Origin of the sequence: Mesorhizobium sp. C399B, assembly GCF_030323185.1 — a bacterium.
In the GTDB taxonomy this organism is placed as follows: Bacteria; Pseudomonadota; Alphaproteobacteria; order Rhizobiales; family Rhizobiaceae; genus Mesorhizobium.
This window is the reverse complement of record NZ_CP100472.1, coordinates 5365857-5593475: the sequence shown is the minus strand read 5'-3', so window position 1 is coordinate 5593475 and position 227619 is coordinate 5365857. Positions and strand designations below refer to the sequence as shown.

212 protein-coding genes, 3 tRNA genes and 3 pseudogenes (2 of these 218 running past the window's edge) are annotated in these 227619 nt (G+C 63.0%); 93 read left to right on the top strand and 125 right to left on the bottom strand.

The genetic code is table 11. From position 1 onward, the window contains the following. Window positions 1–1233: the 5' portion of a dihydroorotase gene (locus tag NLY36_RS26525; RefSeq protein WP_023698668.1), read on the bottom strand. Its footprint begins 99 nt before the window's first position; only the first 1233 of its 1332 coding nucleotides appear in the window; its start codon is at window positions 1231–1233; its stop codon lies off the left edge, out of view. 82 nt (window positions 1234–1315) lie between these two features. Here NLY36_RS26525 and ygfZ point away from each other — a divergent pair, with 82 nt between their 5' ends. The 3 genes from ygfZ (at window position 1316) to NLY36_RS26510 (ending at window position 5014) form a co-directional block, all read left to right on the top strand. After that, window positions 1316–2176 carry a CAF17-like 4Fe-4S cluster assembly/insertion protein YgfZ gene (gene ygfZ, locus NLY36_RS26520; RefSeq protein ID WP_023735505.1) on the top strand — a complete coding sequence of 287 codons (861 nt, stop codon included), beginning with the start codon at window positions 1316–1318 and terminating at the stop codon, window positions 2174–2176. Continuing rightward, window positions 2176–2814, top strand: a complete 639-nt coding sequence (locus NLY36_RS26515; protein ID WP_023735506.1) for an HD domain-containing protein — start codon at window positions 2176–2178, stop codon at window positions 2812–2814. Before ygfZ ends, NLY36_RS26515 begins: the two co-directional genes overlap by 1 nt. 67 nt (window positions 2815–2881) lie before the next feature. Further along, the gene (locus tag NLY36_RS26510; protein WP_023735507.1) at window positions 2882–5014 is read left to right on the top strand and encodes a putative bifunctional diguanylate cyclase/phosphodiesterase; all 2133 of its coding nucleotides are present in this window, start codon (window positions 2882–2884) and stop codon (window positions 5012–5014) included. Here the strand turns inward: NLY36_RS26510 and NLY36_RS26505 are convergent. Further along, window positions 4983–5831 carry an AraC family transcriptional regulator gene (locus tag NLY36_RS26505; protein ID WP_031194164.1) on the bottom strand — a complete coding sequence of 283 codons (849 nt, stop codon included), beginning with the start codon at window positions 5829–5831 and terminating at the stop codon, window positions 4983–4985. The genes NLY36_RS26510 and NLY36_RS26505 overlap by 32 nt on opposite strands. Window positions 5832–5922: 91 nt before the next feature. Here NLY36_RS26505 and NLY36_RS26500 point away from each other — a divergent pair, with 91 nt between their 5' ends. Further along, on the top strand, window positions 5923–7089 hold the full coding sequence (locus NLY36_RS26500) for an amidohydrolase (RefSeq protein ID WP_023735508.1): 1167 nt from the start codon (window positions 5923–5925) through the stop codon (window positions 7087–7089). A gap of 12 nt (window positions 7090–7101) precedes the next feature. Here NLY36_RS26500 and NLY36_RS26495 read toward each other — a convergent pair whose 3' ends face one another. Further along, window positions 7102–8019 (bottom strand): fatty acid desaturase family protein, encoded by a 918-nt coding sequence (locus tag NLY36_RS26495; protein WP_023735509.1) that lies wholly within the window; start codon window positions 8017–8019, stop codon window positions 7102–7104. Window positions 8020–8106: 87 nt separating this feature from the next. Between NLY36_RS26495 and NLY36_RS26490 the strand changes: the two genes are divergently transcribed. Then, entirely contained in the window at window positions 8107–9006 is a 900-nt protein-coding gene (locus NLY36_RS26490; RefSeq protein WP_023735510.1) for a LysR substrate-binding domain-containing protein, read from the top strand. A gap of 13 nt (window positions 9007–9019) precedes the next feature. On the opposite strand, the gene NLY36_RS26485 is transcribed toward NLY36_RS26490, so the two are convergent. The 8 genes from NLY36_RS26485 to NLY36_RS26450 all read right to left on the bottom strand — a co-directional run bounded on the left by NLY36_RS26485 (window position 9020) and on the right by NLY36_RS26450 (window position 17006). Next, window positions 9020–9292, bottom strand: coding sequence for a DUF3303 domain-containing protein (locus tag NLY36_RS26485; protein WP_023670254.1), 273 nt, complete (start codon window positions 9290–9292; stop codon window positions 9020–9022). A gap of 38 nt (window positions 9293–9330) precedes the next feature. After that, complete coding sequence (locus NLY36_RS26480) at window positions 9331–10794, bottom strand: RimK family ATP-grasp domain-containing protein (protein WP_023692866.1); 1464 nt, start codon at window positions 10792–10794, stop codon at window positions 9331–9333. A gap of 5 nt (window positions 10795–10799) precedes the next feature. Further along, window positions 10800–11897, bottom strand: coding sequence for a peptidase C39 family protein (locus tag NLY36_RS26475; RefSeq protein WP_023735511.1), 1098 nt, complete (start codon window positions 11895–11897; stop codon window positions 10800–10802). A 159-nt stretch (window positions 11898–12056) separates the two neighbouring features. After that, a complete protein-coding gene (locus NLY36_RS26470; RefSeq protein WP_023687291.1) occupies window positions 12057–12848 on the bottom strand; it encodes an anti-sigma factor family protein in 792 nt (263 codons plus the stop codon). Further along, window positions 12845–13363, bottom strand: coding sequence for an RNA polymerase sigma factor (locus NLY36_RS26465; protein WP_023670250.1), 519 nt, complete (start codon window positions 13361–13363; stop codon window positions 12845–12847). The genes NLY36_RS26470 and NLY36_RS26465 overlap by 4 nt, the downstream gene beginning before the upstream one ends. Window positions 13364–13525: 162 nt before the next feature. Beyond that, on the bottom strand, window positions 13526–13942 hold the full coding sequence (locus tag NLY36_RS26460; RefSeq protein ID WP_023692861.1) for a type II toxin-antitoxin system VapC family toxin: 417 nt from the start codon (window positions 13940–13942) through the stop codon (window positions 13526–13528). Continuing rightward, window positions 13942–14184, bottom strand: a complete 243-nt coding sequence (locus NLY36_RS26455) for a type II toxin-antitoxin system VapB family antitoxin (protein WP_023735512.1) — start codon at window positions 14182–14184, stop codon at window positions 13942–13944. The genes NLY36_RS26460 and NLY36_RS26455 overlap by 1 nt, the downstream gene beginning before the upstream one ends. A gap of 47 nt (window positions 14185–14231) precedes the next feature. Then, on the bottom strand, window positions 14232–17006 hold the full coding sequence (locus NLY36_RS26450) for a DUF2339 domain-containing protein (RefSeq protein ID WP_023735513.1): 2775 nt from the start codon (window positions 17004–17006) through the stop codon (window positions 14232–14234). A 247-nt stretch (window positions 17007–17253) separates the two neighbouring features. Here NLY36_RS26450 and NLY36_RS26445 point away from each other — a divergent pair, with 247 nt between their 5' ends. Beyond that, window positions 17254–17718, top strand: a complete 465-nt coding sequence (locus tag NLY36_RS26445; RefSeq protein ID WP_023687287.1) for an NUDIX hydrolase — start codon at window positions 17254–17256, stop codon at window positions 17716–17718. 100 nt (window positions 17719–17818) lie between these two features. Here NLY36_RS26445 and recO read toward each other — a convergent pair whose 3' ends face one another. The 11 genes from recO to rpoZ form a co-directional block, all read right to left on the bottom strand. Continuing rightward, a complete protein-coding gene (gene recO / locus NLY36_RS26440; protein WP_023692858.1) occupies window positions 17819–18610 on the bottom strand; it encodes a DNA repair protein RecO in 792 nt (263 codons plus the stop codon). A 102-nt stretch (window positions 18611–18712) separates the two neighbouring features. Further along, window positions 18713–19606, bottom strand: a complete 894-nt coding sequence (locus NLY36_RS26435; RefSeq protein WP_023735514.1) for an aminoglycoside phosphotransferase family protein — start codon at window positions 19604–19606, stop codon at window positions 18713–18715. A gap of 44 nt (window positions 19607–19650) precedes the next feature. Next, window positions 19651–20577 (bottom strand): GTPase Era, encoded by a 927-nt coding sequence (gene era / locus NLY36_RS26430; protein WP_023670243.1) that lies wholly within the window; start codon window positions 20575–20577, stop codon window positions 19651–19653. After that, a complete protein-coding gene (rnc, locus tag NLY36_RS26425; protein ID WP_023670242.1) occupies window positions 20574–21290 on the bottom strand; it encodes a ribonuclease III in 717 nt (238 codons plus the stop codon). Before rnc ends, era begins: the two co-directional genes overlap by 4 nt. After that, window positions 21290–22039: a signal peptidase I gene (gene lepB / locus NLY36_RS26420; RefSeq protein ID WP_023670241.1), complete on the bottom strand. Its 750-nt coding sequence runs from the start codon at window positions 22037–22039 to the stop codon at window positions 21290–21292. The genes rnc and lepB overlap by 1 nt, the downstream gene beginning before the upstream one ends. A gap of 90 nt (window positions 22040–22129) precedes the next feature. Continuing rightward, window positions 22130–22543: a holo-ACP synthase gene (gene acpS / locus NLY36_RS26415; protein ID WP_023670240.1), complete on the bottom strand. Its 414-nt coding sequence runs from the start codon at window positions 22541–22543 to the stop codon at window positions 22130–22132. Further along, window positions 22540–23124, bottom strand: a complete 585-nt coding sequence (locus NLY36_RS26410; RefSeq protein ID WP_023670239.1) for a DUF2062 domain-containing protein — start codon at window positions 23122–23124, stop codon at window positions 22540–22542. Before NLY36_RS26410 ends, acpS begins: the two co-directional genes overlap by 4 nt. 288 nt (window positions 23125–23412) lie before the next feature. Beyond that, window positions 23413–23793 carry a VOC family protein gene (locus tag NLY36_RS26405; protein ID WP_023684494.1) on the bottom strand — a complete coding sequence of 127 codons (381 nt, stop codon included), beginning with the start codon at window positions 23791–23793 and terminating at the stop codon, window positions 23413–23415. 11 nt (window positions 23794–23804) lie between these two features. Beyond that, window positions 23805–24383, bottom strand: coding sequence for an orotate phosphoribosyltransferase (gene pyrE, locus NLY36_RS26400; protein WP_023731418.1), 579 nt, complete (start codon window positions 24381–24383; stop codon window positions 23805–23807). A gap of 101 nt (window positions 24384–24484) precedes the next feature. Continuing rightward, on the bottom strand, window positions 24485–26716 hold the full coding sequence (locus NLY36_RS26395) for a RelA/SpoT family protein (protein ID WP_023735515.1): 2232 nt from the start codon (window positions 26714–26716) through the stop codon (window positions 24485–24487). A gap of 127 nt (window positions 26717–26843) precedes the next feature. Further along, on the bottom strand, window positions 26844–27245 hold the full coding sequence (rpoZ, locus tag NLY36_RS26390; protein ID WP_023670235.1) for a DNA-directed RNA polymerase subunit omega: 402 nt from the start codon (window positions 27243–27245) through the stop codon (window positions 26844–26846). Window positions 27246–27575: 330 nt separating this feature from the next. Between rpoZ and NLY36_RS26385 the strand changes: the two genes are divergently transcribed. Then, window positions 27576–28157: a LabA-like NYN domain-containing protein gene (locus NLY36_RS26385; RefSeq protein WP_023670234.1), complete on the top strand. Its 582-nt coding sequence runs from the start codon at window positions 27576–27578 to the stop codon at window positions 28155–28157. Continuing rightward, window positions 28154–28819, top strand: a complete 666-nt coding sequence (locus tag NLY36_RS26380) for a uracil-DNA glycosylase (protein WP_023731417.1) — start codon at window positions 28154–28156, stop codon at window positions 28817–28819. Before NLY36_RS26385 ends, NLY36_RS26380 begins: the two co-directional genes overlap by 4 nt. Before the next feature lie 10 nt (window positions 28820–28829). Here NLY36_RS26380 and NLY36_RS26375 read toward each other — a convergent pair. Next, window positions 28830–29293 (bottom strand): annotated as a pseudogene (locus NLY36_RS26375) (zinc-binding dehydrogenase); the annotation flags it as partial. Between the two features lie 8 nt (window positions 29294–29301). Between NLY36_RS26375 and NLY36_RS26370 the strand changes: the two are divergent. Then, window positions 29302–29457, top strand: a pseudogene (locus NLY36_RS26370) (winged helix-turn-helix transcriptional regulator); the annotation flags it as partial. 37 nt (window positions 29458–29494) lie between these two features. On the opposite strand, the gene NLY36_RS26365 reads toward NLY36_RS26370, so the two are convergent. Further along, window positions 29495–29983, bottom strand: coding sequence for an Lrp/AsnC family transcriptional regulator (locus tag NLY36_RS26365; protein ID WP_050587694.1), 489 nt, complete (start codon window positions 29981–29983; stop codon window positions 29495–29497). A 138-nt stretch (window positions 29984–30121) separates the two neighbouring features. Here NLY36_RS26365 and NLY36_RS26360 point away from each other — a divergent pair, with 138 nt between their 5' ends. Then, window positions 30122–31021, top strand: a complete 900-nt coding sequence (locus tag NLY36_RS26360) for a DMT family transporter (protein ID WP_245260212.1) — start codon at window positions 30122–30124, stop codon at window positions 31019–31021. Between the two features lie 36 nt (window positions 31022–31057). Here NLY36_RS26360 and NLY36_RS26355 read toward each other — a convergent pair whose 3' ends face one another. The 3 genes from NLY36_RS26355 to dapA all read right to left on the bottom strand — a co-directional run bounded on the left by NLY36_RS26355 (window position 31058) and on the right by dapA (window position 33257). Beyond that, window positions 31058–31798, bottom strand: coding sequence for a glycoside hydrolase family 25 protein (locus NLY36_RS26355; protein ID WP_023716220.1), 741 nt, complete (start codon window positions 31796–31798; stop codon window positions 31058–31060). A 72-nt stretch (window positions 31799–31870) separates the two neighbouring features. Then, a complete protein-coding gene (gene smpB / locus NLY36_RS26350) occupies window positions 31871–32350 on the bottom strand; it encodes an SsrA-binding protein SmpB (RefSeq protein WP_023687280.1) in 480 nt (159 codons plus the stop codon). A 25-nt stretch (window positions 32351–32375) separates the two neighbouring features. Next, window positions 32376–33257 (bottom strand): 4-hydroxy-tetrahydrodipicolinate synthase, encoded by an 882-nt coding sequence (dapA, locus tag NLY36_RS26345; protein ID WP_023727558.1) that lies wholly within the window; start codon window positions 33255–33257, stop codon window positions 32376–32378. A gap of 278 nt (window positions 33258–33535) precedes the next feature. On the opposite strand from dapA, the gene NLY36_RS26340 reads away from it, so the two are divergent. Together NLY36_RS26340 and NLY36_RS26335 are read left to right on the top strand one after the other, a co-directional pair. Further along, the gene (locus tag NLY36_RS26340; RefSeq protein WP_023735516.1) at window positions 33536–35569 is read left to right on the top strand and encodes a lytic transglycosylase domain-containing protein; all 2034 of its coding nucleotides are present in this window, start codon (window positions 33536–33538) and stop codon (window positions 35567–35569) included. Window positions 35570–35879: 310 nt separating this feature from the next. Continuing rightward, on the top strand, window positions 35880–36779 hold the full coding sequence (locus NLY36_RS26335; RefSeq protein WP_023735517.1) for an alpha/beta fold hydrolase: 900 nt from the start codon (window positions 35880–35882) through the stop codon (window positions 36777–36779). Between the two features lie 59 nt (window positions 36780–36838). Here the strand turns inward: NLY36_RS26335 and NLY36_RS26330 are convergent, their stop codons facing one another. Both NLY36_RS26330 and NLY36_RS26325 read right to left on the bottom strand, forming a co-directional pair. Further along, entirely contained in the window at window positions 36839–37915 is a 1077-nt protein-coding gene (locus NLY36_RS26330; protein ID WP_023735518.1) for a tyrosine-type recombinase/integrase, read from the bottom strand. 241 nt (window positions 37916–38156) lie between these two features. Continuing rightward, on the bottom strand, window positions 38157–39341 hold the full coding sequence (locus NLY36_RS26325; RefSeq protein WP_023735519.1) for a porin: 1185 nt from the start codon (window positions 39339–39341) through the stop codon (window positions 38157–38159). Window positions 39342–39804: 463 nt separating this feature from the next. Here NLY36_RS26325 and NLY36_RS26320 point away from each other — a divergent pair. The 12 genes from NLY36_RS26320 (at window position 39805) to NLY36_RS26265 (ending at window position 50548) form a co-directional block, all read left to right on the top strand. Continuing rightward, window positions 39805–39895, top strand: a tRNA-Ser gene (locus tag NLY36_RS26320). 294 nt (window positions 39896–40189) lie between these two features. Then, entirely contained in the window at window positions 40190–40432 is a 243-nt protein-coding gene (locus NLY36_RS26315) for a GIY-YIG nuclease family protein (RefSeq protein WP_023670218.1), read from the top strand. Between the two features lie 123 nt (window positions 40433–40555). Next, on the top strand, window positions 40556–41728 hold the full coding sequence (locus tag NLY36_RS26310) for a porin (RefSeq protein WP_286461568.1): 1173 nt from the start codon (window positions 40556–40558) through the stop codon (window positions 41726–41728). 246 nt (window positions 41729–41974) lie between these two features. Next, window positions 41975–43087, top strand: coding sequence for a pyridoxal phosphate-dependent aminotransferase (locus tag NLY36_RS26305; protein WP_023735523.1), 1113 nt, complete (start codon window positions 41975–41977; stop codon window positions 43085–43087). 146 nt (window positions 43088–43233) lie between these two features. Continuing rightward, window positions 43234–43524 carry an acylphosphatase gene (locus tag NLY36_RS26300; protein ID WP_023735524.1) on the top strand — a complete coding sequence of 97 codons (291 nt, stop codon included), beginning with the start codon at window positions 43234–43236 and terminating at the stop codon, window positions 43522–43524. Between the two features lie 69 nt (window positions 43525–43593). After that, window positions 43594–44250: a TetR/AcrR family transcriptional regulator gene (locus tag NLY36_RS26295; protein WP_023735525.1), complete on the top strand. Its 657-nt coding sequence runs from the start codon at window positions 43594–43596 to the stop codon at window positions 44248–44250. 65 nt (window positions 44251–44315) lie between these two features. Beyond that, window positions 44316–45479, top strand: a complete 1164-nt coding sequence (locus NLY36_RS26290) for an isovaleryl-CoA dehydrogenase (RefSeq protein ID WP_023735526.1) — start codon at window positions 44316–44318, stop codon at window positions 45477–45479. Window position 45480: 1 nt separating this feature from the next. Then, window positions 45481–47088 carry a carboxyl transferase domain-containing protein gene (locus NLY36_RS26285; RefSeq protein WP_023698603.1) on the top strand — a complete coding sequence of 536 codons (1608 nt, stop codon included), beginning with the start codon at window positions 45481–45483 and terminating at the stop codon, window positions 47086–47088. Beyond that, window positions 47089–47619 (top strand): O-acetyl-ADP-ribose deacetylase, encoded by a 531-nt coding sequence (locus tag NLY36_RS26280; RefSeq protein WP_023698602.1) that lies wholly within the window; start codon window positions 47089–47091, stop codon window positions 47617–47619. A 120-nt stretch (window positions 47620–47739) separates the two neighbouring features. After that, window positions 47740–48114 (top strand): hypothetical protein, encoded by a 375-nt coding sequence (locus NLY36_RS26275; RefSeq protein WP_023670207.1) that lies wholly within the window; start codon window positions 47740–47742, stop codon window positions 48112–48114. Between the two features lie 45 nt (window positions 48115–48159). Continuing rightward, window positions 48160–48537, top strand: a complete 378-nt coding sequence (locus NLY36_RS26270) for a hypothetical protein (RefSeq protein ID WP_023735527.1) — start codon at window positions 48160–48162, stop codon at window positions 48535–48537. Window positions 48538–48586: 49 nt separating this feature from the next. Beyond that, complete coding sequence (locus tag NLY36_RS26265) at window positions 48587–50548, top strand: acetyl/propionyl/methylcrotonyl-CoA carboxylase subunit alpha (RefSeq protein ID WP_023698600.1); 1962 nt, start codon at window positions 48587–48589, stop codon at window positions 50546–50548. A 66-nt stretch (window positions 50549–50614) separates the two neighbouring features. On the opposite strand, the gene NLY36_RS26260 is transcribed toward NLY36_RS26265, so the two are convergent. Both NLY36_RS26260 and NLY36_RS26255 read right to left on the bottom strand, forming a co-directional pair. Then, window positions 50615–51736 (bottom strand): ABC transporter substrate-binding protein, encoded by a 1122-nt coding sequence (locus tag NLY36_RS26260; protein ID WP_023687260.1) that lies wholly within the window; start codon window positions 51734–51736, stop codon window positions 50615–50617. A gap of 386 nt (window positions 51737–52122) precedes the next feature. Then, window positions 52123–52389, bottom strand: a complete 267-nt coding sequence (locus NLY36_RS26255) for an SEL1-like repeat protein (protein WP_006199745.1) — start codon at window positions 52387–52389, stop codon at window positions 52123–52125. Between the two features lie 437 nt (window positions 52390–52826). On the opposite strand from NLY36_RS26255, the gene NLY36_RS26250 reads away from it, so the two are divergent. Beyond that, window positions 52827–53168, top strand: coding sequence for a DUF2147 domain-containing protein (locus NLY36_RS26250; RefSeq protein ID WP_023687258.1), 342 nt, complete (start codon window positions 52827–52829; stop codon window positions 53166–53168). A 136-nt stretch (window positions 53169–53304) separates the two neighbouring features. Here the strand turns inward: NLY36_RS26250 and NLY36_RS26245 are convergent, their stop codons facing one another. After that, on the bottom strand, window positions 53305–53535 hold the full coding sequence (locus NLY36_RS26245) for a hypothetical protein (protein WP_155922472.1): 231 nt from the start codon (window positions 53533–53535) through the stop codon (window positions 53305–53307). A 51-nt stretch (window positions 53536–53586) separates the two neighbouring features. Between NLY36_RS26245 and NLY36_RS26240 the strand changes: the two genes are divergently transcribed. From NLY36_RS26240 to NLY36_RS26230, 3 genes are all read left to right on the top strand, one after another. Further along, window positions 53587–53781 carry a hypothetical protein gene (locus NLY36_RS26240; RefSeq protein WP_023698597.1) on the top strand — a complete coding sequence of 65 codons (195 nt, stop codon included), beginning with the start codon at window positions 53587–53589 and terminating at the stop codon, window positions 53779–53781. A 277-nt stretch (window positions 53782–54058) separates the two neighbouring features. Next, a complete protein-coding gene (locus NLY36_RS26235; protein WP_023731828.1) occupies window positions 54059–55519 on the top strand; it encodes an AMP nucleosidase in 1461 nt (486 codons plus the stop codon). A gap of 140 nt (window positions 55520–55659) precedes the next feature. Beyond that, window positions 55660–56673, top strand: a complete 1014-nt coding sequence (locus NLY36_RS26230; protein ID WP_156929813.1) for an endonuclease/exonuclease/phosphatase family protein — start codon at window positions 55660–55662, stop codon at window positions 56671–56673. Window positions 56674–56698: 25 nt separating this feature from the next. Here the strand turns inward: NLY36_RS26230 and NLY36_RS26225 are convergent, their stop codons facing one another. Together NLY36_RS26225 and NLY36_RS26220 are read right to left on the bottom strand one after the other, a co-directional pair. Beyond that, window positions 56699–57445, bottom strand: a complete 747-nt coding sequence (locus tag NLY36_RS26225; protein WP_488505237.1) for a DUF922 domain-containing protein — start codon at window positions 57443–57445, stop codon at window positions 56699–56701. After that, window positions 57442–59121 (bottom strand): electron transfer flavoprotein-ubiquinone oxidoreductase, encoded by a 1680-nt coding sequence (locus tag NLY36_RS26220; RefSeq protein ID WP_023732013.1) that lies wholly within the window; start codon window positions 59119–59121, stop codon window positions 57442–57444. The genes NLY36_RS26225 and NLY36_RS26220 overlap by 4 nt, the downstream gene beginning before the upstream one ends. 303 nt (window positions 59122–59424) lie before the next feature. On the opposite strand from NLY36_RS26220, the gene NLY36_RS26215 reads away from it, so the two are divergent. The 3 genes from NLY36_RS26215 (at window position 59425) to NLY36_RS26205 (ending at window position 62036) form a co-directional block, all read left to right on the top strand. Further along, a complete protein-coding gene (locus NLY36_RS26215; protein ID WP_023698594.1) occupies window positions 59425–59979 on the top strand; it encodes a hypothetical protein in 555 nt (184 codons plus the stop codon). Window positions 59980–60120: 141 nt separating this feature from the next. Then, complete coding sequence (locus tag NLY36_RS26210) at window positions 60121–60999, top strand: uracil-DNA glycosylase (protein ID WP_023735528.1); 879 nt, start codon at window positions 60121–60123, stop codon at window positions 60997–60999. 224 nt (window positions 61000–61223) lie between these two features. Then, window positions 61224–62036, top strand: a complete 813-nt coding sequence (locus NLY36_RS26205; protein ID WP_023670193.1) for a helix-turn-helix domain-containing protein — start codon at window positions 61224–61226, stop codon at window positions 62034–62036. Between the two features lie 19 nt (window positions 62037–62055). Here the strand turns inward: NLY36_RS26205 and NLY36_RS26200 are convergent, their stop codons facing one another. Continuing rightward, window positions 62056–62958: a DMT family transporter gene (locus NLY36_RS26200; RefSeq protein ID WP_245260235.1), complete on the bottom strand. Its 903-nt coding sequence runs from the start codon at window positions 62956–62958 to the stop codon at window positions 62056–62058. A 419-nt stretch (window positions 62959–63377) separates the two neighbouring features. Here NLY36_RS26200 and pepN point away from each other — a divergent pair, with 419 nt between their 5' ends. Together pepN and NLY36_RS26190 are read left to right on the top strand one after the other, a co-directional pair. Then, window positions 63378–66017, top strand: a complete 2640-nt coding sequence (pepN, locus tag NLY36_RS26195) for an aminopeptidase N (RefSeq protein ID WP_023735530.1) — start codon at window positions 63378–63380, stop codon at window positions 66015–66017. A gap of 310 nt (window positions 66018–66327) precedes the next feature. Further along, entirely contained in the window at window positions 66328–68649 is a 2322-nt protein-coding gene (locus NLY36_RS26190; protein WP_023684522.1) for a PAS domain-containing sensor histidine kinase, read from the top strand. 104 nt (window positions 68650–68753) lie between these two features. On the opposite strand, the gene NLY36_RS26185 is transcribed toward NLY36_RS26190, so the two are convergent. The 5 genes from NLY36_RS26185 to NLY36_RS26165 form a co-directional block, all read right to left on the bottom strand. Next, entirely contained in the window at window positions 68754–69227 is a 474-nt protein-coding gene (locus tag NLY36_RS26185) for an EF-hand domain-containing protein (protein WP_023732018.1), read from the bottom strand. A 64-nt stretch (window positions 69228–69291) separates the two neighbouring features. Beyond that, the gene (locus NLY36_RS26180; protein WP_023735531.1) at window positions 69292–72246 is read right to left on the bottom strand and encodes a bifunctional [glutamine synthetase] adenylyltransferase/[glutamine synthetase]-adenylyl-L-tyrosine phosphorylase; all 2955 of its coding nucleotides are present in this window, start codon (window positions 72244–72246) and stop codon (window positions 69292–69294) included. Window positions 72247–72257: 11 nt separating this feature from the next. Further along, on the bottom strand, window positions 72258–73733 hold the full coding sequence (locus tag NLY36_RS26175) for a sensor histidine kinase (protein ID WP_023735532.1): 1476 nt from the start codon (window positions 73731–73733) through the stop codon (window positions 72258–72260). Window positions 73734–73840: 107 nt separating this feature from the next. Beyond that, a complete protein-coding gene (locus NLY36_RS26170; protein WP_023670185.1) occupies window positions 73841–74515 on the bottom strand; it encodes a response regulator transcription factor in 675 nt (224 codons plus the stop codon). Between the two features lie 253 nt (window positions 74516–74768). Next, entirely contained in the window at window positions 74769–76322 is a 1554-nt protein-coding gene (locus tag NLY36_RS26165) for a Do family serine endopeptidase (protein WP_023702184.1), read from the bottom strand. Window positions 76323–76513: 191 nt separating this feature from the next. On the opposite strand from NLY36_RS26165, the gene NLY36_RS26160 reads away from it, so the two are divergent. Together NLY36_RS26160 and NLY36_RS26155 are read left to right on the top strand one after the other, a co-directional pair. Continuing rightward, window positions 76514–76783 carry a CopG family ribbon-helix-helix protein gene (locus NLY36_RS26160; protein ID WP_023684527.1) on the top strand — a complete coding sequence of 90 codons (270 nt, stop codon included), beginning with the start codon at window positions 76514–76516 and terminating at the stop codon, window positions 76781–76783. Continuing rightward, window positions 76780–77088, top strand: a complete 309-nt coding sequence (locus NLY36_RS26155; RefSeq protein ID WP_023670182.1) for a type II toxin-antitoxin system RelE/ParE family toxin — start codon at window positions 76780–76782, stop codon at window positions 77086–77088. The genes NLY36_RS26160 and NLY36_RS26155 overlap by 4 nt, the downstream gene beginning before the upstream one ends. Here the strand turns inward: NLY36_RS26155 and NLY36_RS26150 are convergent. The 8 genes from NLY36_RS26150 to NLY36_RS26115 all read right to left on the bottom strand — a co-directional run bounded on the left by NLY36_RS26150 (window position 77085) and on the right by NLY36_RS26115 (window position 84237). Next, a complete protein-coding gene (locus NLY36_RS26150; RefSeq protein WP_023670181.1) occupies window positions 77085–77549 on the bottom strand; it encodes a cytochrome c-type biogenesis protein in 465 nt (154 codons plus the stop codon). The genes NLY36_RS26155 and NLY36_RS26150 overlap by 4 nt on opposite strands. Beyond that, window positions 77546–79537: a heme lyase CcmF/NrfE family subunit gene (locus NLY36_RS26145; protein WP_023684529.1), complete on the bottom strand. Its 1992-nt coding sequence runs from the start codon at window positions 79535–79537 to the stop codon at window positions 77546–77548. Before NLY36_RS26145 ends, NLY36_RS26150 begins: the two co-directional genes overlap by 4 nt. Beyond that, window positions 79537–79980, bottom strand: a complete 444-nt coding sequence (gene ccmE / locus NLY36_RS26140) for a cytochrome c maturation protein CcmE (RefSeq protein WP_023670179.1) — start codon at window positions 79978–79980, stop codon at window positions 79537–79539. The genes NLY36_RS26145 and ccmE overlap by 1 nt, the downstream gene beginning before the upstream one ends. Window positions 79981–79983: 3 nt before the next feature. After that, window positions 79984–81123, bottom strand: coding sequence for a c-type cytochrome biogenesis protein CcmI (gene ccmI, locus NLY36_RS26135; RefSeq protein WP_023698582.1), 1140 nt, complete (start codon window positions 81121–81123; stop codon window positions 79984–79986). Window positions 81124–81208: 85 nt separating this feature from the next. Beyond that, a complete protein-coding gene (locus NLY36_RS26130; protein WP_023670177.1) occupies window positions 81209–81652 on the bottom strand; it encodes an RT0821/Lpp0805 family surface protein in 444 nt (147 codons plus the stop codon). A gap of 174 nt (window positions 81653–81826) precedes the next feature. Then, window positions 81827–83245: an ATP-binding protein gene (locus NLY36_RS26125; protein ID WP_023692813.1), complete on the bottom strand. Its 1419-nt coding sequence runs from the start codon at window positions 83243–83245 to the stop codon at window positions 81827–81829. Then, a complete protein-coding gene (locus NLY36_RS26120; RefSeq protein WP_023670175.1) occupies window positions 83229–83894 on the bottom strand; it encodes a response regulator transcription factor in 666 nt (221 codons plus the stop codon). Before NLY36_RS26120 ends, NLY36_RS26125 begins: the two co-directional genes overlap by 17 nt. Before the next feature lie 82 nt (window positions 83895–83976). Then, window positions 83977–84237 (bottom strand): hypothetical protein, encoded by a 261-nt coding sequence (locus tag NLY36_RS26115; protein WP_023670174.1) that lies wholly within the window; start codon window positions 84235–84237, stop codon window positions 83977–83979. 279 nt (window positions 84238–84516) lie between these two features. Here NLY36_RS26115 and NLY36_RS26110 point away from each other — a divergent pair, with 279 nt between their 5' ends. Further along, window positions 84517–84903 (top strand): ester cyclase, encoded by a 387-nt coding sequence (locus tag NLY36_RS26110; protein ID WP_023684533.1) that lies wholly within the window; start codon window positions 84517–84519, stop codon window positions 84901–84903. Between the two features lie 6 nt (window positions 84904–84909). Here the strand turns inward: NLY36_RS26110 and NLY36_RS26105 are convergent, their stop codons facing one another. Beyond that, window positions 84910–85317, bottom strand: a complete 408-nt coding sequence (locus NLY36_RS26105) for a DUF3168 domain-containing protein (RefSeq protein WP_023670173.1) — start codon at window positions 85315–85317, stop codon at window positions 84910–84912. Window positions 85318–85534: 217 nt separating this feature from the next. On the opposite strand from NLY36_RS26105, the gene NLY36_RS26100 reads away from it, so the two are divergent. Then, complete coding sequence (locus NLY36_RS26100) at window positions 85535–85744, top strand: hypothetical protein (RefSeq protein WP_023692810.1); 210 nt, start codon at window positions 85535–85537, stop codon at window positions 85742–85744. A gap of 7 nt (window positions 85745–85751) precedes the next feature. Further along, window positions 85752–85943 (top strand): hypothetical protein, encoded by a 192-nt coding sequence (locus NLY36_RS26095; RefSeq protein ID WP_023670171.1) that lies wholly within the window; start codon window positions 85752–85754, stop codon window positions 85941–85943. 42 nt (window positions 85944–85985) lie between these two features. Here the strand turns inward: NLY36_RS26095 and NLY36_RS26090 are convergent, their stop codons facing one another. Together NLY36_RS26090 and NLY36_RS26085 are read right to left on the bottom strand one after the other, a co-directional pair. After that, window positions 85986–86252: a DUF1488 family protein gene (locus NLY36_RS26090; RefSeq protein WP_023698579.1), complete on the bottom strand. Its 267-nt coding sequence runs from the start codon at window positions 86250–86252 to the stop codon at window positions 85986–85988. Next, the gene (locus NLY36_RS26085) at window positions 86249–86521 is read right to left on the bottom strand and encodes a hypothetical protein (protein ID WP_023698578.1); all 273 of its coding nucleotides are present in this window, start codon (window positions 86519–86521) and stop codon (window positions 86249–86251) included. The genes NLY36_RS26090 and NLY36_RS26085 overlap by 4 nt, the downstream gene beginning before the upstream one ends. Before the next feature lie 248 nt (window positions 86522–86769). Between NLY36_RS26085 and NLY36_RS26080 the strand changes: the two genes are divergently transcribed. From NLY36_RS26080 to NLY36_RS26070, 3 genes are all read left to right on the top strand, one after another. Then, entirely contained in the window at window positions 86770–87132 is a 363-nt protein-coding gene (locus NLY36_RS26080; RefSeq protein ID WP_023698577.1) for a co-chaperone GroES, read from the top strand. A gap of 64 nt (window positions 87133–87196) precedes the next feature. Then, window positions 87197–88825 (top strand): chaperonin GroEL, encoded by a 1629-nt coding sequence (gene groL, locus NLY36_RS26075; protein WP_023684537.1) that lies wholly within the window; start codon window positions 87197–87199, stop codon window positions 88823–88825. A 136-nt stretch (window positions 88826–88961) separates the two neighbouring features. Continuing rightward, complete coding sequence (locus NLY36_RS26070; protein ID WP_023705441.1) at window positions 88962–89126, top strand: hypothetical protein; 165 nt, start codon at window positions 88962–88964, stop codon at window positions 89124–89126. Window positions 89127–89138: 12 nt separating this feature from the next. On the opposite strand, the gene NLY36_RS26065 is transcribed toward NLY36_RS26070, so the two are convergent. Both NLY36_RS26065 and NLY36_RS26060 read right to left on the bottom strand, forming a co-directional pair. Beyond that, window positions 89139–90692 (bottom strand): trimethylamine methyltransferase family protein, encoded by a 1554-nt coding sequence (locus NLY36_RS26065; RefSeq protein WP_023735533.1) that lies wholly within the window; start codon window positions 90690–90692, stop codon window positions 89139–89141. Further along, a complete protein-coding gene (locus tag NLY36_RS26060) occupies window positions 90682–90852 on the bottom strand; it encodes a hypothetical protein (RefSeq protein WP_286462611.1) in 171 nt (56 codons plus the stop codon). Before NLY36_RS26060 ends, NLY36_RS26065 begins: the two co-directional genes overlap by 11 nt. A gap of 253 nt (window positions 90853–91105) precedes the next feature. On the opposite strand from NLY36_RS26060, the gene NLY36_RS26055 reads away from it, so the two are divergent. From NLY36_RS26055 to NLY36_RS26040, 4 genes are all read left to right on the top strand, one after another. After that, window positions 91106–93265: a transglycosylase domain-containing protein gene (locus tag NLY36_RS26055; protein ID WP_023735534.1), complete on the top strand. Its 2160-nt coding sequence runs from the start codon at window positions 91106–91108 to the stop codon at window positions 93263–93265. Between the two features lie 73 nt (window positions 93266–93338). Continuing rightward, entirely contained in the window at window positions 93339–93923 is a 585-nt protein-coding gene (locus NLY36_RS26050; protein WP_023670163.1) for a DUF1214 domain-containing protein, read from the top strand. After that, window positions 93916–94464 carry a DUF1254 domain-containing protein gene (locus NLY36_RS26045; protein WP_023735535.1) on the top strand — a complete coding sequence of 183 codons (549 nt, stop codon included), beginning with the start codon at window positions 93916–93918 and terminating at the stop codon, window positions 94462–94464. Before NLY36_RS26050 ends, NLY36_RS26045 begins: the two co-directional genes overlap by 8 nt. Window positions 94465–94860: 396 nt before the next feature. Next, window positions 94861–95871, top strand: coding sequence for a DUF2336 domain-containing protein (locus tag NLY36_RS26040; protein ID WP_286461567.1), 1011 nt, complete (start codon window positions 94861–94863; stop codon window positions 95869–95871). On the opposite strand, the gene NLY36_RS26035 is transcribed toward NLY36_RS26040, so the two are convergent. The 3 genes from NLY36_RS26035 to NLY36_RS26025 form a co-directional block, all read right to left on the bottom strand. Then, window positions 95858–96205: a DUF1491 family protein gene (locus tag NLY36_RS26035; protein ID WP_023698568.1), complete on the bottom strand. Its 348-nt coding sequence runs from the start codon at window positions 96203–96205 to the stop codon at window positions 95858–95860. The two genes, NLY36_RS26040 and NLY36_RS26035, sit on opposite strands and share 14 nt — an antisense overlap. A 76-nt stretch (window positions 96206–96281) precedes the next feature. Further along, window positions 96282–97070 (bottom strand): peptidoglycan-binding domain-containing protein, encoded by a 789-nt coding sequence (locus NLY36_RS26030; RefSeq protein WP_023670159.1) that lies wholly within the window; start codon window positions 97068–97070, stop codon window positions 96282–96284. Next, window positions 97045–98790, bottom strand: a complete 1746-nt coding sequence (locus NLY36_RS26025; RefSeq protein ID WP_023735537.1) for an ATP-binding protein — start codon at window positions 98788–98790, stop codon at window positions 97045–97047. The genes NLY36_RS26030 and NLY36_RS26025 overlap by 26 nt, the downstream gene beginning before the upstream one ends. Before the next feature lie 532 nt (window positions 98791–99322). Here NLY36_RS26025 and NLY36_RS26020 point away from each other — a divergent pair. Continuing rightward, a complete protein-coding gene (locus NLY36_RS26020; protein WP_023684546.1) occupies window positions 99323–99691 on the top strand; it encodes a DUF5330 domain-containing protein in 369 nt (122 codons plus the stop codon). A 116-nt stretch (window positions 99692–99807) separates the two neighbouring features. After that, on the top strand, window positions 99808–100236 hold the full coding sequence (locus NLY36_RS26015) for a SufE family protein (protein WP_023673679.1): 429 nt from the start codon (window positions 99808–99810) through the stop codon (window positions 100234–100236). Window positions 100237–100361: 125 nt separating this feature from the next. Here the strand turns inward: NLY36_RS26015 and NLY36_RS26010 are convergent, their stop codons facing one another. Both NLY36_RS26010 and NLY36_RS26005 read right to left on the bottom strand, forming a co-directional pair. Beyond that, on the bottom strand, window positions 100362–100787 hold the full coding sequence (locus NLY36_RS26010) for a Ros/MucR family transcriptional regulator (RefSeq protein WP_023673680.1): 426 nt from the start codon (window positions 100785–100787) through the stop codon (window positions 100362–100364). Between the two features lie 412 nt (window positions 100788–101199). Next, window positions 101200–101574: an SH3 domain-containing protein gene (locus NLY36_RS26005; protein WP_023687230.1), complete on the bottom strand. Its 375-nt coding sequence runs from the start codon at window positions 101572–101574 to the stop codon at window positions 101200–101202. 114 nt (window positions 101575–101688) lie between these two features. On the opposite strand from NLY36_RS26005, the gene NLY36_RS26000 reads away from it, so the two are divergent. The 3 genes from NLY36_RS26000 (at window position 101689) to NLY36_RS25990 (ending at window position 104994) form a co-directional block, all read left to right on the top strand. After that, the gene (locus tag NLY36_RS26000; protein ID WP_023735538.1) at window positions 101689–103836 is read left to right on the top strand and encodes a S9 family peptidase; all 2148 of its coding nucleotides are present in this window, start codon (window positions 101689–101691) and stop codon (window positions 103834–103836) included. Beyond that, entirely contained in the window at window positions 103833–104459 is a 627-nt protein-coding gene (locus NLY36_RS25995) for a LysE family translocator (RefSeq protein WP_023735539.1), read from the top strand. Before NLY36_RS26000 ends, NLY36_RS25995 begins: the two co-directional genes overlap by 4 nt. A gap of 145 nt (window positions 104460–104604) precedes the next feature. Further along, window positions 104605–104994 carry an SET domain-containing protein gene (locus NLY36_RS25990; protein WP_023673684.1) on the top strand — a complete coding sequence of 130 codons (390 nt, stop codon included), beginning with the start codon at window positions 104605–104607 and terminating at the stop codon, window positions 104992–104994. A gap of 20 nt (window positions 104995–105014) precedes the next feature. On the opposite strand, the gene NLY36_RS25985 is transcribed toward NLY36_RS25990, so the two are convergent. From NLY36_RS25985 to NLY36_RS25970, 4 genes are all read right to left on the bottom strand, one after another. After that, entirely contained in the window at window positions 105015–105965 is a 951-nt protein-coding gene (locus tag NLY36_RS25985) for a cytochrome c (protein ID WP_023735540.1), read from the bottom strand. Between the two features lie 9 nt (window positions 105966–105974). After that, window positions 105975–106412 (bottom strand): c-type cytochrome, encoded by a 438-nt coding sequence (locus NLY36_RS25980; protein ID WP_023684552.1) that lies wholly within the window; start codon window positions 106410–106412, stop codon window positions 105975–105977. 159 nt (window positions 106413–106571) lie between these two features. After that, the gene (locus tag NLY36_RS25975; RefSeq protein WP_023692794.1) at window positions 106572–107174 is read right to left on the bottom strand and encodes a superoxide dismutase; all 603 of its coding nucleotides are present in this window, start codon (window positions 107172–107174) and stop codon (window positions 106572–106574) included. 105 nt (window positions 107175–107279) lie between these two features. Beyond that, window positions 107280–108158 carry a branched-chain amino acid aminotransferase gene (locus NLY36_RS25970; RefSeq protein ID WP_023673688.1) on the bottom strand — a complete coding sequence of 293 codons (879 nt, stop codon included), beginning with the start codon at window positions 108156–108158 and terminating at the stop codon, window positions 107280–107282. A gap of 168 nt (window positions 108159–108326) precedes the next feature. Between NLY36_RS25970 and NLY36_RS25965 the strand changes: the two genes are divergently transcribed. From NLY36_RS25965 to NLY36_RS25925, 9 genes are all read left to right on the top strand, one after another. Further along, on the top strand, window positions 108327–108989 hold the full coding sequence (locus NLY36_RS25965) for a haloacid dehalogenase type II (RefSeq protein ID WP_023735541.1): 663 nt from the start codon (window positions 108327–108329) through the stop codon (window positions 108987–108989). Between the two features lie 175 nt (window positions 108990–109164). Then, complete coding sequence (locus NLY36_RS25960; protein ID WP_023735542.1) at window positions 109165–109974, top strand: L,D-transpeptidase; 810 nt, start codon at window positions 109165–109167, stop codon at window positions 109972–109974. A 292-nt stretch (window positions 109975–110266) separates the two neighbouring features. After that, window positions 110267–110467 (top strand): hypothetical protein, encoded by a 201-nt coding sequence (locus NLY36_RS25955; protein WP_023684556.1) that lies wholly within the window; start codon window positions 110267–110269, stop codon window positions 110465–110467. Window positions 110468–111277: 810 nt separating this feature from the next. Continuing rightward, a complete protein-coding gene (locus tag NLY36_RS25950) occupies window positions 111278–112210 on the top strand; it encodes a helix-turn-helix domain-containing protein (protein WP_348524903.1) in 933 nt (310 codons plus the stop codon). Between the two features lie 233 nt (window positions 112211–112443). Continuing rightward, window positions 112444–112863, top strand: a complete 420-nt coding sequence (locus NLY36_RS25945) for a hypothetical protein (protein ID WP_023687221.1) — start codon at window positions 112444–112446, stop codon at window positions 112861–112863. 1 nt (window position 112864) lies between these two features. Then, window positions 112865–117442 (top strand): YadA-like family protein, encoded by a 4578-nt coding sequence (locus tag NLY36_RS25940; protein ID WP_023735545.1) that lies wholly within the window; start codon window positions 112865–112867, stop codon window positions 117440–117442. Between the two features lie 9 nt (window positions 117443–117451). Continuing rightward, on the top strand, window positions 117452–118027 hold the full coding sequence (locus tag NLY36_RS25935; RefSeq protein WP_023670757.1) for an invasion associated locus B family protein: 576 nt from the start codon (window positions 117452–117454) through the stop codon (window positions 118025–118027). Window positions 118028–118040: 13 nt separating this feature from the next. After that, the gene (locus NLY36_RS25930; protein WP_023735546.1) at window positions 118041–118736 is read left to right on the top strand and encodes a hypothetical protein; all 696 of its coding nucleotides are present in this window, start codon (window positions 118041–118043) and stop codon (window positions 118734–118736) included. After that, complete coding sequence (locus NLY36_RS25925) at window positions 118733–119209, top strand: DUF4189 domain-containing protein (RefSeq protein ID WP_023687219.1); 477 nt, start codon at window positions 118733–118735, stop codon at window positions 119207–119209. The genes NLY36_RS25930 and NLY36_RS25925 overlap by 4 nt, the downstream gene beginning before the upstream one ends. 4 nt (window positions 119210–119213) lie before the next feature. Here the strand turns inward: NLY36_RS25925 and NLY36_RS25920 are convergent, their stop codons facing one another. Both NLY36_RS25920 and NLY36_RS25915 read right to left on the bottom strand, forming a co-directional pair. Continuing rightward, window positions 119214–120083, bottom strand: a complete 870-nt coding sequence (locus tag NLY36_RS25920) for an aldose 1-epimerase (RefSeq protein ID WP_023735547.1) — start codon at window positions 120081–120083, stop codon at window positions 119214–119216. A 70-nt stretch (window positions 120084–120153) separates the two neighbouring features. Next, a complete protein-coding gene (locus NLY36_RS25915; protein WP_023702217.1) occupies window positions 120154–121698 on the bottom strand; it encodes a helicase HerA-like C-terminal domain-containing protein in 1545 nt (514 codons plus the stop codon). Window positions 121699–122047: 349 nt separating this feature from the next. On the opposite strand from NLY36_RS25915, the gene NLY36_RS25910 reads away from it, so the two are divergent. The 3 genes from NLY36_RS25910 (at window position 122048) to NLY36_RS25900 (ending at window position 125803) form a co-directional block, all read left to right on the top strand. After that, window positions 122048–123490, top strand: coding sequence for a methylmalonyl-CoA mutase subunit beta (locus tag NLY36_RS25910; protein WP_023684564.1), 1443 nt, complete (start codon window positions 122048–122050; stop codon window positions 123488–123490). After that, the gene (gene scpA, locus NLY36_RS25905) at window positions 123487–125607 is read left to right on the top strand and encodes a methylmalonyl-CoA mutase (RefSeq protein ID WP_023735548.1); all 2121 of its coding nucleotides are present in this window, start codon (window positions 123487–123489) and stop codon (window positions 125605–125607) included. Before NLY36_RS25910 ends, scpA begins: the two co-directional genes overlap by 4 nt. 64 nt (window positions 125608–125671) lie before the next feature. Next, complete coding sequence (locus tag NLY36_RS25900; RefSeq protein WP_023732052.1) at window positions 125672–125803, top strand: AbrB/MazE/SpoVT family DNA-binding domain-containing protein; 132 nt, start codon at window positions 125672–125674, stop codon at window positions 125801–125803. Between the two features lie 111 nt (window positions 125804–125914). Here NLY36_RS25900 and greA read toward each other — a convergent pair whose 3' ends face one another. Then, window positions 125915–126388, bottom strand: a complete 474-nt coding sequence (greA, locus tag NLY36_RS25895; RefSeq protein ID WP_023670749.1) for a transcription elongation factor GreA — start codon at window positions 126386–126388, stop codon at window positions 125915–125917. Between the two features lie 139 nt (window positions 126389–126527). On the opposite strand from greA, the gene NLY36_RS25890 reads away from it, so the two are divergent. Beyond that, complete coding sequence (locus NLY36_RS25890) at window positions 126528–127883, top strand: TIGR03808 family TAT-translocated repetitive protein (RefSeq protein WP_023698160.1); 1356 nt, start codon at window positions 126528–126530, stop codon at window positions 127881–127883. Here NLY36_RS25890 and NLY36_RS25885 read toward each other — a convergent pair. Next, window positions 127876–128880, bottom strand: coding sequence for an asparaginase (locus NLY36_RS25885; RefSeq protein ID WP_023735549.1), 1005 nt, complete (start codon window positions 128878–128880; stop codon window positions 127876–127878). The two genes, NLY36_RS25890 and NLY36_RS25885, sit on opposite strands and share 8 nt — an antisense overlap. Before the next feature lie 28 nt (window positions 128881–128908). Next, window positions 128909–130075, bottom strand: a complete 1167-nt coding sequence (locus NLY36_RS25880) for an acetyl-CoA acetyltransferase (protein WP_023698158.1) — start codon at window positions 130073–130075, stop codon at window positions 128909–128911. Between the two features lie 199 nt (window positions 130076–130274). Here NLY36_RS25880 and betI point away from each other — a divergent pair, with 199 nt between their 5' ends. The 5 genes from betI to betB are packed head-to-tail and all read left to right on the top strand — an operon-like array spanning window position 130275 to window position 136575. After that, window positions 130275–130865, top strand: a complete 591-nt coding sequence (betI, locus tag NLY36_RS25875) for a choline-binding transcriptional repressor BetI (protein ID WP_023692769.1) — start codon at window positions 130275–130277, stop codon at window positions 130863–130865. Window positions 130866–130873: 8 nt separating this feature from the next. Next, complete coding sequence (betC, locus tag NLY36_RS25870) at window positions 130874–132403, top strand: choline-sulfatase (RefSeq protein WP_023687209.1); 1530 nt, start codon at window positions 130874–130876, stop codon at window positions 132401–132403. Next, on the top strand, window positions 132400–133404 hold the full coding sequence (locus tag NLY36_RS25865) for a threonine/serine dehydratase family protein (protein ID WP_023687208.1): 1005 nt from the start codon (window positions 132400–132402) through the stop codon (window positions 133402–133404). Before betC ends, NLY36_RS25865 begins: the two co-directional genes overlap by 4 nt. Before the next feature lie 3 nt (window positions 133405–133407). Then, a complete protein-coding gene (betA, locus tag NLY36_RS25860; RefSeq protein WP_023735550.1) occupies window positions 133408–135060 on the top strand; it encodes a choline dehydrogenase in 1653 nt (550 codons plus the stop codon). A gap of 51 nt (window positions 135061–135111) precedes the next feature. Then, window positions 135112–136575 (top strand): betaine-aldehyde dehydrogenase, encoded by a 1464-nt coding sequence (gene betB, locus NLY36_RS25855; protein ID WP_023670741.1) that lies wholly within the window; start codon window positions 135112–135114, stop codon window positions 136573–136575. Window positions 136576–136764: 189 nt separating this feature from the next. On the opposite strand, the gene NLY36_RS25850 is transcribed toward betB, so the two are convergent. Together NLY36_RS25850 and NLY36_RS25845 are read right to left on the bottom strand one after the other, a co-directional pair. Further along, window positions 136765–139002, bottom strand: coding sequence for a mannose-1-phosphate guanylyltransferase/mannose-6-phosphate isomerase (locus NLY36_RS25850; RefSeq protein ID WP_023732060.1), 2238 nt, complete (start codon window positions 139000–139002; stop codon window positions 136765–136767). A gap of 11 nt (window positions 139003–139013) precedes the next feature. Next, window positions 139014–140534, bottom strand: a complete 1521-nt coding sequence (locus NLY36_RS25845; RefSeq protein ID WP_023735551.1) for a phosphomannomutase/phosphoglucomutase — start codon at window positions 140532–140534, stop codon at window positions 139014–139016. Window positions 140535–140733: 199 nt separating this feature from the next. Between NLY36_RS25845 and NLY36_RS25840 the strand changes: the two genes are divergently transcribed. The 4 genes from NLY36_RS25840 (at window position 140734) to NLY36_RS25825 (ending at window position 142843) form a co-directional block, all read left to right on the top strand. Beyond that, window positions 140734–140810, top strand: a tRNA-Pro gene (locus tag NLY36_RS25840). Window positions 140811–141228: 418 nt separating this feature from the next. Beyond that, window positions 141229–141750, top strand: coding sequence for a hypothetical protein (locus NLY36_RS25835; RefSeq protein WP_023735552.1), 522 nt, complete (start codon window positions 141229–141231; stop codon window positions 141748–141750). 29 nt (window positions 141751–141779) lie between these two features. Further along, window positions 141780–142118 carry a hypothetical protein gene (locus NLY36_RS25830; RefSeq protein ID WP_156933190.1) on the top strand — a complete coding sequence of 113 codons (339 nt, stop codon included), beginning with the start codon at window positions 141780–141782 and terminating at the stop codon, window positions 142116–142118. Between the two features lie 386 nt (window positions 142119–142504). Then, window positions 142505–142843 carry a hypothetical protein gene (locus NLY36_RS25825; RefSeq protein WP_023684572.1) on the top strand — a complete coding sequence of 113 codons (339 nt, stop codon included), beginning with the start codon at window positions 142505–142507 and terminating at the stop codon, window positions 142841–142843. Between the two features lie 36 nt (window positions 142844–142879). On the opposite strand, the gene NLY36_RS25820 is transcribed toward NLY36_RS25825, so the two are convergent. The 14 genes from NLY36_RS25820 to NLY36_RS25755 form a co-directional block, all read right to left on the bottom strand. Further along, on the bottom strand, window positions 142880–144499 hold the full coding sequence (locus NLY36_RS25820) for an ABC transporter ATP-binding protein (RefSeq protein ID WP_023698152.1): 1620 nt from the start codon (window positions 144497–144499) through the stop codon (window positions 142880–142882). A 47-nt stretch (window positions 144500–144546) separates the two neighbouring features. Further along, window positions 144547–145674: an ABC transporter permease gene (locus NLY36_RS25815; protein WP_023670736.1), complete on the bottom strand. Its 1128-nt coding sequence runs from the start codon at window positions 145672–145674 to the stop codon at window positions 144547–144549. A 9-nt stretch (window positions 145675–145683) separates the two neighbouring features. After that, entirely contained in the window at window positions 145684–146607 is a 924-nt protein-coding gene (locus NLY36_RS25810) for an ABC transporter permease subunit (RefSeq protein ID WP_023684574.1), read from the bottom strand. Between the two features lie 174 nt (window positions 146608–146781). Continuing rightward, complete coding sequence (locus tag NLY36_RS25805; protein ID WP_023670734.1) at window positions 146782–148374, bottom strand: peptide ABC transporter substrate-binding protein; 1593 nt, start codon at window positions 148372–148374, stop codon at window positions 146782–146784. Window positions 148375–148823: 449 nt separating this feature from the next. Then, a complete protein-coding gene (gene bglA / locus NLY36_RS25800) occupies window positions 148824–150473 on the bottom strand; it encodes a beta-galactosidase BglA (RefSeq protein ID WP_023735554.1) in 1650 nt (549 codons plus the stop codon). Continuing rightward, entirely contained in the window at window positions 150473–152473 is a 2001-nt protein-coding gene (gene glgX / locus NLY36_RS25795; protein ID WP_023735555.1) for a glycogen debranching protein GlgX, read from the bottom strand. The genes bglA and glgX overlap by 1 nt, the downstream gene beginning before the upstream one ends. 157 nt (window positions 152474–152630) lie before the next feature. Continuing rightward, entirely contained in the window at window positions 152631–154259 is a 1629-nt protein-coding gene (locus NLY36_RS25790; RefSeq protein WP_023735556.1) for an alpha-D-glucose phosphate-specific phosphoglucomutase, read from the bottom strand. 3 nt (window positions 154260–154262) lie between these two features. After that, on the bottom strand, window positions 154263–155708 hold the full coding sequence (gene glgA / locus NLY36_RS25785; RefSeq protein ID WP_023692759.1) for a glycogen synthase GlgA: 1446 nt from the start codon (window positions 155706–155708) through the stop codon (window positions 154263–154265). 19 nt (window positions 155709–155727) lie between these two features. Beyond that, on the bottom strand, window positions 155728–156993 hold the full coding sequence (glgC, locus tag NLY36_RS25780) for a glucose-1-phosphate adenylyltransferase (RefSeq protein WP_023670729.1): 1266 nt from the start codon (window positions 156991–156993) through the stop codon (window positions 155728–155730). An 83-nt stretch (window positions 156994–157076) separates the two neighbouring features. Further along, window positions 157077–159290: a 1,4-alpha-glucan branching protein GlgB gene (gene glgB / locus NLY36_RS25775; protein ID WP_023735557.1), complete on the bottom strand. Its 2214-nt coding sequence runs from the start codon at window positions 159288–159290 to the stop codon at window positions 157077–157079. A 71-nt stretch (window positions 159291–159361) separates the two neighbouring features. After that, window positions 159362–161824 carry a glycogen/starch/alpha-glucan phosphorylase gene (locus NLY36_RS25770; protein WP_023698147.1) on the bottom strand — a complete coding sequence of 821 codons (2463 nt, stop codon included), beginning with the start codon at window positions 161822–161824 and terminating at the stop codon, window positions 159362–159364. A gap of 140 nt (window positions 161825–161964) precedes the next feature. After that, a complete protein-coding gene (locus tag NLY36_RS25765) occupies window positions 161965–162747 on the bottom strand; it encodes an ATP-binding cassette domain-containing protein (protein WP_023670726.1) in 783 nt (260 codons plus the stop codon). Continuing rightward, window positions 162744–163805, bottom strand: a complete 1062-nt coding sequence (locus tag NLY36_RS25760; protein WP_023670725.1) for an ABC transporter permease — start codon at window positions 163803–163805, stop codon at window positions 162744–162746. The genes NLY36_RS25765 and NLY36_RS25760 overlap by 4 nt, the downstream gene beginning before the upstream one ends. Before the next feature lie 149 nt (window positions 163806–163954). Beyond that, window positions 163955–164932 carry a sugar ABC transporter substrate-binding protein gene (locus tag NLY36_RS25755; RefSeq protein WP_081725578.1) on the bottom strand — a complete coding sequence of 326 codons (978 nt, stop codon included), beginning with the start codon at window positions 164930–164932 and terminating at the stop codon, window positions 163955–163957. A 264-nt stretch (window positions 164933–165196) separates the two neighbouring features. Between NLY36_RS25755 and NLY36_RS25750 the strand changes: the two genes are divergently transcribed. From NLY36_RS25750 to NLY36_RS25735, 4 genes are all read left to right on the top strand, one after another. After that, complete coding sequence (locus tag NLY36_RS25750; RefSeq protein WP_023698146.1) at window positions 165197–166423, top strand: ROK family transcriptional regulator; 1227 nt, start codon at window positions 165197–165199, stop codon at window positions 166421–166423. Further along, window positions 166424–166870 carry an RbsD/FucU family protein gene (locus tag NLY36_RS25745; protein ID WP_023698145.1) on the top strand — a complete coding sequence of 149 codons (447 nt, stop codon included), beginning with the start codon at window positions 166424–166426 and terminating at the stop codon, window positions 166868–166870. After that, complete coding sequence (locus NLY36_RS25740) at window positions 166867–167790, top strand: carbohydrate kinase family protein (protein WP_023684582.1); 924 nt, start codon at window positions 166867–166869, stop codon at window positions 167788–167790. The genes NLY36_RS25745 and NLY36_RS25740 overlap by 4 nt, the downstream gene beginning before the upstream one ends. Before the next feature lie 297 nt (window positions 167791–168087). Further along, window positions 168088–169230 carry a DegT/DnrJ/EryC1/StrS family aminotransferase gene (locus tag NLY36_RS25735; protein ID WP_023698144.1) on the top strand — a complete coding sequence of 381 codons (1143 nt, stop codon included), beginning with the start codon at window positions 168088–168090 and terminating at the stop codon, window positions 169228–169230. A 1-nt stretch (window position 169231) separates the two neighbouring features. On the opposite strand, the gene cysQ is transcribed toward NLY36_RS25735, so the two are convergent. From cysQ to NLY36_RS25715, 4 genes are all read right to left on the bottom strand, one after another. Beyond that, a complete protein-coding gene (gene cysQ, locus NLY36_RS25730) occupies window positions 169232–170020 on the bottom strand; it encodes a 3'(2'),5'-bisphosphate nucleotidase CysQ (protein ID WP_031196090.1) in 789 nt (262 codons plus the stop codon). 10 nt (window positions 170021–170030) lie between these two features. Beyond that, on the bottom strand, window positions 170031–171968 hold the full coding sequence (gene cysN / locus NLY36_RS25725) for a sulfate adenylyltransferase subunit CysN (RefSeq protein ID WP_023670718.1): 1938 nt from the start codon (window positions 171966–171968) through the stop codon (window positions 170031–170033). Between the two features lie 2 nt (window positions 171969–171970). Beyond that, a complete protein-coding gene (gene cysD / locus NLY36_RS25720) occupies window positions 171971–172876 on the bottom strand; it encodes a sulfate adenylyltransferase subunit CysD (protein ID WP_023670717.1) in 906 nt (301 codons plus the stop codon). 233 nt (window positions 172877–173109) lie between these two features. Further along, the gene (locus tag NLY36_RS25715; RefSeq protein WP_245260215.1) at window positions 173110–173499 is read right to left on the bottom strand and encodes a hypothetical protein; all 390 of its coding nucleotides are present in this window, start codon (window positions 173497–173499) and stop codon (window positions 173110–173112) included. Between NLY36_RS25715 and NLY36_RS25710 the strand changes: the two genes are divergently transcribed. Next, on the top strand, window positions 173477–174583 hold the full coding sequence (locus NLY36_RS25710) for an O-antigen ligase family protein (RefSeq protein WP_245260216.1): 1107 nt from the start codon (window positions 173477–173479) through the stop codon (window positions 174581–174583). The genes NLY36_RS25715 and NLY36_RS25710 overlap by 23 nt on opposite strands. After that, window positions 174580–175515, top strand: coding sequence for an NAD-dependent epimerase/dehydratase family protein (locus NLY36_RS25705; protein ID WP_023698142.1), 936 nt, complete (start codon window positions 174580–174582; stop codon window positions 175513–175515). Before NLY36_RS25710 ends, NLY36_RS25705 begins: the two co-directional genes overlap by 4 nt. Here the strand turns inward: NLY36_RS25705 and NLY36_RS25700 are convergent. From NLY36_RS25700 to NLY36_RS25635, 14 genes are all read right to left on the bottom strand, one after another. After that, entirely contained in the window at window positions 175503–176042 is a 540-nt protein-coding gene (locus NLY36_RS25700) for a sugar transferase (RefSeq protein WP_023684586.1), read from the bottom strand. The genes NLY36_RS25705 and NLY36_RS25700 overlap by 13 nt on opposite strands. Before the next feature lie 17 nt (window positions 176043–176059). Further along, window positions 176060–176992, bottom strand: a complete 933-nt coding sequence (locus NLY36_RS25695) for a glycosyltransferase family 2 protein (RefSeq protein ID WP_023687189.1) — start codon at window positions 176990–176992, stop codon at window positions 176060–176062. 138 nt (window positions 176993–177130) lie between these two features. Then, window positions 177131–179119, bottom strand: a complete 1989-nt coding sequence (locus NLY36_RS25690; RefSeq protein ID WP_031249113.1) for a nucleoside-diphosphate sugar epimerase/dehydratase — start codon at window positions 179117–179119, stop codon at window positions 177131–177133. A 178-nt stretch (window positions 179120–179297) separates the two neighbouring features. Next, entirely contained in the window at window positions 179298–180665 is a 1368-nt protein-coding gene (locus NLY36_RS25685; protein ID WP_023687187.1) for a sulfatase, read from the bottom strand. Further along, entirely contained in the window at window positions 180665–181459 is a 795-nt protein-coding gene (locus tag NLY36_RS25680; protein WP_023735560.1) for a sulfotransferase family protein, read from the bottom strand. The genes NLY36_RS25685 and NLY36_RS25680 overlap by 1 nt, the downstream gene beginning before the upstream one ends. Before the next feature lie 72 nt (window positions 181460–181531). Continuing rightward, a complete protein-coding gene (locus tag NLY36_RS25675) occupies window positions 181532–182197 on the bottom strand; it encodes a sulfotransferase (protein WP_023687185.1) in 666 nt (221 codons plus the stop codon). A gap of 81 nt (window positions 182198–182278) precedes the next feature. Beyond that, window positions 182279–183748 carry a rhamnosyltransferase WsaF family glycosyltransferase gene (locus tag NLY36_RS25670; RefSeq protein ID WP_023698140.1) on the bottom strand — a complete coding sequence of 490 codons (1470 nt, stop codon included), beginning with the start codon at window positions 183746–183748 and terminating at the stop codon, window positions 182279–182281. Then, complete coding sequence (locus NLY36_RS25665; RefSeq protein WP_023687183.1) at window positions 183748–184473, bottom strand: ABC transporter ATP-binding protein; 726 nt, start codon at window positions 184471–184473, stop codon at window positions 183748–183750. Before NLY36_RS25665 ends, NLY36_RS25670 begins: the two co-directional genes overlap by 1 nt. 36 nt (window positions 184474–184509) lie before the next feature. Beyond that, the gene (locus NLY36_RS25660) at window positions 184510–185244 is read right to left on the bottom strand and encodes an ABC transporter permease (protein WP_031193609.1); all 735 of its coding nucleotides are present in this window, start codon (window positions 185242–185244) and stop codon (window positions 184510–184512) included. Window positions 185245–185368: 124 nt separating this feature from the next. Beyond that, window positions 185369–186298, bottom strand: a complete 930-nt coding sequence (rfbD, locus tag NLY36_RS25655; RefSeq protein WP_023735563.1) for a dTDP-4-dehydrorhamnose reductase — start codon at window positions 186296–186298, stop codon at window positions 185369–185371. Continuing rightward, window positions 186295–187389: a dTDP-glucose 4,6-dehydratase gene (gene rfbB / locus NLY36_RS25650; protein WP_023735564.1), complete on the bottom strand. Its 1095-nt coding sequence runs from the start codon at window positions 187387–187389 to the stop codon at window positions 186295–186297. The genes rfbD and rfbB overlap by 4 nt, the downstream gene beginning before the upstream one ends. 25 nt (window positions 187390–187414) lie before the next feature. Beyond that, window positions 187415–187969, bottom strand: a complete 555-nt coding sequence (rfbC, locus tag NLY36_RS25645) for a dTDP-4-dehydrorhamnose 3,5-epimerase (RefSeq protein ID WP_023670703.1) — start codon at window positions 187967–187969, stop codon at window positions 187415–187417. Between the two features lies 1 nt (window position 187970). Beyond that, window positions 187971–188852, bottom strand: coding sequence for a glucose-1-phosphate thymidylyltransferase RfbA (rfbA, locus tag NLY36_RS25640; RefSeq protein WP_023698135.1), 882 nt, complete (start codon window positions 188850–188852; stop codon window positions 187971–187973). Window positions 188853–189124: 272 nt separating this feature from the next. Then, window positions 189125–189718 carry a biotin transporter BioY gene (locus NLY36_RS25635; RefSeq protein ID WP_023703207.1) on the bottom strand — a complete coding sequence of 198 codons (594 nt, stop codon included), beginning with the start codon at window positions 189716–189718 and terminating at the stop codon, window positions 189125–189127. Between the two features lie 117 nt (window positions 189719–189835). Here NLY36_RS25635 and NLY36_RS25630 point away from each other — a divergent pair, with 117 nt between their 5' ends. Then, window positions 189836–190744, top strand: coding sequence for an MBL fold metallo-hydrolase (locus tag NLY36_RS25630; RefSeq protein ID WP_023692735.1), 909 nt, complete (start codon window positions 189836–189838; stop codon window positions 190742–190744). Window positions 190745–190746: 2 nt separating this feature from the next. On the opposite strand, the gene NLY36_RS25625 is transcribed toward NLY36_RS25630, so the two are convergent. Together NLY36_RS25625 and NLY36_RS25620 are read right to left on the bottom strand one after the other, a co-directional pair. After that, window positions 190747–191529 carry a DUF1499 domain-containing protein gene (locus NLY36_RS25625; protein WP_023703206.1) on the bottom strand — a complete coding sequence of 261 codons (783 nt, stop codon included), beginning with the start codon at window positions 191527–191529 and terminating at the stop codon, window positions 190747–190749. 122 nt (window positions 191530–191651) lie between these two features. After that, window positions 191652–193280, bottom strand: a complete 1629-nt coding sequence (locus NLY36_RS25620; protein ID WP_023703205.1) for a fatty-acid--CoA ligase — start codon at window positions 193278–193280, stop codon at window positions 191652–191654. A gap of 210 nt (window positions 193281–193490) precedes the next feature. On the opposite strand from NLY36_RS25620, the gene NLY36_RS25615 reads away from it, so the two are divergent. Continuing rightward, the gene (locus NLY36_RS25615; protein ID WP_245260217.1) at window positions 193491–193922 is read left to right on the top strand and encodes a hypothetical protein; all 432 of its coding nucleotides are present in this window, start codon (window positions 193491–193493) and stop codon (window positions 193920–193922) included. 162 nt (window positions 193923–194084) lie between these two features. Further along, the gene (locus NLY36_RS25610) at window positions 194085–194474 is read left to right on the top strand and encodes a DUF427 domain-containing protein (RefSeq protein WP_023698131.1); all 390 of its coding nucleotides are present in this window, start codon (window positions 194085–194087) and stop codon (window positions 194472–194474) included. Between the two features lie 165 nt (window positions 194475–194639). On the opposite strand, the gene NLY36_RS25605 is transcribed toward NLY36_RS25610, so the two are convergent. The 3 genes from NLY36_RS25605 to ppdK all read right to left on the bottom strand — a co-directional run bounded on the left by NLY36_RS25605 (window position 194640) and on the right by ppdK (window position 199480). Next, the gene (locus NLY36_RS25605) at window positions 194640–195410 is read right to left on the bottom strand and encodes a polysaccharide deacetylase family protein (protein WP_050485822.1); all 771 of its coding nucleotides are present in this window, start codon (window positions 195408–195410) and stop codon (window positions 194640–194642) included. An 89-nt stretch (window positions 195411–195499) separates the two neighbouring features. Continuing rightward, on the bottom strand, window positions 195500–196600 hold the full coding sequence (locus tag NLY36_RS25600; protein WP_023735565.1) for a glycosyltransferase family 9 protein: 1101 nt from the start codon (window positions 196598–196600) through the stop codon (window positions 195500–195502). A 174-nt stretch (window positions 196601–196774) separates the two neighbouring features. Next, entirely contained in the window at window positions 196775–199480 is a 2706-nt protein-coding gene (ppdK, locus tag NLY36_RS25595; RefSeq protein ID WP_023735566.1) for a pyruvate, phosphate dikinase, read from the bottom strand. Window positions 199481–199695: 215 nt separating this feature from the next. Between ppdK and NLY36_RS25590 the strand changes: the two genes are divergently transcribed. Then, entirely contained in the window at window positions 199696–200040 is a 345-nt protein-coding gene (locus tag NLY36_RS25590; protein ID WP_023735567.1) for a VOC family protein, read from the top strand. A gap of 110 nt (window positions 200041–200150) precedes the next feature. Next, window positions 200151–200225, top strand: a tRNA-Gln gene (locus NLY36_RS25585). Between the two features lie 117 nt (window positions 200226–200342). Here the strand turns inward: NLY36_RS25585 and NLY36_RS25580 are convergent. From NLY36_RS25580 to NLY36_RS25565, 4 genes are all read right to left on the bottom strand, one after another. Beyond that, window positions 200343–200651 (bottom strand): hypothetical protein, encoded by a 309-nt coding sequence (locus NLY36_RS25580; RefSeq protein ID WP_023670691.1) that lies wholly within the window; start codon window positions 200649–200651, stop codon window positions 200343–200345. A 1230-nt stretch (window positions 200652–201881) separates the two neighbouring features. Continuing rightward, window positions 201882–205340, bottom strand: coding sequence for a chromosome segregation protein SMC (gene smc, locus NLY36_RS25575; RefSeq protein WP_286461561.1), 3459 nt, complete (start codon window positions 205338–205340; stop codon window positions 201882–201884). A 69-nt stretch (window positions 205341–205409) separates the two neighbouring features. Then, the gene (locus NLY36_RS25570) at window positions 205410–206141 is read right to left on the bottom strand and encodes a DsbA family protein (RefSeq protein WP_023687169.1); all 732 of its coding nucleotides are present in this window, start codon (window positions 206139–206141) and stop codon (window positions 205410–205412) included. Between the two features lie 167 nt (window positions 206142–206308). Continuing rightward, window positions 206309–206815 carry a DUF721 domain-containing protein gene (locus NLY36_RS25565; protein WP_023687168.1) on the bottom strand — a complete coding sequence of 169 codons (507 nt, stop codon included), beginning with the start codon at window positions 206813–206815 and terminating at the stop codon, window positions 206309–206311. Between the two features lie 50 nt (window positions 206816–206865). On the opposite strand from NLY36_RS25565, the gene mutY reads away from it, so the two are divergent. Further along, window positions 206866–207990, top strand: coding sequence for an A/G-specific adenine glycosylase (mutY, locus tag NLY36_RS25560; RefSeq protein WP_023698536.1), 1125 nt, complete (start codon window positions 206866–206868; stop codon window positions 207988–207990). A gap of 1 nt (window position 207991) precedes the next feature. Then, window positions 207992–208603, top strand: coding sequence for an HAD family hydrolase (locus NLY36_RS25555; protein WP_023698535.1), 612 nt, complete (start codon window positions 207992–207994; stop codon window positions 208601–208603). A gap of 40 nt (window positions 208604–208643) precedes the next feature. Here the strand turns inward: NLY36_RS25555 and NLY36_RS25550 are convergent, their stop codons facing one another. Next, window positions 208644–209777: a site-specific DNA-methyltransferase gene (locus NLY36_RS25550; protein ID WP_023698534.1), complete on the bottom strand. Its 1134-nt coding sequence runs from the start codon at window positions 209775–209777 to the stop codon at window positions 208644–208646. Between the two features lie 188 nt (window positions 209778–209965). On the opposite strand from NLY36_RS25550, the gene NLY36_RS25545 reads away from it, so the two are divergent. Next, the gene (locus NLY36_RS25545) at window positions 209966–210652 is read left to right on the top strand and encodes an HAD family hydrolase (protein WP_023698533.1); all 687 of its coding nucleotides are present in this window, start codon (window positions 209966–209968) and stop codon (window positions 210650–210652) included. Window positions 210653–210657: 5 nt separating this feature from the next. On the opposite strand, the gene NLY36_RS25540 is transcribed toward NLY36_RS25545, so the two are convergent. The 7 genes from NLY36_RS25540 to NLY36_RS25510 all read right to left on the bottom strand — a co-directional run bounded on the left by NLY36_RS25540 (window position 210658) and on the right by NLY36_RS25510 (window position 213938). After that, the gene (locus NLY36_RS25540) at window positions 210658–211089 is read right to left on the bottom strand and encodes a DUF1801 domain-containing protein (protein WP_023698532.1); all 432 of its coding nucleotides are present in this window, start codon (window positions 211087–211089) and stop codon (window positions 210658–210660) included. A gap of 13 nt (window positions 211090–211102) precedes the next feature. Beyond that, on the bottom strand, window positions 211103–211561 hold the full coding sequence (locus tag NLY36_RS25535; protein WP_023735570.1) for a DUF1801 domain-containing protein: 459 nt from the start codon (window positions 211559–211561) through the stop codon (window positions 211103–211105). Window positions 211562–211564: 3 nt separating this feature from the next. Further along, a complete protein-coding gene (locus NLY36_RS25530) occupies window positions 211565–211786 on the bottom strand; it encodes a hypothetical protein (RefSeq protein WP_023698530.1) in 222 nt (73 codons plus the stop codon). 25 nt (window positions 211787–211811) lie between these two features. Then, window positions 211812–212204, bottom strand: coding sequence for a VOC family protein (locus NLY36_RS25525; RefSeq protein ID WP_023668397.1), 393 nt, complete (start codon window positions 212202–212204; stop codon window positions 211812–211814). Window positions 212205–212261: 57 nt separating this feature from the next. After that, complete coding sequence (locus NLY36_RS25520) at window positions 212262–212687, bottom strand: SRPBCC family protein (protein ID WP_023698529.1); 426 nt, start codon at window positions 212685–212687, stop codon at window positions 212262–212264. Then, entirely contained in the window at window positions 212684–213007 is a 324-nt protein-coding gene (locus tag NLY36_RS25515) for an ArsR/SmtB family transcription factor (protein ID WP_023698528.1), read from the bottom strand. The genes NLY36_RS25520 and NLY36_RS25515 overlap by 4 nt, the downstream gene beginning before the upstream one ends. A 199-nt stretch (window positions 213008–213206) precedes the next feature. Further along, window positions 213207–213938 (bottom strand): hypothetical protein, encoded by a 732-nt coding sequence (locus NLY36_RS25510; RefSeq protein ID WP_023735571.1) that lies wholly within the window; start codon window positions 213936–213938, stop codon window positions 213207–213209. 128 nt (window positions 213939–214066) lie between these two features. On the opposite strand from NLY36_RS25510, the gene thrC reads away from it, so the two are divergent. The 4 genes from thrC to NLY36_RS25490 are packed head-to-tail and all read left to right on the top strand — an operon-like array spanning window position 214067 to window position 220274. Continuing rightward, a complete protein-coding gene (thrC, locus tag NLY36_RS25505) occupies window positions 214067–215464 on the top strand; it encodes a threonine synthase (RefSeq protein WP_023735572.1) in 1398 nt (465 codons plus the stop codon). A 14-nt stretch (window positions 215465–215478) separates the two neighbouring features. Further along, entirely contained in the window at window positions 215479–216771 is a 1293-nt protein-coding gene (locus NLY36_RS25500; RefSeq protein ID WP_023668402.1) for a M16 family metallopeptidase, read from the top strand. A 14-nt stretch (window positions 216772–216785) separates the two neighbouring features. Next, the gene (locus tag NLY36_RS25495; protein WP_023668403.1) at window positions 216786–217382 is read left to right on the top strand and encodes a GNAT family N-acetyltransferase; all 597 of its coding nucleotides are present in this window, start codon (window positions 216786–216788) and stop codon (window positions 217380–217382) included. Between the two features lie 3 nt (window positions 217383–217385). Continuing rightward, complete coding sequence (locus NLY36_RS25490) at window positions 217386–220274, top strand: EAL domain-containing protein (RefSeq protein ID WP_023706671.1); 2889 nt, start codon at window positions 217386–217388, stop codon at window positions 220272–220274. Between the two features lie 196 nt (window positions 220275–220470). Here the strand turns inward: NLY36_RS25490 and NLY36_RS25485 are convergent, their stop codons facing one another. Then, window positions 220471–221079, bottom strand: coding sequence for a YqgE/AlgH family protein (locus NLY36_RS25485; RefSeq protein ID WP_023735573.1), 609 nt, complete (start codon window positions 221077–221079; stop codon window positions 220471–220473). A 215-nt stretch (window positions 221080–221294) separates the two neighbouring features. On the opposite strand from NLY36_RS25485, the gene NLY36_RS25480 reads away from it, so the two are divergent. The 3 genes from NLY36_RS25480 (at window position 221295) to NLY36_RS25470 (ending at window position 223262) form a co-directional block, all read left to right on the top strand. Then, window positions 221295–222101, top strand: a complete 807-nt coding sequence (locus NLY36_RS25480) for a protein-disulfide reductase DsbD domain-containing protein (protein WP_023706670.1) — start codon at window positions 221295–221297, stop codon at window positions 222099–222101. Between the two features lie 111 nt (window positions 222102–222212). After that, complete coding sequence (locus NLY36_RS25475) at window positions 222213–222695, top strand: peroxiredoxin (RefSeq protein ID WP_023698522.1); 483 nt, start codon at window positions 222213–222215, stop codon at window positions 222693–222695. An 87-nt stretch (window positions 222696–222782) separates the two neighbouring features. Then, entirely contained in the window at window positions 222783–223262 is a 480-nt protein-coding gene (locus NLY36_RS25470) for a DUF2938 domain-containing protein (protein ID WP_023732091.1), read from the top strand. 72 nt (window positions 223263–223334) lie between these two features. On the opposite strand, the pseudogene NLY36_RS25465 reads toward NLY36_RS25470, so the two are convergent. The 6 genes and pseudogenes from NLY36_RS25465 to NLY36_RS25440 form a co-directional block, all read right to left on the bottom strand. Beyond that, window positions 223335–223918 (bottom strand): annotated as a pseudogene (locus NLY36_RS25465) (histidine phosphatase family protein). A 30-nt stretch (window positions 223919–223948) separates the two neighbouring features. Then, the gene (rnhA, locus tag NLY36_RS25460; RefSeq protein WP_023692070.1) at window positions 223949–224485 is read right to left on the bottom strand and encodes a ribonuclease HI; all 537 of its coding nucleotides are present in this window, start codon (window positions 224483–224485) and stop codon (window positions 223949–223951) included. After that, the gene (locus tag NLY36_RS25455; RefSeq protein ID WP_023668411.1) at window positions 224482–225444 is read right to left on the bottom strand and encodes a homoserine kinase; all 963 of its coding nucleotides are present in this window, start codon (window positions 225442–225444) and stop codon (window positions 224482–224484) included. Before NLY36_RS25455 ends, rnhA begins: the two co-directional genes overlap by 4 nt. Window positions 225445–225451: 7 nt before the next feature. Beyond that, window positions 225452–226462 carry a 4-hydroxy-3-methylbut-2-enyl diphosphate reductase gene (gene ispH, locus NLY36_RS25450; RefSeq protein WP_023735576.1) on the bottom strand — a complete coding sequence of 337 codons (1011 nt, stop codon included), beginning with the start codon at window positions 226460–226462 and terminating at the stop codon, window positions 225452–225454. A gap of 164 nt (window positions 226463–226626) precedes the next feature. Continuing rightward, window positions 226627–227382 carry an SURF1 family protein gene (locus tag NLY36_RS25445; RefSeq protein ID WP_023735577.1) on the bottom strand — a complete coding sequence of 252 codons (756 nt, stop codon included), beginning with the start codon at window positions 227380–227382 and terminating at the stop codon, window positions 226627–226629. Next, window positions 227379–227619, bottom strand: partial view of a DUF983 domain-containing protein gene (locus NLY36_RS25440; protein ID WP_023668414.1) — the 3' portion only. It continues 146 nt past the right edge of the window; only the last 241 of its 387 coding nucleotides appear in the window; the start codon falls outside the window, past its right edge; the stop codon is at window positions 227379–227381. The genes NLY36_RS25445 and NLY36_RS25440 overlap by 4 nt, the downstream gene beginning before the upstream one ends.

Genomic DNA, 227619 nt, shown 5'->3' with positions numbered 1-227619 from the left:
GATCGGCCAGCCGGTGACTTCCTTGCCGTCATAGGGCGTCCAGCCGGCCCTGGAGCCGGCTTGCGCATTGGTGATGGTCTCGCGCCGCTGGAGGTCGACAATGGTGAAATCGGCATCGTAGCCGGCGGCGATGCGGCCTTTCCTGGCCATGCCGAAGATGCGCTGCGGGCCGTGGCTGGAGAGGTCGACGAAGCGCTGCAGGGTCAGCAGGCCTGAATTGACATGGTCGAGCATGATCGGCACCAGCGTCTGCACCCCGGTCATGCCGGACGGCGAGGCCGGATAGGGCTTTGCCTTCTCGGCCGGCGTGTGCGGGGCGTGATCGGAGCCCAGCACGTCAATGATGCCTTGCGCAATGCCGTGCCAGACGCCGTCGCGATGGCGGGCCGCGCGAACCGGGGGATTCATCTGGATCAGCGTGCCCAGCCGCGCATAGTCGTCGGCGGCGAGTGTCAAATGGTGCGGCGTCGCCTCGCAGGTGGCGACATCCTTGTGCTGTTGGAGGAAGATGATTTCCTCGGCAGTGGAGATATGCAGCACATGGATGCGGGCGCGGGTGTTTCGCGCGATGCGCACCAGCCGCTCGGTACAGCGAAGCGCCGCGATCTCATCGCGCCAGACGGGATGCGATGACGGGTCGCCCTCGACGCGCAGGCCCAGGCGCTCGCGCAGCCGGAACTCGTCCTCCGAGTGAAAGGCGGCACGGCGGCGGGTGTTGCGCAGGATCGATGCGACACCCTCGTCGTCCTCGACTAGCAGGTCGCCGGTGGACGAGCCCATGAACACCTTTATCCCGGCAGCACCCGGCAGCCGCTCGAGCTCACCGACATCATCGGCATTCTCGCGCGTGCCGCCAACCCAGAAGGCGAAGTCGCAATGCATCCGGCTGGTGGCGCGGCGCACCTTGTCGGCAAGCGCCGCCTCGCTGGTGGTCAGCGGATTGGTGTTGGGCATTTCGAAGACGGCGGTGACCCCGCCCAGCACAGCCGCGCGCGAGCCCGTCTCCAGATCTTCCTTGTGCTCCAGCCCCGGCTCGCGAAAATGCACCTGACTGTCGACGACGCCTGGCAGGACGTGCAGCCCGCGACAGTCGATCGCTTCGCCGGCCGAAGCTTGGCGAAGATCGCCTACTGCGACGATGCGACCACCCCTAACGCCGACATCGCGCGCGGCTTCGCCATCATGGTTGACCACAGTGCCGCCTGTCAGGATGAGGTCGTAGGTGGTGGCCATGGGCGTTCGGTCTCTTGCGGGGGGAGTATCGTCGGCTTACGTAAAGGCCGACTGTTTTGCAAGATCAGGTTCTTTGCCGCCCATGCCTTTTGCCCTGTTCAAAGACCGCGCCCTCATTTCCGTGTCAGGCCCGGATGCCGAGCATTTTTTGCAGAATATCCTCACCACCGACCTCGACACGCTGGCCGTCGACGCGGCAAAGCCAGGTGCGCTGCTTTCGCCGCAAGGCAAGATCCTGTTCGATTTCCTGATCTCGCGTAGCGGCGAGAACGCATTCCGGCTGGATTGCCGTGCCGACATCGCAGACGATTTCCTGCGCCGGCTGATGCTTTACAAGCTGCGCGCCAAGGCCGAGATTGCCAGGCAGGATCAAGTGCTTGTGACGGTTGCGTGGGGCGATGATTCAAGCGCTTCACAGTCTGATTCAACGGTACTTGCCGATGCCCGCTTCCGCGAGGTGGCTGTGAGCCGCTCCTATGGCGGCGCATCCGTAGGTGGCGACCCGGCTGCGTGGCAGGCGCTCCGCATCGCCAACGGCATTGCCGAAAGCGGTTCCGATTATCAGCTCGGCGATGCCTTCCCTCAAGACGTGCTGCTCGACGAGACCGGCGGCGTCGGCTTCAAGAAAGGCTGCTATGTCGGCCAGGAAGTGGTCTCGCGCATGCAGCATCGCGGCACCGCCAGGCGGCGCGTGCTGATCGTTTCGGCCGACCATGCCTTGCCCGCGCCGGGCTCGGAGCTGACGGTTGCGGGGCGGCCGGTCGGCACGCTCGGCTCGACCGCGGGCACGGCCGGCCTCACCATTGCCCGCATCGACCGGGTCAAGGCGGCGCTCGACGCTGGCCAGCCGGTACTGGCCGGTGATGTCACCGTCTCGCTCGCCATCCCGGCCTGGGCGCAGTTCAGCTTTCCCAGGGAAGCCATCGGCGCGGAGGATGCCTGATGGCTGCCGATCGCGTCGGAGCGCCAACGCGCGCGTGGCAGCGCATGCTGTCGGGACGGCGGCTCGACCTGCTCGACCCCTCGCCGCTCGACATCGAAATCTCCGACATCGCCCACGGGCTTGCCCGCGTCGCCCGCTGGAACGGCCAGACCCGCGGCGATCACGCCTTTTCGGTTGCCCAGCATTCGCTGCTGGTCGAGGCGCTGTTCAGCGAGTTGCAGCCGGACGCCTCGGCCAACGCTCAGTTGGCAGCACTGCTGCATGACGCGCCGGAATATGTCATCGGCGACATGATCTCGCCGTTCAAATCGGTAATGGGCGGCTCCTACAAGGAGTGTGAGCTGCGTCTCCAGCGCGCCATCCATCAGCGCTTTTCGCTGCCGCCCGAACTCGGCGTCGGCTTGCGCAAGGAGATCAAGCGCGCCGACCAGATCGCCGCCTATTACGAGGCGACGCTGCTTGCCGGTTTCTCGACCGCGGAAGCAACCGAGTTCTTCGGCCGGCCGCGCGGGTTCAATGCCGACCGCTTCGACTTTAAGCCGCACTCGGTGACCTCGGCGCAAGCTGCCTTCCTCAAACGCTACGCAACGCTTGAAAAGCAACGCCAGGCAACGGTTGCCGTGCATTCGGCGCAGTGAACATACGCTAAATTAACCAGCGGTAACCACAGTACCGGGTTTCGATCACGGTCAGCAGGCACGCCTCATGTCCGTTGCGCACGTCAAGGGTGGTTCGCCCGTCCGCAGACGGGGAGCCGGAGGCGTCGCCGCGCCACGGCAGATCGCCGACGAACTGCGCCACCAGAACGAGCGCTTTTCGGCGGCCGTCGAGAATATGTCGCACGGGCTGTGCATGTTCGACGCCGACGAGCGGATGATCATCTGCAACGGCAACTATATCAGCATCTTCTCCCTCGACGCGAAGATCGTGCGGCCCGGCATCGCGTTCCTGGACATTCTAAAGCACAGCGTCGACATCGGTGTCGCCTCACAGAGCGCCGAAGACCTGTATGCCATCCGCAAGCCCTATATCGAGCGCGCGCAAGCCTCGACCTACGAGGAAATACTGTCGGACGGACGTATCGTTTCCATCACGCACCGGCCGCTGGCCTCAGGCGGCTGGGTGTCGATCTATGAGGACATTACGGAGCAAAGGCGGGCCGAGCAGGAACTGAAGGAGCAGCACCGCCGCTTCGATGCGGCGCTCGCCAACATGTCGCAAGGCCTGTTGATGTACGACGCCGAAGGCACGCTGATCGTGCGCAACCAGCGCTTCCTCGACCTCTACAAGGTCACGCCTGACGACTTCCCGCTCGGCATGAGCCAGCGCGCCCTGCTCGAACAGATGGTGCGACTGCGCATCTATCCGTCGATGGACATTGACGGCGAGATCGCCAACACCAGAGCCAGCCTGCAGGCCGGTGAGGAGCGTTCGACAGACCGCAGCCTTGCCGATGGCCGAACGCTGCTGGTTGCGCGCCGGCCGCTTGCCGGTGGCGGCTGGGTGGCGACCTTCGAAGACATCACCGAGCGCCGGCGCGCCGAAGAGCGCATGAGCCACCTTGCCCATTACGACACGCTGACCGACCTGCCCAACCGCTCGATGTTTCGCGAACGGCTCGACCAGGCGATGGCCGGCGATACACCGTTGGCGATCTTCTCGCTCGACCTCGATCGCTTCAAGGCCGTTAACGACACCTGGGGACACCCGGCCGGTGACTGGCTGCTGAAATGCGTGGCGGAGCGGTTGCGGCACAGCCTGCGCAGCGACACCGATGTGGTCGCCCGCCTCGGTGGCGACGAGTTCGCCATCCTGCAGTTCAATCCCAAAGGCGCCACCGATGCGGAACAACTGGCAAAACGCATCGTCGCTGTCGTCAGCCAGCCGTTTCGCGACAAGGGCCGCGACATGCATGTCGGCATCAGCCTTGGCATCGCGCTGTATCCCGGTGACGGCAAGGACGCCGACACGCTTTTGAAGAACGCCGACATGGCGCTTTACAGCGGCAAGAGCGAAGGCCGCAACGTCTACCGCTTTTTCGAGCCCGGCATGGATGCCTTGGTGCGGGCGCGCCTGGCGCTCGAAACCGATCTCGAGACGGCACTGAAACGGCGGGAGTTCGTGCTGGAGTTCCAGCCGATCACCAACATCGCGTCGGGCAAGATCGTCGGCGCCGAAGCGTTGATGCGGTGGAATTCACCGACGCGCGGCCTGGTGGCGCCCGACGATTTCATCGCGGCCGCCGAAGACAGCGGGCTGATCGTTCCGCTGGGCGAATGGGCGCTGAAACAGGCCTGCAGCGTGGCCGCCGGCTGGCCGCCTGGAATGCGCATCGCCGTCAATGTCTCGGCAGTGCAGATCAGAAGCGCCGACTTTGCCCGCAGCGTGATTTCGGCGCTGGCCGTTTCCGGCGTGCCGGCCAGCCGGCTCGAACTGGAAATCACCGAGACCGTGCTGATGGATGAGAGCGAGACGGTGCTGAAGACGCTGAGGCAGCTGCGCGAACTCGGTATCCGCATCGCGCTCGACGATTTCGGCACCGGCTATTCGTCGCTCGGCTATCTCAGGCGTTTTCCCGTCGACAAGATCAAGATCGACCGCTCCTTCATCCACGATATCGACAACAAGGACACGGCGGCGATCGTGCGCACGATCATCGGGCTTGGTGCCGAACTTGGCATCACCGTCACCGCCGAAGGCGTCGAGACCGAAGCGCAGCTCGACGTATTGCGCAAGGCTGGCTGCGTCGAGGTGCAGGGCTTTCTGATCGGCATGCCGTCAAAGGCCGCCGACATGGCTCGACTTCTCAAGACGAGGGCAGCGTCCCGGCGCGCCTGAACATCCCCGGCGTCATTCCATGCGCGGCGCGGAAGGTGCGCGAGAGATGGCTTTGGTCGGAGAAGCCGGCCGCAAAGGCGGCACCGGCGAGATCTGAACCTTGCCGGATCAGCAGATCGGCACGGCGCAGCCTGCGGTCACGGATGAAGGCAGCAGGGGTGAGACCCAGCACTTTCCTGAAATCGCGGATAACTTGAAAGCGCGTCACGCCTGCGGCTTCAGCGAGCCGCTGCAAATCGAGGTCCGAGTTCAGATGGTCTTCGATGACCTGTTCATAGACCCGGAGCCGGCTTTTCGATCCGAAGCTTTCGACCGCCTCGCGCCGCCGGCCGCCCCAATCGCCATGGCGCAGGATGAGCTTGCGCAAGGCGATCAGCATGGATGTTTCGGCGCTCGTGGCATCACCCGATGTCGAAGCCAAGTGCGCGACGCCTACTGCCTGGACGAGATCGGCATCATCGACGATCGCTTGCGAAAACAACGGCGGGCGATCCTGCCCGAGTTCGTCCGCGATCGCACCCATGAGCGAGGCCGACGGATAGAAGGTGCGGTAAGCCCAACCCTGGTCGGCACCCGCCTCGCCGTCATGCCATATCTCCGGATTGACGAGCAGAACCGTGCCCGACCGCGCGAGGACAGTCTCGTTGCCGATGCGGACCCGCTCGCACCCTTGCGTGATCAGGGCGACGACATAGGTCGGGTGCGTGTGCAGCTGGTAGCGATGCCGCGTGAAGCGCGCCTTGAGCATGCCAAGATCGCGAAAGCGCGGATGACGCCAGAACTGCGTCGTCTCCTGAGGCTGTTGAATTCCAGACACGGTCAATCCTGTTCAAGACGCTGCCGGCGCAAATCCTTTACGTGCTGGCATCGACAAGGCCGAATTTACGATAGCCGGCAAGGAGAGCGCAATGCTGCACAACGACCCCATCGCCGCCCTCACCCCGCAGGTGGTGGAATGGCGGCGTCACATCCACGCCAACCCCGAACTCGGTTTCCAAGAGTATGAGACCGCGCGCTTCGTCGCCGACAAGCTGCGCACCTTCGGGCTCGACGAGGTTCATGAAGGCAAAGGCGGCACCGGCGTGGTTGGCGTCCTCAGAGGACGACCAGGCGTGCGCGCCATCGGGCTTCGGGCTGAACTCGATGCCTTGCCCGTGCTGGAGAAGACAGGATTGCCATATGCGTCGAAGAAAGACGGCGTGATGCATGCCTGCGGCCACGACGGGCACATCGCGATGCTGCTCGGCGCCGCCAAGCTGCTCGCCGACAACAGAGCCTTCGACGGCACCGTCTGTTTCATCTTCCAGCCGGCGGAAGAAAATGAAGGCGGCGCCATGCGGATGATCGAGGACGGACTGTTCGAGCGCTTCCCCGTGGAAGCCGTCTACGCCGTCCACAACTGGCCGGGGCTGCCGCTCGGAAAGATCGCGGCCCGTGCCGGGTCGATGATGGCGGCCGTCGACACTTTCGAACTGAACTTTGAGGGGACCGGCGCGCATGCCGCCATGCCGCAGCTAGGCGACGATCCCGTGCTCGCGGCCGGCGCCTTCGTTCAAGCCGTGCAGCGCATCGTCAGCCGTTCGGTCGACCCGCAAATGGCGCTGGTCGTTTCGATCACCCAGATCCATGGCGGCAATGTCGGCAACATCGTGCCGGGCAAGGTCTGGCTGCAGGGAACCTGCCGCTTCTTCGAGCCAACTTTGTCGGACCATTGCGAAAGGCTGATCGGCGACATCGCGCAAGGCATTGCCTCGGCGCATGCACTCACCGCCAAGCTCGCCTACAAGAAAGGCTACCCGCCGCTGGTCAACACGTCGGCTGCCACTGACCGGGCCGTCCAGGCGGCAACCGCGGTTGCCGGCCGCGAGCAGGTCGAGACCGCATTCAACCCGAGCCTCGGCTGCGAGGATTTTGCCTACATGGTCCGCGAAGCCGGCGGCTGCTATGCCTGGGTCGGCGCAGGAGCGGTCAGACTGGGCGAAGGGCTGCACGGCGATCGCTATGTCTTCAACGACGCCATCGTCCCCACCGTGCTCCGCTATTTCGTCACGCTCGTTGAGCAGACGCTACGCTGACGGCCGAGCGCCTCAGCGCAAGGTCTCGACGTATTTCTCGTGGAAGCTGACATAGCCGGGTTCGACGACTTTGAGATGGCGCTCGATCAGCTGGTGGAAGGCCGGCAGCTGATGGAAGGGCACGCCGGGATTGGCGTGGTGCTCGGCGTGATACGGCATGTTCCAGGCGACTTTGCGCACCAGCCAGTTGGTCAGCGTGGTGCGGGTGTTTTCCAGCATGTTGGCGACAAGCGGGCAGCGGCCATGCTCGGCCAGCAGATAGAGCCTGAGGAAGGGCTGGCCGAGCAGCGCCGGCACGATCCAGACATAGAGCAGTACACTTGCCTCGAACCACAGGGCTAGCGCGGCGACCACGACATAGAAAGCGATCATGGCGCGGGCTTCAGTGCGCACCTTGGGCAGGCCTTTCGGCGGCACGTAGCTGTCGTGGCAGCCGCCAATCGCGTTGGTGTAGAGTGTCTGCAAATGCCCCCACCACACCGGCAGGCCCGAGACGTGGACGATGTATTGCCGCATCGTCTCCGGTTTCGGGAAGGCGAGTTCCGGATCGGTCTCTGGATCCTGGGTGAAACGGTGATGGGCGAAGTGGAAATAGCGAAACCAGTCGGCGGGCAGCGCGATCGCCAGGCTGCAGACCCTTGCGGCGGCATCGTTGAGCCACTGCGTCTCGAACGCCGTCCTGTGCACCGTCTCATGCAGCAGCGTGAACAGGAAGACGATAAGAATGCCTTGCGGCAACATCAACAGCGGCCAGTACGACACCTTGGCCGCAATCAGCCCGCCGATAGCCACAATCGCGCCGAGATGGAAGGCGAGTTGGACCAGACCCGGCCCGTCCGACTTGCCGGTCAGGCGGCTGCGCTGCTCATTGGTCAGAGACGCGACGACGTCGCGATGGTCTCTGGGTTCAAACTGGGCCGATACGGCCATGGCGCCAAGCTACTCGAATAAGAAAGCTTTCGAAAGACGAGGATTTCTGCGACACAGATAAGCTGACCTTACCTATCGGATCACCCAATGACCGCGCTTCCTTCCCTGAGAGGACTTCAAGCCTTCGAGGCGGCGGCGCGCTCGGGGAGTTTCGCCGCAGCGGCGGATGAGCTCTCGATCTCGGCGGCTGCGGTCAGCCAGCTCATTCGCACCGTCGAGGAGCAGATGGGTCGAAAACTGTTCCATCGCGTCAACCGCCGCGTGGTGCTGACGGAAGCCGGCGTCGAGATGCTGCCCCGGCTGACCCTGGCTTTTCGGGAGATCGGCAGCATCGCGCGTGGCAGCGATGCCTTCCGCCCGCGGCTTGTCGTATCGGTGCCGCCGTCCATGGCGATGGGCTGGCTTTCCGAACGCCTCGCCGGCTTTGTGGCCAGCCACGGCGCCGTCGACATATCCCTGCGCGGCGATGACGATCCGGTGCCGTTCGACCGCGAACTGATCGACATCCGGCTGTCCTTCGGCCCGCACTATCGTGAACACCCGACCGAAGACATTGTCAGGGACGCCGTCTACCCCGTCTGCGCGCCAGAACTCACCGCCAAAACCGACAGCCTCGCCGGCCTGCCACTGATTCACACCGACTGGGGACCGACCGGCGCGTCGTTTCCGTCTTGGCGCACCTGGTTCGAGGCGGCGGGCATAGAACCCGGCCGCGCAGTGCAGCGCGGCCTGTCGGCGAACTCGTCGCGGGCAGCGCTCGACCTTGCCATTTCAGGGCTGGGCGTGGCGCTGGCGCAAGGCATTTATTGCGCCGGGGCGCTGGAAGACGGCCGTTTGGTCCGGGCGAATGCCCTATCGATCGCGCTGCGTCAGCCATATTGCCTGACGATCCCGGAACGCAGTGCAAGGCGCGACCTGGTGGCGGCGTTTCGCAATTGGCTGATTGAGGAATGCCGGCGGTCGGTGGGTTCGCCGGTGCTCGGCTGATGGACCGAACTGCTCAGAGATGGCCGGCCAGTGCGGCGACCATGTCCTTGTTCGTCGCCACGGGAATGATCTCGAACTCCACCAGGTCAGACCATTCGATGACCCAGCGCTGCAGCAGCGTGACGTCATCGGCCTCGACCAGCAGGAAGCAGCGGCTCATATCAGCCGCGATCCAGGAGTGGTGCACGACAAGCGCGTCCGGCTTCAATCTGCCGCGCTCGCCGAAACGGCGGTAGATCTCCTTGCGGTCGCAGCCGGTGAAATCCTCGATGACGATGAACTGCATTTTTCCCCCTCGGTTGAATTGCCGCCCGGGACGGCAAACTAACGCCCGGGACGGTCCAGCCGCTCCAGGAACCATTGCGTCAGCCGCACCCAGACTTCGTCCTTTTCGCCGGAATCCTCCCAGCCATGGTCGAGGTTCGGGTTGTCGTTGACCTCGATGACGAAGACGCCATCCTTGGTTTCCTTGAGATCGACGCCGTAAAGCCCGTCGCCGATGCAGCGCGCCGCCTTCACCGCGGTGTCGACGACATGCGGCGGCGTCTCTTTCAGCGTGAAGGTCTTGATGCCGCCCTGGTCGGGCTTGCCGCTGGCCTTGTGGTTGACGATCTGCCAGTGTTTTTTCGCCATCAGATAATGCACGGCAAACAGCGGCTGCCCGCCGAGCACGCCGACGCGCCAGTCATATTCGGTCGGGATGAATTTCTGCGCGATCAGGAGATCGGAATCCTCCAGCCACTCGGTGGCGAGCGTCTTCAGTTCCTCGAAGTTGCCGCATTTCTTGACGCCGCGCGAGAACGATGAATCCGGGATCTTCAGCACCAGCGGAAAGCCCAGCGTCTGCGCCGCCAGTTCGAGGTCCGAGGTGCCGGCTATCATCACCGTCGGCGGCACCGGCACCTTGTTGTAGGCCATCAGTTCGTTGAGATAGACTTTGTTGGTGCAGCGGATCATCGACAGCGGGTCGTCTATCACCGGCATGCCTTCCTGCTGGGCGCGGCGCGCGAAGCGGTAGGTGTGGTTTGAGATCGAGGTGGTCTCGCGGATGAACAGCGCGTCGTAATTGGCGAGCTTGGCCAGGTCCTTCCTGGTGATCGGCTCGATTTCGACGCCCATCTTTTCGGCGATCTTGGCCCAGTAACGCAGCGAGGAAATCTCCGACGGCGGCAGTTCCTCATGCGGATCGACCAGCGTGGCGAAGGTGTAGCGTGCCGGCGTGCGGCCCTTGGTGTCGCGCCACTCGCGGTTGGTGTACGTCTCGAGCGCCTGCACGAAGAGGGCTTCTTCCTCCTCGGCCATCCTGGCCAGCGGCAGGAAGCCGATCTTGCGGATCGAAGCCCATTCGGCGCTGTCCTTGATGTGAACCTCAAGCGCCGGAGCGCGGAACCAGTCGAACAACAGCTTGGCGAAGCGGTCCCAGACCTTCGACGGTCCGATGCCGAAGAAGATGCAGATTTTTTGCGGGAATACGCCACCGAGATCCTTGCGACATTTGTTGAGCGCCAGCTCCAGTTCCGGCAGCGCGTGCTCGTAGAGCTTGCGCTCGGACAGGTCGATCATCGTCTCGACCGTCGGGATGACCTTGTGGCCGCGCGAACCGGCGAGCAGAGAGGCATAATAGCCGCGGCTCTGGTAGGCGTAATTGTTCGACAGGTTGATGACCTTCGGCTGCTGGCCGCGAAACAGCGCCGGATGCGCAAGATAGTCACGGTTGGTGATGATCTTGTGCGGCGTCGCCGCCGGGTCGAGATCGTTCTGACGGCCGGTGAGGATGACCCAGGTCATTGTTATCAGCGTTTCCCAAGAGTGATGGCAGCACGCAGTCCGTCGCGGCCGAATTGCGCCATGTTCATGAAGATGCCGTGCGGCACGGGAATGTTGGCGGCATCGAGGATGGTCTCCTGTCTTTCGTCCTCGACCCAGGGATCGTGGATCAGGATGTGGTCGCCATCGTCGCCGATAGCCAGCACCCAATGCGGCACCTTCTTGCCGAACATCAGGAAGCCGCTGATCAGCACCAGCACCAGTTTTCCCTGAGCCAGGGCGCCGCGGATATCGTCGATGGTGAATGGACGGTAATTCACCGGGATGCCGTAAAGTTCCGCGCGGCGGCGAAAGTCCACCTGGGCAAGTTCCATCACCCGGCGCTTGTCGTCGCTGCGCACCGATTGCAAGAACAGCGCGCCATAGAAGGACACGAAGATTTCCGCCGCAAGCCCGCTTTCGTAGCCGGCAACCGCAAGGCCGAAGGGCTCGCAGCCGCCTGGGCCGGACATCATGAACACGGTCGTTGCCTCGCGCCATAGGCGGATTTCCATGACCGGATCGGGCACGAAGCCGGAATCGAAATTGGCCATCGCCATCATCAGGCAGCATGGACCGCAGGTGAACTCGCAGGTCTGCTGGTAGAATGGGACTTTGGTGGCGACCGGAATATCGCCGCGCAAGGTCTTTTCGTAGCGCAGCGCGGTGGCGCCATCCTCGTAATAGTGAGGCTCGCGACCGATCTTGCGGTAGCCGCTCTGCTCATAGATGCCAATGGCGCGAAGATTGTCCTCGCGCACTTCGAGACGCAACATCATGCGGTCGTGCTCGAAGGCAGCTTCTTCGGCCGCTGCAAGCAGCATGCGGCCAATGCCGCGGCCGCTGAAAAACGGGCTGGTGGCAAGCGAATAGAGCCGGGCGACGCCGCTGCCCTTGCGAAACAGCACGATGGCGTAGCCGGCGACACGACCATCGCTTTCGGCGACCAGCATCTCGGCTGTCTCGCGTTCGATCAACAAGCGGAAGGAGCGCCGGGAAATGCGGTCACTGGAAAAGACCGCCTTCTCGATGGCGGCGAGGTCATCGACGTCGGACGCGCGGGCCTTGCGAATCTCGGCAGGCATGCGGGTTTGGAAAACCTCGATTGGGTGGAGGAAAAGACCGCAGTCAAAAACGTCGCAAACATCAGCCGAAACGCCGATATCCATCAAGCGCTATCGCACTTCGAATAGGGCCGAATTGTGACACTTTCTACCCCGGCGCATTCCCGAAACGGAATGCGCTTAACTGGCGATACCAGCCAGAAGCTGACCGTAGGCCCGCTTGGCGACCGCAGCCAGTTGCTCGCGCGGCAGCGAGCCGACGACGGCGCAGGCATAGCCCTTGTCCAGCCAGTAGACCGCCTCGGGGCCGTCGGCGTCCGCCATGTAGGTGCCCTTGGACTTGGCTGAGGAATCAGCGGTAACGAACAAGGAGATGCGCTGACCCTTGGCGTCCTCGTAAAGCAGCATCGCTGCCTTGCCCTGGCCGGCGGGCAGCAGCCGGCCGCCAACCAGCTGGAAGCCTTCCGCCACCAGATCCGGCGCCACCAGTTTCAGGCCGACGCGGTTGGACAGCCAGGTCTGCAGGTGATCCTTGTCGCTTGCCGGCACTTCCACCGCATGGCGCTGTTCGGCGGCATAGATGACATGGGCGGCGATCGCCTCTTCGGCCAGTTGGTCATCGGCGCCATCTTCCCTGCCGATGCCGTCGATGCCGGCAAAATAGCCGCCAAGACCGCCGATGACGAGCACTGCGGCCGCCGCGGCCGCAAGCCACCAGCGCGACTGCCGCGCCGCCGCTTTGGTCGCGCCTTCACCGCTAACGATCTGCTTGAACAGCACCGGCACGGGCTCGTCGAGCACACCGGCAAAGGCGGCGCGCAACGCGGCGCGGTCGGCGGTGTAGCGGGCGCTTTTCGCCTTCATTTCGGGATTGGCGTCGATCCAGGCGTCGTAGGCGGCGCGCTCGTCGCCCGGCAGCTCGCCGTCGAGAGCCATGTGGATATCGCGTTCGGAAAAATCGCGGCGGGTCATTTCTCGACGATCCTTATCGAGCGGCGGCGCGCCGTGTCATCGAGCAGGCTGCGCAGCTCCTCGCGTCCGCGCGCTATGCGCGACATCAGCGTGCCGGCGGGCACGCCGAGAATGTTGGCGGCTTCGGCATAGGAAAACCCTTCGATGGCGACCATGACGAGAGCGGCGCGACGGTCGGGGCTGATCGCCTGCAATGCGTCGATGATCTCGCGCGAGGCGGCGTTCTCCGCCTGCTCGGCGGGGACTGCCTGCGCCTCGTTTGCGTCAAGCGGCAGGATCGCTGCCTCACCGCGCCGGTTCACCTTGCGCATCTGATCGATGAACAAATGATGCATGATCGTAAACAGCCACCTCCGGGGGCTTTCTCCCGTCTGCCAGCTTTCAAGCCGCAAGAGCGCTCGTTCGAGGCAATCCTGGACGAGATCGTCAGCGGATTCGCGGTCGCGCAGAAGCGAGCGTGCGTAGCGGCGCAGGCGCGGTATTTCGCCAAGGATTGCTGCCTTCTTTTCGTCCATGACCGCTGGTTCTGAGGTCGCCCTTGTTTAACCCGATTGAACGCGCCTTCCCGGCGCGGCGCAAGCGGCCAGCGCGAAGCGGTCTGCCGCCCCGGTCACCCAAGCAGTGAGATAACGAGTTGATCGGCTAAATTATTCCCCGCAATCAACAAAAGGGCCGAATTATCCTAAATCGGTCAGTGCGAAATCATGGCCTTTGTACAGCAGTGGAAGATCGCGGCTTTTCGCGCAGGCGTAAGCAAAACAGTCCCCGAGATTCAGATCCGCCTTGTGGCCAACGGCTTTGCCGTAACGGGCGCTCGCGTCAATGGCCCGAGAGCCGATGTTGTCGTCAATGGCCAGACTCTCTCCCATGATCTCAACAATGAACTCATCGATCAGATCGCGGGCATGGAGAAGGGCTTCAGCGCTGGGTCTGCGCGGGCCGGCGCCGGCCCTTGCCAATGCCTGTGTTGCTTCGAAGTGAACCAACGGAGAAACCCAGACCTGCCCGGAAAAACCGGATAGCTGCTTCAGCAATTCCTCCCACCCAGGTTCCTGGTTGAGAATGGCGACGATCACCGACGCGTCGACAAACATCAGTCTTCCCACAGCTCGTCGGTGAACTTCTTCATATCGAAGTCGGGATTGGGCAGGCCAAGCTTCCTGGCCCTGTCCTGAAGACTGGCGATCCGATCGCGCAGCAGCACCTTCGCTCGATTGCGCTCAAGTTCGTGCACGAGCGCGACCCTCACCGCCTCCGTTTTGCTCGGAGCGTTCGTCTCGCGTTGCAATCTGCTGGCCAGCGCATCCACTTCGTCGTCGCGGATATAGAGCGGCATTGAATATCCTCCGTTGGATATTCATTTATTCCACCTCGTATATCACTTCAAGTTGCAGCGTTGGCCTCCCTCGCCGCCCGCGTCAGCAGCCGCTGGTAGAACAGGCCGATGCCGATCAGCACGGCGCCAAGACCGATGAACGACAGCGCCCTGAGCACGCCTTCCAGTTCCGACATGTCGAACAGGAAGACTTTTACCACGGCAATCGCGATCAGCGCCGCCGAGGCAATGCGCAGCACCTGCGACTTCAGCCAGACGCCGGCGGTCAGCAGCACGACGCCGATGATCAGCCAGAGCGCCGAATAGGTGTAGGTCTCGAGCTGGCCGAGGCCGCTCCACAGGCCGATGAACTCGCCCTTGAACACGCGCCTGACCGACAGTGTGGCGTAGGCGAAGACAAGCAATGCCGCCACCACCGCCAGCATCTGCGCATACCATGGCGGCCGCTTGTCCCTGGCATAGAGCGCCAGCCCGCCGGCAGCGATGGCCGGCAGGAGATAAGCCAGGAACAAGAGGTTGAACACCGGGATCTGGCCGGTCGATTCGTCGGTGAACAGCGGATTGAGCACCAGGAAATGCTGGAGGACGATGAAGGCGACCGAGAGCACGCCGGCAGCCATCGAGCCATAGCGCAGCACAGAGCTTGGCGAGCGCATGTCGATGGCCACCAGTATCGCGCCGGCGCCGATGGCGATCAGCGTATAGATCGCCTGTTCGGCGAGCGTCACCGGGCCGGTGTCGATGACGCCGCCATGCATGGCGTGGCGCACCAGCATGGCGACGGTGAGCAGCGCAAACAGGGCTGCACCCGCCTCCATCGCAAGGCGCGGCCGGCCATTGCCAGTTGTTGGTAGTGCGGGGGTGGTACGCGCGAGTTGCCAGGCGGCAAAGCCGAAGGCCAGCGCCGGTACGCCGTATCCCGGCAGCAGCCAGTTGAACACCGGCGTCGTCGTCAGGAACTCGGCGCCGACGATGGTCGGATCGAAGGCGACGCGGCCGAGCACGGCGACGACCGCGCCGACCGAAATCCAGCCGAGCACGGGATAAGAACGCCAACGCGTCGCCAGCGCCGGCACGATGGCGGCAACGCCGGCAAGCAACGTGGTCCAGCCGGAACCGAAGGCCATGTGCAGCATCAGGAGCCCGGCCAGAGCCGAGCCGCAAAGCGCGAAGGAGACGGCGACGTCGCCCTTGAGCGGCGGCTGTTCGGCGCGCGCAATCCATTCGCCGCCGGCGGCGAAGACGACGACCAGAAGGGCAGCTATCGCCGCGTAGACAAGGTCGCGGTCGAGATTGCCGTAGGCAAGCCACAGCGTCAGCAGAATAAGCAGCGGCGCAGCGACGCCCCATGCCGCCCAGCATGCCGCGCGGACCCGTGCTGAGGCGGCGAAGCGGCGTGCGGCCCAGAAGCCGGCGCCGATGAAGACCAGGCCGAGGCCAATGCCGATGCGCAGCGTCAACGGATTTCCGGCCGCCACCGGCATGCCGTCAAAGCCGATATTCCCCTGGGTTATGTCGGAGCCGATGGTGGTGGGCGGAATGATGCCGAGATGGATCATCACGCTCACCACGCCGGCGGCATGCAGCAGCGGCAGCGCGCGCGGCCGGTAGAGTGCGGTGGCGACAAGGGCGACGAGGACGAAGGCGCCCGGCAAGGCGCCACCGGCGGCGACCAGCGTCGTGTCGACGGACAGGCCTAGCGCTGAAAACGCAACGAAAACGCCTGGCACGATCGAGGGCCAGTCGAAGCCGGTCTTCGCCGTCTCCGCTTCGCTGTCACGTGTGCCCAGCCAGACAAAGGCAAGCACCGCCAGCGTCACCGCGTCGATGAACAGGATGACGGCAAGGTCGGCGACTAGCGTGCTCATCATGTAGACGATGGTCCAGGCGCCGGTGCCGAAGAAGGCCGCCGCAATCAGGAATTTCCAGTCGCGAATGCGGGCGATCACGGCTGTAGCGGCAAGCACGATCGCCAGGTAGACGAACAGCGCCCATGGGTTGGGCGCCTGCGAGGACACAAGCGCCGGCGTCGCCATCGAGCCGACGAGACCGATGCCGGCCAGGGCCTGGCCGTGGACGAGGGCGGCGACAATGGTCGCCACGCCGATGGCGCCGAGCACGGTGAAGGCGAAGGCCGGCCCGACGAAACCGTAAATGGCATGCGCGGCATAGACCGTACCGAACAGGATGAAGGCGCCGGCAGCCGTCAGGATCGCCGGAATATAGGCGCCTGCAGCCCCTTGCACCGGCACCTTGAAGCCGGTGCGGCGGATGAACTCGCCGCCGCCGATCAGCACCAGGCCGAGCAGCGCCGCCAGGGACAGCCGCACTTCAGGGCCGAAAATGCCGGCCTCGATGGTGTAGCGGATCAGGAACAGGCCGCCCAGGGCCAGCGCGACGCCGCCGACCCAGACCGCCCAACGGGTGCCGAGCGCCGTTTCGACCTCTGACTGGCGGGCTGCCTTCGCCGTGGCGGCAGGCGCGGATCCGGTGAATGCCGCCTTGGCCGCGGCCGACAGTTCTGGCACGGCCTCGCTGGTGGCCGCATCGGCTTCGGCGGCCGGTGCCTGGGCATGTGCCGCGTCGGCTGTTGTTGGCGAAGCTATGTCGGCAACTGGTGCGGTGGCCTGAGCGGCATCCGCCGGTGCGCTTGCAACCTGCTCGACCGGTTTGGCAACGGGCGGTGTCGCATGCACGCCGGACAGAACCAGGCTGCGCAGCGCTCCGAGCTCGCGCTCGATCAGACTGACACGGCCCTGCTGGCGCAAGACGAGGACAAAAAGCACGATAACGACGACGGCGCCAATCAGGCTTTCAAACATGGCGGTTCCCCCAAACCAGGCCAGTTTTCACTGACAATTGCGGCGGCCACACGGCCACCCCAGACGGCTATTCAAGTCACGCCACCGCAATGGTGGCCGAAAAGAAGTTATCGAGCATGTTTCGTCGGCAAATTCCAGCGGCCTACGGTCTTTATCCTCACCCATCATCTGAGATAGCCAGGAATGGCATGCCGCCGCCACTTGCCCAGGAGCCATGCTATCCTCGGATGAACTGTGGGGAAATCGAATGCCGAAACGAAGTGCAGGGCTGCTGATCCACCGGACAAGGGCCGGCATTCTCGAATTTCTGCTCGTCCATCCCGGCGGCCCATTCTGGGCAAGGAAGGATGAAGGCGCTTGGTCGATCCCCAAGGGCCTCGTCGAGGACAATGAAGATGAGTTGGCCGCCGCCCGGCGCGAGGCTGGGGAAGAACTCGGAGTCAGCATCGAGGGTGATTTCGAGCCTGTCGGCAGCTATCGGCAAGCCGGCGGCAAGATCGTCATCGCCTGGAGTGTCGAAGCCGATTTCGATCCCGATGCCGTTAAAAGCAACATGTTCACGATGGAATGGCCGCCCAGGTCAGGCGTGACGAGGGAATTTCCCGAAATCGACAGGGCCGGCTGGTTTTCCTTCGCGGAGGCCAGCCTCAAGATCCTCGGCGGTCAGCGCGCCATCCTCGATGATTTCATGGAGCATCGCAAGGCCGGCTGAGGCTCTTGCCCTACGAGTACCCCCACCCTAACCCTCCCCACAAGGGGGAGGGAATGCTGCCGCATGCAGCTTTTGCTGTGAACCTGGACGGTTGCGGAGGTCAGCACCCACCGAGTCTCCCTCCCCTTTCTGGCGCAGCGTCTGCCGTAGTGGCGGCATTGCCGCCCGAATGATGCTTGCGCAAGGCGGCGAGGAAGCCGGCACGGGCATCGGGCTGTTCAATGCCGCGCGGCTCGTAGACATGGCGGGTGAAAAAGAAACCGGTCAGATGGAAGGCGTCCTCGAGTGCCGCGTGGTCCGCCCGCAAGCCGGAGCCGCGCTGCAGGAAGGCCGGCAGCGCCAGCATCTTGTCGCGCCACGGCGCACCGGCGGCTCGCGACACCGCACGGCCGGATTTCGGCGAGACATAGGCCAGATCCTGCCTGGCGCCGGTCGCCGCGCACTGGCTGAGATCGAGGCCGAAGCCGAGTTCGTCGAGGATGAGCAGTTCGAAGCGCGCCACCAGTTCCCCGGCGGCATCCGAATCGTCCAGATGGGCGATCATCACGGCAAGCGTCTCATACAGGCCGCCATGGGCGTCGCGCTCGGGCAGGAGTCTGAGATGCGCGGCCATGGTCTGCAGGCCGTAGACGGCGACTGCGCTGTCCATCAACCGGGCGGCATTCATCTCGATCGCCTCGGCCTGGAAGGTGCCGAGATGCTCGTCGAGGCGTGCCCGCCACAAAAGGTCGACGCGGTTGCCGGGCTGCAGCACCGGCTGCTGCTTGCGCGAGCGCCCGCCGCGCACCAGGCCGAGATGGCGGCCATGCGCACGCGTCATTACCTCGAGAATGGCGCTGGTTTCGCCATGCTTCCGGGTGCCGAGTATGATTCCCTCGTCGCGCCATTCCATGGCAGGAGCTTGTCACCGGTTGCATGGCGAAATCAAGATTTTGGCGCACCGCGTGCGATCTGTGCTGACATTGGATCTCCGCACATCGTCGAAAGGCTCCGATCACGCGAATTTCCGGTGATCGGCCAGGACGTCGTCGATGACGCGGCGCGATCGCTCGGCTTCGGCTTGGTTGGCGTCGTGTCCGGCAACGGTGATCAGCGCCTTCCACAGCGTCCAGCCGCGGCCGCGCGCCCAGGTCGCTTCATCGACGTCGATGGCGGCACGGAACGCCTCCCGGCTCTCGCCCTGGAAGAACGTCCAGGCGATCGCCAGGTCGCAAGAGGGATCGCCGATCCCGGAGGTGCCGAAGTCGATGACGGCGCTCAAACGGCCGTTTTGGACCAGAAGGTTGCCCCAAGCGACGTCTCCGTGGAACCAGACGGGCGACCCTTGCCAGGTGGCGGCAAGGGCCGCATACCAGACAGCGGTGGCCGCCTGGGTGTCGATCTGCCCCTCCAGCGCCTGGAGTGCTTCCCTTGTCTGGTTGTCATACACGCTCAGCGATCCGCCGCGGAAGAAATTGTGCTGGCCCGCGGGCGGCCCGCCCGCCGGATCGATCCGCCGGAGCGCAATGAGGAACTTGGCCAGATCGACCGCGAACTGTCGGCGATCGGCGATTTCGGCGGTCTTGGCTGTTTCGCCGTCGATCCAGCGGTAGACGGACCATTGCCAGGGGTAGTCCTCCCCAGGCTCGCCCATCGCCAGTGGAACCGGGATCGGCAGCGGCAGAAGCGGCGCCAGCCTGGGCAGCCAGCGGTGCTCTTTTTCGACCTGCAAGGCATATGGTGCGGCACTCGGCAGCCGCACAGTCATATCATTGCCGAGGTGGAAGGTTCGGTTGTCCCAGCCGCCAAACGCCACCGGCCTCACCGGCAGATGCCGCCATTGCGGAAATTGCGCGGCGATCAACCGGCGCACGAGATCGGTATGGATGGTCGGTTTTGGATCAGGCATGTCATCGTCTCAAACTGCCGGGCGGCATTTCCAGACGATGAAGCTCAATGGGGAAACTCAAGCCCCATCTCGCGGTAGCGCTCGGGGTCGTCGCCCCAGTTTTCACGCACTTTCACGAACAAGAACAGGTGCACTTTCTGCTCGAGAATGCCAGCTATTTCCATGCGCGCCGACTGGCCGATGGCACGGATCGTCTCGCCCTTGTGGCCGAGCACGATCTTCTTCTGGCTGTCGCGCTCGACATAGATGGTCTGGTCGATGCGCACCGAGCCGTCCGGTTTCTCTTCCCATTTCTCGGTCTCGATATGCGAGGAATAGGGCAACTCCTGATGCAGCCGCAGATACAGCTTCTCGCGGGTGATCTCGGCGGCCAGCTGGCGCATCGGCAGGTCCGAGATCTGGTCTTCCGGATAGTACCAGGGGCCGACCGGCAGAGCTTGCGCGAGATAGTCGAGCAAATCCTTGCAGCCGGAGCCGGTCAGCGCCGAGACCATGAAGGTGCGCTTGAACGGCACCTTTTCGTTTGCTGCCGCAGCCAGGGCCAGCAGCGCCTCGTGCTTGACCCGGTCGACCTTGTTGAGGATCAGCACCATCGGCTGGCGGACGTCCTTCAGCCGCTCGAGGATGGCGTCGGCGTCACCCCTGATGCCGCGCTCGGCATCGATCAGCAGCAGCACGATATCGGCGTCCTTGGCGCCACCCCAGGCGGTGGTCACCATCGCGGTGTCGAGCCGGCGCTTCGGCTTGAAGATGCCGGGCGTATCGACAAAGACGATCTGCGCGTTGTCATGCGTGGCGATGCCGCGCACGATGGCGCGGGTGGTCTGCACCTTGTGGGTGACGATCGACACCTTGGCGCCGACCAGTTGGTTGACCAGCGTCGACTTGCCGGCATTGGGCGCCCCAATCAGGGCAACGAAGCCGGAATGCGTGGCCTCCGCTGCCGGAGGGAGATCTTCGCTGCCGGTCATGCCGCACTCCCTTGGTTGGCCCAGATGCCCTCGCGCATAAGAAACGCCGATGCCGCCGCTTCTTCGGCTGCGCGGCGAGAGCCGCCCGTGCCGCTTGCCGGCGCAAACCCGCCGACCTTCACGGACACCGTGAAAACCGGTTGATGTTCAGGTCCCTCGCGTTTCTCGATCGCGTATTCGGGCCTGACATCGCTGGTCTTGGCGAGCCATTCCTGCAGGTCGGATTTCGGATTGGGCGGCTTGGCCACCACCTTTTGCGAGCGCGGCTCCCAGTAGCGCAGGACGAATTGCCTTGCGGCATCGAGGCCGCCGTCGATATAGACCGCCGCGATCAGCGCCTCGACCGCATCCGCCAGATAGTTTCCGCCCGAGCCACGCGAGCGCGCCTTCAAGGCAGCGTCGGCCCGAACCAGATCTTCGAGCTGCATTTCAATGCCGATCTCGGAGCATGTCCGCGCATCGACCAGGGCATTGAAGCGCGGGGCGATTTCACCTTCCGGCGCTTCAGGAAACTTTTCGAAAAGCAGGTCGGCAACGATCAGGCCGAGCACGCGGTCGCCAAGGAATTCGAGGCGCTGGTTGTTGCTGCTTGCCTTGACCGCACTGGAATGGGTCAGCGCGGTCTCGAGCAAACGGACATCCCGGAAGGAATGGCCGGTTTTGGCTGTCACCAAATCGGCCAGAGTTTCACCCGTCGGGCGCTTCAAAGCCATCAATTCACGAAATGGAACAGGCGCGACAGGCGCACCAGCGACGGCCATTTCCAGATCTCGAGCGGGCTCGCCTTCCCGGCGATCGAGAAGAAGACAATGTTGGCGCGGCCGACAAGGTTCTCCGCCGGCACGTAGCCGACGCTGAGGCGGCTGTCGGAGGAGTTGTCGCGGTTGTCGCCCATCATGAAATAGTTGCCGGGGGGCACGACGAACTCGCGGGTGTTGTCGGTGATCGAATTCGGTGTCAGGTCGAGCGTGTCGTAGCTGACGCCGTTGGGCAGGGTCTCGCGATAGACGTCGACCGGCTCAGGCACTTCCGTGATATCAGGATTTTGGATCTGGCCGGTTTTCACACGAGGCACGCCCTGGCCGTTGATGAACAATTGGCCGTCCTTCATCTGGATCTTGTCGCCGGGCAGGCCGACGACGCGCTTGATGTAGTCGAGCGACGGATCCGGCGGGAACTTGAAGACCACCACGTCGCCGCGCTTCGGATCGGAACCCCAGATGCGGCCGGAAAAGATGTCGGGGCCGAATGGCAGCGAATAACGCGAGAAGCCATAGGACCATTTGGTGACGAACAGATAGTCGCCTTCGAGCAAGGTCGGCCGCATAGAGCCGGACGGGATCGAGAAGGGCTGGAACAGCAAGGTGCGGATGACCATGGCCAGCAGCAAAGCCTGGATGATGACGCTGACGATTTCGCCAAGCCCGCCGGATTTCTTCTCGGATTTTTCAGCCACGCTCATGTCGTCCTCGATTGTGCGTTGGATGGTATAGAGTCTCGGCGCGCGCTGGGCAACGTCAAGTCGGCGTTAGATAGCGGTCGTCTGATGCAATCAATGTGGCGCTTGTTCGGCGGGCAACGCCTCGATGATCACAAAGGCTTGAGCAAGCGGGAAATCATCGGTGATTGTGAGGTGGATCGCCGCTCTGTGCCCCTGTGGCAGGATTTTGGCCAGCCGTGCCGCCGCTCCCCCGGTCAGCGCCATGGTCGGCGCGCCGCTGGGCAGGTTGGCGACCCCCATGTCGCGCCAGAACACGCCCTGCGCCAGGCCGGTGCCAAGCGCCTTGGCGCAGGCCTCCTTGGCGGCGAAGCGCTTGGCATAGGAGGCGGCGCGGCCCTTGCGGCCTTCGGAGCGGACCTGTTCGACCTCGGTGTAGATGCGCTGGATGAAGCGCTGACCATGCCGTTCCAGCGACTTTTCGATGCGTCTGATGTCGATCAGGTCGCTGCCGATGCCGATGATCATTCCGCCGGAACTTCCCGTCCGCGGTGCCCGGCCTTATGCGCCCGCTCTGCCATGCGCTTCCTGCGCTGCTCGCGAAAGGCTGTCATCCCCCAGCGGGTAATGCCGTAGAAGATCAGCCCGAAGATCAGGCCGAGCGGCACAGCGCCGATCAGCATCGGCTCGAGCACCGGGTGCCACAGCTTTGCAAACGACAGCGTGTGCATCATCTCACCAAGATGCGCAGGCGGTCCGTTCTTGGGCAGGCGCTCATGCAGGATCAGCTTGCCGACTTCCCAGGACGCTCCCCACAGCAGCGGGAAAGTCAGCGGATTGCCGAAGAATACCGCGCCGAGGGCGGCGGCCACCAGATTGCCGGCGACCACCCAGCAGAGCACGGCGGCGACGGCGAAATGGAAGCCGAGCGGAAAGAAGGAGGCGAAAACGCCGGCCGCGACGCCGGCCGCGACCGCATGCGGTGTCGCCTTCAGCCGCAGGATGCGCTTGGAGAAATATTGCAACGAGCGCGAAAACGAGCGGCGCGGCCACAGATAGGTACGCACCCGCTCCAGAATGCCATCAGGCTTTCGGCGTCGAAAAAGCACTCTGTTCCAGTTCCCGGTTCATCACGCCCAAATTGCAACCATCCCTGGCCGGGCGCGGTCGCTCCATCTTGCGCTTCGAGGGCGCAGAAAGGCAACAACGACTTTGATATAGCGACTGCCTTGCGGCGGAACAATGAAACGCCGCCGCGATGGTCTGCCGCAGGCGGGTAACGATGGTCTGCCGCAGGCGGGTAACAAGAGCGCCATTGGGGCGAAACTGAGGACAATATCGATGAAAGCTCCCCGACGACGGCAAGGCCCGCGCGAGACGACGCCGAGGCGGATAGACTATTCCCGATATTCGCTGACTTCGACCAAATTGCTGTCCGGATCGCGGAAATAGACCGACATCATCGTGCCGCGGGCGCCGGTGCGCTCGACCGGACCGACTTCGATGGCAACGCCATTGGCTTCGAGACTGGCGCAAATCTCGGCAAGCGGCCTTGCGGCGATCAGGCAGAAATCGCCGGACCCAGGCATCGGCGTCTTGGCTTTCGGTTCAAAAGTGTGCGTTGCCTGATGCAGGTTGATCTTCTGCGATCCGAACAGCAACGCCGTCGGCCGGTTCGGCTCGTCGTGACGCTTCAGGCCAAGCACCCGCTGGTAGAAGGCGCAGCTGTCCTCCACCGAGCGGACCGTCAGCACGAAATGATCGATGCCGGCGATCATCGTGATGTCCCCTAAATGTTGCGGCTACCCGGCTTGATCGCCGGGATGGCGGCAAGTTCGGGCGGCAGGCGGTCGGCGGGATAGGCCGGCACCTCATATTCGGCAAGCGCGATCAGCGGCACGCCGACATTGGTCTTGCCGGCCGAGCGGTCGATGATACAGGCCGCCGCCACGACCTCGGCGCCAATCGCGCGCAGGCAGTCGATGGTTTCGCGAATCGACAGGCCGGTGGTGACGATGTCCTCGACGATGACGACGCGCGATCCCGGCGCGATCTCGAAGCGGCGCAGCCTGAACTCGCCGCCTTCGCGCTCCACCCAGATTGCTGGCACACCGAGATGGCGCGACGTCTCATAGGCCGGGATCAGGCCGCCGATCGCCGGGCCGACGACGTAGTCGATCTTGCCCGGCACCGCCTTGCGGATCTTTTCGGCCAGCGCCTTGCAAAGCCGCTCGGTCTTGTCGGCGTGCATGAAGACGCGCGCCTTCTGCAGGAAGACCGGGCTGCGCAGACCCGACGTCAGGATGAAATGTCCCTCCAGAACAGCGCCTGCCTCGCGGAAAATGCCCAGAACTTCATCGGTATTCATAACTCGCCCCATGTCCATGGTGAATGGTGAATGGTGAATGGTGAATGGTAGTGAGAACGCCTTCTTTCACTATTCACTATTCACTATTCACTATTCACTATTCACCCATTCACACGCCGCGCATCGCTGACGCTCGAATTATCCTTGAGCTGCGACAGCAGCCGGTTGAGGTGCTTCAGATCCCAGACTTCGAGATCGATCAGCATTTCGGTGAAGTCGGGCGCGGTGCGCACCATCGACAGCGTATGAATGTTGGCGTCGTTGGAGGCAACGACCTGGGCGATGTCGGCGAGCGAGCCCGGCGCGTTGATGGCGGTGACCGAGACGCGCGCCGGAAAGCGCTCCTTGGTCTGCTCGTCAATGTCCCAGCGCACGTCGATCCAGCGCTCCGGCTGGTCGTCGAAGGCCTGCAGCGCCGGCGACTGGATGGGATAGATGGTGATGCCGGTGCCCGGCTGGACGATGCCGACGATGCGGTCGCCAGGCACGGCCCCTTCCGGCGCGAAACGCACCGGCAGGTCGCCGCGCACGCCGCGGATCGGCACCGCGCCATCGCGCGGCTGGTCCTTGTCCTTGCGCGCGGCTCGGGTGCCGGGCATCTGGAACAGCATGCCGGCGGCGTTGCGGATCTTCGACCAGCCCTCCTCGCGCTGCTTGGGGGCGCTGACGGTGACGCGCTCGTCCTTGTAGTCTGGGAAGACCGCCTTCATGACGTCAGTCGAGGCAAGTTCGCCGCGCCCGACCGAGGCCAGCACATCTTCGATGTCCTTGCGCGCCAGCCGGTGCAGCACCGGCTTCAGGCTTTCCTTGGTGAAGGTCTTGCCGGCGCGCTCGAAGGCGCGCTCGAGAATGCGGGCACCAAGACCTGAATATTGCTTGCGAATGGCGTTCTTGGTGGCGCGGCGGATGGCTGAGCGCGCCTTGCCGGTGACCACCACCGATTCCCACGCCGCCGGCGGCACCTGCGCCTTGGAGCGGATGATCTCGACCTCGTCGCCGTTCTTGAGTTCCGTCATCAGCGGCATGATGCGACCGTTGACCTTGGCGCCGACGCAGGTGTCGCCGACATCGGTGTGCACGGCATAGGCGAAGTCGATGGGGGTGGCGCCGCGCGGCAGAGCGATCAGCATGCCTTTCGGCGTGAAGCAGAACACCTGGTCCTGGAACAGCTCCAGCTTGGTATTTTCGAGGAAGTCTTCCGGGTTGTCGCCTTCTGCCAGTTGCTCGATGGTGCGCCGCAGCCAGGCATAGGCGTTGGTCTCCTTCGAGATCGCATGGGCGGCGCCGTTCGTCTTGCCGCCGGTGTCCTTGTAGATCGAATGGGCGGCGACGCCATATTCGGCGATCTTGTTCATCTCGCGGGTACGGATCTGCAGTTCGACGCGCTGGCGCGATGGGCCGACAATGGTGGTGTGGATCGAACGGTAGTCGTTCTGCTTGGGCGTCGAGATGTAATCCTTGAAGCGGCCAGGTACCATCGACCATGTGGTGTGAATGGCGCCGAGCGCGCGGTAACAGTCTTCGACGCTGTCGACGACGACGCGGAAGCCGAAGATGTCCGAGAGCTGCTCGAAGGACAGCGCCTTGGCCTCCATCTTGCGGAACACCGACCACGGCTTCTTCTGCCGGCTCTTCACCCCGGCATTGATGGCATGCTTCTCGAACAGCGTCGACAGCGCCTTTTCGATGTCGGTCAGCACACCCTTGTTGCGCTCGAATATCTCGGCAAGCCGCGCGGTGACGGCGCGGTAGGCTTCCGGATTGATGAAGCGGAAGGCGATCTCTTCCAGCTCCTCACGCATGCCTTGCATGCCCATGCGCCCGGCCAGCGGCGCGTAGATGTCCATCGTCTCCTCGGCGATGCGCAGGCGCTTGGCCTCGGGCATGTGGTCGAGGGTGCGCATGTTGTGCAAACGGTCGGCGAGCTTGACCAGCAGAACGCGGACATCCTCCGAGATGGCCAGCAACAGCTTGCGCAGGTTTTCCGCCTGCTCGGCCTTCTTGGAGACGAGATCGAGCTTCTTCAGCTTGGTCAGGCCTTCGACCAGCTTGCCCATTTCGGGGCCGAACAGATCGTCGATCTCGGCCCTCGTCGCGGTGGTGTCCTCGATCGTGTCGTGCAGCAAGGCGACAGCGATCGTCGCCTCATCCATGTGCATTTCGGTGAGGATGGCGGCGACTTCGAGCGGATGCGAGAAATAGGGATCGCCGGAAGCGCGCTTCTGGTGGCCATGCTTCTGCATGGCGTAGACATAGGCCTTGTTGAGCAGCGCCTCGTTGACGTCAGGCTTGTAGCGCGCAACGCGCTCGACAAGCTCATACTGACGCATCATGGGCGGGTTCTCACGGTGCTGAAATGATTGATGCGCCGCACTGATGTACGGCGCATCTCATAGATAGCCACGAAACTCACGGGACGGAAGTGCCGGAACCATATTCCCGGCAGGTCCAGGGCAGCGATTAGTAGTCGTCGCTCTTTTCCGGGGGAACCAGGCCCTCGATGCCGGCCAAAAGGTCTTCCTCGGTCATGCGATCGAAGGTGACGTTTTCTTCCGCGTCGTCGGCGTCGGTAGCTGCAACTGCGTTGCCGGTCTGGTCGGCGATCGCCTCGCCGTCGGCCTCGGGCTCGTCAACCTCGACATGCTTCTGCAGCGAGTGGATCAGATCTTCCTTGAGGTCGTCGGGCGACAGCGTCTCGTCGGCGATCTCGCGCAGCGCCACGACCGGGTTCTTGTCGTTGTCGCGCGGCACGGTGATCGGCGCGCCCTGGCTGATCTGGCGGGCGCGATGGCCGGCAAGCAGCACGAGCTCGAAGCGGTTGTCGACCTTGTCGATGCAGTCTTCAACGGTTACGCGGGCCATTGATTGCCCCTTTCATGCCTGGATTTGATGGAAAACAGGCGCGGTCCATAACCCGAACGCCGCCAAAATACAAGCATTATGGCTCTGTGGCCCCATGGGCTGGCGAATGCCAGCTTCTGGCGCCGCTGAATGCCTTGCCGGCAAAGCCCGCCTACCGGCGACGACACGGCTCCGATCACAATTGCTTGCAGTGCGCCCCGGCACCCTTGGATTGCCGTAAAACTGGCGCTATCTCGGTTGACGAAAGGTCAGCCGGTTTATTTACGAGCCGACCGATATAACGACCCATTTCGATTAGTCCGCCACCTATTTCGAAAAAGGAATATTGCCATGTTCGACCCCCGTGAAAAAATCGCTCTTTTCATAGACGGCGCCAATCTCTACGCCACCTCGCGCGCACTCGGCTTCGACATAGACTACCGCAAACTGCTGTCCAGCTTCCAGAAGCGCGGCTATTTGCTGCGCGCCTATTACTACACCGCTCTGGTCGAGGATCAGGAATACTCTTCGATCCGCCCTTTGATCGACTGGCTCGACTACAATGGCTTCAAGGTGGTGACCAAGCCGGCCAAGGAATTCACCGACTCGACCGGCCGCCGCAAGATCAAGGGCAATATGGACATCGAACTGACCGTCGATGCGCTCGAACTTGCCGATGTTGTCGATCACTATGTCATCTTCTCCGGCGACGGCGACTTCCGCACACTGGTCGAAGCGCTGCAGCGGCGCGGCCGCAAGGTCTCGATCGTCTCCACCATGGCCTCGCAACCACCGATGATCTCGGACGATCTGCGCCGCCAGGCCGACCATTTCATCGATTTGACTTCGCTGAAGAACGAGGTCGGCCGCGATCCCTCCGAACGGCCGGTGCGCAGGCCCGAGCCGGCCGAAGTCGAAGAGGAAGACTATTGACGGCGGCGGCCTTGGACGCCGCTCCCGAACCCGACCGCGACTGCCCGCTCTGCCCGCGCCTGCATGATTTCATCGCAGACTGGCGGCAGCGCGAGCCGTCGTGGTTCAATGCGCCGGTGCCGACTTTCCTGCCGCCTGATGGCGAGGACGCCGTCGAGCTGCTGATCGTCGGGCTGGCGCCCGGCCTGCGCGGCGCCAACCGCACCGGGCGACCGTTCACCGGCGACTATGCCGGCGACCTGCTCTACTCAACGATGATCGCTCACGGTCTTGCCCGCGGCGAGTTCAAGGCGCGGCCGGATGACGGGCTCGAACTGATCGGCACCGCGATCACCAATGCGGTGCGCTGCGTGCCGCCTGAAAACAAGCCGGTCGGCGCCGAGATCGCCACTTGCCGCAGTTTTCTGGTGCCGACGATTGCACGCTTTCCCAAACTGCGCGCCCTGCTGGCGCTGGGCTCCATCGCCCACCAGTCGACCGTCAGGGCGCTGGGCCAGCGCGTCGCCGCCTATCCGTTCAAGCACGGCGGTCAGTTGCCGGCCGGCGGCGTCACGCTGTTTTCCAGCTATCACTGCTCGCGCTACAACACCAACACTGGGGTGCTGACCGAAGCGATGTTCGTCAAGGTATTCAGCGAGATCGCGTCGTTCCTGCGGAACTAGACGCTGCCTCTCAAAATCCCTCGAGCACGATCTTGCCCTTGGCCTTGCCGGTCTCGATCAGCGCATGGGCGCGCTTCAGATTGGCGGCATTGATTGGGCCGAACGTCTCGCCCAGCGTGGTGCGGATGGTGCCGGCGTCGACAAGGCGCGCCAGTTCGTTGAGATGTTCGCCCTGCGCGGCCATATCGGGCGTTTCATACAGCGAGCGGGTGAACATCGGCTCCCAGTGGACCGAAACGCTCTTGCGACCCAGTCGCGGGTTTCGGGCCGCGATGCGGTGGCGATCATCGTCAGATCGGTCAGCTGGCGCGCGAGTTGGACCGCGATCGACCCGACGCCGCCGGCGCCGCCGACGATCAGGATGGTGTTCGCGGCGCCGATGACTAGCTTCTTCACATTGAGGCGGTCGAACAGCGCCTCAAAGGCGGTGATCGCCGTCGTCGGCAGTGCTGCCGCCTGCGCATAGCCGAGCGAGCCAGACTGGGCTCATCGCCCGCAAGGTCTATGCGCAGATGCCGCCGAAGGTCGAGTACAGCCCGACGCCTCGTGGCCGAAGCCTGGAGCCCGTGATCACCGTGCTGAAGGTCTGGGGCGATGCGAATGTGACGCTGGCGCCGGAGGTTTCCCAGGCCGCTTGAAGCGGAGGCGTGGCAACCGCTTGCGTTGGTCCGGCCCTCACACCGGCAGCAGCGCGTCCGGCTTCACGTCCGATATCGACGCATAGGTGTGCGTTTCCCTGACACCCGGCAGCGGCAGGATCACGCGCTTCAAAAAATCCTGATAGGCGGCCATTTCCGAAATGCGCGCTTTCACCAGATAGTCGAAGCCGCCCACGACCATATGGCACTCCAGCACTTCGGGGGCCTTTGCTACCGCTTCGGCGAAACGGTCGAACACATGCGGCGCCGCCTGGTCGAGCCTGACTTCGATGAAGACGAGCGTGCCGCGGCCGATCTTTTGCGGATTGAGCACGGCCCGGACCGCGGTGATGAAACCCTCACGGAAAAGGCGCTTCACGCGCTGGCTGGTGCCGGTCGGCGACAGGCCGACACGGGCTGCTAGGTCAAGCGTCGTGCGACGCCCGTCCTCCTGCAGCAACCGAAGCAGGCTGCGATCGATGGCGTCGAGCTGATCGGATTCATGATTCACGTTTGCAGCGCCCATATCGCGTGACTTTCACTTCCACATTGCGAAAACAGCATATTTTGACGCACCATTTTCGACAATAGGCTCCGTTTTCAACGAAAGCCGTCTGGAGGAAGTACCCTTCCGCTGGCAGGATCGAGCGGGACAAGAATGCGCGTGACAGAGGACCGAAACACGAAGCCGGCAATCCTTGCTGGCCTGGCCATGATCGGCATCTACGCCGTGCAGTTCGTCGCCGCCCGCTTCAGCCTGCGGGAACATCTGACCGCGACCGATTTGGCAACGTTGCGCTTTGCCGGCGCCGGCATGGTCATGCTGCTGGTCGTCTGGAGAAACGGCCGGGCGACTGGCAAGGCATTGGGCTGGAGGCGTGCCTTGACGCTGGCGGCACTGGCCGGACTGCCCTACCCTATCATCATCAATTGGGGACTGACCTATGCGCCGGCAGCGCATGGTGCCGCACTTTGCCCTGCCTCGATCGTGTTCTTCTCATTCGTGCTGTCGCGCATCGCCACGAGGGAGAAAACCTCGCACCAGCGAACCATCGGCGTCGCAGCCATCATCGCCGGGCTGATCCTGTTCATTGCACCCGTGCGCACTGGCGGCGGCATGAAGGATGTCCTCTTCGGCGATCTTCTGTTCGTCGGATCCGGCGCGATGTTTGCCGCCTATGCCGTTCTCGTGCGGCGCTGGCGCGTCGATCCGGTTGCGGCGACCGCAACGGTGGTGCTGCTGTCATGCGTGCCGCTGCCGTTGCTCTATTTCTTTGCCCCAAGCGGCCTCCGCGCGGCATCAGTGGCCGAGATTGCCAGCCAGATCGTCATTCAAGGGTTTTTGGCGGGTGCGGCCGCCATGTTCCTGTACACCTATATCGTCCGGCAGCTGGGGTCGCAGGCGGCATCGCTGTTCATGCCATGCGTGCCGATCGCAACCGTGCTGATCGCGATGACGGTGCTCGGCGAGACGCCGACCGGCGCCCAGTTCGCCGCCGTACTGATCATGGCCGCGGGGATGGCTTTTTCGGCTCTTTCCAGGCCTGTTCCCAAGCCTGCGTAAGACTGCGGATGCCAAACTCAAGGCCAGCTGATTCGTTCAAGGCGATGGAGGCTTTTGCGAAGAGAGCGATGCGGGTGCAGCAAATAGCTCGGCCAGCGTTTGCTGCCCACCCTGCAGGACGTTGAGATCGACATCGCCCTCGATCCCGTCGACGCGGCCCATATTGTGGTACTGCCAGTAGATCCAGTCGTTGCGACCTGGCTCCAGGAGCAACGAGCGACGCCAGAGCGGGCGAACGTCGATTTTCCCGGCATAGGCGTCCTCGGCCTCGTCGGTCAGGTAGATGATCGCCGGCTTGCCGAACGCAGCTTCAACCGGTCCGAGGAAGGCCTGGAGTTCCGCGCTCAGCTGCTCCGGCGACGGGCGTTGCGGGCAGTTGCCGCCGAATTCGATGTCGACGACCGGTGGCAGCAGCGGCTGGTCGTGCGGCACCACCGCGATGAAATTTTTCGCCTGGTCGGCGCCCGGCCGGCAGAAGGTGAAGAAGTGATAGGCGCCGACCGCAAGCCCGGCCGCGCGCGCCTCGCGCAGGTTTTTGGCGAAGGCATCGTCGACATGGTCGCCGCCCTCGGTCGCCTTGATGACCGCGAAGGCGACATCGTCGGCGGCAACGCGCCGCCAGTCGATCTCACCCTGATGATGGGAAACGTCGATACCCCTGACCGGATAGCTGTCACGATCCGGCGAGAACGTCCGGAAATAGAAGATGCCACCTGCGGCGACGATGCCGGCGAAGACCAGACTGGCCGCACCCCAGAGAATGATCCGGTTCTTCAAGCCTTTCCCCATCGTATGTCGCTGGAAACTTGAAAGCCGATGTGGCTTTTCTGGGGCTGTGGCTCGAGGTTCTTAGCCCCGTTCCTTCATGAGCCGGCCCTTTTCGCGCGACCAGTCGCGCTGCTTTTCGCTCTCGCGCTTGTCGTGCAGTTTCTTGCCGCGGCCGACGGCGAGCAGCAGCTTGGCACGGCCCTGGTCGTTGAAGTAGATTTTCAGCGGCACCAGCGTCATGCCTTCGCGGTCGATGCTCTGCGCCAGTTTTGCCATCTCGCGCTTGTTGAGCAGCAGCTTGCGACGCCGCCTGGGCTCGTGGTTGAAGCGGTTGGCCTGCAGGTATTCCGGCAGATAGGAATTGATCAGCCAGATCTCGCCACCCTCGACCGAGGCGTAGCTGTCCTGGATGTTGGCCTGGCCTTGGCGCAGCGACTTGACCTCGGTGCCGGTCAGCACCAGGCCGGCCTCGACGGTGTCGAGCACCTCATAGGAAAACCGCGCCTTGCGGTTTTCCGCAACGGTTTTGTTGTTTGGATCGGCTTTTCTGACCTGGTTCATGATGCGGAGAGGTGGCGCCTCATCCTCAATTTATCAAGCCGGCGTGCTTCATCGCCGCATCGATCTTCTCGGCGGTCGACGCCTCGATGGTCACCAGCGGCGAGCGCACCACGTTCTCGACCTTGCCAATCTTCGACAGCGCGTATTTGACGCCGCACAGGCCGGGCTCAAGGAAGATGGCCTTGTGCAGCGGCAGCAGACGGTCCTGCAATTCCAGCGCCTTGGCGCTGTCACCGGACAGTGTGGCTTCCTGGAATTCGGCGCACAGCCGCGGCGCGACATTCGACGTCACCGAGATGCAGCCGACACCGCCATGAGCGTTGAAGCCGAGGGCAGAGGCATCCTCACCTGAAAGCTGGATGAACTCCTTGCCGCAGGTGGCGCGCTGTTCGGACACGCGCTCGACCTTGCCGGTGGCATCCTTGACGCCGACGATGTTCTTGAAGTCGTGCGCCAGCCTGCCCATCGTCTCCGGCATCATGTCGATCACCGAGCGCGGCGGGATGTTGTAAATGATGATCGGCAGCTTGGTCGCCCTGGCGACGGCAGCGAAATGCTCGTACAAGCCGCGCTGTGTTGGCTTGTTGTAATAAGGCGTGACGACCAGAGCGGCGTCGGCGCCCGCCTGCTCGGCGTACTGCACCAGACCGACCGCTTCAGCGGTGTTGTTGGAGCCGGCGCCGGCGACGACCGGAGCGCGGCCCTTGGCCACATCGATGCAGACCTTGACGACATGGCGATGCTCGTCATGCGACAGCGTCGGCGACTCTCCGGTGGTGCCGACCGGGACGAGGCCCGTCGTGCCCTCGCCAAGTTGCCATTCGACGAAGGCGCGAAAGGCTTTCTCGTCGAAACGTCCGCTCTTTTCGAACGGCGTCACGAGCGCAGTAAGCGAGCCTCTCAGCATGTCGTCCAACTCCTTGGAACTTGTTTGTTTATGCGTGTCATCGTCCCAAAACCGGTTCCCGCTTTTGGGCGACATGCATCGGGCGCCTTCTAGCCGAAAGCGAAGCCGCGCACCATAGTCTCGACACTGTTGCGCGGCAAGCATGCCGATGGTGCCAGCAAGCGCAATTCGAACGGCCTCGATAACCCTTTGTTTACGAGCTCTTCACGACCTAAGTCTAGGCTCTCGGGCACCTGGGCTTGCCATCTAAAGTGCCGCAACAGGGAAAGATCAGGATCATGCCGGCCAGTCGGCCACTCCGCTTCATATTGCTTGGCGCCGTTGCCCTGCTGATAGTGGGAACGGCGGCAAACGAGAGCGTCGACGAGCAGACGACCTCATCGATCCCGATGCCTGACATGCAAGATGGAGCGCAGACCGATGCGCCCTCCGCCAATATCGCCGTGTTGAAAGGCAGTCTCGACGCGTTGGCGACCGGCGATATCGCCGCGGCACGAGCGGTGCGCGAAACATTGCCGGCCAGTTCGCTGGACCGCCATATCCTGGCCTGGGCGATCGCGCTCTATGGCGGCGACCGTGTGCCGAGCAGCGAGATTGCCGATACCGCAAAGATGTTGCCGAATTGGCCGGGCACCATCGCTCTGCGCAAGAACAGCGAGCGCGCGCTTTATCGCGAAAACCCCTCGCCGCAGACCGTGGTGAAAGCCTTTGACGGCAGCCAGCCGCTGACCTTTCAAGGCGTGGTCATCCTTGCCCGTTCTTATGTAGCTCTTGGCAACACCAAGGCTGCGCTTTCCGTGCTGTCGCCATTCTGGCGCACCGAGAAGCTGGAAGCCAGGGACGAGGCGGCCGTCAGCAAGGAGTTTGGCGCCATCATTCCGGCTGCCGACCATCGTTTCCGCATGGAACGGATGTTTTATGCCGACCGGGAGAATTCGGCACTGCGGGTCGCAGCACTTGCCGGCGGGCAACCGCTGGCCGATGCCTGGGCCGCCGCCTCGCGTGGCGACAAGAACGCGGCCAAGCTGTTGAAAGCGGTGCCTGCCGCGCAGCAATCGGCCGGCTATTTCTTCGCGCAAGCCGAATATCTGCGCAAGCAGCGGAAGTTTGCGGACGCCGCCGCGGTGATGATGAAAGCGCCAACGAGCCGCGACGCGCTGGTCGATCCCGATGCCTGGTGGGTCGAGCGCCGCGTGCTGTCGCGCGCACTGGTCGACCAGGGCGACTGGAAGACCGCCTACAAGATCGTTGCCGCGCATGCCGCCGAAAGCCCCGCCAGCGCCGCCGAGGCCGAATTCCACGCCGGCTGGTATGCGTTGCGCGGCCTCAACGATCCTGCGACGGCCTCGACCCATTTTGCCCGCATCGCCGATCTCGCGCAGGGACCGATGTCGCTGTCACGCGCCTATTACTGGCTTGGCCGCGCGGCGGAAGTCGGCGGTCCCGGCAATGCGAAGGATTATTTCACCAAGGCGGCAGCCTATGGCACCACTTTCTACGGGCAGTTGGCGGCGGAACGGGTTGGCTTGCGCACGCTGAACATCGTCTATCCCGAGCCAAGCACTGCCGACCGCCAAAGCTTTGACGGCCGCGAAGCCGTCAGCGCCATGAAGCGGCTGCAGGAGGCGGGCTACGACCGCTATGCCGAGACGCTTTACCGCGACCTCGCCGGGCAGTTGACCAGCCCCGGCGAGCTGGCGCTGCTTGCGGTGCTGGCGGAAAAGCAGGGCAATCATTTCATGGCGCTGAAGATCGGCAAGATCGCCGGCGCGCGCGGCATCGATGTCGGCGCGCTGTCGCATCCGCTGGGCGTCATTCCCGACACCGCCGACATATCCGGCTCGGGCAAGGCGCTGGCCTATGCGATCGCCCGCCAGGAAAGCGAATTCAATGTCGGCGCCGTCTCCAGCGCCGGCGCGCGCGGCCTGCTGCAGCTGATGCCGGGCACCGCCAAGCAATTGGCGAAGAAGGCAGGACTGAGCTTTTCCCAGGATCGGCTGACCAGCGATGCCGGTTACAATGCGACGCTGGGGGCTGCCTTCCTTGGCGAGCAGCTCGACCGCTTCGGCGGCTCCTATGTGCTGACCTTCGCCGGCTACAATGCCGGCCCTAACCGCGCCAGCCAATGGGTAGCCAAGTACGGCGACCCGCGCGGCAAGGGCATCGACGCCGTCGTCGACTGGATCGAGCGAATTCCCTACACCGAAACAAGAAGTTACGTGCAGCGCGTGATGGAGAATTACGAGGTCTACAAGATGCGCATTTCGGGGAAGTACGATATCGTTGGGGATTTGGTGAACGGAAGAGGCTGAGGCCGCAGAGCTGTCGCCACGGGCAGACGTTGGCGATCCTTCGCGCCCCCCTCTGGCCTGCCGGCCATCTCCCCCACGAGTGGGGAGATCAGCTTCGTTGCCGATTTCGCCAATCTCCAACGTCGAAGGAAGGGCGTAGCGCCGGAACCGCCAATCTCCCCCCTCGTGGGGGAGATGTCTGGCAGGACAGAGGGGGGCGCTGTCCCTCCGACATTTCCAAGAGTGTCAGCTTGCCGACAACCCTCGATTTGACCGCTCCCACCCTCGCCTGTAGCAGACGGAGACAATCCGGCCAGGGAGTCCTTTCAATATGTCGAGCACCGACGGCTTTTCCGATTTCTTCTACACAGCGCCGGACGGCCTCAGACTTCACGCTCGCATCTACGGTGAGACAAACTCGGGAACCTCGCCGGTGGTCTGCCTGCCCGGCCTGACCCGCAACGCGCGCGATTTCCATGAGCTGGCGCTTTATCTGTCGCGGACCGACAATCCGCGCAAGGTCATCGCCTTCGACTATCGCGGCCGCGGCCAGTCCGCTTACGACCCTGATATCGGCCATTACACTATCGGCATCGAGGCCGGCGATGTCCTCGCCGGGCTGGCTGCCCTGGACGTCGAGGAAGCGGCCTTCATCGGCACATCGCGTGGCGGACTGATCATCCACGTGCTCGGCGCGCTGCGGCCAGCCATACTGAAAGCCATAGTGCTGAACGACATCGGACCGGTGATCGAGGCAGCGGGGTTGGCCCATATCCAAACCTATCTCGACCCGGCACCGAAACCGAAGAGCCGCGCTGAGGCGATCGATGCGCAACGCGTCGCGCACGGGGCGGATTTTCCCGCTCTGACCGAGGCGGATTGGGAGCGGATGGTGTCGGCGCTCTACCGCGAGACGGACGAAGGCCTCCTGCTGCCGGATTTCGACCCCCAACTGGTCGAGACGGTGGCGGGCCTCGACCTCAGCAAGCCGTTGCCGGATCTGTGGCCGCAGTTCGAGGCGCTGGCGGCGATACCTTTGCTTGCCATTCGGGGCGCCAACTCGAAACTATTGTCGGCCGACACACTCGACGAGATGCAAAAGCGTCATCCCGGCATGGCGGCGATCACCGTCGAGGGCCAGGGCCATGCCCCCTTCCTGGAGACAGGCAACCTGCCGGGCGCTATCGCGGCTTTCCTGGATGAAGCGGAATGTTTGGATCGGATAAAGTAAACCCCAAGATCAACTCTGATCCTGGGGTTGTCGTGGCAGTATATGAAAGCCTTGGGTAACTATTTGGCTTTCGAGCTTTTCCGGGGCGCCTTGGGTGCCTTCGCCGCTGCCGCTTTACTTTTCTGAGCAGGCGCTGGCACTGAGGCCGTGGTTAGCGGCGATGCGAAGGCCGAGCTTTTTCCATCGCCGGACAGCCCTTCGCCGCGTGGTGTCTCCAGCACGACGACGCAGCCGTCGAGATCGTTAGTGGCCAGATGTGCGTAGCGCATGGTCATCGAAAGCGTCTGGTGGCCGAGCCACATCTGAACGCGGCGGATGTCGATGCCGCCCTGGACAAGACGCGACGCGCAGGTATGGCGCAAGATGTGCGGCACCACCTGGTCGTCGGCGCCGAGACCGACTTCAGCCTTGGCATCGTTCCAGATGGCGCGAAACTGTGCCTGGCTGAGTTTGGTGAACGGGCCCTTGGGCCGGCGGCCCTCTGACGGGGGCAGTTTGATGACCTCCTTGACCCGCTCGGTCATCGGGATGGTGCGGCTGCGGCCGGATTTGGTGATCCAGAACGAGACGCGATGTTCCTGGATGTCGTTCCAGATCAGTCCGAGCGCTTCGCCAAGGCGGCAACCGGTGTCGACGAGAAAGACCGAGAGACGGTAGGCATCCTCGCTGCGGGTCCTGATGGCGGCGAACAGCCTTGCTTCTTCGTCCCTTTCGAGGAAACGAATCCGTCCCGCCCGCTCTTTCTGGCGGCGGAACTCGGGCAGGCTGTGGATATCCCCCATCTTGTAAGCCTTGCGCAGCAGTTTGCTGAGGGCAGCCATCTTTCGATTGATGGTTGCGTTGCTGTTGCCGCGCTGGCGCAAGGTGCCGATAAGGTTGTCCAGGGTGCTCTGGTCAAAGGCGCTGAACCGTTCTCCGAGGAGAATCTCGTCTATTTCGCCGATGAAGGAGCTGACATTGTATTTATGTCGCCCATCATCCCAGAGTATGTCTCGGTATGCTGAAAAAAGCTCTCCGACCCGGTGCGACTTTACTTCTCTGATCTTGTTGTAGCTGTATTTTATCTTCGCATTTTGAGAAGAGAACATTGAGAAATGTTCGGAGGGGTCGCCCTCTTGTATCGCGTCGATGGTCATAAATTGCCACACCCCCGAGTGGATAGAGTCAGACCTACCCGCTTGGAAGCGTCCTTTCAAGAGATTTAATCACGCAGTTGTGAATTCATCCGCCCATCAGCGGATCCCACGAACTCACCCTACGGACTGTTCAGCTGCCGATTCCCCCTGTTCCTTCTGCTTGCCTTGTTCCAGTCACGAAACAAAAACAGCCCGGGCGTAGATGCGCCCGGGCTGGTATTCACCTGTCTAAAGCCAGCCCTTAGAACGAGCGCTGGAAGCGGAGCATGCCGCCGATGTTGCTGTCGCTGTCTGCATTGGTCCAATTGTGGTTCGCGCCAAAGGCAGTGTCATCGATGCTGCCTGCATTGAGGTAGTCAACTTCGGCCGTGACAGTAAAGCCTGGGACAACGTCGTAAGCGATGTTGGCTGCGACGCCGAGGTTCTCACCTTCGTCATACGAGACCTGGACATTGAACGAGGTCTTCTCGTTGATGGTGTAGGTGCCACCACCCCAGACTGCCCAGTTGCCGTCCCACTGCTTGTAGAAGCCGCGGCCGCCAGCGTCGAAGGCGTAGCCCGCATCCGTGTAGTTATCGTCGGTGCCGTAGCCGCCCATGATGAACAGCGACAGGTTCTGCATCGGGGTGATGTCCAAACGAACCTTGCCGGCGACTTCTTCATAGTTGCTGTCATAAGCGAGCACGCCGGTGATGGAGCCCCAGCCCTGCGTGTACTTCACGCCGCCGACCACATGCGGAACGTAGCTGTCGATCGTACCCTTGCCGTAGAAACCATCAACGCCGTCGCCCGAGCCTTCTTCGAGCGAGAGAACGGCGGAGAAGCCGTTGCCAGCGTCGAAGTAGTACTGGATGACGTTGGTGTCGAAATCGCCGTAGGGAACGAGCGTATCCTGGATGACGTTGCCGGCGTAGCCAATGAACGTGTTGAAGGCCGATTCGTCCTTACCGACGCGGAGACCACCGAGCTGGATCCAGGCGAAGTTCAGCGAAACACCCGAGTTGGTAGCAAAATTGTCATCGTCGGTGGCATTGGAGGCATAGTCGTTGCGGTTGCCGAAATTCCAGCGGGTCTCGGTGAATGTCTTCAAGGTGCCGAGTTCGGTTTCCTGGCCGGTCCAGGTCTTCAGTGTGAAGCGGGCCTTCTTGCGCCAAGTGTCGTTCTCGTCGCCATCCTTCGCGTCGAAGGTCTTGGCACCGTCGAACGAGCCGACATCGCCACCGCTGATGTCGTAACGGATGTAGCCGCCGATGCGCAGGCAGGTTTCGGTGCCGGGGATGTAGAAGTAGCCCGAGCCGTAAACGTCGCAAATCTTGACGTATTCAGCCGGTTCCGGCTCGGCGACGACGACGGCGTCGGCGGCGCGCGCACCGGAAACTGCGATCAAGGCCGCAGCGGAGCCGAGGAGAAGGCTCTTAATGTTCATTTTCTGACCTCCAGTCAAAAGTTAAAAAACGGGTCTGGGTATTCTTTGCTGAAGGACAGCGTTCCCTGCCCCATCCCCACTACCGAAAAAGATGCGCACCGCGCCGCTCCTTCGAAATCGACATTACCCATGAGGCGGCGGCGTTCAACCACGATCGTACCGGCGAAAGGGCTATGCGGGCGCTATCCCCATGCGTTGTTGCACAAATGACACGATTTGGCCTCAGTCAGAAAGCTCTCATTAACTATCGAAGGGTCCGCAGCCCTTGCCGCAGCGCCGGAATGCGGCCGAATTCGGCGATGAACGGCCGAGATTGCGGCCATGTCGCCGACTCGCCAGCCAGGGAACCGCCGCAGATTCGCCGCATGCAAAAGGCGGCGCTGCAGCCGAATCCGGAATTTTCAGAGATAATGGCGCCGGCTTGTTGATTGTGCCCGCGCTTTTCTTTATCCAGCGGCGCAACGGAGAGGTGGCCGAGTGGTCGAAGGCGCTCCCCTGCTAAGGGAGTAGAGGTCAAAAGCTTCTCGTGGGTTCGAATCCCATCCTCTCCGCCATCCTGCTTCGCTCTTCGAGCTTCGCAGGACAAGCCCAACCCTCAGCGCGAAGCAGGATGGCGGAGAGGATGCCTTCCGAAGCCTTGGCGTAGGAGGGCCGGCGAAGCCTTGGCGTAGGAGGGCCGGACCGTGTGGTGTGCTACGTGCCGCACAGCGTAAGCCCAGAGAATCCCTTGCAAAATTCGATTGGCAGTCCTGCTTCGCTCTTCGAGCTTCGCAGGACAAGCCCACCTCAGCGCGAAGCAGGATGGCGGAGAGGATGCCCTCCGAAGCCCCGGCAAAGGAGAGCAGCTCATGTGGTATGTGTATCTTCTGGAGAGTACGGCTGCGGAAGGCGAACGCTATATCGGCATAACGACGGACCTGAAACGACGGCTCGTCGAGCACAATGCGGGGAAATCCAGCCATACATCCAAGTTTCTGCCGTGGCGGATCGTCACCTATATGGCCTTTTCGAACCAGGCCAAGGCAGCTTCATTCGAGCGCTATCTCAAGTCCGGTTCAGGGCATGCTTTCGCCAACAAGCGCCTGTGGTGATGGCCGCATCACCTGCCGCAAAGGTCCATTATTTCATTAAACTTCAACAATAACAATTGGTTACAGAGAAAACGCCTGTCGCCGGCTTCACTGTCTTGTTCGATTCTGACTGGAGGTCAGAAAATGAACATTAAGAGCCTTCTTCTCGGCTCCGCTGCGGCCTTGATCGCAGTTTCCGGTGCGCGCGCCGCCGACGCCGTCGTCGTCGCCGAGCCGGAACCGGCTGAATACGTCAAGATCTGCGACGTCTACGGCGCCGGCTACTTCTACATTCCCGGCACCGAAACCTGCCTGCGCATCGGCGGCTATGTCCGTTACGACATCGGCGTCGGCGACGTCGGCTCGTTCGACGGTGCGAGGTCCTTCGACCATAAGGATGGCGACGAGCAGGATACCTTCTACAAGAACGCCCGTTTCACGCTGAAGACCTGGACCGGCCAGGAAACCGAACTCGGCACCTTGAAGACCTACACCGAGACCCGCTTCAACTTCGGCAATCGTAACGGCTATCCGTCGGCAGACGATCCGGCAACGGAAGCAGACGAGTTCAACTCCAACCCTGCCGGCAACAAGAACGTTTCGCTGAACTTCGCCTGGATCCAGCTCGGTGGCCTGCGCGTCGGTAAGGACGAATCGGCCTTCGACACGTTCATCGGCTACGCCGGCAACGTCCTTCAGGATACGCTCGTTCCCTACGGCGACTTCGACACCAACGTCGTCCAGTACTACTTCGATGCGGGCAACGGCTTCTCGGCCGTGGTCTCTCTCGAAGAAGGCTCGGGCTTCGACACCATCGACAGCTACGTTCCGCATGTCGTCGGCGGCTTGAAGTACACGCAGGGCTGGGGCGCCATCACCGGCGTCGTCGCGTACGACAGCAACTATGAAGAAGTCGCCGGCAAGGTGCGTGTGGACATCACCCCGATGCAGAACCTGTCGCTGTTCATCATGGGCGGCTACGGCACCGACGACAATTTGACGGACTCGAGCTATGCGATCGACGCTGGCGGCCGTGGCTTCTACAAGCAGTGGGGCGGCAACTGGGCATTCTGGGGTGGCGGCACTTACACCATCAACGAGAAGACCTCGTTCAACGCCCAGGTCTCGTATGACGAATGGAAGAACCTCGGCGTCGCTGCGAACATCGCCTACGACGTTGTTCCCGGCTTCACGGTCACGGCCGAAGTCGACTACCTCAACGCAGGCAAGTTCGACGACGCCAACTTCTCCAACTTCACCAATGCCGACAAGAAGAGCAGCATCGGCGGTCTCCTCCGCTTCCAGCGCTCGTTCTAAGACGCTCAGCCTGGCTGAAAAGCAAACCCGGCGGGCAACCGCCGGGTTTTTTTGAAGGATCCGTCGCCATGTCATTGGCTGCAGTGGCCTTCAAAAGGCTGCCGCCTACCGGCGGTCAGGTCGTAGAGCGTGGCCACCCGCGCCGATTTCATCACGGGCATGGCCACTATTTCCAGCCGCGCCAGAACTTGCGCCGTCCTATCGGGCACGCTAGCAAGAAGGCCCCTCTTCTCGTGAGCCTTTGCCATGCGCCAGCGCCCTGCCCTCACGCCGCTTGTCGGCGCGCTTCCCTCGACGGTGCCGTTTGTCGGCCCGGAGGCGCAGGAGCGCGAGCGCGGACGTGCTTTTCGCGCCCGCATCGGCGCCAATGAGAGCAGTTTCGGGCCTTCGCCGCGCGTCATCGAGCGCATGGAGAGCGTCGCGCGTGACCAGTGGATGTATTGCGACCCCGACAATTACGATCTGAAGCAGGCCGCGGCCCGCCATCTCGGCATCGGCGCCGAAAACGTCGTGGTCGGCGAAGGCATAGACGGGCTGCTCAGCCTGGTGGCGCGCATGTATGTGGCGCCAGGCGACGCGGTGGTCACCTCGCTCGGCGCCTATCCGACCTTCAATTTCCACATTGCCGGCGTCGGCGGCCGGCTGGTCACGGTGCCTTACGAAAACGACAAGGAAAGTCTGGACGGACTGCTCAAGGCAGTTATCAAAGAGAAGGCGCCGCTGGTCTATCTCTCCAACCCGGACAATCCGATGGGCAGCTGGTGGGAAGCAGGAGATATCACCCGCTTCGTCGAAGCGTTGCCGGAAACCACCATGCTGGTGCTCGACGAGGCCTATGGCGAGTTGGGGCCGGCCTCGGCGCTGCCGCCGATCGATGTCGCGCGGCCCAACGTCATCCGCATGCGCACCTTCTCCAAGGCATACGGGCTGGCCGGCATTCGCTGCGGCTATGCGGTGGCCGAGGCTGAGGTGATCCGCGATTTCGAGAAGATCCGCAACCATTACGGCGTCAGCCGCATGGCGCAGATCGCCGGCGTCGAGGGGCTGGCCGACCAGGACTGGCTGCACAGCGTGGTGGCGCGAGTCGCTGCCGGACGCACACGTATAGCCGGGATTGCCGAGACGAACGGGCTGAAGCCGCTGCCATCGGCGACCAATTTCGTCACCATCGACTGCGGCAAGGACGGCGCCTTCGCGCTGAAAGTGCTGCAAAATCTTTTGTCGCGCGACGTGTTCATTCGCAAACCGATGGCGCCAGGCCTCGACCGTTGCATAAGGGTCAGCGTCGGCCTCGATCATGAGCTCGACATCTTTGCCGAGGAACTGCCCGGCGCGCTCGCCGCGGCACGGGGAAACTAGCCCGGCCGATTGCCGTCGCGACACGGCCTGCCAATGCCGCCAAAGGCCAAGACAGAACCAGCCGGGCCCCCGGCTTCCGTCGATCCAACAACAATCCAACCGTTCAAGGCTGTTGCTTTCGTCCGATCCCGCGCCAGTTCTTGAGCATGGGAGATAACGACCGGCAAAAGGCGGTGCAGGCGCGCATGCATGGTAAGGTGCAACGCGTCGGCTACCGGATGTGGGCGCGACGCGAAGCGATAAGGCTTGGCCTCGTAGGTTGGGTACGCAATGAACGAGACGGCACGGTGACGGCCTCGATTGCCGGTGCCGATGCTGCGGTTTCCACAATGATCGAACGGCTCCGGCAAGGGCCAAGGGGAGCTTCGGTTTCGAGGGTCGAGATCGAAGAATTCGAACTCCTCGACGCGCCCATCGACTTTCGGATCATTGTCTAGACAGAACCACTTTATTGCCGCTTGAATTAATTGAACGTTCGTTTTATTACTAAATACCGGGAGACGATCATGGCACGCACAACGGGATCCGACGGCGAAAAAACTGAAGCGGCCGTCCGCGAGGCAGCGGTCAGCCTGATCGCCCGCTTCGGCTATGAGGCGACGTCGATGCGGCAGCTTGCCGCCGAGGTCGGCGTCCAGGCGGCCGCGCTCTACCGCTATTTTCCGACCAAGGAAGACCTGCTGTTCACGCTGATGCGCGAACATATGGAAGGGCTGATCGAAGCGTGGGACGCCGCACGCCCCGACGCTGCCGATCCGGCAACGCGGCTTGCCGCCTATGTCGAAAACCACATCGCTTTCCACATCGAGCGCCGCCACTCCACCCATGTCTCGAACATGGAATTGCGCAGCCTGTCACATGACCGGCTGACGCAGATCCTTCGCATGCGCACCGCCTATGAGAAGGAGTTGCGCGCCATCCTGCGCGACGGCGCGGAGGCCGGCGCCTTCAGTGTCGATGACACCGGGCTCACTGCCATGGCCCTGATCCAGATGATGACCGGCGTCATCGTCTGGTTCCGGCCGGGCGAGCGGCTGTCGATGGCTGAAGTCACGGCGACATATCTTTCAATGACAATGCGCCTGGTTGGCGCGAACATAGACGGCAAGACTTACAGCGCCGCGCGTCCCTTCGGACGCGCAAATGACGCTGTAGCATTTTGATTTCGCGCATGATCCTTTCCGAAAATCAAAGTTGATTTCGGGGTCATGCGGGAGGAGGGAACGGCATGTACACGAACACACTCAGCTTCGGGCATGACGAGGACATCGAGGCGCTGCGCGATCTGGTGCGCCGCTTTGCCCAGGAGAAAATAGCGCCGATCGCCGCCGAGATCGACCGCAGCAACCAGTTCCCCGCGCATCTGTGGAAAGAACTCGGCGCGCTCGGCCTGCTTGGAATCACCGCCGATCCCGATTTCGGCGGTAGCGGCATGGGCTACCTCGCCCATGTCATTGCGGTGGAAGAGATTTCGCGCGCCTCGGGCTCGGTCGGCCTTTCCTACGGCGCCCATTCGAACCTCTGCGTCAACCAGATCAACCGCTGGGCGACACCTGCGCAGAAGGAGAAATTCCTGCCGGCATTGTGCTCGGGCGAAAGGGCAGGTGCGCTGGCCATGTCGGAATCGGGCGCCGGCTCCGACGTCGTCTCGCTCAAGCTGCGCGCCGAAAAGCGCAACGACCGCTATGTGCTCAACGGCTCGAAAATGTGGATCACCAACGGCCCCGACGCTGAAACGCTGGTGGTCTACGCCAAGACCGATCCGGAGCGGAAATCGCACGGCATCACCGCCTTCATCGTCGAAAAGACCATGGCCGGCTTCTCGGCATCGCCAAAGCTCGACAAGCTCGGCATGCGCGGCTCCAACACCGGCGAACTGGTGTTCGACAATGTCGAGGTGCCCTATGACAATGTGCTGCATGAGGAGGGCCGCGGCGTCGAGGTCCTGATGTCGGGCCTCGACTACGAGCGCACCGTGCTCGCCGGCGGCCCGCTCGGGCTGATGGCGGCGAGCCTCGACGTTGCCGTCCCCTATGTGCATGAGCGCAAGCAGTTCGGCCAGCCGATCGGCGAGTTCCAGCTGGTGCAGGGCAAGCTCGCCGACATGTATTCGACGATGAACGCCGCGCGCGCTTACGTTTATGCTGTCGCGGCTGCCTGCGATCGCGGCCAGACGACACGCAAGGATGCTGCCGGCTGCGTGCTGTTTGCCGCCGAAAAGGCGACGCTGATGGCGCTCGACGCCATCCAGCTGCTTGGCGGCAACGGCTATACCAACGAGTATCCGACCGGCCGGCTGTTGCGCGACGCCAAGCTCTACGAGATCGGCGCCGGCACCAGCGAGATCCGCCGCTGGCTGATCGGGCGCGAGATCATGGCGGAAGGGGTTTAGCATGGCCGTACTCCAAACCCATATCTCGCCCTCCTCCGAAACCTTCCGCGCCAATGCTGAGCGCATGCGGGCGCTGGTTGCCGACATTGCGGAGAAAGCAACCAGCGTCGAGCGCGGTGGCTCGGAGGAGGCGCGCGAGCGTCATGTTTCGCGCGGCAAGCTGTTGCCGCGCGAGCGGCTGGCGCAATTGCTCGACACCGGCTCGCCTTTCCTCGAGATCGGCCAGTTCGCGGCATGGTCCATGTATGGCGAGGAGATTTCCTCGGCCGGCATCATCGCCGGCGTCGGCCGTGTCGAAGGGACCGAGGTGATGGTCGTGGTCAACGACGCCACGGTGAAGGGCGGCACCTATTATCCGCTCACGGTGAAGAAGCATTTGCGCGCGCAGGAGATCGCGCTGCAAAACAATCTGCCTTGCGTCTATCTGGTCGACAGCGGCGGCGCCAACCTGCCCAACCAGGACGAGGTGTTTCCCGACCGCGAGCATTTCGGCCGCATCTTCTACCACCAGGCCAACATGTCGGCGGCCGGCATTCCGCAGATCGCCTGCGTCATGGGCTCATGTACTGCGGGCGGCGCCTATGTGCCGGCAATGTCGGACGAGACGATCATGGTGCGCAACCAGGCGACCATTTTTCTCGGCGGCCCGCCGCTGGTGAAGGCGGCTACGGGCGAAGATGTCAGCGCCGAGGAGCTTGGCGGCGCCGACGTGCACACCAGGCTGTCCGGTGTCGCCGACCACTATGCGCTGGACGACGAACATGCGCTGGCCATCTGCCGGCGCATCGTCAAAAACCTCAACCGGCGCAAGACTGTAAGCTTGACCTTACAGAAACCCATGCCGCCGCTTCATGACGCGCAGGAACTCTACGGCATCGTGCCGACGGATCTGCGCCAGCCCTATGATGTGCGCGAGGTGGTCGCGCGCGTCGTCGACGGCTCCGAGTTCGACGAGTTCAAGCAGAATTACGGCACCACGCTGGTCACCGGCTTTGCCCATCTTCAGGGCATGCCGGTCGGCATCATCGCCAACAATGGCGTGCTGTTTTCCGAAAGTGCTGTGAAGGGCGCGCATTTCATCGAACTGTGCTGCCAGCGCAAGATCCCGCTGATCTTCCTGCAGAACATCACCGGCTTCATGGTCGGGCGAAAGTACGAGGCCGGCGGCATCGCCAAGGACGGCGCCAAGCTGGTGATGGCGGTTGCCACCGCCAAGGTGCCGAAGGTGACGATGATCATCGGCGGGTCGTTCGGCGCCGGCAATTACGGCATGTGCGGCCGCGCCTACTCGCCGCGCTTCCTGTGGATGTGGCCGAACGCGCGCATTTCGGTGATGGGCGGCGAACAGGCGGCGACCGTGCTGGCGGTGGTCAAGCGCGAGGGCATCGAGCGCAAGGGCGGTGAGTGGAGCGCGGACGAGGAAGCGAAATTCAAGAAGCCGATCCTGATGAAATACGAGCATGAGGGCCACCCGCTCTACTCCTCGGCGCGGCTGTGGGACGACGGCATCATCGATCCGGGGAAAACGCGCGAAGTGCTCGCGCTCAGCCTTTCGGCCGCGCTCAACGCCGACATCGAAGAAACGAAGTTCGGCGTGTTCAGGATGTAGATGAGCAAGTTCGGCGAACGGATACATGTCCACACCGGCGACATCACCAGGCTTGCGGTCGATGCCATCGTCAACGCCGTCAATTCCTCGCTGCTGGGCGGCGGCGGCGTCGACGGCGCCATTCACCGCGCCGCAGGCCCGGAGCTCGAATTCGAATGCCGGATGCTGAACGGCTGCAAGGTCGGCGAAGCAAAGCTTACCAAGGGCTATCACCTGCCGGCACGTTACATCATCCACACGGTCGGACCTGTCTGGCAAGGCGGCGGAAAAGGCGAAGCCGGGCTGCTCGCCTCCTGCTATATCAGGTCGCTCGAAATCGCCGCCGCCAGGGATTGCCGGACCGTGGCATTTCCGGCGATCTCCACCGGCATCTACCGTTATCCGAAAAATGAGGCGACGCAGATTGCCGTTGGCATCGCAGGTACCTTCGTCGGACAGAACTCAACGCCCGAAACAGTTATTTTCTGCTGCTTCGACGAGCCAACAGCTCAACTATACCGACAAGCCGTTGCTGCCATTGAAGGATGCTAGTCTGCATGGATAAGATGGTTCATCCACCTACGCAGAAGAAATTTTCGGTGAGCAGGCTGGCGGCACTGGAGAATAGACGCTATTGTTCATCCCGCATTGGGCAACGGGGATGGGGTAAAGATGAGGCCGAAATATTCGGGAAAAACGACTGCGTCGGTACTTGCAGTCTTGCTTATATTTGCGGTACCCGGCGTTGGCGCCGCGGCATCGCTGGCGGGAAGCAAAGGCGACATCCATTTCTATCCGTATTTGCCGAAAAGCCCGAAAGACCAGTGCACCATGGCTTACAACGCCTATGTGGCCGCCGGCGGCCATTCGGCCTATGCGACCACGCCCTATGCCCGGATCCGTTCGTTGTACATCATCTGCGGCTCGGGCTTGAATGCACCGTCACAGAAGGCTGCCGAAGAACGGGCGATGAAATCCTGCGAGTCCGCCCGCAGCCATTACAAGGTCATTACAGGGGCGGGCTGCGAAGTTGCGGCGTCGAAGTAGGCCGACAAGCATCGGCTTGGGCATTTTTCAAATGGGCGGCGCAAGATGAAATCGACACGCATCAAACGAATTACTGTATCGATGCTTGCCGGCCTGCTCGTATCTACGGCACCCGCTATCGGAGCGGCTGGATCGCTGGCGGGAAGCAAGGGCGACGTCCGATTCTGGCCTCCGTTGTCACTGAATCCAAAGGAGCCCTGCACGAAGTCGTACAACGCCTATGTCGCGGCGAGTGGCCACTCGGCCTACGCGACCACATTCTACTCGCGCGTCGACGATCTTTACATCATCTGCGGTGCGCGGCTGAACGCGCCATCTCAGAAGGCCGCGGAAGAGTTGGCGTTGCGAAGCTGTCAGGTTGGCCTGAAAAAGTGGAAGGTTCAGATCGCGAGCGGCGGCTGCAAAATCGCGGCTTCGAAATAGGCTCATTCCTGCCAGACCGGCGCCGCCCGAGACAAACTCTGGAGGCTCCATGTTCGCCAAGATCCTGATCGCCAATCGCGGCGAGATCGCCTGCCGGGTGATCCGCACGGCCAGGAAGATGGGGGTGCGCACCGTTGCCGTCTATTCCGACGCGGACGCCAAGGCCCTGCATGTCAAAATGGCCGACGAGGCAGTGAGTATCGGTTCCTCGCCGGTCGGCGAAAGCTATCTGCGCGGCGACAAGATTGTTGCGGCGGCGCTGGCGACCGGCGCCGAAGCAATTCACCCCGGGTACGGCTTCCTCTCGGAAAACCCCGATTTCGTCGACCTGGTGGTGGCGGCGGGGCTCACATTAATCGGCCCGTCGGCCGCCTCGATCCGCGCCATGGGGCTGAAGGATGCGGCCAAGCGGCTGATGGAAAAGGCCGGCGTGCCGGTGGTGCCGGGCTATCATGGCGAGGCGCAGGAGATCGTGCTGCTGGCGTCCAAGGCGCGTGAGATCGGCTATCCCGTGCTGATCAAGGCGCGCGCCGGCGGCGGCGGCAAGGGCATGCGCCGCGTCGAACATCCCGAAGATTTTTCGGAAGCGCTGTCAGGCGCACGGCGCGAGGCCAAGGCCGCGTTCGGCGACGATCGCGTGCTGGTCGAAAAATACGTCGACAAGCCGCGCCACATCGAGGTCCAGGTGTTCGGCGACAATTTTGGCAATGCCGTGCATCTCTACGAGCGCGACTGCTCGGCGCAGCGCCGCCACCAAAAGGTGATCGAGGAAGCGCCGGCGCCCGGCATGACGCTGGCGCTGCGCGAGGCGATGACGGAAGCGGCGGTCAAGGCCGCCAAGGCGATCAGCTATTCCGGCGCCGGCACCATCGAATTCATCGTCGATGCCTCGCAAGGGCTGAAGGCCGACCGCTTCTGGTTCATGGAAATGAACACCCGCCTGCAGGTCGAGCATCCCGTCACCGAAATGGTCACCGGCACCGACCTGGTCGAGTGGCAGTTGCGGGTAGCCGCCGGCGAAAAGCTGCCGAAGACGCAGAGCGAAATCACGCTTTCCGGCCACGCCTTCGAGGCGCGCATCTATGCCGAGGACGCGGCGAAAGGGTTTCTGCCGGCGACCGGCACGCTGCATCACCTGGCGTTTCCCGACAACGCGCCCGAAGGCGCCAGCATGCGCATCGAGACCGGCGTGCGGGCCGGCGATGCGATCTCGCCCTTCTACGATCCGATGATCGCCAAGCTGGTCGTCCACGCCAAGGACAGGCAGGCGGCGCTCGATGCGCTCGGGACTGCGTTGTCGCAGACCGAGATTGCCGGCTCGACCGTCAACACCGCGTTTCTCGCGGCACTTGCCGCGGACGCCGATTTTTCGGCCGGTGATGTCGATACCGGCCTGATCGGCAGGCATCAGGAAGCGCTGACCGCGGTCGCCCCGCCGCGCAGCGAGATCGTTGCCGCGGCGGCCCTTGCCGCAGCGGGCGCCGGTGCCTTGCCGCCGTCGAACGATCCGTGGTCGTCGCTTGCCGGCTATACGCATTTCCACAGCATTGCGCGCCGCACGCGCCTGCGCCATGGCGAGGACGATATACTGGCGCGTGTTTCAGTGCGGCCGGACGGGCGCTTCGAGGTGGCGCTGGACGCGCCCTATGACAGCGTCAATTCGCATGATCTTCGCGCCGCCCCTCGCCTTGCCCGCTGGCCAGGCCACGTCACCGTATTCGAAGGCGCGGTCGGCTACAGTTTCCTCGTCCCGGATCCGCTGGCGCGCACCGACGAGGCGGCCGCCGCTTCCGGCAGCCTGCGCGCGCCGATGCCAGGCGTGGTCAAGCTGGTGCGCGCGGCAAAGGGCGAAAGGGTGATCAAGGGCCAGCCGCTACTGATCCTGGAAGCGATGAAGATGGAGCACACGATCGCGGCCAGCCATGACGGCGTGATCGCGGAAATCGCCACCGAGGGCGAGCAGGTCACCGACGGAACGGTGCTGGTGCGCTTCGTTGAAGAGGCTTCATAGCCGGCTGGAGGCTTGAATGAAAAATGGCCGGGACAAGCCCGGCCATTGCCATGAGCACGCGGCCGCTTACTGCGCGATCGGTGCGTATTTGCCGTCGTGCCACTGGTTGATGTCGTAGCTGGCGTTCTTCAGATCGCCCTTCTCGTCGAAGGTCACGTCGCCGACCACGGTGCTGAACGGCGTGCCGTTCTTCAGCGCTTCGGCTACCTTGACCGGATCGTCCGTTCCGGCGCGCTTGACGCCCTCTGCAAACGCCTGAACGACGGCGTAGGAGAACAGCGTAAAGCCTTCCGGCACGAAGCCGCCCGCCTTGATCTTGGCGATGGCCTCCTTGGCTTCCGGCTTGGCCTGCGGGTCCGACGGGAAGACGAACAGGGTGCCTTCACCGGCGGGGCCGGCGACCTGCCAGAATTCTGGCGAGGCGATCGAATCCGGCATGATCAGCTGGAACTTGACGCTCTGCTCGGCCGACTGACGCAGGATAAGCCCGGCTTCCGGGTGATAGCCGCCGAAATAGACAACGTCGGCCTTGAGGTCCTTCAGCTTGGTGACGAGAGCCGAATAATCCTTCTCGCCGGCATTGATGCCTTCATAGTCGATCTCCTTGAGGCCACCGGCATTCATCGTCGCCTTCACGGCATCGGCAACGCCCTGACCGTAGGCGCTCTTGTCATGCAGGATAACGACATTCTTGCCGGCATATTTCTTGGCGATCCACGGGCCAATGAAGGCGCCCTGCGCGTCGTCACGCGTATAGAGACGCATGATCGTCGGCCAGCCGGCCTTGGCGGCGGCATCGGTCAGCTCGGGATTGGAAGAGGCCGGGCTCATCATCAGCGCGCCGGCCTCGGCGTAGACGGCGGAAGCCGGGATGCTCGAACCTGAACAGGCATGGCCGTCGATAAACTTGACGCTGTTGGCAACGATCCGGTTGGCCACCGAAACCGCCTGCTTGGGATCGCACTGGTCGTCCTCGATGTCGAGCTTGATCATCGAGCCGTTGACACCGCCGGCGGCGTTGATCGCGTCGGCGGCTGCCGTTGCGCCCTGCTTGAACTGGTCGCCGATCGTGGCGAGCTGTCCGGTCATCGGGCCGACCACCGAAATGGTGATGTCATCGGCAAAGGCAACCGGCGCGCTCATCATCAGGCCAAATACGGCCGCGCTCAAAATACCCGTTTTTTTCATGGTGATAGAACTCCTCCCACACTCGCGCAGCCGCTCTGGCCGCGCTTCTTTCCGAAGGCGGGACAATTTCATCCTTCATTGGGCCTGTCTAGGCGCATCGGCGCCGCTCGATTGGGCCTCATCAACGCAAAAAGCCACGCCAGCCTGTTCCGGCCGGTCGTGGCTTTTTGCTCGTAGCAGTCCCCATGCGCCCCCGCGCCACGAAAACCTGCCCGCCGTCCCCATTGTGCACGACTGGACCGTGCCGGCCTGCCGCGTTCTTGTTCTTTCATGGTCGGCCGTCTTGTCGCGGCCTTGTCGTTTCACCGGTTCCGACCGTCTTTGCGGTCTTGATCCCGGGGCTTCCCTGTTTTCGATAATCTGCCTGCGATAATCTGCTCGCGATCTCAGTGCATCGTCATCCATTCGCGGGCTTCGCGCAGCGCCTTGGCGATCTCGACCTTGGACATTGCGGCCGACAGTTCCGAGCGCAGTTCCGCGGCGCGGACCGAGCCCTTGATGGCGGCGATGTTGAACCATTTGTGGGCGGCAACGACATCGGTCTCGCAATCGCGGCCGGTCGCATACATCATGCCCAGTTCGAAAAGAATGTCGGCCTGGGCAGTTGCCCCCATGGCGCCGAAGCCGGCTTCAAGCATTTCAAAACGTGCCATTTTAGTCCCCTGTCTGGCTCCCGAGAGCGGGCCTCTTCTGTCCCCCGGTGTTCCCTGGGGAGCCGCTCTTTCGATGCTTCCGAGAATGAGGCCGAGCCTTGAATCCGTCGTTAAATGGCGTGCTTAATTTGGAGAAAACAAAGCTAAAACAAGAGGTAAACGCGGAAATTCGTTAAGGATACAAAGTCAGCAATCCCGCCGTTTTTCGATCGATTTGACGAAAATTTGCAAGGCGCCGATCAACACTCTGCTAACCACGCAAACCAAAGCCAACGCCTCGATCGTTTCATTTTCACGGGCTGCGCTCTCCCGACCCCGCATGAAAATTGCGAAACCTTCCGTCGCGGCACGCTTTTGTTTTGCCGGGAGCTGGATTAGCTTACGTTTGCGTAAGCGGCAGAGAGGCGGCTGCCCCATCTAAACCAGGGAGGACAGATATGTTTCGCAAAGTGAGCTTGGCCCTGGCGGCCGCCGTGATGATGGCTGGTGCGGCTTGGGCCGATCCGATCGAAGGCAATTGGAAGACACAAGCCGGCGACACAGCAGTAATCGGCGGCAGCGGTTCATTCTCCATCACCCTGAAGACCGGCAAATATGCCGGGAAGACCATCGGTTCGCTCAAGGCGGCCGGGGCCAACAAATATGCCGGCAACATCACCGATCCGGCAAACGACAAGACCTATTCGGGCAAGGCAACACTGTCGGGCACCTCGCTCAAAATGAGCGGCTGCGTGCTCGGCGGGCTGATCTGCAAGAGCCAGACCTGGCACAAGCTCTGATCTTGCTGCTTTGAGTTGACCAACGGGGCCTTCACAGGCCCCGTTTTCTTTTGCAGGACGGTCCGCGCCATAGCCACGACCGTGCCGCTTGCGGCGGCGCAAACCCGAACCGATGCGCTCCCTAAAACATCGTCAATCACTTTGAACCGCAGATGAACGCCGGCATCAGCGCCGGTTCAGTCGCATCAGGGCATTTTGATGGCGTGTTCAAGGAGACACCACGCAAATGCTCGCTCGCCGCTTCACCATCGTCTGCCTGTTGATGAGCCTGTTCGGGATGCTCTTCGCCATCCTCGTGGCCGAAGCCGGCCGTCCGGCCCGTTCCTGGGATGCAGCCAGTTCCTGCCAATTCGATTGCATGAACCATTTTCGCCCCTGAGACGACAAAGACATAGATCCAAACAGAAAAGCAAAAGCCATGAACCGCATCGCCATCAACGCCCTCCAGACCCTTCGGCTCCTGCCGCGGGCGGCGCTCGTCCTGGTCGTGCTGTCGGCGCCGGTCCTGGCCGTGCCGATGATGCGGGCCAATGCCGACACGACGATCGACGCGCCGGCGACGAAAAAGCATGGCGTCGGCTTTGTCTTGCTGGTCAGTCTGCAGCGCGGGTAAGGTGTGCCGGTATTAAGGTGATGCCGGCCTGCAAGTGGCGGCCTTGGTGCTCACATGCTTCGAGTACGCTCCGCTCCGGTTCTCGAAGCCAGCCAGTTTGGTCGCTTCGCGCCCGTCCTCGACTCCGGCTCAGCGTTACCTGAATCTCAGCACACCTTGGGCATGGACGAATAAATCGACCACTTGGCGGCCACCCTCCCCTCCCAAGTGCGGCCTCAAGTCTCTATATTGAGCCATGGAAAAGCGAATCTACCCACAAGCTATCGAATCGGTCGTCATGCCGGAGCCTTTCGGCAAGCAGAGCTTCGACGACGCCAAAAAGGCCGTGGCCGCCTTGCAGGTGCTCTACGACCGCAACACCAAGTTTCTGCGCGACTCCTTTGCCACGCTTGCCGCCGGCGGCGACGAAAGCAAGCGCTACCGCGCCTTCTACCCGGAGATCGGCGTCACCACCAATTCGTTCACCCAGATCGACTCGCGCCAGGCTTACGGCCACATGCCGACCCCCGGGCATTTCTCGACCACCATCACCCAGCCGGTGCTGTTCGAACGCTATCTCGTAGAGCAGCTTCGCCTGATCATGCGCAATCACGGCGTGCCGGTAACGGTTTCGGAATCGACCACGCCGATCCCGCTGCATTTCGCGTTCCTTGAAGGAACCCATGTCGATGGCGCCGCCGCCGACCGCATCAAACGGCCGATCCGCGACCTGTTCGACGTGCCGGATCTCGACGGCACCGACGACCAGATCGCCAACGGCACCTTCGAGGTCGCGTTCGGCGAACCAAGGCCGCTGGCGCCGTTCACGGCGCAGCGCATCGACTATTCGCTGCACCGCATGACGCACTACACGGCGACCAGCCCGCAGCATTTCCAGAACTTCGTGCTGTTCACCAACTACCAGTTCTACATCGACGAGTTCGTCGCCCGCGCGCGGGCCCAGATGGCTGAAGGCGGCCACGGCTATACCGAATTCGTCGAACCGGGCAATGTCATCACCAAGGCAGGGCAAAACGCGCCCAGCGAAGGCGTGGCGGCGCCGCGCCTGCCTCAGATGCCAGCCTATCATCTGAAGAAGCCGAACCATGGCGGCATCACCATGGTCAACATCGGCGTCGGCCCGTCCAACGCCAAGACGATCACCGACCATGTCGCGGTGCTGCGGCCACATGCATGGCTGATGCTCGGCCATTGCGCCGGCCTGCGCAACACTCAGGCGCTGGGCGACTATGTGCTGGCGCATGCCTATGTCCGGGAAGACCATGTGCTGGACGATGACCTGCCGGTGTGGGTGCCGATACCGCCGCTGGCCGAGATCCAGGTGGCGCTGCAGGAGGCGGTCGCCGAAGTCACCGGACTTTCCGGCTACGATCTCAAGCGCATCATGCGCACCGGCACCGTCGCCACCATCGACAACCGCAACTGGGAACTGCGCGACCAGCGCGGACCGGTGCAGCGGCTGTCGCAGTCGCGCGCCATCGCGCTCGATATGGAATCGGCCACGATCGCCGCCAATGGCTTCCGCTTCCGCGTGCCCTACGGCACGCTGCTTTGCGTCTCCGACAAGCCGCTGCATGGCGAGTTGAAGCTGCCCGGCATGGCGACCGAATTCTACAAGCGGCAAGTGGCGCAGCATCTGACCATCGGCATCAAGGCGATGGAGAAGCTGGCGGAAATGCCGATGGAACGGTTGCATTCGCGCAAGCTGAGAAGCTTTTCGGAGACGGCCTTTCAGTAGACCGGCTTGCCGTAAATGTTTGCCGCGAGGCGTTTCGTCATCTTGATTGGGCCGCATTTCAGCCGATAAAGGCCTGATACCTCGGCAATGTATTACCCGGTCTATGGGCAAAACCCGGTCTGATGGCACGCGTGCGAAAGATGATGGCTTCAATGGCGTTCCTGGCAATGCTCGGCCTCTCGGCCGCGCTTGTAGCCGGGTTCTTTGGCGCACTGCATCCGGCCTTCGATTCCTTCGCCCATTTCCGCATCCATTTTGCCGTGCTGATGGGGCTGATTGCGCTGCCGCTGCTCGCCACCTCGTTTCGCCTGCAGGCGGGCGTGGGCCTGCTGCTGGCCGTGGCCGCCTTCGCCAGCACGTTGAGCACCTTGCCGCGCCTGTGGCCGGTGCGGGCCGCCAATGACGCCGCGCCCGGCAACGAACCGGTCTACCGGCTGCTGCAGATGAACCTGCGTTTCAACAATCCGACACCCAAGAAGGTTCTTTCGCTGATCGGCAGGACCAACCCAGACGTGATCACGCTCGACGAAGTATCGGCCATGTGGGCGACCGAACTCAGCTATATCCAGAACGCCTATCCCTATCGCATCCTGTGCGCCCATCCCGACGGCGTGTGGGGCGTGGCGCTTTTGTCCCGGCGACCCTTTGCGGCCGGCACCGAGCCGCATTGCGAACCGCGCGGCGCGATGGCGGCCGCCACCGTCGATTTCGGCGGCACTCCGGTCGATGTCGCGGCGATCCATTTGAGCTGGCCGTGGCCGAAGGAACAATACTGGCAGATCGGCGAGTTGACCGAGACGCTCACCTCGCTCGGCGAGACGGCGATCATGGCCGGCGACTGCAATGCCGTGCCGTGGAGCGCCGCGGTACGGCGCGTTGCCTCGCTCGGCGGACTGACCGTGATGCCGTCGGCCGGACCGACCTGGATCCACCGGACCCTGCCCGATTTCCTGCGGCGCTATGCGGGCCTGCCGATCGACCAGGTGTTTTCGAAGGGCGGGGTGACCATCCTGTCGTCGACGCAGATGGAAGAGACCGGCTCCGACCATCTGCCGGTGATGGTGGAATTTTCATTGATGCGCGACGAGACCAAGCCGGTCGACGAGGATTCTACCGCGACTGTGTCGCTGATCCAGCCCAGCATGGGCGGCTAGATCGTACGCCACGGGGCTTACGGTTTCACAAGCCTACCAAGGCCTCGATGATGCGCTCGACATGGCCGCCTTCACTGTGCTCGCGCGCGTCGAACGCGATCTGTTTTGCCTCATAGAGCTTGGAAGTGGCTTGCAAGCGCCGCGTGGCTTCGACGCGCGTTTTGTTGCATTGCGGATCGTTGGCAAATTTCAGGCCGCGAACCGACCGCTCGGCAGCCTGCATCATCTGCCCGGCGATACGGCCATGGGTTCCTTCATGAGCGAGAACGCCTGTGAAAAACCGGTTCCAGCGTTTGCGCAGCGCCGGCGTGACGGCCGAGGCGACGCGCGGGTAGGTGTAGGCGATGTTGAGCGTTCCATTGGCCTGGCGCAGGCGGCAGACGCCGTTGACCTGACCCACGTCCAGGCTCCAGTCGGCGGTGTAGCTTGTCTGCGCGATGGCGTGGGTCATGAAACCGTGCTTGGGGCCCCTGCGGTTCATGGCGATAACCAGACCGGCACCTGTCGTGCCGGTGATGTCATAGGTTCGCGTCTTGACGACGGTTTTCACCCCCGCCGACGCCGTCCCGACGACGCCGCAGGCCGCGCTTATGACGGCGACGCAAAACAAGACCAACACGCGCATGCCATTTTCCCCATGGACGCGGCAATGAGACCACAAGCAGACGACGGTTTCAACAATCTTTGGCGCCGAGCGCCTTACATGCCTTGGTAAACCCGGCCATCGCCGCCATTTTTGCTGGTTGAGACGGCCCCGGTCGGTGAGGCTCACATGCCCTGATAGACCGGGCCTTCGCCGCCTTGTGGCGGCACCCAGTTGATGTTCTGGTTGGGATCCTTGATGTCGCAGGTCTTGCAGTGCACGCAGTTCTGCGCGTTGATGACGAAACGCACATCCTTGTCAGACGGATCGGCGGCGGCGTTGCCGTCCTTGTCGACCCATTCGTAAACACCGGCCGGGCAATAGCGGGTCGAAGGCCCGGCAAAGACATCATGCTCGGAACGCTTCTGCAACTCCATGTCGCCGACGATGAGATGCACCGGCTCGTTTTCCTCGTGATTGGTGTTGGACAGGAACACCGAGGACAGGCGGTCGAAGGTCAGCACGCCGTCCGCTTTGGGATAGGCGATCTTCTTGTGCTTGGCCGCGGGCTCAAGCGTGGCATAATCGGCCTTGCCATGTTTCAGCGTGCCGAAGGGCGAGAAGCCGAACAGCGTGTTCAGCCACATGTCGAGACCACCGAGGCCGACGCCGATAATGGTGCCGAAGCGCGACCAGAGCGGCTTGACGTTGCGGACCTTCTTCAAATCCTTGCCGATATCGGTCGCGCGCCAGGCGTCCTCATAAGACGACAGTTCGTCATTGGCGCGGCCGGAGCCGATCGCTTGCGCGACATGCTCGGCCGCCAGCATGCCGGACAGCACCGCATTGTGCGAACCCTTGATGCGCGGCACGTTGACGAAGCCCGCCGCACACCCCATCAGCACGCCGCCGGGGAAGGAGAGTTTCGGCACCGACTGCCAGCCGCCTTCGGTAATGGCGCGCGCGCCGTAGCCGATGCGCTTGGCGCCCTCGAAGGTGCGCGATATCGCCGGATGCGTCTTGAAGCGTTGGAATTCCTCGAAGGGCGACAGCCAGGGGTTCTTGTAGTTGAGATGCAGGACGAAGCCGACCGCGACCTGGTTATCCTCGAGGTGGTAGAGGAAGGAGCCGCCGCCTGTCTTCAGGTCGAGCGGCCAGCCGAAGGAGTGCTGCACCAGGCCCGGCCGGTGGTTCTCGGGCTTGACCTGCCACAGCTCCTTGAGGCCGATGCCGTATTTGCCGGGCTCACGGCCGTCGGACAGTTTGTATTTTGCGATCAGCTGCTTGGACAGCGAACCGCGCGCGCCCTCGCCGATCAGCACGTATTTGCCCATCAGCGCCATGCCCGGCGCAAAGCCCGGGCCATGTGTGCCGTCTTTTTCGACGCCCATGTCGCCGGTGATGACGCCCGTGACGGCGCCGGCATCGTTGTAGACGAGGCTGACGGCAGCAAAGCCCGGATAGATTTCGACGCCTAGCGCTTCAGCCTTGGTTGCCAGCCAGCGGCAGACATTGCCGAGCGAGACGATGTAGTTGCCGTGATTGCTCATCAGCGGCGGCATCAGGATATTGGGCAGACGGAACGAGCCGGCGGGGCCGAGCACCAGGAAATCGTCGGCCGTAACCGGCGTCTTGAAGGGGTGGCCATCTTCCTCGCGCCAGCCCGGCAACAGGCGGTCGATGCCTATGGGATCGACGACGGCGCCTGACAGAATGTGGGCACCAACCTCGCCGCCCTTTTCCAACACCACGACGGAAAGCTCGGGATTGACCTGCTTGAGACGGATCGCTGCGGCAAGGCCCGCCGGGCCGGCCCCGACGATGACCACGTCGAATTCCATGCTCTCGCGTTCGATCTCGCTCATCAACCCCTCCGCACTGGCCGACCGTTTCCGGGCATTTTGCTGGCTCCTGCGCTGCATAGCGCATCAATCCGCGACAGGAAACCGGCGCTGACGTGACAATGCCGATTTCGACAAAAAGTCGCGGATGACAACTCTGCCGCAAGCGTTTTGCGCGCGGCCGCGCTCAGCGTCCCATATTTTAATTGTTCGACGGCTCTCTTATCGGCCATACTTATTTCCATGCGCACGCCGTCCGGCTATTCATTGACGCGCTTCCCCCTTCCGCCCGGCCGGACCTGCCGAGCGATCCTTCTCGCCCTTTCAATGCTTACGCCGGTTCGCGCTCAGGCCGAGCCGGTGAAGGTGTGGGCGACCGGCGCCTATTCCTTTTCCGACGAGCTTGGCGGTTTCCACATCACCGGCGCCTCGGGCACCGGCACCAAGGAAGATCCGTTGGTCATCTCCGAGGAGCTGAATTCGTCGACGCCGGTGACGCTCACCATCCGCACCACCAAACCGATCCAGCCGTTCAGCACCAACGGCGAATTCGCCAACGGCATCCTGTACATGCGTATCGAGGTGCTCAACAACAGCGGCCAGGCCTGGGTTGAATTCCAGTTCGAGCTGCAGGAGATACTCAACCAGCCGAGCGTGTTCGGCGACGGCCTGTCCTTCGACCAGCGCAACAAGACGCCCGACAACATCCTGTCGAGCGCGTACGCCGATTTCGACCGCGATTTCGAACCCTATGACCGGCTCTTGTTCAAGAGTGGACAGATCGACCCGCTGAAGAGGGGACGCTTCGAGTTTCTGATCACCGACTACACGCCGCGCTGGACGTTCTATCTGGTGCAGGATCCGCGGATACCGACGGGGTAAGCGGCAGACGCCGTGAAAATCGCCACGAAATGCCCTTCGTGATTGGCGAAAGCCGACGAGCGCGTAATCTCCCTCCTTGAGGGGGAGATTACTAACCGCCCAACCTTGCAAATCGTCTCTCGGCGGACGAATGTGCCCGGTATGACTGCCGCCTCCCCCAACAACCGATCCGACCTGGCCGAGTTGCTCGCCTTCTACGCCTCTGCCGGTGTCGACGAAGCGTTGGAGGACGCGCCGGTGAACCGGTTTGCCGGGGCAGCACCGAAGCGCCCCGAGCGCACAACGGCGCCTGCCGCGCCGCCTCGCGAAAACAAGTTTCCGGAACAAGCCGCCGCCAGCCCCGGGCTGGACGCAAGCCGGGTGCCGGACGCGCCGGCGCGTTCCGTTCCGGCCATGGCGACGGTGCCCGACGAGGCACAGGCGGCCCTGGCCCGGCAAATGGCGGCAAGTGCCTCGACGCTCGACGAACTGCGCCAGCACATGGCGTCGTTCGATGGCTGCAACCTCAAATTCACCGCCAAGAACCTGGTCTTTGCCGACGGCAATCCGGAAGGTTCGGTGATGTTGGTCGGCGAGGCGCCCGGCCGCGACGAGGATATTGAGGGCCTGCCCTTCGTCGGCCGCTCGGGCCGGCTGCTCGACCGCATGCTGGCGGCGATCGGGCTTGACCGGACTTCGGTCTATATCGCCAACGTCATTCCCTGGCGGCCACCCGGCAACCGCACGCCGACGCCGCACGAGACCGAAATCTGCCGTCCCTTCATCGAGCGGCAGATAGAGCTGGTCAATCCGAAGGTGCTGGTCAATCTCGGTGGCCCTTCGGCCAAGACCTTGCTCAACACGACCGAGGGCATCCTGCGCCTGCGCGGCAATTGGCGCGTCCACACCACGGCTTCCGGTGTCGCCATTCCGGCGATGCCGACGCTGCATCCGGCCTATCTCTTGCGGACCCCTGCGCACAAGAAGCTGGCCTGGCGGGATTTTCTCGAGGTGAAGGCGAAGTTGCGGGAGGTGGGGTGAAGCGCGCCTCTTCCTTCCACCCTTGTGGGGGAAGGTGGATCGGCGCGCAGCGCCGAGACGGATGAGGGGTGTTCCAGCGGAGTGAGACGTTGGCGTTCCCTGGAACACCCCTCATCCGACCGAGCTTCGCTCGGCCACCTTCTCCCACAGGGGGAGAAGGGAGAACCGCGCCAATGACCTCCCAGGTAATTGAAATACGCCTCTCCCCGGCCTACTCATCCCCCATGACAACAGCCCAAACCTCCGCCGGCAGCCTGATCCGCGAATGGCGCACGCGCCGGCGCATGAGCCAGCTTGATCTCGCAATGGAGGCTGAGATTTCCCAGCGTCATCTCTCCTTCGTCGAAAGCGGCCGCGCCGCGCCCTCGCGCGAGATGGTGCTGCATCTGGCCGAGCAGCTTGAGATTCCGCTGCGGCAGCGTAATCAGCTGTTGCTGGCTGCCGGCTTTGCCCCGAGCTTCAGCGAGCGGCCACTCACAGATGCGACGCTGGCGCCGGCGCTTGCCGCGGTCGAGAGCGTGCTCAAAGGGCATGAGCCGTTCCCCGCCCTGGCCGTCGACCGGCACTGGAACCTGATTTCCGCCAATGCCGCCATCGGCCCGTTTCTGGCCGATGTTGCCGAGCCGTCGCTGCTCCAGCCGCCGGTCAATGTGCTGCGCCTCAGCCTGCACCCGAACGGCATCGCACCGCGCATCGTCAATCTCGCGGAATGGCGGGCGCATCTGCTGGAGCGGCTGAAACACCAGAACGATGCCGCCGGCGATCCCGTCCTGGTCGAGCTGGAGCGCGAATTGCGAACCTATCCGTCCGGGCTCAAGGGTGCGCGGCCGGTGCCGGTCGAGCCCAACGGCATCGTCCATCCGCTGCGGCTGGCGCATGGCGACCAGGTGCTGTCCTTCATCAGCACCATCACCGTCTTCGGCACGCCGCTTGACGTGACGCTGTCGGAACTGGCGATCGAGTCTTTCTTCCCGGCCGACGAGCAGACGCGAGCGGTGCTGGTGCGGCTGGCGAAGGAACGTGCGGAAGCTAACTGAGCCAACCCCGCGGACCTCCTCACCCCTGTGGTGGCGCTGCCTTGCGCGTTCGGGTGCGTTCCAGGCCGAGTTGGCGCTCGCGCCAGATGATGAACATGCCGGCGGCAACGACGATCACACCGCCGACGAGCGTGTTGATGGTGGCGATATCGCCAAAGGCGAAATAGCCGACGACGACACCGAGGATCATCGAGGTGTATTCGAACGGCGCCACCACCGAGGCCTCGGCGTGGCGATAGGCTGCCGTCATCAGGATCTGCGCCAGCCCGCCGCAGAAGCCTGCGGCGACCAGAAGGCCGGTCTGCAATAGCGTCAGCGCCTGCCAGCCGAAAGGCAGCGAAAACAGCGCCATGACGCTCGCCGTCGCCGAAAACCACAACACAATGGTCGCTGTCCGTTCGGTCTGAACCAGATTGCGCACGAGCAGGATGGCATTGGCGGAGATTGCCGCTGAGAAGAGAGCAGCGATGACGCCCAGCACCTCCTGGTCGCCGAGCGCGGCGCCCGACGTGAGCAGCGTCAGCTCCGGCCAGGAGATGATCAGCACGCCGACCAGACCGACCGCAACCGCGCTCCAGCGATAGACGCGAATGGCTTCGCCGAGGAATAGCGAGGAGAACACCACCACCAGCAAAGGCTGGGCATAGTTCAGCGTGATCGCCTCAGGCAGCGGCAGCCGGGTCAGCGCAAAGAAGCCGAGCCCCATGGCGCAAACGCCGACGACACCGCGCGCAATGTGGTTCAGCGGGCGTTTGGTGGCGAACGCCGTACCGAGTTTTCTCTTGAAGGCCAGGAAGGCGATGATCGGGAAGATGGCGAAGAAGGAGCGGAAGAAGACGATCTGGCCGGCCGGCAAAGTGCCGGCGGCCTTGATGCAGGTTTGCATGCCGACAAAGACCGCCACCGACATGACCTTGAGCATGATCCCGGTGAGAACATTAGAGCGCCGCGCGTCGTCTTCGACGCGCAAAGGACGCTCTGACACTTTAAATCTGCGCATCGTGCTTTCCAAAAATCGACATCGATTATTGGGCCGATGCGCGCCGGGATGATCGGACAGTTTCCCGCCCGCTTCGTCTCCAGGCCCGGCTTTCACTGTTTTGTTGCTTCCCGGATCTCCGCTGAGATGCGCGTCGAACGACGCGGTACACAGGCGCCCATGCCGAACTTCGATCTGACGACGGTCATCAAGGCCTCACGATGATGGCGGAAGGGGAACGCCCCGAAATAGGCATTGGCGCAGTTTTGTCGAGTGACCGTTTCGTGTAAAGAGCGCGCAACTTTAGATTAATGGGCCAGGACACGCCAGCGGCTCCGATAGCGACAGGGAAACCCAAGGGAATGCGAACCGATACCGGCCAGGTCTTCAAGCTCGAAGACTACCGCCCCAACGACTTTTCCATCCCGCAAACCGGCCTCACCTTCCGCCTTTCGCCAGACGCAACGCGTGTCACCGGAGTGCTGACGATCGAACGCCGCGATGGCGCCGCCGCCTCGACGTCGCTGGTGCTGGACGGCGACGGGCTGGTGCTCAAGCGCATTGCCATCGACGGTCGCGAGCTTGCCCCGGCCGAGTATCTCGCCACGCCGGACCAGCTGACCATTTTGAGGCCGCCGGCCCGTTTCCAGCTGCTGCTCGAGACCGAGATCGCGCCGGCCAGCAATGAGGCGCTGATGGGCCTCTACCGCTCCAGCAATGTCTATTGCACGCAATGCGAGGCCGAGGGCTTTCGCCGCATCACCTATTTCCTCGACCGCCCCGACATCCTGTCGGTCTATACCGTGCGTATCGAGGCGAGGCTGGACGAAGCGCCGTTGTTGCTTTCCAACGGCAATCCGGTCGAAAGCGGCGCGCTTGCCGACGGCTGGCACTTTGCAGTCTGGGACGACCCTTTCCCCAAGCCGTCCTATCTGTTTGCGCTCGTGGCCGGCAATCTCGGCAAGGTTGCGGACAGTTTCGTCACCATGTCCGGGCGCGAGGTCGAACTCGGCATCTATGTCGAGCCAGGCAAGGAGGGGCTTGCCGGCTACGCCATGGATGCGCTGAAGCGCTCGATGCAATGGGACGAGCAGGCCTTCGGCCGCGAATACGACCTCGACGTCTTCAACATCGTCGCCGTTTCCGACTTCAACATGGGGGCCATGGAGAACAAGGGCCTCAATATCTTCAACGACAAGTATGTGCTGGCCGACCGGGAAACCGCCACCGATGCCGATTTCGCCAATATCGAGGCGATCATCGCGCATGAGTATTTCCACAACTGGACCGGCAACAGGATCACCTGCCGCGACTGGTTCCAGCTCTGCCTTAAGGAAGGGCTGACGGTCTTTCGCGACCATGAATTCTCCGCCGACCAGCGCTCGCGCGCGGTCAAGCGCATCGCCGAAGTGCGCACGCTGAGGGCACACCAGTTCCCCGAGGACCAGGGACCGCTGGCGCATCCGGTGCGGCCGCGCCGCTACCGCGAGATCAACAATTTCTACACGGCGACCGTCTACGAAAAAGGCTCGGAAGTCGTGCGCATGATCCGCACTATCCTCGGGGCCGAGGCTTTCCGCGCCGGCATGGATCTCTATTTCGAGCGCCATGACGGCGAGGCCGCGACGATCGAGGACTTCCTGAAGGTGTTCGAGGACGTCTCCGGGCGAGACCTGTCGCAGTTCGCGCTCTGGTATCACCAGGCGGGCACGCCGAACCTGACCGTCAGTTCGACGCACAATCCGGCGACGCGCGAGTTTACGCTCGAGATCGAGCAGTCGGTGCCGCCGACACCGTCGGAGAGCCGCAAGCGCCTGATGCACATTCCGCTCGCCTTTGGCTTGGTCGGCGCCGGCGGCGAACCGGTCGCCTATGGCGGCGTCGAAGGCGCCACCGTCGAAGACGGTGTCATCCATATCCGCAAGCGCCGACATATGGTGCGCTTCTCAGGCGTCGCCGAGCGGCCGGCGGTGTCGCTCAATCGCGGCTTTTCGGCGCCGATCACACTTTCGGTCGAGCAGAAGGCCGACGACCAGTTCTTCCTCGCCGGCCATGACAGCGATGCCTTCGCGCGCTGGCAGGCGTTCAACACGCTGCTCACCGATGCGCTGATAGCGGCCTTCCGCCAGATCCTCGGCGGCGCGAAGCCGGCTTTCACCGCCAGGCTGACCGGACTTGCCGGCAAGATCGCCGGCGACGAGACCCTGGAACCTGCCTACCGGGCGCTGGCGCTGTCACTTCCGGGCGAGGCCGACATTGCCCGCGACATCGGCACGAACATCGATCCCGACGCCATCTTCGCCGCTCGCGAGGCGTTGGCGCTGGCAATCGCGCGCGCCAATCAGCAAACGTTCACCGACCTATACGGCCGCCTCGCCGGCGACGGGCCGTTCAGCCCCGACGCGGCAAGTGCGGGACGCCGCGCGCTGCGCAACATCCTGCTCGACTACCTCTCGCTGCTGCCGAAAGGGGCTGCGCTCGCCGCCCGGCATTTCGAGGTCGCGACGAACATGACCGACCGCGCCGCAGCGCTGACCGTCCTTGCGCACCGCCATGACGGTTCGCCGGAGGCGATCAAGGCGCTGGCCGATTTCGAGGCCCGTTATGGCGCCGATCCGCTGGTCATGGACAAATGGTTCCAGATCCAGGCCAGCGTGCCGGGACCCCGGACAGTCGACACGGTACGCGAGCTGACTGGTCACGCAGCTTTCTCGATGGCCAATCCGAACCGGGTGCGCTCGCTGGTCGGCACATTCGCCAGCGCCAACCAGACCGGCTTCCACCGCGCCGATGGCGAAGGCTACCGGTTTTTTACCCAGACCGTACTCGAGGTTGAAAAACGCAATCCGCAAGTGGCGGCCAGGCTGGCGACAGCGCTGCGCTCGTGGCGCTCGCTGGAGCCGGGCAGGCAAGCCAAGGCCAGGGAAGCGCTGCTGGCCATCGCCGGTGCCGAGAACCTGTCGGCGGATTTGCGGGACATTGTGGAGCGAACGCTGGCCTGATCCCTCCCCCTTGAGGGGACGGTGGACAGCCGCCGAAGGCGGATGGACGGGTGGGGTCGTTGCGGCAGTGCGCGACCTCGACCAACTTCGACCGTGATTGAGAGAGTCGAGCGCTTCGCCGAGGACCCCACCCGGCCCTTCGGGCCACCCTCCCCTCAAGGGGAGGGATTTCAGCGTTATTTCAATCAATTTTTAATGTTTTTCGGCCGCGCCTCTGGACAAGGCGAATCACCTTTGATTCTTTACAGACGATTCGGATGTGCGGTGTTGCCGGATCGTCAAGCGTACGGAAATTCGGGGAGTGCCATTTATGGCCAAGGCGGACGCGTGGGGCGCGCCCGAAGGGACGGCTTTTGAGCGGCGCAAGGCGCGAGGCGACGGCCTCGCCGGCAATACGCGGCTCATCGCTGAACCAGCCTACCGGCGGCTCCTGGCTGCCGAACCCCTTCTGCGCCGTTCGATACCGGCTCTCATCATCATCTTCCTGATCGTCATCGCCGCACTGCGCGTGCTGTCGCTGATGAACGAGCGCGACGAGGCCGAGCGCGATGGCAAGGCGGTGCTAGGTCTCGCCGCCGGCCAGATGGCGAACGCAATCTCGGCCGACCCGACCGCGGCATCCAGCGGTGCAATTGATCTTCTGGAAAGCACGAGCCGCCAGGGCGCCATGGGCAGAAGCCATGTGCTTGTGATCACCGACAGCGCCTTCAAGATCATTGCCGTGTCGCCGCTGTCGACCGGCTGGCAAGGGCGATCGCTGGACAGCCTGGTGCTGGACGGCCAGCCGCTGTTCATGTTCGGCGACCGCGCCGGGGTCATGGATGTCAGCATCGGCGGCCAGGACTGGTACGCGGCGGTGAGCCTGACCCGGGACCGCAAGAACGCCGCCGCCGTGCTGGTGCCGCAGGAAGCGGCGTTCGACAACTGGCGCAAGACCGTCTCGCTCAACGTCACGCTGTTTGTGCTGACAGCCGGCGTGCTGATCATCATCCTCTACGCCTATTTCGGCCAGGCATCGCGCGCCCAGACAGCCGACCGCATCTATCTCGAAGCCCATCAGCGCATCGACATGGCGCTGGTTCGCGGTCGCTGCGGCCTGTGGGACTGGGACATGGTGCGCGGCAAGATGTACTGGTCGCGCTCGATGTACGACATGCTGGGCTACGAGCCCTGCAACTCGATGCTGTCGTTCGGCGAGGTCGACGACATCATCCACCCCGAGGACGGCGACCTGTTCGAGCTGGCCAACAAAATCGTCGAGCGCGAGATCGACCATATCGACCAGGTGTTCCGGATGCGTCACGCCGACGGCCAGTGGGTGTGGATGCGCGCCAGGGCCCAGGTGATCGACCCGGAAGCGCCTGAGATCCAGCTGATCGGCATTGCCGTCGACGTCACCGAGCAGCGGCATCTGGCGCTGCGCTCGGAGGCGGCCGACCTGCGCCTGCGGACCGCGATCGAAAACATCAACGAGTCCTTCGTGCTGTGGGATGCCGCCCAGCGCCTGATCATGTGCAATTCCAAATACCAGAAGGACAACGGCCTGTCGGACCGCGACGTCATGCCGGGCGCTGCGCGCGCCGTGCTTGAAGAGCGCATGCTGGCCTTCGCCTCTGAACGGCGGCTGGCCAACACCAACGGGCCGCAAGGGGGCGCAACCTTCGAGCGGCAGCTCTCCGACGGCCGCTGGCTGCAGGTCAACGAACTGAGGACCCGGGACGGCGGCACGGTCTCCGTCGGCTCCGACATCACCCAGATCAAGCTGCACCAGGAAAAGCTGGTCGACAGCGAGCGCCGGCTGATGGCGACCATCCACGACCTCAGCCTCGCCCGCCGGGCCGAGGAAGAGCGCGCCAAGGAACTGGTCGAGCTCAACCGCGAATATATGAAGGAAACCGAGCGCGCCGAGGCCGCCAATCGGGCCAAATCCGAATTCCTGGCCAACATGTCGCACGAGCTGCGCACGCCGCTCAACGCCATCATCGGGTTCTCCGAACTGATGGAACAAGGCCTGTTCGGGCCGCTCGGTTCGCCGCGCTACGAGGAATATGCCAACGACATCAACGGCAGCGGCAAATATCTGCTCGGCGTCATCAACGACATACTCGATATGTCGAAGATCGAAGCCGGCCAATTCTCGGTGGACCGCGAGGAAATCGATCTCTGCCCGCTGATCCGCGAGACGGTGCGGGTGATCTCGCTGCAGGCGGCGGAGAAATCGATCACGGTCGAAACCCGCATCGCCGATACGATGACGCTGTTCGCCGACCGCCGGGCGATCAAGCAGATCGCCATCAATCTGCTGTCGAATGCGGTGAAGTTCACCGGCCAGGGCGGCCATATCTCGGTGCGCGCCCGCAACACGTCAGGCGCGCTGGTGCTGACCATCGAGGACAATGGCTGCGGCATTCCGAAGGAGGCACTGAGCAAGCTTGGCCGCCCCTTCGAACAGGTGCAGAACCAGTTTTCGAAGAACCACGCCGGTTCCGGCCTCGGCCTTGCCATCTCGCGCTCGCTGGCCGAGTTGCAAGGAGGAGCGCTGAAAATCCGCTCGACCGAAGGCGTCGGCACGATCGTGTCGGTGCGCATCCCGGTGAAGAAGGCGCAACCGGCGGTGAAGGCGGCGGCCTGACGGCCCGCCAATGCGAGCGGTGCTCTCCGCCGCGTTCAAGGACTGAGTAGCCCCGGTCATGTAAGGGCTCCGGCGGCTTTCGCCGCCGGAGACATATCGCCATTTCACTCCATGCTGTCGTCGCCGCCGTCCCATTGGTGGTGGCGGCCCATGCGGCCTTTCTTTGGGAGTTCGTTGCGCTCGATCTTGCCGTCATTGTTGCGGTCGAGCATGGCGAACACCTTCTTCTCGCGCCCGGTGATGTCGTCCGTGGTCAGCGTGCCGTCGCCCTTGCTGTCGTAGCGGGCAACGATGCGCTTGGCCATTTCCTCGAACCGCGCCTTCTCCAGCGCGTCAGCGAGCTGGGCGACTGTCAGCTTGCCGCCATTATCGGCGACCAGCTTCTTCAGCCGCGCGTTCATGGCGTCGGAAAACTGGTCGAAGCTGATGGTGCCGTTGGAATCCTTCATCGCCTTGTCGAGGCGCATCATGGTGCCCTCGCGCATTCTGGCGCTGGCATTGTTCTCGGCATAGGCGGTGGTGCCGACGGCGCCGGCAAGCGCGATGAAGGCAAGGGCAAGTCCGGTTGTCTTTCTCATGGGTATCTCCTGTTGCATCGTCACCCCCGATGCGATCCGAAACAGCCGCCAGCGCTTCACGCCCTCACAACCGTTTCGTACGAAGCAAAAGGTCGAAATCCTTTCTGACCTTTTGCGACGTCTCCTTGAGATGTGCTTCCAGCACACCGAAATCCGGCAGGTCAGTCACCGCCAGAAGCAGATCCGACAATCCCGGCGGAACGTCATCGCGTTCGAATGCGCCGGTGAGGCAAAGCCGCGTCATCTGGGTCAGCGCCAGATAGAGCTGGTAGGCTTCGCAAAGCTGCTGCCTGACGTCGGCCTCGGCGAAATCCGGCGACAGATGCGCCAGGATTTCGCCGGTCGCGGTCACCCTGCGGCCGGCTTCGACCTGCCCGGTTATAACCGCCACCTGCGCGATGAATTCGAGGTCGATGAGGCCGCCGGAGATGAGCTTGATGTCCCAGAGATCGCGCGGCGATTTTTCCTTCTCGATCAGCGCGCGCATCTCGGATGCCTCCGCCCTCACCTTGGCGGCGTCGCGCGGCAAGGCCAGAAGTGCCGCCACCTCGGCCTCGACCTCGGCGCAAAGGGCCGCGTCGCCGCCGATGGCGCGCCCCCGGGCCAGCGCCATGTGCTCCCAGGTCCAGGCCTCCTGGCGCTGGTATTTCTTGAAGGCATCGATGTGGGTGGCCACCGGCCCCTTGTTGCCGGATGGCCGCAAGCGCAGGTCGAGCTCGTAGAGAACGCCTTCGGCGGTCGGCGCCGAGACAGCCGCGATCAGCCGCTGCGTCATCCTGGTATAGTAGTGCGATGGTGCGAGCGGCTTGTCGCCGTCGGACTCGTCGGCATTCGCGTCGTGGTCGTAGAGCAGAATGAGGTCGACATCGGAGCCGGCGGTGAGCTCGCGGCTGCCGAGTTTGCCCATGCCGAGCAGCGACACGGTGCCGCCGGCGATGCGGCCATGACGCAGCGCGAATTCGGTGGTCACCGCCTGCAATGCGGCGTCGATGGTGAGGTCGGCGAGATCGGAAAAGGCGCGGCCGGCGCGCGCCGGGTCGATCGAGCCGGCGAGCAGCCTGACACCGATCAGGAATTTCTGCTCGGAGGCAAAGATGCGCAAACGGTCGAGCACGTCCTCATAAGCCCGGTCGCCTTCGATGAAAGCGGCCAACCGCGCTGAGAGATAGGCTCGGTTGGGCAGTTCGGCGAGCAGCGCCGGGTCGAGCAGACCGTCGAAGACATGCGGGCGCCTTGTGATGATTGCCGCCAGCCGAGGCGCGGCGCCCATGATCGTCGCCATAAGCTTCAGCAGGGCGGGATTCGACTGCAGCAGCGAAAACAGCTGGATGCCGGCGGGCAGGCCGGCGAGGAATTCGTCGAAGCGAACCAGCGCCTCGTCGGCCCGGCGCGTCTGGCCGAAGGCTTTGAGCAGCGCCGGCGTCAGTTCGGTCAGCCGCTCGCGCGCTTCCGCCGACTGGGTGGCGCGATAGCGACCGAAATGCCAGCCTCGAATGACGCGGCAGATGTCGCTTGGCCGCTGGAAGCCAAGGCCGTGCAAGGTCTGCAGCGTGTCGGGATCGTCGACATCGCCTGTGAAGACCAGATTGCCGACGCCGGCCGACAATTCAGGCGCGGTCTCGAACAGCGCGGCGTAATGGCGCTCGACCTCATGCAAAGCCGCGCGAAAGGTTTCGGCAAATCTGGCGGCATCGGCAAAGCCCAGCATATGGGCGATGCGTTCCAGCCCTTCATCATCGTCGGGCAGAATATGCGTCTGCTCGTCGGCGACCATCTGGATGGCGTGTTCGACGCGGCGCAGAAACCAATATTGCTGCGTGAGCGCGTCGCGTGCATCGGCGGTGATCCAGTTGCGCGCCGCCAGCGCACCCAGCATCGGCACCGTCTCGCGGCCGCGCAGCTCCGGAAAACGGCCGCCGGCGATCAGTTGCTGGGTCTGGACGAAGAACTCGATTTCGCGAATGCCGCCGCGGCCGAGCTTGACGTTGTGTCCTTTGACCGCGATCTCGCCATGACCCTTGTGGGCATGGATCTGGCGCTTGATCGAATGAACGTCGGCGATCGCCGCATAGTCCATGTATTTGCGCCAGACATAGGGCTGCAATTCCCGCAGGAACGCGTCCCCGGCATCGAGATCGCCGGCCACGGGACGCGCCTTGATCATGGCGGCGCGCTCCCAGTTCTGGCCGCGCGCCTCATAGTAGCGAAGTGCTGCCTCGACCGGGATCGCCAGCGGCGTCGAGCCTGGATCGGGACGAAGCCTCAAATCGGTGCGGAAGACATAGCCGTGCCCGGTGCGGTCCTGCAGGATGCGGACCAGCCTGCGGGTCAGGCGCGCAAACAGCTCTGTGGCGTCGAACGGATCGACGATTGCCGGCGCATCCGGATCGAAGAAGACGACGAGGTCGATGTCGGAGGAGAAATTCAGTTCATGCGCGCCAAGCTTGCCCATGCCGAGGAGGATCCAGCCGGACTGCCGCGACGGATTTTCGGGATCGGGCAATTTGAGCTTGCCCTGGCTGTGCGCCTCGCGCAGCAGGAAGTCGACCGCCGCGCAGGTGCAGGCATCGGCGAGATTGCTGAGGCGCCTTACCGTCAGCGCGGTATCGGCCTCGCCGGAGAGGTCTGCAAGTGCGATCAGGAAGTGAGCTTCACCCTTCCACTGCCTGAGTTCCATCATCAGGCTGGATTCGGAAACGGTCTCGGCAAAGGCGGCCTTGCCGATCGCTTCGGCAATGCTGGTCAGCCTGGCCTCGACACCGTCATCGAACAGCGCGTCGAGGATTTGCGGCCGGCGGCGCGCGACATCGCGGAGGAAGGGCGAGAGATCGAAGACGGCAGCGAGAAACTCCTGTGCGGCGCCCTTGCCCCCTAGGAATTTCGCCAGACGCGGCAGGTTCTCGTCCTTGGCATCGCCAGCGATCTCCGACAGTTCACGCCGGGCGCGGGTCTCATCCAGCGGCGCGAGCTGCGCCGCCAGTTGCAGGCGCCATTCGGTCTCGATCCGTTTCGCAGCCATCCTCACCGCCATCAATGGTCCTCCCGCCCCGGGAAGCTCATGATAACGGACAATCCGGGATTGGCAGGCAGAAGTTCAAGCCGGCCATTGTGAAAAGTCATGATCGCCTTGGCGAGGCTGAGGCCAAGGCCGGATCCCGGCTGCGAGCGGCTCTTCTCCAGCCGCACGAAGCGCTCGGTCGCCCTGGCGCGGTCGGCATCGTCGGGGATGCCATGGCCATTGTCGGAAACGGAAAGGCGGATTTCGTGACCGACGCGCTGCAGGGCTACGCGCACGGCAGGCTTTTCCGTCGCATCGGTCGAGTATTTGATGGCGTTGTCGACGATGTTCGACAGTGCCTGGCCGATCAGCTCGCGGTTGCCATCGACGGAAAAATTCCCGTCCGCGGCAGTTTCAAGCACCACGCCAGCCTCCTCCGCCACCGGCTCATAAAGCTCGACAACGTCATGCACCGCGGCGGCGAGATCGACCTTGCTGGTGCTCTCCGAGGAATAGCCGGCCTCCAGCCTGGAGATCATCAGGATGGCGTTGAAGGTTTTTATCAGCTGGTCGGATTCGGCGATGGTGCCTTCCAGCGCCTGCCGGTAGTCGGTGGTCTTGTGCTTGCCCGAAAGTGTCGCCTCAGCGCGGTTGCGCAGTCTGGTCAGCGGCGTCTTCAAATCATGGGCGATGTTGTCGGAGACCTGCTTCAGCCCTTCGTTGAGCGTCGCTATCCTGGCCAGCATGGTGTTGAGGTTTTCCGACAGGCGGTCGAACTCATCGCCGGCGCCGGTCACCGGCAGCCGTCCCGTGAGATCGCCGCCCATGATGCGGCGGCTTGCCTCCGAGACGCTGTCGATGCGCTTCAGCGCGGCGCGGCCGACAAGGAACCAGATCAGCAGCCCGCCCACTCCCATCATGCCCAGCGCCAGCATCAGGGCGCGGCGGACGACGGCGCGGAAGCGCTCGGGCTCGCCGAGATCGCGGCCGACCAGCATGATCATCTGGTTGGGCAGCCGCAGCACCAGCGCGATGGCGTTGTGGCCCTTCTCGCCGTCGGGCTGAATTTCGGTCTCGCCGGGCTGCGCGCCATTCGGGTCAGAAGCCTGGTTGCGCTGCCGTTCGAGCTCACCTTCGCCGAAACGGCGATAGGAGAAGGGTTCGGTCGTCCAGCCATCGGTCTCGAGCACCCCCGGTGCCAGGCTCTGCACGTTGCCGGTGAGGATCTGGCCGTTGACATCGGCAATGAGATAGAGGTTGGCGCCGGGCTGGCGCGAGCGCTGCTCGACGACGCGCACCAGCCGCGGCAGGCCGCCGCTCTGATAGGCACGGGCGAGGCCGAGCACCTCGTCATTGATGGTCTGCTGGGTCTGGCCGGTCAGCATGCGGGCCGACAACGACGTCATGTAGAAGACCAGCAACACGGCACATAGCGCGAAAAGCAGGAAATAAAGCGCTGAAAGCCGCGCCGCCGTCGTCCTCATGATGGCCGGCAGGGAAAGGGCCATCGAGTTCTAGCTCATGATGAGATTTGGCTGAAATCTCATCATGACCTACCCCTTTGTTGGAGCATGATCTTCTCCAAAAACCGGTACCTACTTTTTGGGATCATGCTCTAGCCGCTCTTCAGCATATAGCCGGCGCCGCGAACCGTATGCAGGATCGGCTTGTCGAAACCCTTCTCGATCTTGCCACGCAGGCGCGAGACGTGAACGTCGATCACGTTGGTCTGCGGATCGAAATGATAGTCCCAGACATTTTCGAGCAGCATGGTGCGCGTCACCACCTGGCCGGCATGGCGCATCAGATATTCGAGCAGGCGGAATTCGCGCGGCTGCAGCGTGATCTCGCGCGCCGCGCGCTTGACCGAATGGGACAGCCGGTCAAGCTCGAGATCGCCGACCCGGTAGACGGTTTCGGCCTCCCTGGCGCTGGCGCGGCGGTTCAGCACCTCGACGCGGGCGAGCAATTCGGAAAAGGCATAGGGCTTGGTCAGATAGTCGTCCCCGCCGGCGCGCAGACCGGTGACGCGGTCATCGACTTCGCCCAGCGCCGACAGGATCAGCACCGGCGTGGTGTTGCCGCGCGAGCGCAGGCCGGCAATGACGGAGAGCCCGTCGCGGCGTGGCATCATGCGGTCGACGACCATCACGTCATAGTCGCCGGCATCGGCCAGCGCAAAGCCGGTTTCGCCGTCGCCGGCGACATGGGCGGTGTGCCCAGCCTCGGCAAAGGCCTTCTGCATATAGTCGGCCGCCTCGCGATCGTCTTCTATGACGAGAATCTTCATAGAGCCGTTATACGCGATTTCGCCGGAAGATTGAGGGGCCGCCATGAGCGCAAAAGCTTTCGTTCAAGCATGTCGTTTTGCCAAACCGCAGTGCACTTTTGGGCGACATGCTTCGCTGTTAGAGCGGCAGCGGGCGATGGGGGCCCGCTGCCGCCGGGAGCAGAACACGATGACTGACTAACGCGTTCGGCCCCTTGCTTCCCGTGCGGCGGCTCGGGGGTGTTGAAACCGCCGCACTGGAAACTGTGTGATGTCAGCCTTTGGCGACTGGCAGCGCGACGAAGCGGTTTGAATCGTCGCGGGTGATCTGCATCAGCACCGCCTTGCGGCCGGACTTGACCGCATCGGCCATCGCCTTGGCGACGTCGTCGGTGCCGTTCACCTCCGTCGAGTTGACCGAGGTGATGACATCGCCGGGCTGGATGCCGCGGTCGGCGGCATCGCTGTCGGGATCGACATCGGTCACCACCAGGCCCTTGCCGTTTTCCGACTTGGTGACGGTGAGGCCGAGATCGGCCAGCGCGGCGGGCTTTGCCGGTGCCGCGGGCTGCTGCGGGTCGGCCGAGGCCTGCTTGTCAGTGGATGGCAACGTGCCGAGATCGACCTTGATGGTCTGGCTCTTGCCGTCGCGCCACACCGTGACGTCGACCGACTTGCCGGGTGGGTAGGCGCCGATCAGACGAGCCAGTTCCTTCGGCGATGCGACGTCCTTGCCTTCGACCTGGGTGATCACGTCACCGGCGGTGATGCCGGCCTTCTTGCCGGGGCCACCGTCCTGGGCGCCCGAAACCAGAGCCCCGTTCTGCGACTTCAGGCCCAGCGATTCGGCGATGTCCGATGTAACCGGCTGGATTTCGACGCCGAGCCAGCCACGCTGCACCGAGCCGCTCTTCATCAGATCCTGCACCACCTGCTTGGCGGTCGAGGCCGGAATGTCGAAGGCGATGCCGACGCTTCCGCCCGACGGCGAGAAGATCGCGGTGTTGATGCCGACGACCTGGCCGTTAAGGTTGAAGGTCGGGCCGCCCGAATTGCCGCGGTTGACCGAAGCGTCTATCTGGATGAAGTCATCATAGGGACCGGCGCCGATATCACGGCCACGGGCCGAGACGATGCCGGCGGTGACGGTGCCGCCGAGGCCGAACGGATTGCCGACGGCCACCACCCAGTCGCCGACGCGAACCTTGGAATCGTCGGCGAAATCGACATAGGTGAACTTGCCGACGCCATCGACCTTGAGCACCGCCAGATCGGTGCGCGGATCGGTGCCGATCAGCTTGGCGTCAAGCTCCTTGCCGTCATTCATCACCACTGTGAAGGCGGAGCCTTCCTCGACGACATGGTTGTTGGTGACGAGATAGCCGTCATCGGAGATGAAGAAGCCAGAACCCTGCGCCACCGGACGCGGCTGGTCGTTGTTATGGTCGCGGTGGCTGAAGCGACGATTGCCGCCGTCATGGCCGTTCTGATCACCAAAGCCGCGGAATTGCTTGAAGAACTGGCGCAGCTGCGGATTGTCGGGCAGGTTGTTCATGCCGTCCGGATCGTCGGACTGGTCGGAGCCGTCATCGGCGGCAGGCTCGATCTTGGCCTTGACCTTGACGCTGACCACGGCCGGCGAAACGCGCTCGACGACATCGGCAAAGCCCGGCACCTGGGGCGCTTCGACCCGCACGGCGTCGGCCAGAACGGGAGCTGTACCAGTGGCAACGGCGCCGAAACCGATGCCGCCGGCAATGGCCAGCGAAGCGGCGGCGGCCAACAGGCGTTTGCGGGTGCGGGAATATGGGTTGGGGGCGATAGTCATGGGTCTCGTATCCTCTTTTCACTGGATGCGGCTCAGGCAGAGCATCCTCGGACAAGAGAAATAGAGAGGCGCACATTACGGCGCCATTTCCGGTGCATGAAAGTTTTGTAATGTTGGGCGGTCGCACAAATCGCTTGGTTGCGCTCGCCTGCTGCCCTATGGTGTACACAACTCAGCACAAGGCTTTCACAATGACAGCAAGCACCACCATGACCATTCGAGTCTCGTCCGAGACCAAGCTGAAGCTGGAGCAGATCGCTACCGATACCAGGCGTAGTAAATCGTTCCTCGCCGCCGAGGCGGTCTCAGCCTATGTCGATCGCGAGCTGGATATCATCGAAGGCATAAAACGTGGCATGGCCGACGCAGAGGCTGGCCGTGTCGTGCCCCACGACGACGCCATGGCGGAGCTCGACGCGGTGATCGAAGCAGCGAAAGCCAGGCGCGCAGGCAAGGCGTGAAGCGGTTCGTCACCTGGTCGCGAGAAGCGCTGGACGATCTCACGCAGCAAGTTGCCTTTATCGCTCAGGACAACCCTGCCGCCGCCCGACGCCTCGCGGACCGTATCCGTGAAATGGGCCGGGGCCTTGGTGATATGGCGACGGGCCGACCTGGCCGGGTAACAGGCACTTATGAGAAGCCCATCGGCCGCCTGCCCTACATCATTGCCTATGAATTGCGCCTGATCGCCGGCCGTCAGAGCATTGTTATCCTGCGCGCCATCCACACGTCGCGGGACTGGCCTTTGGAGGAATGGCCGAGCTAGTCGCTCAGCATCTTGTCCAGCGCCGCCTGTTCCTCGGCGCTCAGCGCCTTGGTTGCCAACGAGCGGCGGGAGCGTGTGGTCAGCACAATGAAAATGCCGCCGACTAGAAGCAGAAGCACCGGCGTGCCCCAAAGCAAGGCGTTGCGCGGGCTGAAGCGCGGCTTCAACAGCACGAACTCGCCGTAGCGCGACACGATATAGTCCATCACCTGCTGGTCGGTATCGCCGGCAACCAGGCGCTGGCGCACCAGGATGCGCAGGTCGCGGGCGAGGTCTGCATCGGATTCGTCGATGGACTGGTTCTGGCAGACCATGCAGCGCAGGCCTTCCGACAGGAGCCGCGCCCTCGCCTCGAGCGCCGGATCGGTGAGAACCTCGTCCGGTTTCACCGCTTGCGCGGCGCCGGCAAACAGCAGCGCCAGAAGCAGGGTGAGCGAGGCCAACGAGAACCTGGTGCTCACGGCGCGCCTGCCGACGGCATGGAGGCTGCCTGCTTGCGGCGGCGCGAGGGTGCGCCAACCCGCAGGCGACGGTCGAGCAGCGACATTGCGGCTCCCGCCATCATCACCAGAGCTCCGCCCCAGATCAGCGTCACCAGCGGCTTCCACCACAGGCGCACCACGACGGATCCATCGGTGCCTTCATCGCCCAGCGACAGATAGAGCTGGTTGAAGCCGATCGTCTCGATGCCGGATTCGGTCGTCGTCGTCTGCCGCACCGGAAAGAAGCGCTTGGCCGAGGTGATTTCGGCTGAAACGCCGCCATCGGCGCCGATCAGGGAAAAGCGGCCGCGCTGCTCGCTGTAGTTCGGACCCTGCGCCGGGAAGAGGCCGTCGAAACGCAGCGTGTGGCCGGAGAGTTCGACGCTCTCGCCGGCATGCATCGACAGTATCCTTTCGGTGCCGAAGCACAGCGTGCCGACAATGCCGAGCGTCGTCAGCCCGAGGCCGAGATGGGCAAGTGCAGTGCCGAACACCGAACGCGGCAGGCCGGCGAAACGGCGCAGCATGATGGCGTGCGACACATTGCCAAAGCCGGACTTGACGGCGAGGTCGGTGAGCGCGCCGCAGACCAGCCAGCAGGCGAGGCCGACACCAAGGGCGGCGAACACCGACGCGCCGTCGATGAACAGCCCGGTGACCAGCATCGCCAGGAGAGCGGCGCCGAAAGCCGCCATCAAGCGCTGGGCGACGGCATAGAGGTCACCGCGCTTCCAGGCGAGCAATGGTCCGAAAGGAACCACGACCAGCAGCGGCACCATCAGCGGGCCGAATGTCAGGTTGAAGAAGGGGGCGCCGACTGAGATCTTGCCGGCCGAAAGCGCTTCGACCGCCAGCGGATAGAGCGTGCCGACCAGCACGGTGGCCGTGGCCGTGGTCAGGAACAGATTGTTGAGGACGAGTGCGCCTTCGCGCGAGATCGGGTGGAACAGGCCGCCGGCCGTCAGCCGCGAGGCGCGCAGCGCAAACAGGGCCAGCGAGCCGCCGATGAACAGCGTCAAAATGCACAGGATGAAGATGCCGCGGGTCGGATCGGTGGCGAAAGCATGCACCGAGGTCAGCACGCCGGAGCGCACCAGGAAGGTGCCGAGCAGCGACAGCGAGAAGGTGAGGATGGCAAGCAGCAGCGTCCAGATCTTGAGCGCCGAACGCTTCTCCATGACGATCGCCGAATGCAGAAGAGCCGTGCCGGCCAGCCACGGCATAAAGGAGGCGTTTTCGACCGGATCCCAGAACCAGAAGCCGCCCCAGCCGAGCTCGTAGTAGGCCCAGTAGGAGCCCATCGCGATGCCGCCGGTGAGGAACATCCAGGCGACCAGCGTCCACGGCCGCACCCAGCGCGCCCAGGAGGCATCGATGCGGCCTTCGATGAGGGCGGCGACCGAGAAGGAAAAGCAGATAGAGAACCCGACATAGCCGAGATAGAGCAGCGGCGGATGGATGGCGAGGCCAAGATCCTGCAGGACCGGGTTGAGATCGCGGCCCTCGATCGGCGCCGGATTGAGCCGGGTGAACGGATTGGATGTCGCCAGGATGAACAGGAAGAAGGTGGCGCCGATCGCCCCCTGCACGGCCAGCACATTGGCGCGCAGCGTCGCCGGAAGGTTGGAGCCGAAGACAGCGACCAGCGCACCGAAGAAGGTCAGGATCAGCACCCAGAGCAGCATCGAGCCTTCGTGATTGCCCCAGGTTCCGGTGATCTTGTAGATCAGCGGCTGCAGCGAATGCGAGTTTTCCCACACGCTCGCCACCGAGAAATCGGAACTTGCATAGGCGCCGGCGAGTGCTGCGAACGATAGCGCCGTGAGCGCGAAGCCTGTGACCGTGACGGGACCGCCGACAGCCATCAGCCTCTGGTTGCCGGTACGGGCGCCGATCAGCGGCACCAGCGTCTGCACCAGCGACAGCACAAAGGCGAGGACGAGCGCGAAGTGTCCGGTCTCAACCATTACTGGCTCTTGCTCTCTTGCCACACGCCCTTGGCCTTCAGCCCGTCAGCGACTTCCTTGGGCATGTAGCGCTCGTCATGCTTGGCCAGCACGCTGTCGGCGACGAAAACGCCGTCGGCGCCAAAGCTGCCTTCGGTGATGACGCCCTGCTCCTCGCGGAACAGATCGGGCAGGATGCCGGTATAGCTGACCTTGACCGATTTGTGCGTGTCGGTGACCGAGAACGCAACCGTCGCGCCCTGCCCGCGCACGACCGTGCCCTTTTCGACGAGGCCGCCGAGCCTGATGCGCTGTCCCGGCTGCAAGCTGGCGGTGGTCAGATCGGCGGGCATATAGAAATAGGAGGCCTTCTGGCCCAACGCATAGAAGGTCAGCCCGGTGGCGGCGCCGAGGAAGGCAAGACCTCCGACAATCACCGACAATCGCTTCTGCTTGCGCGTCATGTCCTACTCCGTCGCCGTCAGGCCGAGCGAGGCGGCAAAGGCGGTGAATTTCTTCGCTTCCTCACTGTCGGCGCCAAACACGGCAATACCGCGATGCAGCGCGTCCCGCGCCTGGTCGGCCTTGCCCAGCACAACATAGGAACGAATGAGCCGCATCCATCCTTCCGTGTCGCGCGGATTTTGCCGCAATTTTTCGTCGAGGCCGGCGACCATGGTTTCGATCATGGCCTGCCTGTCCCGCGGCGCCATCGACGAGGCGGCATCGACGGCTGCGGCGTCGGGGCCTTTGGCGGGCTCTCCTGACGCGACGCTGCGGTTGGCGGCCTCGGCCAGTGCCTGTTGGACAGCTCCGCGCCATGGCGAATCCTGCGGCAGGGAATCGAGCATTTTCTGCCAAGCCGTGGTTGCCTCGGGTATGCGGCCTTCCTGGGCCAGCGCCATCGCCAAATAGAACGAGGCTTTCGCGTTTGCCGGGTCGAGTTTTAGCGCCTGTTCGAAAGCGGATTGCGCATCGGCCGAAACGATGCCGCCGGCCGCATTGGCAATCGCTTCGCCGAGACCGGCCTCGCGGGCAGCCGTGTCGCCATCGAGGCGGATGGCATTGCGATAGGCGGTCACGGCATCGGGAAAGCGCTGCAGGCGCAGATAGATCGGGGCGAGCACGTCCCAGCCGCGTCCATCGCCAGGGTTGGCGGCAAGATGGGCCTCGGCGCGCGCCACCAACTCATCGACCGAACTATCGGCCGGATTCTTGGCCAGCCGTTCGGCAAGCGGCTGCGACGGCAGATCGGGCGAGCCGAGCTGGCTGTACATGCCCCAGCTGAGCAGCGGGACCATCAGCACCGCTGATGTCGCCACCAGCCTGGCCGCCTTTGACGGCTGCTGAAGCGTCGCGGCATCGGCCTGGCCGGCATTTCCCAGCCGAAGGATGCGGCGGGCGATTTCGGCGCGCGCCTCCTCGGCTTCCGCCGGCTGGATCAGGCCGCGCGCGGCGTCACGCTCGAGCTCGGCCAATTGATCGCGATAGACTTCGAGGTCATGGTCGCTGCTGGTCGGAGCGTCCGTGCCGCCGCCGGTCAGCGGCAGCAGCACCGCCAGGCTTGCGCCCAGCGTGAGGAGTGCGGCTATGACCCAGAACAGCATGGTTCTTCCAATAGAGCGAGAGCCCTGCTCTCACAACATGAGGTCGCTGCGACGCTTTGACGGGATTCCGACCCCGGCCCAATGTTCAGGTCAGCGGCGTCCAGCTGCCGTCGGCGTTGCGGCATGCGGTGCCCCGCGCGGTCTGGCCGCCCGTGCCGGTAAACACTGTATGGGTGTACTGGCGGCAATCCTGCGAGCCGACGCGGTAGGGCTGGGCCGCGACGACTTCGCCGGAATGGGCCGAACTGTCGCCCTTCCAGGTCACCTTCTGGCCGCTCGCGGTATATTCGAGCGCCTTGTACTCCGCCTCGAGCGCCTTGCGCTTCTCGGTGCTGGTCAGGCCGCTGCCGATCGACCCGCCGACGAGCCCGCCAGCCATGGCCGAGATGATCGTCGTCGCGACCTTGGCACCCGAGGGAGGTGACGCGGGCGGATTGGTGATGGAGATATCCGGGCCACTGCCCTTGCCCAGCGTTCCGCAGCCGGAAAGAGCGAGCAGTGCGGAAACGAGCGCAACGCGAATCTTCATGCCAACAACCGGTTTTCTTGAACGGGATGCGCTGGGGGCCGCGTCATCGGGGGCGTCAGGACGTCATACTATTGACATTTGTCGGAAATTTGGCCGTTTTTAACGGCTTTTGTGCAATCGAGGGGCCGCCATAACACAGGCATTCGGCCGTGTCGATTGGCCCTGGGCAGTACATCATTGCAAGCTCCGCAAGCGCACAACCGCCTTCAGCCCGCCCATCGTGGAGCGTTCCAGCGCCAGCGCCCCGCCATACTCGTTGACGAGGTCGGCAACGATGGCAAGTCCGAGCCCGGTTCCCGGCTTTGTCTCGTCGAGGCGCCGGCCGCGTTTCAAGACATCGCGGGCCTTGTCCTCGGGGATGCCGGGACCGTCATCCTCGATCGATAGCTCGAACAGGCCGGCTGCGGCCGGCGTGACGGATACGGCAACAGTGCTCTTCGCCCATTTCATCGCATTGTCGAGAAGGTTGCCGAGCAGTTCCTCCAAATCCTCGCGCTCGCCAGCAAAGACGATGTCGGCCGCCAGCAGCGTAAGCGACAGGCTGACATCAGGCTTGAGTTTTTGCAGCACGCGCACCATGCGCTGCACCAGCGGCGTCACCGGCGTGCGGTAGACGACGCTGTCGCGCTGCGCCGCGACCCGTGCCCGCTGCAGGTAGTGGTCGACCTGTTTCTGCATCGACGCCGCCTGGTCGGCGATGAGCTGGCCCTTGGCGCCGCCTAGAGCCCGGCCCTCATTGATCAGCACGGCGAGCGGCGTCTTCAGCGAATGGGCAAGGTTGCCGACCTGCGTACGCGAGCGCTCGACGATGCGCTTGTTGTTTTCGATCAGCGCATTGGTTTCGTTGGCGAGCGGCTCGATCTCGGCGGGAAACCGGCCATCGAGCCGCTGCGCCGTGCCTTCGCGCACCTGGGCAAGCGCGTTGCGAACCCGGCGCAAGGGCTGGAGGCCGAGCAGGATAGCGATCGCATTGATGGCGATCATGCCGACGCCGAACAGGCTGAGATAGGTCAACAGGCGGCCCTGGAAGGTGGCGATCTCGTGCTCGAGCTCGGTCTTGTTGCCCATCACGCGGAAGCGCGCGGCGCGGTTCTTGGCATCGAGGACGAATTCGCTTTCGAACACTTGCAGTTCCTCGTCACCGATGCCGTCGGTGGAATAGCTGCGCTGGAAACTGGAATTGAAAGGCACCTCGGCAACGGTCGGCGACGGGATCGTCGTGGTCATCGAGGACGAATGAAGGTTGCCGTGCACGCCTTCGGAAGCCGGCTCCACCGACCAGTACCAGCCCGAATTCGGCTCCGAGAAGCGCAGGTCGCCAAGGTCGGGAGCGCCGGTGAGCTGGCCGGTTTCGGAAACGCCGACGGAGCCGATCAAATTGAACAGATGCGCCGACAGCAGGCTGTCGAAGCCGCGCTCGCTGGCCTGGCGGTAGAGCGTGGTGATCAGAGTGAAGATGACGATCAGGGTGAGGATCGCCCAGATCGTGGAAAAGCCGATGACGCGGAAGGCCAGCGAGCGAGGCCAGAGCCGCGCCGAAAAAGGCTTCCTTGCTGGTATGGGGAGCGGTTCCGCCTTACGCCTCCGGCTCACGCATGCGATAGCCCATGCCGCGCACGGTTTCGATCATGTCGATGCCCATCTTCTTGCGCAGCCGGCCGACAAAGACCTCGATGGTGTTGGAATCGCGGTCGAAATCCTGGTCGTAGAGATGCTCGACCAGCTCGGTGCGCGACACCACCTCACCCATATGGTGCATCAGATACGCCAGCAGGCGGAACTCATGCGAGGTCAGCTTCAGCGGCACGCCGTTGACATCGGCCTTGGAGGCCTTGGTGTCGAGGCGCAGCGGCCCGCAAGTGAGCTCGGACGAGGCATGGCCGGCGGCGCGGCGGATCAGCGCCCTCACCCTGGCCAGCACCTCCTCGATGTGGAACGGCTTGGTGACATAGTCGTCGGCGCCGGCATCGATGCCCGACACCTTGTCGCTCCAGCGGTCGCGCGCTGTCAGGATCAGCACCGGCATCTTGCGGCCGTTGCGGCGCCAGCGCTCGACGACGCTGATGCCGTCCATCTGCGGCAGGCCTATGTCGAGCACGACGGCATCGTAGGGCTCGGTGTCGCCGAGGAAATGCCCCTCCTCGCCGTCATAGGAGCGGTCGACCACATAGCCGGCATCGACCAGCGCGTCGGCCAGCTGCCGGTTGAGATCCTTGTCATCTTCGACGACGAGTACGCGCATGATCGGTCAGGCCTGTTGATGTGTCAGCTATAGGCCGATTCCGGTGGTCTGGGAAACGAGCCCTGCAAGAGGGAAGATTGGATCAGTTCGCCGGGACGACGATCTCGGAACGGCGCGGACGCTGGCCGTCCTTGCCCGGCACAAGCACGACGATGACGCAGACCTCCTGGCCGCCACGCGTCGTCTGCGAAGCCTTGGCCAGCGTGCCGCCATTCTGCTCGGCAACCTGCTGGCCGATCGCGTAGCAATCCGCCGCGGCTGCCGGCGTCGCTTGCGACGCCAACAGGCCGGCCGCTGTGAGCGCCAGTATCGCGGTTCTGACATGAGAGCGAAGCGTTTTCATGGTCGGCGTTGTAACGCAACTGTGCTGAACGTGAAATGAACGGTGAACGGGTGAAAATCCATCCCCGCAATACCCCCTGCGCGCGCAACGAATGAATGCGATCCTACCGCCCAGTCCCTCAGACCGGGCAATGGATTCATAACCGGAAAACCGGCTGCGCGGCTATGGTTTTTGCGCGCAGGTTCTCAATTCGCAGCCAGATTGGGAACAGGTCAAGGCGAGACCATTCTGAAGGCCGCCCTAAATAGCGCGGGAAACGCCAAATCATCGGAGGGCGCCATGACGGATAAAGACCTTGCCGACCTTTACCGGGGCTATATCGCTTGCCTGAATGCCCAGGACTGGGCGAAACTTGGAGACTTTGTCGGCGACGAGGTGCAGCACAATGGCGAAATGCTCGGCCTGTCGGGTTATCGCCGTATGCTCGAAGGCGATTTCGAGGCGATTCCCGACCTCCGCTTCAACATCGAACTGCTGGTCTGCCAGCCGCCGCGCGTGGCGGCGCGCCTGCATTTCGACTGTCATCCCAAGGGCGTGCTGTTCGGCCTGCCGGTGAACGGCAAGCGCGTGTCGTTCGCTGAGAATGTTTTCTACGAATTCGGAGAGGGTCGCATCCGCGAGGTGTGGTCAGTCATCGACAAGGCCGAGATTCAGGCGCAAATCTAGGTTGCTTCAATCACTTTGCTCGGTGAGAGCGCGTATCCGCAGCACCCCGTGGTAGAGCGCCAGGTCCTCGTCGTAGCGGGCCTCGGCGAACTCCAGGGACAGGCGGGTCTGGTCGCGCGAGCCGGTGGCGAAAGCGGCGCCGTCAAGGCGCGCCCGGATGCTGTCCATGATCAGACGCGTCTCGGCCTCGCCTTGCGCCTTCGACCAGACATGCAGCGTGATGAGCTGGTCGTCATCATTGTCGGCGCCGGTGTCCAGATCGAATGCGCTGGTCCTGCCATAGGTCACATAAGGGAAGGCGGCACTGTCGGCCGCCTGCTCGCGCAACCCGGCGCCGCCGAGCAGCGCCGTCAGCGAGGCATCGCTCTTCAATCTCATGAACAAGGCTTGCAGCAAATCGCCGGGCGCCGTCATCGTCGTCTCCGTTCGCCTGTCACGCTTTGAACAACCTCAGTTTCGCGCGCAACCTAACCGCGTTGCACGGATTTCGCCAGATGACGATCCGCCTGATGGAAGGCGGCGAATCGGGCGGCATGGCCCTTTCACGGACCGGGTTCTATTTGGCATGCGGGGAGTTTCAAGAAGGGTGTTATGAGGAGCCCTGTTTTCTCCGGCAATTCGAGGTCATTTCATGCGAACGCCACCGCTGCTGCCGGCTTTTGGAAAGCTCGGCGTCAAGCCCCCGGTCGCGATTGCGGCAGCACCCGCCCTGTCGAAGAGCACCGTGGCCCTGCGCATGCGCGAGATACTTTCAATGCATGGCGGCCTGGCCTTGAAGCTGTCGGTGGTGGCCTGGACAATCCTGATCCTGGCGGCGGCATTTTTCATGTCAAGGGCCTGATGCCGATATGGCAAACCGCTACGCGTTGCGCATGGACGAGCCCGAGAGCTGGACTATCTTCGACATCTTCACCGGCCAGCCTGTCGAGCTTAAGCAACAGGTAATGGTGGCCATGAATTTGCGGGATGCGGAAGCGATGGCCGACCGCCTGAACAGCCGGGACGTCAAGCGGCGGGCAAAAGCCGACCGCAAGTCCTGACGCACGCTGATCTCAGCCGCCCTGATGCAAGACGAACGCGCGCTAGCCGAAATCCGCGGCTGTGAGCACATAAATGCTCTTGCGGGTGCGGGCGTAGGCCTTGCTGGCAATGTCATGGATGGAGCTGGACGCGGTGTCGAAGGCCGCCAGATAGGTGGCTTCCGCGGTCGCCGTCCCTGATGGCACCTTCGAGAGGGCATCGGCTGCGACGGAGAAGGAAATCTGGAACATGCCGTCATGGCCGACAAAGCGGATGCGCTTGCCGGCCTCGTCATAGAAGCGACTTGGATTGGGGAATGTCAGGCTCATGACGTGCCCCCCTTCGGCGCGGCGGCGGCTTTCTTGACTGTCGCCACTGTCGCCCGCTTCTTCTTCGGTGTCGGGTTCAAGGCTTCCGCGACGCGGTCGGCCTCTTCCTTGGCCAGGCGCAATTCCCTGAGCCTTGCCGTCTTGATCTCCCTGGCCCTCGCTTCGGACATGTAGTCGGAGGTTGCCTTGTTGCGCTCGGCCGTCTTCTTCTGCTTGTCCATGAAGCGGGCTTCAGCTTTTTCCATGATGCTCTGATTGCCTTCGGCCATCGCCTAAATCTCTCCTCGTGCCTGAAATTGTGAAATCGAACTTACGATATAAATAGTCGCTTTGGCCTCGAAATTCAATTTTTCGAAATATCTAGGCGCCTCGCGACGTTTCGAACCCTGCAGACATCATAATACTTTTTAATATTTAATTTTGGCCACGAATAATTTTTGGCACTCCTATCTATCGAGTGCCAACACGCCTATAAGAACGGCGCGGTCGCCTATGCCGGCCCCAGAAAGAAGTTCTCATGAAGTTTCGGCCACTCCACGACCGCGTCGTCATCCGGCGCGCCGAAGGCGATGTCAAATCCAAGGGCGGCATCATCATTCCCGACAATGCCAAGGAAAAGCCGCAGGAAGGCGAAGTCATCGCCGTTGGGCCGGGCGCACGCGACGAAAACGGCGCGCTTGTCCCGCTCGACGTCAAGGCCGGCGACTTCATCCTGTTCGGCAAATGGTCGGGCACCGAGGTCAAGATCGACGGCGAGGACCTGCTGATCATGAAGGAAGCCGACATTATGGGCGTCATCGACAAGAGCGAGACGGCCGCTATCGGCAAGAGCGGGACGGTCGTCACCGAGAAAAGCGTCAAAGCCAAGAAGGCCGCCTGACCGGCCTGGCTTTGCCAGGCTCCGGCGAGCCGCTTGCTTCACCACACCAACGGGATTGAAAAAAATGTCTGCCAAGGAAATCAAATTCGCCACCGACGCGCGCGACCGCATGCTGCGCGGCGTCGAGATCCTCACCAATGCGGTGAAGGTCACGCTCGGCCCCAAGGGCCGCAACGTCATCATCGACAAGGCCTATGGCGCGCCGCGCATCACCAAGGACGGTGTGACGGTGGCCAAGGAAATCGAGCTTGCCGACAAGTTCGAGAACATGGGCGCGCAGATGGTGCGCGAAGTGGCTTCGAAGACCAACGACCTCGCCGGTGACGGCACCACCACCGCCACGGTGCTGGCCGCATCGATCCTGCGCGAAGGCGCCAAGCTGGTTGCCGCGGGCATGAACCCGATGGACCTCAAGCGTGGCATCGACCAGGCTGTCGCCGCCGTGGTCAAGGACATCAAGGCGAAGGCCAAGAAGGTCAAGTCGTCGGCCGAGATCGCGCAGGTCGGCACCATCGCCGCCAATGGCGATGCCAGCGTCGGCGCCATGATCGCCAAGGCGATGGACAAGGTCGGCAATGACGGCGTCATCACCGTCGAGGAGGCCAAGACCGCCGACACCGAACTCGACGTCGTCGAAGGCATGCAGTTCGACCGCGGCTATCTCTCACCCTATTTCGTCACCAATGCCGACAAGATGCGCGTCGAACTGGAAGAGCCTTACGTGCTCATCCACGAGAAGAAGCTCGGCAATCTGCAGGCGATGCTGCCGATCCTCGAAGCAGTGGTGCAGAGCGGCAGGCCGTTGCTGATCATCTCGGAAGACGTCGAAGGCGAAGCACTGGCGACGCTGGTCGTCAACAAGCTGCGCGGCGGCCTCAAGGTCGCGGCCGTCAAGGCGCCGGGCTTCGGCGATCGCCGCAAGGCGATGCTGGAAGACATCGCCGTGCTGACATCGGGCCAGATGATTTCCGAGGATCTCGGCATCAAGCTCGAAAACGTCACCATCGAGATGCTTGGCCGCGCCAAGCGCGTACTGATCGAGAAGGACACCACCACGATCATCGACGGCGCCGGCACCAAGGCGACCATCCAGGCGCGCATCGCGCAGATCAAGGGCCAGATCGAGGAGACCACGTCCGACTACGACAAGGAGAAGTTGCAGGAGCGGCTGGCCAAGCTCGCCGGCGGCGTCGCCGTGATCCGCGTCGGCGGCGTCACCGAGTCTGAAGTGAAGGAAAAGAAGGACCGCATCGACGACGCGCTGAATGCGACGCGCGCGGCGGTGGAAGAAGGCATCGTGCCCGGCGGTGGCGTGGCGCTTCTGCGCGCCAGATCGGCGCTGGCCGGGCTGACTGGCGCCAATGACGATGTGACGGCAGGCATTTCGATCGTGCTCAGGGCACTCGAAGCGCCGATCCGCCAGATCGCCGAGAATTCCGGTGTCGAAGGCTCGATCGTCGTCGGCAGGCTGTCCGACAGCAAGGACCACAATCAGGGCTTTGATGCCCAGAACGAGGTCTATGTCGACATGATCAAGGCGGGCATCGTCGATCCGGCGAAAGTGGTGCGCACCGCACTGCAGGATGCCGGCTCGATTGCAGCGCTTCTGATCACCGCCGAAGCGATGATCACCGACGTTCCGGCCAAGGATGCGGCGCCTGCGGGCGGCGGTGGCGGCATGGGCGGCTACTGACCATCGCCCGAAAATTGCCCGCCTGGGAATCTGGGCGGGCATAAATCAGAACAGGCTGCCGGGGACATTTCCCCGGCGAGCCAGGAATTTCCGTCAGTCAGTCAAGACCAGTCAGCAACGACAGGGAGATCGACAGATGATCACATTTGCCCCGAAGCCAAACGCTGTATCCGCGACCAAGCCGGCGGAGGAGAGCCGCTTCGATCGCATCCGCCGGATTGCCGCCGACAAGCACAGGCAGGCCGATGCCGGGCCGATTCGCCGCGAGCCGTCGAAGACCGGCGACAAGCGGCCGATGTGACGGCTGCCAACCTCACGACATCGGCAACGCTCCGCCCTCTTCGGTGCGGCGGGCAATGAACTCGTCGAGCACATCGGATGTGGCAACGGCCGACGCCGGCGGCTGGAAGTCGGCCAGCGTCCGCTTCCAGATGCCGGTGGCGCGCTCGGTGGCCGACTTCGAACCGGACTGCGTCCAGCTGCCGAAATTCGACCAGTCGGCGACCAGCGGCTCGTAGAAGGCGGTGCGGTAGCGCGTCATGGTGTGGCCGGCGGCGAAGAAATGCCCGCCCGGCTGGACTTCGGCGATCGCCTCGAAGCCGATCGAATCCTTGTCGCCGGGGGTCGTAGCACAGAGTTCGGCAACCGTCTGCAATGCCTCGATATCGGTGATCAGCTTCTCGTAGGAGACGCTGAGGCCACCCTCCAGCCAGCCCGCGGCATGGATGCAGACGGTGGCGCCGGCAAGCACCGAGCCCCACAGCGCGAACTGCGTCTCGTGCGCCGCCTGCACATCGGAAATGTTGGCCGCACTGCCGCCGCCGGACCGCCAAGGCAGGCCGGTGAAGCGGGCCAACTGACCGGCGCCCAGCGTCGCCTTGACGTGCTCGGGCGTGCCGAAGGCCGGTGCGCCGGACTTCATGTCGACATTGGAGGAGAAGGATCCGTAAACCACCGGTGCGCCCGGCCGCACCATCTGCGCCAGCGCGAGACCAGCCAGCGCCTCGGCATGCTGCAGCGTCAATGCGCCGGCGACGGTGATCGGCGCCATGGCGCCGGCCAGGCAGAAGGGCGTGATGATGGACACCTGGCCGGCCTTGGCGAAGTCGATGATGCCTTGCGCCATCGGGATATCGAGCTGGCGCGGCGAATTGGTGTTGATGACGGTATAGCAATGGACGCCGGCCAGGAACTCGTCCTGCGAGAGGCCGCGCGCCAACCGGATCATCTCGAACCCGTCCTCGACCTGCGGCGTGCCACGGGCGAAGACGAAGGGAAACTTGTCCGACAGGGTCAGCTGCGCACGGTTGACGGCATAGTGGCGCAAACGGTTGTCGACATCCTGAGGCTCGATCCAGGGGCCGAGCATATGCAGCACGTCGAAATTCTGAACAAGCTTGGTCAGTTCTTCGAAAGCGGCGAGCGTGCCCGGACGCCGTCCGCGTTCGAGATCGGTGACGTTGGGCGCCCCGGCTCCGGCGAGGAACGTCATCGAGCCGAGCTCCAGCATGAGATCGCGGCTACGGTTGCCCGCCAGCGCCCGGATGGATTTCGGCGCCGAGGCCAGTGCCGCAGTGACAATATCGCGGCCGATGCGCACCATCCGGCTGTCCTCGTCGACCAGCGCACCGGCTTTGGCGTAGATCGCCCGTGCCTCCGGCAGCAGCACCTTGATGCCGAGCTCTTCCAGCACGCGCAACGCCGTGCCGTGGATGGCCGCGACCTGGTCGTCCGAAAACACCGGCTGCGGCAGGAACGGGTTCTTGAGCGAGCGATAGTTCGGGTGGCGGCTTGGCCCGCTGCCGGCCTCACCGGTGTGCCCGCGCCGGCGCTCGCGCCTGGTCTCCCTTATGATGTCATCGACCATGGCCAAAACTCCTCATTGCCGCATCGCCTGCCCTCGGGGTCGTATGGGAAGGCCGGAATAATTCGCGCCGGCCGCTCGACGCCGACAATGTGCACCGAAGCGCGGTCCCCTCCCCGGCGAATTCGTCGCCCAGCAACGTCAGCGCGACGCTTTTGCCTATTGTGTAGCCATAGCCGGCTGAGGCGACGAAGCCGACGCGCCGGCCCTTGTGCTAGACTGGCTCGAAGCCACTGGCGTCGGCATCGACGGCGTCGACCTCCAGCGTCACGATCCGGGCGGCGCTCAACAAACCGTGCGGTGTGGCCTGGCTGCCCTTGTGAGCCGGGCTGAAATGGATGAATAGTCTTGGCCGGGTATGCCCGCCCTGAAATTGCCCGCTTGCGGTTCTCAGGTGGGTTGGGTGAGTTTCGGGAATGGCCAGTCCTTTAGAACGACGTCCAAGACGAAGAGGTCCGATCGCCGCCGCATTGCTGGCGGTGGACGCGTGGATCGATTCCTCGCTCTACGAAATCGGCTTCAAGGCCGGCCAGTTCTGGGAATCGGCAACCATTTTTTCGCGGCGCTTCCGAGTCACCGGCTGGCGACGCGGCATCATCGAGGTGCTGAGCGAAGGTTTTACGATGGGCGCCGGCGGCGTCGTCGTGCTGCTCGCACTCGCGATGCCGGCCTTCCAGATCACCACCGGCGACTGGCGCAGTCAGGGCGATTTCGCCGTCACCTTCCTCGACCGCTACGGCAACGAGATTGGCCAGCGCGGCATCATCCAGCGCGATTCCGTGCCTGTCGACGAGATGCCGGACCATGTCATCAAAGCGGTGCTGGCGACCGAGGACCGGCGCTTCTTCGAGCACTACGGCATCGACGTGCTCGGCCTGTCGCGCGCCATCTTCGAGAATGTGCGGGCCAATTCCGTCGTCCAGGGCGGCTCCAGCATCACCCAGCAGCTGGCCAAGAACCTGTTCCTGTCGAATGAGCGTACCTTCCAGCGCAAGATCAAGGAAGCCTTCCTGTCGCTGTGGCTGGAGGCCAATCTGTCGAAGAAGGAGATCCTGCAGCTCTATCTCGACCGCGCCTATATGGGCGGCGGCACGTTCGGCATCGAGGCGGCGGCGGATTTCTATTTCGGCAAGAGCGTCAAGGATCTGAACCTCGCCGAGGCGGCGATGCTGGCCGGCCTGTTCAAGGCGCCGACCAAATACGCCCCGCACATCAACCTGCCCGCCGCCCGTGCTCGCGCCAATGTGGTGCTGTCGAACCTCGTCGATTCCGGTTTCATGACCGAAGGCCAGGTGCTGCAGGCAAGGCTGCATCCGGCCGAGATCGTCGACCGCGGCGAGCAGAAGAGCCCGGACTATTACCTCGACTGGGCCTTCGATGAGGTCAAGAAGATCGCCAAGCCCGGCCAGCATTCGCTGGTCGCCCACACCACTTTCGACGCCAACATCCAGAAAGCGGCGGAGGAATCCGTCGAATTCCATCTCCGCCAGTTCGGCAAGGAATACAACGTCACCGAGGGCGCCGTTGTAGTGATCGAGACCAATGGCGCGGTGCGGGCCATTGTCGGCGGCCGCGACTATGGCGCAAGCCAGTTCAACCGCGCCACCAAGGCGCTGCGCCAGACCGGCTCCTCGTTCAAACCTTACGTCTACGCCACCGCCATGGAGCACGGGTTCACCCCGGACTCCGTCATCTCAGGCGGGCCGATCAGCTGGGGCGGCTGGTCACCGCACAATTACAATGGCGGCTCGGCCGGCAATGTGACGCTGATCACGGCGATCGCCAAATCGATCAACACCGTGCCGGTACGGCTGGCCAAGGACTATCTCGGCATCGGCCCGATCAAGGCGATGGCCGAATCATTCGGCGTGGAATCGCCGCTGGAGTCGCACAAGACCATGGTGCTCGGCACATCGGGCATGACGGTCATGGACCAGGCGACGGGCTACAGTGTGTTCGCGCAGAACGGCTTCGCCGGCTCGCGGCACGGCATCACCCAGCTCGTCACCCGCACCGGCGATGTCGTCTACGACTTTGCCAAGGATGCGCCGGCGCCGCATCGGGTTCTGTCGGAACAGGCTCTGAAATACATGAACACCATGCTGGCTGCGGTGCCGGCGATCGGCACCGCGCGGCGCGCGCAGCTGCCCAACATCGTCGTCGCCGGCAAGACGGGGACGACGCAATCCTACCGCGACGCCTGGTTCGTCGGCTTCACCGGCAATTACACCGCTGCCGTCTGGCTCGGCAATGACGACTTCACCCCGACCCGCAACATGACCGGAGGCACGCTGCCGGCGATGGTGTGGCAGCGGCTGATGGTCTACGCGCACCAGAATATCGACCTGAAGCCGATCCCCGGCCTCGACAAGCCCTTCGTCGACGAAGAGATCGCGGCCAAAGCCGAGGAAGCGGAGAAGAAAAACGCCGATCAGGCAGCCGCCGATGCCGCGGCCGAGCGCCCGGCGGTGCTGTCCAGCCGCACGACACAGACGCTGCGCGAGATGACCAAGGTGTTCCAGGCCGCGCCCGTGCTCGGCTCGCCGCAGACACCGGAGACCCTGTCGGCGCTTTGATTCCACAGCGCTGCTTGCTCTGTGGCCTGCCCCGCTATATCCCCGAACGATAATTCTCTCGTCCCGGTTCTTCATGCTCAAGACCGCCTTTTTCACGCTGCTTTCGCTTGCCATAGCCATCGGCCTCGGCGGCGGCAGCGTCTGGTATGCGCTGCAGGCGCAGAGCGGCGTCGGCGCGATCAGCATCGGCCAATGGACCGCCTTCCCCGAGATCGGCACGCAAGATGCCGACCCCTATTCGAAGGCGCGCGTGGCGCGCGAGGGCGTGCTGGCGCTCGGCAAGGCGGAAGGCTTGTCCTTCATCGCCGAACGCGATGCGGCCGGCGATGAGCTTCAGCGGCAATGCGACTACAGGATCGAAGGCAGTTTCCCGACCGCCCGGTTCTGGACGCTCTATGCCGCGGATCAATCGCTCGGCGTGGTCGACACCGGCAAGCCGAGGCTGGCGGCGCTGCAATCCTACCAGGTGCTGCGTCAGCCCGACAATTCGGTGATCATCGCCGTCGGCAACCGTCCGGCCCCCGGCAACTGGCTTCTGACCGAAGGTTTTGGCCGGATGTACTTCGTGCTCACCTTCTACGACACGCCGATTGCCTCAAGCACCGGCCTTTCCGACGTGTCGCTGCCCCGGATCGTCAAGGCTGGCTGCAATGCGTAGGTTGCTGCACGCCATCCTGCTCGGCCTGCTCGGCGCCGGCATCGTCCACATCGTGGTGCTTTTGCTGGTGCCGGAATTTACCGAGCGCGATGCCTGGTCACGGCTGGCGATGGCGTCCGACCTCTACAAGATGACCAGGCTGGATGCCGAGGCGGGCGGCGCGCCGGTGGTGAAGTCGGTAGATCCGCTGTTTTACGCCGCCGCCTGCCGCTTCGACCTTGCCGAAGGCGTGGTGCGGATCAAGGCGCCGGGCAGCGTGCCGTTCTGGTCGGTGTCGGTCTATGACCGCAACGGCCACAATTTCTATTCATTCAACGACCGCACGGCGACCGGCAACAAGCTGGACACCGTGGTGCTGACGCCGGCACAGATGATCGACGTGCGCAGGGAGCTTCCCGAAGACCTGCAAGGGGCGATCTTCGTCGAGGCGCCGATCGAGGAAGGCATCTTCGTCATCCGCGCCTTCGTGCCTGACGACAGCTGGAAGCCAGTTGTGTCGCAGTTCCTGGACCAGAGCTCCTGCGAACTGCAGGACTACTGACCTCACCCCGACGACCAGCAAATTCAGTGGTGCGGAACAGGCGTCCGTGGTGTGCCCGGCTGGTCCGCCGGTCGCGCCTGGCCCGCCAATGGCGGATGCTCGTAGCGGACGCCGGGAAAAATGATCACCGCCGCCGGCGTACCGGTGTCCTGAACTGCTCGATTGACTGGTGCCGATCGCGGCACGAAAGACAGTACCATGCCCATGGTTCGCGTATTCCTCTCGGTTGCCCCGGAGCACAACGCAACGCCTCCAAATGTGATTAAGGCCGGCAGAGGGTTAACGGAGCGCTAACGGATCGCGGCTAATTTGATGTTTGTTCCAGGCCTAGCGCGAAACCGACACAGTTGCGGTTGAGCATGGTCCGGGTTGTGTCGAGTGTCAGGCGTATCTTCCGTGTCAGCTTCGGATTTCAGGCAAATCGCCATACGGACGGAATCGGGAAAAGCCGAAAGGCTGTTTCGCGCCGCCGTGTCGGCGTTCTGCTCGCTGACCCGCCCGTCGCGCCGCGAGATCGCCCAGCTCGAGGATCTGACGCTGCCGCTGTTCGACAGCGTGCCGGTCGAATCGCGCCGCTATGTCGCCGCTGCCCTGTCCGAATGCGAATATGCGCCGGCCGCCCTGGTGCGGCGGCTTTGCGAGGAGCCGGTCGATGTCTGCGCGCCCTTGCTCGTCCGTTCGCGGGCGCTGGGCGACATCGACCTGATCGCGTTGATCGGCCGCCACGGCCTGCCGCATGCGCGCGCCATTGCCCGCCGCAAGGATTTGAACCCGGCCATCGCGCAGTTGATCAAGGCGCTGGAAAAGCCGACCCTGGTGCGCGTGCGGCAGCCCGAGCCGATCGCCGACGTGGCGGGTGCCGACGCCGAAGCCGCTGCCGCCGCTCCCAGCGCACCAAAACTGCCCGGCAGCGCCGCCGAAACCGCCAGGCGCCGCCTGCGCTCGATGATGCTCGCCGAGGGCGAGGCGACATCGGTCAATCCCTTCGTCGGCTTAGCAACTTACAGCAAGCTGCGCGAGACGGCGCTGACCGGCAACGCCGCCTTCTTCCAGACCGCGCTTGCCGACGCGCTCGACATCGACTTCTCCACGGCGCGGTCGCTGACCGAGCATTCGAGCTATGTCTCGTTGCTCGCCGCGCTGCGGGCGCTCGACCTCAGCGAGGACAGGGCATTTCTGATCGTGGTCGCGGTTTACCCCCGGGAGTTTCCGCACCCGCAGGCGATCCGCATCTTCCTCGACCGCTACCGGCTGCTGCACCACGAGGCGGCGCTCGACAAGGTACGCGGCTGGAAGGCCGAAACATTGTCGCGAGCGGTGCGCGGCAACACTCCTGTCGCCGCGAATGGCGACCAAGCGCCGGACGTCGACAAAGCCAGCCTAGGGGCCAGCCTCAAGGCGTCTTGACGGAGAGAAGCTCCTCGACGGAAACCGTTCCGGCCTCGATCTCGACCACCCAGATGTCGGGATCGAATTTTTTCTCCCGCTCAAGCCTGGCGTCAAGCGCGGCGGCATCGTCGCCGGCGCCGAGCAGCGTGAAAAAGCGATCATCCGGTTTGTCCGAATCGTAGCTCGTCTGCGGCGCCGGGCCGAACAGGGAGACGTCGCCCAGCCTGCCGCGGGAGAGCACGAAGACAGCGCCGGCCTCGGTCGCGCCGCGCTTGACGACGGCCGCAAAGCCGCCGGCGCCGAAAACACGGCGCAGCAGGGCCGACACCCAAAACTCGGTGGTTACGCGCATGACGAAGCTCCGGAGGACATGCGCGGCGTCTTAGCCGGATTTTCGGCTGTCCGCGAGCGGTCGTCTTGACCACCACTCAATTGGTCAGGCCGATCTCGCGCATCTTGACGTAGACGACCTCGTCGGGCTCGCCCGTTTCCGGCAGGCCGAACAGCGACTGGAATTCCTTGATCGCCGCCTTGGTGCGGGCGCCGACGACGCCGTCGAGTTGCATGTCGTCATTGCCGAATGCCTTCAGGCCGGCCTGGATCTTGACGATGCGGGCATCGGGCGCTTGGGCGGATACCGGCGCGGAAACCGGGATGGGCGCAGGCGCGGCCTCGGGCGCGGCAACTCGAGCGGCGGCCATATCCACGGGCCTCGGCACAGGATGCGGGATGCCAGCTGTTGTCTGCTTGGCGCCGAGCTGGTCGAGCAGGACGGCGTCGATCTCACCGGAGGCCGGCAGGCCAACTTTCTGCTGGTATGCCTGGATCGCCTTTTGGGTATTCGGCCCGGAAATGCCGTCGACCGTTCCCGTGTAGAAATCGAGATCCTTCAGGATGCCCTGGACCTGCTCGACGGTCGGATCGCTTTTGACCGGAGCCGGGCCGGGCCGCAGGATGTTGATGGTGGTTTCGGGTTCGTCCGCGCCGGGGTGCGGAAAACCCTCGATGCTGCGGGTGGCGAAGAAGGCGCCGGCATGCGGAAACGGCTGGTACCACAGCGCGTTGGCGGAAACGTAGAACAGCGTCACCAGGAAGGCGGTCGAGCCGCCGACCAGGACCGGATTGCGCGAGATCGCGCCGCCGAGCGCAATCGCGCCGGCCTCGAACGCGCCGCTGCGGCGCTTGACCGCCTTAGGCTGTTTTGCGGAGCGAGCCATTCCTGTCCCCTTTCGCGTCGCCTTTCGTCCTGGTCGCGGGCATCGGCAGCACGCCGTTCCTCTCGGTCGCGCTCCTCTTCGGCCCGTTCACCGGCAGGCTGATCGTGACCGTCGTCCCCTCGCCCGGCATGCTTTCGATCGACATCGTGCCGTCGTGCAGCGCCACCAGGCCCTTGACCAGCGACAGGCCGAGCCCGGTGCCCTCGAAGCGGCGCGTATAGTCGTTCTGGATCTGCATGAACGGCTTGCCGAGATTGACAAAATCTTCCTCGGCGATGCCGATGCCGGTGTCCCTGACCCAGAAATGCAGCCGCGAGCCGATCCGCTTGGCGCCGACGACGACATTGCCGCCATCGGGCGTGAACTTGACCGCATTGGAGACGAGGTTGATCAGGATCTGCTGCACGGCACGACGGTCGGCATTGATCTCCCCGGCGTCCGGCGCAATCTGCGCCTGGAGACCGATGTTCTTGGCATTCGCCTGCAGCTGCATCATCGACTGGCACATCTCGACCGCTTCGATGAATCGGAACGGTTCGGGCTCGGTCGCGTAGGCGCCTGCCTCGATCCTCGAGACATCAAGGATGGAGGTGACGACGGCAAGCAGATGCTGGCCCGACTGCTTCACCAGGCCGACATACTCCTTCTGGCGCGGGTCCTTGAAGCCGCCGAACATCTCATGCAGCAGCATGTCGGAAAAACCGATGATGGCGTTGAGCGGCGTCCGAAGCTCATGGCTGACGACCGCCAGGAAGCGGCCCTTCGCCACCTCGGCCGACGCTGCGGCCTCAGTGGCGGCAGCAAGCTCGTCGCGCAATTCGGCAGTCTCGTCGTTCTCGCGCAGCAGCAGAGTGAAGGTCTCCTGCTGCTCTTCGGCGCGCATCAGTTCGAGCTGAAATGGCCGGTAATTGTCGGCCGTCGAGGCGCTGCCGTCCTGCGGCAGCCTAACCCGAAGATCGAGCCGGCGCGCCAGGGCGCCATCGCGCATGTCGGCAAGCGCGCTGAGATAAGCAACGCGATCGGACAGGTGGATGCGGTCGAACATGCCGGCGCCGAAAAGCAGTTCCGGCGGCAGCTTCAGGATGGTGCGCGCCTTGGCCGAGGCATCCAGGACCTCGCCATGCCGGGCGACATGCAGGACAACGGCGTCGATCATATCTTCAAGGCGGTCGTTTGGAAGGAGCGCGGGCTGCGCGCGTGCGGCATCGCCGAGGGCTGCGAGCCGGGGAACCAGCGTCAGGCCCCAGGCGAGCGGCAGCAGCCAGTGCCACGCCGCGACTTGCGCCCCTCCGAGCGGGACGACAGAGCCGACAAAGGGCTGCAGCAGCATTGCGGCCAAGGTTGAGAGGCCGCCCCAAAGTGCCGCGCGCTTTGAACCGCCGATCCACCAGGCCTCGAATGGCAGTGCCAGGGCCAGCAGCGCAACCGGCGACGCCAGGCCGCCTGCTGCCGCGACGGCGCCGGCAAGGGCAAGACCGCCGGCGGCAAGGGCAACCTGGGCTGCCAGCGTCATCTTGCCCGACGCCGCCACCAGCAAGGCGGCGAACCAGCAAAGACCGAAGGCGGCGAAAATGGTTGCGACGGTGACGGCGGCGCCCATGCCCGAGGTGACCAGTGTCACCGCCGCACCGGCGGCGAAGAACGGAGCGGCAAGCATGATGCCGATGAACCGGCGCTGGCGCAGGCGATCGCCCTGGCCGATGATGGCCGGATGGACCATGCGTTCGCAACCGGCCGCCAGCGCGCCAGGCAGTTCAATATATCTGGCAGTTGTCAAACTCAACGCACTCGCACCCGGTCGTGACTGCCCCTGCTTTGCAGGTCGCTTTTGCTTGTTTGAAACTCGCATCCAGCGTTTAAGGAATGAATAAGGCTGACCGGAACAACGAGCGCGCTGCGGCAAAAATTGGAGCGCCGGCACCGGAATGCACCGCCATTTGTAGCCATAGTAAACGGAGCGTTATGTGCAAAGGGCGTGCCCGTGGCTGCGAAACCCTGAGCCGGCATGCCTGCTCTTCTGAAGATATCCATGCGCAACAATCGCTTAGATGGTTACTGCAAGGTTAAGAAAATTGCCGGCATTTGAGGCTAATGCACTGCAAAACGCCTCGCTTCGAATTTGCCTAAAATTTGAGGAAAATTTTCGCTGAGCAAGAAAGCCGTCCTTTGCGCCTCATGTGCCATTGTCGCTGATATAAAGAGGTCATTGCGCATGGACGCATGATCCGGTCATTGGACGAGAGGGCAGATCGATGGGCTTTTTGATAAGAATGGCGTTCTGGTTTTCGCTGGTGTTGCTGGCGCTGCCGCTGACCGTCGGCCCCGACGAGGATGGCCGCGAAAGCGTCGGGCCGTTCCAGGCGCTTTTTGCGGCGCGCGAAGCGGTCGGCGACATCGCCGGCATTTGCGAGCGTAAGCCGGACGTCTGCGAAACCGGCAAGTCGGCGATGCATACGATCAGCGCCCGGGCCAAGGAAACCGCCAAGATCGCCGCCGCCATGCTGGACGACAAGAGCGCCGAGACCTCGCCCGATACATCGCTGGCCACCGGCAGCGTCGCCAAGGACATCGTGCTGCCGGCGACAGTCAACATACCTGCCAAGCTGGTGGCGAAGAACTAAACACCGTTTCAGCTGTATCTACAGCGACACCGCAGGCCGGTCGGACCTCTCGATGCCTGCGGTGCTTTTCTTCTTTTTCCGTGACGCCGCAGCCGCGGATGACTATATCCCGAGCAATGGCCACGACGATCCAGACGATCCGCGACGACTTCTCCCTGCTCGACGAGTGGGAAGACCGCTATCGCTATGTCATCGAGCTCGGCGAAGCGCTGCCGCCATTTCCCGACGCCGAACGCAACGCCGCCAACAAGGTGCCGGGCTGCGTCAGCCAGGTCTGGCTGACCACGAGCCGAGCGCCGGGCGCCGATCCGGTCATCACCTTCACAGGCGATTCAGACGCTCATATCGTGCGCGGTCTGGTCGCCATCATGCTGGCGCTGTTTTCGGGACGGACTGCCAGCCAGATCCTTGAAACGGACGCAGAGGCGACGCTGAGGTCGCTTGGCCTCGACGAACATCTGTCGCCGCAGCGGGCCAATGGCCTGCGCTCGATGGTCAAGCGCGTCAAGCGGGACGCCGAGATGGCTCTCAAGCAGACTGCTTGATTGCTCTATCTTCTCTTCTTTCGACGCAATTCCAAGGGAAAGCGCTCGGCAGTTTTCCTGGAATTGTTCTAGAAACAAAAACGGCGCCGTAAGGGGCGCCGTTGATCTTGTCCATTGGAGCGGTGTTACCGCCCCTTGCGCTTGCGGCCGAGGCCCATCTTCTTGGCCAGCTGCGAACGGGCAGCGGCATAGTTGGGGGCAACCATCGGATAGCTGGCGTCGAGATTCCACTTCTCGCGGTATTCATCGGGCGTCAGACCGTAATGGGTCATCAGGTGGCGCTTCAGCGACTTGAACTTCTTGCCATCTTCAAGGCAGACGATGTAATCGTCATGAACAGAGCGCTTCGGGTTTACCGCAGGCTTCTGCTTGTCGGCCGGAGGCTGTTCGCTTGCTCCGCCCACGCGCCCGAGAGCGGCATGGACATCAGCGATAAGGTTCGGCAGTTCGCCGACCGGCACGGGATTGTTGCTGACATAGGCTGCCACCACATCGGCGGTCAGCTCGATCAGCGCATCGCTATTTCTGGAAGGTGTTTCGACGATATCCATGGTTTAGGCCCCAACGAAGGATGTTTCTGTTTGCGCCCTTTTTGGAAGATCGGGCATGGCGCGAATTTCACGCGGGAAGAGCTTCATGGATTCGCGTCCGGGCATCTTAATGAGCCCACAGACAAAGTAAGTCAATTCGCATCTTGCGCTATATTCAACGATATTCATCGAATAGTCGCTCTTCAGCTTCAATCTTTCGTGCACTCTGTAACTTCGCGATATTTTCTGGTCGGACCAGGACTAGCATGACGTAAGGTCACGCCATCGCTAAATCAGCAGGGACTCATAAAGTGGGCAGCGATGCTTGGTCTATGCTTCAAGGTTTGGGCAGCTGATTGTCGGATTCGTACCAAACCGCAAGTTGCAAAGCGTTGGCGAAACCCGCCGAAGAAGATATTTGGTCTGACCGGATTCAATACGGCGTGAGGTATTTTCCATAGACCCAGCCACTAACAAAAGCACCATTTTGCGCCGGGTCGTGCCAAACTTGACACCATTGATAGCGAATTGCCTGTTTCTGTTTCCAGTGCGGCTGGCCGGCGATCTCCAGAAGATTCAAGCCGCTGGTGCACTTGCCGGTCATCTGCAGGATCGTCCCGTTGGGATAGGCGGCCTGCTTCTGCGAGGTGCCGGACGGATATTTGCGAACGTTGAGCGTGTCGCCGAACGGCACGCCAGCCACTTGCCAAGCGGCGAACGCGGTTGCATGAGACTGGCCGGTGAAAGCCAGAACGGTCGAAGCGACGACGGCGAGAGCCGCAGCGGTGTTGATATGGAAATTCATCATCCTCTCCTTTTGGCTCATCTCCCGAGCCCGCCGCAACCAATACATCCCGGCCCTTGAACCCGCGCTGATCGGCGTGTTCATTTGCCATTCAAGTAATTTCTTCAGTGAGACGCAATGACCAAGACCTCAGCTTTTCCGACCGCCAGCCCGCCGAGCCCCGAGAAACACCCCGTCTTCGACACGCATCACGGCATTACCCGCACAGATGACTATGCCTGGCTGAGGGCCGAGAACTGGCAGGCGATGTTCAGGGACCCTTCCCTGCTTGAGGGCCGCATCCGCGCCCATCTCGAAGCCGAAAACGCCTATCAAGCAGTGCTTATGGCCGATACGCTAGAGCTTCGGAAGCAGCTGTTCGGCGAGATGAAGGGGCGCATCAAGGAAGATGATTCGACGGTGCCGATGAAGGATGGCCCCTATGCTTACGGCTCATCCTTCAAGCTTGGCGGCGAACAGCCCCGCTATTTCCGCATGCCGCGCGATGGCGGCGATGAGCAGATCCTGCTCGATGGCGACGCGGAAGCCGAGGGCAAGCCCTATTTCCGCCTCGGCGGCGTCGACCATTCGGCCGATCACCGCAAGCTGTTGTGGGCGTTCGACGACAAGGGCTCTGAATTCTTCACACTTCGCGTGCGCGATCTCACCAGCGGCAAGGAACTGAGCGACCAGATCGAGGCCACCAGTGGTGGCGGCGTCTGGAATGCCGCCGATGACGGCTTCTTCTACACAAGGCTCGACGACAATCATCGCCCGTCCAAGGTGCTGTTCCACGCGCTCGGCGGCAGCCCCCTTAATGACCGGCTGATTTATGAGGAAACCGATCCCGGCTTCTTCATGGATGTCGGCGGCACGCGCTCCAACGAATGGATCATGATCGGGATCAACGATCACGAAACCTCGGAATATCACCTGATGCGCGCCGATGAGCCTTTCGCCGAGCCAAAGCTGGTGGCAAAGCGCGAGACCGGCCTGCAATATGATCTGGAAGAAGGCGGCGACATCTTCTTCATCCTCACCAATGCCGACGGCGCCAAGGACTTCAAGATCATGACGGCGCCGGCTGATGACCCGGTTCGCGCCAACTGGGAAGAGCTGGTGGCGCACGAGCCAGGCCGGCTGATCCTGTCGGTGGTCGGCTTCAGGGATCATATGGTCAGGCTCGAACGCAAGGAAGGGCTGCCGCGCATCGTCGTGCGCGATCGCCGCAGCGGCGAGGAGCATCTGATCTCGTTCGACGAAGAGGCGTTCTCGCTCGGCCTGTCGGGGTCCTATGAATACGACACCGAGATCATGCGCTTCACCTATTCGTCGATGACGACCCCGGCGCAGGTCTTCGACTACAATATGCGCAGCCGCGAGCGTGTGCTGCTGAAGACCCAGGAAGTGCCGTCCGGTCACAATCCGGATCATTATGTCACGCGCCGGCTGATGGCGCCGGCCGCCGATGGCGAACTGGTGCCGGTCTCGCTGCTGCACCACCGCGACACGCCGCTCGATGGCTCCGCACCGTGCCTGCTTTACGGCTACGGCTCTTACGGCATTGCCATTCCGGCGGCGTTCAACACCAACTGGTTCTCGCTGGTCGACCGTGGCTTTGTCTTTGCCATCGCCCATGTCCGCGGCGGCAAGGACAAGGGCTATGGCTGGTATGACGACGGCAAGCGGGCGCACAAGATGAACACGTTCACCGATTTCATCGCCGTCGCGAAGCATCTCGTCGCCGAGCGTTACACCCAACACGACCGCATCGTCGCGCAAGGCGGCTCGGCCGGCGGCATGCTGATGGGTGCGATCGCCAACATGGCGCCGCAAAATTTCGGCGCCATCGTTGCCGAGGTCCCCTTTGTCGACGTGCTGACCACGATGCTCGACGCAAGCTTGCCGCTGACGCCGCCGGAGTGGCCGGAATGGGGCAACCCGATCGCGTCGGCGGAAGATTACCAAACGATCGCCGCCTACTCACCCTATGACAATGTCGCCGATCACGACTACCCGCCGATCCTGGCGCTGGCCGGCCTCACCGATCCGCGCGTCACCTATTGGGAGCCGGCTAAATGGGTGGCGCGGCTGCGCGAGCGCAAGAGCGGCGACAATCCGGTGCTGTTCAAGATCAACATGGATTCCGGCCATGCCGGCGCGTCGGGCCGGTTCTCCAGGCTGGAGGAGATCGCCTATACCTACTCCTTCGCGCTCAAGGTTACGGCCAAGCCCGAACCCGAGGTTACGGGCAAGGCTGAGAATGCAACGGAGGCGTCGCAATGATCGATCTATCCACCTTGACGGCTTACATAGCGGTTGTGCTTGGCTTTGTGTTTATTCCAGGCCCAGCCACGCTGTTGACGGTCGCGCGAGCGACGAGTTCCGGAACCAGGGTTGGCGTCGCGACGGGCGCGGGCGTCGCGGCTGGCGATGTGTTCCATACCATCATGGCGATGGTCGGCATTTCGGCGATCATCGCCACTTCGGCAACGCTGTTCAGCGTCGTAAAATACATCGGCGCGGCGTATCTCGTTTACCTCGGCATCCGCGCGATCATCGAGAGAATACCGGCCGACCCTACTGCCGGCGCACTCGCGATCTCCGCCAGCAAGGCGTTTCGTCAAGCTGTCCTGACCGAAGTGCTTAACCCAAAGACGGCGCTTTTCTTCCTCGCCTTCCTGCCCCAGTTCGTGCGGCCTGAAAACGGATCGGTGATGCTCCAGCTGATGACGCTGGGCATAGTCTTTGTTCTGCTCGGCCTTTTCAGCACAGTCGTCTTTGCCGTGAGTGCGGGCCGGCTGGGCACGTTCCTGCGCCGCAATCCGTCGGTGGTGAAATGGCAAGGCAAGGTGGTTGGCGGCATCTACTGCGCGTTAGGCGTCCGTCTGGCCTTGCAGCAGCGCTGATGTCGATGCGAAAGGCGCGCCCGTCGAGGCGCGCCGGTCGTCACTTTTTGAATTCCGGGCTGCTCATTTTCACTCGCATTTGCAATGGCTGCGCGCTACCCATGCGCGCCACCTTCCAGACCATGACATACGCAAAGGGGCCACTATGTTGCTCGTCGACACCTATCTCGAGAAATCACCGATCCAGGGCATCGGGGTTTTCGCCAGGAACCACATTGCCAAGGGCACGCTGGTCTGGAAGCTCGACCCCAGATTCGACCGGATCATCGACGTCGAGACCTATGAAGGCGAGAGCGGCCCGGTGAAGAACTATCTCGACCGTTATTCCTATCCAGACCGCCGGGATCCGAACTACATCGTCTTCGAAGCCGACGACGCCCGCTACATGAACCATGACGACGAACCGAATTGCGACGTCTCCTCGCCCGAGGAAACCTATGCCTTGCGCGACATCGCACCCGGCGAGGAACTGACCTGCAATTACAGCCATTTCTTCGAGACGGGCTTCGACTTCCTCGGCGATCGCCACCTGTAGATCGCCACCTGTAGCCGGGATCACTTGGCCGGCTTGCTGCGCACCGGGTAGCCGTTGGGATGCGGCGGCACCGCCTTGAGATAGGCGGCTATTGCCGCGCGATCTTCCGGCGGCAGTTCGGCCATGTTGCGCTGCACGTCGACCATGGCGCCGCCGACCGAATCGAAATCAGGGGTAAAACCGGTTTCGAGATAGTTGGCGATGTCGGCTTCCGACCAGTCACCGAGCCCGCCTTCGCCCGATGTGATGTTCGGCACGATGCCGCTGCCTTCGGCGGCCGCCGCGCCAGCCAGCCACTGGCTCTTCCTGGTGCCGCCGGTGACATCGCGCGGCGTGTGGCATTCGCCGCAATGGCCGGGCCCCTCGACCAGATAGCGGCCGGCGGGTACCGGATCAGGCGTGCCATCGGCAAAGGCAATCACCGGCTCTTTGCTGAGATAGAGCCGCTTCCACAGGCCGAGGCCGCGGCGGATGTTGAAGGGGAAAGTCAGGGAATTGTCGGGCGCCTTGCCGGCGACCGCCGGCAGCGCCTTCAGGAACGCATAGAGATCGGCAATATCAGCCGGCTTCATGCGGGCGTAGGACGCGTAGGGAAAGGCCGGATAGAAATGCTCGCCCGACGGCGACACGCCCTTCAGCATGGCGTTGGCAAGGTCCTCGACCGTCCAGGCGCCGATGCCGTCCTTGGGATCCTGCGAGATGTTGGGCGGCACGAAGGTGCCGAACGGCGTCTTGAGCTCGAGGCCGCCGACCAGTTGCAAACGGGCGTCGCCTTGCGAGCCCGGCTTGGCGTGACAGGAGGTGCAGCCGCCGGCATTGAAAATGCGCTTGCCCCTGGCGGCGTCGCCGGGGCCGAGCTGCGCCAGGGTGTCAGTGTCGAGCTTGACCGGCGCCGACAACAGCCAGCCGGCGCCGGCACCGACGACGCCCAGGACAAGGGCGGCGCCGACAAATTTTTTCCACAAGGGCATTGCCCGGGATCAGCTCTTCTTCACCCGATAGGTCTTGTGGCAGGTGCCGCAATCACTGCCGAGCGTATCGATCTGCGCCTTCAGTGCATCGACATCGGCGGGTGCGGCGGCGACTGCGGCCTTGACGTCGGCGAGGTACTTGTCTTCGGTCGATTTGAAGCCCGCCATGTCTTTCCAGATTTTGGGCGAGGCGGTGGTATCACCGCTGTCGCTGCCGGCCGGGAACAGCGTGTCGACATCGAACTTTTCCGCGTTGACCTGCAGCGCCTGCAGCGCCGTCAACACGGCGGCGGCATCGAAGTCCGCTTCGCCCTTGGCGATCTTCGACAGGCCGCCGACAATCTTGCCGCGTTCCTTCATCAGTCCCTGTCGGTCGAGGATCGGGTCGGCAAAAGCGGCCGAGGCGGCAAGGCTGAGCATAGAGATGGCGATAACAAGCTTTCTCATTCAATTGGCTCCAGGACGATGAGGGGTCGCGACCTAACGTTAACGGAGGGCGGGCCGGGATTATTCCCTGTCCGCCGACCGGATTCTGCCGAATTTTGTGTGCCTGCTGCTTCAGCTGAGAAAGAAAAGCCCCGGAGTACCGGGGCTTCTCTGGGTCGATCAGGCTTTCGCCTCTTCGTACATTTCAAGGACATGGTCCCAGTCGATGAGGCTGTCGACGAAGGCCTCGAGATATTTCGGCCGCGCGTTGCGGTAGTCGATGTAATAGGAATGTTCCCAGACATCGACGCCGAGGATCGGCGATGCGCCATGGACGAGCGGGTTCTCACCATTCGGTGTCTTGGAGATCGCCAGCTTGCCGTCGTTGACCGAGACCCAGGCCCAGCCCGAGCCGAACTGCGTGATGCCGGCGGCGATGAAGTCGGCCTTGAACTTGTCGTAGCCGCCGAGGTCGGCGTCGAAAGCCTTCTGCAGGGCGCCCGGAAGCTTGTTGCCGCCGCCGCCCTTCTTCATCCACTTCCAGAAATGGATGTGGTTGTAGTGCTGGGCTGCGTTGTTGAAGAGGCCGGCATTCTTGCCGAACGACTGTTTGACCACCTCTTCGACCGACAGATCGCCGAGGCCCGCTTCGGCGGCCAGCTTGTTGCCGTTGTCGACATAGGCCTTGTGGTGCTTGTCGTGGTGATACTCCAGCGTCTCCTTCGACATGTAAGGCTGCAAGGCCTCGTAGTCGTAGGGCAAGGCGGGCAATTCAAAAGCCATCGGTCATACTCCTCATGGAAAAATCCGGTGCGGATACCGGATTAAGATAGGGCTGCATTGATCTGGAACAACTCCGGAATGAAGCGCCAATTGCCTTTTAGCGGCTCAACCGGCGGAAGTCGAATGCGCCCATTCCCAATAAAGGTCGCGCGCTTTCTTGGCCACCGGCCCGGGCTGCAGATCGCGGTCCTCGATGCGGGTGATCGGCACGACCTTGGAATGATTTCCGGTCGAAAAGATCTCATCGGCTTCGAGAAAGTCGCGCACCGACAGCATCTTCTCCGTGGTCTTGAAGCCGTAATCGCCAAGCAGCGTCATGGTGCGCGAGCGGGTGATGCCGGACAGGAAGGTGCCGTTGGGCGCCGGCGTCAACACGTGGCTGTCCTTGACCAGGAAGATGTTCGAGGTTCCGGTCTCGGCGACATTGCCCAGCATGTCCAGCACCAGCGCATTGTCGAAGCCGCGTCCCTTCGCTTCGAGGATGGCGCGGCCATTGTTGGGATAGAGGCAGCCGGCCTTGGCATTGGTCGGCATGGTCTCGATGGTCGGCCGCCGGAACGGCGACACGGTGATCGAAAAGCCGGTCGGCGAGATCATCGGCGATTCGTAGAGGCAGAGGCAGAAACGGGTCGAGGCCGGATCGGCCGGCACGCCCATGTAGCCGCCATGCTCGGCCCAGTACATCGGCCTGATGTAGACCGCTGTCTTGCCGTCGAACTTCTTCAGCCCGTCCCAGGTCAGTCCAACAATCTCATCGGCGCTCATCGACGGCGCGAGGCCGAGCGCGGTCGCCGATGCGTTCACCCTAGCGGCATGCAGCTCGAGATCGGGGGCGACGCCTTCGAACCAGCGGGCGCCGTCGAAGACGCTGGTGCCGAGCCACATGGCGTGGCTGCGCGGACCCAGAATGGCGACGTTGCCTTCGTACCAGTCGCCGTCGACGAAGGTCCATGTCGCCGATAGCGCCGCAGTCGCCAGTGTCATTGTTCGGTTCCGCTTCAAAGCTGCCTGTGCCAAGCATTGGAAGATGCTTTGACCGGCGCCGTCAACCGGCATGGAGCGGTTTTTGTTGAGGCCAGAGCGCCCCAAGAAAGCGATCAAGACTACAATCGATGCTTGCACCTTGCGCCGCCTGCCCTCAAAACTGTCGCCATGCATTACGCGGCTTACGTTTTCGACGCCTATGGCACGTTGTTCGACGTGCACGCCGCCGTGCGCCGTCACGACGGCGAGATCGGCCCCGACGGCCCGCTGCTTTCGGAAATCTGGCGCGCCAAGCAGCTGGAATATTCCTGGGTGCGCACGCTGATGGGCGGCTATGCCGATTTCTGGCAGCTCACCGAACAGGCGCTCGATTTCGCCCTGCGCAAGGTTCCCTCCGCCGACAAGGGAATGAAGGCCAAGCTGCTCGAAGCCTATTGGCGGCTCGACTGCTATCCGGAAGTGCCGGCCGTGCTGAAGGCACTGAAAGCATCCGGCGCCAAGCTCGCAATCCTGTCCAACGGCTCGCCCGAGATGCTGGAAGCGGCGGTCAAGTCGGCCGCCCTCGACCAGGTGCTGGACGATATCTTTTCGGTCGACGCCGTCAGGCGCTTCAAGACCGACCCGTCGACCTACGACATGGTGGCGACGGGCTGGCGGCTCTATCCGGGCGCCGTCTCGTTCCAGTCGTCCAACCGCTGGGACATCGCCGGCGCCACCAAATTCGGCTTTCGCACCGTCTGGATCAACCGCGCCAACCAGCCCGAGGAATACCGGGATTTCCCGCCGGCGCTGATCCTGCCGTCGCTTGAAGGCCTGCTGACCGGCGGCTGATCACTCTGTTGCCTTCGAGCAACAGTGGCAGGGCGGTCACAGCTTCGCCTTTGTTTGTCCACCCTCAGGCCAGAATCGGAACCGCCTATCGCGTCAGGCATTGGGGGAGGCCGACCACTGCGCCGCTTGAAGGCATTCACGCTTTCTTGCGATTCGAGACTTAAAAAAGGCAACCATGTTGAAGACCGAAATCGACCCCTATCGCCTGAGCCGTCGCGGCTTTCTGAATGCTGCAGCCCTTGGCGCCGCTTCGATTGCGGTCTCCGCCTGCACCACCACCGGACCGGCGCCGGCGCCGGTCGAACCGCCACCGCCGACCTATGACGAGCCGCCGCTCGGCGACTATGCGACGATGTACGGCCCGATTTCCGACAGCGGGTTCGAGCTCCCGGCCATCCCGATCAAGAAGATGGACCCGCAGTTCCTGCGCCAGATCGTTCCCGATCCGACCGGCCAGCGGCCAGGCACCATCATCGTCGATACGACCAACCATTTCCTCTATCTGGTGCGCGAAGGCGGCCAGGCGATCCGTTACGGCGTCGGCCTCGGCCGCGCCGGCTTCGAATGGTCGGGAGACGCCGTCGTCCAGTGGAAGCAGAAATGGCCGAAATGGACGCCGCCCGATGAGATGGTTGCCCGCCAGCCTGAACTGGAAGAATACAGCGCCAAGAACGGCGGCATGCCCGGCGGCCTCAAGAACCCGCTCGGCGCCCGCGCGCTCTACCTGTTCCACGACAACGTCGACACGCTCTACCGCCTGCATGGCTCGCCGGAATGGAACTCGATCGGCAAATCCGTCTCGTCAGGCTGCGTGCGCCTGATAAATCAGGACATCATCGACCTCTACGACCGCGTGCCGTCGAAGAGCCCGGTCATCGTGACGTCCGACATCGGCCAGCCGATGGCGGCGGGCGCAAACCGCAGAGCCATCCCGATCGATGGCGGGGTGCCGGATGGCTCGGTCCTGCTCGGCCCGGTGACCTGATCGACTTCATCGATGTCATGAAGCGGCAGGTTCGCCGCTCCATGCGGCAAACCCCCGCCAGGATTCCGATAGCTTTACGCGAATGCCTGGGGTTCGCATCCAAGATATGCAATGCCGGCAACAGGAGGCCAAAAAAGACGTCCAGACGAACCATGGAGCCGCTGCAATCGGGGCGGCCATGCCCTGTCAATCTCGACGCTGCTGTGTTTCGTTACCGATTGATGTATATTAGACGGGTGTATGATTGCAGAGACATACATTTCATTAGATCAATGATGGCGGGGGAACGCCGATGGTGGGATTTGATTTCGATAGTCCGCCTGCCGACGGCGCCGAGGCCAACCTGTCGGCCGAATGCGAGCGGCAATTGCTGCCGCTCGTCCGCGGAATTGTCGAGGCGGCGGTTGCCGCCGGGTGGAGCCAGGAAGACGTTCTTCTGGCCATGGTCGAGCTGTCCTGGGATCTGTACGAGAAACGCCGAGGCGATCTTTAGCAGGCCTGCGTGAGCCGGATAATTCCGTAGCGCCGGCCAAGCCAGGCCATGTTTTTCTCGCGCGAACTTTTTTCTTCACCTACAATGTTTTTTCTATCCGCGGGATGCGCTACGCTGCCTTTGGGCAGGACTATGGGGGATACAAATTACCGTCCGGATTTCCGGGTTGGCTGTTTGCACGGCACGGAATTTCGATGGGCTGGCAAAGCGGCTGAGGCAAGGCTGAATGAAAAATGCGGGCGAGGTTCAGGAACGCAGCGCAGGCGCCGATCGGGTCGATCGGCACGCCCTCGACACAATCCCCGAAAATGCCAATCCCAGAAGAGCAACCATGCGGGGGAGCGGGATATGCTCTGTCCGCAGCCCTGGATCGCTCCCGGAGGGTCGCCATCGCCGAAGTCGCCTACCTCGCGGGATTTTCGGATCAAGGCCATTTGGCCACCGCCATGAAGAAGCACAAGGGAAAGAAGCCATGGTTCGGGCGATAACTGCTGCTGGATCGTCCGTGGCGATGACAGATAGTCGACCAGCTCTGTCAATGGCCGCGCGATCTATATTCAGAATACAACGCTGGATTGTGACGGCGCACTATGCACAATAACTAGGCTAAAAATGGTAAGATAAGATCGGAAAATAGTCAGGTAGCCTTGGCTAAAAATTCAAACCTGTAAATTTATAGTCAAAATCCTGGTAAAATTTTCGCTTGAGCTCAAATTCTTCTTTGCAATATAAAGCAGCATCTGTAGGATTCGAAGGAACGCCCAGGAGCAAACGTGAATTCTGGGCGCCTCGATACAGCACAGGATTGGATTGATCGGCGCAGCAGTGGCAGAGACGAAGATGCAACATAGAGGCAACGTCCAGGAAAGCGCCGGGACAGAGCGGCGGCGCGCGGATCGTCGCATCTTCGACGGAATTCCGGAAAGCGCGGGGCGCTACCTGGTCACGTTTCGAGGCGGCGCGGCTCATGTCGTTCATCGGCCGGGATCACACACATTCAAAGCGGCGGAACATTTCGCTTCGGTTCTGCTTGCACCCTCACCAGGGATAGCGGCATCGCTGGGCAGCGACAAAGTCCACGAATACGACGGCGACGTCGGTATGATCATGGTCGTCCCAGCCGATCTCGGCGGCAAGGTGACCCGGTCATCCACCACGGAAAGCGCAATCGTGGCGCTCACCCCCGAGAGTCTCTTCGAGCTGGCAACGCGTGAATTCGACACCGGCCATGCCGAGCTTCAACCGCCGCCGTACGGGACCGTCGACTTCCAGGCGCTGCAACTCGCGCAGTTGCTAAAGGCGGAACTGACGGATCGGGAAACTCCAAACGACTTCTATGTCGATTCGTTCACCATGTTCGGCGTCCATTTGCTTCGGAACTACGCAGGAGCGCGAAAGTTGCCACAAGCCCCAAAGGGCGGTCTGTCGAACCGCAGCGCCCGGCGGGTGCGGGAATTCCTGGAGGTAAATTTTTCCAGCAAGATCGCGGTGGCCGAGCTGGCCGCACTCTGTGGCCTGTCGCCGAGCCATTTCATCCTGGCATTCACCAAGACTTTTGGCGAGCCGCCGCACAAATATCTGCTGCGGCTGCGTCTCGATTTCGCCGAAAAACTTCTCATCGAGAGCGACCTGTCGATTGCGGAAGTCGCTCATCTCAGTGGATTCTCGGACCAGAGCCACTTGACAGTCACCATGTCCAGATACCGGAACAGAACCCCCAGGCAGGTGAAGCTGCAACGTTAACGCTTGTTGCGGCGCGCATGATTGTCCGTGGCGATACCTCGATTGATCTTCAGTATAGTCGAAGGTTGTGTGGCAGAGCAGTCACAGTCGTCGCGCAGGGACCAAATACCGGATTTTCCTACAAAGATTCCGGATTATTCCAAAATACCTGCACCGCGAATGTGCTCATGGTCGCGATGGAAGTCATTTGGGGCGGGGGAGCAACCAGATGATACAGCATGTCGGATTGTCCCATGGACATTCAATTCGCGGAAATCGAGGTCTTCGCGCCTAAGGCCGAAGCGGCCTGGGCTGCACTGCAACGCCAATACGCCAGCCGGATCAGCGCTGCGGAACTCGACCATCTCCTGGCCTGTTTCGTGCTTGGACTGACCTCTCCGGCTTGTGGTGAAGGCGATCCGGGATTTCATTTCGATCTCTGCCGCGCGCTGGTGGCGGTAAGCCTGCCGCCGGAACGGACGGAGGCTGCACTGCATACGGTTCCAGAACCGACGCAGCCATGGGTCGCGAGCGCCTATCAGCTGATTGAAAAACAAGGCGCGAAGGTCGGTCTCTCGTTGCGGGAGAAGACGCGCAATTTCGAAGATTTTTTGGCCACCGAGGCGAATGGTGCGGCACATCAGAGCGCCTCGGCAATTGCGAGGAAAAACTAGCATGACCAAACGCGTCGAGGGGCGGAGAAGGATCGAACTTTCTTCAAGCTTTGTCGGAAACTGGATCGCGGGCGCGGCCGACAGCCGCTCGGTGCGGCGCCGCCTGATGGCGGTGCTGCGCAACGCGTGCCGCGTGCTCGGCATGCGACGCAAATGTCTGGGGCTTGGCACGCTGGGCAGCGGCAGAATTGCGGCAGCGGCGCTGGGTGCAATCGCATTCGGGAGCATCGCCACCCCGGCGTCCGCGCAGTATGCCGCCGGCGGCGGCACCGCGACCGCCAGTGGCTCAGTCGCTATCGGCCCGGCCGCGACGGCCTCTCAGCTCAATGCTGTTGCGATCGGGACCCGGTCTGTCGGGTCAACGCAATACGCAGTGGCAATCGGCCAGGATGCGCAGGCCACAGGCACCGGCGGCGCGGTGGCGATCGGCGGCGGCGCGATTTCAAACAACATCAATACGGTAGCCATTGGCGTTCAGTCCGACGCCACTGCGGCCGGGGCCAGCGCACTGGGCACAAACTCCCACGCTTCGGGATCGAACTCCACCGCGGTCGGTGTCGGCGCCACGGCCAGCAACAATTATGCGTTCGCCACTGGCTACGGGTCGGTAGCCAGCGCCCAATACGCATACGCCATGGGCTATCAGTCCAGTGCTAGTGGCCTGCGCGGTATGGCGCTTGGATATCAAGCAACCCAGAGCGGAATCGATTCCCTTGCCCAAGGTACCAACGCCAATGCAGGCAGTCAAAACGCCATCGCGATAGGCTTCCAGTCGGTCGCGTCCGATATCAACTCTATCAATATCGGCGCGCGCACCGTTGCGGGGTCAGGGGCCTTGGCCCAAGGCGCCATCGCCCTTGGCACGGATGTCACAGCAAATCAGCAAAACGCCCTTGCCATTGGCGTCCTGACCAAAGCAACGGGAACGAACGCCGCAGCGGTGGGTAGAGGAGCCAGTGCATGGGGCAACCAGTCCATCGCATTCGGCACGGGCGCGCAGGCGGGCGTTCAGGCCAACACGGCTGTGCCCAACAGCATCGCGATCGGTACCAATTCGCTCTCTTCGGGCGCTTTCGCCACGGCGATGGGTGCTACCTCGGTTGCGAGTGGCTCCGCCAGCACAGCGATCGGCAACACGGCTGTCGCCAGCGGCGCGAACGCCTCCTCATTCGGGTCCGGCGCGAATGCGACGGGAGACAATTCTCTTGCCGCCGGTGTCAGCGCCGCCGCTAGCGGGATTGCCAGCACCGCGCTCGGCATCGGCTCCAAGGCCAGTGCCACCAACGCCGTGGCGATCGGTAATGCTGCGGTCGCCAATTCCGCCGACGCGGTTGCCATCGGCACGGCCGCGACGGCCACGGGCGGCAAGGCTGTCGCCATTGGCGCCGGCAACACGGCTTACGGCAACGGCGCGGTCTCCATCGGCGATCCGAGCTATGCCAGCGGCACCGGCGCCTTCACCGGCGGCGCCAACAACATCGCCAACAGCGACGGCACGGCAACCGCCACAGCCGCAAACCAGGCCGCAGGCGCGGTTGCCATCGGCAACAACAACAAGGCCGTCGGGCAAGGCTCCGTGGCGCTGGGCAATGGCTCGACGGCGGGTGCAGCCGGCCTTGCCGGCAATGTCGCGCTGGGCAACGGCGCGACGGCGACGGCAAGCTCCGGCGACGTAGCGCTCGGTTCGGGCTCGGTGACCGCGACGGCGGTCGGCACCAGCGGCGCGACGATCGGCGGCACGGCCTACAGCTTCGCCGGCACGACGCCGACGAGCACTGTCAGCGTCGGCGCGCTCGGCGCGGAGCGGACCATCACCAATGTCGCGGCGGGCCGGCTCAGCAACTCGTCGACCGACGCCATCAATGGCTCGCAGCTCTTCGCCACCAACCAGCAGGTGACGCAGAACACGACGGCCATCGCCGCCAACACCGCCGACATCACCAATCTCGGCAACACGATCAACAGCATCAGCACCGGTGGCGGCATCAAGTATTTCCACGCCAATTCGACGGCGGCGGACTCGTCCGCAACGGGCACGGACTCCGTTGCTATCGGACCAGTCGCGACCGCGACGGGGACAAACGCCATCGCGGCCGGCACCAATTCGAGCGCCTCCGACGCCAACGCCTCGGCCTTCGGCAGCGGCGCCGTCGCATCGGCGCTTGACGCAACGGCGATGGGATACATCTCCAAGGCCTCGGGCCAATACAGCACCGCCGTCGGTGCCAACGCCAATGCCACAGCCACGTCCAGCACCGCGATCGGCCAGAACGCGTTTGCAACCGCCTTTCAAGCGACCGCTCTCGGCGTAGGAGCGAATGCCGGCGCCCAGAATGCAATCGCGCTGGGCGCCCTCGCCAACGCCAGCAACGCCGGCGACGTGGCGCTCGGCTCGGGCTCGGTAACCGCCGCGGCGGTCGGCACCGCCGGCACGACGATCGGCGGCGTCGCCTACAACTTCGCCGGCACGACGCCGGCAAGCACCGTCAGCGTCGGCGCGGTCGGCGCGGAACGCACCATCACCAATGTCGCGGCGGGCCGGCTCAGCAATTCGTCGACCGACGCGATCAACGGCTCGCAGCTCTTCGCCACCAACCAGCAGGTGACGCAGAATACGACCGACATCGCCGCCAACACCGCCGACATCACCAATCTCGGCAACACGATCAACAGCATCAGCACGGGCGGCGGCATCAAGTATTTCCACGCCAATTCGACGCTGGCGGATTCGCAGGCGCTGGGGACGGATTCCGTTGCCATCGGCCCGAATGCTGTGGCCAACAATGCCGGCGACGTGGCGATCGGCGCGAATGCGGTGTCGACCGCGACCACGGCGGTCGGCGGCACCACGATCGGCGGCGTTTCCTACACCTTCGCCGGCGCGACGCCCGCGGGTGCATTCTCGGTCGGCTCGGTGGGCGCCGAACGCCAGATCCAGAACGTCGCGGCCGGGCAGTTGAGCAACTCCTCGACCGATGCGGTCAACGGCTCGCAGCTGTTTGCGACCAACCAGCAGGTGACGCAGAACACCACCGATATCGCTGCCAATACTGCTGACATCACCAATCTCGGCAATTCGATCAGCAATATTACCGGCGACACCTCGCTGGCCTACACCGACGCCAATGGCGACGGCATCCGCTATGTGCGCACCAACGACAGGACGCTTGCCGTCGCGGACTCCTTCGCGCAAGGGATCGGCTCTTCCGCCCTGGGCTACCAGGCGACCGCGAGCGCCGACAATGCGCTGGCGCTCGGCCGCGACACCCAGGCCAGCGTCATCGGCGGCGTGGCGCTCGGCGCCGGCTCGGTTTCGGATCGGGCGGTCGCACCCGTATCGGGATCGATCCTCTCGGGCACCGGCCTCATTCCCTACAACACCGCGGACATGAGCCTGCTCGGCGCCGTCTCGGTCGGCACCTCCACCTCCTATCGCCAGATCATCAACGTGGCCGACGGCACGCAGGACCAGGACGCGGTCACGCTTCGCCAGTTGAAGGGCGCGCTGAGCTCGTTCGCGGTGACGGGGAGCCTGTACTTCCACGCCAATTCGACGGCCGCGGATTCGCTTGCGGTCGGCGTCGATTCGGTTGCGGTCGGTCCGCGCACCACCGTCAATGGCGACAATGGCATCGGCATCGGCAATGGCGCCATCGTGCAGCAGACGGCGCCGGGAGGCATCGCGATCGGCCAGAATTCGACGGTCAACCAGGCCGACAGCATCGCCCTCGGCACCAACGCGACCACCAACGGAGCGCAGGCGGTGGCGCTCGGCGCCGGCGCAAAGGCCAACGAGCCGGGCAGCGTCGCGCTCGGCGCGGGCTCGACGACGGCGGCGGCGGTCGCCACCACCGGCACCACGATCAACGGCGTTGCCTATACCTTCGCCGGAACAGCTCCGACGAGCACGGTCAGCGTCGGCACCGTCGGCAACGAGCGCACCGTCACCAATGTCGCGGCGGGCCGGATCAGCGGCACCTCCACCGACGCCATCAACGGCAGCCAGCTCTTCGCCACCAACCAGGCGGTCGAAGCCATGCAGGGTAGCGTCGGCGACCTCAACCAGTTCGCCGTCCAGTACGACAAGGACGGGAACGGCAACAAGTCCAACTCGATAACGCTTGCCGGTGGCGATCCCAACACGCCGGTGGTCATCCACAATGTCGGGCCGGGCGTTGCCAACACCGATGCGGTCAATGTTCAGCAGTTCAACAGCGGGTTAGCACTCAACCTGGACAATTCGAAGAACTACACCAACCAGGTGGCGGCCACCACGCTGCAGCAAGCCAATGCGTATGCGGACTCCAAACTCAGCCAGCTCAACATGGACATGGGAGAGGTCAGGGGCGAGGCGCGCCAGGCTGCGGCAATCGGCTTGGCGGCCGGCTCGCTGCGCTACGACGATCGTCCCGGCAAGCTGAGCGTGGCCGCCGGCGGAGGCTATTGGCGCGGTGAAGGCGCCCTGGCCTTCGGCGCCGGCTACACCAGCGAGGAAGGACGTGTTCGAGCGAACCTGTCCGGTACGACGGCAGGCGGACACTGGGGTGTCGGCGCGGGCGTCAGCCTTACGCTGAACTAGAGCCCGGCCATGATCAGGCAGGCAGTCCTTGCTGTCGCGATATCCATGACGTCAATGCTCCTGTCCGGCCCGTTAGCGGCCGGGCAGGAAGCGATCCCTTCCGGCTACAGGGTAAAACCTTCCGACGTAGCGATCCCTGCGGATGCGAAGCTTGGCGAGTATCAACGGACCACCCGTCCGTTCGAGAACTGGACGCTGATCTGCGACGAGAACCTGAAGGCGCGCCAAAAGGTCTGCAATGTCACCCAGATCATCGAGGACCAGGCAGGACAGGTTGCGTTCAGCTGGTCGCTTGCCGCCACCAAGGAAGGCAACCCCTACATGATCTTGCGCGCCCCGCCGATCGCCAAGAGCGACGCTCCTGTCTCGCTGACGTTCGAGGGGCGCAAGGAGCCGATAAAAATTCAACTCGACGGATGCAATCAGGCCGTCTGCGTCGGCATGCTGCCGGTTGGTCCGATCATGCGCGAACAGATTTCGAAGGCCGCGGCATCCGTCATCTCCTTTCCGACCACGGATGGCAGAACGATCAACGTAACCGCGACCCTCAAGGGCTTGGCCGCGGCCGTTGCGGCGATCAATTGACGAGGCAATCGCGATGAACCAGCAATCGATCCATGACCGGATAATGGCCCGCAACCAGGGAAAGGATGCTGTCCGGGTCGGCATCGAAGACCGGAGCAGACCGCAACGAAACCGCGCGAGGACCGCTGTCTTCTCGTTGCTCGCCATTGCCGTCGTCGCCACGGCCGGCTTCGCGGCCATGCGCTACGACCTGCTCCACAATTTATTGCCGCAGCCGGCGGTCGCGGAGACCAACCAGCCCAATCCGGCCCTGGCCGAGACGCCATTTCTGCAACACGCCAAAGAGGCAGGCTTGCAGTCTTGTTCCAACATTTTCCCAGCCCTTGGGCAGATGCTGACAACCGGCACGACGTACAGCGTCCAGTCGATCTGGAACAACGAGGCCCCCGACAAACACCTCGTGGAAGCCCTGGTCGGCATGAACTACGCCACACAGGGCTACAGCGGCCCGGCGGCAGGTCTGGTGTTCGCGGCACCCACCGCATCCGTTTGCGAAGGTACGATGGTCAGGGTGGCGCCATTCGCGGCCAATTGCGCCGATGTTCCGGCCCTGCTTCCGAAAGACAGCAAGCTCGCCAACAATCTTGGACAAATCAGCGTCTATGAACTGGCCAATGGAGGGGGCAACGCGATGCTGCTGCCAACCGGCAACAGCTGCGTCGTCATTTCCGTGGCCTCGGCAGCAGGTAAACAAGGAGGCGTACAATGAGGGTGAATTCCGCCATTGCGGCGATCGGCATGCTGTTGCTTTGCGCCGGACGGCTGGGCGCGGCGGACCTCGCCCCGGCGGCGGACGTGCCCGAGCCGCCGGCCCAGGAGGAGAGAGGCATCTGGGCGGCGATCGCCTATTCGAGCCCCGACGAGAAGCACGGCTTCTTTTGGGGCGCCGACAAGCGGCAGGAGGCGATGGACATCGCGCTGAAGCATTGCCAGAACGCCGGCGGCGGCAGCTGCGCCGTGGTCAGCGTATTCCGCAATCATCGCCATTGGGACGATGACGACAATACCGGCTTTCCCTACAAGCATTGCGGCGCCCTCGCCGTAGGCGAGAAGCCGGAAGGGCGGCTGACCAGTTGGGGCGCCGAGACGGCGCAAACACGCCGGGATGCCGAAGACCTGACACTGCAGGCGTGCGAGCGGAACGGACAAAAATGCAAGATCCGCGAGTGGGTGTGCACATGACGCATCAGAGCGAAGCAGCGGAACGCCAATCGAGGCGCATGTTTGCACTCAGCGTAGCGCCGTGCTCAAGCGGGGTCAGCCCTTTGCCGTGATGCGCATCGACGGTATGCGACACCGGCTCGAAGCAGAAGAAATCGGCATCCTGCGACGGCGAATAGAGGATGAAGACGTCGAGCAATGGCGAGGCGGTGAGCGAGATGGCGATCCTGTCCTCGGGCCGGGTGATCCTGGCGCGGCGGTCCCAGCCGTCGAAGGCGTTGTTGACCCAGCTCCGCGGCAACAGGGAGGCGTTCGAGAAATTCCACGCGGGGTAATCGGCCACCGGCGCCACGCCGACCGGCAGATGATGCTTGTCCTCCAGCCAGACCCGCGCCGCCTTCGCCTCGAGCGTCGTTCCGGCGCTGCGCGGGAACCACGGATGAAAGCCGAGCCCGTAAGGCAGGCGAATGCCGGTGCGATTCTCCACCGTGAGCGTGGCATCCAAGGCTCCGTCATGCAGCGCATAGGCGACCCGCGCCGTATATCGGTAGGGGCCGATTTCACCGGCGTCGAGGACCAGTTCCGCCTCGGTGGCGCTGTGGCTGGCAATCCGCCACTCCCTCTGGAAGCCGTCGCCATGGATTGGAAAGGCCTCCCCCGGCACGTTCGGCCCGATCGCATGGAAGCGGCCGTCGAAGGCGAAACCGCCGCCTGAGATGCGGTTCGACCAGGGAACCAGAAGCTGGCAGCCGGAGGCGCCGGTGCCATCGTCGGGGCGGAGCAGCGGCACCGTTGCGCCGCAGACCAGTGCGTCGAAGCGGGCGATCGCCGCGCCCTTTTGCGGCGCCAGGACCAGACGGGCGCGGTCGTCGCGCAGTTCCAGGAGGCCGGCCATCCCTTACCAACCGCCGTCGATGGCGATGTTCTGGCCGCTGATCATGTCCGAGGTGGGCTGGCCGACACTTTTACCGCCCCCTGGACAGGCTGCCCAGAATCCCGCGCACGATCGCGCGGCCGACCGACGAGCCGACCGAGCGCACGACAGCTTTGATCGCGGCTTCGGCCACCGTCTGGCGGTTGGACGGGCGCGGCGCCGGGGCGCGGCGACCGCCTGATTGCTGCGGCGGCGGATCGTCATTGCCGAAGCCCGGAATGGTCCAGCGCGAGCGCCCGCTGTCGGCCTGCTGCGCCTGCTCGTCCTGCGCATCCCTGGCTTTCTTCTGCAGCATCTCGAAGGCCGATTCGCGGTCGATGGTCTGGTCGTACTGGCCGGCGACCGGGCTCTGGTCGATCAGCTTGCGGCGCTCGTCCGCTGTGATCGGGCCAAGCCTAGACGATGGCGGCCGGATCAATGTCCGCTGCACCATGGACGGCACGCCCTTGACCTCCAGCGTCGAGACCAGCGCCTCGCCGGTGCCGAGCTGGGTGATGGCGGTGGCGCAGTCGAAATCGGGATTGGGCCGGAAGGTGTCGGCGGCGGTCTTGACCGCCTGCTGCTCACGCGGCGTATAGGCGCGCAGCGCGTGCTGCACACGGTTGCCGAGCTGGGCGAGAACCTTTTCAGGGATGTCCAAAGGGTTCTGCGTGACGAAATAGACACCGACGCCTTTCGAACGGATCAAGCGAACCACCTGCTCGACGCGGTCGATCAGCACCTTCGGCGCATCGTCGAAAAGCAGATGCGCCTCGTCGAAGAAGAACACCAGCTTCGGCCTTTCGGGATCGCCGACCTCGGGCAATTCCTCGAACAGCTCCGACATCAGCCAGAGCAGGAAGGTGGCGTAGAGCCTGGGGTTCATCATCAATCTGTCGGCAGCGAGCACGCTGATGGCGCCGCGGCCGTCGCGGGTGGTGCGCATGATGTCGGCGATGCGCAAAGCCGGTTCGCCGAAGAAATGCGCCGCGCCCTGCTGTTCCAGCACCAGAAGCGTGCGCTGGATTGCGCCGACCGACGGCTTGGTGACATTGCCGTAGCGCGAGCTGATCTCGTCGGCGCGCGCTGCGATGTTGGCCAGCAGTGCTTGCAGATCCTTCATGTCGAGCAGCAGCAGGCCATCCTCATCGGCGATGCGGAAGGCGATGTTCATGATGCCTTCCTGCGCTTCGGAGAGGTTCATCAGCCGCGACAGAAGCAGCGGCCCCATTTCCGAGACGGTGGCGCGGATCGGATGGCCCTGCTCGCCGAACAGGTCCCAGAAGATGACCGGGAATTCCTGGAAGTCGTAAGGGTCGAGCTTGACCTGCTCGGCCCGCTTGACCAGGAAATCCTGCGCCTTGCCCATCATGGCAATGCCGGACAGGTCGCCCTTGATATCGGCGCAGAACACAGGCACGCCGGCATTGGAAAACCCCTCGGCCAGGATCTGCAGGCTGACTGTCTTGCCGGTGCCGGTGGCGCCGGTGATCAGGCCATGGCGGTTCCCATATTGCAGCAAGAGCTGTTCGGCGCGCTGATAGCTGTCGTCGGGCTTGCGGCTGGCGCCGAGGAAAATGCTGGTGTCGTCAGCCATATGACCATGTCTCCGCAAACTGATGTGTTAAAAGCCTGTGGCCGTGCCGCAGGGTATAGTCAGGCCATTGCGCAGCGACAATGCTATTCTCCAATTGGGCTATCCATCCAGTTGGCTATTCATCCAGATTGGGCCAATCGTCTAAATTGAACCAATCCTCCAAATCGGTTTTTGGAACTTGCGGATTTTGCCGCTGTTTGGCAATCGTTCCATGGTTCGTCCACGCAGGCTGCCCTATGTCAGGGAAGCGAATCCCAACCGCGCAAGCGCATTGCATTGCGATATCTGGCAGGGAACCGTAGACTGGACGGCTGACGCTGGTGCGGCCGCATAAAAACGAGGAACATGGATGGGCGCCGGAGCCTTGACCAGGAGCATCGAACCCGCTGACGTCGAGCGCCAGCGTTGGCTGGCCTTGGCCGAAAAGGCGCTCGCCGGCGCCTCCTTCGAGGAAAAACTGGTCTCGCATACCGACGATCAGATTCGCATCGAACCGCTCTACGATCGCGCCGCCGGCGCCGAGCCGCTTGTGCGCGCCAACCCCAAATTGCCCTGGATCGTCAGCCAGCGCATTGACGATCCCGATATCGGCCGCGCCAAGGCGCAGGCCCTGGACGATGTGGCACAAGGCGCGACGGGATTGTCGCTTGTCTTCGAGGGTGCTCCGAATGCGTTCGGCTATGGCCTGCCAAGGACGGCGCAGGCGCTGGAAACGGTGCTGGATGGCGTACCGCTCAACCGCACGCAGATCCGCATCGACGCCCATCCCTGGAGCCGTGCCGTCGCCGACTGGCTGGTGGCGTTCCTGAGCAAGCGCCGCTCCGACCCGGCAAAGCTGAACCTCTCATTCGGCATCGACCCGGCGGCAATCTTTGCCGGAACCGGCCGGCTGCGCATGTCGATCGAGGCGTTGCAGGCATCGATGCCGCAATCGCTGGCGCATTTCTTCTCGCTGGGCGTGCCGGGTGTGCTGCTGGAGGCCGACGGGCGGGTGTTCCACAATGCCGGCGCCACGGAAGCGCAGGAACTCGGCACCATGCTCGCTTCCGCCGTGTCATACCTCAGGATGTTCGAGGATGCGCGCCAGCCGCTTGTCTATGCCGCTCCCCATATCGGCTTTGCGCTGAGCGTCGACCAGGACCAGTTCCTGTCGATGGCCAAGGTCCGGGCCTTGCGCAGGCTGTGGGCGCGCATCCAGGAAACCTGTTCCATCCCGGCATCGACAGCCAACATCCATGCCGAGACGTCGTTCCGCATGATGACGGCGGCGGATCCCGAAACCAACATCCTGCGCACCACCATCGCCAGCTTTGCAGCGGCAGCAGGCGGCGCGGACTCGATCTCCATCCTGCCACACACCATCGCCCTCGGGCTGCCGGCCGGCTTTGCCCGCCGCATCGCCCGCAATGCGCAGTTGATCATGGCCAATGAAAGCCATATCGACCATGTCGCCGACCCAGCATTTGGGTCGGGCGCAGTCGAGGCGCTGACCCTGGGCCTGTGCGAAGCGGCGTGGGAAGAGTTCCAGCGGATCGAAGCGGAAGGCGGCGTTCTGGCAAGCCTGCAGCAAGGGCATATCCAGAAGCGCGTCAAGGCAGCATCCGAGCGCCGCGCCGAGGCCTACCGGTCGGGTGAACGGGCAATCATCGGCACCACGCTTTACCCGCTGAAAAACGATGCCCCGGTCGAGACGCTGGCGGCTGAGCGGCGGCCGCCTTTCACAGAGGGCGTGGCGGTGTGCGAGGCGCTGTTTCCGGTCCGCATCGACCAGGCAATCGGAGCCGCACAGTGATCCCGGATTTCAGCCACATTGGCTGGTCGGCGCCACGGCGCGCGCCGGTCGAGGTCAAGGGCCAGCGGCTGACGCCGGAAGGTATTGCCGTCAAGCATCTCTACAGCCAGGGCGATCTCAAGGGGCTGCCGCATCTCGACACCTATCCGGGAATGCCGCCCTTCGTGCGCGGTCCCTACCCGACCATGTATGTCCAGCAGCCGTGGACGATCCGGCAATATGCCGGCTTCTCGACGGCCGAGGAATCCAACGCCTTCTACCGGCGCAATCTCGCCGCCGGCCAAAAGGGCCTTTCGGTCGCTTTCGATCTGCCCACACATCGCGGCTATGACAGCGACCATCCGCGTGTATCAGGCGATGTCGGCATGGCGGGCGTGGCCATCGATTCCATCCTCGACATGCGGCAATTGTTCGACGGCATCCCGCTCGACGAAATGACGGTGTCGATGACCATGAATGGCGCGGTGCTGCCGATCATGGCGCTCTATATCGTTGCGGCCGAAGAACAGGGCGTCGCGCAGAAGGATCTCGCCGGCACCATTCAGAACGACATTCTGAAAGAGTTCATGGTCCGCAACACCTACATCTATCCGCCGAAGCCCTCGATGCGGATCGTGTCTGACATCTTCTCCTATACCTCCCAGCACATGCCGAAGTTCAATTCGATCTCGATCTCCGGCTATCACATGCAGGAGGCCGGCGCGACCGCGGACCTGGAGCTCGCCTACACCATCGCCGACGGCATCGAATATGCCCGCGCCGGCGTCGCCGCCGGGCTCGACATCGACCGTTTCGCCCCGCGGCTTTCCTTCTTCTGGGCGATCGGCATGAACTTCTTCATGGAGATCGCCAAGCTCCGCGCGGCGCGCATGTTGTGGGCGACCCTGATGCAGAAGAATTTTGCACCGAAGGATGAACGCTCGCTGTCGCTGCGCACCCATTGCCAGACCTCCGGCTGGTCGCTGACGGCGCAGGACCCCTACAACAACATCACCCGCACCATGATCGAGGCGATGGCGGCGACGCAGGGACATACCCAGTCGCTGCACACCAACTCGTTCGACGAGGCGATGGCGCTGCCGACCGACCACTCGGCGCGCATCGCCCGCAACACGCAGTTGATCCTGCAGAAGGAATCCGGCACCACCCGCATCATCGATCCATGGGGCGGCTCGGCGTATGTCGAACGGCTGACGCATGATCTGGCGGCGCGTGCGCTCGCCCATATCGAAGAGGTCGAGGCGCTTGGCGGCATGGCGGCGGCAACCGAACAGGGCATTCCAAAACTGCGCATCGAGGAAGCGGCGGCGCGCACGCAGGCGCGTATCGATTCCGGCGAGCAGATACTGGTTGGCGTAAACGCGCATCGCCCCGAGAACAACATCGAGGTCGACGTGCTGAAGATCGACAATGCCGAGGTCAGGGCCCGACAGTTGTCGAAGCTGCAGAACCTCAAAGGCACGCGCAATGTCGGCGCGGTCGAGAGCGCGCTCGATGCGCTGACCCGCGCTGCGCAGGGTAACGGAAACCTGCTGGAATTTGCCATCCGCGCCGCGCGCGCCTATGCCACGGTCGGCGAGATCTCGCTGGCGCTGGAAAAGGTCTTTGGCCGTCACGTCGCCTCGGTGCAAACGATCTCCGGCGTTTATCGCAATGCGCTTGGCGACAATCTGACGGTCGGCCGATTGCTGGAGAAGCTCGAAGCTTTCGAGAAGAAGTCCGGCGGCAAGCCGCGCATCCTGGTCGCAAAGATGGGACAGGACGGCCACGACCGTGGCCAGAAGGTGATCGCCACGGCCTTCGCCGATCTCGGCTTCGACGTGACGGTCGGCGCGATGTTCCAGACACCCGACGAGATCGCCAGGCTGGCGGTGGCGCAGGACGTCCATATCATCGGCGCCTCGTCGCTGGCGGCGGGGCACCTGACACTGATCCCCGAATTGCGCGATGCGCTGAAGAAACTCGGCCACCCCGACATGCTGATCGTCGCCGGCGGCGTCATCCCGCCGCAGGATTACGGCGCAGTGCTGGAAGCGGGTGCCGCGGAAATCTTCCCGCCAGGGACGGTTATCCCGGAGGCTGCGGATCGGTTGCTGGACCGGCTGCTGGCGAGCTGATTGAAACAGTTGCACTGCTTATCAAAGTTGCGTTACAATATCGGGCGCAACCTATGGTATAGCTATGAACACCATCATTCACGGACTTGAGGACGGATCGGGCGTTGTAATCCTGCCGCGGGAAACGCTCGACAGCTTGAGCCTGCAAGTGGGCGATGAACTCCAGATCATCGAAACCACGACGGCATCATCCTAAGGCCGGTGCCGTGTGACGACGTCGAACGGCAAATACGTGCTGCTCGCGATGTCATGGACAAGTATGAGCCCGCGTTGCGAAAGCTGGCTGTGCAAATAGGGTGAGCTGGCGTCAGGCGTCCGACAGCTTGACAATTTCCCATTCCTTGCCGTTGACGCTTGCGACGTCGCCGACCTTCTTGCCGAACAGCGCCACGGCCATTGGCGAGACGTGTGAGATGCTGCCCTTTGAGGGGTCGGCCTCGTCCTCGCCGACGATCTTCCAGTGCACTTTCTTGCCGTCATCGCTTTCCAGCGTGACACCCATGCCGAAGCGCACCTGGTCGCTGCCCGGTTCCGGCACGGAAAGCTCGGCGCTTTCGCGGCGCGCTGTCCAGTAGCGCAGGTCGCGCGAGACGACGGCAATGCGCTCGCGATCGGCTTTTCGCTCGGCTTTCGCCAAAATGTCGCGCAGATCGGCCAGATTGTCCTCGATCATCGCCAGGCCGCGCTCCGTCACCAGATTGCGGTGTTGGCTGATCGGCCGCTCGCCGATGCCGGCAATGGCGTTTTCGCTGTCTTCCTCGCGGGTGAAAGCCCTGCTCATCGGATAAACTTAGGCCCGCTTCGGCGACTGTACAAGCCACTTGGCGGACCCGGTCATTGGTCGGACTATCGCCGAGCGGAGACCTATGCGGCTGGCCCAATTCCTGCGAAGAACCATTTCATCGCAGGGATCTGTGCCGATGTTGAACAGACGAACGCTTCTCAAGGGGACTGTCGGCTTTGCGGTGCTCGGCGTTTCGCTGGACAACGCCTTGGCGAAGACGGCAGCGCTTGGCTCGATCAATGCCGCCGAGCTTGGCGTGGAGCCGGACGCACCGGACGACCAGAGCAAGGCCTTCGCCACGATGCTAGCCGAGGCAAGCCAGCGCAATGCGCCGGTGTTCCTGCCGCCGGGCACCTATGTCGTGTCCAACCTGACCCTGCCCGCCCGCGTCAGGCTTTCGGGCGTGCCGGGCGCCTCGCGCATCCTCTATGGCGGCAATGGCCATTTGCTGACGGCCGAACAGGCCGAGCATATAGAGTTCACCGCATTGGTCTTCGACGGCGCCAACGGCGGGTTGGCCGACGATGCGCAAGGCCTGCTCGACCTGCGCCGCGTCGCCCATCTCGTCATTGACAATTGCACGATCACCGGCAGCGGCAAGCATGGGCTGGCGCTGGAGCATGCGTCGGGCCGCATCGAGCGGTCCGAGATTTCGGGGGCTGCGGACGCCGGCATCTACTCCGTCGAGGCCGCTGGCCTGGCGATATCCGACAACACCGTATCCGACTGTGGCAATGGCGGCATTCTTGTGCATCGCTGGCAGCAGGCCGAGGACGGCACGATCGTCAGCGGCAACCGCGTGCAGCGGATCGGCGCGCGCGGCGGCGGCACCGGGCAGAACGGCAATGGCATCAACGCCTTCCGTGCCGGCAATGTCTCGGTCACCGGCAACATCGTCTCGGACTGCGCCTTCTCGGCGATCCGCGCCAACAGTTCCAGCAATCTGCAGATGACCGGCAACACCTGCTCGCGGTCGGGCGAAACCGCGCTCTATTCCGAATTCTCCTTCGAAGGCGCCATCATCGGCAACAACATCGTCGATGGTGCCGCTAACGGCATCTCGATCGTCAATTTCAACGACGGCGGCCGTATGGGTGTCTGCTCAAACAACATCATGCGCAACCTCTCGACCACCGGCCCCTACCCCGCCGACGCGCCGGGCTTCGGCGTCGGTATCAGCGTCGAGGCCGACACCACCGTCTCGGGCAATGTCATCGAGAACGCGCCGCTCTACGGCATGCAGATCGGCTGGGGCGCTTATATGCGCAATGTTGTGGCGACGGGAAACATCATCCGTCAGGCCGGAACCGGCATCGCCGTCACTGTGGTAGAAGGCGCTGGAAACGCCATCATTTCCGACAACGTCATCGACGGCGCCAAGAACGGCGCCATCATCGGCCAGCGCTGGGCCGAACCGGCGACCGGCGACCTCGCGCGGTCGAGCGATAGCGGCTATGCGCACCTGACGGTCGAGCGAAACAGGGTCAGCTGAGCGTCGTCGTCGGCCGCAGCGAGCCGACCTTGGCGCCAATGCGGCTTTCGATCGGAGGATTGGCCCGCTCCAGAAGGTTCGCCGCCAGTGCGCCGTCGGCGCTGAGAAGTTTTGCCAGCACAGTGGCAATCATCACCTCGGCGGCGCGGCCGGCGCCGTCATCGCATTTTAGCGCGATGCCGAGGCCAAGCTCCGGAACGGCAGCGCAATAGACACCCTCGGCGCCCGTCTTGACGAATATGCGGCCGGGCGCGGCCTGCATCAGCGCCACATCCACTTTGCCGGTGCCGGCGACCAGGAAAGGCTCGGCCATACAGGCAGACAGCAGGCGTTTGGCCGCCTTGGCGCGCTCAGGGCCAAAGCTCCTGCCCGTCGCCATGCGGGCAAAGCCAAGGGCAAAACTTTTCAGCGGCACGGCATAGGTGGGAATCGAGCAGCCATCGGTTGCCCGGTGATCCGCATCGTGGGCAGCGCCGGTCACCGCCTGCATGGCGTCGCGCACCATCTCCTGCAAACCATGGCCTGCCTTGACGTAGCCTTGGTGGGCAATCCCTGAGTGCACGCAGGTGCAGAGAAATCCGGAATGCTTGCCCGAGCAATTGTTGTGCAGTGCGTTCGGCGAGACGCCTGTGCGGGCCAGTGCGATCGTCGCGTCGTGGCTCGACGGCCAATGCGCGCCGCATTCCAGCGCCGACTTGTCGAGCCCGGCCTTGGCCAGCATCGCCTGCGCCAGTTCGACATGCGCGGGTTCGCCCGAATGCGAAGCGCAGGCCAGCGCCAGTTCGCGGTCGCCCAAGCCGTACGCATCGGCAGCACCCGTTTCAACCAGCGGCAGCGCCTGGATCGCCTTGACCGCCGAGCGCGGAAACACCGGCCGCGCCGTATCGCCGATCTCCAGGACAGGCTTGCCGTCACCGTCGAAGATTGCGACAGCGCCGCGATGGACGCTCTCGACGATCGCGCCGCGCAAGACCTCGACCAGAACCGGATTTGTCATCACCACGCCCCAAAAATACGGGCCGCTTCTACCTGATCCGGTCGAGAATGGAAACGTAGTTGGCGACGGCAGCGCCACCCATGTTGAAGATGCCGCCGAGCTTTGCGCCCGGCACCTGGATGCCGCCGGCCTCGCCCGTCAACTGCATGGCAGATAAGACGTGCATCGACACGCCGGTGGCGCCGATCGGATGGCCCTTGGCCTTCAGGCCGCCCGAAGGATTGACCGGCAGCCTGCCGTCCTTGGCCGTCGTGCCGTCCAGCGCCAGCCTGGCGCCTTCGCCGGGCTTGGCCAGGCCCATCGCCTCATATTCGATCAATTCGGCGATGGTGAAGCAGTCATGTGTTTCGACGAAGGAGAGATCGTCGAGCGTCACGCCGGCCTTTTTCAGCGCCTGGTTCCAGGCCTGTTCGCAGCCTTCGAAGGACAGGATGTCGCGCTTCGACATCGGCAGGAAATCCTGGACATGCTCGTTGGCGCGGAAGGCGACGGCGCGGCGCATCTTCAGCGCCGTCGAGGTGTCGGTCAGCACAAGGGCGGCTGCACCATCGGAGACCAGCGAGCAGTCGGTGCGCTTCAGCGGACCGGCGACGAAGGGGTTCTTCTCGCTTTCCTGGCGGCAGAATTCGTAGCCGAAATCCTTGCGCATCTGCGCGTACGGATTGTCGACGCCGTTCTTGTGGTTCTTGGCGGCAATCATCGCCAGCGCGTCCGACTGGTCGCCATAACGCTGGAAATAGGCCTGCGCGATCTTGCCGAAGACGCCGGCAAAGCCGGCCGGCGTGTCGCCCTCCTCCGGCAGATAGGAAGCTTTCAGCAGGTTCTTCCCGATCTCAGGCCCGGGCGTCGTCGTCATCTGCTCGGCGCCGACCACCAGCACGATGCGGGCAGCGTTTGCGTCGATGGCGCGGATGCCTTGCCGGACCGCGGCCGAACCGGTGGCGCAAGCATTCTCGACCCGCGTCGCCGGCTTGAAGCGCAGTCGGTCGTCGGCCTGCAACACGAGGCTGGCGGTAAAATCCTGTGGGGAAAAGCCGGCATTGAAGTGGCCGAGCACGATCTCGTCGACCTCATCCGGGCCGATGCCGGCATGGTCGAGCGCGTCGACCGCGACCTTGGTGATCAGGCCTTCCAGCGTCTCGCCTTCCAGCTTGCCGAAGCGCGAATGCGCCCAGCCAACGATGCATGCGGTCATGGCGGTCTCCATCCTTGGCGCCAGCCTAACATGTGGGCAAATGGCGCACTTCGCCTTTATTGTTCAAATATAAACAATCCCGCCCGCATCGAAAAGGGCCGCAAGCCGACAATCGCTTGGTGCAGGTTCCAATCGGATCGTTTTTTGTTGATTGACGCGTCAATAAAAAATAATCTCCGCCGCAAAAGCCGGGAACATCATGCCTAAAGTCGGAATGGAACCGTTGCGCCGCAAGGCGCTCATCGACGCGACGATCTCGGCGATCGGCGAGCGCGGCTCGCTTGACGTGACCATGTCGGAGATAGCGGGGCGCGCCGGTGTGTCGTCAGCATTGGCTCACCACTATTTCGGCGCCAAGGATGAGCTGCTGCTGGCGACGATGAGGCATATTCTGGCCGAGCTGACGATCGACATGCGGCGCGCGCTGCAATCCGCCGGCTCGCCGCGCGAACGTGTTTCGGCCGTGGTGGCCGTCAACTTCTCCGACATCCAGTTCCAGCCGGAAACCATCGCGGCCTGGCTCGCCTTCTATGTCGAGGCGCAGAAATCATCGGCCTTGCGCCGGCTGCTCAGGGTCTATGCGCGGCGGCTGCATTCCAACCTAATGAGCGGGCTGACCGGCATCTTGGCCAGGCACGAAGCCGACCGCGCGGCGGAAGCGACCGCGGCGATGATCGACGGGCTCTACATCAGGCGGGCGCTGAAGGACGGCGTGCCGGACGCGGCGACCGCGATTGCGCTGGTCGAGGACTATCTGGAAACCAAACTCGGCGGGCGACAGACACAGTGACAGCCTCAGTGACACAAAGGCGACCCAACATCCTGATCGTCATGGTCGATCAGCTCAACGGCACGCTGTTTCCGAACGGACCGGCGGACTTCCTGCACGCGCCGCATCTCAAGGAGCTGGCCGCGCGCGCGGCACGTTTCCGGAACAATTATACGCCCTCGCCGCTTTGCGCGCCGGGGCGCGCCGCCTTCATGAGCGGCCAATTGCCGTCGCGCACCCAAGTCTACGACAACGCCGCTGAGTTCGCCTCCTCAATTCCGACCTATGCTCACCATCTGCGCGCCGCCGGCTATTACACCTGCCTGTCGGGCAAGATGCATTTCGTCGGCCCCGACCAGTTGCATGGTTTCGAAGAGCGGTTGACCACCGATATCTATCCCGCCGATTTCGGCTGGACGCCGGACTACCGCAAGCCCGGCGAACGCATCGACTGGTGGTATCACAATCTGGGCTCGGTGACCGGCGCCGGCGTCGCCGAGATCACCAACCAGATGGAGTATGACGACGAGGTCGCCTTCCACGCGGTGCAAAAACTCTACGACCTTGCCCGCACCTCCGACGATGCGGCCAGCCGGCCCTGGTGCCTGACGGTTTCCTTCACCCACCCGCACGACCCCTATGTCGCACGGCGGCAATATTGGGATCTCTATGAAGATTGTCCGGCGCTCGAACCGGAGGTGGGATTCATCCCCTATGCCGATCAGGACCCGCATTCGCAGCGGCTTTACCGCGCCAGCGACTACGACAGTTTCAACATCACGCCGGAGCAGATCCGCCGCTCGCGGCGCGGCTACTACGCCAACATCTCCTATCTCGACGACAAGGTCGGCGAGTTGATGTCAGTGCTGGAACGTACGCGCATGCTGGACGACACGGTCATCCTGTTCTGCTCCGACCATGGCGATATGCTTGGCGAGCGCGGCCTGTGGTTCAAGATGAACTTTTTCGAGGGCTCGGCACGGGTGCCGCTGATGATCGCCGGCAAGGGCGTTGCCGCGGGGCTGATCGACGCGCCGGTTTCCAATCTCGACGTGACGCCGACATTGTGCGATCTCGCCGGCATCGACATCTCGGCGATCGCGCCGTGGACCGACGGCCAGTCGCTGCTGCCGCTGCTCGAGGGCACGAAACGCGATGCTCCAGTTCTGATGGAGTATGCCGCCGAAGGCTCCAACGCGCCGTTGGTGGCGATCCGCGACGGCCGCTATAAATTCATCCATTGCGAGATCGATCCGCCGCTTCTGTTCGATCTCGAAGCCGATCCGCAAGAACTCACCAATCTTGCCACCGATCCGACGCATGCCGATCTGGTGGCGGCCTTCACGGGAGCCGTACGAGCGCGCTGGGACATGGCCGCCTTCGACGCCGCCGTGCGTACCAGCCAGGCGCGGCGCTGGGTGGTCTATCCGGCGCTACGCAACGGCACGCATTACCCCTGGGAGTTCCAACCGCTGCAGAAGGCGTCGGAACGCTACATGCGCAACCACATGAACCTCGACAATCTCGAGGAACAGAAACGCTTTCCGCGAGGCGAATGATGACAATTGTCCCCTCCCTCGAGCACCTCAGACAGGCCTATGCCGTGACGTCGAAGGCGACGCAGATCACGCCTTTGCTGGAATCGACAGCCTTGGCCAAGGAGACGGGTGCGGCCCGCGTCTTTATCAAGCCGGAATCACTGCAATGGGCCGGCTCGTTCAAGGTGCGCGGGGCCTATTGGCGGTTGAAGCGGCTGTCGCCGGATGAGGCCATAAAAGGCGTCGTCGCCTACTCCTCCGGCAATTTCGCGCAAGGGTTGGCGGCTGCCGGCCAGGCGCTCGGCATTCCCGTCACCATCGTCATGCCGATCGACGCGCCGGCCGCCAAGCGCGATGCGACCACAGGCTATGGCGCGCGCGTCGTGCTGACCGATCATGGCGAGCGCGCCCGTGAAGAGGTCGCAGCCGCCAAGGCCTGCGAGATTGCCGAGACCGAAGGGCTGGCGTTGCTGCATCCATTCGACGATCCGGAGATCGTTGCCGGCCAGGCCGGCGCCGGGCTCGAAGCGCTCGAACAATTCGAGGCAAAGGACGCCAGTGCCGACCTTCTGTTCTGCTCGGTCGGCGGCGGCGGACTGATCGGCGGCATCTCGCTCGCCTTCCACTATCTGTCGCCGGCAACCGAGATCATCGGCGTCGAGCCGGAAGGCTTCAACGGCATGGGTGCATCGCTAGCGCATGGCGCCATCGAGACCATGCCGATCGCGCCGAAATCGATCTGCGACGGGCTGATGTCGCGGCGGCCGGGCGACGCGCCGTTCGCGGCGGTCAAGACCGCTGGCGTGCGCGGCATCACCGTCGACGACCAATCGGTTAGGCGAGCGATGAAGATCGCCTTCGAACGGATGAAGCTGGTGCTCGAGCCATCGGGCGCCGCCTCTCTGGCGGCGCTTCTCGGCGGCAAGGTGGATGTGACGGGTAAAACGGTCCTGGTCATGGCTACCGGCGGCAATGTCTCGCTCGCCGATTTTATTTCGCATATGAACGATGGGCGCATGTGAACCATGCTTGAAGCAGACTTCGTCATCATCGGCTCCGGCTCGGCCGGCTCGGCCATGGCCTACCGACTGTCGGAAGACGGCAAGCATTCGGTGATCGTCATCGAGTTCGGCGGTACCGATATCGGGCCGCTGATCCAGATGCCGTCGGCGCTGTCGATCCCGCTCAACATGAGCCTTTACGACTGGGGCTTTGCCAGCGAACCGGAGCCGCATCTCGGCGGCCGCGTGCTGGCGACGCCACGCGGCAAGGTGATCGGCGGCTCGTCCTCGATCAACGGCATGGTCTATGTCAGGGGCCACGCACGCGACTTCGACCACTGGGCCGAACAGGGGGCGGCCGGCTGGGGCTTCGCCGACGTGCTGCCCTATTTCAAGCGCATGGAGGACAGTGACGGCGGCGAGGACGGCTGGCGCGGCCACGGCGGCCCGCTGCACGTCCAGCGTGGCCCGCGCAAGAATCCGCTCTACGGCGCCTTTGTCGAGGCCGGCCGCCAAGCCGGGTTCGAACTGACCGACGACTACAATGGCTGGAAGCAGGAAGGCTTCGGACCGATGGAGCAAACCATTCGCGGCGGCCGCCGCTGGTCGGCTGCGTCGGCCTATCTGAAGCCGGCGCTCAAGCGGCAAAATGTCAGCGTGATCAGAGGCTTCGCCCGCCGGGTGATCATCGAGAATCAGCGTGCCGTCGGAGTCGAGATCGAAGCTCACAAACAGATTCAGGTCGTTAAGGCACGACGTGAGGTGATCATCGCCGCATCGTCGATCAATTCGCCCAAGATCCTGATGCTATCCGGTATCGGCCCGGCCGCGCATCTCACGGAGAACGGCATCCAGGTCGTGGCCGACCGGCCCGGTGTCGGCCGCAATCTGCAGGATCATATGGAGCTCTACATCCAGCAGGAATCGACCCAGCCGATCACGCTGAATTCGGTTCTCAACCCATTCTCCAAGACGCTGATCGGGGCGCAGTGGCTGTTCTTCAAGACCGGCCTCGGCGCCACCAACCATTTCGAGGCCGCGGCCTTCGTACGCTCGCAGGCCGGTGTCGACTACCCCGATATCCAGTACCACTTCATCCCGGCGGCGGTGCGCTATGACGGCAAGGCGGCGGCGAAGGCGCATGGCTTCCAGGCGCATGTCGGGCCGATGCGGTCGAAGTCGCGCGGTTCGGTGACGCTGCGCTCGCCCGACCCGAAAGCGACGCCGGTCATCCGCTTCAACTACATGTCGCATCCAGACGACTGGACCGAGTTCCGCCACTGCATCCGGCTGACCCGCGAGATCTTCGGCCAGAAGGCTTTTGACGGCTTTCGCGGCAAGGAAATCTCGCCGGGTTCGCACGTCCAGTCGGACGAGGATCTCGACGCCTTCATCCGCGATCATGCCGAGAGTGCCTACCACCCGTGCGGCACTTGCAAGATGGGCCGCGCCGACGACATCATGAGCGTGGTCGATCCGGAGTGCCGGGTCATCGGCGTCGACGGCCTGCGCGTCGCCGACTCCTCGATCTTCCCGCGGGTGACCAACGGCAACCTCAACGCGCCGTCGATCATGACCGGCGAGAAGGCCTCCGACCACATTCTCGGCCGCACGCCACTGGCGCCGTCCAACCAGGAACCCTGGATCAATCCGCGCTGGCAGGTGGCGGATCGATAGGGCATTGTCCGGCGGACTGCTCCGCAATAGCGAATACATCTGGAGAACAGCATGCGCGCCCAGCCAACGGCATCGCACTATGTCAACGGCCGCTACATCGAGGACGAAGGCGGCGCGCCGCTGCCGGTGATCTATCCGGCGACCGGTGAGGTCATCGCCACCTTGCATTCGGCGACTCCGAACGTGCTGGAGCTCGCCATCGAAGCCGCGCGGGCCGCACAACCGGCCTGGGCGCGGATGAAGCCGGTCGAGCGTGGCCGCATCCTGCGCCGCGCCGCCGACATTTTGCGCGCGCGCAACGCCGATCTGGCGCGGATCGAGACGCTCGACACCGGCAAAGCGATCCAGGAGACGCTGGTGGCGGATGCACTATCGGCCGCCGACTGCCTCGAATATTTCGGCGGCGCGGTTGCCGCCTTCAACGGCGATGCGATCGATCTTGGTGGACCTTTTGCCTATACGCGCCGCGAGGCGCTCGGTGTGTGCGTCGGCATCGGCGCCTGGAACTATCCGATCCAGATCGCCGGCTGGAAATCCGCCCCCGCGCTCGCCATGGGCAACGCCATGGTATTCAAGCCTTCGGAAAACACGCCGCTGTCGGCGCTGGCGCTGGCCGAGATCTACTCAGAGGCGGGCCTGCCCGACGGGCTGTTCAACGTCGTGCAAGGCTATGGCGATGTCGGCGCCGGCCTCGTCGGCCACGATGTCGTTGCCAAGGTTTCGGTGACCGGCTCGGTGCCGACCGGCCGCAAGGTGCTGTCGCTCGCCGGTTCGAAGATGAAGCATGCGACGATGGAACTCGGCGGCAAGTCGCCGCTGATCGTGTTCGACGATGCCGATCTCGAAAACGCCATCGGCGGCGCCATGCTCGGCAATTTCTATTCGACCGGGCAGATCTGCTCCAACGGCACGCGTGTTTTCGTACAAAGCGGCATCCATGACCGCTTCGTCGACCGGCTGGTCGAGCGGACGAAAAAGATCCGCATCGGCGATCCGCTCGATCCTGAGACGCAGATGGGGCCGCTGGTCAACAAGGCGCAGCAGGAGAAGGTCGTTTCCTACATCGCGGCCGGCAGGCAGGATGGAGCAACGCTCGCCTGCGGTGGCAACGTGCCGTCGCTGCAAGGGTTCGATGGCGGCTTCTTTGTCGAGCCGACGGTGTTCACCGGTGTCACCGATACGATGCGCATTGCGCGCGAGGAGATTTTCGGGCCGGTGATGAGCGTGCTGAAGTTCGACGGCGAGGACGAGGTGATCGACCGCGCCAACGACACCGAATTCGGCCTCGCCGCCGGCGTCTTCACCCGCGACCTGCAGCGCGCCCATAGGGTGATCGCCGAACTGCAGGCCGGCACCTGCTGGATAAACGCCTACAATCTGACGCCGGTGGAAATTCCGTTTGGCGGGGTGAAGCAATCCGGCATCGGGCGCGAGAACTCGCTGGCGGCTTTAGCGCTCTATTCGCAGCTGAAGGCGGTGTATGTCGAGACCGGGGATGTAGCGAGCCCGTATTGAGGGTTGAAAGCGAAGTGACAGCTGATCTCCCCCCTTGCGGGGGAGATGGCCGGCAGGCCAGAGGGGGGTGTGACGGATCGCCAACCTTTGGTCTGATCTTCGAGTAGCTGAGACGTCGGCGGGACAGCACCCCCCTCTGCCTTGCCAGGCATCTCCCCCGCAAGGGGGGAGATTGGCAGCTCCAACGCTTCACCCCTTCTGCGCTGTCCCATCAAGATACTGCGTCAGCGCGCAGACCAGATGATAGAAGATGCTGGCCGGCACGTCCGATGCCAAGGAGCGGCCGCGTTCGTCGATGCGGTCGATCCACAGGCCGAGCGGCGCCGGGTCGATGTGCCAGCGGAATAGCCGGCCGACGCGCGCCTCGATTTCGGGCTTGAGGTCGGGACCACCCGAGCCATCCAGCGCAATCGCCGCCTTGATCGCTTCGGCCTGTGGCCAGCTCCGCGACACAAGGTCGAGCGGCAGGCCCTGTCTGGAGACCGCGCCGTAGGCAAGGCCGGTGGCGCGGTTGAGGCCGTTGGCGATGGCCGAGGCGTAGAGCTTGCGGGCAAAATTGCTCAACTCGCCCTGGCCGCTGCGGGCGACGAAATCGGTGAGCAGCGAGGCCCATTCGAAATGATGGCCGGGCTCGGTCCATGTGCCCTTCTCGCCGGCGGCCGGCTTCCACCCGGCGTCGAAATATTCGCCCAGCGTCCAGCTCTCGGCATCGAAGAAATGACTGCGGAAAAGGTCGATGATGCGCGCGGCGCGGCGCAGATAGGTGCGGTCGCCGGTCGCCTTATACCAGGCGAGGAAGGCCTCGAGCAGATGCATATGCGGGTTGGAGCGCCGCTCGCCCTCGCCGTCCGACGTCTCGAGGAAGCCGGTCATGCGGCTGTCCTCGAGATGCGCGTCGAGGAACACGAAGGTCTCCTGGCCCAGCCGCAGCGCATCCGGATTGCCGCACATATGCGCATGCGCCAGCGCCAGCAGCACGCAGGAATGGTCGTAGGCATCCTCGGTTGGGTCGGCGACGGAGCCGTCGACATTGAGCGTGCGCACCCAGCCGCCTCTCTCGGTGCGGCCCTTGCCGGCCATGAAGGCGATGCCGTGGCTAATCAACCGGTCCGCCGGACCGTCCCAGCCGCGTGCCCTGGCGACCGCAAAGGCATAGACCTGTCTGGCCGTCGTGCGCATACGCTTGGGCTTCAACAGCGGATTGCCATCGAAACCCAGCGCCTCGTGGAAGCCGCCATGACGCTCATCGACGCCTGAAGTTGACCACAGCGGCAAGGTCTCCTCGAACAGCCAGTGATGCACGCGCCGACGCCAGGCGCCGCTCTCGATGACGCGGTCGTGTGCCGGCGTAAACCTGGTTTCCAGCCGTCCCGATTTCTCCAGCTGCTCGACGATCTTCTTGACGTGCTGGCTGTGGCTGACCGGTGCGACGAAGGTGGCGTCCGCCGTCGAGACGATGGCGACGTCCTTCATGCCGATAGCCGACAAAAGCCGGCCGTCGCTTCTGATGTAGGAGTTCTCGCAATCGATGGCGACAACATCGCCGACGACGACATTGCCATTGGCATCAGCAGGGCCGACATCGAGCAGCGACTGCCAGGAGCCGAGGTCGTTCCAGCGAAAGCCGGCCGGTACCATGACGATGTCCTTGGCCCGCTCCATGATGGCGTAGTCGATCGAGTTCGACGGGATGGCGGCGTAGAGGTCGAGCGGCATATAGAGGCCGGACAGATCCGAAGTCGCTGCCTTGTAGGCCGCTTGGGTGGCCTGCCAGATGTCGGGCTGGAAGGCCGCAAATGCATCGCGCATGGCGCTGGCGCGAAACAGGAAAATGCCGGTGTTCCAGTAGAAGGTGCCCGCACTGAGATAGCTCTGCGCGGTGGCGAGGTCGGGCTTTTCGACGAAGCGCGACACGTCGAAGACGCCGCCGCTTTCGGCTGCGACTTCGATATACCCATAGCCGGTCTCGGGCTGCGTCGGCTTGATGCCGAACACCACCAGACGGCCGGAAAGGGCTGCCAGGCTGCCAGCCTCGACGCTCTGCCAGAACTGCTTGGGCGTGGCGATTTCATGGTCTGACGGCACCACCAGCACCAGGCTGTCGCCGAACTCCGACAATGTGCGCAACGCGGCCAGCGCCACGGCGGCAGCCGTGTTGCGCCCGGTCGGCTCGAACAGCGGGCCACCGCCGGCGAGGTCGAGGCCGGCAAGGTCGGCATGGACACGCTCGGCATGGCGCTCGGCGGCGATCAGGAAGATCGGCGTCTCACCTTCCGGCCGCGCCGTCAGCCGGCGCAAGGTCTTGGCCAGCATCGAGCCGTCGCCGGAGAGATCGTGGAACTGTTTCGGGTTGTCCTGGCGCGACAGCGGCCACAGGCGCGAGCCGACACCGCCGCTCATGACAAAACTGACGATGCGCTCGCTCATGAAAGGTCCAATCAGAACGTCTGGTTGTAAGCGCCGACTTCGGGGCTGCGGCGCAGCACGGCGTCGACGGCCTCGAACATCTGCCGGCGGCGGTCGGACGATACCGGGCTTTCGACAACCACGACAAGCTCCGGCTTGTTCGACGACGCCCGTACCAAGCCCCAGGTGCCATCTTCGGCCACGATGCGCACGCCGTTGACGGTGATCAGGTCAGCGATCTTCTGGCCGGCAAAAGCCTTGCCGGCGCGCTGCATCGCCTGGAAGTCCGCCACCACATGATCGACCACGCCGTATTTCACGTCATCGGCGCAATGCGGCGACATGGTCGGCGTGCCGAAGGTCAGCGGCAGCGCGCGATAGAGATCGGCCATCGAACTTGTGGGGTTGCGGACGAGCATCTCACATATGGCTATTGCCGTGATGAGACCGTCATCATAGCCGCGGCCGATCGGGGAATTGAAGAAGAAATGGCCCGACTTCTCGAAGCCGGCGACGGCGCCAAGCTCGGCGACGCGGCGCTTTATGTAGGAATGACCGGTCTTCCAATAATCGGTGACGGCGCCATTGGCTTGGAGCACGCTGTCGGTGTTGAACAGGCCGGTCGACTTGACGTCGACGACGAAGGTCGAGCCGGGATATTGGGTTGATATGTCCCGCGCGAGCATGACGCCGACCTTGTCGGCAAAAATCTCGTTGCCCTCATTGTCGACCACGCCGCAACGGTCGCCGTCGCCATCGAAACCCAGGCCGACATGGGCACCTGTTTCCAGCACTTTGTCCCTGATGGCATGCAGCATCTGCATGTCTTCCGGGTTCGGGTTATAGCGCGGAAAACTGTGGTCGAGCTCGACATCGAGCGGGATCACCTCGCAACCGATGCGCTCCAGCGCCTGTGGCGCGAAGGCGCCGGCAGTGCCGTTGCCGCAAGCGGCCACAACCCTGATCTTGCGCGCGATGCGCTTGTCCTGGGTCAGGTCGTCGAGATAGGTCTCGCGAAAACCGGAGACGAATTCGTAGCAACCGCCGCCGGCGAGATCGAAATCGCCCGACAGCACGATCTGTTTCAGGGCGCTCATCTCCTCCGGTCCGAAGGTGAGCGGCCTCGCCGCACCCATCTTGACTCCGGTCCAGCCATTCTCGTTGTGCGATGCCGTGACCATGGCGACGGAAGGCGCGTCGAGCGCGAACTGGGCGAAATAGGCCATGGGCGACAGCGCCAGGCCAATGTCTTTCACCTTTGCGCCCGCAGCCATCAGGCCGGAAACCAGCGCCAGCTTGATGGCAAGCGAATAGGAACGGAAATCATGCCCGGTGACGATGTCGGGCCCGGCGCCAAGACGGCGGATCAAGGTGCCCAGGCCCATGCCCAGCGCCTGGACGCCGATCAGGTTCAGCTCCGGCGGTTGGGTGGAGCCGGCATGGCCAAACCACCAGCGCGCGTCGTATTCGCGAAAGCCGGACGCCTTGATCAGCGCTTCGGTTTCGAATTCGAAGCTGTTGGGCCGGGCGTCGCCTACGATTTTCAGGGGCAAGGCAGCAAAGCTCCAGATGACGAATACACGATCTATCGAGGCTGGGACTTAGCACACAAGGCTTTAAGCCGGGTTTATCCGGGAGGGAAAGCTAAGCTTTGCGGCAATGCCCAACGAAAGCCAACGAAATGCGACAGAAGCGCTGCCATTGCCGCTTGCAGGAACGGTATGCGGCGGCTATAAGCCCGCGGTCTGGTCACGGAGTGTAGCGCAGCCTGGTAGCGCACCTCGTTCGGGACGAGGGGGTCGCAGGTTCAAATCCTGCCACTCCGACCAGAAAAAACAGACATGTTCAATAAGTTACAGTTCACGTTTATCGGGCCGCGAGGCGAGCGCCCGGAAACTCTATTTGCCCTTCTCGCCTCTCCAGGCGGCGCTGCCGAGGTGAGGTGCCTAGACGGCGATACGATCGTCGTAGACGGCACGCACATACGAATCGCGAAAATCGACGCGCCGGAAATCATTCACTTTCATTGTAATGCTGAATTGCGGCTTGGTCTGGTTGCCAGGCGACCCTAAGAGCGCCCGCACGTTGGCACTATCGAAGTCGCTGGCGCATGTCGGCGAGCGGAAAGCTAAGGTTCTCGCCGACAATTCCACTCGCGTGGAATAAACTTGCATAACAGACTGACATAGTGCACATTAATAATGCGCTGGGGAAAGCGCGCTACCACAAGGAACTAGGAGACAACGGATGGACCTTTACCACAGAACGGAATCCGGTGACCCACCGGCCACCGCCGATCAGGCCGCTTCGGGGGGTGCTTACCTGAAAGTAAACTATGAATGCCTGGAGGCTCTGGAAAATTCGCTCGGCCAGATCAAGCAGATGCTTGATAGGGAAAGCGTGGAAGACGACGCGATGGTCGAATTCGGCTTTTCCAACGCGAATTTCGAAGAGCCTCTTAATCGTCACGACATGAAAGTGCTCGCATGCGAACTGTACGTGCTTAAGAAATTCCGTCGCTGCATGACGCCAAAAGACGTCATGGGGCTGACTTACGAATTCACCGGAGACCCGATGAATGGCGCCTCGATCTACAAGACGATCGATCGTCTTGTAGGCCGCGGAATGATCAAAAACACAGGGGTTGTGGGGGAAGGCAAGAATCTGTCCCGCATGTATGGCATTACCGAATACGGCCGCCGGGCATTCAAGATGGCCATTTTGAATGCTCGTATCTTGTTGACCAAAGGGGACCTAGCAGCGGCCTAGGTCCCCTTATTTTTGTGAAGGAGAATACGTTGAAGACTCGCCTAAGAAAGTCAAATCGCGGGGATGATCCTCCTCCGCTTGAACTTCCAAACCGTCTGCGCCTGAAGTTGTATCAGGCTATTTCGGATCCGCTCACGCGAACCGAACTGCTGCACGCCTGGTATGACGTGATGCAGAAAATCTACGAGCGTGAAGGAAGAGGTGCCGTGGACGACTGGATCGAAAGAGAGATCGAATCGTTGGACGATCTCATTTTCGAAAACAAAAAAACCAAGGGACAGGCCAAGGTCGCCTTCTTTTCGAAGGTAGCTGCACCCGCCCTGCCATTCGTTCTTTCAATCGTGATGGCTGTCATCCATCACTTTTGAACGTAATTCTAAGACAACTCTTTCAGGCGGCTTTGGCCGCCTGCTTTTTTTACGGGCTGGCCCGTTAATTTTCCGTTAACGGACTGCATTTGCCACGAGATGATATCGATTGCAACATATGTATGCATCAAAACTTTTGTCGCAAATTAAAGTTCCGTAATTTTTGGTCAATGCTGCAGCATGGCGCGCCGATTAAACCACTGAAAAATATCTAGCAATAGTTCGAACAATTAAGCGCTTGGCGAAAACGAGGCGGCTTAAAATTGTTTCACGATTATCGTGGCATCGGTCCGGTGTCGGCATGGCATTTTGACGCGACAACTATCCGCGCTACCTCGATAATAGGAATGCCGCCGAGACAGCGGCCGGAACGAGGTTTGCGGAAGATGAATTTGTTGATTTCAAGCCGGCTGTCAGCGCTGCTCGCTTTGTCCCTGGCGGCAGGCTGCTCATCGCTGGGCAGCGCGGTGAACCCGGCGAAATACGACAGCATGACATGCGCCGAGCTCAACACCGCCGTAGGCGATACCGCGCGCGACATCTCGCAAACCGCCATCACCCGCGGCAAGGTCGCCAACACCAGCGTGCCGAACTGGCTGCTCGGCGGCACGCGCGTGAAGAGCGCAGTGGCCAAGCGTGAGACGGCCAGAATCGAACTGCTGAAGCAGCGGCAAGAGGCCATTGTCGCGACAAGGGCCAACAGATGCCCCAGGTCAGCGGGCTAAGCGAACTGGCCCTACCTATCTGCTGAACGTCACGCCTTAAGCACTCAGCCTGAAGCGCGTGACATCGATCGCCGCAGCCATCAGCGTCTGGGTGTAGGCGGCCTGCGGGTTGCTGAAGATCTCTTCCGTCGGGCCTTCCTCGACGATCTTGCCCTGCCTCATGACGATGATGTAGTCGGCCATGGCGCGCACCACGGAGAGATCGTGGCTGATGAAGAGGTAGGACAGTTCGTGGTCGGCCTGCAGCTTGCGCAGCAATTCGACGATCTGCTTCTGCACCGAGCGGTCGAGCGCCGAAGTCGGCTCGTCCAGCACCACCAGTTTGGGCTTCAGGATCACGGCACGCGCGATGGCGATGCGCTGGCGCTGGCCGCCGGAGAATTCGTGCGGGTAGCGGTTGCGTGCGTTGGGGTCGAGGCCGACCTCGAGCAAGGCCTCGACGGCGCGCTGATCGCGTTGCTTGCCTGACAGGTTCGGCTCATGCACCAGAAGCCCTTCGGTGATGATCTGGCCGACGGTCATGCGCGGCGACAGCGAGCCGAACGGATCCTGGAAGACGAGTTGCATCTCACGTCGCAGCGGCCGCATCGCATGGCGGTCGGCGGTGGAGATGTCGCGGTCGCCGAAGCGGATGACACCGTCGCTGGGCAACAGGCGCAGAAGTGCGCGGCCGAGCGTCGATTTTCCCGAACCGGACTCGCCGACGATACCGATGGTCTGGTTGCGCTTCAGCCGGATCGAAATGTGATCGACGGCGCGTAGCAGCAGCGGTTCGCCGGCAAGGAAGCCGCCGCCGATCTTGAAGGTCACTTCGACATTGCGGCCCTCCAGCAGCACCGGAGCGCTGGGCGGCGGCGCCGCCTTGGTGCCGGTCGGTTCGGCCGCCAGCAGCATTTTGGTATAGGCATGCTGCGGGTTGGCGAAAAGTGCTTCCGCCTCGCCTTCCTCGACCACCTCGCCATAGCGCATGACATAGACGCGGTCGGCAAAGCGCCGGACGATGCCGAGATCGTGGGTGATAAAGACGATGGCCATGCCGAGCTTGCGCTGCAATTCGGCGAGCAGCACCAGGATCTGCGCCTGGATGGTGACGTCGAGCGCCGTCGTCGGCTCGTCGGCGATCAGGATGTCGGGGTCGTTGGCCAATGCCATGGCGATCATGACGCGCTGGCGCTGGCCGCCCGACATTTCGTGCGGATAGGATTTCATCCGCCGCTCGGGATCGGGAATATGCACAAGCCGCAGCAGCTTGAGCGCCTCGTTCCGTGCCTCGGCTGCGTTCAGGCCGCGGTGCTTGCGGATCGGTTCGATCAGCTGGTTGCCGATCGAATAGAGCGGATCGAGCGAGGTCATCGGCTCCTGGAAGATCATGCTGATCTTGGCGCCGCGCACCTTGTTGAGGTCGGGCTTGCTCATGGTCAAAAGGTTGCGGCCGCGATAATCGACGTGACCCGTCGCCTCGCCGTTGGACGCCAGCAGGCTCATCGCCGCCATCATGGTCTGGCTCTTGCCGGATCCCGATTCGCCGACCACGGCAACGGTTTCCCCTGCCTTGACGTGGATGTTGATGCCCTTGACCGCTTCGACCGCGCCGTCGAGCGTGCGGAAGCGGACGCGAAGGTCCTTGACGCTGAGGATCGTTTCGGGCGTTTCCATCGCAACGGTCCCCATCTTATCGGTCCCCATCTTTATCGGTCCCATCTTCATCGGTCTCTCGGATCGAGCGCGTCGCGCAGGCCGTCGCCGACGAAGTTCAGCGCAAACAGCGTCGACACGAGGAAGAAGGCGGGGAACAAAAGCAGCCAGTTGGCGGTGCCGATGTTCTTGGCGCCGACGGAGATGAGCACGCCCCAGCTGGTCATCGGTTCCTGCACGCCAAGGCCGAGGAAGGACAGAAAGCTTTCCAGGATGATGACCTGCGGCACTAGCAGCGTCATGTAGATCACCACTGGTCCGAGCAGATTGGGGATGACATGGCGCAGCAGGATGCCGCGCTGGCCGACGCCCATGGCTTCGGCCGCCTGGACATACTCCTGCCGCCGGATCGACAGCGCCTGGCCGCGCACGATGCGCGCCATGTCGAGCCACAGCACCGCTCCCACCGCCAGGAACATCAGCACGAAGTTGCGGCCGAAGAACACCACCAGCATGATGACAAAGAAAATGAAGGGCAAAGAATAGAGCACGTCGACGATGCGCATCATCACCTCGTCGATCTTGCCGCCGGAAAAGCCGGCCGCCGCCCCGTAGAGGACGCCGATGACCACGGCGACAATGCCGGCAAGCAGGCCGATGGCCAGCGAGATGCGCCCTGCCATCAGCGTTCGCGAGAGAAGATCGCGACCGGTGTTGTCGGTGCCGAACAGGAAGTACTGCTGTTTGACCGACGCAGTCATAGTCAATTCGAGCCCGTCGGCCGATTTGCTCTCTATCTTGGTATCGTCGAAGGCATCGGAGCGGTCAAGATAGCGGATGTTGCGGTCGTCGATCGGTTTGGTCGAGGTGACGGTGACGGTGACGCGACTGCCGTCCAGTTTCCACTCCTTGATGTCGACGCGCATGCGCTTGATGGCATCCTTGAGCGCCGTCTCGATCATGTCGGGCTTCGGATAGGCTGAAAAGCTTGGCGGCGTGCGCACATAGTCGGCATAGATGGTGGTGTACTGATGCGGCACGAACCAGGGGCCGAAGATGCTGATGACGCCAATGAAGGCCAGGTAATAGAGGCTGAACATGGCGGCGCGGTTGGCTTTGAGGCGCGCCCATGCGTCGCCCCAGAGCGAGCGGCCGACGACGGCCGGCGGAGCGGCGGCGGCTGTGATGTCAGTCATAGCGCACCCTCAGTCATAGCGTACCCTGGGGTCGACGACCGCGTACATGACGTCGACGATCAGGTTGAAGACGATGGTGAAGAGCGCGATCACCACCACGGTCCCCATCACCAGCGTGTAGTCGCGGTTGAGCGCGGCATCGACGAAATAGCGGCCGACACCGGGAATGGAGAAGATGGTCTCGACGATGACCGAACCGGTGAGCAGCGCCGCGGCTGCCGGACCGGTGAAGGAAACGATCGGCAGGATGGCGCCGCGCAGCGCGTGCTTGACCACCACCGACCAGTCGGAGAGGCCGAGCGCACGCGCCGTTCGGATATGATGCGAACGCAAGCTCTCGATCATCGACCCGCGCATCAGGCGGGCAACGATGGCGATCTGCGGCAAGGCCAGCGTCAGCACCGGGCCGATCTTGTTGATCAATGCGCCATCACCCCAGCCGCCGATCGGCAACAGCTTCCAGGTCAATCCGAACACCAGCTGAATCACAGGAGCGATGACGAAGGTGGGGATAGTGCTGCCGGCGGTCGCCAGCGCAATCACCGTATAGTCGCCAAGCTTGTTCTGGTTGAGCGCGGCGATGGTGCCGAGCACCGAACCAAGCAGCAGCGCCAGGATCAGCGCGGAGGTGCCGAGCTGGACCGATATCGGCAGCCCCTTGGCAAACAGTTCGGTGACGGTGAAGTCAGGCAGATTGTAGCTCGGCCCGAAATTGCCGCGCAGGAGATTGCCGAGATAGTGGGCATATTGCAGCCAGAGCGGATCGTCGAGGCCGAACTGTGCTTCCAGATTGGCCCTGATCTCGGGACTGAGGCCCCGCTCCTGATTGAAAGGGCCGCCCGGTGCGACGCGTATCAGGAAGAACGCCATTGTCACGATGACGAACAGCGTCGGAATGGCGGTCAAAAGCCGCCGTAAGATGTATCGCAGCATCGGCGCCCCGCTTCGGCCAGAGCGACATACGTCCATGCGGACGAATTGCCACGCTCCGGCGCCAAATCTTCGCACCGGGCTTGCCGAAAATCGACCACGACTTTCGGACCGGTGCGATGACCGACCAGTCCGCCGCGCCCAAATGGGGCGCGGCGGTCCAGTCAAGGATGATTATCAGTCCTTGGAGACGAAGCGGGACGGATGGATGTCCATCACATTGTCATCGAAGCCATGCAGCTTCGAGGAAACGATATCGTGGAAGCTGTAGTAGAGAAGCGGAATGTTGCCGACGTCATCGACAAGGATGCGCTCGGCCTCAGTGAGGTCCTTCATGCGCTCTTCCGGCTTGCCGCCGGCAGCCGCGGCCTTGTCCATGGCCGCCTCATATGCCGGGCTGACGTAGTTCGAATAGTTGTTGCCGCTGGCCTTGCGGGTGATGCCGAGGAAGGTCTCGGGATCCTTGTAGTCGGCGATCCAGGCGGCACGCGCCACGTCGTAGTTGCCCTTCTGCTCGAGGAAGGAATAGTGGGTCTTGGTATCGGTGTTGAGCAGCGTGATCTCGACGCCAAGCGGCTTCAACTGTTCCTGGATGGCAACCGCGGTGTTCTTGTGGTTTTCCGAGGTGTTGTAGCGGATCTCCATCTTCAGCGGATGCTCGGGCGTATAGCCGAGTTTCTCAAGGATCTTCTTGGCGGCGTCCTCGCGGTCGATCTGCGGCATGTCGGCGTATTTGGCCATTGCCGGCGTGTAGCCGGCGATGCCCGGAGGCACCATCGAATAGCCAGGCAGCATGGAATTCTGCCAGACCTTTTCGGCCAGGAAGTCGCGGTCGATAGCCATCGAGATGGCGTTGCGCAGCTCGACATTATCCCAGGGCGCCTTGTCGGTCTTGATCGCGTAATAATAGGTGCCGAGATACGGTCCGACGCGGACCTGATCGCCGAACTTGGTCTTGAGGTCAGCGAGCTGTTCGGTCGGCAGGTCGCCGTAGCTGTCGAGTTCGCCTGCCTCGAAGCGCTTCATCGCCGAAGAGCGGTCTTCGGTCGGGATGTAGTTGACGACGTCCATCTTGACGGTCGCGGCATCCCAGAATTTCGGATTCTTGACCAGCTTCATGTGGTCGTTGGGAATCCACTCGGCCAATGTATAGGCGCCGTTCGAAACGAGATTGCCCGCCTTGATCCAGTCGGCGCCGAGCTTGTCGATCGAGGCCTTGTTGACCGGGTAGGTAGCCTGGTGGGTCAGCATCTCCAGGAAGTATGGCGTCGGCGCCTTCAGCGTCACTTCCAGGGTGTTGGCGTCGATCGCCTTGACGCCCATGTCCTCGGGCTTGCCTTTCTTGGTGTTGACTTCCTCGGCGTTCTTCACGGGATAGAGCATGGAAGCGTATTCGGCGGCGGTCGCCGGATCCTCCAGCCTACGGAAGGAATAGACGAAGTCGTCCGCCGTCACCGGGCTGCCATCCGACCACAAGCCGTCCTTGCGCAGCTTGAAGGTGTAGACGGTGCCGTCATCAGATACCGTCCAGCTTTCGGCAGCGCCCGGGATGAGGTTCGTCTTCTGATCGTGCATGACCAGTCCCTGGAACAGGTCGCGTATGATATCGGCTTCGTAGACGGTCGAGGTCTTGTGCGGATCGACCGTCTCCGCTTCGGCGGCGCTGCCTCTGTTATAGACGGTCTCGGCAAGGGCCGGCGTCAGGAACGTGCCTGCGGCAAAGGTCATGGTCGCGGCGACAAGCGTCGCCTTCAGCATATTTTTCAGCATGAAGTCTCTCCCTGTGGCGCTGCCCATCGGCTGCGCCTTACGAGTGTTGACGCCCCGGAACCGATTTCTGGCCCCTTCGAGCGCGCCGCCGGTTCCCGTTCCGGCAGCTGGTGGCAGGAGACTAGACAGACGGAAATATTATTTCAACCGAGTCTTGCTTGACGCTAAGTGAGCATCCTCACCTTAAACCAGCCATAGCTAATCTATATTACAAGGTCGAATTGGGTGCAGCTTGTGGTTGTCCTGTAATTTTGGGTTTTGCCCTCAGCAGTTGTCATTAGCGCAACCATCTGGAAACATTCCAGGAATGCAGTTCGTGGCCAAGCTCAACGAAAGTACCTAAGAAGCCCGAAAATGGAAAACGTGGCGCCGGTGACGTTGCGCGGATCACTCGGCACGGTTGCATGCGGACACGATCTTTTTTGAAGCCGGACGGCGTCCCTGAAAGATCAGCCTATCTTGCCGACAAACCAGCCCAGGGCCGGCAGCGACAGCCCCTCCTCCTGCAGGACGGCACCGCCACCCAGAGCGATCGCCTCGACAGGCTGGAGATCCGGCGGCAGTCGCCAGTCGGCCGGGTTGTCGGCGAAATTGAAGACGCAGAGCAATGTCTCGTCCTCGCCCTGCCGGATGAAGGCAAGAACATCGCCCTCGGTATCGAGAAAGCGGATCGGGCCCTTGACCAGCGCCAGGTGCGCCTTGCGCAAGGCGAGCATCGTCCGGTAGCCAGCGAGCACGGACTTGTCGTCGGCGTTCTGGATATCGACCGCCCGAGCGCGGTGGCTTTCCGGCACCGGCAGCCAGGGTTTTCCCGAGGAAAAACCGGCATTGTCCGCGCCCGCTTCCCAGACCATCGGTGTGCGGCAGCCGTCCCTGCCCTTTACCCCCGGCCAGAAACGGATGCCGACGGGATCGCGCAGATCCTCGAAGGTCAGTTCCGCCTCCTCCAGCCCAAGCTCTTCGCCTTGGTAGAGACAGATCGAGCCCCGCAGGCAGGAGAGCAAAGCGATAGCGAATGTCGCCACCGCATCTGGATCGCCGCCCGGCCGCGTCCAGCGGCTGACATGGCGCACGACATCGTGGTTGGAGAACGCCCAGCAGACCCAGCCGTCGGCGACAGCTGCCTCGAAGGCCTCGACGCAGCCGCGCACATGGGCGGCTGAGAATTGCTGACCGAGCAGGTCGAAGGTGTAGCACATGTTGAGCTTGTCGCCGCCGGATGTGTAGGCGGCCAGCGTCTGCAGCGAACGGCCTTCGTCGCCGACCTCGCCGACACTGGCGCGGCCGTCATATTCGTCGAGCAAAGCGCGGAAGCGCCTGAGGAAACCGAGGTTTTCCGGTTGCGTCTTGTCGAACAGATGCTCCTGGAAGAGATAGGTGTTGGTTTCGCCATTGGTGCCGGCGACGCTCGACGCCAGCGGCGGATTGCTGCGCAGCCAGCGGTCGTGGACATAGTAGTTGACCGTATCCAGGCGGAAGCCGTCGACGCCGCGCTCGAGCCAGAACCGCACCGTCTGCAACAACGCGTCTTGAACCTCAGGATTGTGGAAGTTGAGGTCCGGCTGCGAGGCGAGGAAATTGTGCATGTAGTATTGCCGGCGGGTCGCGTCCCACTCCCAGGCCGGGCCGCCGAAGACCGACAGCCAGTTGTTGGGCGCGTTGCCGTCCGGCCTGGTGTCGGCCCAGACATACCAGTCAGCCTTGGGATTATCCTTGCTGGCACGGCTCTCTACAAACCATTCGTGCTTGTCGGAGGAGTGCGACAACACCTGATCGATGATCACCTTCAGGCCGAGCCTGTGCGCCTCGGCAACCAGCGCGTCAAAGTCGTCGAGCGTGCCGAACATCGGATCGACCGCCTGATAGTCGGAGACGTCGTAGCCCATATCGGCCATTGGCGATTTGAAGAAGGGCGACAGCCAGACGGCGTCGACGCCGAGCGAGGCGACGTGCGCCAGCCGTGAGGTGATGCCTGAGAGGTCGCCGCTGCCGTCGCCGGTGGTGTCCTGGAAGGAGCGAGGATAGATCTGGTAGATGACGCAGCCGCGCCACCAGTCGGCGCTCTGTTCGGGTCCCGGCTGGGCATTGTCGTCGGCCATCACGGACCCTTCCTGGCGCGGGCCTTTGCGGTCCGGCGCTCGATCATGAAACTGACACTGCGGCCGGGCAGCGGCCACGCGAGGTCGACCGCTTGCGCTTCAACAGCCGGCTGCCATTCAAACCCTTGCCGCGCGGGCAGCGTGAAGACGCATTGGCGGCGATCGCCATTGACGATCACAGCCAGGCGGCCTTCCCCGCCATCGCCGAGCAGCATGACGAGGCGATGGCGCGAGCCATCGTTCCAGTCGGCTTCGCCGAGCGGCGCGCCGGTCTCGGTCAGCCACGCGACGTCGGGCACATCAGAACCGTCCGGCGGCTCTCCGGTCAGGAAGCGCGTATCGGAAAGCGCCGGCACCGCGCCGCGCAGAGCTGCGAGCGCCGACACATGGGCTTCCAGCCCGACGTCGCGCCCGGCCCAGTCGAGCCAGGTGATGGCGTTGTCCTGCGCATAGGCGTTGTTGTTGCCCCCTTGCGTGCGGCCGAATTCATCGCCCGCCGTCAGCATGATGGTGCCGCGCGAGGCAAACAGAGTGGCGAGCAGCGCGAAGCGATCATGGGAACGGGCCTCGGCAATCGCCTTGTCCGAGGTTTCGCCCTCGACGCCGTTGTTCCAGGACAGGTTCTCATTGTGGCCGTCGCGGTTCTTCTCGCCATTGGCCTGGTTGTGCTTGGCTTCATAGGCGACGATATCGGCCAGCGTCATGCCATCGTGTGCGGCGATGAAGTTGACCGTGCGGCTGGCGGATTGGCCCTCCCTGCCGAACACATCGGAGGAGCCGGCGAGCCTTGTCGCCAGCGCACCGACCGCGCCGGCATCGCCGCGCCAGAAGCGCCTGACGTCGTCGCGGTAGCGGTCGTTCCATTCGAGGTAAGGCGGCCGGAAATTGCCGAGCTGATAGCCATTCGGGCCGATGTCCCACGGCTCGGCGATCAGCACCCTATCGGCAAGCAGAGGATCGCCAGCGATGGTCTCGAGCAACGGGGCCGCCGGATCGAATACGCCAGCGACGCGGCCGAGGACCGGCGTCAGGTCGAAGCGGAAACCGTCGACGCCGGCATGGCGGACGAAATGGCGTAGCGTGTCGAGTACCATGTCGCGAACGACCGGATGATCGCAGGCAATGGTATTGCCGGTGCCGGTATCGTTGGCCAACCTGCCGTCCGGCTCACTGCGGTAGTAGGCTTGATTGTCGAGGCCGCGCAGCGACAGCGTCGGCCCGAGCCGGTCACTTTCGCCGGTATGATTGAAGACGAGATCGAGGATGGTGCCAATGCCAACCCTGCGCAGCACCCCCACAGTATCGCGCAACTCGGCGAGGCCGCCGGGCGCCAGGCGCGGGTCGAGCGCCATGAAGGTGACCGGGTTGTAGCCCCAGGCATTGCTGAGGCCCAGCGGCGGCAAATGGCGCTCATCGACCCATGCCGTCACGGGCATTAGCTCAACGGCGGAGACGCCGATCTTCTTGAGATGTTCGACGATAGCCGGATGGGCAAGGGCTGCAATGGTGCCGCGCTGCGCTTCCGGTAAGTCCGGATGCAGCCTGGTGAAGGAGCGGACGTTGAGTTCGTAGATCAGGCCGCCTGGCTGGAACAAAGGCGGCTTGGCCGGTAGCGGCTTCGGTTGAGCCCGCGCGATGGTCTTCGGCATCAGTGGCGCGGTGTCGGCGCCTTCGTTGCGCCGGGCGGCAAGCCGCCAATGATGCTGGTAGGGCCGGTCGATCTCGACGGCGTAGGGATCGGTGAGCAGCTTGTCGGGATCGAACCACAGCCCGCGCTCCGGCGCATATTCGCCGTCGGCGCGAAAGCCGTAGCGCGCACCCGCGGCAAGGCCGGCGACGAACAGCGCATGGATGCCCTCGCTTTCCGGCTGGAGTTCGAGCCGGTCGATTTCGTGGGCGCCAGTGTCGTCGAAGATCGACACCCAGAGCCGCCGCGCCGAGGACGACCAGCCGGCAAAACCGATGCCTTCGGGAGTGACCGTTGCGCCGAGTTGGGTCATCGGCGCATCCTCCACCCTCCCCCTTGTGGGGAGGGTCGCGAACGAAGTGAGCGGGGTGGGGGGCGGCGCGGGGAAAGCGCTTTACGAGCACCCCCAACCCGAGCCGCTGCGCGGATCGACCCTCCCCACAAGGGCGAGGGTAAAGACGTCACCACCCTCAAGTAATCACGCTCGGCTTGTTGCGCCCGGTGTGGCTCTTGATCCCGGCGATATCATCGGCAGCCGCGATCAGGTCGGCGAGCGCCTCTTGCGTGTCGAGATCATGCCGCGCTCTGTCCGGCTCGTAGCGCTCGATGTAGACGCGCAGCGTAGCACCCGACGTGCCGGTGCCGGACAAACGAAACACGACACGCGAGCCGCCTTCGAACAGGATGCGGATGCCCTGGTTCTTGCTCACCGAACGGTCGACCGGATCGTGATAGGCGAAGTCGTCGGCATTGGCGATCTTCAGGCCGCGCACGCTGGTGCCGGGCAGCGAGGTCAGCTTGGCGCGCAACTCGTCGACCAGGGCGTTGGCGCGCTCGGTTTCGACCTCCTCATAGTCATGACGTGAATAGTAATTGCGGCCGTAGGTCGCCCAATGTTCGGTGACGACGTCCTTGCAGCTTTCGCCGCGCACGGCCAGGATGTTCAGCCACAACAGCACCGCCCACAGCCCGTCCTTTTCGCGGACATGGTTCGAGCCGGTGCCGGCGCTTTCCTCGCCGCAGATCGTTGCCATGCCGGCATCGAGCAGATTGCCGAAGAACTTCCAACCGGTCGGCGTTTCGTAGATGCCGATGCCGAGCTTTTCGGCGACGCGGTCTGCCGCGCCGCTGGTCGGCATCGAGCGGGCGATGCCTTTGAGGCCGTCCTTGTAGCCCGGCGCCAATTGCGCATTGGCGGCAAGCATGGCCACCGAATCCGACGGGGTGACGAAAATGCCCTTGCCGATGATGAGATTGCGGTCACCGTCGCCGTCGGAAGCGGCGCCGAAATCGGGCGCATCCGGTCCCATCATCTCGTCATAGAGATGCTTGGCGTGGACCAGGTTCGGATCCGGGTGATGGCCGCCAAAATCCGGCAGCGGCTTGTAGTTGCGGCAGGTGCCATTCTCCGCGCCGAGCCGGCGCTCGAGGATTTCCTTGGCATACGGGCCGGTGACCGCATGCATGGCGTCGAAGCGCATGCGGAAGCCGTATTTGAAATTGGCGCGGATGGCGTCGAAGTCGAACAGGCTCTCCATCAATTCGGCATAGTCGGTGACCGGGTCGATAATCTCGACCGCCATGCCGCCGGCGGTCACCGTGCCGATCTTATCGATGTCGATCTGGTCGATGTCGGCGGTCTTGAAGCTCGAAATCGTCTTGGTCTTTTCGAAGATCGCGTCGGTCAGCTTTTCCGGCGCCGGGCCGCCATTGCCGGCATTGTACTTGATGCCGAAATCCTCGTGCGGGCCGCCCGGATTGTGACTGGCCGACAGGATGATGCCGCCGAAGGTCTTGTATTTGCGGATGACATGCGACGCCGCCGGCGTCGACAATATGCCGCCCTGCCCGACCATCACCTTGCCGAAGCCGTTGGCCGCCGCCATGGCGATGGCCTTCTCGATGACCTCGCGGTTGTAGAAGCGGCCGTCGCCGCCGATCACCAGCGTCTTGCGCTCAAAGCCCTCCAGCGCGTCGAAGATCGACTGGATGAAGTTCTCGGCATAGTGCTCCTGCTGAAAGACAGGCACCTTCTTGCGCAGGCCGGACGTGCCGGGTTTCTGGTCGAGATAGGGTTTGGTGGCGACGGTCCGGATCATGCTTCAGGCAACCCTTTTCGAAAGCAGCAGGCGGTAGAGTTCAACGTATTTGTCGGCGCTCTTGTCCCAGGAGACATCGGCCTTCATGCCCTGGCGCTGGATCTGTTCCCAGACGGCCGGGCTCGAATGCGCATCGACCAGCCGGCGGATGGCGTGCAGCATGGCGCCGCCACTATTGGGCGCGAACTGGAAGCCGGTGGCGACACCGGCCGAGATCGCTGCTTCATTGGCGTCGATGATGGTGTCGGCAAGGCCGCCGGTGCGGGCGACGACCGGCACGCAGCCATAGCGTAGGCCGTAAAGCTGGGTCAGCCCGCAAGGCTCGAAGCGCGACGGGATGACGATGGCGTCGCAGCCGCCCTGCATGGTGTGGGAAAGCCCCTCGTCATAGCCGACGACGACGCCGACACGGCCGCGATGGCGGGCGGTGGCAGCCAGCAGCGCGCCTTCCAGGCCGGCGTCGCCTGAGCCGAGGATCGCCAGCCGCGCGCCGGTGGCGACGACGCCGTCGACCACAGCCGCCAGTATGTCCATGCCCTTCTGCCAGGTCAGCCGGCTGACGACGCAGACGATCGGACTGTCGTCGCGCTCGAGGCTGAAGCGGTCCTCGACAACCGCCCGGTTGGGAAGCCGAGCCTTAAGCGTCGCGGCGGAGTAGGCCGACACCAGATGCTTGTCGGTCTCCGGGTTCCAGATGTCGGTGTCGATGCCGTTGACGATGCCGTAGAGGTCGGAAGAGCGCATGTTGATCAGGCCGTCGAGGCCCATGCCGAATTCCGGCGAGCGGATTTCCTGGGCATAGGTGGGGCTCACCGTGGTGATCGCCCAGGCCGCCTGCAGGCCGGCCTTGAGGAAGCCGACGCCGCCATAGTATTCGACGCCGTCGAGCGCCATCGCCGCGGCCGGCAAGCCGAGCTCGCCAAAAATGCCGGCGCCGAACTGACCCTGGAAGGCAAGGTTGTGAACCGTGATCAGCGACGGCACGCCGACCGCCTTGCCGTAGCGCATATAGGCCAGCGTCATCGCCGACTGCCAGTCATGGGCGTGGACGAGATCCGGCTGGTAGCCGGAAATGGCGCCGCCGGCGATATCGCCACCGACCTGGCTCAGCGCAGCAAAACGCCGCCAATTGTCGGGCCAATCGGCGCCGGCCGCATTGCCGTAAGGGCCGCCGGGACGGTCGTAGAGATGCGGCGCGTCGAGCACGAACAGGTCGAGCCCGGCGATCTTGACGGCATGGACCGAAGCCTTGCCGCCCTGCAGCAGCGGGTATTGGTAGACAGCTTTCTTTTTCTTGAAGGCGTCCATCACCTGGGGAAAGCCAGGGATGAGCGTGCGCATGGTCACGCCCTTGGCGGCCAGCGCGATCGGCAATGCGCCGGTCACGTCGGCAAGTCCGCCGGTCTTGATCAGCGGGAATATCTCGGGCGTGACCGACAGAACCTGCATGCGTTTTTGGTATCCCGTCTTACAGCTTCAGCTTGTCGATCATGTCCTGCGTGACCAGGCAGATGCCCTTTTCCGAAACCCGGAAACGCTTGGCGTCGAGAACAGGGTCTTCGCCAACCACCAACCCTTCCGGTATTCTTACACCGTGGTCGATGACGACGCGCTTCAACTTTGCGTTCCGTCCGACATGAACGTCGGGCAGCATGACGACCTCTTCCAGCGTCGAATAGGAGTTGATGCGCGCGCCGGTGAAGATCAGACTGCGCTTCAGCGAAGCACCCGAGACGATGCAATCGCCTGAGACCAGGGAGGAGACGGCCGAACCGCGCCGGCCATCCTCGTCATGCACGAACTTTGCCGGCGGCTTCAATTCGGCATAGGTCCAGATCGGCCAGTCGCGGTCGTAGAGGTCGAGTTCGGGAGTAATGTCGGTCAGGTCGATATTGGCTTCCCAGTAGGCGTCGACCGTGCCGACATCGCGCCAATAGGCTTCGTTCTCGGCCGTCGAGCGCACGCAGGACTTGGCGAAGCGATGCGCGATCGCCTTACCATGCTGGACGATGTAGGGGATGATGTCCTTGCCGAAGTCGCGGCTTGAACCCGGCTCGGCGGCATCGCGGCGCAGCTGCTCCATCAGGAACTTGGTCTTGAAGACATAGATACCCATCGAAGCCAGCGCGAATTCCGGCTTGTCGGGAATGCCGGGCGGGTCGGCGGGCTTTTCGACGAACGCGATGATGTTGTCCTTCCCGTCGACATGCATGACACCGAAGCCGGTCGCTTCCATGCGAGGCACTTCGAGGCAACCGACGGTGACGTCGGCATTGGCGTCGACGTGCTGACGCAGCATCAGCTCGTAGTCCATCTTGTAGATGTGGTCGCCGGCCAGGATGACCATGTATTCGGGGCCATAGGCCTCGATGATGTCGATGTTCTGGTAGACGGCGTCGGCCGTGCCTTCATACCACTGCGTTTCCGAGACACGCTGGGAGGCCGGCAGGATGTCGAAGCTTTCGTTCCGCTCCGGGCGCAGGAAGTTCCAGCCGCGCTGCAGGTGGCGGATCAGCGAATGCGCCTTGTACTGGGTGGCGACACCGAGGCGGCGGATGCCGGAATTCAGCGCATTGGACAGCGCGAAATCGATGATGCGCGTCTTGCCGCCGAAATAGACAGCCGGCTTGGCCCTGCGGTCGGTCAATTCCTTGAGCCGGCTGCCGCGGCCGCCGGCCAGCACATAGGCCATGGCATCGCGCGCCAGCGGCTGGGTTCTCTTCAAGTCTGCCATCTTTACCCTCCCAAATTACCAGTCTGGAGCATCGCCCGGTCCGCAACGAGTCGACGGACCTAATCCGAAACGAGTTGACGGACCTAGTCCGCAACGAGTTCAAGCATGATCGTCGACAGCGGCGGCAAAAGCATCGTTGCCGAAATGCCTCCTCCTTCCGCCCTGGCTTCGACCACACCGCCATTGCCCTTGCCCGAACCACCGTAGTCCGAAGCGTCGGTGTTGATGATTTCGCGCCATTTGCCGACCTTGGGCAATGGCACGCGATAATTGTCGCGCGGCACTGGCGTGAAGTTGGAAATGACGGCGATCGGGTTGCCGCCGGGCGCGCTGCGCAGCCAGGCGAAGACCGAATTTTCCTTGTCGTCGACGATCAGCCAGGAGAAGCCGTCCGGCTCGCAGTCGCGCGCATGCAGCGCCGGGCGCGAGCGGTAGAGATAGTTGAGGTCGCGCACCGTCTGCCAGACGCCGCGATGCGGGTGGAAGTCGAGCAGGTTCCAGTCGAGCGCGCGCGCCTCGCTCCACTCGCGGCGCTGGGCGAATTCCTGGCCCATGAACAACAGCTTCTTGCCGGGATAGCCCCACATGAAGGCATAGAAGGCGCGCAAAGTCGCGAACTTCTGCCAGTCGTCGCCGGCCATCTTGCCGAGCAGCGTGCCCTTGCCGTGCACGACCTCGTCATGGGACAGCGGCAGCACGAAATTCTCGGAGAAGGCGTAGGTCAGGCCGAAGGTCAGGTCGTTGTGGTGATGCTTGCGGAAGATCGGCTCCTTGGCGAAATACTCCAGCGTGTCGTGCATGAAGCCCATGTTCCATTTGAAGCCGAAGCCCAGCCCGCCTTCATGCACCGGCGCCGAGACCTTCGGCCATGAAGTCGATTCCTCGGCGATGGTCATCACGCCGGGATGGTGGCCGTAGACCTCCTTGTTCATCTTCTGCAGGAAGGAGACTGCTTCGAGGTTTTCGCGGCCGCCCTTCTCGTTGGGGATCCACTCGCCGGCCTTGCGCGAATAATCGAGGTAGAGCATCGAGGCCACCGCATCCACGCGCAAACCGTCGACATGGTATTTCTCGGCCCAGAACAGCGCGTTATTGACGAGGAACGACACCACCTCGCGGCGGCCGAAATTGTAGATCGCGGTGTTCCAGTCGGGATGAAAACCCTTGCGCGGATCGGCATGCTCATAAAGCGCTGTGCCGTCGAAATTGGCCAGGCCATGCGCGTCGACCGGGAAATGCGCCGGCACCCAGTCGAGGATGACGCCGACGCCGGCGCGGTGCGCACCGTCGACGAAACGGGCGAAGCCGTCGGGGTCGCCGAATCGCGCCGAGGGGGCATAAAGTCCGGTTGTCTGATAACCCCATGACGGGTCATAGGGATGTTCGGAGATCGGCAGGAACTCAATGTGGGTGAAGCCGGTCTCGACAGCATAGGGGATGAGCTGGTTGGCGAGTTCGTCCCATGACAGGAAGCTGCCATCATCGTGCTGCTGCCACGAACCGGCATGGACCTCGTAGATCGATATGGCTTCGCGCCGCGGATCGGCCTTTCGCCAGTAATTGCGATGCGCCTCGTCGCCCCATTCATGCGCCGGCGGCACCGCCGTCACGGATGCTGTGGCCGGGCGCAGTTCAGACTTGAAGGCGAACGGATCGGCCTTGAGCGGCAGGCGCACGCCGTCGGGGGCAATGATCTCGTATTTGTAGGGGTGGCCGGCGCCGATATCGGGAATGAACAGCTCCCAGATGCCGGTGTCGCGGCGGTCGCGCATCGTATGGCGGCGGCCGTCCCATTCGTTGAAGTCGCCGACCACGGAGACGCGCCTTGCATTGGGCGCCCAGACGGCGAAATGGACGCCCGACGCGCCTTCATGGTCGAGGAGATGGGCGCCGAGCTTGTCGAACAGCCTGAGGTGCGACCCTTGCGCGATATAGTAGTCGTCCATCGGGCCGAGCACCGGGCCGAAGGAATAGGGATCGGTCAGCCACCAGTCGCCGCCGGCATTTTTGGCGTGATAGCGCAGCGGCTGGCGCTTCTTGATCGACAGTCTGCCTTCGAAGAAACCGGCGTCGTCGCGCCGCGTGAGTTCGCCGGCGTTCTTGCCGGCCAGCGTGTATGCGGTGACGAACTCGGCATTGGGGACGAAGCAGCGGGCAACCAGGCTCTTGCCGGCATCATGCACGCCCAGGATTGCAAAAGGATCGCCATGCGTGCCTGCAACAATTGCGGCGACATCGCCGGCTGACGCCAGCCCGTCCGACCCGCTCGTCGTCGCGGTCGCGCGCGGTTTCTTCATCAGGCGGCGTCCCTCCCTGGGAACCAGTTCTTGTGCACAAGACTCTTTGCTCGTGGCCTCATGCAATCATATCAGGCGGGCACGTTCCAGATTTCTTTCGCATATTGGCGGATCGTGCGATCGGAAGAGAACCAGCCGACGCGGGCAACGTTGCGGATAGCGCGCGCGTACCAATCGGGGCTGTTGCGCCAGACGGCGTCGACATCGCGCTGGGCGGCGGCATAGGCGTCGAAATCCGCCGCCACCATGAACCAATCGCTGTTGTAGAGACCGTCGACCAGCTCGCGGTAGCGATCCGGCTGGTCGGGCGAGAACACGCCCGACGATACTGCGGCAACAGCCTGCGCCAATTCAGGGGAGCCCTCGATCACGGCGCGCGGGTTGTAGCCATTGCTGCGCCGCTCGGCGACTTCCGCCGTGCTCAGGCCGAAGATGAAGATGTTGTCGTCGCCGACGCATTCCTTGATCTCGACATTGGCGCCGTCGAGCGTGCCGATGGTCAAGGCGCCGTTCAGCGCGAACTTCATGTTGCCGGTGCCCGACGCCTCCATGCCGGCAGTCGAAATCTGCTCGGACAGGTCGGCGGCCGGCATCATCACCTCGGCCAGGCTGACATTGTAGTTCGGCACGAACACCACTTTCAGCAGCCCGCGCACCGACGGGTCGCTGTTGATGACCTTGGCGACGTCGTTGGCCAGTTTGATGATCAGCTTGGCATTGTGGTAGCTGGGCGCCGCTTTGCCGCCGAAGAATTTGACGCGCGGCATCCAGTCCTGCTCGGGATGCGAGCGGATCTGATCGTAGAGCGCGATCGCTTCCAGGATGTTGAGCAGCTGGCGCTTGTATTCGTGGATGCGCTTGACCTGGATGTCGAACAGCGCCGACGGGTCGAGCTTGATGCCGAGCCGGTCGGCGACCAGATTGGCGAGCTTGATCTTGTTGGAGCGCTTGACGGCGGCGAACTTGTCGCGGAAGGCGGCGTCGCCGGCAAAGGCTTCGAGCCCCTTGATGGCGTCGATGTCGTCGAGGAAACGGTCCCCGATCGCCGCCCGGGTGAGCGCGGTGAGGCCCGGATTGCACTGGATCAGCCAGCGCCGTGGCGTGATGCCGTTGGTCTTGTTGTTGATGCGATCGGGATAGAGCTTGTGGAGATCGGCAAACACCGTCTCCTTCATCAGTTCGGTGTGCAACGCCGACACGCCATTGATCGAGTGCGAGCCGACAAAGGCCAGGTTACCCATGCGCACGCGGCGGTCGCCATTTTCCTGGATCAGCGAGATGCGGCTGATCTGCTCATTGGAAAACTGGTTGGTGGCGCGGGCCTCAAGCAGCACCTGAGCATTGATGGCGTAGACGATCTGCATGTGGCGCGGCAAAAGCCGTTCGAACAGCGGCACCGGCCAGCTTTCCAGCGCCTCGGGTAGCAGCGTGTGGTTGGTGTAGCCGAAGGTGCGCTTGGTAATATCCCAGGCCTGGTCGAAATCCATGCCATGGACGTCCATCAGCAGGCGCATCAGCTCCGGCACGGCGATCGCCGGATGGGTGTCGTTGAGATGGATCGCCGCCTTGTCGGGCAGCGAGGCGAGATCGCCATACTGGCTGAGATGGCGCTGGACGATGTCCTGCAGCGACGCGGTGGAGAAGAAATATTCCTGCCGCAGCCGCAGTTCCTGGCCGGCCTTGTGGGAATCGGCGGGGTAAAGCACGCGCGACAAGGCATCGGCCTTGTTGCTTTCGGCCAGCGCGCCGATGTGGTCGCCGGCGTTGAACTTGTCGAGCAGGATCGGATCGACCGGCATGCCGGACCAAAGCCGCAGCGTGTTGACGCGGTTGGCGCGCCAGCCGACCACCGGGGTGTCGTAGGCGACGGCCTGGACATGCTCGGTCGGCTTCCAGACGTGACGTTCGAGCCGGCCATCCTTGGAAGTAATCGATTCCACCGAGCCGCCGAAGCCGACCTCGAAGGCGCGTTCGCGGCGCTCGAACTCCCAGGGGTTGCCGTGGTCGAGCCAGGTTTCGGGCAGTTCGACCTGCCAGCCGTCATGGATCTCCTGGCGGAACATGCCGTTGGCGTAGCGAATGCCGTAGCCATGCGCGGGAATGTCGACGGTCGCCATGCTTTCCATGAAGCAGGCGGCGAGCCGGCCGAGACCGCCATTGCCGAGCGCTGCATCCGGTTCGAGCCCGGCGATGAGGTCGAGGTCGACGCCCAGCGACTTGAGCGCTTCTCGCATATTGTCCATCAGGCCGAGATTGGAGAAGGCATCGCGCATAAGCCGGCCGATGAGGAATTCGAGCGACAGGTAATAGACGCGCTTTTCCTGCTGGGCGTAGGCCTCCTGCGTCGCCTGCATCCAGTGATCGACGATGCGGTCGCGCACGACCTTGATCGAGGCGGTCAGCCAATCATATTGGGTGGCAACGGAGGTGCCTTTGCCGACCCGGTATTTGAGAGCCAGCAAGACTTCGTCGGCCAGCGTCTTGGGATCGGGTATTTCGAGATCGGGGGCTTTGGCTGTCATTGTTCGCGTCATACTGCCTCTCGTGATCGTGCTGCGATCATACCGGCTTTCGCTCTCAGTCCCAGCCTATCCTAGTGCATCGCAACATACGTTCAATCGATTTAGACCCGCATGCCGCCAGTTCCCCTGCGGCAATTTATCCGTCGAGCGGATCAGGCAGCGAGTGCAGCCTCCGGCGGAACCTTCGCTCCCGTCATGAAGGCGACGGCGTCGGACATGGTATATTGCTTGGGATCGATGACGCAGAGACGGCGGCCGAGCCGATGGATATGGATGCGGTCGGCAACCTCGAAGACATGCGGCATATTGTGCGAGATCAGCACGATCGGCAGGCCTCGTTTCTTGACGTCGAGGATCAGTTCCAGCACGCGGCGGCTCTCCTTGACGCCGAGTGCGGCGGTCGGCTCGTCCATGATCACCACGCGGCTGCCGAAAGCAGCGGCGCGCGCCACCGCAACGCCCTGACGCTGGCCGCCCGACAGCGTTTCCACCGCCTGGCTGATGTTCTGGATGGTCATCAGGCCAAGCTCGGTCAGCTTGTCGCGGGCGCGCTTTTCCATTGCCGGCCGGTCCAGCATGCGAAGCCAGTCGCCGAGGAAGCCGGGTTTGCGGATCTCGCGGCCGAGGAACATGTTGTCGGCGATCGACAGGGCCGGCGATAAAGCCAGGTTTTGGTAGACCGTCTCGATGCCCGCCTCGCGCGCCTCCATGGGCGATTTAAAAGCGACAGCCTTGCCTTCAAGACGGATCTCGCCTTCGTCGGGCACGGCGGCGCCGGAAATCGCCTTGATCAGCGATGATTTGCCGGCGCCATTGTCTCCGATGACGGCCAGGATTTCGCCGGGGTAGAGGTCGAAGTCGGCATTGTCGAGGGCGGTGACACGGCCATAGCGCTTGATCAGGCCGCGCGCGGTGAGGATGGGTTCCACGGTCATGCCGAAACCTTTCTGATCCATTGGTCGATCGCCACGGCGCCGATGATCAGCACACCGGTGAGCAGCACCTTCCATTGCGGATCGGCGCCCAGCATGTTGAGGCCCATCGAGACGACACCGACGATCATCGCGCCGAAAAGCGTGCCCAGAATTGAGCCGCGCCCGCCGAACAGTGAAATGCCGCCGATCACCGTCGCAGTTATCGCCTGCAGGTTGTAGTCGGTGACGGCGGCTGACGGTGAGATCGAGCCGTTGCGGCCGATGGAAACCCAGGCAGCGAAAGCTGCGATCAACCCGGCAAGGGTGTAGACCGTCATCAACACCTTCTTGGTCTGGATGCCAGACAGCTTCGCCGCCTCCTGATCATCACCAACGGCGTAGACGTGGCGGCCCCAGGCGGTGTGATTGAGCACGTACCAGAGGATCAAAACGAGCACGACCGTGGCGATGACGCCCAGTGTCAGCACCGCCGTGCCGATCTTGAAACTCAGGGCAAAGAGATGCAGCAGCGGCGCCTGGGCGTCGACGTCGGTATCGCGGATCGTCTCGTTGGCCGAATAGATGAAGTTGGTCGCCATGACGATGTTCCAGGTGCCGAGCGTGACGATGAACGGCGGCAGCTTCATGTAGGCGACCAGCAAACCGTTAAGCAGGCCGCAGGCTGCGCCGGCGGCAAGCCCGATGGGCACTGCGAGCACGGCCGGCATGCCGTAGCTGACCGCGCAATTGCCCATGATCACGGCCGAAATCACCATGATCACGCCGATCGACAGGTCGATGCCGGCGGTCAGGATGACCAGTGTCTGCGCGGCACCGAGGATGCCGACGATGGCGATCTGCTGCAGGATCAGCGTCAGCGTATAGGATGAGAAGAAACGCCCGCCAATGGCGATGCCGAAAATTACGATCGACAGGACCAGCACAATCAGCGGCACCGCCGCCGGCGTGGAGTGCAGGAAATGCTGGATGCGCTTGACGGCCGATTTGTGCTCGTCAAAGGCGGCAACGCTTGTGTCGCTGCTCGAGAGAACCTTCTCGAATTCCTGTGCTTGAGCCATGTTTCCTCCCCTGGGCTTCAGCTCCATGCCGATACCGCTCGCGCCTGTCCGGTCTGCTGCCGGGATTATTCGCGTGACGCATCGTCCACCCGAAGCGGCCGGGGATCAAGCCCCCGGCCGTCAGCTTGCCGCTGGCTGTCAGGCAGCCATCAGCCCCAGCACTTGGCGAGGCCTTCCTTGGTGTCGATCGACTTCACGCCATTGGCCGGCTTGTCGGTGACGAGGTTGACGCCGGTGTCGAAGAAGTTCTTGCCTTCGGTCGGCTTCGGCTTGGCGCCGTCCTTGGCGAAGGCGGCGATCGCCTCGATGCCGAGTGCCGCCATCTGCAGCGGGTATTGCTGCGAGGTGGCGCCAATGACGCCTTCGGTCACCGACTTCACGCCGGGGCAGCCGCCATCGACCGAGACGATCAGCACCTGGCTTTCGAGACCGACCGCCTTGAGCGCCTGGTAGGCGCCGACAGCGGCGGGCTCGTTGATGGTGTGGATGACGGTGATGGAGTTGTCCTTCTGCAGAAGGTTTTCCATCGCCTTGCGGCCGCCTTCTTCATTGCCGTTGGTGACGTCGTGGCCGACGATGCGGGCATCGTCCTCATCGCCGATCTTGTTGGGATCCTTCACGTCGATGCCGAAGCCCATCATGAAGCCCTGGTCGCGCAGCACATCCACGGTCGGCTGTGAGGGGGTCAGGTCGAGGAAACCGATCTTGGCGTCCTTGGCCTTGTCGCCGAGGGTCGCGGCTGCCCAGGCGCCGATCAGCTTGCCGGCTTCCAGATTGTCCGTCGCGAAGGTCGCGTCGGCGGCATCGATCGGGTCCAGCGGGGTATCGAGCGCGATCACCAGCAGGCCGGCGTCACGCGCCTTCTTCACCGTCGGCACGATGCCCTTGGTGTCGGACGCGGTGATCAGGATGCCCTTGGCGCCGTCGGCGATGCAGCTTTCGATCGCCGCCACCTGGCTCTCGCTGTCGCCGTCGATCTTGCCGGCATAGGTCTTGAGGTCGACGCCAAGTTCCTTGGCCTTGGCGGTCGCGCCCTCCTTCATCTTGACGAAGAAGGGGTTGGTGTCGGTCTTGGTGATCAGGCAGGCGCCGACGCCGGCGGCCGATGCTGTCGAAGCAAACGCCATCAGGCCGAGGCCCGCCGCGGCGAACACGGTGGACTTCAATAATGCTTTGGTCACGATCTTCCTCCCATGGAACTATGCGGATGCCGCCAACCGGCATCTCGAGCGCATCCACTGAAGTTCTCCCAGTGTGGACGCGCCCTCAAATGACACCAGCGGGAGCCGCCTGTCAATAATTAAATCACTCTTATTTATTATTGACAGCTTTGCGCGGTTCACTCATTCTGCCGCAAAAGCAGTAAGAATAAACCAAGGGAAGGAACAAGGGTGGAGACCGGCATTGCGAGGCACGGTTCGCCCGAGGCGGCCGCCAGCCGTCTCCACCGTGGCACCAACCAGAGCGGCATGCGCGACCACAATGAGCGGCTGGTGCTGTCGTTGGTTCGCCAGCACGGCAGCTTGGCCAAATCAGACATTGCGCGCATGACCGGGCTTTCAGCGCAGACCGTCTCGGTCATCATGCGCGAACTGGAGGAAGACAGCCTGCTGCTGCGCCAGGCGCCGTTGCGCGGCAAGATCGGCCAGCCCTCCATCCCGATGGCGCTGAACCCCGAAGGCGCCTTCTTCATCGGCCTCAAGATCGGCCGCCGCAGCGCCGAACTGGTGCTGATCGATTTCCTCGGAACTGTGCGTTCCATGCTGCAGCACTCCTACCGCTATCCGGCGCCGCGCGAGACGGTTGAGTTCGTCACCGAAGGCATGAAGACGATGCGCGCCGAACTGACACCTGCGCAGGACAAGCGCATTGCCGGGCTCGGCATCGCCATGCCGTTCGAACTGTGGAACTGGGCCGACACCGCCGGCGCGCCGCGCGACATCATGGACGAATGGCGCCATCGCGACATCCGTGCCGACATCCAGGCGCAGTGCGAATTCCCGGTCTATCTGCAGAATGACGCCACCTCCGCCTGCGGCGCCGAACTGGTGTTCGGCCAGACCGGCGGGGCGCGCGACTTCGTCTATTTCTATATCGGCGCCTTTGCCGGCGGCGGCATCGTGCTCAACGGCCGGCTGTTCGGCGGGCCAACCGGAAATGCCGGGGCGCTGGGTTCGATGCCGGTGCCGGGACCAGACGGCAAGCCGACGCAGCTCATCGACGTCGCCTCGATCGCCATGCTGGAAAAGGCGCTTAACACACGCGGCGTCGAGGCTTCGCATCTGTGGACGTCGCCTGAGGATTGGGGCGAGATCGGTCACGAGCTCGACGACTGGATCGCCAATGCCGCTCAGGCGCTGGCCTATGCCATCGTATCGGCGTCATCGGTGATCGATTTCGAGGCCGCGGTGATCGACGGCTGGATGCCGCTCGCTGTCCGGCGCCGGCTCGTCGATGCGATCAGGCAGGCGATCGGTACGATCGATGGCGAAGGGCTGAAGCTTCCGGTGGTGCGCGAAGGCACCGTCGGCATCCATGCCCGCGCGCTGGGCGGCGCCAGCCTGCCGCTGTCCGAACGCTTCCTCATCGGTTCGACCACCATTTCCCGGAGCACCTGAATGCTGATCGGTATTCCGTCGCTGCTCGGTCCGGAGCTTCTGGCGACATTGCGCGCCATGGGCCATGGCGACGAGATCGCGCTTGTCGACGGCAACTATCCGGCGGAAGAACAGGCAAACCGGCTGATCCGCGCCGACGGTCTTCACCTCATACCGGTGCTTGACGCCATTTTGAGCGTGCTGCCGGTGGACGACTTCGTGCCGGAAGCGCTGTTTCGTGCCTCGGTAAAAGGCGATCCCTCGGTCGCCGATCCCGTCCACCTCGAGATCGAGGCGATCTGCACCAGGCGCGCGCCGGGCCGCAAGGTGGTTGCGCTGGCGGGCGCCGACTTCTATGCACGCGTCCGGTCGGCATATGCGATCGTCGCCACCAGCGAACCCCGGCTCTATGCCAACATCATCATCCGCAAGGGCGTGATCTATCCGCCGGAGAACAAGAAATCATGATCCTCTGCTGCGGCGAAGCCCTGATCGACATGCTGCCGCGCACCACGACACAGGGAGAGCCGGCCTTTGCGCCCTATGTCGGCGGCGCGGTGTTCAACACGGCGATCGCGCTTGGCCGCCTCGGCGCGCCCGCCGGCTTCTTTTCCGGCCTGTCGTCGGATCTGTTCGGCGGCCAGTTCCGCGAGGCGCTCGGCGCAAGCAAGGTCAGCTCCACCTATGCGCACACCTCCCCTCGCCCGACCACGCTCGCCTTCGTGCGGCTCACCAACGGCCAGGCGACCTACACTTTCTACGACGAAAACACCGCCGGGCGCATGCTGACGACAGAGGATCTGCCGAAACTGGGCGCCGAGATCGAAGCCATGCTGTTTGGCGCCATCAGCCTGATTTCGGACCCGGCGGGTGCTGCCTACGAAGAATTCATGAAACGCGAGCACGAACGCCGCGTCATGATGCTCGACCCCAACATCCGGCCGAACTTCATCCCCGACAAAGCCAAGCACCTCCGGCGCATCCGCTCGATGATGGCGATGGCCGACATCGTGAAGCTATCGGATGAGGATCTGCACTGGTTCGGCGAGGCCGGCTCGCATGAGGACGTCATCCGCAACTGGCTGGATCGCGGCCCGAAGCTGATCGTCGTTACCCACGGCAGCGAAGGTGCCGTCGGCTACAGCAGGGAACACAAGGTCACGGTGATGCCGCATAAGGTGGAGGTGGTAGACACGGTCGGCGCCGGCGACACTTTCAATGCCGGCATTCTGGCCTCGCTGCACGAGCAAGGCCTGCTCACCAAGGCCGGGATCGGCGGCCTTTCGGAGGACGCCATCCGTCAGGCGCTGGCGCTCGGCGCCAAAGCGGCGGCGGTGACCGTGTCGCGGGCCGGCGCCAACCCGCCCTGGCGGCACGAAATCGCCTGATCCACGCTTAGTCCGCCGCCAGCCGCTGCAAGCAGCCGATCACTTTATGTTTCCGCGAGCCGGAAAGACGCACTGAATCAGCCGGATTAATAGGCGGCGAAGCCCGGATTTCCGGCATCTTGCGGCAATGCAGGGAAAGCCTGAAGTAACAGGCTGCGACACCTAGACAACCCGTCCCGCGGCCGGTCCGGCTTTCTAGACCGGCCCAACTCTGGTACCAGCGGCCCGGTTAAGTTGTTGTTTCTGTGCGTGTCATTGTCCCCGGGGCAGCCCGCACCACACCGTTTTGAGGCCGACATGCAGTTCATCGATCTTGGCGCGCAGCGCGAACGTATCCGCGACCGGCTGAAGGCCGCGATCGACAATGTCGTCGAGGAAGGCCGCTATATCCTCGGACCGCAAGTCACCGAATTCGAAAACAAGCTCGCAGCCTATATCGGCACCAAGCATGTCGTGGCCTGCGCCAACGGCACCGACGCGCTGCTGTTGCCGCTGTTTGCCGCCGGTATCGGCCCCGGCGACGCGGTGTTCGTGCCGAGCTTCACCTTTGCCGCGACGGCGGAAGTGGTGGCGCTTGCCAAGGCCGAACCGGTTTTCGTCGATGTGGACGCCGAGACCTACAACATCGACATCGCCAGCCTCGAGGCGGCGATCGCCATGATCAAGAAGGAAGGCCGGCTGAAGCCGAAGGCGATTATTCCCGTCGACCTGTTCGGGCTTGCCGCCGACTACGAGGCGATCATGGCGATTGCCAAGCGCGAAGGGCTGCTGGTGATCGAGGATGCGGCGCAGTCGATCGGCGGTTCGGCCGACGGCACAATGTGCGGCGCCTTCGGCCATGTCGGCTCGACCAGCTTTTATCCGGCCAAGCCGCTGGGCTGCTACGGCGATGGCGGCGCGATGTTCACCAATGACGACGCGCTGGCCGACCAGCTGCGCTCGTTTGCGTTCCACGGTAAGGGCGAGACGCAGTATGACAATGTCCGCGTCGGCATCAATTCACGCCTCGACACGATCCAGGCGGCGATCCTGATCGAGAAACTCGCCATCCTCGAAGACGAGATGGTCGCCCGCCAGGTGGTGGCCAAGCGCTACGCCGAAGGTCTCGGCGACATCGTCAAGGCGTCACGCAATCTGGGCGGTGGCCGCTCGGCCTGGGCGCAATACGCCATCGAGACGCCGAAGCGCGACGGGTTGAGGGCGCATCTCGGCGAAAAGGGCATCCCTTCGGTGATCTATTATGTGAAGCCGCTGCACGAGCAGGTCGCCTATCGCGACTATCCGCGCACGCCGACCGGGCTTGCGGTTTCGGAGGAACTGCCGAAGCGCATCCTGTGCCTGCCGATGCATCCCTATCTCAGCGAAGCCGACCAGGACCGCATCATCGAGACGATCCGCAACTACATTGGCTCGAACTCGGCGCATGTAGCGGCGGCGTAAGTTACGCCGCGTCCGCCGCCTTCCCGCTCGCAATAAAATGCGGGTTGGCGAAATCCTCGTCGTCGCTCTGTTTGCGCTTGCCATAGGTGAGCGGCTCGCCGTCCAGCGTGCGCGTCATGCCGCCGGCGGCGCGCAGTACGGCGTCGCCGGCCGCCGTGTCCCATTCCATGGTGCGGCCGAAGCGCGGATAGATGTCGGCTTCGGCTGCGGCGAGCAGGCAGAATTTCAGCGATGAGCCGACCGAGACGATCTCGGCGGCGCCGAGATCCTTGATGAAGGCTTCGGTCTCCGGGGTGTTGTGCGAGCGGCTGGCAACGACCGCCAGCGGCGTGACCGCCCTCCTAACCGAAATCCGCCGGCGGCCGACGATACGGAAGTCGCCATCGACCTCGATTGCTTCGGCCCAGCCCGGCCGTCCAGAGAAGAACCGCCCGCTGCACGGTGCGAAGACGACGCCGATCTCCGGCACGCCGTGCCGGACAAGCGCGATGTTGACGGTGAAATCGGTCCGGCGGTTGACGAATTCCTTCGTTCCATCGAGCGGATCGATCAGGAAGAAGGCGCCATCCAGATCGGGCGGCACAATGCCTTCGGCGACCTCTTCCTCGGCCACGCACGGAATATCGGGATAGGCCGCACGCAGGCCGGCGAGGATGATCGTCTCGCTCTCGCGGTCGGCTTCCGTGACCGGCGAGGAGTCCGACTTGCTGTCGACCGCGCAGCCGGCCTTGAAGACCCGCATCACCTCGCGTCCGGCTTCGAGCGCCAGGCGCTCGAACACGTCGAGCATCACTTCGTCGTCAGATGCCGCCGCCGCTGTCATATTGGTCTTCGGCAATATCGCGCTCATTCAGCCAGTGTTCCAGAGCCTCTACCATCTCCTCGGCCGTCTTGCCGAGTGTCTTGAGATGGATTTCGGGATTTTCGGGAGCTTCATACGGGGAATCGACGCCGGTGAAGTTCTTGATCTCGCCATTCAGCGCCCGTGCGTAAAGGCCTTTCGGGTCGCGTCGGGCGCATTCCTCGAACGGCGTATCGACGAACACTTCGACGAACTCGCCGTCGGCCATCAACTCCCTGGCCATGCGCCGCTCGGCGCTGAAGGGCGAGATGAAGGAGACAATGACGATCAGCCCGGCATCGGCCATCAGCTTTGCCACTTCGGCGACACGGCGGATGTTTTCGACCCGATCGGCGTCGGTGAAGCCGAGATCGCGGTTGAGGCCGTGGCGGACATTGTCGCCGTCGAGAATGTAGGTGTGACGCCCCGAAGCGAACAGCTTCTTCTCAAGCAGATTGGCGATGGTCGACTTGCCCGAGCCGGAAAGACCGGTGAACCAGAATACGGCGGGGCGCTGGCTCTTGAGGTCGGAGCGGCCGCGCTTGCCGACATCGAGCGACTGCCAATGGATGTTTTCGGCGCGGCGCAAGGAATGCAGGATCATGCCGGCGCCGACCGTGGCATTGGTGATGCGGTCGATCAGGATGAAGGCGCCGGTATCGCGGTTGTCGGCGAAGGTGTCGAAGGCGATCGGCGCCCGGGTCGAGATATTGCAGATGCCGACTTCGTTCATCTCGAGCGACTTCGCCGCCTCGCGAGCGAAGTCGTTGACGTTGACGCGGTATTTCAGGTCGGTGACGGTGGCGCTGGTCTGGTCGGTCTCGGTGCGCAGTATATAGGAGCGTCCCGGCAGCAGCGCTGCCTCGTCGAACCAGACGATGTTGGCGGCGAACTGGTCGGCGACCTGCGGCCGTGCCGCCGGCGACACCAGCATGTTGCCTCTGGAGACCTCGACCTCGTCATCGAGCACAAGGGTGATGGCCTGGCCGGCCACCGCCTGGGCAAGATCGCCGCCTTGCGCGACGATGCGCTTGACCCGCGAGGCCTTGCCGGATTTGGCGACCACCACCTCGTCGCCCTGCGCGACGGAGCCGGACGCGATGGTGCCGGCAAAGCCGCGGAAGTCGAGATTGGGCCGGTTGACATACTGCACCGGAAACCGGAACGGCAGTTCGACCGCGGCCTCGTCGACCGATATGGTTTCGAGATGCTCGATCAGCGACGGGCCGGAATACCACGCCGTCTTGCCGGAGCGGCTGGTGACATTGTCGCCATAGCGGGCCGACATCGGGATCGGCACGATCGTCTGGAAGCCGAGCTCGTGCGAGAACTGCCGGTAATCCTCGACGATACGGTCGAACACCGCCTGGTCGAAATCGACGAGGTCGATCTTGTTGACGGCAAGCACGATATGGCGGATGCCGAGCAGCGAAGCGATGATCGAGTGGCGCCGGGTCTGGCGCAGCACACCCTGGCGCGCATCGATCAGCACGATGGCGAGATCGGCAGTCGATGCGCCGGTCGCCATGTTGCGGGTGTACTGTTCATGGCCGGGGGTGTCGGCGACGATGAACTTGCGCTTGGGCGTGGCGAAGAAGCGGTAGGCGACGTCGATGGTGATGCCTTGCTCGCGCTCGGCCTCGAGGCCGTCGACCAGAAGCGCGAAGTCGATGTCGTCGCCAGTGGTGCCGTGCTTGCGGGAATCGCGCTCGAGTGCGGCGAGCTGGTCCTCGAAGATCTGCTTTGTGTCGGACAGAAGACGGCCGATCAGAGTCGACTTGCCGTCGTCGACCGAGCCGCAGGTGAGGAAGCGCAGCAGCGACTTCTTCTCCTGCGCCGCCATGTATTCGCGCACGCCGTCGGTGGGAGCGAGGCTCTTGGCCAGGATATGGCGCATGCTCAGAAATATCCCTCGCGCTTCTTCTTTTCCATCGAGCCGGCTTCATCGCGGTCGATGAGGCGGCCCTGGCGCTCGGAGGTGCGCGCCGTCAGCATCTCGCCGACGATGGCTTCGAGCGTGTCGGCGTCGGATTCGATGGCGCCGGTCAGCGGATAACAGCCGAGCGTGCGGAAACGCACCAGACGGTTCTCCATCGTCTCACCGGGGCGCAATTGCATGCGATCGTCATCCTTCATGATCAGCATGCCGTCGCGTTCGACCACCGGCCGCTCCTTGGCGAAATAGAGCGGCACGATCGGGATGTTTTCCTGCAGAATGTACTGCCAGATATCGAGCTCGGTCCAGTTCGACAGCGGAAACACGCGGATCGATTCGCCCGGCGCGATGCGGGTGTTGAAGATCTTCCACATCTCCGGCCGCTGGTTCTTCGGGTCCCAGACATGCTGGGCGTTGCGGAAGGAAAAGATGCGCTCCTTGGCGCGCGACTTCTCCTCGTCGCGCCGAGCCCCGCCGAAGGCAGCGTCAAAGCCGTATTTGTCGAGCGCCTGGCGCAACGCCACCGTCTTCATGACATGGGTGTGGGTGTTCGAGCCATGGTCAAAGGGGTTGATACCGTCGCGCACGCCGTCTTCATTGACGTGGACCAGCAGGTCGAAGCCGAGCTTCTGCGCCATCTGGTCGCGAAAGGCGATCATCTCGCGGAACTTCCAGGTGGTGTCGACATGCAGGAAGGGGAAAGGCGGCTTGGCCGGATAGAAGGCCTTCATCGCCAGATGCATCAGCACGGAGGAATCCTTGCCGACGGAATAGAGCATCACCGGCTTGGAGAAGGAGGCGGCAACCTCACGGAAGATGTGGATGGACTCGGCCTCGAGCCGCTGCAGGTGCGTAAGCGCGATGTTCATGGACTGTGAGCGTTCTCTCGTGCAATCCAGACCTTGCATCAGATGGATCGGGCGTCCTTTTCAGCCGCCCGGTTCAAGCTTCACTGCTGGACACTATCGGTTCGTGCCGGCGTTCTAGCAGATCGCCACCTGATATAACAACGCTGGAAAGGCCGGCGGCCACACCGATCGGCAACGAATTTTCCATGAAAAGCCTAGAATCCGGAAATTCCTGCCCGGCGAACCGACAGCCTTCAAAGGCCCAGAAAAATCTTGCCTGAATCGAAAGAAATGCCGGCCCGACCTCGTCGCACTTTCGAAAACCGCACCCAGCCGCTATACCGGCTCCTGAACCTGCGCCGGGCGGCATGCCGCAAATGCCGCCGCCAAACATTGTCCGTCGCCACGCGACCCAGCGCATTGTGAACCAGAGCATTGACCCCGATCTCCGCCATCAAGCAGCACGTTTCGCCGTCACGGATCAACGTCACCTTCTCCATTTTGTGCTTCTTTTTCCCGCCGGTACTGGGATCGGCGGTCAGCTTTTTGTTCAATGGCGGCGGCCTGTGGTCGGTGCTTCTGCTTGCGCTGAAAAGACGGCGTTTCAACATCGACCGGCCGATGACCGCGATGACGGTGGCCATCTATGCCTATTGCGCAGCCAGCGTGCTCGCCTCCATCGTCAACAATTCGATCGCCAGGGATGCGCCGCATCTGGCAGGGCTGATCACCTTCCTGTTTTTCCCTGTCTCATACGCGACCTGGAGCATTACCGAGAAAACCACGCTGACGCGCATCGTCGTGCTGGCGAGCGCCGCCGCCTGTTTTGGCGCCCTGCTGCTGGCGGTCGTGCAATATCACGGGCTGGGCATACGGGCCGAAGGCGGCGCCGGCAATCCGATCGTGTTCGCGACCGTCGCCTGCCTCAGCATGATGATGTGCCTGGCAGGCGCCTTATCGGGTGTCGAAAAGAACAGGGCGTTGCTGGCCTGCGCGACACTGGCCGGCGCGGTCGCCATTGTCTATTCGGGGTCGCGGATCATCTGGCTGGCGATGCTGGTGGCCGGCATCGCGGTCCTGCTGATCAACCGTCGCAAGCTCAACAACAGAAACGCCATTCGGCTTTTGCTGATTGCGGGCGCGACCGGCATCGTCATCGCGGTCATTGGTCTCCCCATCATTTCCGAGCGCGCGGCCTTCCTGTTCAGCGACTGGGATGCGCTCGCCACGAAGGGCGACCACACGACCGCGCTCGGCTTGCGCGCAGCACTTTGGCAGATTGGGCTGAGCGCCTTCCACGACATGCCGATTTTCGGTCACGGCATTGCTGCAAGCCGTGAGCTGATAAAGGATGGATTCCACAATCAGTTCCACATGCCGTCCACGGGCTTCAGCCATTTTCACAATGGCTTCCTGACTGCATTGGTGGAGGCCGGGCTGCTTGGAGCCGTAACACTCGCGGCTGTGTTCTTCGTTGCCGCGAGAAACGCGGCCATCGTGCTGCGCACCAGCACGGACGCGATCGAGCGGTTCGGCGCCACGATGATTGTCGTCACTGCGATCACCTACCTCATCGGCGGCCTGACCGGCATCCTGGTCGGCCACGACATCCTCGATGCCACACTGATGGTGTTCCTGGTGTCCGGGACATATCTTGCATCGGGCCGGCAACAAATGCTGCCGGAACAACAGGCACCGGCCCCGGCGCCCCAGGCAAGCCGGCCGTGAAAGTGCTGGTCACAGGCGCGACGGGTTTCATCGGCAGGCAGGTCGTCAACCAGCTGCGCGAAGCCGGGTTCGGGGTGCGCATGGCATCGCGCCACCCGGAACGGCTCGATCCCGTGAGCGATGCGGTTTTGTTGCCGGACTTCGACGCACCGGCTCAGGCATACCAGGCGCTGATGCGAGATATCACCCATGTCGTCCACTGTGCGGCGCTCAACAATGACCGCAAGGCGAGCGAAGCCGACTTCATGGCAGCCAACGCGACACTGACCGCGCAGCTGGCGCGCGCGGCCGCCTCGCGGACAAGCGGGCGCTTCATCTATCTGTCGTCGATCCGGGCAGTAGCCGGTCCCGGTTTCAGCGGAACGATCAGCGAGGCGACGCTCCCTGCCCCGCAATGCGCCTACGGGCGCTCGAAACGCGAAGGCGAGATCAAGACACTGGAAGCCTATGCGTCCAGGCCCTCCGATGCCACGGCGCTGCGCCTGCCGCCGGTCTATGGCGAAGGCATGAAGGGAAACCTGCGTGGAATGATGCGGGCTGCCGCCATTGCCTTACCATTGCCCTCAGGCGCTTTCACCGCAGTTCGTTCGCTGATATCGCGCGACGCGGTGGCTGGCGCCGTGGCGCATCTTTTGACTCGTCCCACGCCACCGCGCCCGACCTATGTCCTGGGCGATGCTTCCCCCGTTGCGATGTTCGAAATCTTGACTGCATTCAGGCACGGATACGACGTTCCGACCCGGCTCGTTCCTGTGCCGGCCTGGCCATTCAGGCTGTTCGCCACACTGCTTGGCAGAAAAGCAGCGTACGACGCTTCCATGGCGACACAGATTTGCGACCCGTCACTGCTGATCTCGGAAGGCTGGATGCCGGAAACCGACACGCTCGGCCGGATTGAGGAACTTGCACGACAGGCCCGTCAGGTCCGGTAGATTGTGCCAAGCAGGATTTTGACGTCGAGTCCGATCGAGGCCCCCCTGAGATATTCGGCATCCGTTTCGGCGCAGAGTTTCGGATCCGACATGTCGATGCCTCTCATCTGCGCAAGCCCGGTAATGCCTGGAAGTGCGGCAAGCACACCCAATTGCCTGCGGCGGTCGACCAACTCGGTTTGCGTGGGCAGGCATGGACGCGGCCCGACCAGGCTCATCTCGCCCTTCAGCACGTTCCAGAGCTGCGGCAGCTCGTCGATCTTGAATTTTCGCAGCACCTTACCGGCGGCGGTGACGGAGTTTGCCGGCGCCTGATGCGAGGGCAGAGATGGCGTTCCCACAACCATCGTCCTCAACTTGTGGCAGCGAAACAGCACCCCGTGCTGGCCGACGCGAGTTTGGGAGAGGAGTGCCGGTCCGGGCGACGACAGCCTGATTGCCAGTATGGCAAGCAGGGTGACGGGCGAGGTCAGCGGCAACAGAACCGCCGCCGCGACGAGATCGAAAGCTCGCTTGGGTCCCCTCATGGCCATCTCAGCATGCTCTAGATCCGCCGCCAGATGAAGGCCACATAGAGCCCAAGCGTCCCAGCCAGCGTCTGCCGGTAGACGCCGCTTTTCCTGAGAAGGCGCAGGCGTCGCAAGATACCGCCCTTTCGCGCCCTGATGAACAGGCCGAGACAGGCGGCGGCATCCCTCGTGAGGATGTCGCGATTGACGGCCAGGCCGCTCAGATTGTGATCGGTCCAGACGGCGAACTCGCCCCTGAAGAGGCGCCCCAGCCGCGACAGCCTCGCCTTCCACGACACGTTGGCGCCGACCAGGTTTGCCTCATGCTGGCGGTAGCGCACCAGCGGTCGCGGGTCATAGCGGACAATGCCGCCGGCAGCCGTGACGATCAGATAGGTCCACCAGTCATGGCTGACGAACTCGGTCCTTGCCGATGCCTTTGCCAGCAACTTTCGCGCGGCGCGGTTGATCGTCATCGTGTTGCCGCCGGCAATGCTTTGCACAAGCGCATTGCGAAATGCGGGTGGATGCTGGAACAGCGGCGAATACCCTTGCGCTGCTCCGGTTTCGGACATGGTCGCGGTTCTGGAGCAAAACAGCAGCGGCGTTCCGGCGTCGTGCCCTTGCATCCAGGCAATGGCGCTCTCCAGCCTGTCCGGCTCCCAGATGTCGTCCTGGTCGCAGAAGGCGTAGTAGTCGGCCTCGATGCGCGGATCGATGATCATCGCGCGGAAATTGGCGGCAAAGCCTTGGCGAGGACCATTCGACAGGGTCAACCGGCCCTTGGACCAGCGGCTCTGCCAGGCGCCGATAATGGCCGAAGTGCCGTCTGTCGAACCGTCGTCGGAAACCCAGAGGTCGACAACAGGATGCGATTGCGCAGCCAGCGACGCGAGCTGCTCGTCAAGGAAAGCCGCGCCATCTTTCGTGCCCAGCAGCACGGCCACGCGCTGATCTTGTCTGCTCACTGGTTCAAAATCATCTGCAAACGCCTGGGAACGGCCATCGGATCGGTTTCAATAGCCAATCCCGGTCGATCAGGACAGGCTCTTTGTTTTGACGCAATCCCGGACGGAAAACCGCTCCACACTTTTCCTGGAATTGCTCTAACCAGCTTGCCCGACTGTTTTCGCAACGGTTTCCCGGCGTGCGTCGCTTGGAGGCTCTTCCGCCTGATAGAGGCCGGCCATGACGGCGAGCGCCGAGGCCTTGTCCTGATCGCGCATGGCCGCCTGCAGCAATGTCAGCGCCTCCTGGACCTTGGGCCATCCCACGACATCGGTCCTGAGGCCGAAGATCTTGGGGATATCCAGCGCGACGATCTCCTCATTGCCGCCATGCAGCACCTCGTGAAGCTTCTCGCCCGGCCTGATCCCGGTGAAACGGATCGGAATGTCGGTGTAGGGGCTTTTGCCGGCCATGCGGATCATGGTTTCAGCGACTTCGAGGATCGGCACCGGCTTGCCCATGTCGAGCATGTAGATGGCGAAGTCGTCCTTGCCCTGGCGCCGCTCGGCGTCGGCCGCCGACATGATGACGAGGTCGACGGCTTCGGCCACCGTCATGAAGTAGCGGGTCATGCGGCGATCGGTGATGGTGACCGGACCGCCGGCCTCGATCTGCGCCTGGAAGATGGTGGCGACCGAGCCATTGGAGCCGAAGACATTGCCGAACCGCACGGCGATGAACTTGGTGCCGGAGCGACGGCCGCTAGGCCCGGTGGCATGCGTTTCGTGCAGCGAAGAGACGATCTGCTCGGCGGCGCGTTTCGTCATGCCGAGCACCGAGGTCGGATCGACCGCCTTGTCGCTGGAAATCAGCAGGAACTGCGGCACCCCGCATTTGGCGGCAACCTCGGCGCAGACGAGGGTGCCTAAAATGTTGGTCTGGATCGCCGATTCCCAATTTTCCTCGAGCAGCGGCACATGTTTGAGCGCGGCGGCATGGAAGATGATGTCGGGCTTGAAATCGCTGACGGCGCGGGTGATCTGGCGCCGGTCTGTGACATCGACGATGCGGCTCTTGAGCCGGACATGGTCCTTTTCGTCAACCTGCTGGTCGAGCTGGAAAATACCGAACTCCGAGATATCGGCGACCAGAACCGCCTCGGCGCCAAGTTCCAGCGACCGCTTGACCAGGATGCGACCGATTGAGCCGGCGCCGCCGGTGACCAGGACGCGCTTGCCACCGATAAAGCCGCCGATCCGCTCCATATCGGAAGCAACTGTGGAGCGGCGCAGGATGGTTTCCATCTCGACAGCGTCGAGTACCAGCTTTCCGCCTTGGCCGAGCTCCGAAACGCCGGAGAATTGGACGACGGCGATACCGCTGTGACGGGCGACACGGACCAGTTCCGAATATTCCTCGATCTCGCGTTCGGTGCCATTGCCGAAAATCAGCATGTCGAGGCTTTTGGTGCCTCTTGCATATTCTTCGAGGACCTCGACCAGGCGGGGCCGCACGGCCACCACCGGAACGCCCTGTATCTGCGTGCCCAACGGCGCGCCGTTCTCGATGGCCATGATGCCGGCGATGGAATATTCGGCCGGCTCGGCCGTGCGTGTGAAGCGGATGATGACGTCTGCTTCGCCAAGCCTGCCGACGAACAGCGCTTGTTTGATCGCCGCATTGTTTGCGTTGCGGCTCAGGATTCGCCAGCTCGCCCCGTCGCGCAGGAACCGGTAATAGAGCCGAGGCGCCGATATGATGGTGAAGGAGACGAGGAAAAAGACGATGAACTGGCGCTCGTTGAGGCCGGTCACCGGCTGAAACGATCGAACCGCCAGCGAGACGACATAGAGCGTGACGGTCAGGATGGCGCAGCTCTTCAGGATGTTGAAGAAGTCCGGCGTGGAGGCGAAACGCCACACGGTGTTGTAGAGGCCGCAATAGCGAAACAGCATATGGCTGAGAAAAACAATACTTGCCCAGCACGCCAGGCCGGCCGTGGAGAGCGCGTCGAATGAAAGTCTCGACTGAGAAAGCCCCAGACTCAGCGCCACCGCGACCAGGACCATGACCAGATCCTGGATCATTATAATGGCGCGCCGCATCTTCGGCCGAAGTCCGGACACGACCTCTACATAGGATGTCATTGGGTAGTACTGAACTCCAGGCGCAAGGACATGGACACTAACGTGGTGCAAGAGCGACGGAAACCCGTCACCGATCACCTGTTTAGAGTGCCAATCCCCAGCCCCGCCGCTTTGTATCGCATAGCGTGGAGTTGTAGTGATCGCCAGATATTTTTTTGGAAATTCCCTTGGCTGGCCTTCAATCCAGGCGATCGGGCGGGAGGCGCGCACCGAGATCCATGCGCATTTGCTCAAAGCGGGCGTCGCCGGCCAGATTGTTCCACTCATAAGGGTCGGCGCTCAAATCATAGAGTTCTTCCGACAAGTCGGAGTAGCGCGTGTAGCGCCAGCGGCTTGACCGCACAGAATGATTGCCGCGCAACCATGTCATGATCGCACAATGGTCTTCCATTTTGCCGCCCCGCGCCAAAGGCATGAGTGAACGGCCGTCTATGTCCGCTGGCGGCTCGAACCCGCAAAGATCAAGAAGCGTAGGAAACAAGTCGACCAGACTGACCGGCTGGTCGACGCGAGCCGATGTCGCCATACCTCGTGGCGGCACCAGAATGAAGGGCACTCGCGTTGCTTCCTCCCACAGCACGAATTTCCGCCAGTGCAGCTTTTCGCCCAGGTGGAACCCGTTGTCTCCCCAAAGGACCACGATCGTATTGTCGGCGGCGGGCGAAGCATCCAGGGCGTCAAGCACACGTCCAATCTGACTGTCGCAGTAGGAAATGGCCCCGAGATAGCCTTGGACGGCGTTGCGCCATTGCCCGTGTTTCAGGACGGTTTCGTGGTCAGGCGGCGACAGAGCCCAAGCCTTTGCGATGGCGGGAACGTCGTCAAGGTCGTCATTCTTGACAAAGGGCAGGCTGACCTTGTCGAGAGGATAAAGATCAAGGAATCGTTGCGGTACGTACCAGGGCAAATGCGGCTTGTAGAAACCCGTCGCGCAAAAGAACGGCTGCTCGTGCGGTTTTTGCAGGAAGGCGCAAACCGCGTCCGCGGTCTTGAAATCGGGCATCTCCGGCTCGCGAGCGGATTCGATGGCGCCCCAATCGAAGTGATGATTCATCGACGCTACGTTCGGGAAATCATCAAAATCAAACATGCGGTTGAGCGGCCGATGCAACGGCATCGGCTCGGCGGCGGTCGTATGGAATTCGTCCCACAAGGCTGGGCGGTTCTCGATGTCGCTCCATCTTGCCGACGGCGTCCTGTTGCGCCCTGCATCGGCGTAGTCGAAACTGCCATGGAACACTTTCCCCGCACCCATGCAAAAATACCCGGCCTCGCGCAGGCGCTCGAGCAGTGTGACCCTGCGCAGCGGCGCCTCCCAGAATGGCTCATTCTGATAGACACCTGTTGTCGTCGGCAGGCATCCGGTAAACACGGACATCCGGCTGGCATTGCAATAGGGCGCCGTGCAGTAGGCGCGCAGAAACGTCGTTCCACGCGATGCGAGTCGGTCGATTGCAGGGGTCTTGACGTCCGGATGGCGGCCCAACGGCGCAATCCAGGAATTGAGGTCGTCAGCCACGATGAAGAGGATGTTGGGTCGCTCCATCAGCCTTCAACCGCCAAGCCCGAATCAATAGTCGGCCAGTCGGAAACCGACAGCCCCGAAAGTCGGGAGAATTCGACGGTGTCATCGTAAAAAATCTCGCGCAAATAGGTTACGTCCTCAGGTCGAAGCTCGTTCTCACATCGTCTCCCAAGATGATCTGTTCGCGGAGCAAGGGGGGGAAACGGTTGGATGGAAAGGAACCCGGCAACGGCATCCAGCGTAGGTTGGTGATCCCTCAACAAATCCAGTGAACGCAGGAGCAGAACGTTCTCCCTTGGGAACAAGGCAAATAGCCGGCGTGTTTGGCGTGCGTAAAAGCCCCGTTCGACATAGCTATACACACGCCATGCCGGATCGGTCTGATCCAACCCCTTTAGTCGCCAGCGGCCTTGCCGGATCGCCAGGTGAAAAGGCAGATACTCCGACCGGTTACCGGTCTCCATACGCCATTGCGACCACGCTCGCTCGATCGGATCGCGAAAGATGAAGACAAGCTTCATTGCGGGATTGTATCGCTTTATCCGTTCCAGCGATGGCGGCCAGAAGAGATAGATCGGGGTCACGTCAAATCCGATGCCTCTCCCAGCATCGTCGGAAAAAAAGCTTCCCAATTTGCGATAGTCCGGCTCCGTCCAGTTCTGCGTCTCGTCGTCAAAGAAATGCATCTCCTTGACGGACGGCGTCGCCAGCTGTGGGTGTTGCATGAGATAGCCGAACAGGCTGGTCGTGCCGGACTTCTGCACCCCACCAACGATGAAACCCAACACAGGCTGGTCCAATGCATGCGCCCCCATGCCAGGGTTACGTCCTTGTTACCACTGTCTCTCGCCCCCCGACGAAAGTGCCCGGCAAGCCATCAAGGAAGCCTAGACAGCGGCGTTTGCCAAGTCCAGTTCCTGATAATCCCGCCCGGAAGCGAACTGCTTGATGAAATCGCGCTGTCTTTCGCTGGGGGGCTCAAGTCCAATAAAATCTGCGATCTCGCACAACAGTGACTCCGGGTTCAACAGCGAACGCTCATAGCTGACAAGGAGCGTCGGCCACTGCAATCGCTGCAGCAATTCCCAATATCTGCTGTACCTGATCAGCGCCAGGTCATAGGCTTGCTCGATCGAGGACTGCATCTGCTTGACTTCGGACTGGGCGACCGCAGCCATGTCGCGGTTGACGAACACGATGAACGGGTTCCTCACGACCTCCGCTATCGCCCCGAGGTAAAGATCGGCAGACGGATCTTTCCAACCCCATAGATCATTGGCATCATTTCTCGCCTCGATGATCTCTTCCAGCTTCTTCAAGCCATTATCTGCCGAACCATCGATCAGGCGGCCATCGATGTCCCGACCCTGGGCCGCATAAACGAGCTCCATATCCTCATGGATGATGGAAGCGGGTGACGATCCCATGGGCACACCCAGGATTATGGCCGCACCGGCGACGAGGCTTGTGCCGCCCCGGCCACATCCGACCACTATCAGGGTTCGTGGCCCCAGCGGCAACGCGAGTCTGACCGCCTTGTGTGATGTAGCCATCGCCACCGTCTTACGCTCCTAGTGTCCCAATGTTCGCAGTCGCCCGACCGCGACGCCGGCAATCGAAAAAATTCATGACGGTTATTGTTTGCCGGTTGCTGCTTTTTCCGCGCGAACCTGCAGGCGACGCTTGAAGAAATTCAGATGTTTGGCAGTGAGCGACTGGTCCCAATCCCGCGGATACTTCATTGCCTTGGCAAATCTGTACCTCTGCTCCAGGTCCCCGCTCCTCGACTTTGCCAGCTCCAAAGCTGAAACGATTTCATTCAATTCCGAAGCAGCCGGGATGATATTTCCGCTGAGGCCCTTCAAATAATCATCAGTTTTTGTCTTGAAGGTATTTGTCACAACGACACAGCCGGATCCGGCGAGATCCATCGGGATCATGCTCGGATGCGGAGAAGCCATCAGCGTGAGACAGATATCAAAACCCGAGACCTCCTCGATGTATTTGCTGAGGTCCATCCTTGGCAACGAAACCGATCGAACCCCGGGCTGCAACTCGACAACACCTTCTCCCAAGCCCATGCCCACGCAATCCCATTCCTCGGGGTCGAAAATGCCCCGCCTGAAGGCCGTCGTAAGAGCTAACGCTGTAAGTTCGAACATATTCCGATCCACCACCGGCCGAGAATAGAAGACGATCGTCTTCTTTTTCTTTGCAAGATTGCGTTGGATGAACATGTCCTTGGGCAGGAGATTGGACGAGCAGGCGTTGTTGAAAAACGTATGCGACATGCCGCGAGACCTTATGCCGCCGACATCATTCGAAATGAAGAACTGCATAAGGCTTTCGCTTGAAAATATCGCATCGTAGTCCATCGCGTATGTACGATCTGCAACGGCATATAGACTATTTGCTGGATAAAATACAGCCTCATAGTCCTGTATCAGGTATATAAACTTCTTGCTCTCTGTGCGCGCTGTAATCTTCTCTGCAAAATAGGCTGAATACCAAACGGTCGCCACGGCATAGTCGAAGCGCGATATAGCAAGCGGTTTCCGCCTCTCGCCGATATACTCGACTTCGAGTTCGTCGAAGACACCCTCCATACCGGGGTATTTCAAAACCTTTTCTCTGAAGTCGGCGATATTGAAATAGAAATTATCAAATAGGACGAGGCGAACATTGATGCCCGTCTTGCGCAAGAACAGCGCCATCTGGAAGACGCCGAAGAACCCGGCCGAGATCGATTTGAAGTCGAAAGCAGGAACCAGGACATTGATCGTCTGCGGCCGGCGCTCGTCTATCTCGACGTCCGGCATGTCGTAGATTCGATTCAGCCGCAGGTTCAAGAACTCGTGATCATAGACATGGTTTGGCGGAGCGACCGCCGGGACGAGCGGCAGCTGCGACAGGTAGGACAGTTGCAGGTCGGAGAGGAAGCCAAGGCGGTGCGCCGCCGACATGCACCAATAGGCAAGCCTGCCCCTATAGCTTTGCAGGGGAACGTCGGGGTCGAAGACCTTATGGTAGGATTGTTTCAAATCCTGGTGCCCGAAGATTCGGGCGCCGGCGCCGGCGAGCGTTGCAGTCAGCTGACGACGCATTAGCCAAAGGTCTCCTCTCTCACGACGCGACCTTTCTCGAGAAACACCGCGGAACTGCACATCGACCGGATCAGGGCATCGGAATGCGATGCCAGCACGACGATGGCGGCATTGTTGAGCCAATGCTCCATTCTCTCTCTGGCCTTCTTTTGAAATGACGCGTCGCCCGTGCCCAGCCCTTCGTCCAGAAGCACGATATCGGTCGGATATGCGGTGACAACCGAAAACGACAGCCGTGTCTGCATGCCGGACGAGTAGGTGCGTACCGGCAAATTTATGAAATCGCCCAGTTCCGAGAACTCGATAATCGATTCGGTCTGGCGCTCGATTTCACGGGGGGCGATACCGGTCATGAGGCTCTGGAGCCGGATGAACTCTCGGCCCGTGAGTTCGGGAGATAAACCCATGGAGGGCGTTATCAGAACGGCCGAGTCCCCGTTGATCACAGCTGTCCCGCTGGTGGGTTTGAGAATGCCTGCCAAGACGCGCAACAGTGTCGTCTTGCCAGCACCGTTGTGCCCGCTCAGCCCCAGCCGGGTGCCGGGTTTAAGATCGAGCGACACGCCATCGAGAGCCGCCACTTCGAAACGGCCGGAGTCACCGGCCAGCAAACGCCCGCCCGTGGTGAAACGGAGCGCGGCTTGCTTGAGAGAACGATTTGCCGGAGCGGACCAGACCGGAATTCGGACGGTGACGTCGCTCAGATGAATGGATGGCGGTGACATGGGGCTTCCAATACAATTGTGTGACGGCGTCAGAATTCAAAGCCAGTACGGAATTCGGTGCTCCGTCCTTCGATAGAGAAGATAGGCGGCGATGCTCCCCGCGCCGGCAATAATGGCGGACACGAGCACGCTCATGTAGTCGGTGCCGTCGCTCATCAGTGGAGTTCGCGCTGCATCGATGATGTAGGCGACAGGATTGTAGACCAGGAACGGAGAGCTGGTAGGGAGAACCTTTGCCGTCCAGATAATCGGCGAAAGCATGAACAGAAGCTGCATAACGGCAGCGGTGATCAGCGGAACGTCTCTGTATCGCACAGAAACAATCGCTACGATGGTCGATATCCAGGCGGCATGGGCAGCCAACAGCGCGGTTCCGACGATGAACATTGGTATGTTCAAGCCGGAGTTCGGATAGGCAATAATTAGAGTTATGAATATAATTAGCACATTGTGCATCAATATTATTATGTTCTTAGAGACACAACGAAATATGCATGAGGCCGGCGAGATCTTCGTATTTAGAAGAAGATCGTGAGATCCAATTAAAGTTTCCGAACCTTCAATTATTGCTCCAGATAGAAATTGCCACAAGACTACACTCGTAGCCAAGTGATGTATGAACTCCCTGATAGGCTGCTTAAACAAGACAGCATATAGAAGCCCAACTGAAAGGGCAAATATTGCCGTGTTCAGCGTAATCCAGAAAGGCCCGAAAGTCGAATTCCGGTAACGAAGCCGTATGTCAAACTGCGCGAGCCGAAGCCAAACCATTGATACACCCGACATTATGATACTTCCTTCAGTGTAACTTGCTCAGGCTTGGTAATTTCCGCGACAGACATGAAGGCGCCGCGATATGGCGACTCGGCCGACATAAAGATAGCGACAAGCTGTTTCATCGCTTAACAGACACAATCGCTACGTCTTTCCATGCTGCCGGCTGGGCTTGCAAGATGCGGCGCACCACAAGCCCTGTCGATTGCTGCCACCCCTGTGCCTCCGATCCGAATGCGGCTGTGAATTTTTGCGTCGAAAGACGCGAATTAGCCGGGCGACGCGCTTTGGTCGGGTAGTCGCGCGCCGTAATATCCCGTACCGCAGCATACGGCCCGCCATGTGACAGGCTTGCCTCCAGAATGTGGCGTGCAAAGCCGCTCCAGTTGACGTCTCCGGCTCCGGCGAGATGGTAGATCCCATAGCCGTCGAAGCTGTCGTCGCCGCGCAACACCGCCGCCGCATGCAGGATCGAGTCGGCAATATCAAGTGCGGATGTCGGATTTCCCCATTGGTCGGCGACCACGGCGATCTCGTCGCGGTCGCCGGCCAGCCGCAGCATGGTTTTCACGAAATTCTTGCCGAACGGGCTGTAGACCCAGGCGGTGCGCAGGATCAGATGGCGCGGATTGACGGCGGCCACGGCCAGCTCGCCGGCAAGCTTGGAGGCGCCGTAGACGCCGAGCGGTGCGGTGGCGTCGGTCTCGACATAGGCGCCGTCCTTGGTGCCATCGAAGACGTAGTCGGTCGACAGATGGATTACGGGCACGCCGAGCTTCGCGGCCGCCTCGGCGACCTTGCCGGCGCCGACGGCGTTCACAGCGAAGGCAAGATCGGGCTCGTCCTCGGCCTGGTCGACGGCGGTGTAGGCGGCAGCCGACACCACGATATCCGGCCGCGCTGCCGCGAGTGCGTCGAACACCGTATCGGGCCGCGCCAGATCGAGCACTGGGCGGCCGAGGGTGACGACCTCGATGCCATCGCGCCTCTGCCCGGCCTCCAGCAGGCTGGCAGCGACCTGACCGTCGCGTCCGGTGACAACCAGCCTCACGCCGCGCCCTTCCTGCCTTCAACCTGGCCGCGCGACCGGACTTGCCCCAGCCGCTCGCCGGCGTAGCGCTGCTCGCGGATCGGTCCCCACCACCATTTGTTGTCGAGGAACCAGTCGACGGTCCTTGCAAGGCCGCTGTCGAAACTCTCCTCCGGCGCCCAACCGAGATCCCGGCCGATCTTGGAGGCATCGATTGCATAGCGGCGGTCGTGGCCGGGCCGATCGGTGACGAAGCTGATCAAATCGCGGTAGCTCCTGCCGCCGCTGCGCGGACGCCTGATGTCGAGCAGGCCGCAAATCGTCTCGACGACGCCAAGGTTGGTACGCTCGGAATTGCCGCCGACATTGTAACTTTCGCCGGGCTGGCCCTTTGTGGCGACCAGTTCCAGAGCACGGGCGTGATCCTCGACGAACAGCCAGTCGCGCACATTGGCGCCAGCGCCGTAGACCGGCAGCGGCTTTTCGTCGAGCGCGTTGAGGATGACCAGCGGGATCAGCTTTTCGGGGAAGTGATAAGGCCCGTAATTGTTCGAACAGTTGGAGAGCACGACCGGCAGGCCGTACGTCTCGTACCAGGCCCGCACCAGATGGTCGGATGCGGCCTTGGAGGCGGAATAGGGCGAGGATGGCGCGTAAGGCGTCTCCTCCACGAACATGCCGCCATCGAAGGGCAGATCGCCGAACACCTCGTCGGTCGAGACATGGTGGAAGCGGAAGCGCGCCTTCCTGTCCTCGTCAAGGCCGCGCCAATATTCGAGCGCCGAATTCAGCACCCGGTAGGTACCGACGATGTTGGTCTCGATGAAGGCGCCGGGTCCGTCGATCGAGCGGTCGACATGGCTTTCGGCGGCGAGGTTCATGACGACGTCGATCTCGTCGCGGTGGAGGATGTCGAGAACCGCCCGCTCGTCACAGATGTCGGCCTGCGCAAATTTGTAGTTGTGTGCATTCTCGATGGTGCGCAGCGAGGCCAGATTGCCGGCATAGGTGAGCTTGTCGAGATTGGTCACATGGTAGGCCGGATTGGCGCACAAATGCCGGCACACGGCCGAGCCGATGAAGCCGGCACCGCCTGTCACCAGAAAATTCATGGCGCTCTCCTCACATCGTCGCGCGTCATGCGAACACCTCGGCCTCAGCAAGCGCCGACGCCTTGAGGTCCTTGGCCGAGAGCTCGAAGGCGCCGGCCGGCGACGGCCAATCGATGCCGATATCAGGATCGTCGAAACGGATCGATCGATCATGCGCCGGCGAATAGGTGTCGGTGACCTTATACAGAACCTCGGTGTCCGGCACGAGCGTGACGAAACCGTGCGCGAAACCCTTCGGCACGAGGATCTGGTTGCCTCTCTCGGCCGATATTTCGAGCGCGACCCATTTTCCGAAGGTTTTCGAGCTGCGGCGGATGTCGACCGCCACGTCGAGAATGCGGCCTCTGATTACGCGCAGCAGCTTGTCCTGCGCGTGTGGAGGCAGTTGATAGTGAAGCCCCCGCACGACACCTGCGGCAGCCGAATAGGAATGATTGTCCTGGACGAAACGCAGATCGATGCCGGCCTCGGCAAAGGCCTCGGCATTCCAGGTTTCGATGAAATAACCGCGCGCATCGCCGTGCCGCTTCGGCACGATTTCCAGCACGCCGTCCAAACCGAGCTGCCTGACTTCCAGCACCCTATGTCTCCGTCAGCTCGGTGACACGCCGGCGCAGATAGGCGGCGTATTCGTTCTTGCCCAGGCGCGTGGCGCGCTCAAGCACCTTGTCGGCGGTCAGCCAGCCCTGCTCGAAAGCGATTTCTTCAGGACAGGCGACCTTGATCCCCTGGCGGTGCTCGATCGTGCGCACGAAGGAAGAGGCTTCATGCAGGCTGTCATGCGTGCCGGTGTCGAGCCAGGCATAGCCGCGGCCGAGCTGATGCACATGCAATTTCCCGCGCTCGAGATAGACGTTGTTGACCGCCGTGATCTCGAGTTCGCCGCGCGCCGAGGGCTTGATCGTCGACGCGATGTCGACGACCTCATTGTCGTAGAAATAGAGGCCGGTGACCGCCCAGTTGGACTTCGGCTCCCGCGGCTTCTCCTCGATCGTCAAAGCCGTGCCGCTGAGCTTGTCGAACGACACCACGCCGTAGCGCTGCGGGTCCTCGACATGGTAGGCGAACACCGACGCGCCGCTTTGGCGCTGCGCAGCAGTGCGGCAGAGCTGCGACAGGCCCTCGCCGAAATAGATGTTGTCGCCGAGAATCATTGACACATTATCTTTGCCGATGAAGTCGCGGCCGATGATGAAGGCCTCGGCAAGCCCGTTGGGCTGCGCCTGCTCGGCATAGGAGAATTCGACCCCGAATTCCGAACCGTCGCCCAGCAACTCCCGAAACACCGGCAAGTCGCGAGGTGTCGAAATGATCAAAATCTGGCGGATACCGGCGAGCATCAAGACGCTCAGCGGATAAAAAATCATCGGCTTGTCGTATATCGGCAGAATCTGCTTAGAGATCGCTAATGTAAGGGGATACAGACGCGTCCCGCTGCCTCCTGCAAGGATTATTCCCTTCAACAAGCTCTCCTTGAATTACCGGCCCCCGCCTCGAAATCAAGTTGCCCGTGCTTAGGTTTCGCGCAATGGCTTGTCAATTCAATCTCGGCCGTGGATCGGCGCCAGAATTACTCTGCATCTGCCGCCTCGCGGCAATTTGACCGACCAGGCACAAGCTGACGGTGCAAATGGGCGTGGCGATTTGGCAACCGGCTTGCACCATCGGCTGGCGGACGCGTGACAACAAAAAGCCGGCGGGCCTTGGACCCGCCGGCTCATTCATTTGTCCGGTTTCAGGGCTGCTTGGGCAGCAGCGACCATACCGCCGGCACCAGGCTGGCGGCGAGCGCAACCTTGATCAGGTCGCCGAGGACGAACGGCAAAACGCCGAACTGCCACGCCTTTTCCGCGCCGATGAGGGTGGCCAGCCAGGCAAAGCCCATGGCCATCATGACGATTTCGGCGACCAGCATGGCGTTGAACAACTTGATCGGGTGGCGGTCCCAGCCGCGGTCGGCGGCCCAGCCGACAATGGCCGCCATGACGACGAAGCCGGCGAGATAACCGCCGGTGCCGCCGATCATGTAGGCGATGCCGATGCCCTTTTCAGGCGTGCTTTGGAAGACCGGGAAGCCCATGGCGCCTTCGGCCATGTAGAGAAGCAGGGTAGCGACGCCAAGCCGCAGGCCAAATGCAGTGGCGATCAGCAGGACGGCCAGCGTCTGCAGCGAGATGTCGACCGGCCCGAGCACGACTTTCGTCTTGGCCGACAGGGTCAAAAGCAGCGTTCCGGCGATCGCCAGCAAAAGCTGGGTTGCCAGGCGCTGCGCGCCCTCCTGGGGCAAAGCGAGAGAAACAAGCGGGCGCATCGTCGTTGCAAGTGCCATGGTCTTCCCCAATCCGGATTGCCGCAGATCGCGGCCTTGCGTTTTTCTATATTGGCTTCCGTGTTATGCGGCAATCAGTTTTGCCGTCTTCCTGAACAGAGATTCAACGACACCGCCATGGCGCTCAAATTCGACACCAGCTTCGATCCGGCATATGGCGAGGGCGTCACCGTTGCGCCGGACGTCTTGCGCGTCACCGCCAAAAACCCCAGCCCGTTCACCTTTCACGGCACCAACAGCTACATCGTCGGGCGCGATACGCTGGCGGTGATCGATCCCGGCCCCGATGACGAGGCGCATTTCCAGACGCTGCTCAAGGTGATCGCAAACCGGCCGGTCAGCCATATCTTCGTCAGCCACACGCATCGCGACCATTCTCCGCTGGCCGCCCGGCTGAAAGCGCACACCGGCGCTATTGTACTGGCCGAAGGCCCGCACCGCCCGGCAAGGCCGCTGCGGATCGGCGAGATCAACCCGCTCGACGCCAGCGCCGACACGGTTTTCGTCCCGGAGATCGCGTTGCCCGACAATGCGCTGGTCGAGGGCGATGACTGGACGATCCGGACGGTGCTGACGCCGGGCCACACCGCCAATCACGCGGCATTTGCGCTCGAAGGCACCGGCATCCTGTTTTCAGCCGACCATGTGATGGCGTGGGCGACATCGATCGTGGCGCCGCCGGACGGAGCGATGGCCGACTACATGGCCTCGCTCGACAGGCTGATCGCGCGCGGCGATCGCCTGCTGCTGCCCGGCCATGGCGGCCCGGTGACCGCGCCGCGCAGCTTCATGCGCGGCCTCAAGACCCATCGCAAGATGCGCGAACGGGCGATCCTCGAACGGATCCGCGACAGCGACCGGACGATCCCGGACATGGTCAAGGCTATCTACCGGGACACCGACCCGCGCCTGCATGGCGCCGCCGGCCTGTCGGTGCTTGCCCATCTCGAGGACCTGGTGGCGCGCGGCCTGGTTGCTACCCAGGGTGACCCGGCCATCGACGGCGTTTTTGTGCCGGTGGGGTAGAACTACTCAGCCGGCGCGGCACCCACCTGCCCTGCAACCTCCTGGTCGAGTTCGGCGAGGAACCCGACGATGCGCGCCGCATTGTCGCCGAGGTCGTAGCGGCCGTAGCGGGAGGCTGAGCGCATGTCGACGACGATGGTGTCGCCATCATTGCTGACCCGGATGGCGACGTCGGCGGGCAGGCCTACGACGAAGCTCCGGGCAACGGCCGATATCGTCACCTCGTCTTGACCGTCCGTCACCGGATATGGCGCAGTAAGTTGCCAATCGCGGCGGTCGAGCACGGTTTCAACGGCGTCGACGACGGTTTCGAACGGCAGATTGTAGCTGTGCCCGGTGACCAGCGGATAGGCGTCGGCCTGCAGGCGCACTTCGCCAGGCGTTGGCGGCGCGAGCACGTTCATGTCCTTGGTGCGGTCGCTGGTCTCGAGCACCGGCGGATTGTCGAGGTCCGTCGAAATGTCCCTCAGGGGCGGCGTGGTCGCCGCCAAATAGGTGGCAAAGCCGTAGGGCGTCAGCACCAGCAGCGCCAGCAGGGCGCCGACCGAGAGGTCGCGGCCGCCACGGTCACCGAAATGCCACAGCCGGGACAAAGCGAGGCCGGCAAACAGCAAAGCGAACGCGGCAAGCAAGGCGACGATCGCCAGCACCCACAGGAAGGCCGGCGTTTCGACCAGTTCGAAATGATGGCCGGCCAGCACGGTGAGCAGCAGGACCAGGGCAAAAGCGCCCGTGCGCCGCGACCAGCCGGCCGCCTTCGATGTCTGCCGCTCGTCAATTTCCATTGTCTTCAGCACCGCCCCAACCCGCACAGACGCTTAGAGCAAAGGATGCTCAAATTGAACATCCCCTGCCCTAACGTTTTTGCGGCCGGTAGCTTGAAGGTCAAGGAAACGCACGGTCCCGGTCAATCCGTCGGCAGGCGGTAGTCGCTGAACTGCTTGCGCAAGGTGATCTTCTGGATCTTGCCGGTGGCGGTGTGCGGGATTTCACTGACGAAAGCGACGTCGTCGGGTATCCACCATTTCGGCACCTTGCCGTCCATGAACGCCAGTATATCGGCCTTGCTCGGCTCCTTGCCGGGCTTGGCGACCACGACCAGCAAGGGCCGCTCGCCCCATTTCGAATGATGGACGCCGATCGCCGCGGCCTCGGCGACATCGGGATGGCCGACGGCGAGGTTCTCCAGGTCGATGGTCGATATCCACTCGCCGCCCGACTTGATGACGTCCTTGGCGCGATCGGTGATCTGCATGTAGCCGCCGGAATCGATATGGGCGACATCGCCAGTGTCGAACCAGCCGTCCTTGTCGAACTGCTCGGCTCCGACGCCGCCATAATAGGCGCTGGCGACGGCTGGACCGCGCACCTTCAGCCGGCCGAAGGTCTTGCCGTCCCAAGGCAGTTCCTTGTCGTCGTCATCCGTCACCTTCATCTCGACCCCGAAGGGCGGGTAGCCCTGCTTGCCCTGGATATCGAGCCGGTCCTCGCCCTCGAGCGCTTGATACTGCGGCTTCATGGTGCACAGCGTGCCGAGCGGTGACATTTCGGTCATGCCCCAGGCATGGATGACTTCGACACCGTAATTGTCCTGGAATTTCCTGATGATGGCGCGCGGGCAGGACGAGCCGCCGATGACGACTTTGCTGAGATAGGGAAGCTTCTTGCCGGTGTCTTCCAGATGCTGCAGCAGCATCATCCAGACGGTCGGCACGGCGGCGCTGAAGGTCACCTTCTCGGTGTCGAGCAGCTCGTAGATCGAGGCGCCGTCCATCTTGCAACCGGGCATGACCAGCTTGGCGCCGATCATCGGCGCGCTCTGGCCAAGGCCCCAGGCATTGGCATGAAACATCGGCACGACGGGGAGGATCGTGTCCCGCGCGGAGAGGCCCATGGCGTCGGGCATGGCAGCAATCATGGCATGCAGCACATTCGAGCGGTGGCTGTAGAGCACACCTTTGGGATCGCCCGTCGTGCCGGAGGTGTAGCACATGCCGGCTGCGGTGTTTTCGCCGAAAACCTTCCAGGCGAAGTCGCCATCGGCCTCGTTCAACCAGTCCTCATAGGCAACCACATTCGACAGCGTCGTTTCAGGCAGATGCGCCTTGTCGGTCAGGACGATCACCTTTTTCAGCGATTTGACCGCGCCGGCGATCTTTTCCAGCAGCGGCATGAAGGTCAGGTCGACGAAGATCCCTCTATCCTGCGCATTGTTCATGATCCAGACGATCTGCTCGGGGAACAAACGCGGGTTGAGCGTATGGTAGATGGCGCCGATGCCCATGATGCCGTACCAGGCCTCTATGTGGCGCGCCGTGTTCCAGGCCAGGGTCGCGATGCGGTCGCCGAGCACAAAGCCATCGCGCTCCAACCGTTGAGCGACCTTGAGCGCGCGGCGATGAACTTCAGCATAGGTGGTGCGAACGACAGGACCTTCGATCGAGCGCGAGACGATCTCGCGCGTCCCGTGCTGCCGCTCGGCATTGTCGATCAGCTTGTGGCAGAGCAGCGGCCATTCCTGCATCAGTCCGAGCATCTGGTTCCTCCCATTGCTTCCTCGTTTTTCCCGTCTTTTGTTCCATTGTGGGACGAACGGACGGATTGTCCAGCCATGACGTCTCCAACCGTTAACGGCTGAAGCACGCAGTGATCGAAAGGCGGGGAAAACCGCCACAATCCGGCCATCGTCGACGTTAAGGTTCGTTAACGGGGTAGGGGTGCGGATTGGCGACTGAAAGAGGTTCGCATGGACACGCAGCTCGACGACAAGCAGATCGACGACAGGCAGCTGGATGACAGCGGGGCCGAAGACGTGCAGTTGGACGATATTCAACTCGACGACAAAGAGCTTGAAGACACGCTTGCCGCAAGTCTGGCCGATCTCGTGCCGGAGGCCAAAAAGGTTTCCGAAGACGAATTTGTCGAGGTGGTCGGCGGCGCCCTTGAGGCGGTCGGCGGCACGCTGCTGTTCAAAATGTGCGTCCAGAACGAAGGCGAAGGCCAGCATGTCGCCGCCGCATCGATCGGCGACGGCGGCAATCGCCAGTTCCTGCTGCTCACCTTGCCGACAGGCGGCGGCCCGCTGAAGGTCGAGACGACGTCAAGAAGCACCAACCCGGTAGCCGGTATTGCCGCGGCCTATGCCGGCCTCATGGACGTGTTCAAGACCGCAGCCTGAGCATTCTCCACGCGGGATCGTTTTTAGTGATCGGAAGGCCAGCTCTGGCCTACTGGCGAAGGCTTGCGCAACGAGTTCTCCAGACACATTTTAGGGACATGGGAAGCAACCCCGCACTCTCTCAATCGGACTGTGCTCCCAATCGAACAAGGAGAACCCCGCATGGACCAGATCGCCAACCCCGCCCCCGGCTTTCAGAGCAATCCCGGCAAGGTCATCACCGTCGAACCCTATCGCGGTACCGTGGTCGTGCGTGCCGGCGATACGGTGATCGCCTCATCGACGCGGGCGAAGCTTCTGTCCGAACCGCCCTACCCCCAGGCATTCTACATCCCCTTCGAAGACATCGACTTCACCCAGCTCGGCAAAACCACCCTGTCGACCCATTGCCCCTACAAGGGCGACGCCAGCTACTGGAGCGTGCTGCCGGCCGGTGAGACCGGCAAGGACGCGATGTGGGGCTATGAGCAGCCCTTCGACGAAATGGCTGAGATTCGCGACCATGGCGCGTTTTATCCCAACAGGGTCACTATCGAAGCAGCACCGGCCTGAGCAAGCGACTCAAGCCGCCGTTGCTCGCTTCGTCATCCCAGGGTCTTCGCGACGGAGCTTCGCTCCTGTTTCATCCTGGGATGACGAAGTTTAGAGGCCTCGGCTAATCTCAAGCGTCGGCGACGTTAGTCCAAAGGCGATGAAACTGCCTGCCGCCGCCCAATCCTAATCAGTCGTCCCGTCGTTGCCGACACCGTCGGCGTCATCCAGCCGCACGAACATCAGCCCCTTGGCCTTCAGCGCGAGCAGACCTTGCACGACGCCCTCGCCGGCGGCGTGGGTCGGCTGGTTGATGTGGGCGATGATGACATCGCCATCCTTGGCGGCGGCGATGCGCCGGGCGGTTTCTTTTGCGCCGAGCAACGAGCCGCCATCGCCGTTGATCGAAAAGCCGGCGACCTTGAAGCCAAGCTTGCGGATCATGGCGATAGCCGACGGGCTGTATTCGGCGGTCGCGCCGCGAAACCATTTCGGCGCCGGCTCGCCGGTGCCAGCGAGAGCGGCAGCGCCCGATTCGACTTCGGCCTGCACCGCTTCCGGGCTGCCGGCGCTGCGGATGCCATAGATCTTGCGCGGCGTGTCAACGGCCGGGATGTGATGGCCGCCATGGTTTTCCAGTTCGAACAGGTCCGGATGCGCGCGCATGATCTCGACGGCGGCGGCGTTGCGCTTCAGCCAGATACCGGTGACGAAGATCGTCGCCGGAATCCGGTTCTCCACCAGCGCCGACAGGATCCTCGTATCGGTCTGGCCGCCGCAGGCGTCGAGCGTAAGCGCGACGCGGCCGACACTGCTACCGTCCTCAGCCTTCAGATGCAGCGCCGGCTCGACAAGCGGCGCGGCCTGGGCCGAGGACACGGCCACGATAGATAGCGCCAAGGCGCAAAACAGCTTTTGCAAGGGATGCCTGTCTTGTCTGAGAATCGGCGCTGTCATAGCCGCATCCCAGGACCCGCAACAAGGCGGAAATTGGGATAGTGGCCGTGAGAAAGCTGATATCCCGACAATGTGACCGCCGCGCACCGTCAGACGGCGTGTTCCAGTTCCACATGCGTCCGTGAGAGGACTTCGCGCACGGCCGCGACGACCGGTTCGACCTCAAGGCGCCAGACGCAGCAGGCCTTGCTGGGATCGAGCGGATTGCACAGGCTGCCCGCCACGCAATTGCACGGCATGGATGGCTGCAAGGCGAGGCTGGGCACGCCGACCGGTCCCCAGACGGCCGGGCTGGTCAGGCCGAACAGGCCGACAACCGGCGTTCCGGCCGCTGCTGCCATGTGCATGGGGCCGCTCTCATTGCCGACAAACAGCCGCGCCTGCTGCAACACCGCCAGCAGCGTTTCCAGCGACAGCGCGCCGACGAGGTTGACGATCGACGCGGCACTGGCGAGGATCTGCTCGGCCGGCTTGCGCTCGTCAGGGCCGCCGACGAGTACGAAATCCAGTCCGGTTTCGCGCGAAATCGTGTCGATCACGGCGGCAAAGCGTTCATGCGGCCAGCGCCGGCCGTGAAAACTTGCGCCGGCATGCACCGCGATAAAGCCGTTTGGCCGCAAATGGTGTTTGTCCAGCAATGCCTGGGCCCTCGCCGTCTCCATCGGCAATGGCCGAATCGACGGCACCCGCACGCGCAGGCCGACGCCGAGCGGCTCGAGCGGCGAAAGGTAGCGGTAGAGATAGTGACGTTCGCCAAAACCGAACGGCTCGGCAAAGACATTGGCGGGCTGGCGCTCATGCCAGCGCAGCGGCCTTTCCGGAGGATTGTAGCCGATGCGGGTGCTGGCATTGAGGAACCTGACGATGAGCCGCGATGTCTTTGAATCGGTGAGGTCGATGGTCAGGTCGAAACGGAATTGGCGCAGCTTGCTGATCATAGAATAGAGCTCGCGCCCACGCTCCAGCGGGGTGCCGCGCATGGCGGCGCGGCGGAAGCTGACGACCTCGGCGGCGATGCCGTGCGCGGTGACGAAACTGGCGAGGCGCGCCTCGCAGAGAAAGACGATCCTGACACCGGGATATTCGAGCTGCAGGTTCTTGGCGAGCGTGGAGGACAGAACAATATCGCCGATGAACTTGGTCTGGATAATCAGGATCGAGCGGAAGGGTCTGGGCGAAATCTGTAACATCTTTTTCTCGGCACCGGGCGGGTTGGGGGGCCGTGAAATTGGGAAGAAACGATGTCGGGATTGCGTGTTGGGGCGCGCACATCAGCGTGAATTTGCTTACAAAATCGTAAGCTTAGCGCCAAACGGCCACCCAGGGGTGGCCGCTTCATCGATACCGAAAGGACTGTGTCGAAATCAGGATGCCGCGGCGCTCTTTTTGGGGCGCGGCACTGCTGTTTTGGCAATCTGCACTGCGGCTTGGGCTGCGGCCAATCTTGCGATCGGCACGCGGTAGGGAGAGCACGAGACATAGTCGAGGCCGACCTCTTCGCAGAAGCGGATCGAGGCGGGATCGCCGCCATGTTCACCGCATATGCCGAGCTTGATGTCGGGCCGTGTCGCCCTGCCCTTTTGCGCAGCCATGCGCACCAGTTCGCCGACGCCCTCGATGTCGAGCGAGACGAACGGGTCCTGCTCGATGATGCCTTTCTGCCGATAGGTCTCGAGGAAGGACGCCGCATCGTCGCGCGAGATGCCGAAAGTGGTCTGGGTGAGATCGTTGGTGCCGAAGGAGAAGAACTCGGCCGTAGCAGCGATGACGTGGGCGCGGATCGCCGCGCGCGGAAGCTCGATCATCGTGCCGGTGAGATAGTCGATCTTGACGCCGGTCTCGTCCATGACAGCCTTGGCGACCGCATCGATGCGCGCCTTGACGTAGTCGAGCTCCTTCACCAGGCCGACCAGCGGCACCATGATCTCGGGAACGACCAGCGCGCCGGCCTTCTTGCCGGCCTCGACGGCTGCCTCGAAAATGGCGCGCGCCTGCATCTCGGCAATCTCGGGATAGGAGACGGCGAGACGGCAGCCGCGATGGCCGAGCATCGGGTTGAACTCGTGCAGGGCTTCTGTGCGCTGCCTGAGCTTGTCGGGCGAGACGTTCATGGCGGCGGCGACCTCCTCCACCTCCGCTTCCGTCTTGGGCAGGAATTCGTGCAGCGGCGGATCGAGCAGCCGGATCGTCACCGGCAGGCCGGCCATGATCTCGAACAGTTCGAGGAAATCCGAGCGCTGCATCGGCAACAGCTTGGCAAGCGCGGTGCGGCGGTCCTTCTCGGTATCGGCCAGGATCATCTCGCGCATGGCGACGATACGCTCGCCGTCGAAGAACATGTGCTCGGTGCGGCAGAGGCCGATGCCTTCGGCGCCGAAGGAGCGCGCCATGCGCGCATCGAGCGGCGTCTCGGCATTGGTGCGCACCTTCATGCGGCGCACCGCATCGGCCCATTCCATGATGGCGGCGAAATCGCCCGACAGTTCCGGCTGCAGCATCGACACGGCGCCCTTCAGCACCTGGCCGTTGCTGCCATCGATGGTGATGATGTCGCCCTTGCGGAAGGTCTGGCCCATCGACATCAGCGTGCCGGCCTTGTAGTCGACACGCAGCGAGCCGGCGCCCGAAACGCAAGGCTTGCCCATGCCGCGCGCGACCACGGCGGCGTGGCTGGTCATGCCGCCGCGCGTGGTCAGGATGCCTTCCGAAGCATGCATCCCATGAATGTCTTCGGGGCTGGTTTCGATGCGCACCAGGATTGCCTTGCGACCTTGCGTCTTCAGATCCTCGGCATCGCCCGAGGAGAAAACAATCTCGCCGGTCGCCGCGCCCGGAGAAGCCGGCAGGCCGACGCCGATGACATCGCGCGCGGCCTTGGGGTCGATGGTCGGATGCAACAGCTGATCGAGCGAGGCCGGATCGATGCGGGCGACCGCCTCCTCCGTCGTGATCAGCTTGTCGCGCGCCATCTCGACGGCGATCTTCAGCGCCGCCTTGGCGGTGCGTTTGCCGGAACGCGTCTGCAGCATCCACAATTTGCCGCGCTCGATGGTGAATTCGAGATCCTGCATGTCGCGGTAGTGCTGTTCCAGGCGGTCGGAGATGTCGACGAAGGACCGGAACGCGTCCGGCATCAGTTTCTGCAGCGACGGCTTGTCGGAGCCGGCGGCGATGCGCGCCGCCTCGGTGATGTTTTGCGGCGTGCGGATGCCGGCTACGACATCCTCGCCCTGCGCGTTCACCAGGAATTCGCCATAGAGCATCTTTTCGCCGGTCGAGGGGTTGCGCGTGAAGGCGACGCCGGTGGCCGACGTCTCGCCCATATTGCCGAATACCATGGCCTGGACATTGACCGCCGTGCCCCAGCTTTCCGGGATGTCGTGCAGGCGCCGGTAGGTGATGGCGCGGTTGTTCATCCAGCTGGAAAATACCGCGCCGATCGCCCCCCACAGCTGCTCGTGCGGGTCCTGCGGAAACGGCTTGTCGAGTTCCTCCTCGACCTTGGCCTTGTAAAGGGCGATGACGCTCTGCCATTCCTGCCCTGTCAGTTCGGTGTCGAGCTCGTGGCCGAGGCTCGCCTTCTGGTCCTCCAGGATTTCCTCGAACACTTCGTGGTCGAGACCCATGACGACATCGGAATACATCTGAATGAAGCGGCGGTAGCTGTCATAGGCAAAGCGGGCATCGCCGGAATCGGCTGCCAACGCCTCGACCGTCTCGTCATTGAGGCCGAGATTGAGCACGGTGTCCATCATGCCCGGCATCGAGGCCCTGGCCCCGGAGCGGACCGAGACCAGAAGCAGCTTCGACGGATCGCCGAAACGGCGCCCCGTCAGCTGCCCGATATGGTCCAGCGCCTTGACGACATCGGCCTGCAACGCGGCCGGATAGCTGTTGCCGTTGGCGTAATAGGCGTTGCAGACTTCGGTGGTGAGGGTGAAGCCCGGCGGCACGGGCAGGCCAAGACTGCACATCTCGGCCAGATTGGCGCCTTTGCCGCCGAGAAGGTTGCGGTCGCCCGCACGTCCCTCCGCGGCGCCATCGCCGAAGGTGTAGACCCATTTGGTCATGCTCGCCCTCCAAGTCCTCGGAAGATAGAACACCGGGGCCAAGACCCGGTTCCCCCGCGTTCCGACCCGAGCGTTATTATGCTGCAGTGCGAAAGGCAAGGTGTGGCAGCGAAGCCCGGCGACTACAATCGATTAAGCAAAAGCTGCGTCGAAAAGACTTGCCGGATCGCTGCCCAGGATATAGAACATATAGGGAACAAGTTGGGAGCAGCGTGATGAAACTCAACGGAAAACTCGACTATCTCGAACTGCCCGCGACCGGCGCGACGCTGGACAGCGTCAAGGCTTTCTACAGCGCCGCCTTCTCGTGGTCGTTCACCGATTACGGGCCGACCTATTCGGCCTTCGGCGAAGGGCTCGATGGCGGCTTCCAGGCCGATGCAGCGGAGGCGCCGGCGAAACCATTGCCGGTGCTCTATTCGCAGGATCTGGAAGCAACGCTCGCCGTTGTCGAAAGCGCCGGCGGCACGATCGTCAAGCCGATATTCTCGTTCCCGGGCGGCAGGCGGTTCCATTTCACCGATCCCGCTGGCAACGAGTTGGCGGTCTGGGGCGAATAGCGCGTCCCCGCGCCAAGCGGTGGATCAGTTTTGCACAGTGGCCAACTCGGCATTGAGCTTTCGTGCCGCTCGTCCTATAAGGCCGCGCGCAACGGGCAAAGCTCGCTTGCTGGGGCGTCGCCAAGTGGTAAGGCATCGGTTTTTGGTACCGACATTCCCAGGTTCGAATCCTGGCGCCCCAGCCAAATCACATGCCTTTGGAATCAATGATTTACCGACCTTATCGATGGCTGCCGTCAGGAGCTATCTGACTCCCACGCGACCCCGACTCCGTTGACAGAGCCGGGGCCGTGCGGAGAGGATCAGTAATCGTTGTCGTCCTGGATGACGACGGGATGATGCCGATGATGTCGATAATAGCGATGATGGCTGCGCTCGATCGAGCCGGTCACGATGACCGTATCCCGGCGATGATGTCTGCGGCCGTGGTCGTAGAAGGCAACCGTGCCGTGTCTGCGGTGATGAAGGCGTTGACCCTGGTCATTGATGACCTTTACGCTCCTGTGATGATGTCGATGGTGGGTCGTGATGACCACGTCAGCTTCGGCTGCCGGAGCTATCGTCGGCATGGCAATGAACAGCGCCAAGGCGCTCACGATCATTGTTTTCATTGTAATATCTCCACCTGCTAATTATCCCTTCGCGGGGATAACCGCGTCCCATCCCTTTGGTTCCGAGTAGCGTCGTCGGTCCACGGGCGCGATCAGTGACGGCTGCTCCCGTGCAACACGGCGTATCGAAAGAAGAAGTTGCGACAGCAGCTCCTGTTGGCAACTTCTGGTAAAGGCGCTCTTTCAAGCCGACCACCAGGGTTACGCCACTCGACAAAGGAGCGCTGCACAGGACCCTTCCATGTCGTCGCGTTCGATCTCCTGATCTGTGACGGGAAACACCCGTCTTGCGAGGAAGACCGTCGGCACAGTTTGTGAGATTTACGAGACCAATCAGGCCATTTCAGATCCCATAGGTCGGGCCGTCTCAGATCCCGTAAGAAAGTGCAAGGTAAACCACCGGCGCCAAGATCAGCAGAACCGCGATTCCGATAACCACTGCGATTGCCAGGCGCTCTGTTCGCCTGACAAGCTCAGCGACCTTGTCGTCGTCAGCCGATGGTATGAGGTCAAGAACGGAAGAAACTTCCGCAGGACTGTCGTTGTCGTTTGCGGGTCGGGTTGCGCCGTCACGCACTGATCTCTGGACAAAGGTCACTGTCAGCCTCTCTATTGAACGAACACCGCTTGGCGGTGTCACGACGATCGGGTGCCCGCTAACCTCTCAGGAATGGCGGGCACCCGATTGACCACCGATGAAGGGACTCATGCTCGGCAGCCCGGTTCCAATGCATCGGGAGGGCATAGGTTGCCCGCCTTCAGGCCTATGGCTCCGACGTCAGGACTTCAGTCATACCCTGTTCGGACCTTGGTCTGGCAATCGACGAAGCGATGGCCGCCATTTTGTTTCGACGCAGAAAATGCGGGAACATTAGCAGGCTCTTACGAGTTCACTCCCAGCAACTAGTTCGGGAGAGATACGGTGAACAACATAATCTGGCTCATCGGAGCAGTCGTTATCGTGATTGCGATACTGAGCTTCCTGGGCTTCCGATAAACGTGGCAGCTGAATTGCTGTCGGAGCCTATTGCCATCTGCGCCTTGTAGGCATCGCTTTCGCGTTGGCCGGCGCTTTGCATGTGGGCTTTGGCGTTCGCTCTCAGGTGGCGCTTAAATTCCTTCTCTTCGAACCTTACAGAATGCGCGTCGCAAGCAGGTCGCAAGGGCGACGGTCCTGTTGCAACAGTCGGATCGACGCCATCGCCGACGAAATCAACAAAGCATGCTGCGTCAGCTCGCCTCGCGCATCGCCTCGGCGGCCTGCAGATCGACCGAGACCAGTTGGCTGACGCCCTGCTCGGCCATGGTCACGCCGAACAGGCGGTTCATGCGCGCCATCGTGATCGGGTTGTGGGTGATGATGACGAAGCGCGTCTCGGTGGTCGCGGCCATTTCGTCCATAAGGTTGCAGAAGCGTTCGACATTGTGATCGTCGAGCGGCGCGTCGACTTCGTCGAGCACGCAGATCGGCGCCGGATTGGTCAGGAACACGGCAAAGATAAGCGACATCGCCGTCAGCGCCTGCTCGCCGCCGGACAGCAGCGTCATGGTCTGCGGCTTCTTGCCGGGCGGACGGGCCAGGATTTCGAGCCCGGCTTCGAGCGGGTCGTCGGATTCGATCAGCTGCAATTCGGCCGTGCCGCCACCGAACAGATGCGAGAACAGCCGCTGGAAATGGCCGTTGACCACCTCGAAAGCGGCAAGCAGCCGTTCGCGGCCTTCGCGGTTCAGGCTCTGGATCGCTTGCCTCAGTTTGCGGATTGCCTCGATGATGTCCTCGCGCTCGGAAACGATGGCCTCCAGCCGGTCCGACAGTTCTTTCTGCTCTTCCTCGGCGCGCAGATTGACGGCGCCGAGCCGCTCGCGCTCAACCTTCAGCCGGTCGAGCTGGCGCTCGATCTCGGCCATTTCGGGCATCGGGCTGTCGGCTTCCAGGCCAGTATGGCGAATGACCAGATGCGGCGGCGTGTTCAGCGTTTCCTGGATGCGCGCCTCGACCTCGAGCCGGCGCTCGTCGGCGGCGGTCAATCGCTCTTCGGCGCGGACGCGGGTTTCGCGGGAATCGGCCAGCGACTGGATCGCCGCGGTGGCGGCCTTGTCCAGCTCGGCCTGCTTGGTCTCGGCCTCCTGCAAGCGGTCGGCGGCCGCCTTGCGCAAGGTCTCTGCCTCGGTCAGCTGCGACAGCAGCGCGCGGCGCCTGGCGTCGATCTCGTCGGGGGCGTCGGCCAGCGTTTCGCGCTCGGCCTCGGCCTCGGCCCTGCGCTCGCCCAGCGAGGCAATCTGCGTCGAGGCGTTTTCGGCCCGCTGCAGCCAGTTGCTGCGCTCGGCGCCGATGGCGTCGAGCCGGCGCGTGCGCGCCTCGGCTTCGCGGCGCAGGCCTTCATGGACGGCGCGCGCGTCGGCCAAGGTTGCGCGGTCCCTGCCGACATTGGCGGCGGATTGTTCAAGCTGCAATTGCAGGTCGCCGAGATCGGGGGCGTCCTGCAGCAGCATTTCGGCCTCGGCGAAGGCGGCGGCCGTTTCTTCATGGCTGTCGACGATTCGTGCGCGCGCCTCGTCCAGGGCGGCGCGGCGGCTTGCCAGCTCGCCACCAGCCTTTTCGGCCTCGGCCAGCGCGCTGCGGGCGGCGTCCAGGCCGTGCTGGGCATCGCGCCCGGCCTGGCGGGCATTGCGTTCGGCCTCACTCGCCTGGCGGAGTGCCTGTTCGGCCTGGGCAAGGGCAGCCTCTGCCTCGCGCATGATCTGCGTCGCCTGCACCGCCTCGGCATCGAGCTCGGCCAGCCGGTTCTTCTGCGCCAGCCTTTGCGCGGCCGCGGTCGGTGCATCGGCGCTGGCGGTCAGCCCGTCCCAGCGCCACAGCGCGCCGTCACGGCTGACCAGCCGCTGGCCGGGGGCAAGCAGCGTCTGCAGGCGTTTGCCGTCGGCGGCATCGACGATGCCGATCTGCGCCAACCGGCGGGCAAGCTGCGAAGGCGCGCGCACCACGCTGGTGAGGCTCTTGAGGCCTTCCGGCAAGGCCGCATCGCCTGATTGAACCTGGCTTTCGCCCCAGTGCACCGGCGCGCTGCGGTCGAGCGGCACGTCGAGATCCTCGCCAAGCGCAGCACCAAGGGCCGTCTCATAGCCGCGTTCGACGCTGAGTTGCTCCAGCACCGACGGGAAAAGATCGCCGCTGGCGGCATTGAGGATCTTGGCCAGCGTGCGGGCTTCGGTCTCGATGCCGGCGAGTTCGGCCCTGGCATCCTGCAGCGGCGGACGGGCGGCACTCTCGGTGGCGCGCGCCTCGGCGACCGCCTGTTCGGCAGCAATGGCGCCGGCCTCGGCCTCCTCCAACCGGGCGAGCGCGTCCTCGACCAGAGCGCGCTTCTCGGCGGGATCGGGCAAGCCCGCAACCTTCGACACAATCTCGGACAATTCGCGGTCGACATCGGCCAGCTGGCGGGCAAAGCGATCGCGGCGTTCGGCGTTTTCGCGCAGCGTTCGTTCGATCTGATTGCGCGCGGCGGCGGCCTCGGCGCGTTCGGCGGTCAGCGCAGCGAGCTTGGCTTCGCTTGTGACAAGCGTTGCGCCGGCCTGCTCGAAAGCGGCCCGCGTCGTGGCCTCGCGCTCGGCGGCGCCGGCATTTTCGGAGTTGAGCGTGGCTTCTTCCTCGCGCAGGCGCTCAAGAATATCCGCATTGTCGCGGACCATGCGCTCCTCGCGGGCGATGTCGCCGTCGAGCTGCTGCAGCCGGCGCTCCAGTTCGGCCTGGCGGGCGCGGATGCGGCCAGCCTCCTCCTCGATCTGAGCCTTGGCGATCGACAGCCGCTGGAAGGCGGCAGCCGCGGCGGCCTCGGCATCGCGCAGATCGGGCAGCCGGTGGGCGCCGATGCCTTGCTCACGGGCGGCAGCCATCTGGGCGGCGGCGCGGTCGCCGACCAGAGCTGTGGCAACCGCCAGCGCCGACCGCGCATCGCCCTCCTGGGTTTTGGCCAAAGTCCAGCGCAGATGCAAGAGCGTGGCTTCCGCCTTGCGGATATCGGCCGACAGGTTCTTGAAGCGCGATGCCTGGCGCGCCTGGCGCTTAAGGCTTTCGATCTGGCTCTCCAGTTCGCCGACGACATCGTCCAGCCGTTCCAGATTTTGTTCGGCCGCCTTCAGCCGAAGCTCGGCCTCGTGACGCCGCGTGTGCAGGCCGGAAATGCCGGCGGCCTCTTCGAGCAGCGCGCGGCGCGCCTGCGGCTTGGCCTGGATCAGTTCGCCGATGCGGCCCTGTCCGACCATGGAAGGCGAGCGCGCGCCGGTCGACTGGTCGGCGAACAGAAGCTGCACGTCCTTGGCGCGGGCTTCCTTGCCGTTGATGCGGTAGAGCGAGCCGGCTTCACGCTCGATGCGGCGCGACACCTGCAATTCATCGGCGTCGTTGAAGGCGGCGGGCGCGGTCCGGTCGCTATTGTCGAGGAACAGCGTGACTTCGGCGGTGTTGCGGGCCGGGCGCGTTCCCGAGCCGGAAAAGATCACGTCGTCCATGCCGGATGCGCGCATGTTCTTGTATGAGCTTTCGCCCATCACCCAGCGCATCGCCTCGACAAGGTTCGACTTGCCGCAGCCATTCGGCCCGACAATGCCGGTCAGGCCGCGTTCGATGACGAACTCGCCGGGTTCGACGAAGGATTTGAAGCCGAGGAGGCGAAGGCGCGAAAACTTCATTCGCGCCTGCCTGGAAGGCACAAAGGTGCGCTGACGCTGAAGCGCAGTCGCTCCGGCGCCGCCTGGACGTCAGAGCAGAGGGTCGATGATGGCCGATATTTCCTCAATCGACATCGCACCTTTGTAGGTTTTCCCGTTGATGAAGAAGGTCGGTGTCGAGTCGACCTTGAATTCATCGGCGCCGCGCTTCTGGACCGATCTCACATCGTCCAGAAGTTTCTGGTCCGTCAAGCAGGCCTCGAAGGACTCCTGTGTAAAACCGGCGAGCTTGGAGATCTGCAGCAGCGCATCCTTGGTATTGTTGACGCCGACCCAGTTGGCCTGCTGCTTGAACAGCACGTCGACCATCGGGAAATAATTGTCCTTCGAACAGCGCGCCAGCATGAAACCGGCCTCGGCGCTCGGATCGAACGGGAATTCGCGCAGGATGTAACGCGCCTTGCCGGTGTCGATGTATTTGGTCTTCAACTCAGGGAAGGTGGTCGCGGCGAAATGCGCACAATGCGGGCAGGTCATCGAAGCATATTCGACGATGGTGACCTTGGCGTCATCCTTGCCGAGCTGCTTGTCGGGCAAAGCGCCGGGCTTCAGCAGTTCGGCCATGTCGACATTGCCGGAAGACTCCGGGACCTTGACGGCGGCCGGAGTGGCAGGCGTCGAAGCAGGCACCGCGGGAGCCGCAGGCTTCACATCCGCTGCTTTGGCATCCTCGCCTGAATCGCTGCATGCGGCGAGCATAGCCACTGCCGGAATGACGGCCAGCGAAGACAGGAGGTTTCTGCGGGACAAGCTACGGTTCATGCGAATCACCTGACTGTGGTTTGATTTTGCAACGCAAAGGCTAGAAAAGGCGAGAGTTGGCGGGAATTAAGGCATCGCCGTCCCCATTCCAATCGCCAAACTCTACATGCAGGATCACGAATGCGCGAGATAGATGACGCGTTCATGACCGACTGATTACCGGTTGATTACCTTGGCCGCTTCCTTTGGCCAAGAATTGTGGCGCCAAGACGCTCCAGCGAGGCGCGCAAGCCTTCATCCTCGATCTTGCCGACGGTATCGGACAATTTGGCCTTTTCGACAGAAGTCAGTGCTCTCGGCGTCGGTTTCGGCCGGGCTTTGTCCCTCAGCACCGGCTTTTGCACGATCCGGATCCTGCCGATCGCGTTGAAGCCGAGAAAGGCATTGACGCGGTTGATGATCTCGCCGGTCTCGTGCTGTAGGTGCAGCGCGGCCATGCCCTCGCAGGCGATGACCAGCACCGCCGGCTCGAACGGATCGTCCTCATGCATGCGGCGCGGCCACTGGATTTTTTCGGGGCGCGAATGGCCGGCGAGCCTGGGGCCGGCGATCTCTTCCCATGACTGCACCAGCCCGATCGAAATGCCGGCCCGCTTGCGCAGCACGGGGTCGAGGATCGCGGTCGCGAGATCGCTCACCGGAACGGGATTGCCGTAAGGCGTTCTCCCTGCCATGTACGTTCTCCAGCCACGTTCCTCACCAGCCTAGAGCCAGCCCGCGATCAATGGCACTGCACGAACAGACCCGCAAGGCCGCATCCGGACCAACTCTATCGGGAGAGATCGCCGCGCGTCTGCTTGCCTGGTACGACGCGCACCATCGCGAACTGCCGTGGCGGATCACGCCGCACGCCGCGGCCGGCGGTGCACGGCCGGACCCCTATCGCATCTGGCTTTCGGAAGTGATGCTGCAGCAGACCACGGTCGAAGCGGTAAAATCTTATTTTCGCGCCTTTGTCGAGAAATGGCCTGATGTGAAGGCGCTGGCGGCTGCGCCGGCCGAGGATGTGATGAAGGCCTGGGCCGGGCTCGGCTATTATTCACGGGCGCGCAACCTCAAGGCCTGCGCCGATCTGGTTGCGAGCCAGGGCGGCCGTTTTCCCGACAACGAAACGGGATTGAGGGAATTGCCGGGGATCGGCGCCTATACGGCGGCCGCGATCGCGGCGATCGCCTTTGACCGTCCGGCGGCGGTCGTCGACGGCAATGTCGAACGTGTCATCTCGCGGCTCTATTCGATCGCAACGCCGCTCAGCGAGGCAAAGCCCGAAATCCGCGCGCTCGTCGAAAGACTGGTTCCGCAGACAAGGCCGGGCGACTTCGCCCAGGCAATGATGGACCTTGGCGCCACGATCTGCACGCCAAGACGGCCGCGCTGCATGCTGTGCCCGGTGCGCGAGGATTGCAGCGCCATCCTGTCCGGCGACCCCGAGCGCTTTCCGGTCCGCCTGCCCAAGGTCGACAAACCACTCAGGCGGGGTGCCGCCTTCGTCGCCGAGCGCGGCGACGGCGCCATCCTGTTGCGCAAGCGGCCTGACAAGGGCCTGCTCGGCGGCATGACCGAGGTGCCGACCACAGGTTGGACAGCACGGATCGACGGTGCAACCACTTCGGAGGCAGCGCCCTTCGCTGCGGACTGGCGGCGCGCCGGAGAGATCGCGCATGTCTTCACCCATTTCGCGCTCGAACTCGAAGTCTTTCACACTCAAGTGAAAAGTGATGCGCCGGAAGGGCATTTCTGGTCGCTGGCCCATGACGTTTCCGGTGAAGCGCTGCCGACCGTCATGAAAAAGGTCATCGAAGCAGCGATACCGGGCGCGACCAAAAAGCGGCTCAACTCAAAGGGATAAAATGACTGAAATCCGCCATATCGTGTTCGACATCGGCCGCGTCTTGCTCCACTACGATCCGAACATTCCGTTCAGCCGCCTCATTCCCGATGCCGAAGAGCGCAAGTGGTTCTTCGACAATGTCTGCACGCATGACTGGAACATCGAGCAGGACCGTGGCCGGACGTGGGAAGAGGCGGAAGCGCTGCTGATCGCGGATTACCCGGATCATGCTGAAAATATTCGGAATTTCCGACGCTATTGGAACGACATGGTGCCGCATGCCTATGAGGACAGCGTCGCCATCATGCTCGGCCTGATCGAGAGCGGCCACGACGTGACCATGCTGACGAACTTCGCCGCCGACACGCTTGCCGAGGCAAGACTGCGCTTCGATTTCCTTAGCCGCCCGCGCGGCGTGACCGTGTCGGCCGATATCCGTGAGATCAAGCCCGACCGCGCCATCTATGACCACCACGTGGTCTCGTTCGGCCTGGAGCCCTCCGCCACGCTGTTCATCGACGACAGCCCCAGGAATGTCGACGGAGCCAAGGCGGCTGGCTGGAATGCTGTGCTGTTCACAGATGCAAAAACGCTCAAGGCGGACCTTGAGCGGTATGGCATCGCGGTGTGAGCCGCGCAGAGGCCGGAAGGTAGCGCTCTACGACCTGAGATCAAGCCCCTGCCCGCTCCATGCCAAGCCTGGCAATCCGGCGCAGTTCGTCGATCGGGGTCAGGCCGCCCGAGCGCTCATAGTGCCAGAAGGTCCAGCCATTGCAGGCGTCCAGGCCCTGCACTTCGGCGCCGATCTTGTGGATCGAGCCGGCGCTGTCGCCGATCGCCACCGTGCCGTCGGCGCGTACCTTGGCCGACCAGCGCTTCTTGGCATCGTAAAGCGTGGCGCCGGGCTGCATAAGCCCGGTATCGATGAGGCTGACAAAGGCGACGCGCGGCTCGGCGCGCTTGCCGGTGAGCACGGCGAGATCGGCGCTTTCCAGCGGCCGCACCGCATCGATGCGCTCGTTGGCGGCGTCGATATAGGCCTGTTCGCGCTCGATGCCGACGAAGTGACGGCCAAGCCGCTTGGCCACGGCGCCGGTGGTGCCGGAGCCGAAAAACGGGTCGAGCACGATGTCGCGCGGCTTGGTCGAGGCCATCATGATGCGGGCGAGCAGCGCTTCCGGCTTCTGCGTCGGATGCAGCTTGTCGCCATTGTCGTTCTTCAGCCGCTCGCCGCCAGTGCAGATCGGGAACAGCCAGTCGGAGCGCATCTGGATGTCGTCGTTCGATGCCTTCATGGCTTCGTAATTGAAGGTATAGCCCTTGCCCTTCTGGTCGCGCGAGGCCCAGATCATGGTCTCATGCGCGTTCTGGAAGCGGCGACCGCGGAAATTCGGCATAGGGTTGGTCTTGCGCCAGACGACATCATTGAGAATCCAGAAGCCGAGATCCTGCATCTTGGCGCCGACGCGGAAGATGTTGTGGTAGGAGCCGATGACCCAGATGGTGCCATTCGGCTTCAGCACGCGGCGTGCCGCCAGGAGCCAGGCGCGGGTGAAGGCGTCATAGGCCTCGAAACTCTCGAACTGGTCCCAGTCATCGTCGACGGCGTCGACCTTGGACTGGTCGGGCCGGTGCAAATCGCCGTCGAGCTGCAGATTGTAAGGCGGATCGGCGAAGATGACGTCGATGGATTTTTCCGGCAGCCGGTCGAGCGCGGCGACACAATCGCCCTTGAGGATCGTGTCCAGCCACTCGGATTGCTGGGGGGCGTGGGAGAGGTCGGCGAGAAGACGCACGGCAGACATTTTTACACCCAAGGCACGCGTTACTGTTTACTCCCCGTTATGGTTACCGATCAGCGTAAATATTCGGTGAAGGACGCAACGTTCCAGGCAGCCCTGACGTCGTCAATTTGCGCAGCCCGGCCCGTTGGTGTATGTCGCGCCGCTTGAGCCTTGCCGGGCCTCCATCACCCTCCCTCGTTCGGATTGCCATGCCCCAGCCAGATCTTGTCATCTTCGATTGCGACGGCGTGCTCGTCGATTCCGAAATCATCGCAGCCCGCGTCGAAGCCGAATTGCTGACCTTGGCCGGATATGAAATCTCGGCTGAGGAATACGCCGAAACCTATGCCGGACTGACCTTCAAGGACATCATGATGCGGGTCGAGCAAAAATCCGCCATCCCGTTCCAGGCCTCGATGATCGACCGGGCCGAAGAGCTGGTCGACCGCAAACTGCGCAGCGACGTGCGCGCCATCGACGGCGTGCGCGAGGCGGTCGCCGCGGTTACCGCGCCGCGCTGCGTCTGCTCGAACTCACGCTTGGAGCGGATCGAGTTCATGCTCGAGAAAGTGGGCCTGCTGCCGTTCTTCGCCGGCCGGATTTTTTCAGCGCTGGAAATACCAAGCAAGAAAACCAAGCCCGCGCCGGATGTGTTCCTGATCGCGGCGCAGCAACTCAACGCCAATCCGGCAAACACCTTCGTCATCGAGGATTCGGTGCACGGCGTCACCGGCGCCAGGGCCGCTGGCATGCGCGTGATCGGCTTCACCGGCGCCGCGCACAGCTATCCCGGCCATGCCGATGTGCTGACCGAAGCCGGCGCCGAAACCGTCATCCGCCGCTGGGCCGAACTGAAAAGTGTGATTGCCGCTCTGTCGGAGTGGTCGGACGCCTGAACCGATCAGTCCTTGGCTTTGGCCGACCTGGCCGGTTTCTTCTTAGCCCTGTTGTAGGCAATCGCGGCGCGGACGAGCGCTTTCAGCGCATCCGCATCGATCTCGTCGCCCTCCGACACATCGATGGCGCGCCACACCTTGCCGTTGAGCCCGTTGTTGAACAGCCTGTCGGGATCCGGCAGGCTGGCACCGTGAGAAAAGGTCAGCTTCACCTTGTCCTTGTGAGCGTTGCCGACGGCGATCATGCCGTCGCGTGACCATACCGGGCTGCCCATCCACTTCCACTCCTCGATGATTTCCGGGTCGGCGTCGAGGATGGTCTTGCGCAGGCTGGCCAACGTCTTGCCCCGCCAATCGTCCAGCTCCCGGATTCGGGCATCTATCCGCTCGGAGGCAGAGGCGCCTCCCTCATCCTTGCTCGACATGCTGATCTTCATGGTCTGCCTCCGTTCACATCTTATCGCCGGGCAATCGGCTGGCCTGCTTCACCCAGGAGGCGAAGCGGGCTTCGTCGATCTCTTCGCCTTCATGGATGTCGAGATAGCGCACTTCCTTTTGCCTGGAACCGCCGGGAGGCACAGGATCGAGCGACGTGCCGCGAAAGAAGGCGACTTTGACGTATCTGGTGAAGCAATGCAGGCTGAGGAACCAACCCTCGCCCTCGATGCCATAGAACGGTGAGTTCCACTTCACCGCCTTGTAGACGCCGGGGACGGCGCTGACGATAAGTGCGTCGATCCGGCGCCCGACATCGCTTTTCCAGCCCGGCATGGCAGCAATATACGCCTGCACCGGAGCGTCCCCATAGGCCTTCGGGATCTGCGGGTTGCCGCCCGAAAGCAGGACCGGCTTTTCCGGCTTGTCTGGGGCCGGTTTTGCGACCTTCGATTTTCCCAGCGCCTTGGCCATGTCCTACCCTTGCGCGCCCTGCTCGCCACGCGATCTCGCGACGTAAGGCAGCACGAAAATATAGAGGCCGCTGAACAGCAGCAGGAATAGCGGCAGCAGCGGCGAATAGACCACCCAGGCCGGAGGTTGCCCGAACGCCATGGTGATGAAATTGGCTGCCACGGTCAGCGTCAAGATGATCGACAGCCAACGATGGGTTTGACGTATCCATTTGCTCAAGTTCATTGCAACTTCCTCTTGAAACCAGCGCCTACCAACGCGCCAGTTGGGTGATCTGGATGAGATTGCCGCAGCTGTCGTTGAGCTGGGCGATGGTCGAGCCGGTCACTTCTGTCGGCGCCATGGCGAACGCGCCGCCGCGTCCCTTGATGCGCTCGTAATCACCCTTGACGTCGTCGGTGAACAGCATGAGCGCGGGCTGCCCCTGCTTGAAGATGGCCTGCTGGTAGGCCTTGGCGGCCGGGTTGTCGTTGAGCGCCAGCTGTAGCTCGGCTCCCTCGGGCTCATCGGGTGAGATGACGGTCAGCCAACGAAAAGGCCCATTGCTGAAGTCGGCCTTCACAGCAAAGCCCAGCACGTCGGTGTAGAAGCGCAGTGCGTTGTCCTGGTTGTCCACATAGACGCTGGTCAGCTTGATCTTCATCGATTTCCTCCTTTTTGCATTCGGTGCCCCGCGATCAGGGCATGGTACCGGCAGGCTTCAATCCGGCTTCGCCAGGACCTGCTCCAGCTTGGTGAGGAATTGCTGCCACCCGGCCCTGGCGCCGCCATAGGCCTGCTTCTGGCTCGGATGGAAGCCCGACTGCTCGACGCGCAGATGGGTTCCCGAGCTCGTGGGTGTGAGCGTGAACGTCACCACGCTCTTCAGATTGTAGGCGGCATCCTCATGCGCAAAATCCCAGCTGTAGGACAGCGTCCTGTTTTGCTCGATGGCCAGCACCTCGCAGTCGAGCACGCCGCCCCAGTCGCCGCGAAGATTGAAGCTGTGGCCGACGACAGGCTTGAAATCGTTCTTCATGAGCCATTCCTCCATCAGATGCGGCTGCGTCAACGCGCGCCAGATCTTCTCCGCCGGCCAGGATATTTCACGTTCGACGACGACGGTGCGCAGCTCGGGATTGCTCACTGGTCCATCCTTTTCAGCAGGTTCTCGAGATCATCGAAGCGGCTCTCCCAGAATCCTGTCATTTGAACTGTCCAGTTGGTCAGCGGACCAAGTGCCTCGGGCTGCGCGCTGTAGTGGGTCTGGCGTCCGGCGTGGCGGTCACGCACCAGGCCGGCCAGCTTCAGGACGCCGAGATGCTTCGACACCGCCGGTTGCGAGACCCCGGACTGCGCCGTCAGCGCCCCCACGGTCTGCTCACCTTGGCGGCACAAGCGCTCGAAGATGGCCCGCCGGGTCGGGTCGGCAAGCGTTCTGAACAAAGTATCGTGGGCGTCCGGCATCGGGATCAATAACCTGCGAGCTATTGATTGACGTATAACCGCCGGGATATGGATGAGTCAAGTGCGCTGGCGGAATGGATCGAGATTAAAGCGCAGACGCGACCTGCCGCAGGCGCACGCCTGCAGGATTACGATCGGATCGTTTGGATCTTTCAAAGAGTTGACCGGCACCGTCGCAGCAGCGACGGCGCCCAGGCGCTTAGTTCGTCGCCGGAGCGCGCTTCTTTTTCTTGCCGGACTTCTTGTCCACCCCCGCCGGCGCGGTGTCGTCATAGCCGGCATAGACAGTGTAATCCCGGGCGGAGGGTTCGGGCACGACGACGTTGGGATCGGTGAACACGAACTGGGTGGCGGTCGAGGGATCGCTGACCTGGATCTGATAGGGGTGGATCTGCGAATAAAGTACGTCGGGGCCGTGCATGACGGCAATGCGGATCGGCATGGTGATGGTGCCGGGGGCGAACAGCGGTCCCGGCACGATCTTGCCGGCAACTCCAACCTTCATCGTCAACTGGCCGTTGGCACGGCTGCAATCGCGGCTCACATCGCTGATCGAGGCCTGGTAGATGATCTTGGCCGGATCCTTGTTCGGATCGACGATGGAGCCGTCAGGCGCCGTCTGCGCGGCGGCAGCGGCCTCGGCATCCTGTGTTGCATCAGCCTTTTTCTTTTTCGGCTGCGGCGCGCCCTTGGCGTAGGTATTGAAGTATGCGGTGCCGTCACGCACCGTCACTTTCGGGCAGTAGGCCTGCAACTGGCTGGCGAGAACCTTGGGATCCTGAGGCGGTATTGGCGCATTCGGGTCGGTCTTCTTGCCGAAACCGAGATTGAGGATGCCATTGTCGCTCGATTGGCAACCGGCGGCGGCAAGCATAAAGCCGGTTAGCGCCAGACCCGCGACAAAGCGACGGTTGAACTTATGAAACGCCATGAAACTGCACTTCCCTCTCGCAAAGTTGGTGACGTATAGCAACGCCACGGCAAAAATGCGACTGAGGCGGCTCGGAAAATTAACCAATTGCCGTGGATGAAACCGGCGGCAGCAATGGACCTTTGACGATGCGCTATGTGAGTACCCGCGGGGATGCGCCCGTGCTTGGATTTGCCGATGCGGTGCTGGCGGGGCTGGCCCGCGACGGCGGGCTTTATGTGCCCCAGACATGGCCGCAGTTTTCGGCAGCCGAGATCCGCGCCATGCGCGGCCTGCCCTATGCGGACCTCGCCATCCGCGTGCTGACGCCCTTCCTCGGCGGCGAGATCGCCGCACCCGTCTTCGAGCGCCTGGTGCGAGAAGCCTATGCCACCTTCCGCCACCGGGCCGTCTGCCCGCTGGTGCAGACCGGCGCCAACACGTTCATCCTCGAGCTCTTCCACGGTCCGACGCTGGCCTTCAAGGACGTTGCCATGCAGCTGCTTGCCCGGCTGATGGACCATGTACTGACTGAGCGTGGCCAGCGCGCCACCATCGTCGGCGCGACCTCGGGTGACACTGGCGGCGCCGCCATCGATGCCTTCGCCGGCCGCGACCGAACTGACATTTTCGTGATGTTCCCGCATGGCCGCGTCTCGCCGGTGCAGCAGCGGCAGATGACGACATCGACTGCCGCCAACGTCCAGGCGCTAGCGATCGAAGGCAATTTCGACGATTGCCAGGGCCTGCTGAAGGATATGTTCAACGATCATCGTTTTCGTGATCGCGTGTCGCTGTCGGGCGTCAATTCGATCAACTGGGCCCGCATAATGGCCCAGATCGTCTATTATTTTTCCTCGGCGCTTTCGCTCGGCGCGCCGGACAGACCGGTCTCCTTTACCGTGCCGACCGGCAATTTCGGCGATATTTTCGCCGGTTACGCCGCCAAGAAGATGGGCCTGCCGATCGAGCGGCTGATCGTCGCCACCAACGACAACGACATATTGGCGCGCACTTTCGCGACCGGTGAATACCGCACCAAGGGGGTGTTTGCGACGACGTCGCCATCGATGGACATCCAGGTATCGTCGAACTTCGAGCGACTGCTGTTCGAGGCCTGCGACCGTAACGCAGAGACGGTGCGGCGTTACATGGCCGGCCTCAAGCAATCCGGCGCCTTCACCATCGAAACCGCAGAAATCGACCGGATGCGGTCCGGATTCGACGCCGGACGCGCTGATATGGACGAGGTTGCCGCCACCATCCGTTCAACGCTCGAATCCAGCAATTATCTGCTCGATCCGCACACGGCCGCGGCCGTGCATGTCGCCGCCGGCAAGGCTGACGGTGCAGTGCCGATGGTGGTGCTGGGCACGGCGCACCCGGCCAAGTTCCCGGCCGCGGTCGAAGCCGCCTGCGGCGTGTCGCCGGCCCTGCCGGCATGGCTGGGGTCCTTGATGTCAGCCGACGAAAAGTACACGGTACTTCCATCCGACCTGAAAATGGTGGAAGATTACGTGAGCAGCCACTCAAGGGCAGCGCGTTAGGGAGTACTTGCTATATGGGTGTTGAGGTAAGCCGTCTGTCGAACGGCCTGACAGTCGCCACCGAAACCCTTCCAAGCCTCGAATCCGTTGCCCTTGGCGCCTGGGTCAAGTCCGGCGCCCGCAATGAGCGTGACGACGAGCACGGAATGGCCCATCTGCTCGAGCATATGGCCTTCAAGGGTACGAAAAGGCGGACGGCCTTCGAGATCGCCTCGGAAATCGAGGATGTCGGCGGCGAGATCAATGCCGCCACATCAGTCGAGACGACGTCCTATTACGCCAGGGTGCTGTCCGACGATGTGCCGCTGGCGGTGGATATCCTTGCCGATATCCTGCAGGAGTCCGAATTCGACCCAGAGGAACTGGAGCGCGAGCAGCATGTGATCCTGCAGGAGATCGGCGCCGCGCACGACACGCCCGACGACATCGTCTTCGACCGTTTCACCGAGACCGCCTTCCGCCACCAGACGATCGGCCGCTCGATCCTCGGCACGCCGGAAACCGTCAAATCCTTCACCTCCAAACAGCTGCATGATTTCATCGAGCGCCAGTATGGCGCCGAGAAGATGGTGATCGTGGCGGCAGGCGACATTAAGCACGACAATTTCGTGCGCGAGGTCGAAAAGCAGCTCGGCGGTTTCCGCAGCAAGTCCGACAGCACGATGCCGCAATATGCGCAGTATGTCGGCGGCGATTTCCGCGAGGATCGCGACCTGATGGACGCGCAGATCGTGCTCGGCTTCGAAGGCCGAGCCTATCATGTGCGCGATTTCTACGCTTCGCAGGTGCTGTCGATGATCCTCGGCGGCGGCATGTCGTCCCGGCTGTTCCAGGAGGTCCGCGAAAAGCGTGGCCTGTGCTATTCGGTCTATGCCTTCCACTGGGGTTTTTCCGATACCGGCATCTTCGGCGTTCATGCCGCGACCGGGCAGAGCGACATTGCCGAACTGGTGCCGGTCATTATCGACGAGCTGCAGAAGGCCGGCGAGAATATCCTTCAGGAAGAGCTCGACCGCGCCCGCGCGCAATATCGCGCCGGCCTGATCATGTCGGCTGAAAGCCCGGCCAGCCGCGCCTCGCAGATCGCCAGGCAGCTGCTTCTGTTCGGTCGGCCGATCGCCAAGGAGGAATTGATGGAACGGCTGTCGGCGCTGACCGTCGAGCGGCTGACCGACCTTTCGTCCCGGCTGTTTTCGACCAAGCCGACGCTGACTGCGGTTGGACCGGTGGGTACGCTCGCGCCCTATGAGGCGATTCTCGATTCGCTTGCGGGCACGCACACCACGGCCCGCAAGCTCGCCGTCTAAGCCTTCAAGCGCCGGTGTTCGCGCTCCCTTTCTTTCGCCGTGACCTGCCGGCACTGAAAGGCGACCGGGTCATGCTGCGCGTGCCCTACACCAACGACTATCGCGAATGGTCGGCGGTGCGCGGCGAAAGCCGTGCCTTCCTCGAACCGTGGGAGCCGCGCTGGACGCCCGATGAACTCGACCGCACCGCCTGGCGGCTGCGCATCGGCCGCTACCGCGAAGACTATGCGCAGGGAACCGCCATCGCCTTCTTCATCTTCGAGAAGGCGAGCGGCAAGCTTGCAGGCGGCATTACGCTCGGCAATATCCGCCACGGCGTCTCGCAAAGCGGCCATGTCGGCTACTGGATCGGGGAGCGGTTCGGCGGCCGCGGCCTGATGACCGACGCGGTCAAGGTGGTCTGCCGCTTCGCCTTCGATACGCTGAGGTTGCACCGGATCGAAGCTGCCTGTATTCCCGACAATGTCCGGTCGATCCGCGTGCTTGAAAAAGCCGGATTCCGGCGCGAAGGACTTCTGCGATCCTACCTCAGGATCAACGGCATCTGGCAGGACCACTACCTCTACGCCCGGATCGCGGACGATCCGCCGGGCGCTGGAACGAAGGACTGATTTTTGACGAATTTCCTGCGAAACGGGTCGCTGTTGGCCTTTGTTCTGGCGGTTGTCGTCACGCTTTGCGCGGCGCTCCCGGCCTTCGCCGTCGAACCGATCAAGATTGCCCGCGACGATGTCGCGCTCGACCTGTCGCGCGCCGTCCAGATCTACGTCAATCAGGGCGAAAACTTCCAGGTGTCGACCGCGCCCGGTCCCGACGGGATCGTGCGGCGCATCGAGGTCGAGGCCAATGACGCGCGCTCGAGCGGTGACTGGGCGGTGTTTGCGCTCGCCAACACCACCGACCAGCAGCTCGACCGGCTGATCGTGGCGCCGCATTTCCGGCTGGTGAATTCCGGCATCTTCTGGCCCGATCTCGGCGCCACCCGCATCGCCGCTATCACCCCCAGCGAGGGATTCGCGCTCGACCGCCAGTCAAGCTCCGACGCCGACGTGTTCCGGGTGACGCTGAACCCGGGAACGGTGATCACCTTCATCGCCGAACTCGCCTCGCCGAAGCTGCCGCAGGTCTATCTATGGGAGCCGGAAGCCTACAAGGACTCGGTCAATTCCTATACGCTGTTCCGCGGCATCGTCATCGGCATCGCCGGGCTGCTGGCGCTCTTCCTGACCATCCTTTTCGTCGTCAAGGGAACCTCGATGTTTCCGGCGACAGCCGCACTTGCGTGGGCGGTACTTGCCTATATCTGCGTCGATTTCGGCTTTCTAAACAAGATCATAGAGATATCGCCCGGGAACGAGCAGATGTGGCGGGCGGGAACGGAGGTGGCGCTTGCGGCGACCTTCGTGGTGTTCCTGTTCGCCTATCTCAACCTCAACCGGTGGCACGGCCATTTCAGCTATGGCGCGCTGGTCTGGATCCTCGGCCTGGTGCTGATTGCGGGTGTGGCCATCATCGATCCGGCCGTCGCCGCCGGTATTGCCCGGCTGTCCTTCGCCGCCACCGCGCTGACCGGGCTTGGCCTCATCATCCTGCTCGGTCTTCGTGGTTATGACCGTGCGATCATGCTGGTGCCCAGTTGGGTGATGGTGCTGCTATGGCTGTGCGGGTCGTGGATGGCGATCACCGGCATGCTCGACAACGACATCGCCCAGCCGGCATTGGGCGGCGGGCTGATCCTGATCATCCTTTTGATCGGCTTCACCGTCATGCAGCATGCCTTTGCCGGCGGCGCGCTGCATCAGGGCCTGTTCTCCGACCTCGAACGGCAGGCGCTGGCCGTAGCCGGCTCCGGCGACACGGTGTGGGACTGGGACGTGCTGCGCGACCGCGTCGTCACCAAGCCCGACGTCAGCATCCAGCTTGGCCTCGCTCCCAACAGCCTGGGGGGTGCGGCCCGCAACTGGCTGCCGGTGCTGCATGCCGACGACCGCGACACGTTCCGCACCACGCTCGACGTGGTGCTCGAACATCGGCGCGGCCGGGTCTCGCAGAATTTCCGCCTGCGCGGCGCCGACGGGCACTACCACTGGTTCTTGCTTCGGGCGCGGCCGGTGATCGGCTCGGATGGCGAAGTGATTCGCTGCGTCGGCACCATGGTCGACGTTACCGAGCAGAAAAAGTCCGAGGAAAGGCTGCTGCACGATGCCGTTCACGACAATCTGACCGGCCTGCCCAACCGCGAACTTCTGATGAACCGGCTGGAAGCCATCATCTCGATCGCGCGCACCGAAGAGAAGGTGCGCCCCACCGTCTTCGTCATCGACATCGACCGTTTCAAGCAGGTCAATGACGGGCTTGGCATCTCGGCCGGCGACACCATCCTGCTCACCATTGCGCGCCGCTTGCACCGGCTGTTGAAACCTAAGGATTCGCTGTCGCGCTTTGCCGGTGACCAGTTCGCCCTGATGCTGCTCTCCGAACAGGAACCCTCCCGCATCGCGGCGGTGGCAGACGCCATCAAGCACGCCATCAACAACCCGATCACCTTCGCCAAGCGCGAGATCGTGCTGACTGCCTCGATCGGCCTGATCACCTGGACCTCGGCGCAGACTTCGGCAGAAGACATGGTCAAGGACGCCGAGCTTGCCATGCACCAGGCCAAGCGCTTCGGCGGCGACAGGATCGAGCCGTTCCGGCCGGCCTTCCGCACCGTCGGCACCGACCGGCTGCAATTCGAATCCGATCTGCGCCGCGCCATCGAGCGGCGCGAATTCACCCTTGCCTACCAGCCGATCGTGCGGCTGGAGGACGGCAGCATTGCCGGCTTCGAAGCGCTGCTGCGTTGGGACCATCCGCGCCGCGGCATGATCCCGCCGGGCGATTTCATCCCGGTCGCCGAAAGCTGTGGCCTGATCGTGCAGCTTGGGCTGTTTGCCATGCAGCAGGCGGCCGAAGACCTCGCCGGCTGGCAAAAGCAGATCGGCGACACCCCGCTGTCGGTGTCGGTCAATCTGTCCAGCCGCCAGCTGATCCGCCGCGACCTGGTCAGCGATGTCCGCTCGGTCATCGCCCGCGCCAATCTGAAGCCGCGCTGCTTCCGGCTCGAACTTACCGAATCGCTGGTCATGGACAATCCAGAGCAGACCTCGCATGTGCTGACCAAACTCAAGCAGCTCGGCATCGGCCTGTCGCTGGACGATTTCGGCACCGGCTATTCCTCGCTCGCCTATCTGACCCGCTTCCCCTTCGACACCATCAAGATCGACAAGAGCTTCGTCGACGACGCGACGCCGAAGCGGGCGGTGCTGCTCAAATCCATGGTCAACATGGCGCATGAACTCGGCCTGTCGGTGGTGGCCGAGGGCATTTCCGACGAAAGCGATGCGCTGGAATTGCGCCAGATGGGCTGCGAATATGTGCAAAGCTTCATGTTCGGCGCGCCGATGCCAGGCGACCAGGTGCTGAAGGCGTTGAAAGAACAGTACCCGATGACGCAGGCGTGATGGGTGAGGCATGCGTCGTGCAGGCGCGTGGTTACATTGGAATGAACCCCGAAAATTAGCTGAAGCGACCGCGCCTTCGTCATCCTAGGGCGAAGCAAGGAGCGCAGCGACGCGGCGCAGACCCTAGGATGACGAAAGTGGCGGGCGGCTTCGGCTAGTCGCGAAGGTTCGGCGGAACGTCGGCGAAGGCGAGGCTTCAGGCGTGCCCCGCGGCCAGGCTCAAATGCGTCAGATCAATCCCGATCGATGCCAGGATGCGGTCGTACTTCCGCTCGATGTCGGCGTCGAACAGCAGCTCCGGCGTGGCCGGACAGGTCAGCCAGCCATTCTCGGCGATCTCGGTTTCCAGCTGGCCGGCGCCCCAGCCGGAATAGCCGAGCGCCATCAAAGCGCGCCGCGGGCCGCGGCCGGACGAGATGGCGCGCAATATGTCGACCGTCGCGGTCAGGCAGATATCGTCGGAGACGGTGAGCGAGGATTCCACCCGGTAGTCGCCCGAGTGAAGGACGAAGCCGCGGCTGCGGTCCACCGGGCCGCCATTGCGCACCACGAAGTCGCGGGCCTGCGCAGGCAGCCTGATCGCCTCCTGTTCGTTCATGATGCCGAGCTGCACCAGAAGATCGGGAAACAGCATCTGTTGCGTCTGGTTGATGATCAGGCCCATGGCGCCTTCATCGCTGTGCGCACAGATGTAGATGACCGAGCGCGTGAAGCGATCGTCCTTCATGCCGGGCATGGCAATCAGAAACTGGTCGTCAAGAAAGCCGCGTCCACCGGCTGTCTTTTTGTGGCGCAACAAGTCCATGGACTGGAGCGTAACGCGTTTCCGGGACGCCGAAAAGATGCGCCGCGTGCGATTCGGCCAAAGCCCAACGGTTGGAACAACGGAATCTTGACTGCGAACTTCACTCGGCCGATTGCTTGAAGCCAACTGTTCCTTGCCCGAAGGTCACGCAAATATGATACGCAGAGCGCCATGAAAACATTGCGCGGCCATGAACTGACGATCAAATCAACGCCATGCAAAGCTTGAAAATCCTGCTGCTCGGTATTGCTATCGGATGCGGAGCAGTCCTGCCCGCCGCCGCCTCCTCGTCGGAATGGTACAACAGCGAAGGCGGCAAGGTGCGGCTGGTGACAACAGGCAAGGCCGACGAGGCCGGTCGCATACAGGGCGTGCTCGACATCGCGCTCAAGCCCGGCTGGAAAACTTATTGGCGCGATCCGGGCGACGCCGGCGTGCCGCCGCAGATCGACGTTTCGGCCAGCACCAACATCACCGATGCGGCGTTTTCCTTCCCGCCGCCGCAGCGCCATGACGACGGCTACGGCAAATGGGCCGGCTACAACCATCCGGTCTCGCTGCCGGTGACATTCACTTTGTCGTCGCCTGGGGATGCGGCCGTCATCGATGCCGACATCTTTCTCGGCATCTGCGAGACGATCTGTATTCCGGTGCAGACGCGGCTGAGCGTCGATCCCGCCGCCGATCCCGACAATGCCGAGGATGCGGCGCTGGTGAAGGCTGCACTCGCCACCTTGCCCGCGCCTGCCAAGCCCGATTTCGGGATCAAGGTGCTGCCGGGCGACCATGAGACGCTGATGGTCGAGGCGACTTTTCCCGGAGATCCGGAGGCGGCGGATTTATTCGTCGCCGGGGGACGCGATTATATGTTCGGGGCGCCTGCACGCAGCGAAAAGGACGGCCGGCTGGTATTTACCATTCCGATCCTCGACCGGCCGTCGACGACACCGACCGATGGCGGGTTGTATTACACCCTGACAAGTGCCGAAGGCGCGGTCGAGGGCGTTCTGCCGTTCCCCTGATACCGAACCCGATCAGGGCTTTCCCTTGATCCAGGCCTTGTCGGCGGTTGCGGGAGATGCCCGATTTCGCTATCGCAGGAAACCTTCCCTGCTTTTCACACGAGGACCATCATGACGATTGCCGTTGGCGACAAACTGCCCGATGCGACCTTCAAGGAAATGACCGCCGACGGCGCCAAGGTGATCACCTCGGCCGAGATTTTCGCGGGCAAGAAGGTCGTGCTGTTCGGCGTTCCAGGCGCCTTCACGCCGACCTGCAGCAACAATCATCTGCCGGGCTATCTCGAGAACCACGATGCCATCCTGGCCCGCGGCGTCGACACCATCGCCGTCGTCTCCGTCAACGATGTCCATGTCATGGGCGCCTGGGCCAATTTCACCGGCGGTCAAGGCAAGATCCTCTATCTCGCCGACGGCAATGGCGACTTCGCCAGGTCGATCGGCCTCGACTCCGACTATTCCAGCGGCGGCATGGGATTGCGCTCGAAGCGCTTCTCGATGATCGTCGACAACGGCAAGGTCACGGCGCTCAATGTCGAGACCAAGCCAGGAGTCGACACATCGGGTGCCGCTCACATTCTGAGCCAGCTCTAAACCGCGGCGGCCGCGTCGGCTCATGAGCGCCATGGCCTGACGACGACGCGCTTCCAGCCGGATTGCCTGCTTTGGGGGACATCGACGATGTTTGACATCATCTGGCGCAGCGTTGCGATCGGCATCGGCGCCACGGTGCTGATGGATCTTTGGGCGCTGTTCCTGCATCTGGCGCTCAGCCAGCCGCGGCCGAACTGGGGGCCGCCCGGCCGCTGGGTCTGGCACCTTAGGGAAGGCAAGGTTTTCCACGACGATATCGCCCATGCCGCACCCTATGCGCATGAGCAGGCGCTGGGCTGGGCCTTCCATTATGTCACCGGCATCGTCTACGGCTTCATCCTGGTGGCGCTGGCGGGCACGGCATGGCTGGACGCGCCGACCTTCCTGCCGGCCTTCATCCTCGGCATGGTCACCATCGGCGCCGGCTGGTTCCTGCTGGCGCCCGGCATGGGCGCCGGCTGGGCTGCGTCAAAGCGCCCCAACGCGATGCAGATCCGCGCCTTCAACGTGATCTCGCACACGGTGTTCGCGCTCGGCCTCTACGGCACGGCCCTGCTGATCCGCTGAGGACAGGTTCTATCCGCTGGTCGCCAGCGGCTTCATCGCGGCTACGGTATCGATGATCTCCTGACATCCGCTTTAGCGCGGCGCCAGACTGTCTATCGGCCGCCATCCGTGGACGACGCGGCGCGTGCCGACATCATAGGCGAAGTAATTGCCGCCGCCGGCCGGCTGATCCGCCGCGCGGCTGATTGCGCGGCCGCTGAGCGAGAGCAGCAAGAGCGTTCCGACGCCGCCATGGCCGACGAAGGCAATGTCGCCGCCGTCGGCAGCACCCAGCACCGTTTCGACCTCGCTGACAATGCGTTGCTGGGCGTCGATGGCCCGTTCCCAGCCGCGAATGCTTTTGTGCGGATTGGCGAAGAACTGTCGGCGACCGCCTCGAACTCCGGCGGCGGCAGGAAGCCGGTTGCCGACCGATCGTTCTCATGCATGCGCTCCTTCACCTCGACCGCGAGGCCGAGGTGTTTGCCAAGGATCTCGGCGGTTTCGATCGCCTTGCGCTCGGCCGACGAGACGACACGGCGGATCGATCCGACCCATGGCTGATCGAGCATGGCTGATGCTCGCGCTCGTCCGATCTCGGACAGCCCCCAGTGCGGCACGGGAACGTTGGCATCGATCTGAACCTGGGGATGGGTGATGTAGTATACGATCGGCATGAGTGAGATCCCCTTGCCGATAGCTTGAGCTCAATAGCTTTGGGTCGAGCGCCGTGCCCGTGGCGCCGGCTGCTTCTCGGATGCCGCCGGCTTCAGCGCCACTTTCGGCGCCGCAGGTTTGGCTGAGCCCCTCTTGAACGGCGCCATACCTTCCCTTGCGAGTTCGTCGGCGCGTTCGTTCTCGGTGTGGCCGGCATGGCCCTTGACCCAGTTCCAGGTCACCTTGTGGCGCCGATTGGCCTCATCCAGCGCCTGCCACAGTTCACCGTTCTTGACCGGCTTCTTGTCAGCGGTCTTCCAGCCGTTTTTCTTCCAGCCGTGGATCCATTTGGAGATACCGTCCATGACATATTTGCTGTCGGTGTGAAGCTCGACGGCGCACGGCTCCTTCAGCGCATTCAGCGCCGAGATGGCGGCCAGCAGCTCCATGCGGTTATTGGTCGTCTCGGCCTCGCCGCCCGACAATTCCCTGGTCTTGCCGTTGAAGCGCAGGATGGCGCCCCAGCCGCCGGGACCGGGATTGCCCGAGCAGGCGCCGTCGGTGAAGATTTCAACCTGCTTGGTCATGTCAGTCCGTATTCCGAAGGCGACCTGATCGCGCGGTGGAAGCGCATGCGGCGGATATATTCGGTCGGATCGCGCTTCATGACCAGCCCGCCCTCTGGAACCGTCAGCCAGTCATAGAGCCGGGTCAGCATGAAGCGCAGCGCCGAACCGCGCGAAAGCATCGGCAGCGCTGCTTTCTCGCCATCGCTCAAAGGCCGCACGCTCTGATAGCCGGCCAGCAGCGCCGTGCCTTTGGTCAGGTTGAAGGAGAAATCCTTCTCGAAACACCAGGCGTTGAGACAGGTGGCGACGTCATAGGCGTAGAGGTCGTGGCAGGCGAAATAGAAGTCGATGAGGCCGGACAGTTTCTCGCCGAGGAAGAAGACATTGTCGGGAAACAGATCGGCATGGATGATGCCGGCAGGAAGGCCCTGCGGCCAATGGCGTTCGAAATCCGCGAAATCGGCGTCGACCTCGGCCGCCAGTCCCGGCTCGACCTCGTCGGCTCGGTCGCGCGAGGCGTTCCACAATTTGCGCCAGCCCTCGATGGCCAGTGCGTTGTCACGCGTCATCGCAAAATCCTGCCCGGCCAAATGCAGGGCGGCGAGCGCCTTGCCGACCTCGGCGCAATGCGCCGCTGTCGGCCGCCGCAGCGACAGGCCTTCGAGGAAGGTGATGATGACCGCGGGACGGCCGGCCAGCGTGCCGATGACGGTGCCGTCATGCGCGGTCACCGGCAGCGGGCAGGAAATGCCTTTGCGGGCGAGATGGCCCATCAGGCCGAGGAAGAACGGCAGGTCGGCCTTGTCGACGCGCTTCTCGTAGAGCGTCAGTATGTAAGAGCCGCTTGAGGTGTGCAGTAGGAAATTCGAATTCTCCGTGCCTTCGGCGATACCCTTGTAGGACAAGAGTTCGCCGACTGGATATGCCCTCAGGAACGCGCCGAGTTCGCCCTCATTGACGTCGGTGTAGACCGCCATGGGCTCTTCACGCGGCTCCGTTGACGAAGGCCATGTCGGCCCGCGTCAGTTCGACATCGCGCAGAACCCGCATGACTGGAAAATCCTCCGTTTCGGTGGCCGTGATCGCCAGGTCGATGGTCACCTCGAAGCGCTGGCGGAAGGCGTCGATGATCTCGTCGACGATGATCTCCGGCGCCGACGCGCCGGCAGACAGGCCGAGCGTCGAGATGTTTGTGAAGTCATTCCACGGAATTTCGGCGGCGCGCTGTACGAGAAGCGACATGGTGGCGCCGGCGCGCTCCGCCACTTCGACAAGACGGCGCGAATTGGAGGAATTGGGCGCACCGACGATCAGATAGAGATCGGCGCCGGCGGCGGTTTCCTTGACCGCTTCCTGGCGGTTGGTGGTGGCGTAGCAGATCGATTCGGCGGCCGGTGCATGCAGTTGCGGGAAGCGCTCCTGCAGCACCCGCAATATGCCGGCAGTGTCTTCGACCGACAACGTTGTCTGGCTTACGAAGCCGAGCGCTTCCGGGTCGGCGGGGGCAAAGGTCCCAGCTTCGGCTTCGGTCTCGATCAGCGTGACGGCGCCTTCCGTCAGCTGGCCCATGGTGCCGATCACTTCGGGATGGCCGGCATGGCCGATCAAAAGCACATGGCGGCCGAGCCGCTGATGGCGCATCGCCTGCTTGTGCACCTTGGACACCAGCGGGCAGGTGGCGTCGAGATAGAAGAGCTCGCGTGCCTTGGCGTCGGCCGGCACCGATTTCGGCACGCCGTGGGCCGAGAAGACAACCGGCGACTTGCGGTGCTCGGCCGGGATTTCCGAGAGTTCCTCGATGAAAACCGCGCCAAGGCTTTGCAGGCCTTCGACGACATAGCGGTTGTGAACGATCTCGTGGCGGACATAAACCGGCGCGCCGTATTTCTTCAACGCCAGCACGACAATCTGGATCGCGCGGTCGACGCCGGCGCAAAAGCCGCGCGGCTGGCAGAGCCGGATCGTCAGCGGTGGTTTTGTGGCGGTCTGCAGCATGATTCCAGATCGGTTGATCGTATCGTGACGCGAAATGAGGTGTGCACCCCTGCCCTGTCAAGGGCAGTTGAGATCAGGTTGAATGGTCAACCTGATCCAACTCTTTGTTGGAGCATGATCTTGTCCGAAAAACCGGTTCCCAGTTTTCGGGATCATGCTCTGGATCATTCAGTCTTTGCCGGACGGCGCAGCCTGACGATCAGAACCGCGGCAAGAGCCGCCGCCAGGCCAAACCAGGTGAAGGCATATTGCAGATGAGAGTTCGGCAGGTCGATGATGGTGACGCCGCCGACCGGCAGCCCGCCCGGGTTCGGCGTCTTGTCGGCGTCGATGAAGATCGGCACCAGCACGGCACGCGCCGGCAGGCCGGCACTCGCCGCCATGGCATCGCGGTCCTTCCAGTAGAAGATGTTCTTGGCCACGTCATTGTCGGGCAGCATCATCGACGGCTTGGCCGGCAGCGGGTTGCGCGCCAGGCCGGTGACCGTGACCTTGCCGGTCACCTGCCCTTGCGGGCGCTTGGCGGCATCCTTGAGATCATAGGGAACGAAGCCGCGGTTGATCAGGACGTAGCGGCCATCGTCGAGGGCCAGCGGGGTATAGACGTTGAAGCCGGCGTCGCCGTCCCATGTGGCGTAGAAATGCCGCTCGCCGGAGTGCAGGAACGTCCCGCTGACGGTGACCGGCGTGTAGTCGACATCACCGGTGGCGGCGAATTCCTTCTCGACGTCCGCCAGCGGCCGCGGCGCTGAATGGGTGCGCTGGTCGATGGTCTGCAGAAGGGCTTCCTTCCAGTACAGGCGCTGCACCTGCCATGTGCCAAGCCCGAGCAGGATGACGAACACCACCAGGCCGAGGCCGAGCAGCAATGCCGTCTTCGGCCGCGAGCGGCCGGCGGGCTTGGTCAGCGCCTCGCTCATTGCCCCTGGTCCAGGCGGCCTTCGGCCGCCTTGTTGGCGTATTGAAGCGTCAGCAGCACCCCCTTGATCAGCCTCAGCGCCGTCAGGCACAGCGCCACGGCCAGCGGTATCCAGATGATGAAATGCAGCCACAGCGGCGGGCTCAGCGTCACCTCCACCCACAGCGCCAGCCCGACGACGATGAAGCCGATGATCAGGATGACGAACACCGCCGGGCCGTCGCCGGCATCGGCGTAG

Bases quoted from the DNA above. Each gene is read 5' to 3' on its own strand.
- NLY36_RS25900 (WP_023732052.1), top strand. From the start codon at position 125,672: ATGAACACCATCATTCACGGACTTGAGGACGGATCGGGCGTTGTAATC.
- NLY36_RS26385 (WP_023670234.1), top strand. From the start codon at position 27,576: ATGTTCGACCCCCGTGAAAAAATCGCTCTTTTCATAGACGGCGCCAAT.
- NLY36_RS25530 (WP_023698530.1), bottom strand. From the start codon at position 211,786: ATGAACTTGAGCAAATGGATACGTCAAACCCATCGTTGGCTGTCGATC.
- NLY36_RS26260 (WP_023687260.1), bottom strand. From the start codon at position 51,736: ATGAAAAAAACGGGTATTTTGAGCGCGGCCGTATTTGGCCTGATGATG.
- cysD (WP_023670717.1), bottom strand. From the start codon at position 172,876: ATGAACATCGCGCTTACGCACCTGCAGCGGCTCGAGGCCGAGTCCATC.
- rnc (WP_023670242.1), bottom strand. From the start codon at position 21,290: ATGGCTTTGAAGCGCCCGACGGGTGAAACTCTGGCCGATTTGGTGACA.
- ccmE (WP_023670179.1), bottom strand. From the start codon at position 79,980: ATGACGCGCAAGCAGAAGCGATTGTCGGTGATTGTCGGAGGTCTTGCC.
- NLY36_RS26100 (WP_023692810.1), top strand. From the start codon at position 85,535: ATGCGAACGCCACCGCTGCTGCCGGCTTTTGGAAAGCTCGGCGTCAAG.
- NLY36_RS25820 (WP_023698152.1), bottom strand. From the start codon at position 144,499: ATGGAAACGCCCGAAACGATCCTCAGCGTCAAGGACCTTCGCGTCCGC.
- NLY36_RS26110 (WP_023684533.1), top strand. From the start codon at position 84,517: ATGACGGATAAAGACCTTGCCGACCTTTACCGGGGCTATATCGCTTGC.
- NLY36_RS25735 (WP_023698144.1), top strand. From the start codon at position 168,088: ATGCAGTTCATCGATCTTGGCGCGCAGCGCGAACGTATCCGCGACCGG.
- NLY36_RS25985 (WP_023735540.1), bottom strand. From the start codon at position 105,965: ATGCCCTTGTGGAAAAAATTTGTCGGCGCCGCCCTTGTCCTGGGCGTC.
- NLY36_RS25920 (WP_023735547.1), bottom strand. From the start codon at position 120,083: ATGGCCGGCCTCCTGGAACTGCGCGACGACCGCGCCCGTCTGGTCCTG.
- NLY36_RS25590 (WP_023735567.1), top strand. From the start codon at position 199,696: ATGAAACTCAACGGAAAACTCGACTATCTCGAACTGCCCGCGACCGGC.
- glgC (WP_023670729.1), bottom strand. From the start codon at position 156,993: ATGGCAGACTTGAAGAGAACCCAGCCGCTGGCGCGCGATGCCATGGCC.
- NLY36_RS25620 (WP_023703205.1), bottom strand. From the start codon at position 193,280: ATGCTCGGACTGATGCAGGAATGGCCGCTGCTCTGCCACAAGCTGATC.
- NLY36_RS25690 (WP_031249113.1), bottom strand. From the start codon at position 179,119: ATGACATCCTATGTAGAGGTCGTGTCCGGACTTCGGCCGAAGATGCGG.
- rfbB (WP_023735564.1), bottom strand. From the start codon at position 187,389: ATGAATTTTCTGGTGACAGGCGGTGCCGGCTTCATCGGCTCGGCCGTG.
- NLY36_RS26455 (WP_023735512.1), bottom strand. From the start codon at position 14,184: ATGCCGCTCTATATCCGCGACGACGAAGTGGATGCGCTGGCCAGCAGA.
- NLY36_RS26025 (WP_023735537.1), bottom strand. From the start codon at position 98,790: ATGGTCCATCCGGCCATCATCGGCCAGGGCGATCGCCTGCGCCAGCGC.
- NLY36_RS26145 (WP_023684529.1), bottom strand. From the start codon at position 79,537: ATGGTTGAGACCGGACACTTCGCGCTCGTCCTCGCCTTTGTGCTGTCG.
- NLY36_RS25515 (WP_023698528.1), bottom strand. From the start codon at position 213,007: ATGCCGGACGCCCACGATACTTTGTTCAGAACGCTTGCCGACCCGACC.
- NLY36_RS25890 (WP_023698160.1), top strand. From the start codon at position 126,528: ATGTTGAACAGACGAACGCTTCTCAAGGGGACTGTCGGCTTTGCGGTG.
- NLY36_RS26230 (WP_156929813.1), top strand. From the start codon at position 55,660: ATGATGGCTTCAATGGCGTTCCTGGCAATGCTCGGCCTCTCGGCCGCG.
- NLY36_RS25445 (WP_023735577.1), bottom strand. From the start codon at position 227,382: ATGAGCGAGGCGCTGACCAAGCCCGCCGGCCGCTCGCGGCCGAAGACG.
- NLY36_RS25790 (WP_023735556.1), bottom strand. From the start codon at position 154,259: ATGATCCGGACCGTCGCCACCAAACCCTATCTCGACCAGAAACCCGGC.
- NLY36_RS25555 (WP_023698535.1), top strand. From the start codon at position 207,992: ATGACTGAAATCCGCCATATCGTGTTCGACATCGGCCGCGTCTTGCTC.
- NLY36_RS25995 (WP_023735539.1), top strand. From the start codon at position 103,833: ATGATCGATCTATCCACCTTGACGGCTTACATAGCGGTTGTGCTTGGC.
- NLY36_RS25500 (WP_023668402.1), top strand. From the start codon at position 215,479: ATGGGTGTTGAGGTAAGCCGTCTGTCGAACGGCCTGACAGTCGCCACC.
- rnhA (WP_023692070.1), bottom strand. From the start codon at position 224,485: ATGACCAAGCAGGTTGAAATCTTCACCGACGGCGCCTGCTCGGGCAAT.
- NLY36_RS26180 (WP_023735531.1), bottom strand. From the start codon at position 72,246: ATGGCTGCGAAACGGATCGAGACCGAATGGCGCCTGCAACTGGCGGCG.
- NLY36_RS26435 (WP_023735514.1), bottom strand. From the start codon at position 19,606: ATGCCTGATCCAAAACCGACCATCCATACCGATCTCGTGCGCCGGTTG.
- NLY36_RS26160 (WP_023684527.1), top strand. From the start codon at position 76,514: ATGACAGCAAGCACCACCATGACCATTCGAGTCTCGTCCGAGACCAAG.
- NLY36_RS25940 (WP_023735545.1), top strand. From the start codon at position 112,865: ATGACCAAACGCGTCGAGGGGCGGAGAAGGATCGAACTTTCTTCAAGC.
- pyrE (WP_023731418.1), bottom strand. From the start codon at position 24,383: ATGAATACCGATGAAGTTCTGGGCATTTTCCGCGAGGCAGGCGCTGTT.
- NLY36_RS26255 (WP_006199745.1), bottom strand. From the start codon at position 52,389: ATGGCACGTTTTGAAATGCTTGAAGCCGGCTTCGGCGCCATGGGGGCA.
- NLY36_RS26185 (WP_023732018.1), bottom strand. From the start codon at position 69,227: ATGAGAAAGACAACCGGACTTGCCCTTGCCTTCATCGCGCTTGCCGGC.
- NLY36_RS25470 (WP_023732091.1), top strand. From the start codon at position 222,783: ATGTTTGACATCATCTGGCGCAGCGTTGCGATCGGCATCGGCGCCACG.
- NLY36_RS26045 (WP_023735535.1), top strand. From the start codon at position 93,916: ATGCGTAGGTTGCTGCACGCCATCCTGCTCGGCCTGCTCGGCGCCGGC.
- NLY36_RS25760 (WP_023670725.1), bottom strand. From the start codon at position 163,805: ATGGCTCAAGCACAGGAATTCGAGAAGGTTCTCTCGAGCAGCGACACA.
- recO (WP_023692858.1), bottom strand. From the start codon at position 18,610: ATGGAATGGCGCGACGAGGGAATCATACTCGGCACCCGGAAGCATGGC.
- NLY36_RS26270 (WP_023735527.1), top strand. From the start codon at position 48,160: ATGAAATCGACACGCATCAAACGAATTACTGTATCGATGCTTGCCGGC.
- cysN (WP_023670718.1), bottom strand. From the start codon at position 171,968: ATGCGCCATATCCTGGCCAAGAGCCTCGCTCCCACCGACGGCGTGCGC.
- NLY36_RS25825 (WP_023684572.1), top strand. From the start codon at position 142,505: ATGAATTTGTTGATTTCAAGCCGGCTGTCAGCGCTGCTCGCTTTGTCC.
- NLY36_RS25700 (WP_023684586.1), bottom strand. From the start codon at position 176,042: ATGAGGGGACCCAAGCGAGCTTTCGATCTCGTCGCGGCGGCGGTTCTG.
- NLY36_RS25715 (WP_245260215.1), bottom strand. From the start codon at position 173,499: ATGGCCACCGTCATCGCGGTCATCGGCCGGTCGATGTTGAAACGCCGT.
- NLY36_RS25810 (WP_023684574.1), bottom strand. From the start codon at position 146,607: ATGCTGCGATACATCTTACGGCGGCTTTTGACCGCCATTCCGACGCTG.
- NLY36_RS25685 (WP_023687187.1), bottom strand. From the start codon at position 180,665: ATGGAGCGACCCAACATCCTCTTCATCGTGGCTGACGACCTCAATTCC.
- NLY36_RS26340 (WP_023735516.1), top strand. From the start codon at position 33,536: ATGCCGGCCAGTCGGCCACTCCGCTTCATATTGCTTGGCGCCGTTGCC.
- NLY36_RS25865 (WP_023687208.1), top strand. From the start codon at position 132,400: ATGATGACAATTGTCCCCTCCCTCGAGCACCTCAGACAGGCCTATGCC.
- NLY36_RS25975 (WP_023692794.1), bottom strand. From the start codon at position 107,174: ATGGCTTTTGAATTGCCCGCCTTGCCCTACGACTACGAGGCCTTGCAG.
- NLY36_RS25745 (WP_023698145.1), top strand. From the start codon at position 166,424: ATGCTGATCGGTATTCCGTCGCTGCTCGGTCCGGAGCTTCTGGCGACA.
- NLY36_RS26090 (WP_023698579.1), bottom strand. From the start codon at position 86,252: ATGAGCCTGACATTCCCCAATCCAAGTCGCTTCTATGACGAGGCCGGC.
- NLY36_RS25605 (WP_050485822.1), bottom strand. From the start codon at position 195,410: ATGACAGCGCCGATTCTCAGACAAGACAGGCATCCCTTGCAAAAGCTG.
- NLY36_RS26500 (WP_023735508.1), top strand. From the start codon at position 5,923: ATGCTGCACAACGACCCCATCGCCGCCCTCACCCCGCAGGTGGTGGAA.
- NLY36_RS26080 (WP_023698577.1), top strand. From the start codon at position 86,770: ATGAAGTTTCGGCCACTCCACGACCGCGTCGTCATCCGGCGCGCCGAA.
- NLY36_RS25945 (WP_023687221.1), top strand. From the start codon at position 112,444: ATGGACATTCAATTCGCGGAAATCGAGGTCTTCGCGCCTAAGGCCGAA.
- NLY36_RS26070 (WP_023705441.1), top strand. From the start codon at position 88,962: ATGATCACATTTGCCCCGAAGCCAAACGCTGTATCCGCGACCAAGCCG.
- NLY36_RS25955 (WP_023684556.1), top strand. From the start codon at position 110,267: ATGGTGGGATTTGATTTCGATAGTCCGCCTGCCGACGGCGCCGAGGCC.
- NLY36_RS25545 (WP_023698533.1), top strand. From the start codon at position 209,966: ATGCCCCAGCCAGATCTTGTCATCTTCGATTGCGACGGCGTGCTCGTC.
- NLY36_RS26315 (WP_023670218.1), top strand. From the start codon at position 40,190: ATGTGGTATGTGTATCTTCTGGAGAGTACGGCTGCGGAAGGCGAACGC.
- NLY36_RS25565 (WP_023687168.1), bottom strand. From the start codon at position 206,815: ATGGCAGGGAGAACGCCTTACGGCAATCCCGTTCCGGTGAGCGATCTC.
- NLY36_RS26095 (WP_023670171.1), top strand. From the start codon at position 85,752: ATGGCAAACCGCTACGCGTTGCGCATGGACGAGCCCGAGAGCTGGACT.
- NLY36_RS25600 (WP_023735565.1), bottom strand. From the start codon at position 196,600: ATGTTACAGATTTCGCCCAGACCCTTCCGCTCGATCCTGATTATCCAG.
- thrC (WP_023735572.1), top strand. From the start codon at position 214,067: ATGCGCTATGTGAGTACCCGCGGGGATGCGCCCGTGCTTGGATTTGCC.
- NLY36_RS26030 (WP_023670159.1), bottom strand. From the start codon at position 97,070: ATGGCTCGCTCCGCAAAACAGCCTAAGGCGGTCAAGCGCCGCAGCGGC.
- NLY36_RS25990 (WP_023673684.1), top strand. From the start codon at position 104,605: ATGTTGCTCGTCGACACCTATCTCGAGAAATCACCGATCCAGGGCATC.
- NLY36_RS26510 (WP_023735507.1), top strand. From the start codon at position 2,882: ATGTCCGTTGCGCACGTCAAGGGTGGTTCGCCCGTCCGCAGACGGGGA.
- NLY36_RS25960 (WP_023735542.1), top strand. From the start codon at position 109,165: ATGTTGAAGACCGAAATCGACCCCTATCGCCTGAGCCGTCGCGGCTTT.
- NLY36_RS25480 (WP_023706670.1), top strand. From the start codon at position 221,295: ATGCAAAGCTTGAAAATCCTGCTGCTCGGTATTGCTATCGGATGCGGA.
- NLY36_RS26215 (WP_023698594.1), top strand. From the start codon at position 59,425: ATGCTTACGCCGGTTCGCGCTCAGGCCGAGCCGGTGAAGGTGTGGGCG.
- NLY36_RS26475 (WP_023735511.1), bottom strand. From the start codon at position 11,897: ATGCCTGCCGAGATTCGCAAGGCCCGCGCGTCCGACGTCGATGACCTC.
- NLY36_RS26115 (WP_023670174.1), bottom strand. From the start codon at position 84,237: ATGAAAACGCTTCGCTCTCATGTCAGAACCGCGATACTGGCGCTCACA.
- NLY36_RS26035 (WP_023698568.1), bottom strand. From the start codon at position 96,205: ATGCGCGTAACCACCGAGTTTTGGGTGTCGGCCCTGCTGCGCCGTGTT.
- NLY36_RS25475 (WP_023698522.1), top strand. From the start codon at position 222,213: ATGACGATTGCCGTTGGCGACAAACTGCCCGATGCGACCTTCAAGGAA.
- NLY36_RS25850 (WP_023732060.1), bottom strand. From the start codon at position 139,002: ATGAGCGAGCGCATCGTCAGTTTTGTCATGAGCGGCGGTGTCGGCTCG.
- NLY36_RS26335 (WP_023735517.1), top strand. From the start codon at position 35,880: ATGTCGAGCACCGACGGCTTTTCCGATTTCTTCTACACAGCGCCGGAC.
- NLY36_RS25535 (WP_023735570.1), bottom strand. From the start codon at position 211,561: ATGGCCAAGGCGCTGGGAAAATCGAAGGTCGCAAAACCGGCCCCAGAC.
- NLY36_RS26105 (WP_023670173.1), bottom strand. From the start codon at position 85,317: ATGACGGCGCCCGGCGATTTGCTGCAAGCCTTGTTCATGAGATTGAAG.
- NLY36_RS26460 (WP_023692861.1), bottom strand. From the start codon at position 13,942: ATGTTTGTCGACGCGTCGGTGATCGTCGCCATTCTCAACCAGGAACCT.
- NLY36_RS26005 (WP_023687230.1), bottom strand. From the start codon at position 101,574: ATGATGAATTTCCATATCAACACCGCTGCGGCTCTCGCCGTCGTCGCT.
- rpoZ (WP_023670235.1), bottom strand. From the start codon at position 27,245: ATGGCCCGCGTAACCGTTGAAGACTGCATCGACAAGGTCGACAACCGC.
- NLY36_RS25930 (WP_023735546.1), top strand. From the start codon at position 118,041: ATGAACCAGCAATCGATCCATGACCGGATAATGGCCCGCAACCAGGGA.
- NLY36_RS26280 (WP_023698602.1), top strand. From the start codon at position 47,089: ATGAGCAAGTTCGGCGAACGGATACATGTCCACACCGGCGACATCACC.
- cysQ (WP_031196090.1), bottom strand. From the start codon at position 170,020: ATGCTCGACGTGTTCGAGCGCCTGGCGCTCGAAGCCGGACGCGAGGTG.
- NLY36_RS26485 (WP_023670254.1), bottom strand. From the start codon at position 9,292: ATGCAGTTCATCGTCATCGAGGATTTCACCGGCTGCGACCGCAAGGAG.
- glgB (WP_023735557.1), bottom strand. From the start codon at position 159,290: ATGAAGAAACCGCGCGCGACCGCGACGACGAGCGGGTCGGACGGGCTG.
- NLY36_RS26310 (WP_286461568.1), top strand. From the start codon at position 40,556: ATGAACATTAAGAGCCTTCTTCTCGGCTCCGCTGCGGCCTTGATCGCA.
- NLY36_RS25915 (WP_023702217.1), bottom strand. From the start codon at position 121,698: ATGGCTGACGACACCAGCATTTTCCTCGGCGCCAGCCGCAAGCCCGAC.
- groL (WP_023684537.1), top strand. From the start codon at position 87,197: ATGTCTGCCAAGGAAATCAAATTCGCCACCGACGCGCGCGACCGCATG.
- NLY36_RS26470 (WP_023687291.1), bottom strand. From the start codon at position 12,848: ATGACCCGCCGCGATTTTTCCGAACGCGATATCCACATGGCTCTCGAC.
- ccmI (WP_023698582.1), bottom strand. From the start codon at position 81,123: ATGCTGTTCTGGGTCATAGCCGCACTCCTCACGCTGGGCGCAAGCCTG.
- NLY36_RS26235 (WP_023731828.1), top strand. From the start codon at position 54,059: ATGCCGGAGCCTTTCGGCAAGCAGAGCTTCGACGACGCCAAAAAGGCC.
- NLY36_RS26325 (WP_023735519.1), bottom strand. From the start codon at position 39,341: ATGAACATTAAGAGCCTTCTCCTCGGCTCCGCTGCGGCCTTGATCGCA.
- NLY36_RS26190 (WP_023684522.1), top strand. From the start codon at position 66,328: ATGGCCAAGGCGGACGCGTGGGGCGCGCCCGAAGGGACGGCTTTTGAG.
- NLY36_RS25965 (WP_023735541.1), top strand. From the start codon at position 108,327: ATGCATTACGCGGCTTACGTTTTCGACGCCTATGGCACGTTGTTCGAC.
- NLY36_RS25610 (WP_023698131.1), top strand. From the start codon at position 194,085: ATGGACCAGATCGCCAACCCCGCCCCCGGCTTTCAGAGCAATCCCGGC.
- NLY36_RS26395 (WP_023735515.1), bottom strand. From the start codon at position 26,716: ATGATGCGTCAGTATGAGCTTGTCGAGCGCGTTGCGCGCTACAAGCCT.
- NLY36_RS25805 (WP_023670734.1), bottom strand. From the start codon at position 148,374: ATGCTGAAAAATATGCTGAAGGCGACGCTTGTCGCCGCGACCATGACC.
- NLY36_RS26365 (WP_050587694.1), bottom strand. From the start codon at position 29,983: ATGGGCGCTGCAAACGTGAATCATGAATCCGATCAGCTCGACGCCATC.
- NLY36_RS26275 (WP_023670207.1), top strand. From the start codon at position 47,740: ATGAGGCCGAAATATTCGGGAAAAACGACTGCGTCGGTACTTGCAGTC.
- NLY36_RS25770 (WP_023698147.1), bottom strand. From the start codon at position 161,824: ATGACGCGAACAATGACAGCCAAAGCCCCCGATCTCGAAATACCCGAT.
- NLY36_RS26085 (WP_023698578.1), bottom strand. From the start codon at position 86,521: ATGGCCGAAGGCAATCAGAGCATCATGGAAAAAGCTGAAGCCCGCTTC.
- ygfZ (WP_023735505.1), top strand. From the start codon at position 1,316: ATGCCTTTTGCCCTGTTCAAAGACCGCGCCCTCATTTCCGTGTCAGGC.
- betI (WP_023692769.1), top strand. From the start codon at position 130,275: ATGCCTAAAGTCGGAATGGAACCGTTGCGCCGCAAGGCGCTCATCGAC.
- NLY36_RS25710 (WP_245260216.1), top strand. From the start codon at position 173,477: ATGACCGCGATGACGGTGGCCATCTATGCCTATTGCGCAGCCAGCGTG.
- NLY36_RS26295 (WP_023735525.1), top strand. From the start codon at position 43,594: ATGGCACGCACAACGGGATCCGACGGCGAAAAAACTGAAGCGGCCGTC.
- smpB (WP_023687280.1), bottom strand. From the start codon at position 32,350: ATGAACCAGGTCAGAAAAGCCGATCCAAACAACAAAACCGTTGCGGAA.
- NLY36_RS26210 (WP_023735528.1), top strand. From the start codon at position 60,121: ATGACTGCCGCCTCCCCCAACAACCGATCCGACCTGGCCGAGTTGCTC.
- glgA (WP_023692759.1), bottom strand. From the start codon at position 155,708: ATGCAGGTTCTGTCGGTCACGCCCGAGATATTCCCGCTGATCAAGACC.
- NLY36_RS25550 (WP_023698534.1), bottom strand. From the start codon at position 209,777: ATGTCTGCCGTGCGTCTTCTCGCCGACCTCTCCCACGCCCCCCAGCAA.
- NLY36_RS26120 (WP_023670175.1), bottom strand. From the start codon at position 83,894: ATGCGCGTACTCGTCGTCGAAGATGACAAGGATCTCAACCGGCAGCTG.
- NLY36_RS26245 (WP_155922472.1), bottom strand. From the start codon at position 53,535: ATGGTTCATGCAATCGAATTGGCAGGAACTGGCTGCATCCCAGGAACG.
- NLY36_RS26065 (WP_023735533.1), bottom strand. From the start codon at position 90,692: ATGGTCGATGACATCATAAGGGAGACCAGGCGCGAGCGCCGGCGCGGG.
- NLY36_RS26220 (WP_023732013.1), bottom strand. From the start codon at position 59,121: ATGAGCGAGATCGAACGCGAGAGCATGGAATTCGACGTGGTCATCGTC.
- NLY36_RS25525 (WP_023668397.1), bottom strand. From the start codon at position 212,204: ATGAAGATCAAGCTGACCAGCGTCTATGTGGACAACCAGGACAACGCA.
- NLY36_RS26240 (WP_023698597.1), top strand. From the start codon at position 53,587: ATGAACCGCATCGCCATCAACGCCCTCCAGACCCTTCGGCTCCTGCCG.
- NLY36_RS25765 (WP_023670726.1), bottom strand. From the start codon at position 162,747: ATGACCGTGGAACCCATCCTCACCGCGCGCGGCCTGATCAAGCGCTAT.
- dapA (WP_023727558.1), bottom strand. From the start codon at position 33,257: ATGCTGAGAGGCTCGCTTACTGCGCTCGTGACGCCGTTCGAAAAGAGC.
- NLY36_RS26495 (WP_023735509.1), bottom strand. From the start codon at position 8,019: ATGGCCGTATCGGCCCAGTTTGAACCCAGAGACCATCGCGACGTCGTC.
- bglA (WP_023735554.1), bottom strand. From the start codon at position 150,473: ATGGCCGACGACAATGCCCAGCCGGGACCCGAACAGAGCGCCGACTGG.
- NLY36_RS26250 (WP_023687258.1), top strand. From the start codon at position 52,827: ATGTTTCGCAAAGTGAGCTTGGCCCTGGCGGCCGCCGTGATGATGGCT.
- NLY36_RS26490 (WP_023735510.1), top strand. From the start codon at position 8,107: ATGACCGCGCTTCCTTCCCTGAGAGGACTTCAAGCCTTCGAGGCGGCG.
- NLY36_RS25980 (WP_023684552.1), bottom strand. From the start codon at position 106,412: ATGAGAAAGCTTGTTATCGCCATCTCTATGCTCAGCCTTGCCGCCTCG.
- NLY36_RS26165 (WP_023702184.1), bottom strand. From the start codon at position 76,322: ATGACTATCGCCCCCAACCCATATTCCCGCACCCGCAAACGCCTGTTG.
- NLY36_RS25455 (WP_023668411.1), bottom strand. From the start codon at position 225,444: ATGGCGGTCTACACCGACGTCAATGAGGGCGAACTCGGCGCGTTCCTG.
- NLY36_RS26175 (WP_023735532.1), bottom strand. From the start codon at position 73,733: ATGGCCCTTTCCCTGCCGGCCATCATGAGGACGACGGCGGCGCGGCTT.
- NLY36_RS25665 (WP_023687183.1), bottom strand. From the start codon at position 184,473: ATGTCACCGCCATCCATTCATCTGAGCGACGTCACCGTCCGAATTCCG.
- NLY36_RS26055 (WP_023735534.1), top strand. From the start codon at position 91,106: ATGGCCAGTCCTTTAGAACGACGTCCAAGACGAAGAGGTCCGATCGCC.
- NLY36_RS25835 (WP_023735552.1), top strand. From the start codon at position 141,229: ATGGACCTTTACCACAGAACGGAATCCGGTGACCCACCGGCCACCGCC.
- NLY36_RS25570 (WP_023687169.1), bottom strand. From the start codon at position 206,141: ATGAACCGTAGCTTGTCCCGCAGAAACCTCCTGTCTTCGCTGGCCGTC.
- NLY36_RS25485 (WP_023735573.1), bottom strand. From the start codon at position 221,079: ATGGACTTGTTGCGCCACAAAAAGACAGCCGGTGGACGCGGCTTTCTT.
- NLY36_RS25680 (WP_023735560.1), bottom strand. From the start codon at position 181,459: ATGGGGGCGCATGCATTGGACCAGCCTGTGTTGGGTTTCATCGTTGGT.
- smc (WP_286461561.1), bottom strand. From the start codon at position 205,340: ATGAAGTTTTCGCGCCTTCGCCTCCTCGGCTTCAAATCCTTCGTCGAA.
- NLY36_RS25880 (WP_023698158.1), bottom strand. From the start codon at position 130,075: ATGACCGCATGCATCGTTGGCTGGGCGCATTCGCGCTTCGGCAAGCTG.
- NLY36_RS25675 (WP_023687185.1), bottom strand. From the start codon at position 182,197: ATGGCTACATCACACAAGGCGGTCAGACTCGCGTTGCCGCTGGGGCCA.
- NLY36_RS26330 (WP_023735518.1), bottom strand. From the start codon at position 37,915: ATGACCATCGACGCGATACAAGAGGGCGACCCCTCCGAACATTTCTCA.
- NLY36_RS26130 (WP_023670177.1), bottom strand. From the start codon at position 81,652: ATGAAGATTCGCGTTGCGCTCGTTTCCGCACTGCTCGCTCTTTCCGGC.
- NLY36_RS25815 (WP_023670736.1), bottom strand. From the start codon at position 145,674: ATGACTGACATCACAGCCGCCGCCGCTCCGCCGGCCGTCGTCGGCCGC.
- ispH (WP_023735576.1), bottom strand. From the start codon at position 226,462: ATGCTGCAGACCGCCACAAAACCACCGCTGACGATCCGGCTCTGCCAG.
- pepN (WP_023735530.1), top strand. From the start codon at position 63,378: ATGCGAACCGATACCGGCCAGGTCTTCAAGCTCGAAGACTACCGCCCC.
- NLY36_RS26015 (WP_023673679.1), top strand. From the start codon at position 99,808: ATGGCCACGACGATCCAGACGATCCGCGACGACTTCTCCCTGCTCGAC.
- NLY36_RS25625 (WP_023703206.1), bottom strand. From the start codon at position 191,529: ATGGAAATTGACGAGCGGCAGACATCGAAGGCGGCCGGCTGGTCGCGG.
- NLY36_RS26000 (WP_023735538.1), top strand. From the start codon at position 101,689: ATGACCAAGACCTCAGCTTTTCCGACCGCCAGCCCGCCGAGCCCCGAG.
- NLY36_RS25755 (WP_081725578.1), bottom strand. From the start codon at position 164,932: ATGGCGTTTGCTTCGACAGCATCGGCCGCCGGCGTCGGCGCCTGCCTG.
- NLY36_RS26480 (WP_023692866.1), bottom strand. From the start codon at position 10,794: ATGACCTGGGTCATCCTCACCGGCCGTCAGAACGATCTCGACCCGGCG.
- NLY36_RS26205 (WP_023670193.1), top strand. From the start codon at position 61,224: ATGACAACAGCCCAAACCTCCGCCGGCAGCCTGATCCGCGAATGGCGC.
- NLY36_RS25925 (WP_023687219.1), top strand. From the start codon at position 118,733: ATGAGGGTGAATTCCGCCATTGCGGCGATCGGCATGCTGTTGCTTTGC.
- NLY36_RS25670 (WP_023698140.1), bottom strand. From the start codon at position 183,748: ATGCGTCGTCAGCTGACTGCAACGCTCGCCGGCGCCGGCGCCCGAATC.
- ppdK (WP_023735566.1), bottom strand. From the start codon at position 199,480: ATGACCAAATGGGTCTACACCTTCGGCGATGGCGCCGCGGAGGGACGT.
- NLY36_RS26405 (WP_023684494.1), bottom strand. From the start codon at position 23,793: ATGATCGCCGGCATCGATCATTTCGTGCTGACGGTCCGCTCGGTGGAG.
- NLY36_RS25635 (WP_023703207.1), bottom strand. From the start codon at position 189,718: ATGGCACTTGCAACGACGATGCGCCCGCTTGTTTCTCTCGCTTTGCCC.
- NLY36_RS25580 (WP_023670691.1), bottom strand. From the start codon at position 200,651: ATGAAAACAATGATCGTGAGCGCCTTGGCGCTGTTCATTGCCATGCCG.
- NLY36_RS25910 (WP_023684564.1), top strand. From the start codon at position 122,048: ATGGGCGCCGGAGCCTTGACCAGGAGCATCGAACCCGCTGACGTCGAG.
- NLY36_RS26515 (WP_023735506.1), top strand. From the start codon at position 2,176: ATGGCTGCCGATCGCGTCGGAGCGCCAACGCGCGCGTGGCAGCGCATG.
- NLY36_RS26465 (WP_023670250.1), bottom strand. From the start codon at position 13,363: ATGGACGAAAAGAAGGCAGCAATCCTTGGCGAAATACCGCGCCTGCGC.
- NLY36_RS26200 (WP_245260235.1), bottom strand. From the start codon at position 62,958: ATGCTCAAGGTCATGTCGGTGGCGGTCTTTGTCGGCATGCAAACCTGC.
- NLY36_RS26290 (WP_023735526.1), top strand. From the start codon at position 44,316: ATGTACACGAACACACTCAGCTTCGGGCATGACGAGGACATCGAGGCG.
- NLY36_RS25885 (WP_023735549.1), bottom strand. From the start codon at position 128,880: ATGACAAATCCGGTTCTGGTCGAGGTCTTGCGCGGCGCGATCGTCGAG.
- NLY36_RS25935 (WP_023670757.1), top strand. From the start codon at position 117,452: ATGATCAGGCAGGCAGTCCTTGCTGTCGCGATATCCATGACGTCAATG.
- betB (WP_023670741.1), top strand. From the start codon at position 135,112: ATGCGCGCCCAGCCAACGGCATCGCACTATGTCAACGGCCGCTACATC.
- NLY36_RS25660 (WP_031193609.1), bottom strand. From the start codon at position 185,244: ATGGTTTGGCTTCGGCTCGCGCAGTTTGACATACGGCTTCGTTACCGG.
- greA (WP_023670749.1), bottom strand. From the start codon at position 126,388: ATGAGCAGGGCTTTCACCCGCGAGGAAGACAGCGAAAACGCCATTGCC.
- NLY36_RS25630 (WP_023692735.1), top strand. From the start codon at position 189,836: ATGGCGCTCAAATTCGACACCAGCTTCGATCCGGCATATGGCGAGGGC.
- NLY36_RS26450 (WP_023735513.1), bottom strand. From the start codon at position 17,006: ATGTTTGAAAGCCTGATTGGCGCCGTCGTCGTTATCGTGCTTTTTGTC.
- NLY36_RS26285 (WP_023698603.1), top strand. From the start codon at position 45,481: ATGGCCGTACTCCAAACCCATATCTCGCCCTCCTCCGAAACCTTCCGC.
- NLY36_RS26170 (WP_023670185.1), bottom strand. From the start codon at position 74,515: ATGAAGATTCTCGTCATAGAAGACGATCGCGAGGCGGCCGACTATATG.
- NLY36_RS25615 (WP_245260217.1), top strand. From the start codon at position 193,491: ATGGACACGCAGCTCGACGACAAGCAGATCGACGACAGGCAGCTGGAT.
- NLY36_RS26305 (WP_023735523.1), top strand. From the start codon at position 41,975: ATGCGCCAGCGCCCTGCCCTCACGCCGCTTGTCGGCGCGCTTCCCTCG.
- NLY36_RS25510 (WP_023735571.1), bottom strand. From the start codon at position 213,938: ATGGCGTTTCATAAGTTCAACCGTCGCTTTGTCGCGGGTCTGGCGCTA.
- lepB (WP_023670241.1), bottom strand. From the start codon at position 22,039: ATGAGCGTGGCTGAAAAATCCGAGAAGAAATCCGGCGGGCTTGGCGAA.
- NLY36_RS26010 (WP_023673680.1), bottom strand. From the start codon at position 100,787: ATGGATATCGTCGAAACACCTTCCAGAAATAGCGATGCGCTGATCGAG.
- NLY36_RS26050 (WP_023670163.1), top strand. From the start codon at position 93,339: ATGCTCAAGACCGCCTTTTTCACGCTGCTTTCGCTTGCCATAGCCATC.
- NLY36_RS26445 (WP_023687287.1), top strand. From the start codon at position 17,254: ATGCCGAAACGAAGTGCAGGGCTGCTGATCCACCGGACAAGGGCCGGC.
- NLY36_RS25740 (WP_023684582.1), top strand. From the start codon at position 166,867: ATGATCCTCTGCTGCGGCGAAGCCCTGATCGACATGCTGCCGCGCACC.
- NLY36_RS26020 (WP_023684546.1), top strand. From the start codon at position 99,323: ATGGGCTTTTTGATAAGAATGGCGTTCTGGTTTTCGCTGGTGTTGCTG.
- NLY36_RS26265 (WP_023698600.1), top strand. From the start codon at position 48,587: ATGTTCGCCAAGATCCTGATCGCCAATCGCGGCGAGATCGCCTGCCGG.
- glgX (WP_023735555.1), bottom strand. From the start codon at position 152,473: ATGACCCAACTCGGCGCAACGGTCACTCCCGAAGGCATCGGTTTTGCC.
- era (WP_023670243.1), bottom strand. From the start codon at position 20,577: ATGACCGGCAGCGAAGATCTCCCTCCGGCAGCGGAGGCCACGCATTCC.
- betA (WP_023735550.1), top strand. From the start codon at position 133,408: ATGCTTGAAGCAGACTTCGTCATCATCGGCTCCGGCTCGGCCGGCTCG.
- acpS (WP_023670240.1), bottom strand. From the start codon at position 22,543: ATGATCATCGGCATCGGCAGCGACCTGATCGACATCAGACGCATCGAA.
- NLY36_RS26300 (WP_023735524.1), top strand. From the start codon at position 43,234: ATGGGAGATAACGACCGGCAAAAGGCGGTGCAGGCGCGCATGCATGGT.
- mutY (WP_023698536.1), top strand. From the start codon at position 206,866: ATGGCACTGCACGAACAGACCCGCAAGGCCGCATCCGGACCAACTCTA.
- NLY36_RS25970 (WP_023673688.1), bottom strand. From the start codon at position 108,158: ATGACACTGGCGACTGCGGCGCTATCGGCGACATGGACCTTCGTCGAC.
- NLY36_RS25540 (WP_023698532.1), bottom strand. From the start codon at position 211,089: ATGAAGATCAGCATGTCGAGCAAGGATGAGGGAGGCGCCTCTGCCTCC.